Annotated in this window: 218 protein-coding genes, 3 tRNA genes and 3 pseudogenes (2 of these 224 running past the window's edge); 92 read left to right on the plus strand and 132 right to left on the minus strand. The window is 60.3% G+C overall.

The features are described from left to right. Together ACIQAL_RS07625 and deoC are read right to left on the minus strand one after the other, a co-directional pair. Window positions 1–120, minus strand: partial view of an alpha/beta hydrolase gene (locus ACIQAL_RS07625; RefSeq protein WP_401144152.1) — the start only. 834 nt of this gene lie to the left of the window's left edge; the window shows 120 of its 954 coding nt (coding positions 1–120); its start codon is at window positions 118–120; the stop codon falls past the left edge of the window. A gap of 244 nt (window positions 121–364) precedes the next feature. Continuing rightward, complete coding sequence (gene deoC, locus ACIQAL_RS07630; RefSeq protein WP_401144154.1) at window positions 365–1,045, minus strand: deoxyribose-phosphate aldolase; 681 nt, start codon at window positions 1,043–1,045, stop codon at window positions 365–367. A gap of 139 nt (window positions 1,046–1,184) precedes the next feature. On the opposite strand from deoC, the gene deoR reads away from it, so the two are divergent. Next, window positions 1,185–1,955, plus strand: a complete 771-nt coding sequence (deoR, locus tag ACIQAL_RS07635; RefSeq protein WP_341963834.1) for a DNA-binding transcriptional repressor DeoR — start codon at window positions 1,185–1,187, stop codon at window positions 1,953–1,955. Between the two features lie 141 nt (window positions 1,956–2,096). Here the strand turns inward: deoR and ACIQAL_RS07640 are convergent, their stop codons facing one another. From ACIQAL_RS07640 to ACIQAL_RS07665, 6 genes are all read right to left on the minus strand, one after another. Continuing rightward, window positions 2,097–3,167: an aldose 1-epimerase family protein gene (locus tag ACIQAL_RS07640; protein ID WP_401144156.1), complete on the minus strand. Its 1,071-nt coding sequence runs from the start codon at window positions 3,165–3,167 to the stop codon at window positions 2,097–2,099. Next, on the minus strand, window positions 3,164–4,495 hold the full coding sequence (gene fucP, locus ACIQAL_RS07645; RefSeq protein WP_166595074.1) for an L-fucose:H+ symporter permease: 1,332 nt from the start codon (window positions 4,493–4,495) through the stop codon (window positions 3,164–3,166). The genes ACIQAL_RS07640 and fucP overlap by 4 nt, the downstream gene beginning before the upstream one ends. A gap of 78 nt (window positions 4,496–4,573) precedes the next feature. Beyond that, the gene (gene rbsK / locus ACIQAL_RS07650) at window positions 4,574–5,512 is read right to left on the minus strand and encodes a ribokinase (RefSeq protein ID WP_341963830.1); all 939 of its coding nucleotides are present in this window, start codon (window positions 5,510–5,512) and stop codon (window positions 4,574–4,576) included. A gap of 511 nt (window positions 5,513–6,023) precedes the next feature. Further along, window positions 6,024–6,974, minus strand: a complete 951-nt coding sequence (locus ACIQAL_RS07655) for a DUF979 domain-containing protein (RefSeq protein WP_401144159.1) — start codon at window positions 6,972–6,974, stop codon at window positions 6,024–6,026. Next, window positions 6,971–7,699 carry a DUF969 domain-containing protein gene (locus ACIQAL_RS07660; protein ID WP_401144161.1) on the minus strand — a complete coding sequence of 243 codons (729 nt, stop codon included), beginning with the start codon at window positions 7,697–7,699 and terminating at the stop codon, window positions 6,971–6,973. Before ACIQAL_RS07660 ends, ACIQAL_RS07655 begins: the two co-directional genes overlap by 4 nt. A 105-nt stretch (window positions 7,700–7,804) precedes the next feature. After that, window positions 7,805–9,040: an OprD family porin gene (locus ACIQAL_RS07665; protein ID WP_401144163.1), complete on the minus strand. Its 1,236-nt coding sequence runs from the start codon at window positions 9,038–9,040 to the stop codon at window positions 7,805–7,807. A gap of 344 nt (window positions 9,041–9,384) precedes the next feature. Between ACIQAL_RS07665 and ACIQAL_RS07670 the strand changes: the two genes are divergently transcribed. Further along, entirely contained in the window at window positions 9,385–10,311 is a 927-nt protein-coding gene (locus tag ACIQAL_RS07670; protein WP_401144164.1) for a LysR family transcriptional regulator, read from the plus strand. A 347-nt stretch (window positions 10,312–10,658) separates the two neighbouring features. On the opposite strand, the gene ACIQAL_RS07675 is transcribed toward ACIQAL_RS07670, so the two are convergent. After that, window positions 10,659–11,534 (minus strand): alpha/beta fold hydrolase, encoded by an 876-nt coding sequence (locus tag ACIQAL_RS07675; RefSeq protein WP_401144166.1) that lies wholly within the window; start codon window positions 11,532–11,534, stop codon window positions 10,659–10,661. Between the two features lie 238 nt (window positions 11,535–11,772). On the opposite strand from ACIQAL_RS07675, the gene ACIQAL_RS07680 reads away from it, so the two are divergent. Further along, window positions 11,773–12,207, plus strand: a complete 435-nt coding sequence (locus ACIQAL_RS07680) for a carboxymuconolactone decarboxylase family protein (RefSeq protein WP_401144168.1) — start codon at window positions 11,773–11,775, stop codon at window positions 12,205–12,207. A 266-nt stretch (window positions 12,208–12,473) separates the two neighbouring features. Next, a complete protein-coding gene (locus tag ACIQAL_RS07685) occupies window positions 12,474–13,307 on the plus strand; it encodes a PhzF family phenazine biosynthesis protein (RefSeq protein WP_401144170.1) in 834 nt (277 codons plus the stop codon). 3 nt (window positions 13,308–13,310) lie between these two features. Here ACIQAL_RS07685 and ACIQAL_RS07690 read toward each other — a convergent pair whose 3' ends face one another. Together ACIQAL_RS07690 and ACIQAL_RS07695 are read right to left on the minus strand one after the other, a co-directional pair. Beyond that, the gene (locus ACIQAL_RS07690; protein ID WP_401144172.1) at window positions 13,311–14,462 is read right to left on the minus strand and encodes an MFS transporter; all 1,152 of its coding nucleotides are present in this window, start codon (window positions 14,460–14,462) and stop codon (window positions 13,311–13,313) included. 294 nt (window positions 14,463–14,756) lie between these two features. After that, a complete protein-coding gene (locus ACIQAL_RS07695) occupies window positions 14,757–15,398 on the minus strand; it encodes an HD domain-containing protein (RefSeq protein ID WP_401144174.1) in 642 nt (213 codons plus the stop codon). 267 nt (window positions 15,399–15,665) lie between these two features. On the opposite strand from ACIQAL_RS07695, the pseudogene rarD reads away from it, so the two are divergent. Then, a pseudogene (gene rarD, locus ACIQAL_RS07700) lies at window positions 15,666–16,551 on the plus strand (EamA family transporter RarD). 261 nt (window positions 16,552–16,812) lie between these two features. Here the strand turns inward: rarD and zapE are convergent. Together zapE and ACIQAL_RS07710 are read right to left on the minus strand one after the other, a co-directional pair. Beyond that, window positions 16,813–17,934 (minus strand): cell division protein ZapE, encoded by a 1,122-nt coding sequence (zapE, locus tag ACIQAL_RS07705; RefSeq protein ID WP_401144175.1) that lies wholly within the window; start codon window positions 17,932–17,934, stop codon window positions 16,813–16,815. A gap of 9 nt (window positions 17,935–17,943) precedes the next feature. Then, window positions 17,944–19,152, minus strand: a complete 1,209-nt coding sequence (locus ACIQAL_RS07710; protein ID WP_401144177.1) for an MFS transporter — start codon at window positions 19,150–19,152, stop codon at window positions 17,944–17,946. Window positions 19,153–19,537: 385 nt separating this feature from the next. Between ACIQAL_RS07710 and ACIQAL_RS07715 the strand changes: the two genes are divergently transcribed. After that, window positions 19,538–20,983 (plus strand): SulP family inorganic anion transporter, encoded by a 1,446-nt coding sequence (locus tag ACIQAL_RS07715; protein WP_401144179.1) that lies wholly within the window; start codon window positions 19,538–19,540, stop codon window positions 20,981–20,983. Between the two features lie 6 nt (window positions 20,984–20,989). Here ACIQAL_RS07715 and ACIQAL_RS07720 read toward each other — a convergent pair whose 3' ends face one another. Genes ACIQAL_RS07720 through ACIQAL_RS07735 form a run of 4 tightly spaced genes read right to left on the minus strand, consistent with a single transcriptional unit; the run spans window position 20,990 to window position 24,560 of the window. Then, on the minus strand, window positions 20,990–22,513 hold the full coding sequence (locus ACIQAL_RS07720; protein WP_401144181.1) for an ArnT family glycosyltransferase: 1,524 nt from the start codon (window positions 22,511–22,513) through the stop codon (window positions 20,990–20,992). A gap of 3 nt (window positions 22,514–22,516) precedes the next feature. Further along, on the minus strand, window positions 22,517–22,810 hold the full coding sequence (locus tag ACIQAL_RS07725) for a lipid-A-disaccharide synthase N-terminal domain-containing protein (protein WP_401144183.1): 294 nt from the start codon (window positions 22,808–22,810) through the stop codon (window positions 22,517–22,519). A 1-nt stretch (window position 22,811) separates the two neighbouring features. Further along, complete coding sequence (locus ACIQAL_RS07730; protein ID WP_401144185.1) at window positions 22,812–23,555, minus strand: glycosyltransferase family 2 protein; 744 nt, start codon at window positions 23,553–23,555, stop codon at window positions 22,812–22,814. A 33-nt stretch (window positions 23,556–23,588) separates the two neighbouring features. Further along, window positions 23,589–24,560 carry an NAD-dependent epimerase gene (locus tag ACIQAL_RS07735; protein WP_401144187.1) on the minus strand — a complete coding sequence of 324 codons (972 nt, stop codon included), beginning with the start codon at window positions 24,558–24,560 and terminating at the stop codon, window positions 23,589–23,591. A gap of 560 nt (window positions 24,561–25,120) precedes the next feature. On the opposite strand from ACIQAL_RS07735, the pseudogene ACIQAL_RS07740 reads away from it, so the two are divergent. Next, window positions 25,121–26,059: pseudogene (locus ACIQAL_RS07740) on the plus strand (cache domain-containing protein); the annotation flags it as partial. Window positions 26,060–26,188: 129 nt separating this feature from the next. After that, complete coding sequence (locus ACIQAL_RS07745; RefSeq protein WP_401144544.1) at window positions 26,189–26,917, plus strand: methyl-accepting chemotaxis protein; 729 nt, start codon at window positions 26,189–26,191, stop codon at window positions 26,915–26,917. A 209-nt stretch (window positions 26,918–27,126) separates the two neighbouring features. Here ACIQAL_RS07745 and ACIQAL_RS07750 read toward each other — a convergent pair whose 3' ends face one another. Continuing rightward, window positions 27,127–27,687, minus strand: coding sequence for a cysteine hydrolase family protein (locus tag ACIQAL_RS07750; protein WP_401144189.1), 561 nt, complete (start codon window positions 27,685–27,687; stop codon window positions 27,127–27,129). Window positions 27,688–27,700: 13 nt separating this feature from the next. Beyond that, a complete protein-coding gene (locus tag ACIQAL_RS07755; protein WP_401144546.1) occupies window positions 27,701–28,624 on the minus strand; it encodes a LysR substrate-binding domain-containing protein in 924 nt (307 codons plus the stop codon). Window positions 28,625–28,744: 120 nt separating this feature from the next. Here ACIQAL_RS07755 and ACIQAL_RS07760 point away from each other — a divergent pair, with 120 nt between their 5' ends. Together ACIQAL_RS07760 and ACIQAL_RS07765 are read left to right on the plus strand one after the other, a co-directional pair. Further along, complete coding sequence (locus ACIQAL_RS07760) at window positions 28,745–29,494, plus strand: 3-oxoacyl-ACP reductase family protein (RefSeq protein WP_341963740.1); 750 nt, start codon at window positions 28,745–28,747, stop codon at window positions 29,492–29,494. 164 nt (window positions 29,495–29,658) lie between these two features. Further along, window positions 29,659–29,748: transfer RNA gene (locus ACIQAL_RS07765), tRNA-Ser, on the plus strand. Window positions 29,749–29,824: 76 nt separating this feature from the next. Here the strand turns inward: ACIQAL_RS07765 and ACIQAL_RS07770 are convergent. Beyond that, window positions 29,825–30,109, minus strand: a complete 285-nt coding sequence (locus ACIQAL_RS07770) for a HigA family addiction module antitoxin (protein WP_401144191.1) — start codon at window positions 30,107–30,109, stop codon at window positions 29,825–29,827. A 13-nt stretch (window positions 30,110–30,122) separates the two neighbouring features. After that, window positions 30,123–30,401 (minus strand): type II toxin-antitoxin system RelE/ParE family toxin, encoded by a 279-nt coding sequence (locus ACIQAL_RS07775; protein WP_401144547.1) that lies wholly within the window; start codon window positions 30,399–30,401, stop codon window positions 30,123–30,125. Window positions 30,402–30,518: 117 nt separating this feature from the next. Here ACIQAL_RS07775 and pseH point away from each other — a divergent pair, with 117 nt between their 5' ends. The 9 genes from pseH to ACIQAL_RS07820 all read left to right on the plus strand — a co-directional run bounded on the left by pseH (window position 30,519) and on the right by ACIQAL_RS07820 (window position 38,095). After that, window positions 30,519–31,076, plus strand: coding sequence for a UDP-4-amino-4,6-dideoxy-N-acetyl-beta-L-altrosamine N-acetyltransferase (gene pseH / locus ACIQAL_RS07780; protein WP_401144193.1), 558 nt, complete (start codon window positions 30,519–30,521; stop codon window positions 31,074–31,076). Window positions 31,077–31,324: 248 nt separating this feature from the next. Next, window positions 31,325–31,804, plus strand: a complete 480-nt coding sequence (locus ACIQAL_RS07785; RefSeq protein WP_401144195.1) for a helix-turn-helix domain-containing protein — start codon at window positions 31,325–31,327, stop codon at window positions 31,802–31,804. Window positions 31,805–31,872: 68 nt separating this feature from the next. Beyond that, entirely contained in the window at window positions 31,873–32,304 is a 432-nt protein-coding gene (locus ACIQAL_RS07790) for a DUF4124 domain-containing protein (protein WP_401144196.1), read from the plus strand. 298 nt (window positions 32,305–32,602) lie between these two features. After that, window positions 32,603–33,010, plus strand: a complete 408-nt coding sequence (locus ACIQAL_RS07795) for a YybH family protein (protein ID WP_401144198.1) — start codon at window positions 32,603–32,605, stop codon at window positions 33,008–33,010. Window positions 33,011–33,168: 158 nt separating this feature from the next. Beyond that, entirely contained in the window at window positions 33,169–34,671 is a 1,503-nt protein-coding gene (locus tag ACIQAL_RS07800; protein ID WP_401144200.1) for a purine-cytosine permease family protein, read from the plus strand. 172 nt (window positions 34,672–34,843) lie between these two features. Next, a complete protein-coding gene (locus ACIQAL_RS07805) occupies window positions 34,844–35,137 on the plus strand; it encodes a DUF6388 family protein (RefSeq protein WP_401144201.1) in 294 nt (97 codons plus the stop codon). 142 nt (window positions 35,138–35,279) lie between these two features. Continuing rightward, window positions 35,280–35,969, plus strand: coding sequence for a crotonase/enoyl-CoA hydratase family protein (locus tag ACIQAL_RS07810; protein ID WP_401144202.1), 690 nt, complete (start codon window positions 35,280–35,282; stop codon window positions 35,967–35,969). Window positions 35,970–36,272: 303 nt separating this feature from the next. Then, the gene (locus ACIQAL_RS07815; protein ID WP_401144204.1) at window positions 36,273–37,031 is read left to right on the plus strand and encodes a 1-acylglycerol-3-phosphate O-acyltransferase; all 759 of its coding nucleotides are present in this window, start codon (window positions 36,273–36,275) and stop codon (window positions 37,029–37,031) included. A 92-nt stretch (window positions 37,032–37,123) separates the two neighbouring features. Next, window positions 37,124–38,095, plus strand: coding sequence for a magnesium and cobalt transport protein CorA (locus tag ACIQAL_RS07820; RefSeq protein WP_166594968.1), 972 nt, complete (start codon window positions 37,124–37,126; stop codon window positions 38,093–38,095). Window positions 38,096–38,151: 56 nt separating this feature from the next. On the opposite strand, the gene ACIQAL_RS07825 is transcribed toward ACIQAL_RS07820, so the two are convergent. From ACIQAL_RS07825 to ACIQAL_RS07835, 3 genes are all read right to left on the minus strand, one after another. Then, on the minus strand, window positions 38,152–38,892 hold the full coding sequence (locus ACIQAL_RS07825; protein WP_401144205.1) for an amidotransferase: 741 nt from the start codon (window positions 38,890–38,892) through the stop codon (window positions 38,152–38,154). A gap of 134 nt (window positions 38,893–39,026) precedes the next feature. Then, window positions 39,027–41,168, minus strand: coding sequence for a 3-hydroxyacyl-CoA dehydrogenase NAD-binding domain-containing protein (locus ACIQAL_RS07830; protein WP_401144207.1), 2,142 nt, complete (start codon window positions 41,166–41,168; stop codon window positions 39,027–39,029). Window positions 41,169–41,364: 196 nt separating this feature from the next. Beyond that, complete coding sequence (locus tag ACIQAL_RS07835) at window positions 41,365–42,570, minus strand: acetyl-CoA C-acetyltransferase (protein ID WP_401144209.1); 1,206 nt, start codon at window positions 42,568–42,570, stop codon at window positions 41,365–41,367. A gap of 633 nt (window positions 42,571–43,203) precedes the next feature. Here ACIQAL_RS07835 and ACIQAL_RS07840 point away from each other — a divergent pair. Both ACIQAL_RS07840 and ACIQAL_RS07845 read left to right on the plus strand, forming a co-directional pair. Further along, the gene (locus ACIQAL_RS07840) at window positions 43,204–43,575 is read left to right on the plus strand and encodes a rhodanese-like domain-containing protein (protein WP_166594964.1); all 372 of its coding nucleotides are present in this window, start codon (window positions 43,204–43,206) and stop codon (window positions 43,573–43,575) included. Between the two features lie 7 nt (window positions 43,576–43,582). Further along, window positions 43,583–44,389, plus strand: a complete 807-nt coding sequence (locus ACIQAL_RS07845; protein ID WP_401144211.1) for a c-type cytochrome — start codon at window positions 43,583–43,585, stop codon at window positions 44,387–44,389. A gap of 174 nt (window positions 44,390–44,563) precedes the next feature. Here ACIQAL_RS07845 and ACIQAL_RS07850 read toward each other — a convergent pair whose 3' ends face one another. The 18 genes from ACIQAL_RS07850 to ACIQAL_RS07935 all read right to left on the minus strand — a co-directional run bounded on the left by ACIQAL_RS07850 (window position 44,564) and on the right by ACIQAL_RS07935 (window position 62,193). After that, window positions 44,564–45,391 (minus strand): transglutaminase N-terminal domain-containing protein, encoded by an 828-nt coding sequence (locus ACIQAL_RS07850; protein WP_401144213.1) that lies wholly within the window; start codon window positions 45,389–45,391, stop codon window positions 44,564–44,566. Beyond that, entirely contained in the window at window positions 45,388–46,347 is a 960-nt protein-coding gene (locus ACIQAL_RS07855) for an alpha-E domain-containing protein (protein WP_401144215.1), read from the minus strand. Before ACIQAL_RS07855 ends, ACIQAL_RS07850 begins: the two co-directional genes overlap by 4 nt. Window positions 46,348–46,359: 12 nt before the next feature. Beyond that, a complete protein-coding gene (locus ACIQAL_RS07860; RefSeq protein ID WP_401144217.1) occupies window positions 46,360–47,769 on the minus strand; it encodes a circularly permuted type 2 ATP-grasp protein in 1,410 nt (469 codons plus the stop codon). Between the two features lie 516 nt (window positions 47,770–48,285). Further along, the gene (locus tag ACIQAL_RS07865; protein WP_401144218.1) at window positions 48,286–48,624 is read right to left on the minus strand and encodes a ribonuclease E inhibitor RraB; all 339 of its coding nucleotides are present in this window, start codon (window positions 48,622–48,624) and stop codon (window positions 48,286–48,288) included. A 248-nt stretch (window positions 48,625–48,872) separates the two neighbouring features. Further along, the gene (locus ACIQAL_RS07870; RefSeq protein ID WP_166594958.1) at window positions 48,873–49,109 is read right to left on the minus strand and encodes a hypothetical protein; all 237 of its coding nucleotides are present in this window, start codon (window positions 49,107–49,109) and stop codon (window positions 48,873–48,875) included. 150 nt (window positions 49,110–49,259) lie between these two features. Further along, a complete protein-coding gene (locus ACIQAL_RS07875) occupies window positions 49,260–51,332 on the minus strand; it encodes an LTA synthase family protein (RefSeq protein ID WP_401144220.1) in 2,073 nt (690 codons plus the stop codon). 272 nt (window positions 51,333–51,604) lie between these two features. Continuing rightward, window positions 51,605–52,819 (minus strand): type II toxin-antitoxin system HipA family toxin, encoded by a 1,215-nt coding sequence (locus ACIQAL_RS07880; protein ID WP_401144222.1) that lies wholly within the window; start codon window positions 52,817–52,819, stop codon window positions 51,605–51,607. Further along, complete coding sequence (locus tag ACIQAL_RS07885; protein ID WP_341963719.1) at window positions 52,816–53,067, minus strand: helix-turn-helix domain-containing protein; 252 nt, start codon at window positions 53,065–53,067, stop codon at window positions 52,816–52,818. Before ACIQAL_RS07885 ends, ACIQAL_RS07880 begins: the two co-directional genes overlap by 4 nt. Window positions 53,068–53,285: 218 nt before the next feature. Further along, window positions 53,286–54,113 (minus strand): carbon-nitrogen hydrolase family protein, encoded by an 828-nt coding sequence (locus ACIQAL_RS07890; RefSeq protein ID WP_401144224.1) that lies wholly within the window; start codon window positions 54,111–54,113, stop codon window positions 53,286–53,288. Window positions 54,114–54,191: 78 nt separating this feature from the next. Beyond that, a complete protein-coding gene (locus ACIQAL_RS07895; protein WP_401144549.1) occupies window positions 54,192–55,409 on the minus strand; it encodes a M24 family metallopeptidase in 1,218 nt (405 codons plus the stop codon). Between the two features lie 160 nt (window positions 55,410–55,569). Beyond that, entirely contained in the window at window positions 55,570–56,472 is a 903-nt protein-coding gene (locus ACIQAL_RS07900; protein ID WP_401144226.1) for a polyprenyl synthetase family protein, read from the minus strand. A 9-nt stretch (window positions 56,473–56,481) separates the two neighbouring features. Beyond that, on the minus strand, window positions 56,482–57,942 hold the full coding sequence (locus tag ACIQAL_RS07905; protein WP_401144227.1) for an APC family permease: 1,461 nt from the start codon (window positions 57,940–57,942) through the stop codon (window positions 56,482–56,484). Between the two features lie 169 nt (window positions 57,943–58,111). Then, window positions 58,112–59,140: a LuxR C-terminal-related transcriptional regulator gene (locus tag ACIQAL_RS07910; RefSeq protein ID WP_401144229.1), complete on the minus strand. Its 1,029-nt coding sequence runs from the start codon at window positions 59,138–59,140 to the stop codon at window positions 58,112–58,114. Window positions 59,141–59,375: 235 nt separating this feature from the next. After that, window positions 59,376–59,567 carry a PLDc N-terminal domain-containing protein gene (locus ACIQAL_RS07915; protein ID WP_166594949.1) on the minus strand — a complete coding sequence of 64 codons (192 nt, stop codon included), beginning with the start codon at window positions 59,565–59,567 and terminating at the stop codon, window positions 59,376–59,378. A 100-nt stretch (window positions 59,568–59,667) separates the two neighbouring features. Then, window positions 59,668–60,435, minus strand: a complete 768-nt coding sequence (locus ACIQAL_RS07920; protein ID WP_401144231.1) for a hypothetical protein — start codon at window positions 60,433–60,435, stop codon at window positions 59,668–59,670. Window positions 60,436–60,466: 31 nt separating this feature from the next. Next, complete coding sequence (locus ACIQAL_RS07925) at window positions 60,467–60,961, minus strand: GNAT family N-acetyltransferase (protein WP_401144233.1); 495 nt, start codon at window positions 60,959–60,961, stop codon at window positions 60,467–60,469. A gap of 53 nt (window positions 60,962–61,014) precedes the next feature. Further along, window positions 61,015–61,539 (minus strand): hypothetical protein, encoded by a 525-nt coding sequence (locus ACIQAL_RS07930; protein WP_401144235.1) that lies wholly within the window; start codon window positions 61,537–61,539, stop codon window positions 61,015–61,017. 117 nt (window positions 61,540–61,656) lie between these two features. After that, on the minus strand, window positions 61,657–62,193 hold the full coding sequence (locus tag ACIQAL_RS07935) for an ankyrin repeat domain-containing protein (protein WP_401144236.1): 537 nt from the start codon (window positions 62,191–62,193) through the stop codon (window positions 61,657–61,659). A 470-nt stretch (window positions 62,194–62,663) separates the two neighbouring features. Here ACIQAL_RS07935 and ACIQAL_RS07940 point away from each other — a divergent pair, with 470 nt between their 5' ends. After that, a complete protein-coding gene (locus tag ACIQAL_RS07940) occupies window positions 62,664–62,942 on the plus strand; it encodes a DUF3509 domain-containing protein (RefSeq protein ID WP_401144238.1) in 279 nt (92 codons plus the stop codon). Window positions 62,943–63,084: 142 nt separating this feature from the next. Here the strand turns inward: ACIQAL_RS07940 and ACIQAL_RS07945 are convergent, their stop codons facing one another. The 4 genes from ACIQAL_RS07945 to aroC form a co-directional block, all read right to left on the minus strand. After that, entirely contained in the window at window positions 63,085–63,801 is a 717-nt protein-coding gene (locus tag ACIQAL_RS07945; RefSeq protein ID WP_401144239.1) for a LuxR C-terminal-related transcriptional regulator, read from the minus strand. A 350-nt stretch (window positions 63,802–64,151) separates the two neighbouring features. Further along, a complete protein-coding gene (locus tag ACIQAL_RS07950) occupies window positions 64,152–64,697 on the minus strand; it encodes a 1,2-dihydroxy-3-keto-5-methylthiopentene dioxygenase (protein ID WP_401144241.1) in 546 nt (181 codons plus the stop codon). A 103-nt stretch (window positions 64,698–64,800) separates the two neighbouring features. Next, on the minus strand, window positions 64,801–65,949 hold the full coding sequence (locus tag ACIQAL_RS07955) for an MFS transporter (protein ID WP_401144242.1): 1,149 nt from the start codon (window positions 65,947–65,949) through the stop codon (window positions 64,801–64,803). Between the two features lie 37 nt (window positions 65,950–65,986). After that, the gene (gene aroC, locus ACIQAL_RS07960) at window positions 65,987–67,078 is read right to left on the minus strand and encodes a chorismate synthase (protein WP_341963711.1); all 1,092 of its coding nucleotides are present in this window, start codon (window positions 67,076–67,078) and stop codon (window positions 65,987–65,989) included. A gap of 143 nt (window positions 67,079–67,221) precedes the next feature. Here aroC and ACIQAL_RS07965 point away from each other — a divergent pair, with 143 nt between their 5' ends. Both ACIQAL_RS07965 and ACIQAL_RS07970 read left to right on the plus strand, forming a co-directional pair. Next, the gene (locus ACIQAL_RS07965; RefSeq protein ID WP_341963710.1) at window positions 67,222–68,217 is read left to right on the plus strand and encodes an alpha/beta fold hydrolase; all 996 of its coding nucleotides are present in this window, start codon (window positions 67,222–67,224) and stop codon (window positions 68,215–68,217) included. Between the two features lie 110 nt (window positions 68,218–68,327). Continuing rightward, window positions 68,328–69,110: a hypothetical protein gene (locus tag ACIQAL_RS07970; RefSeq protein WP_401144550.1), complete on the plus strand. Its 783-nt coding sequence runs from the start codon at window positions 68,328–68,330 to the stop codon at window positions 69,108–69,110. A gap of 120 nt (window positions 69,111–69,230) precedes the next feature. On the opposite strand, the gene prmB is transcribed toward ACIQAL_RS07970, so the two are convergent. Beyond that, window positions 69,231–70,139 carry a 50S ribosomal protein L3 N(5)-glutamine methyltransferase gene (prmB, locus tag ACIQAL_RS07975; protein WP_401144244.1) on the minus strand — a complete coding sequence of 303 codons (909 nt, stop codon included), beginning with the start codon at window positions 70,137–70,139 and terminating at the stop codon, window positions 69,231–69,233. Between the two features lie 252 nt (window positions 70,140–70,391). Between prmB and ACIQAL_RS07980 the strand changes: the two genes are divergently transcribed. From ACIQAL_RS07980 to ACIQAL_RS08000, 5 genes are all read left to right on the plus strand, one after another. Beyond that, on the plus strand, window positions 70,392–71,015 hold the full coding sequence (locus tag ACIQAL_RS07980; RefSeq protein ID WP_166594936.1) for a cysteine hydrolase family protein: 624 nt from the start codon (window positions 70,392–70,394) through the stop codon (window positions 71,013–71,015). A gap of 236 nt (window positions 71,016–71,251) precedes the next feature. Beyond that, entirely contained in the window at window positions 71,252–71,572 is a 321-nt protein-coding gene (locus ACIQAL_RS07985) for a hypothetical protein (RefSeq protein WP_166594935.1), read from the plus strand. A gap of 95 nt (window positions 71,573–71,667) precedes the next feature. Then, a complete protein-coding gene (locus tag ACIQAL_RS07990) occupies window positions 71,668–72,228 on the plus strand; it encodes a Smr/MutS family protein (RefSeq protein ID WP_401144246.1) in 561 nt (186 codons plus the stop codon). A gap of 678 nt (window positions 72,229–72,906) precedes the next feature. After that, window positions 72,907–73,452: a GTP cyclohydrolase I FolE gene (folE, locus tag ACIQAL_RS07995; RefSeq protein ID WP_166594933.1), complete on the plus strand. Its 546-nt coding sequence runs from the start codon at window positions 72,907–72,909 to the stop codon at window positions 73,450–73,452. Window positions 73,453–73,504: 52 nt separating this feature from the next. Next, window positions 73,505–73,876 carry a glutathione S-transferase N-terminal domain-containing protein gene (locus ACIQAL_RS08000; protein ID WP_401144248.1) on the plus strand — a complete coding sequence of 124 codons (372 nt, stop codon included), beginning with the start codon at window positions 73,505–73,507 and terminating at the stop codon, window positions 73,874–73,876. 85 nt (window positions 73,877–73,961) lie between these two features. Here ACIQAL_RS08000 and ACIQAL_RS08005 read toward each other — a convergent pair whose 3' ends face one another. The 3 genes from ACIQAL_RS08005 to ACIQAL_RS08015 all read right to left on the minus strand — a co-directional run bounded on the left by ACIQAL_RS08005 (window position 73,962) and on the right by ACIQAL_RS08015 (window position 76,318). Continuing rightward, window positions 73,962–74,348, minus strand: coding sequence for a lysozyme inhibitor LprI family protein (locus ACIQAL_RS08005; RefSeq protein WP_401144250.1), 387 nt, complete (start codon window positions 74,346–74,348; stop codon window positions 73,962–73,964). Window positions 74,349–74,502: 154 nt separating this feature from the next. Then, window positions 74,503–75,105: a glutathione S-transferase family protein gene (locus ACIQAL_RS08010; RefSeq protein ID WP_401144252.1), complete on the minus strand. Its 603-nt coding sequence runs from the start codon at window positions 75,103–75,105 to the stop codon at window positions 74,503–74,505. A gap of 46 nt (window positions 75,106–75,151) precedes the next feature. Then, a complete protein-coding gene (locus ACIQAL_RS08015; RefSeq protein ID WP_401144253.1) occupies window positions 75,152–76,318 on the minus strand; it encodes a PLP-dependent aminotransferase family protein in 1,167 nt (388 codons plus the stop codon). An 81-nt stretch (window positions 76,319–76,399) separates the two neighbouring features. Here ACIQAL_RS08015 and ACIQAL_RS08020 point away from each other — a divergent pair, with 81 nt between their 5' ends. Both ACIQAL_RS08020 and ACIQAL_RS08025 read left to right on the plus strand, forming a co-directional pair. Continuing rightward, on the plus strand, window positions 76,400–76,843 hold the full coding sequence (locus tag ACIQAL_RS08020) for a MarR family transcriptional regulator (protein WP_166594928.1): 444 nt from the start codon (window positions 76,400–76,402) through the stop codon (window positions 76,841–76,843). A gap of 268 nt (window positions 76,844–77,111) precedes the next feature. Next, window positions 77,112–78,299, plus strand: coding sequence for a benzoate/H(+) symporter BenE family transporter (locus ACIQAL_RS08025; protein ID WP_401144255.1), 1,188 nt, complete (start codon window positions 77,112–77,114; stop codon window positions 78,297–78,299). Between the two features lie 64 nt (window positions 78,300–78,363). On the opposite strand, the gene ACIQAL_RS08030 is transcribed toward ACIQAL_RS08025, so the two are convergent. The 6 genes and pseudogenes from ACIQAL_RS08030 to ACIQAL_RS08055 form a co-directional block, all read right to left on the minus strand. After that, window positions 78,364–79,245, minus strand: a complete 882-nt coding sequence (locus ACIQAL_RS08030; RefSeq protein ID WP_401144551.1) for a methyl-accepting chemotaxis protein — start codon at window positions 79,243–79,245, stop codon at window positions 78,364–78,366. A gap of 27 nt (window positions 79,246–79,272) precedes the next feature. After that, window positions 79,273–80,334: pseudogene (locus tag ACIQAL_RS08035) on the minus strand (methyl-accepting chemotaxis protein); the annotation flags it as partial. Window positions 80,335–80,636: 302 nt separating this feature from the next. Beyond that, on the minus strand, window positions 80,637–81,566 hold the full coding sequence (locus tag ACIQAL_RS08040) for an LD-carboxypeptidase (RefSeq protein WP_401144257.1): 930 nt from the start codon (window positions 81,564–81,566) through the stop codon (window positions 80,637–80,639). A 138-nt stretch (window positions 81,567–81,704) separates the two neighbouring features. Continuing rightward, window positions 81,705–82,112 carry a Crp/Fnr family transcriptional regulator gene (locus ACIQAL_RS08045; protein WP_401144259.1) on the minus strand — a complete coding sequence of 136 codons (408 nt, stop codon included), beginning with the start codon at window positions 82,110–82,112 and terminating at the stop codon, window positions 81,705–81,707. Then, window positions 82,076–83,188, minus strand: coding sequence for a mechanosensitive ion channel family protein (locus ACIQAL_RS08050; RefSeq protein WP_401144261.1), 1,113 nt, complete (start codon window positions 83,186–83,188; stop codon window positions 82,076–82,078). Before ACIQAL_RS08050 ends, ACIQAL_RS08045 begins: the two co-directional genes overlap by 37 nt. A gap of 78 nt (window positions 83,189–83,266) precedes the next feature. Continuing rightward, window positions 83,267–84,040 carry an SDR family oxidoreductase gene (locus tag ACIQAL_RS08055; RefSeq protein ID WP_401144263.1) on the minus strand — a complete coding sequence of 258 codons (774 nt, stop codon included), beginning with the start codon at window positions 84,038–84,040 and terminating at the stop codon, window positions 83,267–83,269. A 178-nt stretch (window positions 84,041–84,218) separates the two neighbouring features. On the opposite strand from ACIQAL_RS08055, the gene ACIQAL_RS08060 reads away from it, so the two are divergent. Beyond that, window positions 84,219–84,794, plus strand: coding sequence for a TetR/AcrR family transcriptional regulator (locus tag ACIQAL_RS08060; RefSeq protein ID WP_401144265.1), 576 nt, complete (start codon window positions 84,219–84,221; stop codon window positions 84,792–84,794). An 89-nt stretch (window positions 84,795–84,883) separates the two neighbouring features. On the opposite strand, the gene ACIQAL_RS08065 is transcribed toward ACIQAL_RS08060, so the two are convergent. Then, window positions 84,884–85,645 carry an SDR family oxidoreductase gene (locus ACIQAL_RS08065; RefSeq protein WP_341963689.1) on the minus strand — a complete coding sequence of 254 codons (762 nt, stop codon included), beginning with the start codon at window positions 85,643–85,645 and terminating at the stop codon, window positions 84,884–84,886. Window positions 85,646–85,883: 238 nt separating this feature from the next. Between ACIQAL_RS08065 and ACIQAL_RS08070 the strand changes: the two genes are divergently transcribed. The 4 genes from ACIQAL_RS08070 to ACIQAL_RS08085 all read left to right on the plus strand — a co-directional run bounded on the left by ACIQAL_RS08070 (window position 85,884) and on the right by ACIQAL_RS08085 (window position 92,036). Beyond that, on the plus strand, window positions 85,884–86,888 hold the full coding sequence (locus ACIQAL_RS08070; protein ID WP_401144267.1) for an NADP-dependent oxidoreductase: 1,005 nt from the start codon (window positions 85,884–85,886) through the stop codon (window positions 86,886–86,888). Window positions 86,889–87,029: 141 nt separating this feature from the next. Then, window positions 87,030–89,228, plus strand: coding sequence for a TonB-dependent receptor (locus ACIQAL_RS08075; protein ID WP_401144269.1), 2,199 nt, complete (start codon window positions 87,030–87,032; stop codon window positions 89,226–89,228). Window positions 89,229–90,045: 817 nt separating this feature from the next. Next, on the plus strand, window positions 90,046–91,389 hold the full coding sequence (gene pssA, locus ACIQAL_RS08080; RefSeq protein WP_401144271.1) for a CDP-diacylglycerol--serine O-phosphatidyltransferase: 1,344 nt from the start codon (window positions 90,046–90,048) through the stop codon (window positions 91,387–91,389). 5 nt (window positions 91,390–91,394) lie between these two features. Next, window positions 91,395–92,036: a TetR family transcriptional regulator gene (locus ACIQAL_RS08085; protein WP_401144273.1), complete on the plus strand. Its 642-nt coding sequence runs from the start codon at window positions 91,395–91,397 to the stop codon at window positions 92,034–92,036. A 70-nt stretch (window positions 92,037–92,106) separates the two neighbouring features. Here the strand turns inward: ACIQAL_RS08085 and ACIQAL_RS08090 are convergent, their stop codons facing one another. From ACIQAL_RS08090 to ACIQAL_RS08105, 4 genes are all read right to left on the minus strand, one after another. Continuing rightward, the gene (locus tag ACIQAL_RS08090) at window positions 92,107–95,682 is read right to left on the minus strand and encodes a molybdopterin cofactor-binding domain-containing protein (protein WP_401144274.1); all 3,576 of its coding nucleotides are present in this window, start codon (window positions 95,680–95,682) and stop codon (window positions 92,107–92,109) included. Between the two features lie 14 nt (window positions 95,683–95,696). After that, window positions 95,697–96,185 carry a (2Fe-2S)-binding protein gene (locus ACIQAL_RS08095; protein WP_401144276.1) on the minus strand — a complete coding sequence of 163 codons (489 nt, stop codon included), beginning with the start codon at window positions 96,183–96,185 and terminating at the stop codon, window positions 95,697–95,699. A 274-nt stretch (window positions 96,186–96,459) separates the two neighbouring features. Next, complete coding sequence (locus ACIQAL_RS08100) at window positions 96,460–96,918, minus strand: MarR family winged helix-turn-helix transcriptional regulator (RefSeq protein ID WP_166594915.1); 459 nt, start codon at window positions 96,916–96,918, stop codon at window positions 96,460–96,462. A gap of 227 nt (window positions 96,919–97,145) precedes the next feature. Beyond that, on the minus strand, window positions 97,146–98,195 hold the full coding sequence (locus ACIQAL_RS08105; RefSeq protein WP_401144278.1) for a 2,5-dihydroxypyridine 5,6-dioxygenase: 1,050 nt from the start codon (window positions 98,193–98,195) through the stop codon (window positions 97,146–97,148). Window positions 98,196–98,551: 356 nt separating this feature from the next. On the opposite strand from ACIQAL_RS08105, the gene ACIQAL_RS08110 reads away from it, so the two are divergent. From ACIQAL_RS08110 to ACIQAL_RS08130, 5 genes are all read left to right on the plus strand, one after another. Further along, window positions 98,552–99,700 carry an FAD-dependent monooxygenase gene (locus tag ACIQAL_RS08110; RefSeq protein ID WP_166594913.1) on the plus strand — a complete coding sequence of 383 codons (1,149 nt, stop codon included), beginning with the start codon at window positions 98,552–98,554 and terminating at the stop codon, window positions 99,698–99,700. Next, a complete protein-coding gene (locus ACIQAL_RS08115; protein WP_401144281.1) occupies window positions 99,697–100,515 on the plus strand; it encodes an alpha/beta fold hydrolase in 819 nt (272 codons plus the stop codon). Before ACIQAL_RS08110 ends, ACIQAL_RS08115 begins: the two co-directional genes overlap by 4 nt. A gap of 88 nt (window positions 100,516–100,603) precedes the next feature. After that, window positions 100,604–101,236: an N-carbamoylsarcosine amidohydrolase gene (locus ACIQAL_RS08120; RefSeq protein WP_401144282.1), complete on the plus strand. Its 633-nt coding sequence runs from the start codon at window positions 100,604–100,606 to the stop codon at window positions 101,234–101,236. A 417-nt stretch (window positions 101,237–101,653) separates the two neighbouring features. Then, complete coding sequence (locus ACIQAL_RS08125; RefSeq protein ID WP_401144283.1) at window positions 101,654–102,967, plus strand: MFS transporter; 1,314 nt, start codon at window positions 101,654–101,656, stop codon at window positions 102,965–102,967. 122 nt (window positions 102,968–103,089) lie between these two features. Continuing rightward, window positions 103,090–104,166 carry a nucleoside hydrolase gene (locus tag ACIQAL_RS08130; RefSeq protein ID WP_401144285.1) on the plus strand — a complete coding sequence of 359 codons (1,077 nt, stop codon included), beginning with the start codon at window positions 103,090–103,092 and terminating at the stop codon, window positions 104,164–104,166. 187 nt (window positions 104,167–104,353) lie between these two features. Here the strand turns inward: ACIQAL_RS08130 and ACIQAL_RS08135 are convergent, their stop codons facing one another. Then, window positions 104,354–105,316 carry an aldo/keto reductase gene (locus tag ACIQAL_RS08135; protein WP_401144286.1) on the minus strand — a complete coding sequence of 321 codons (963 nt, stop codon included), beginning with the start codon at window positions 105,314–105,316 and terminating at the stop codon, window positions 104,354–104,356. Window positions 105,317–105,461: 145 nt separating this feature from the next. Between ACIQAL_RS08135 and ACIQAL_RS08140 the strand changes: the two genes are divergently transcribed. The 6 genes from ACIQAL_RS08140 to ACIQAL_RS08165 all read left to right on the plus strand — a co-directional run bounded on the left by ACIQAL_RS08140 (window position 105,462) and on the right by ACIQAL_RS08165 (window position 109,781). Beyond that, window positions 105,462–105,797, plus strand: coding sequence for a hypothetical protein (locus ACIQAL_RS08140; protein WP_166594908.1), 336 nt, complete (start codon window positions 105,462–105,464; stop codon window positions 105,795–105,797). Window positions 105,798–106,120: 323 nt separating this feature from the next. After that, window positions 106,121–106,693, plus strand: coding sequence for a TetR/AcrR family transcriptional regulator (locus ACIQAL_RS08145; protein ID WP_401144289.1), 573 nt, complete (start codon window positions 106,121–106,123; stop codon window positions 106,691–106,693). A gap of 63 nt (window positions 106,694–106,756) precedes the next feature. After that, window positions 106,757–107,620: an SDR family NAD(P)-dependent oxidoreductase gene (locus ACIQAL_RS08150; protein ID WP_401144291.1), complete on the plus strand. Its 864-nt coding sequence runs from the start codon at window positions 106,757–106,759 to the stop codon at window positions 107,618–107,620. 10 nt (window positions 107,621–107,630) lie between these two features. Next, window positions 107,631–108,302, plus strand: coding sequence for an epimerase (locus tag ACIQAL_RS08155; protein ID WP_401144293.1), 672 nt, complete (start codon window positions 107,631–107,633; stop codon window positions 108,300–108,302). A 76-nt stretch (window positions 108,303–108,378) separates the two neighbouring features. Next, on the plus strand, window positions 108,379–109,416 hold the full coding sequence (locus ACIQAL_RS08160; protein WP_401144295.1) for a hypothetical protein: 1,038 nt from the start codon (window positions 108,379–108,381) through the stop codon (window positions 109,414–109,416). Then, window positions 109,413–109,781, plus strand: coding sequence for a hypothetical protein (locus tag ACIQAL_RS08165; RefSeq protein WP_401144297.1), 369 nt, complete (start codon window positions 109,413–109,415; stop codon window positions 109,779–109,781). The genes ACIQAL_RS08160 and ACIQAL_RS08165 overlap by 4 nt, the downstream gene beginning before the upstream one ends. A 123-nt stretch (window positions 109,782–109,904) precedes the next feature. Here the strand turns inward: ACIQAL_RS08165 and ACIQAL_RS08170 are convergent, their stop codons facing one another. Further along, window positions 109,905–110,246, minus strand: a complete 342-nt coding sequence (locus ACIQAL_RS08170) for a carboxymuconolactone decarboxylase family protein (RefSeq protein WP_166594903.1) — start codon at window positions 110,244–110,246, stop codon at window positions 109,905–109,907. 113 nt (window positions 110,247–110,359) lie between these two features. On the opposite strand from ACIQAL_RS08170, the gene ACIQAL_RS08175 reads away from it, so the two are divergent. Further along, window positions 110,360–111,277, plus strand: a complete 918-nt coding sequence (locus tag ACIQAL_RS08175; RefSeq protein ID WP_401144299.1) for an AraC family transcriptional regulator — start codon at window positions 110,360–110,362, stop codon at window positions 111,275–111,277. 57 nt (window positions 111,278–111,334) lie between these two features. On the opposite strand, the gene ligD is transcribed toward ACIQAL_RS08175, so the two are convergent. The 4 genes from ligD to ACIQAL_RS08195 form a co-directional block, all read right to left on the minus strand. Further along, entirely contained in the window at window positions 111,335–113,965 is a 2,631-nt protein-coding gene (ligD, locus tag ACIQAL_RS08180) for a DNA ligase D (protein WP_401144301.1), read from the minus strand. Between the two features lie 79 nt (window positions 113,966–114,044). After that, window positions 114,045–114,965, minus strand: coding sequence for a Ku protein (locus ACIQAL_RS08185; protein WP_401144303.1), 921 nt, complete (start codon window positions 114,963–114,965; stop codon window positions 114,045–114,047). A gap of 128 nt (window positions 114,966–115,093) precedes the next feature. Beyond that, window positions 115,094–115,585: a type II toxin-antitoxin system HigA family antitoxin gene (locus ACIQAL_RS08190; RefSeq protein WP_401144305.1), complete on the minus strand. Its 492-nt coding sequence runs from the start codon at window positions 115,583–115,585 to the stop codon at window positions 115,094–115,096. After that, complete coding sequence (locus tag ACIQAL_RS08195) at window positions 115,582–115,905, minus strand: type II toxin-antitoxin system HigB family toxin (protein WP_401144307.1); 324 nt, start codon at window positions 115,903–115,905, stop codon at window positions 115,582–115,584. Before ACIQAL_RS08195 ends, ACIQAL_RS08190 begins: the two co-directional genes overlap by 4 nt. Before the next feature lie 222 nt (window positions 115,906–116,127). Between ACIQAL_RS08195 and ACIQAL_RS08200 the strand changes: the two genes are divergently transcribed. Next, window positions 116,128–117,327 (plus strand): MFS transporter, encoded by a 1,200-nt coding sequence (locus ACIQAL_RS08200; protein ID WP_401144309.1) that lies wholly within the window; start codon window positions 116,128–116,130, stop codon window positions 117,325–117,327. 168 nt (window positions 117,328–117,495) lie between these two features. Further along, a complete protein-coding gene (locus ACIQAL_RS08205) occupies window positions 117,496–118,218 on the plus strand; it encodes an SDR family oxidoreductase (protein ID WP_166594898.1) in 723 nt (240 codons plus the stop codon). A gap of 58 nt (window positions 118,219–118,276) precedes the next feature. Here ACIQAL_RS08205 and ACIQAL_RS08210 read toward each other — a convergent pair whose 3' ends face one another. From ACIQAL_RS08210 to ACIQAL_RS08265, 12 genes are all read right to left on the minus strand, one after another. Then, window positions 118,277–118,447: a hypothetical protein gene (locus tag ACIQAL_RS08210; protein ID WP_401144311.1), complete on the minus strand. Its 171-nt coding sequence runs from the start codon at window positions 118,445–118,447 to the stop codon at window positions 118,277–118,279. A gap of 34 nt (window positions 118,448–118,481) precedes the next feature. Then, a complete protein-coding gene (locus ACIQAL_RS08215) occupies window positions 118,482–119,015 on the minus strand; it encodes an N-acetyltransferase (RefSeq protein ID WP_401144313.1) in 534 nt (177 codons plus the stop codon). A 220-nt stretch (window positions 119,016–119,235) separates the two neighbouring features. Further along, complete coding sequence (metC, locus tag ACIQAL_RS08220) at window positions 119,236–121,977, minus strand: cystathionine beta-lyase (protein ID WP_401144315.1); 2,742 nt, start codon at window positions 121,975–121,977, stop codon at window positions 119,236–119,238. A 144-nt stretch (window positions 121,978–122,121) separates the two neighbouring features. After that, on the minus strand, window positions 122,122–122,790 hold the full coding sequence (locus ACIQAL_RS08225) for a glutathione S-transferase family protein (protein WP_401144317.1): 669 nt from the start codon (window positions 122,788–122,790) through the stop codon (window positions 122,122–122,124). Continuing rightward, window positions 122,787–123,383: a cysteine dioxygenase gene (locus tag ACIQAL_RS08230; RefSeq protein ID WP_166594894.1), complete on the minus strand. Its 597-nt coding sequence runs from the start codon at window positions 123,381–123,383 to the stop codon at window positions 122,787–122,789. The genes ACIQAL_RS08225 and ACIQAL_RS08230 overlap by 4 nt, the downstream gene beginning before the upstream one ends. Window positions 123,384–123,426: 43 nt before the next feature. Then, a complete protein-coding gene (locus ACIQAL_RS08235; RefSeq protein WP_166594893.1) occupies window positions 123,427–124,266 on the minus strand; it encodes an amino acid ABC transporter ATP-binding protein in 840 nt (279 codons plus the stop codon). Beyond that, window positions 124,253–125,041, minus strand: a complete 789-nt coding sequence (locus tag ACIQAL_RS08240; RefSeq protein WP_401144319.1) for an amino acid ABC transporter permease — start codon at window positions 125,039–125,041, stop codon at window positions 124,253–124,255. Before ACIQAL_RS08240 ends, ACIQAL_RS08235 begins: the two co-directional genes overlap by 14 nt. Then, window positions 125,031–125,765 carry an amino acid ABC transporter permease gene (locus tag ACIQAL_RS08245; RefSeq protein WP_401144321.1) on the minus strand — a complete coding sequence of 245 codons (735 nt, stop codon included), beginning with the start codon at window positions 125,763–125,765 and terminating at the stop codon, window positions 125,031–125,033. Before ACIQAL_RS08245 ends, ACIQAL_RS08240 begins: the two co-directional genes overlap by 11 nt. Next, window positions 125,762–126,979, minus strand: a complete 1,218-nt coding sequence (locus tag ACIQAL_RS08250; RefSeq protein ID WP_401144323.1) for an aminotransferase class I/II-fold pyridoxal phosphate-dependent enzyme — start codon at window positions 126,977–126,979, stop codon at window positions 125,762–125,764. Before ACIQAL_RS08250 ends, ACIQAL_RS08245 begins: the two co-directional genes overlap by 4 nt. Next, window positions 126,976–128,415 carry an FAD-binding oxidoreductase gene (locus ACIQAL_RS08255; RefSeq protein WP_401144325.1) on the minus strand — a complete coding sequence of 480 codons (1,440 nt, stop codon included), beginning with the start codon at window positions 128,413–128,415 and terminating at the stop codon, window positions 126,976–126,978. Before ACIQAL_RS08255 ends, ACIQAL_RS08250 begins: the two co-directional genes overlap by 4 nt. A 12-nt stretch (window positions 128,416–128,427) precedes the next feature. Then, window positions 128,428–129,222, minus strand: coding sequence for a transporter substrate-binding domain-containing protein (locus ACIQAL_RS08260; protein WP_401144553.1), 795 nt, complete (start codon window positions 129,220–129,222; stop codon window positions 128,428–128,430). 80 nt (window positions 129,223–129,302) lie between these two features. Beyond that, a complete protein-coding gene (locus ACIQAL_RS08265) occupies window positions 129,303–130,145 on the minus strand; it encodes a transporter substrate-binding domain-containing protein (protein ID WP_401144327.1) in 843 nt (280 codons plus the stop codon). Between the two features lie 295 nt (window positions 130,146–130,440). Between ACIQAL_RS08265 and ACIQAL_RS08270 the strand changes: the two genes are divergently transcribed. Next, window positions 130,441–131,295, plus strand: coding sequence for a LysR substrate-binding domain-containing protein (locus tag ACIQAL_RS08270; RefSeq protein WP_401144329.1), 855 nt, complete (start codon window positions 130,441–130,443; stop codon window positions 131,293–131,295). Window positions 131,296–131,466: 171 nt separating this feature from the next. On the opposite strand, the gene ACIQAL_RS08275 is transcribed toward ACIQAL_RS08270, so the two are convergent. The 3 genes from ACIQAL_RS08275 to ACIQAL_RS08285 form a co-directional block, all read right to left on the minus strand. Continuing rightward, window positions 131,467–132,186, minus strand: a complete 720-nt coding sequence (locus ACIQAL_RS08275; protein ID WP_401144331.1) for an alpha/beta hydrolase — start codon at window positions 132,184–132,186, stop codon at window positions 131,467–131,469. A 142-nt stretch (window positions 132,187–132,328) separates the two neighbouring features. Beyond that, window positions 132,329–133,201, minus strand: coding sequence for an SDR family oxidoreductase (locus ACIQAL_RS08280; protein WP_401144333.1), 873 nt, complete (start codon window positions 133,199–133,201; stop codon window positions 132,329–132,331). Between the two features lie 34 nt (window positions 133,202–133,235). Further along, entirely contained in the window at window positions 133,236–133,988 is a 753-nt protein-coding gene (locus ACIQAL_RS08285) for an SDR family NAD(P)-dependent oxidoreductase (RefSeq protein WP_401144335.1), read from the minus strand. 104 nt (window positions 133,989–134,092) lie between these two features. Here ACIQAL_RS08285 and ACIQAL_RS08290 point away from each other — a divergent pair, with 104 nt between their 5' ends. Then, entirely contained in the window at window positions 134,093–134,686 is a 594-nt protein-coding gene (locus ACIQAL_RS08290) for a TetR/AcrR family transcriptional regulator (RefSeq protein WP_401144336.1), read from the plus strand. A 338-nt stretch (window positions 134,687–135,024) separates the two neighbouring features. Here ACIQAL_RS08290 and ACIQAL_RS08295 read toward each other — a convergent pair whose 3' ends face one another. Both ACIQAL_RS08295 and ACIQAL_RS08300 read right to left on the minus strand, forming a co-directional pair. Then, complete coding sequence (locus ACIQAL_RS08295) at window positions 135,025–136,350, minus strand: LLM class flavin-dependent oxidoreductase (protein WP_401144338.1); 1,326 nt, start codon at window positions 136,348–136,350, stop codon at window positions 135,025–135,027. A gap of 15 nt (window positions 136,351–136,365) precedes the next feature. Beyond that, the gene (locus tag ACIQAL_RS08300; protein ID WP_401144340.1) at window positions 136,366–137,313 is read right to left on the minus strand and encodes an aliphatic sulfonate ABC transporter substrate-binding protein; all 948 of its coding nucleotides are present in this window, start codon (window positions 137,311–137,313) and stop codon (window positions 136,366–136,368) included. 218 nt (window positions 137,314–137,531) lie between these two features. On the opposite strand from ACIQAL_RS08300, the gene ACIQAL_RS08305 reads away from it, so the two are divergent. Then, window positions 137,532–137,981, plus strand: a complete 450-nt coding sequence (locus ACIQAL_RS08305) for a hemerythrin domain-containing protein (protein ID WP_401144342.1) — start codon at window positions 137,532–137,534, stop codon at window positions 137,979–137,981. Between the two features lie 99 nt (window positions 137,982–138,080). Here ACIQAL_RS08305 and ACIQAL_RS08310 read toward each other — a convergent pair whose 3' ends face one another. From ACIQAL_RS08310 to ACIQAL_RS08325, 4 genes are all read right to left on the minus strand, one after another. After that, a complete protein-coding gene (locus ACIQAL_RS08310; protein ID WP_401144344.1) occupies window positions 138,081–140,741 on the minus strand; it encodes a DUF3616 domain-containing protein in 2,661 nt (886 codons plus the stop codon). A gap of 132 nt (window positions 140,742–140,873) precedes the next feature. Beyond that, window positions 140,874–141,872 carry a bile acid:sodium symporter family protein gene (locus ACIQAL_RS08315; protein ID WP_401144346.1) on the minus strand — a complete coding sequence of 333 codons (999 nt, stop codon included), beginning with the start codon at window positions 141,870–141,872 and terminating at the stop codon, window positions 140,874–140,876. Between the two features lie 109 nt (window positions 141,873–141,981). Next, window positions 141,982–142,224 carry a hypothetical protein gene (locus ACIQAL_RS08320; protein WP_401144348.1) on the minus strand — a complete coding sequence of 81 codons (243 nt, stop codon included), beginning with the start codon at window positions 142,222–142,224 and terminating at the stop codon, window positions 141,982–141,984. 175 nt (window positions 142,225–142,399) lie between these two features. Further along, complete coding sequence (locus tag ACIQAL_RS08325; protein WP_401144350.1) at window positions 142,400–143,578, minus strand: GGDEF domain-containing protein; 1,179 nt, start codon at window positions 143,576–143,578, stop codon at window positions 142,400–142,402. Between the two features lie 629 nt (window positions 143,579–144,207). Here ACIQAL_RS08325 and ACIQAL_RS08330 point away from each other — a divergent pair. Then, on the plus strand, window positions 144,208–144,609 hold the full coding sequence (locus ACIQAL_RS08330; protein ID WP_401144352.1) for a hypothetical protein: 402 nt from the start codon (window positions 144,208–144,210) through the stop codon (window positions 144,607–144,609). A 25-nt stretch (window positions 144,610–144,634) separates the two neighbouring features. Here ACIQAL_RS08330 and ACIQAL_RS08335 read toward each other — a convergent pair whose 3' ends face one another. Beyond that, a complete protein-coding gene (locus tag ACIQAL_RS08335; RefSeq protein WP_401144354.1) occupies window positions 144,635–145,531 on the minus strand; it encodes a LysR substrate-binding domain-containing protein in 897 nt (298 codons plus the stop codon). A gap of 127 nt (window positions 145,532–145,658) precedes the next feature. Here ACIQAL_RS08335 and ACIQAL_RS08340 point away from each other — a divergent pair, with 127 nt between their 5' ends. Further along, window positions 145,659–146,762: a tRNA-dihydrouridine synthase gene (locus ACIQAL_RS08340; RefSeq protein ID WP_401144356.1), complete on the plus strand. Its 1,104-nt coding sequence runs from the start codon at window positions 145,659–145,661 to the stop codon at window positions 146,760–146,762. 66 nt (window positions 146,763–146,828) lie between these two features. On the opposite strand, the gene ACIQAL_RS08345 is transcribed toward ACIQAL_RS08340, so the two are convergent. The 8 genes from ACIQAL_RS08345 to ACIQAL_RS08380 form a co-directional block, all read right to left on the minus strand. Beyond that, window positions 146,829–148,031 carry a PotD/PotF family extracellular solute-binding protein gene (locus ACIQAL_RS08345; protein WP_401144358.1) on the minus strand — a complete coding sequence of 401 codons (1,203 nt, stop codon included), beginning with the start codon at window positions 148,029–148,031 and terminating at the stop codon, window positions 146,829–146,831. Then, window positions 148,028–149,032, minus strand: a complete 1,005-nt coding sequence (locus ACIQAL_RS08350; RefSeq protein WP_401144360.1) for a CobW family GTP-binding protein — start codon at window positions 149,030–149,032, stop codon at window positions 148,028–148,030. Before ACIQAL_RS08350 ends, ACIQAL_RS08345 begins: the two co-directional genes overlap by 4 nt. Then, entirely contained in the window at window positions 149,029–149,328 is a 300-nt protein-coding gene (locus tag ACIQAL_RS08355; protein WP_401144362.1) for a hypothetical protein, read from the minus strand. The genes ACIQAL_RS08350 and ACIQAL_RS08355 overlap by 4 nt, the downstream gene beginning before the upstream one ends. Window positions 149,329–149,345: 17 nt before the next feature. After that, window positions 149,346–150,092: an SDR family NAD(P)-dependent oxidoreductase gene (locus ACIQAL_RS08360; RefSeq protein ID WP_401144363.1), complete on the minus strand. Its 747-nt coding sequence runs from the start codon at window positions 150,090–150,092 to the stop codon at window positions 149,346–149,348. 264 nt (window positions 150,093–150,356) lie between these two features. Next, window positions 150,357–151,118, minus strand: a complete 762-nt coding sequence (locus ACIQAL_RS08365; protein ID WP_401144365.1) for an SDR family NAD(P)-dependent oxidoreductase — start codon at window positions 151,116–151,118, stop codon at window positions 150,357–150,359. A gap of 10 nt (window positions 151,119–151,128) precedes the next feature. Next, the gene (locus ACIQAL_RS08370) at window positions 151,129–152,469 is read right to left on the minus strand and encodes an MFS transporter (RefSeq protein ID WP_401144367.1); all 1,341 of its coding nucleotides are present in this window, start codon (window positions 152,467–152,469) and stop codon (window positions 151,129–151,131) included. 27 nt (window positions 152,470–152,496) lie between these two features. After that, window positions 152,497–153,378, minus strand: coding sequence for a polysaccharide deacetylase (locus tag ACIQAL_RS08375; protein ID WP_401144369.1), 882 nt, complete (start codon window positions 153,376–153,378; stop codon window positions 152,497–152,499). Between the two features lie 43 nt (window positions 153,379–153,421). Continuing rightward, window positions 153,422–154,801, minus strand: a complete 1,380-nt coding sequence (locus ACIQAL_RS08380) for an amidase (RefSeq protein ID WP_401144371.1) — start codon at window positions 154,799–154,801, stop codon at window positions 153,422–153,424. A gap of 343 nt (window positions 154,802–155,144) precedes the next feature. Here ACIQAL_RS08380 and ACIQAL_RS08385 point away from each other — a divergent pair, with 343 nt between their 5' ends. Then, entirely contained in the window at window positions 155,145–156,137 is a 993-nt protein-coding gene (locus tag ACIQAL_RS08385; RefSeq protein ID WP_401144554.1) for a GntR family transcriptional regulator, read from the plus strand. Between the two features lie 89 nt (window positions 156,138–156,226). On the opposite strand, the gene ACIQAL_RS08390 is transcribed toward ACIQAL_RS08385, so the two are convergent. The 10 genes from ACIQAL_RS08390 to ACIQAL_RS08435 all read right to left on the minus strand — a co-directional run bounded on the left by ACIQAL_RS08390 (window position 156,227) and on the right by ACIQAL_RS08435 (window position 163,095). Then, a complete protein-coding gene (locus ACIQAL_RS08390; RefSeq protein WP_401144372.1) occupies window positions 156,227–157,018 on the minus strand; it encodes an ArsR/SmtB family transcription factor in 792 nt (263 codons plus the stop codon). A 57-nt stretch (window positions 157,019–157,075) separates the two neighbouring features. After that, on the minus strand, window positions 157,076–157,792 hold the full coding sequence (locus ACIQAL_RS08395) for an amino acid ABC transporter ATP-binding protein (protein ID WP_401144556.1): 717 nt from the start codon (window positions 157,790–157,792) through the stop codon (window positions 157,076–157,078). 123 nt (window positions 157,793–157,915) lie between these two features. Further along, entirely contained in the window at window positions 157,916–158,332 is a 417-nt protein-coding gene (locus ACIQAL_RS08400) for a 4-oxalocrotonate tautomerase family protein (RefSeq protein WP_401144374.1), read from the minus strand. 44 nt (window positions 158,333–158,376) lie between these two features. Further along, window positions 158,377–159,093 (minus strand): amino acid ABC transporter permease, encoded by a 717-nt coding sequence (locus ACIQAL_RS08405; protein ID WP_401144376.1) that lies wholly within the window; start codon window positions 159,091–159,093, stop codon window positions 158,377–158,379. A gap of 60 nt (window positions 159,094–159,153) precedes the next feature. Continuing rightward, a complete protein-coding gene (locus ACIQAL_RS08410) occupies window positions 159,154–160,050 on the minus strand; it encodes an ABC transporter substrate-binding protein (RefSeq protein ID WP_401144378.1) in 897 nt (298 codons plus the stop codon). Window positions 160,051–160,113: 63 nt separating this feature from the next. After that, entirely contained in the window at window positions 160,114–161,484 is a 1,371-nt protein-coding gene (locus ACIQAL_RS08415) for an aspartate aminotransferase family protein (protein WP_401144379.1), read from the minus strand. Between the two features lie 267 nt (window positions 161,485–161,751). Beyond that, a complete protein-coding gene (locus tag ACIQAL_RS08420; protein ID WP_401144381.1) occupies window positions 161,752–162,135 on the minus strand; it encodes a DoxX-like family protein in 384 nt (127 codons plus the stop codon). Next, complete coding sequence (locus tag ACIQAL_RS08425; RefSeq protein ID WP_401144383.1) at window positions 162,132–162,584, minus strand: thiol-disulfide oxidoreductase DCC family protein; 453 nt, start codon at window positions 162,582–162,584, stop codon at window positions 162,132–162,134. The genes ACIQAL_RS08420 and ACIQAL_RS08425 overlap by 4 nt, the downstream gene beginning before the upstream one ends. Before the next feature lie 105 nt (window positions 162,585–162,689). Beyond that, complete coding sequence (locus tag ACIQAL_RS08430; protein ID WP_401144385.1) at window positions 162,690–162,827, minus strand: hypothetical protein; 138 nt, start codon at window positions 162,825–162,827, stop codon at window positions 162,690–162,692. Window positions 162,828–162,846: 19 nt separating this feature from the next. Continuing rightward, a complete protein-coding gene (locus ACIQAL_RS08435; protein ID WP_166594868.1) occupies window positions 162,847–163,095 on the minus strand; it encodes a hypothetical protein in 249 nt (82 codons plus the stop codon). Between the two features lie 132 nt (window positions 163,096–163,227). Between ACIQAL_RS08435 and ACIQAL_RS08440 the strand changes: the two genes are divergently transcribed. After that, window positions 163,228–163,551: a hypothetical protein gene (locus ACIQAL_RS08440; protein ID WP_401144387.1), complete on the plus strand. Its 324-nt coding sequence runs from the start codon at window positions 163,228–163,230 to the stop codon at window positions 163,549–163,551. 81 nt (window positions 163,552–163,632) lie between these two features. After that, window positions 163,633–164,073 (plus strand): TspO/MBR family protein, encoded by a 441-nt coding sequence (locus tag ACIQAL_RS08445; RefSeq protein WP_401144389.1) that lies wholly within the window; start codon window positions 163,633–163,635, stop codon window positions 164,071–164,073. A 41-nt stretch (window positions 164,074–164,114) separates the two neighbouring features. Here ACIQAL_RS08445 and ACIQAL_RS08450 read toward each other — a convergent pair whose 3' ends face one another. The 3 genes from ACIQAL_RS08450 to ACIQAL_RS08460 form a co-directional block, all read right to left on the minus strand. Continuing rightward, window positions 164,115–165,614 (minus strand): efflux transporter outer membrane subunit, encoded by a 1,500-nt coding sequence (locus tag ACIQAL_RS08450; RefSeq protein WP_401144391.1) that lies wholly within the window; start codon window positions 165,612–165,614, stop codon window positions 164,115–164,117. Window positions 165,615–165,624: 10 nt separating this feature from the next. Continuing rightward, entirely contained in the window at window positions 165,625–168,801 is a 3,177-nt protein-coding gene (locus ACIQAL_RS08455) for an efflux RND transporter permease subunit (protein WP_401144393.1), read from the minus strand. Window positions 168,802–168,883: 82 nt separating this feature from the next. Continuing rightward, on the minus strand, window positions 168,884–170,023 hold the full coding sequence (locus ACIQAL_RS08460; RefSeq protein ID WP_401144395.1) for an efflux RND transporter periplasmic adaptor subunit: 1,140 nt from the start codon (window positions 170,021–170,023) through the stop codon (window positions 168,884–168,886). 448 nt (window positions 170,024–170,471) lie between these two features. Between ACIQAL_RS08460 and ACIQAL_RS08465 the strand changes: the two genes are divergently transcribed. Next, complete coding sequence (locus tag ACIQAL_RS08465) at window positions 170,472–171,449, plus strand: GlxA family transcriptional regulator (protein WP_401144396.1); 978 nt, start codon at window positions 170,472–170,474, stop codon at window positions 171,447–171,449. 63 nt (window positions 171,450–171,512) lie between these two features. On the opposite strand, the gene ACIQAL_RS08470 is transcribed toward ACIQAL_RS08465, so the two are convergent. Both ACIQAL_RS08470 and ACIQAL_RS08475 read right to left on the minus strand, forming a co-directional pair. Then, a complete protein-coding gene (locus ACIQAL_RS08470; RefSeq protein WP_401144398.1) occupies window positions 171,513–171,926 on the minus strand; it encodes a RidA family protein in 414 nt (137 codons plus the stop codon). 41 nt (window positions 171,927–171,967) lie between these two features. After that, a complete protein-coding gene (locus ACIQAL_RS08475) occupies window positions 171,968–172,708 on the minus strand; it encodes an SDR family NAD(P)-dependent oxidoreductase (RefSeq protein ID WP_401144400.1) in 741 nt (246 codons plus the stop codon). Between the two features lie 191 nt (window positions 172,709–172,899). Between ACIQAL_RS08475 and ACIQAL_RS08480 the strand changes: the two genes are divergently transcribed. From ACIQAL_RS08480 to ACIQAL_RS08540, 13 genes are all read left to right on the plus strand, one after another. After that, window positions 172,900–173,580 (plus strand): GntR family transcriptional regulator, encoded by a 681-nt coding sequence (locus ACIQAL_RS08480; protein WP_341963574.1) that lies wholly within the window; start codon window positions 172,900–172,902, stop codon window positions 173,578–173,580. Window positions 173,581–173,661: 81 nt separating this feature from the next. Next, window positions 173,662–174,396 carry an SDR family NAD(P)-dependent oxidoreductase gene (locus ACIQAL_RS08485; protein WP_401144402.1) on the plus strand — a complete coding sequence of 245 codons (735 nt, stop codon included), beginning with the start codon at window positions 173,662–173,664 and terminating at the stop codon, window positions 174,394–174,396. After that, window positions 174,389–175,453, plus strand: coding sequence for a phosphotransferase (locus ACIQAL_RS08490; RefSeq protein ID WP_401144404.1), 1,065 nt, complete (start codon window positions 174,389–174,391; stop codon window positions 175,451–175,453). The genes ACIQAL_RS08485 and ACIQAL_RS08490 overlap by 8 nt, the downstream gene beginning before the upstream one ends. Next, complete coding sequence (locus tag ACIQAL_RS08495; RefSeq protein WP_401144405.1) at window positions 175,450–176,700, plus strand: aspartate aminotransferase family protein; 1,251 nt, start codon at window positions 175,450–175,452, stop codon at window positions 176,698–176,700. Before ACIQAL_RS08490 ends, ACIQAL_RS08495 begins: the two co-directional genes overlap by 4 nt. A gap of 283 nt (window positions 176,701–176,983) precedes the next feature. Next, window positions 176,984–177,463 carry a formate dehydrogenase subunit gamma gene (locus ACIQAL_RS08500; RefSeq protein WP_401144407.1) on the plus strand — a complete coding sequence of 160 codons (480 nt, stop codon included), beginning with the start codon at window positions 176,984–176,986 and terminating at the stop codon, window positions 177,461–177,463. Beyond that, a complete protein-coding gene (locus ACIQAL_RS08505; protein ID WP_401144409.1) occupies window positions 177,460–179,019 on the plus strand; it encodes a formate dehydrogenase beta subunit in 1,560 nt (519 codons plus the stop codon). Before ACIQAL_RS08500 ends, ACIQAL_RS08505 begins: the two co-directional genes overlap by 4 nt. Further along, complete coding sequence (gene fdhF / locus ACIQAL_RS08510; protein ID WP_401144411.1) at window positions 179,016–181,901, plus strand: formate dehydrogenase subunit alpha; 2,886 nt, start codon at window positions 179,016–179,018, stop codon at window positions 181,899–181,901. Before ACIQAL_RS08505 ends, fdhF begins: the two co-directional genes overlap by 4 nt. After that, window positions 181,898–182,113: a formate dehydrogenase subunit delta gene (locus ACIQAL_RS08515; protein WP_166594853.1), complete on the plus strand. Its 216-nt coding sequence runs from the start codon at window positions 181,898–181,900 to the stop codon at window positions 182,111–182,113. The genes fdhF and ACIQAL_RS08515 overlap by 4 nt, the downstream gene beginning before the upstream one ends. Before the next feature lie 322 nt (window positions 182,114–182,435). Further along, window positions 182,436–183,437, plus strand: coding sequence for a hypothetical protein (locus ACIQAL_RS08520; RefSeq protein ID WP_401144413.1), 1,002 nt, complete (start codon window positions 182,436–182,438; stop codon window positions 183,435–183,437). A gap of 11 nt (window positions 183,438–183,448) precedes the next feature. Next, a complete protein-coding gene (locus ACIQAL_RS08525; RefSeq protein ID WP_401144415.1) occupies window positions 183,449–184,147 on the plus strand; it encodes a class I SAM-dependent methyltransferase in 699 nt (232 codons plus the stop codon). 31 nt (window positions 184,148–184,178) lie between these two features. Continuing rightward, on the plus strand, window positions 184,179–185,372 hold the full coding sequence (locus tag ACIQAL_RS08530; RefSeq protein ID WP_401144417.1) for a DegT/DnrJ/EryC1/StrS family aminotransferase: 1,194 nt from the start codon (window positions 184,179–184,181) through the stop codon (window positions 185,370–185,372). After that, entirely contained in the window at window positions 185,369–186,493 is a 1,125-nt protein-coding gene (locus ACIQAL_RS08535) for an aminotransferase class I/II-fold pyridoxal phosphate-dependent enzyme (RefSeq protein WP_401144419.1), read from the plus strand. Before ACIQAL_RS08530 ends, ACIQAL_RS08535 begins: the two co-directional genes overlap by 4 nt. A gap of 20 nt (window positions 186,494–186,513) precedes the next feature. After that, complete coding sequence (locus ACIQAL_RS08540; RefSeq protein ID WP_401144421.1) at window positions 186,514–187,233, plus strand: WbqC family protein; 720 nt, start codon at window positions 186,514–186,516, stop codon at window positions 187,231–187,233. A gap of 1 nt (window position 187,234) precedes the next feature. On the opposite strand, the gene ACIQAL_RS08545 is transcribed toward ACIQAL_RS08540, so the two are convergent. The 10 genes from ACIQAL_RS08545 to ACIQAL_RS08590 form a co-directional block, all read right to left on the minus strand. After that, on the minus strand, window positions 187,235–188,887 hold the full coding sequence (locus ACIQAL_RS08545) for a glycosyltransferase 61 family protein (protein ID WP_401144423.1): 1,653 nt from the start codon (window positions 188,885–188,887) through the stop codon (window positions 187,235–187,237). 95 nt (window positions 188,888–188,982) lie between these two features. After that, a complete protein-coding gene (cysC, locus tag ACIQAL_RS08550) occupies window positions 188,983–189,600 on the minus strand; it encodes an adenylyl-sulfate kinase (RefSeq protein ID WP_401144425.1) in 618 nt (205 codons plus the stop codon). Between the two features lie 276 nt (window positions 189,601–189,876). After that, window positions 189,877–191,625, minus strand: coding sequence for a phosphoethanolamine transferase CptA (gene cptA, locus ACIQAL_RS08555; protein ID WP_341964518.1), 1,749 nt, complete (start codon window positions 191,623–191,625; stop codon window positions 189,877–189,879). Window positions 191,626–191,732: 107 nt separating this feature from the next. After that, complete coding sequence (locus tag ACIQAL_RS08560; RefSeq protein WP_401144427.1) at window positions 191,733–192,434, minus strand: hypothetical protein; 702 nt, start codon at window positions 192,432–192,434, stop codon at window positions 191,733–191,735. Between the two features lie 74 nt (window positions 192,435–192,508). After that, complete coding sequence (locus ACIQAL_RS08565; protein WP_401144429.1) at window positions 192,509–193,267, minus strand: nucleoside triphosphate hydrolase; 759 nt, start codon at window positions 193,265–193,267, stop codon at window positions 192,509–192,511. 88 nt (window positions 193,268–193,355) lie between these two features. After that, a complete protein-coding gene (locus ACIQAL_RS08570; protein ID WP_401144431.1) occupies window positions 193,356–195,080 on the minus strand; it encodes an ABC transporter ATP-binding protein in 1,725 nt (574 codons plus the stop codon). Window positions 195,081–195,157: 77 nt separating this feature from the next. Next, entirely contained in the window at window positions 195,158–196,351 is a 1,194-nt protein-coding gene (gene spt / locus ACIQAL_RS08575) for a serine palmitoyltransferase (protein ID WP_166594846.1), read from the minus strand. Next, window positions 196,338–196,598 carry an acyl carrier protein gene (locus ACIQAL_RS08580; protein ID WP_401144432.1) on the minus strand — a complete coding sequence of 87 codons (261 nt, stop codon included), beginning with the start codon at window positions 196,596–196,598 and terminating at the stop codon, window positions 196,338–196,340. The genes spt and ACIQAL_RS08580 overlap by 14 nt, the downstream gene beginning before the upstream one ends. Before the next feature lie 34 nt (window positions 196,599–196,632). Continuing rightward, the gene (locus ACIQAL_RS08585; protein ID WP_401144434.1) at window positions 196,633–197,547 is read right to left on the minus strand and encodes an NAD-dependent epimerase/dehydratase family protein; all 915 of its coding nucleotides are present in this window, start codon (window positions 197,545–197,547) and stop codon (window positions 196,633–196,635) included. Then, on the minus strand, window positions 197,544–199,295 hold the full coding sequence (locus ACIQAL_RS08590; protein WP_401144435.1) for a fatty acyl-AMP ligase: 1,752 nt from the start codon (window positions 199,293–199,295) through the stop codon (window positions 197,544–197,546). The genes ACIQAL_RS08585 and ACIQAL_RS08590 overlap by 4 nt, the downstream gene beginning before the upstream one ends. Window positions 199,296–199,667: 372 nt before the next feature. On the opposite strand from ACIQAL_RS08590, the gene ACIQAL_RS08595 reads away from it, so the two are divergent. The 7 genes from ACIQAL_RS08595 to ACIQAL_RS08625 all read left to right on the plus strand — a co-directional run bounded on the left by ACIQAL_RS08595 (window position 199,668) and on the right by ACIQAL_RS08625 (window position 206,631). Then, window positions 199,668–200,810 carry an N-acetyltransferase gene (locus tag ACIQAL_RS08595; RefSeq protein ID WP_401144436.1) on the plus strand — a complete coding sequence of 381 codons (1,143 nt, stop codon included), beginning with the start codon at window positions 199,668–199,670 and terminating at the stop codon, window positions 200,808–200,810. A 25-nt stretch (window positions 200,811–200,835) separates the two neighbouring features. Further along, a complete protein-coding gene (locus ACIQAL_RS08600) occupies window positions 200,836–201,606 on the plus strand; it encodes an NTP transferase domain-containing protein (protein ID WP_401144558.1) in 771 nt (256 codons plus the stop codon). Between the two features lie 64 nt (window positions 201,607–201,670). Then, a complete protein-coding gene (gene lptF / locus ACIQAL_RS08605; protein WP_401144438.1) occupies window positions 201,671–202,747 on the plus strand; it encodes an LPS export ABC transporter permease LptF in 1,077 nt (358 codons plus the stop codon). Then, window positions 202,744–203,823 (plus strand): LPS export ABC transporter permease LptG, encoded by a 1,080-nt coding sequence (gene lptG / locus ACIQAL_RS08610; RefSeq protein ID WP_401144440.1) that lies wholly within the window; start codon window positions 202,744–202,746, stop codon window positions 203,821–203,823. The genes lptF and lptG overlap by 4 nt, the downstream gene beginning before the upstream one ends. A gap of 6 nt (window positions 203,824–203,829) precedes the next feature. After that, window positions 203,830–204,864 carry a diacylglycerol kinase family protein gene (locus ACIQAL_RS08615; protein ID WP_401144442.1) on the plus strand — a complete coding sequence of 345 codons (1,035 nt, stop codon included), beginning with the start codon at window positions 203,830–203,832 and terminating at the stop codon, window positions 204,862–204,864. Between the two features lie 12 nt (window positions 204,865–204,876). Further along, window positions 204,877–205,842, plus strand: coding sequence for a hypothetical protein (locus ACIQAL_RS08620; protein ID WP_401144444.1), 966 nt, complete (start codon window positions 204,877–204,879; stop codon window positions 205,840–205,842). 30 nt (window positions 205,843–205,872) lie between these two features. Further along, complete coding sequence (locus tag ACIQAL_RS08625) at window positions 205,873–206,631, plus strand: aspartyl/asparaginyl beta-hydroxylase domain-containing protein (protein WP_401144446.1); 759 nt, start codon at window positions 205,873–205,875, stop codon at window positions 206,629–206,631. A gap of 67 nt (window positions 206,632–206,698) precedes the next feature. Here the strand turns inward: ACIQAL_RS08625 and ACIQAL_RS08630 are convergent, their stop codons facing one another. From ACIQAL_RS08630 to ACIQAL_RS08645, 4 genes are all read right to left on the minus strand, one after another. Beyond that, the gene (locus tag ACIQAL_RS08630; RefSeq protein WP_401144448.1) at window positions 206,699–207,229 is read right to left on the minus strand and encodes a RimK/LysX family protein; all 531 of its coding nucleotides are present in this window, start codon (window positions 207,227–207,229) and stop codon (window positions 206,699–206,701) included. 159 nt (window positions 207,230–207,388) lie between these two features. Further along, window positions 207,389–207,898, minus strand: a complete 510-nt coding sequence (locus ACIQAL_RS08635) for a ProQ/FinO family protein (protein WP_401144450.1) — start codon at window positions 207,896–207,898, stop codon at window positions 207,389–207,391. Between the two features lie 328 nt (window positions 207,899–208,226). Then, window positions 208,227–208,317, minus strand: a tRNA-Ser gene (locus tag ACIQAL_RS08640). Between the two features lie 36 nt (window positions 208,318–208,353). Then, window positions 208,354–208,437 (minus strand) — tRNA-OTHER (locus ACIQAL_RS08645). 135 nt (window positions 208,438–208,572) lie between these two features. Between ACIQAL_RS08645 and ACIQAL_RS08650 the strand changes: the two genes are divergently transcribed. From ACIQAL_RS08650 to ACIQAL_RS08710, 13 genes are all read left to right on the plus strand, one after another. After that, window positions 208,573–209,247 (plus strand): Bax inhibitor-1/YccA family protein, encoded by a 675-nt coding sequence (locus ACIQAL_RS08650; RefSeq protein WP_166594835.1) that lies wholly within the window; start codon window positions 208,573–208,575, stop codon window positions 209,245–209,247. Between the two features lie 110 nt (window positions 209,248–209,357). After that, window positions 209,358–209,750 (plus strand): sulfurtransferase complex subunit TusD, encoded by a 393-nt coding sequence (gene tusD / locus ACIQAL_RS08655; RefSeq protein ID WP_401144452.1) that lies wholly within the window; start codon window positions 209,358–209,360, stop codon window positions 209,748–209,750. Window position 209,751: 1 nt separating this feature from the next. Next, entirely contained in the window at window positions 209,752–210,114 is a 363-nt protein-coding gene (tusC, locus tag ACIQAL_RS08660; RefSeq protein WP_401144454.1) for a sulfurtransferase complex subunit TusC, read from the plus strand. After that, on the plus strand, window positions 210,114–210,413 hold the full coding sequence (gene tusB / locus ACIQAL_RS08665; protein ID WP_401144456.1) for a sulfurtransferase complex subunit TusB: 300 nt from the start codon (window positions 210,114–210,116) through the stop codon (window positions 210,411–210,413). Before tusC ends, tusB begins: the two co-directional genes overlap by 1 nt. Then, window positions 210,410–210,745: a TusE/DsrC/DsvC family sulfur relay protein gene (locus tag ACIQAL_RS08670; RefSeq protein WP_401144458.1), complete on the plus strand. Its 336-nt coding sequence runs from the start codon at window positions 210,410–210,412 to the stop codon at window positions 210,743–210,745. Before tusB ends, ACIQAL_RS08670 begins: the two co-directional genes overlap by 4 nt. Further along, on the plus strand, window positions 210,742–211,743 hold the full coding sequence (locus ACIQAL_RS08675; protein ID WP_401144460.1) for a glycosyl transferase family protein: 1,002 nt from the start codon (window positions 210,742–210,744) through the stop codon (window positions 211,741–211,743). The genes ACIQAL_RS08670 and ACIQAL_RS08675 overlap by 4 nt, the downstream gene beginning before the upstream one ends. A gap of 96 nt (window positions 211,744–211,839) precedes the next feature. Beyond that, window positions 211,840–212,838 (plus strand): glutathione S-transferase family protein, encoded by a 999-nt coding sequence (locus tag ACIQAL_RS08680; RefSeq protein ID WP_401144462.1) that lies wholly within the window; start codon window positions 211,840–211,842, stop codon window positions 212,836–212,838. A gap of 621 nt (window positions 212,839–213,459) precedes the next feature. After that, on the plus strand, window positions 213,460–214,449 hold the full coding sequence (locus tag ACIQAL_RS08685; RefSeq protein WP_401144464.1) for a fatty acid desaturase: 990 nt from the start codon (window positions 213,460–213,462) through the stop codon (window positions 214,447–214,449). Then, window positions 214,446–215,528 (plus strand): ABC transporter ATP-binding protein, encoded by a 1,083-nt coding sequence (locus ACIQAL_RS08690; protein ID WP_401144466.1) that lies wholly within the window; start codon window positions 214,446–214,448, stop codon window positions 215,526–215,528. Before ACIQAL_RS08685 ends, ACIQAL_RS08690 begins: the two co-directional genes overlap by 4 nt. Further along, window positions 215,521–216,150, plus strand: coding sequence for an ABC transporter permease (locus ACIQAL_RS08695; RefSeq protein WP_401144468.1), 630 nt, complete (start codon window positions 215,521–215,523; stop codon window positions 216,148–216,150). The genes ACIQAL_RS08690 and ACIQAL_RS08695 overlap by 8 nt, the downstream gene beginning before the upstream one ends. After that, complete coding sequence (locus ACIQAL_RS08700) at window positions 216,150–216,833, plus strand: ABC transporter permease (RefSeq protein ID WP_401144470.1); 684 nt, start codon at window positions 216,150–216,152, stop codon at window positions 216,831–216,833. The genes ACIQAL_RS08695 and ACIQAL_RS08700 overlap by 1 nt, the downstream gene beginning before the upstream one ends. A 42-nt stretch (window positions 216,834–216,875) precedes the next feature. Continuing rightward, window positions 216,876–217,775, plus strand: a complete 900-nt coding sequence (locus ACIQAL_RS08705) for an ABC transporter substrate-binding protein (RefSeq protein ID WP_401144472.1) — start codon at window positions 216,876–216,878, stop codon at window positions 217,773–217,775. A gap of 48 nt (window positions 217,776–217,823) precedes the next feature. Then, window positions 217,824–219,149: an NtaA/DmoA family FMN-dependent monooxygenase gene (locus tag ACIQAL_RS08710; RefSeq protein WP_401144474.1), complete on the plus strand. Its 1,326-nt coding sequence runs from the start codon at window positions 217,824–217,826 to the stop codon at window positions 219,147–219,149. Between the two features lie 55 nt (window positions 219,150–219,204). Here the strand turns inward: ACIQAL_RS08710 and cysG are convergent, their stop codons facing one another. The 6 genes from cysG to ftsK form a co-directional block, all read right to left on the minus strand. Continuing rightward, complete coding sequence (gene cysG / locus ACIQAL_RS08715; protein ID WP_401144476.1) at window positions 219,205–220,599, minus strand: siroheme synthase CysG; 1,395 nt, start codon at window positions 220,597–220,599, stop codon at window positions 219,205–219,207. Continuing rightward, window positions 220,600–221,880, minus strand: a complete 1,281-nt coding sequence (gene serS, locus ACIQAL_RS08720; RefSeq protein ID WP_166594826.1) for a serine--tRNA ligase — start codon at window positions 221,878–221,880, stop codon at window positions 220,600–220,602. 44 nt (window positions 221,881–221,924) lie between these two features. Further along, window positions 221,925–222,299, minus strand: coding sequence for a fluoride efflux transporter CrcB (gene crcB, locus ACIQAL_RS08725; RefSeq protein WP_401144478.1), 375 nt, complete (start codon window positions 222,297–222,299; stop codon window positions 221,925–221,927). Further along, window positions 222,299–223,621: a replication-associated recombination protein A gene (locus ACIQAL_RS08730; protein WP_401144480.1), complete on the minus strand. Its 1,323-nt coding sequence runs from the start codon at window positions 223,619–223,621 to the stop codon at window positions 222,299–222,301. Before ACIQAL_RS08730 ends, crcB begins: the two co-directional genes overlap by 1 nt. 18 nt (window positions 223,622–223,639) lie before the next feature. After that, the gene (gene lolA / locus ACIQAL_RS08735) at window positions 223,640–224,263 is read right to left on the minus strand and encodes an outer membrane lipoprotein chaperone LolA (RefSeq protein ID WP_166594823.1); all 624 of its coding nucleotides are present in this window, start codon (window positions 224,261–224,263) and stop codon (window positions 223,640–223,642) included. A gap of 75 nt (window positions 224,264–224,338) precedes the next feature. Next, window positions 224,339–226,338: the 3' portion of a DNA translocase FtsK gene (gene ftsK, locus ACIQAL_RS08740; RefSeq protein WP_166594822.1), read on the minus strand. The gene runs 406 nt beyond the window's last position; 2,000 of the gene's 2,406 nt are visible here — the last part of the coding sequence; its start codon lies beyond the right edge, outside the window; it ends in the stop codon at window positions 224,339–224,341.

Consider the following 226,338-nt stretch of genomic DNA (forward strand, 5'->3'; position numbering starts at 1 on the left):
CAGCTCCCGCTCCTTGTGCTGCAACGCCGCGCAGCCGACCGGCAGGCCGACGACGATCAACAGCATGCACAGCCAGAAAAACCAGCGGGCCTTGAAATGCGCCAGGGAGAATTGCGGCATGAGCGATGGATTCCGGAAATCGAATGAGACCTCCGGCAGTTTGCCATTCATTGGCGAGGTCGGTCATGCCCTTCAGCCGAATGGAGCAGCGGTGCGCGTGTCCGGTCACCGATAGCCCATGACGATACGCACGCCCCTTGTAGGAGCCGGCTTGCTGGCTCCTACAGGTCGAAAAGTGCACGCAGGTCGGATGATGCACACCACCCGAACACCGCGCACGGTAGAGCGGGATGAACAGCCTGTATCAATACCCCGAACCCGACGCAGGCGCGCCGCTGACAATCGCAATGCCGGAACTGGTGCCCAGACGCGTCGCGCCCGCTTCGATCATCGCCACGGCCGTTGCGTAATCCCGCACGCCGCCCGAGGCTTTGACGCCCACGCCCGCACCGACCACCTTGCGCATCAGGGCCACGTCTTCCAGCGTCGCCCCGCTGCGGCTGAAGCCAGTGGAGGTTTTGACGAACGCGACGTCCAGCTCTCGGCAGATCTCGCACGCGGCGGTCTTCTGCGCGTCATCCAGCAGGCAGGTTTCCAGAATCACCTTCAGCGGCACGTTACCACAGGCCTGTTTGACCGCTGCGATGTCATCCCGCACGACATCCAGCAAGCCGTCCTTCAGCGCGCCGACGTTCAGCACCATGTCGATTTCGCCCGCACCGGCAGCAATCGCCTGCTTCGCTTCGAACGCCTTGGTGTCAGTAAGGCCGGCGCCCAACGGAAAGCCGACCACGGCGCAGACCTTGACCGGCTGCCCAGTCAGCAACGATGCCGCGTACGGCACCTGTCCAGAGTTGACGCACACCGAATAGAATCCATGTTCCTGCGCTTCACGGCACAAGGTGGCGATCTGCGCGCGCGAGGCATCGGCGGCCAGCAAGGTGTGGTCGATGTACTGCGCGAGCGCGGCGGGTTCGATCTTCATTGACTCTTCCTTCAGAAGCAGTGGTTAGCGATAAGCGGTAAGCTTCGAGCGACAAGCAAGGGGGTGTTCACTCGCTCGTCACAATGTTTGAAATATAACAGACTGTGTTACTTTTATATCACGATAATCGACAGCCGGGATGACCGTGGACAACAAGAAATCCGACCGCATCAAACTGATTCAGCAAGCCCTGCAGGACCAGAAAGCCATTCACCTGCGTGAAATGGCCGCGCTGCTGGATGTCTCGGAGATGACCCTGCGTCGCGACCTGGGACGTCATCCGGAGAAATTCCACCTGCTGGGCGGGCACATCACGCTGGCGTTCGATCCATCGGAAGCCAGCGATTACAAAGTCACCGAGCAAGGCACGCGCCACGTCGAGGAAAAACGCCGCATCGGCAAACTGGCCGCTGCCTTCATCAAACCCGGCGACACGGTGTTTTTCGATTGCGGGACGACGATTCCCTTCGTCATCGACTTCATCCCTGAGGAGCTGGAGTTCACCGCCGTGTGCAACTCCCTCAACGTGCTGCTGAAACTGCAACAGAAACCCAACTGCCACATCGTCCTGTGCGGCGGCAGTTTCCACCGCAAGAACCAGGTGTTCGAACACCACAGCGAAGCCAGCATCCTCGACGGCATTCGCCTGACGTGGGCGTTTGTCTCGGCCGCCGGGGTCAGCGACGAGTTCGGCGTGACCTGCTTCAACTTCAATGAGGTTGAAGTGAAGCAGAAGGTCTTGCGTCAGGCCCGGCACTGCATGCTGCTGGCCGACCACTCCAAATTCGACGCCGTGCGCACCGCGCATTTCGCCACGCTGGAGCATTTCCAGGTGGTGGTCAGCGACAAGAAACTGCCCAAGCCGTACCGCGACTTGATTCAGGGGTATGGGGCGCAACTGGTGGTGTGATCGGGTGCTGAATCCTCGTTGCCTGGGCCGCCGCTATCGCGAATGAATTCGCTCCTACAGGTCGATCGCGTTTTATCGTGTGAAATGCGGTCCCAACCTGAAGGCGCAAATTCATTCTGGGCGGCATACGACGAAAGGCCTTCAGCGTTTCAGATCACCTTCCAACTGCCGCACTTCCCCAGCCGCCAGATACCCCGTCGTCACACTGAACGACGCCCTCTCCCCCGCCCCCAATTCCCGCACATTGCCCTTGGCCTTTTCCGCCAGATACCCCTCCGGCTCGCAGGTCGCAGGCAGCACGAACGCGGCGACCTGCTGGTCGGCGTTGTGCAAAACCCAGCGCGCGGCACGGTCGAACTGCGCCGGTGGGTAGCGGGTGTAGAACGCCGGACCGTCCGGGTGCTTGAGCAGAAAATGCGCGTCGCCCTTCGCGTCCGTCTGTACGCCGTCGAAGAAACACACGATTTCCGGGTCGTATAGCTCGGGCGTGTTCAACGTCTGCAAGCGCGACGGATCGTCGGTCAGCTCGGCCATGTACGAAGTCCACGCCGGGGTCGGCTTCACATGGGCGGGCACACTGCTGCGCACCCGCGTGCGCTCGACACCCAGCGGCTCGACGAACTGCCCGCCAGCCACATACGCGTAGTTCATGTGCGCCATGTACATCAGCTCCATCGCCTTGCCTGCGAGGTTCTGCACGTCCATGCCGATGTCGAACAGCGCCGAGCCCGGACGCAAGGTCACGCTGGGCCGGGCGCGGTAGTGATCGCCGAAGCCCATCACGTATTCGTACTCGCCGCTGAGGCGCAAAAAGGCGCCCGCCGCATCCGTGCCCACTTCCAGCCAGGCGCGGTCCATCGGCGCGCAGGGCATTTCGCCGTGCAGCGGATGGTCGTCCTGTGGTGTCGGGCAGCCGTTGCGCAACATGCCGCTGTGAAACATGAAGCAGCCATAAGTGCCGATCACCGTCGGGCTCGGGCGTGGCTGGTCGAACATGTTGCGCATGGTCAGATCACAGCCGTCGAACACCGCCGACCAGATCATCTGCCCCTGATACGGCAGCACCACGACGCGGCCACGGTTGTTCTCCAGCGCGAGCGCCTTCACGCCGCTGGGGTAGGTCCAGGCCAGCACGCGGAAGTCGGCGGACTCCAGCAGGGTCTTCTCATCCCCTGCAAACAGCTCGGGAAACAGCGCGACAGTCGTGTTCATGAGGCGGTCACCGCACCGACCGGCGCCGTTTCGCTGCTCGGGTCACGCAGGCATTTGATGGCGTACGCGACGATGACCACGAAGCACAGCAGCGGTACGCTGTAGGCGATCTGCATGTTGCCGTGGGTCGCGTCGGACAGCAGGCCCTGGAAGATCGGCATCACACCGCCGCCGACGATGCTCATCACCAGCAGCGAACCGCCGACACCGGTGTCTTCGCCCAGGCCGTCAATGGTCAGGCCGTAAATGGTCGGCCAGCACGGGCCGAGGAAAATGCTCACGCCCACCGCCGCGTAAACGGCGCTGATGTTCGGCACCAGAATGGTGTAGGCCAGCAGGACGATGGTCAGCACGCCGTAAATCGCGAGGACTTTGGCCGGGTGCAGTTTGCGCATCAGCAGGTTGGCGATCATCTTGCCGACAAAGTACGCCGCAAAGGTGGTCAGCAGGAACCACGAGGCGCTGCGCTCGTTCATCCCGCCCATCTGCATGGCCAGGCGAATGGTGAAGCTCCACACGCCCACTTGCGCGCCGACGTAGAGAAACTGCGCGACCACACCGAAGGTGAAGCGCGGGTTGCGCCACAGGCGGGACAGGCTCTGGCCGATGCTGCTCTTCTTCACGTTCTCTTTGACGTTGCCCTTGCACGCCGGGAATTTGGTGAAAGCGATGAGCACGAACATCAGGATCAGCACCGCGATCATCCATTTGTACGGCAGCAACGTGGACTGGATCATTTGCAGCTGCTGAATCGCCGCGTCGGACGCGCTCATCTGGGTCAGTTGTTCGCGGGTGGCGTCGGTGTCCTTGAACATCACGAAACTGCCGACGTACACCCCGGCCATGGCGCCGAACGGGTGGAAGGTCTGCGAGATGTTCAGGCGACGGGTGCCGGTTTCGCGAGGGCCCATCAACGTGGAGTAGGTGTTACACGCGGTTTCGAGGAACGACAGGCCCGCCGCGATGACGAACAGCGCCAGCAGGAACATGCCGTACGTGGCCATCGAGGCAGCCGGGAAGAACAGCGAGCAGCCCACCATGTACAGCAGCAGGCCGATCAGGATGGTGGTCTTGTAGCTGAAATGCCGGACGACCATCGCCGCCGGAATCGCCACGAAGAAGTAGCCCAGGTAAAACGCCGACTGCACGAAGGCGGTCTGGAAATCGCTGAGCAGAAAAGCCTTCTTGAAGTGCGCGATCAGCACGTCGTTCATGCTCGCCGCTGCGGCCCAGAGCGCGAAGCAGCAGCACAGCAGGATAAAGGCGAACCAGGGCGTGCGGTTCAGGTAGAACCCGTCCGGTGATTGTTGGAGCGCGGGCTTTGTCATTGTTGTTCTCCGTGAAGTGCGGGATACCGCGCCGGGCCGTCAGCGTGACCGGCCAAAGCGCGGCGGCTCAAGGGTGACTTATTGCGTATTTTTTGAAGAGCAGGTGTCGAGAAAACGCCCGAACGTGGCAGCGTCCGGGTAGGAACTCTGGGTGCCGAGGCCCGTGACCGAGCAGGCGGAATAGGCCACGGCCTGAGTCATGGCGCGGCGCATGTCGCCGTCTTCGCTCCAGTGGCGGGCGAAGCAGCCGATGAAGGCATCGCCTGCGCCAGTGGTGTCGCGGGCGTCGACTTTCAGGCCCTCGACACGGAACTCGCCCTCCTCGCCCACGTACAGCGCGCCCTGTTCGCCGAGGGTCACGATCACGTGGCGAATGCCGTCCTGCACCAGCTTCAAGGCAGCGGAGCGGGCGGATTCGAGTGAGTCGACGACCTGCCCTGTGATCAGGGCCAGTTCGCTTTCGTTGGGGATGAAAAAGTCGAGTTTCAGCAGGTGTTCACGACTCAGACCCTTGACCGCAGGCGCCGGGTTGAGCAGTACAGGAATACCGTTGGCCTTGGCGAAATCGATGGCGTGGTAGACCGTTTCCAGTTCGATTTCCAGCTGCAGGACGATCAGCGTGCAGTCGCGCAAGGCAGCTTGAGCGGCGTCGATGTCAGCAGGTTTGAGGTGCGCGTTGGCGCCTTTGACGATGAGGATGCTGTTGTGGGAATCGCTCTGCACGAAGATCGGTGCGACGCCACTGGAGACGCCGGGCACCCGCTGCACGAACTGGGTGTCGATACCGTGGCGCTGGAAATTGGCGAGGGTGTTGTCGGCGAACATGTCGTCGCCGACCCTGGTCAGCATCAGCACGTCCGCGCCGAGCTTGGCGGCCGCCACGGCCTGATTCGCGCCCTTGCCGCCGCACCCCATGGCGAAGTTCGGCGCTTCGAGGGTTTCGCCCTGAGCCGGCATCCGGTCGATGTAGGTGATCAAATCCACCATGTTGCTGCCGATGACCGCGATCTTGTTCATGTGTGTCATTACCTTGTGTACGCGCAGGGACCGCAAAACCGAACCGCCGACGCGATATTATTTTTGTTATTTAAATAACATTTGTTGTGACTATTCAACCTCTATTTTGTGGGGCTTTCACCGACCACACGCAAAAACGGGCCAGGCATCGCTGCCTGACCCGTTGAAAGCCGGAATCTAGAGGGGTTGAGGCTGCTGATGGATTCAGACAGCCGGTGGTCGCAATCGTTTGCGATGAGGGGATATGGATGCTGCTGTAAATTCGAATACGCCGCCGATCCGCTGTTGATTCTGCCGAAGGCGTGAGAGCTGGCTTGCCTGCGATCTGCTGCGCAGCTGTAGCAAAACCCGGCCACTCCGTACACTAGCCACGCCGCATGCGCCGGCTTTACTGCCGCTTCGCGCCAGATCGTAGGCAAGCCAACTCCCACGCCTTCGGCAGAAGCGGATCAGTGCGCGCTCGAGATTTTTGACGTTGACCGAGCCTGCGGGCAGAATCAAAAGCCAAGCGCTACATCAGGCAATACAACAACACGATATTGACCACCAACATCGCCAGCGCCGTCGGTATCTGCGCCTTGATCACGGCGTATTTGTCGGGCAATTCCAGCAAGGCCGCCGGGATGAGGTTGTAGTTCGCAGCCATGGGCGTCATCAGCGTGCCGCAGTAGCCAGAGAACATGCCGATGGCCGCCATCACCGCAGGGTTGGCGCCGTACATGCCCACCAGCACCGGCACCCCGATGCCGCCGGTCATCACCGGAAACGCTGCGAAGCCGTTGCCCATGACAATCGTGAACAGCGCCATGCCCAACACGTAGACCATCACCGCCACCAGGCGGAAATCCAGGTTGATGTAGGCCGTCGCCAGGTGCGCCACTGCTTTGCCAACCCCCGCGTCATTGAACACCAGCCCCAGCATCGCCAGCATCTGCGGCAACACCAGCGCCCAGCCGAGCGCTTCGGTCAGACGCCGGGATTCGCGCATGGCCTGCACCGGCGTGTCGCGGGTCAGCCAGCACGCCAGGGCCAACGCCACCAGACTGCCGATCCCCAGCGAAACAAAGGTGCTGTTGGCCGGGTCGAGCAAGTACACATCGCCAAACTTGAGGTTTTTCAGTACGACAGCGCCAATCACCGTCACCAGCGGAATCGCCAGCGCCGGAATGAACAGCTTGTTCTTCAGGCGCCCTGCACTCTCCCGCCGCGCCTTGTCCGGCAGGTTATCGTGCTGGCCGAAGCCGACGCCGCCGAAACCCGCGATGAGCGCCATCACCACCACGCCTACGCCAACCCACACGGGCGGCAAACGATCACCGATCAAAAACGCAATCGCGAACAGCCCCCAGAACAGCCCGGTGGTCCAGCGCTTGGGGTTGCTGCGGTCAGTGACGGTCATGAACGCGGTGATCGCCAGAATCACACCGGCCAGCCAGTACAGGTATTGAATGGACAGGATCATGGCGTCACCTCCTGAGCGACCGGCGATGTCTGCGGCAATGCCTTGAGTTCGCGACTGAGGCGCTGATCGAAACGGTGCAGGCGAATGGCGTGAATCACAAAGGCACAAATCGCCGTCGGAATACCCCAGACCGCGATGTGCATCGGATCGACGTCGATCCCCGAGCCTTGGAGAAAGGTGTGCATCAGGGCGATGGCGCCGAACGCGACGAAAATGTCCTCGCCGAAAAACAGCCCGACGTTATCGGTGGCTGCGCACAGGGCCAGCAGCTTGATGCGCAAGGCCTCGGGCAACTTGCCGAAGCGCGATTCCGCAGCCCCTTCGGCCATCGGCGCGAGCAGCGGGCGAACCATTTGCGGATGCCCGCCGAGGCTGGTCAGGCCCAGTGCTGCCGTGGTTTCCCGCACGAACAGGTAAGCGATCAGCAGGCGTCCGGCGGTGGCGCGGGTGAAGCGTGCGATCCAGTTCTGGGCGTGCAATCGCAGGCCGTGGCGCTCCAGCAGACCGATGACGGCCAGGGGCAGCAGGATGATCAGCGGCAAAGTGCGGGTCTTGATGAAGCCCGTGCCGATAGTCGCCAGCACGGTTTCCAGCGGCATGCTCGCCGCCAGGCCCGTGGCCAGCGCCGCGAGGGCGACCACCAGCATCGGGTTGAAACGCAGGACGAAGCCCAGAACGATGACCAGCACGCCCAGCAGCGGCCAGAGGTTGATAGCGGTTTGCATGATGGGAATCTCGATGTTGTGACTCGGAAGAACAGCCGACGCGAACCTGTAGCAGCCCGGCTTGTCGTGCTGCTACAGCGGCGTGCCGGTACAAGGGCGTGCGACTCACCACAGAGGCAGCGTGTAACTCACGATCAGCCGGTTTTCGTCCAGGTCATTGCCGAAGTTCGAACGCACGGTCGCGTTGCGCCATTTCACGCCCAGGTTCTTCAACGCACCGCTCTGGATCACGTAGCCGATGTCCATGTTGCGCTCCCACTCTTTGCCCTCGCCGCCCGCCGCACGTTCGACGTTGTCGCCGGACACGTAGCGGGTCATGAACGTCAGGCCCGGCAGCCCCAGCCCTGCGAAGTCGTAGTCATACCGCGCCTGCCACGAGCGCTCCTTGGCGTTGGCGAAATCGCCGATCTGAATGAAGTTGACCAGGTAAGGATCGCTGCCCGTGATGTAGGGAAACGGATCGCTCCCGGTCATCCGCTGGTAGCCAAAACCGAAGGCCTGGGCGCCGACCTTGTAGGTGAACATCGAACCCAAGGCCTTGTTGTCGAGGTCGCGAAAGTTGCCGTCCTCGCGGCTGCTGGCGTAGCGAATGTCGGACTTCAAGCTCTGCCCCACGCCCAACGGCAGCACGTGCACCAACCCGCCGTAATACTGCTGATAAACGTTTTCCAGCTGGCCGTAATGGGCACTCAGCGCCAGTTGCGGAGTGACCTGATACTCGCCGCCGCCGAAGTTGAAATCGTTGCTGGTCCCGCCGATGCGGTTGGCGCTCATCTCGGTGAAGTCCGAGGAGCTGTTGGCCTTGATGCGGTCGATGTGGCCGCCGGTGAAGGTGAAGTTGTTCAGGTCCTTCGAGGTCAACAGCCCGCCGCGAAAGGTCTGGGGCAACAGGCGGGTGTCGTTGGAATTGATCACCGGGTCCTTGAAGAACAGCGAGCCGACTTTCAGCTCCGTCTTCGACACCTTCATTTTTGCGGTCAGGCCGAGCTTGGCGTAGTCCTCTTGCGAGCCGCCGGACGACAGGTCAGCGGGCAGCAACCCGGTGCCCGCCGTGCCGTCGCCCGAATCCAGCTTCAACCCCACCATGCCCAGCGCATCAAGGCCGAAGCCGACGGTGCCAGGGGTGTAGCCCGATTGAAGACGCAGCAGGAACCCCTGCGCCCATTCCTCGGCCTTGTCCCGAGCGCCTGTCTGTCGAAAATCGCGGTTGAAGTAAAAGTTGCGGGCTTCGAGCTCGCCTTTGCTGTCGCCGAAAAAATCGGCCTGTGCGGTCAATCCACAAGTCAGCGTCGCGCCGCCAACGAGCAACGCGCAGACGTATTTTTGGTTGTTATGTGTCATTGAAGCCTCTTCCCATGAGCGCGCAGCGGTAACGACCGACTGCTGGCAGAGCGCAGCTGATGAATGAGGTCGGGCATTGAAACACCCCGACCCTGAAGGCTGGACGCGTGGGTCGGGGCGAAGTGATTCGGCCCCGGCGTCGTACCTTTCTCGTGTCGGCGGTCATCTTTCGGCAGGCTGGCGCGTGGCGTCCAACGGGAAAAAACCGCTATGCCTCATAAAAATTTCTGTTGGGGCGGTGGCATGTAACCTGCTGACCGTAGGAGGCACCTGCTGGTGATGACGAGGCTAAAAGCCGCCTCCGAACGTCCCGCCGCCGCTCAATCGCTCAAGGAAATCGCTCGGTGAATCTCAAGTTTCTGGAAACCTTCGTCTGGGTCGCACGGCTGAAAAGCTTTCGCCTGACCGCCGAAAAACTCTTCAGCACCCAAGCCTCCATTTCCAGCCGGATCGCGGCCCTGGAGGACGAAATGGGTGTGCGATTGTTCGTGCGGGACTCGAAGGGTGTGTCGCTGACGTCCGAAGGATTGCGGGTGCTGGAATACGCCGAGCACATCATGGACACCCTGCAAAACATGAAGGCGGCGATCAAGGACCCCAGCCAGGTACGGGGTCGAATCCGCATCGGCGCGATGGATACGGTGATACACACCTGGCTCAGTCCGTTGGTAACACGCCTGATGAAGTGTTACCCGAATCTGGAAATCGAGCTGACCGCCGAAACCGCGAGCAACCTGTGTTCGCAGTTGGAAAAGGGTTATCAGGACATCATTTTCCAGACCGACATCCTGCGTTTCGACAGCGTGCGCAACGCGATGCTGGCGCGCTATCCGCTGCACTGGGTGGTGCCGACCGGCTCGCCGCTGGACCGGCCGGACGTGACGCTGGAAGAGATCGCGCAGGAGCGGATCGTCACGTTTTCGCGCAACTCGCGGCCCCATCAGGACATCCTGAACATGCTGCACACGGCGAACATCATCACCCCGCGCATCAACTGCGTGAACTCGGCCTCGGCCATCACCCGACTGGTGCGCGACGGGTTCGGTATTGGTGCATTGCCGGTCACCCTGGTGCGCGGGGAACTGGTGCAGGGCGTGTTGACCCAGATCGAAAACGTGCCCTTGCCGCCAGTGATGGACATCGTCGCGAGCTGGCGCACCGGCGCCGGGATGGAACTGGTGGAGGACATCGTCGGGCTGACGCGGGAGGTGGTGAATGAATACGCGCAGGAAATGCCGGAGGGGTTTGTGTTGGAGGCGGGTGAGGATTGAACGCTGATGCAGGGCGTGGCCCCGGCCATCGCCACCTTCCCAAATTGAACACGCAACCCGCTGTTGATTCTGCCCGGAGGGCGTAGGAGCTGGCTTGCCTGCGATCTGACGGGAACCGTCAGTGAAATCAGCTAACCCGGTGTATCAGCATGATTGAGTCGTCAAGTCTTGCTGTTGCTTCGCAACAGATCGTAGGCAAGCCAACTCCCACGGCCTGCGGCCAGAGTCAAAAGCATGGACCACGCCCATCTCGCTTCTGCCCGAAGGGCGTGGGAGCCCCGGGTTGGCGCTCCCACGGCCGCCAGAATCAAAAGCGACGGGACGGTGCTCCCACCCCGCCTAAAGCTTCACGTCAAAAACGGCATCACCTCAGCCATCAGCGCTTCCGGAATCTCCTCCGCCAGGTAATGCCCACCCGGCAATGGCTTGCCCCGGACGTCGGTCGCGACCTGTTGCCATTCCTTCAGCGGGTCGAAGCATTTGCCTACCGTGCCTTCCGCACCCCACAGCACCTGCAGCGGCAATTGCAGATGATGGCCTGCGTCGAGGTCGGCGCGGTCGTGTTCCAGGTCGATGGTGGCACTGGCGCGGTAATCCTCACAGACCCCACGTGCGGTGCCCGGCAATTTGGCGCAGCGCACGTATTCGGCGAACGCTTCGTCGGTGAACGGCGTCAACCCGGCGCTGCGGCTGCCCATGACACTGCGCAGGTACTGCTCGGGATCGGCTTCCAACAACGTTTCCGGCAGCGGCGCCGGGCGGATCAGGAAGAACCAGTGCCAGTACGCCCGGGCGAACGCCTCATTGGTCTGGCTGTACATCGCCAACGTTGGCGCGATGTCGAGCAAGGTCATGCGCGTCACGGCATCGGGATGGTCCAGCGCCAGTCGATGGGCCACGCGAGCACCCCGGTCATGGGCGAGAATCGAGAACGTCGGCAGCCCCAGTTCGCGCATCAACGCCACCATGTCGCGGCCCATCTCCCGTTTGGAATAGCTGGAATGGTCCTCCGTCGCGAGGGGTTTGCCGCTGTCGCCGTAACCGCGCAAATCGGCCGCGACCACGGTGAAATGCTGACTCAGCCGCTCGGCGATCTTGTGCCAGATGACGTGGGTCTGCGGGTGCCCGTGCAACAACAGCAACCCCGGCCCGTTGCCACCGATGCGGTAGGCGATCTGCACACCATTGACCTGGCGCTGGTCTTTCTGGAATCCGGCGAACATGGATGACTCCTTGTGATTGTTCCTGCTCATCCTAGATCGCTGAGCCAGCGGGGCAAGCCGCAAAACGTGGCAGCGGCGTTCATGAAGCGTGTTGCCAGCAAGGAGACCAATCGTCCGGGAATGGCGCGATTGGTCTCCTGATATCCCACCCCATTGGCTATTCGGCCCCGGCCTGTCTGGGCGTAACGTAGCACCACGTTCAGCGACATTTCTTACCTTTCCAACGGAGCACACGCACATGAACAAGCGCATCGCCTGGGGTCAAAAATCGCCGGAAGCCTACAAAGCCATGTCCGCGCTGGAAAACGCCGTGGTCAATTCGGGCCTTGAACACTCCCTGCTGGAACTGATCCGCCTGCGCGCTTCGCAGATCAACGGCTGCGCCTATTGCGTCAACCTGCACGCCAACGACGCCCGCAAGGCCGGTGAAACCGAAGCCCGCCTGCAAACCGTGACGGTCTGGGCCGAAACCAACTTCTTCACCGAAAAAGAAAATGCCGTACTGGCCTGGACCGAGAGCCTGACCCAACTGTCGATCCACCACGCGCCGCAGCATCAGTACGAAGCGCTGCTGGCGCATTACAGCGAAAAAGAAGTCGCCAACATCACTTTGGCCATTGCCACCATCAACGCATGGAACCGATTTGGGGTTGGCTTTGCCATGACGCCCTAGCAGCGACGAGTTGTGAGCTGCAAGCTGCAAGAGGGCGTCGCGACGGCGAGCGTCGCTATTAGCTTGAATCTCGAAGCAGCGACGAGCGGCAAGCTGCAAGCTGCAAGAAGTGGGCGCGACGGTTGCTTGTAGCTTGTAGCTTGTAGCTTGTAGCTCGCGGCTGCATCAACGGATGGAATCCCACGCATCAGCACTTTTCGTTGGTGCGCCCTGCCCGCTTCGTCAACAATCGAGCCTTCCTTCAACGGCTCAAGGCTGACGCGAACATGGCACTGGATATCCTCAGACTCTCGGCATTTTCCGACGCGGATCAAGGCGGCAATCCCGCTGGCGTGTGGATCGGTGAGACCTTTCCCGACGACGCCACGATGCAGGCTGTGGCCGGCGAGGTCGGTTATTCGGAAACCGCATTCGCCGTGCCGGAAAACGACGGTTGGCGGGTGCGCTATTTCTCGCCGCAAGCCGAGGTGCCATTTTGCGGTCACGCCACCATCGCGCTGGGGGCTGCCTTGGCGGGTCGCTATGGCGAGGGCGAATATTCGCTGCACCTCAACCATGCGCAGATCACCGTCGAGGGCTATCAGCAGGGCGCGTTGACGTCCGCTGCCCTGCAATCCCCTCCCACCCACAGCCAGCCGGTCAGCCGGGAAGTGCTCAGCCAGGCCATGGGGCTGGTCGATTTGCAGGCCGAAGACATTGACCTGCGCATCCCGCCCGCATTGATCAACGGCGGCGCGCAGCATCTGGTGCTGGCACTGAACCGTCGCGAAACGCTCAAGCACATGCGCTACGACTTCGAGGCCGGTCGGGAATTGATGGTGCGCGAGGGCCTTGTGACGATTCTGTTGGTGTTTGCCGAGTCCAATCGCGTGTTCCACACCCGCAATCCGTTCGCTTTTGGCGGCGTGTACGAAGACCCGGCCACCGGTGCGGCGAGCGCGGCGTTTGCCGGTTACCTGCGCGACATCGGCTGGGACCACGGCGGCGTGATCGACATCGTGCAGGGCGAAGACATGGGCAGCCGCTCGCGGATTCGCGCCGAATTCAGCGACGTGCCCGGCAGTTCGATTCGGGTGTCGGGCACGGCACGCAAGCTGTAACGATCAGACTTTCAGATAGCGACCGCTGATTGCCACCCCCAGCAGCATCACCGCGATGATGAGGAACGCCACGCCGAGGCTGCTGAGGTGGGCGACGAAACCGATGCCCGCCGGCCCCATCAGAATGCCGATGTAACCGAGGGTCGTGATGGCCGGGACCGCGACGTTTTCCGGCATGGTCTTCTGCCGCCCCACCGCGCTGTAGAACACCGGCACGATGTTGGAACAGCCAATGCCCACCAATGCGTAACCGCACAACGCGGCCTGCCAATAGGGGATCAACGTCGCCACGGCCATGCCGATCGCCGCGCACAGCCCGCCGAACAGGATGATCTTGTGCACGCCCAAGCGGCGCACGACGGGGTCGCCGCACAATCGGCCGATGGCCATGGCCAGGGCGAACACCGCGTAGCCGAACCCGGCGTAGGACGGCTCGACACCGCGCTGGGCGCTGAGGAACACCGCGCTCCAATCGAGCATCGCGCCTTCGGTGAGGAACACGGTGAAGCACATCAGGCCGATGAACAGCACCACGCCGTGGGGAATCGCGAACGCCGGACCGCCCGCTTCGCTGCCATAGCCGAGCATGTTCGGGCCTGCTTTGTACAACGCCAAACCGATGAACAGCGCGACGAAGGTCATGGTCAGCCACGGCCAAACGCCTACGCTCAACAGCGCAGAAACGCCTGCCGCGCCGAGAATCCCTCCACAACTGAACAGGCCGTGAAAGCCCGACATCATGGTCTTGCCGCTGGCCCGCTCGACGATGATCGCCTGAATGTTGGTCACGCACCCCAAGGCGCCCATGCTGGCGCCGTAGACGAACAGCGTCGCCACCATCAGCGGCACACTCGTGAGGGTCGCGAGCAAGGGAAGGCACAGGCAGGCGAGGCTGCCGACCATGACGATGATGCGCCGACAGCCGTAACGCACGGTCATGGCGCCAGCCAGTGGCATGGAGAGAATCGAGCCGATGCCCAGGCACAACAGCAGCAGGCCGAGGCTCGCGTCGTCCAGACCAAGGCGGCTCTTGGCGTACGGCACCAGCGGCGCCCAAGCGGAAATACTGAACCCGGTGATGAAAAACGCCACCCGGGTGGAAAACTGTTCCAGCCGCCCAGGCACGACCGGTGCCGCGGTGCCGATGGAGGTCATTCGCCGCTCCCTTTGCAAACATGTCGGCCCTTCATGAGCCAACCAAACGAAAGCCTAACAAAGCACGGGCGAATGCCGAAGAAGGAATGTCGAGGGGTGATGCCTCAGGAATGCCTCAGGCAGGCCAATCGAATACGGAATGCCGATCCTGCCCTCCCTGCAAACGTTCTGCCGGGCGCAAAAACTGTGGGAGCGAATTCATTCGCGAGAGGGGAGTCCATCCGACACCTCTCTCTCGGATGAAAAACCGCTTCGCGAATAAATTCGCTTCCACAGGTCATTACCGCGTACCCGTTACGCCTTCCAGGGCGACTGACGAATGATGTTGACGAAATTCATCGGCTTGAACTTCGGATTTTCGTCCACCAGCACATCGGCGTTCACAGTGCCGAAGGTCGTGTCTGGCTTATGGCGGAAGCCGTCGGCGAAGGCGCACAGGATGCACTCTTTGAACGCTTCACCACGCGGGTGGGCATGGGTCACGACTTCGCGCTGCTGGTCGCTGAACTGGTCGTAGTTGATGCCCAGCACGTCCATTTCAACACCGGCAGTCACCAGCGCAACGTTCGGGCGCAGGTGCTCGGGAACGCCCGGCGTGGTGTGCAGCGCAATGGACAACCAGACCTGCTCCAGATCGCCTTCCGACAACCCGAATGGCTTGGCGAACGCATGGGCTGCGTTGGCACTGTCCACTTCGAAACGCAGGTCCGGGCTGCTGTGTTTTTTCACCAGGCCCAGGTCATGGAACATCGCGCCGACGTACAGCTGCTCGGCGTCGTACTTGAGGCCTTTGCGCTCACCGGTCAACGCGCCCCACAAAAACACCCGACGGCTGTGGTTGAACAGCAAATCGTCTTCTTCATCACGGATGTATTCGGTGGTGGCGCGGGCCAGGGCGCTGTCAGGGATTTTGATACCGGCGATTTCTTGGGTCATGGGGTCGTCCTCAGTAGGCGGCGCCGGTGTGGCGCGTTGAGGACAATTCTCCGGGACCGCCATTTTTGCCTCAACGAGCGCACGGTCTCGTTCTCTGCCAAACGTGCATCGTTTACTGCCAGCGGACCTTGGGTTTATCAGAATGCGAGCGAACGGCGGGCGGGGGTTCGGCTAGACTGTGCGCCGCTTCCTGCAAGCGGGCCATCAGAGCCTGGCACGGGTTGCGCGTCCAAACCCTGTCCTTTTGAACCGAACCAAGGAGCCCCTGTGTACAAGGGTGTTGCGTTATCGGTCATGGCCTCCTGCCTCTTCGCGGTCATGTACTACTACACCTCATTGCTGAAACCTTTGAGTGGAGAAGAAATATTCGGTTGGCGCATGCTGCTGACCCTGCCTTGCGTGACGGTGTTCATGCTGTCCAGCGGCGACTGGAAACTGGTGCGCGCCATGACGAATCGCATACGCCAGACGCCAGCCTTGCTGGGCGCGATGATGCTGTCCGCCGCGCTGATGGGCGTGCAGCTGTGGCTGTTTCTGTGGGCGCCGCTGCAAGGGGCGCAGTCTGGAGGTGTCGCTGGGGTATTTCCTGCTGCCCCTGACGATGATTCTCACGGGCCGCGTGGTCTATGGCGAGCGCTTGTCCTACTTCCAGAAAATCGCCGCCGCATGCGCGATGGTCGGCGTTGGCAACGAGCTGATCCGCTTGGGGAGTTTTTCCTGGGAGACGCTGCTGGTGTGTGGCGGCTACCCGATCTACTTCGTGCTGCGGCGCAAGCTCAAGACCGACAACCTCGGCGGGCTGTGGTGGGACATGCTGCTGATCCTGCCGGTGGCGGTGCTGTTCATCTGCCAGGGCAATCCAGGGGTGGTCGAGGCATTTCCGCGTTTCTATATCCTGATCCCGATCCTTGGGGCGATCAGTGCGTCGGCGCTGGTCAGCTATTTGCTTGCCAGTCGCTTGCTGGCGTTCAGCGTGTTCGGGCTGTTGAGCTACGTGGAACCGGTGTTGCTGGTGGGCGTGGCGCTGCTGCTGGGTGAAAGCATCGGCCGGGATGAATGGATGACCTACCTGCCGATCTGGCTCGGGGTGATGGTGCTGATGGGCGAAGGCGCCAAGCACGTGCTGGTGCAGCGGCGCAGGAACAACGTCTGATTGCTGGATTTACGCTTGTGCTGAAGGCGTAGGCATTGGCGTGATCCAGAACGTTGATCGTGCCTGAGTTGCTTCAGCCGAAGGTGTGGGAGTTGGCTTGCCTACGATCCATTGCGAAGCGATGGCAAACCCTGACCACGCGGTGGATCAGGCAAACCACGTTGTCAGGTTTTGCTGCCGGTGCCCGGCAGATCGCAGGCAAGGTGGAGCGCCACCCCGGCACTCCCACAGCCTTCGGCCAGAATCAAAAGCGTCGGCGCATCATCGCCCAAACCGCGCCAGTTGCATCTCCTGCAACCGGCTCAACGTCCGGCGAAAGGCGAAGGCCAGGTAGCCCTCGGTGTACAGCGATTCCATTGGCAGCGCCGCCTCCACGTACAGCGGCACTTTGCGGTCGTAGCATTCGTCGACCAGCGCAATGAACCGGCGCACACCGTCATCGTAAGGCGACAGTTGCGGCAGTTCGCGGTCCCCCGCCACCACTTGCTCGACCCCATCCTCGGTGCCCCGAGCAATCCGCCCTTCCCGCTGCGGCGCGCTCAACGCAGGCACTTCGCTCACCAGCACGGCCGTGTAGCGGTCGCACAATTCGATGAAGTCCATTGCTGCCAACGGCTGTTCGCACAGGTCTTTGTAACGGCACCAGACCACGGTCTTGCTGCTGCGCACCACGGCCAGATGTCGGCGCCCCAATGGCACGGGCCGGATCGACACCAGCTCGCCGTTGCTCAGGGTTTCGAATACCTCGACCAACGCGCTCGGCCCCGATTCGGGCGTCACCCAATACCGCTGCTGCGCCTGACCGGGGTGCAGGCGATGGTCTTCGCCGCCGTCCACCGACACCACTGTCATGAAGTGATTGATCGCCGTGATCGCCGGGACGAACCGTTCGCGGTTGTGCCCGGTGGCGTACAGCTGCTCGGGCAACTGGTTGGAGGTGCAGACCAGCACCACGCCTTCGTCGAACATCGCCCGCAGCAACCCGCCGAGGATCACCGCATCGCCGATGTCATTGACGAAGAGTTCGTCGAAGCACAGCACCCGCACGTCCTGCCGCAGTTCGCGGGCCAGCACATTGAGGGGATGGGGCACGCCGGTCAGCTGGAACAGGCGCTGATGGACCCAACGCATGAAGTGATGAAAATGCTGGCGTCGGGCTGGCACGGTCAGGCTGTCGAAAAACCGGTCCATGAGCCAGGTCTTGCCGCGCCCCACCGGCCCCCACAGGTACACGCCCTTGAGCGCGTCGCGAGGGCCACTGTCACGCAGCGCCTGCCAGCACGCCTGCAATTGCTGCGCGGCCTGGCGCTGGGCCTCGTCCGGCTGAAAATCCTGTGTGTCGACTGCCTGCTGCCAGGCATCCAGAGGGGAAAGCGCGCTCATCGAAACCGGTCACCGCGGGCTGGAGGATGGGTCGTGGCGCTTGGAGTACGACGCCCCCAACAGGTAGAAACAGCCACCCGCCACAATAAAGCCCGCCAGCATATAGAACATGAACGCCGGTGGCTGCGCCGCCAAGGCAAAACCACACAATACCGGGCCCAGCGCGCCGCCGAGGTTGGACAGGTTCTGCGCGCCGTAATACATCCCGCGCAAATGCGTCGGGGCGATGCGGTCGATGAACATGTATTCGGCCGGGAAAACGATGATCTCGCCAAGGGTGAACACGGCCACGGCCAGCGACCAGTGCAGCACGGTGCTCGACATCGCGAAACCCACCACGCCCATCAGGAACAGGCTAAAACCCAGCGTGAGCCACTGATTCAGGTGTTGATGGCTGATGTGTTTGCCGACGAAATACTGCAGGCAGATCACCACCGCCGCATTCACCGCCACCACCGAGCTGATGACGCTGTAGGTGAATTCCGGGGTGCTCGTAGTCACCAGGTATTGCGAGATGTAGGCCGTGAACTGGCCGAACACCACGGCGCTGAGCACGCCGCCCACGGTGAAGCAGATCAGCCGATAATCCTTGAGCAGAATCCGCCCCACAGCAAGGAACGACACCGGCGCGTTGGCAGGGTCCGCCGAACTGAGCTTGCGGTCACCGTACATCGCGTACACCACAAAAAAGCCCAGCCCTAAAGCTGCCGACATCAGAAATGGCAGCTTCATGTTCCAGTGCGCCAGCCCCGCGCCAATGAACGGGCCGACCGCGTAGCCGATGTTGATCAGCGTGTAGCGCACCGAAAACACCTTGCTCTGCTCCGCCACCGGCAACAGCTTGCCGAACGCGGCCTTGACCACGATGTCGATCACCGAATAGGCGAAGTTGAACGACACCAGAAACAGAAAGAACAGCCACAGCCGACCCGTCAGGCACATGCCGATGAAACCGACAAAGAAGAATCCGGTGAAACACAGGATCAGCTTGTAGCTCGACAGCTTGTCGGTGAGGTAGCCGCCGTACAGGCTCAGCAAGGAGCCGACAATCAGCGCGCTGCCGACGATCATGCCGATGTCGCTGATGCCCAGCGTGAAGTTGGAGGACAGATAAATCACCAGATACGGCAAGGTGATCGCCCTGCCCAGCGTCAGAAACAGCGACGACGACAGCAGGAGATTGACGGAGGCAGGGTAATGTCTGAGCGCGGCGAGCATTGGGGTGCTGTCCTTGGCAATGAGCGGTGTTCATTCTGGCGAAACATCGTTACACAATCCGGGTTGACTGGACACTGAGATAAATTCATTTGCGTCATGCACATGTCTCGTTTCTGCCGAAGGCGTGGGAGTTGGCTTGCCTACGATCTGCCGCGAAGCGGCAGCAAGCCCCGGCGACTCAATTAACCTGACACAACCAAGGTGGCTGATTTTACTGCCGCTTTGCGACAGATCGCAGGCAAGCCAGCTCCTACGGCCTCCGGCCAGAATCAAAATCAGTCAGACTCGCTGCGATCCCGCCTCTGCCGAACGCGCTCTATCATCGACCTCGCGCCTCACATTCCGTAACATCCCCACCCTTTGCGCCTTCTCTTTCAGGTAACCCATGAAACCCGCTCGCCTGCGCGCCGACGTTCTTGCCGGCCTCACCACTTCGTTTGCCCTCGTTCCTGAGTGCATCGCCTTCGCCCTTGTCGCGCACCTCAACCCGCTGATGGGCCTGTACGGCGCGTTCATCATCTGCACTTTGACTGCTCTGTTCGGCGGCAGGCCGGGGATGGTGTCGGGCGCGGCGGGCTCGATGGCGGTGGTGATCGTCGCGCTGGTGGTGCAACACGGCGTGCAATACCTGCTGGCGACGGTGTTGCTGGGCGGGCTGGTGATGATCGCGTTCGGCGTGCTGCGGCTCGGCAAACTCGTGCGGATGGTGCCGTATCCAGTGATGCTCGGCTTCGTCAACGGCTTGGCCATCGTCATCGCCATGGCGCAGCTGGAGCACTTCAAGAGCGGCGAACACTGGCTCAGCGGCACGCCGTTGTACCTGATGCTCGGCCTCGTCGCGCTGACCATGGCGGTCGTCTACCTGCTGCCGCGCCTGACCCGTTCGGTGCCCCCCGCCCTCGTCGCGATCCTCGGCGTCGGCTTGCTGGTTTACTTCTTCCACCTGCCAACCCGCACCCTCGGCGACATGGCTCACATTGCGGGCGGCCTGCCGAGCGTGGCTTTGCCGGACGTGCCGTGGAACCTGGAAACACTGGGCATCATCGCCCCGTACGCGATTCTCATGGCCCTGGTCGGCCTGCTGGAAACCCTGCTGACCCTCAACCTCACCGACGAAATCACCGAAAGCCGCGGCTACCCGGACCGCGAGTGCGTGGCGTTGGGCGTGGCGAACATTGCCTCGGGCGTGTGCGGCGGCATGGGTGGTTGCGCGATGATCGGTCAGACCGTGATCAACCTCAGTTCCGGCGGTCGCGGGCGTTTGTCGGGCATCGTCGCCGGGGTGATGATTCTGATGTTCGTGCTGTTTCTGTCGCCGCTCATCGAGCGCATTCCGCTGGCGGCGCTGGTGGGCGTGATGTTCGTGGTGTCGCAGCAGACCTTCGCCTGGGCCTCGCTGCGGGTGCTGCGCAAGGTGCCGCTGAACGACGTGCTGGCGATCATCGCCGTGACCATCGTCACCGTGCTCACCGACCTGGCCACCGCCGTGCTGTTTGGCATCCTCATCGCGGCGCTGAATTTCGCCTGGCAACAGGCCCGCGAGCTGTACGCTGACAGCCACACCGACGCCGACGGCAGCAAGCTGTACCAGTTGCACGGCACGCTGTTCTTCGCCTCGACCACGACCTTTCTCAACCAGTTCGACCCGGCAGAAGACCCGGCCATCGCCACGCTGGATTGCCGCCATCTGCGCTTCGTCGACTACTCGGCGATTGCCGCGCTGATGACCCTGCGTGAACGCTACGAGAAAGCCGGCAAGCACCTGCGCGTGGTGCATCTGTCAGAGCGCTGCAAGAAGCTGCTCAAGCGTGCCGGTGTGCAGCACGCCTGATCGGCGTTAAAGGGGCTTTTGCCAGGTGAAGCTGTAAGCCTTGTCGGGGAGCGCCGTCTGGCACTGGCCGTTGTCGGCATCGGCCCCGACCAGAAACCATTCGGCGCGGGACGTATCGCCCACGCTGCGGGCCTTCTGCGGGTCGTAGCAGCGCGACATATCCTGCGCAGGCACCAGCGCGAAAGCCTTCGGATGACTGCGCAGCCACACCGCCGAATGCTCCAGCGGTTGCGTGTCTTTGAAGCCGAAGTGCACCAGCGGCTGCCGGGCGAAGACCCAATGCCCCTCGCGCCAATCCACCAGCACAAGATCAGCGTGCTGCGTTGCCGCCGCCACATCGCGCATCATGGTTTCGTGAGGATTGATGCCTTCGAGGCGAGGCTCGACAAAGCCGCGCACGCACCACGCGCAGAGCCACAGCACGGTCAGCGAGACGAACACTGTTCGGCCTTTGGGCCGCTTGCTGAACCAGCGGCGCAGCATCCACGGGATCAACGGCGCGCTGACCAGCACCAGCGCGGGCACCGCCGGAAAGATGTACAGCTTGCGCTTGCCGGTGCTGATGCTGAAAAACACCAGCACCAGCACGACCCAACCCAGCAACACCAGCACTCGACCGTCGTGTCGCAGCAGCTGCTTGCGCCACGCGGGCACCAGCCACGGCAGCATGAACAGGATCGGAATCCAGTATTTGGGAATGACCTGAACGAAGAAATACCAGAACGGCTCGCGATGATCCCAGGCGTTGGCGTAGCGACTCGCTGTCTGCTTGAAGAGAATTTCCTGCGCGTAGGCCACGCTGTCGGCGCTGCCTTGCGCGACGATCACCAACAGCGGCAGCAGCCACACGGCGATGGCCGCCAGAGCGACCAGCAACCCCAGCCACCATTTTTTCGTGCTGCCGGAGGGCATTGCGACCACCCCGCTCCACCCCTTGCGCGCCGCGTAGGCATACGGAATCAGCATCAACGCGGGCAGAAAGCCCACCCCCTTGCTGATGATTCCGAACCCCATTGCCGCACAGGCGAGGTAATACCAGCGCCAGTCCGGCCCGAGCAGCAGGTGGCGACATAGTCCGTAAATGCCGAGCACCGTCCACAAGGCGAGAAAGCCATCGATCTGCCCGGTCTGCAGAATGCTGTAACTCTGATAGGTGCAGAGAAACAGCAGCGCCGAAATCACCCCGACACGCCGCCCCCACAGGCGCCGCCCCAAGTCATACAGGCAACCGGTGGTCACCGCTCCCGCGATCAGCGCGGGCAGGTACAACGCCACTTTTGGCAATTGGGTGAGCTGCACAAACAACGCCACCGTCCACATGAACAGCGGCGGTTTGTCCGCGTAGATTTCCCCCGCGCGATGGGGAATGAACCAGGAGCCGTTCTGCAGCATCTCCAGCGCGACGCCGAGAAAACGCTCTTCATCGACGTTCAGCGGTTGGCGCCAGCCGAGTCCGGCGCCCAACAGCAATACCGACAACACGACAAAAAACCACAACTCCAGGCGAGGGTTCGCCAATCGAATCCGCACGGCTCAATCCTTCTGTTCGACGACGCCCTCGGGCTGCTCTTTGAATTTGGCGATCAACTGCAGGTTGCGCAGGTACACGATGAAACCGAAGGACTGGCCGACGATGAACACCGGGTCCTGCCGATAGATGGCGTACGCCAAAAGAAGTGCGCTGCCGATGATGCTCAGGTACCAGAAGCCCACTGGAATCACGCTGCGTTTCTTGTACTCGCTGTACAGCCACTGCAGGACGAAACGCCCGGTAAACGCCAGCTGGCCGATGAAACCCACCGCCAGCCACAACGATTCTCTGCCCATGTCAGACTTCGCTTTCCCGTGCGTTGACGTCCAGTCGGGTGCGGCGGATCAGCCACCACACACCGAACAGGTCGAGGATGCCCACCAAAGCGCGGTCCAGGTTGCCGTAGTTGGACACCCCTGCCCCACGCTCGCGGTGATTGACCGGGTGCACCAGCATCCGGCCGTTATGGCGGCGGATCAGCGCCGGAATGAAGCGATGCATGTGGTCGAAATACGGCAGACGCAGAAACGCCTCGCGCTCGATCAGTTTGATACCGCAGCCGGTGTCGGGGGTCTGGTCCTTGAGCAGGCTGCTGCGCAACTTGTTGGCAAAGCGCGAGGCCCAACGCTTGCTCGCGGTGTCCTGTCGATTGACCCGATGCCCGGCCACCAGCTTCACGCCGTCCGACTTACCTTCTGAGCCGCGCACCAACGCGAGCATGCCGGGCAAGTCCGCCGGGTCGTTCTGCCCGTCGCCATCCAGCGTCGCCAGCCACAGACCCCGCGCCGCTTCCGCCGCGTGATACACCGAGGTGCTCTGCCCCAGCGAGCGGGTGTGGCTGAGCACGCGCAACTGGCTGTAGCCACCTTCTTGCAGGCTGCGCAGCTGGGCCGCTGTGGCGTCGGTGCTGCCGTCGTCGACGACGATCACTTCGAATGCTTCGTCCGCAAACGCGGCGCGCACTTCTTCGAGCAGGGGAATGAGGTTGCCTGCTTCGTTCTTGGCAGGAATCAGAACCGACACATAGGGGCGTTCGTGCATGACATTCCTTGCAAAAGACAAAAGAGAGAACGGTTAAACCCGGTAATAGCTGCAGTACCAATCGACGAACGACGGCACACCGGTGGACACCGTGACCTGCGGCCGGAAACCGACCCGCTCTTCCAGCTCGCGGGTGTCAGCCCAAGTGTTGAGCACGTCTCCCGACTGCAACGGCAGAAAGTGCTTGATGGCTCGCGTGTTCAGCGCGTCTTCGATGCATTCGATGAAATCCAGCAGCTTCACCGGGGAGCCGAAGCCGATGTTGTAGACCTTGTTCGGCGCACCGTTTGCGGCCTCGGGCGGCAGTGGAATCAAGCGCACAAGGGCTTCGACGATGTCGTCGATGTGGGTGAAATCCCGGGACATGGCACCGTCGTTGTAGACCTCGATGGGACGGCGCTTGAGGATCGCGTCGGTGAACTTGAACAGCGCCATGTCTGGCCTTCCCCACGGGCCGTATACGGTGAAAAAGCGCAGCCCCGTAGTAGGAATGCCATAGAGGTGCGCGTAGGAATGCGCCATCAACTCGTTGGCGCGTTTGGTCGCGGCATAGAAGGAAATGGGCTGATCCACCGCGTCGCGAGTGGCATAAGGCAGCTTCTGGTTGAGCCCATAGACCGAGCTGCTGGAGGCATAAATCAGATGGGCCGGCGTGTGAGCCCGGCAGGCTTCCAACACGTTGAGAAACCCCACCAGATTGCTTTGCGCGTAGGTGTCGGGGCTGTCGATGGAGTAACGCACGCCCGCTTGAGCGGCGAGGTGAATGACCCGGTCGAAACGCTGCTCAGCGAATAGGTCCAGCAGACCTTGCTTGTCCGTCAAGTCCAGCTTCTGAAACTGGAAGTTGCCGTGAGGGGCCAACTGCGCCAGCCGCGCCTGTTTCAGCTCGACGCTGTAATAGCTGTTGAGGTTGTCGATCCCCACCACCTGATGACCGTCACGGCACAGACGCTTTGCCGTGTGATAGCCGATGAAACCTGCGGCCCCGGTGATCAGTATTTTCATGCGCTCACGTCCATGGCTCTGCGGGAATGACATGTTTTTTCAGTTGCAGAGGCTTATATCAATCGCGAATGACCGTTTTGTGTGTGGCAGATGACGGAACGACGACGGCGTGAGCAGGCCGGCGAACATCGGCGTCAGCCGAATGGCAGGGCGAGCGTTTACCGCACGCTTCTCGCGCACAAAGCGTGAGCTCGACTTATTTTTGTTCCAAAAATACTCATATTTTGTGCACAACTTATCTTTGAAATCCTTTTGAAACAAAACGTCAGACGGATCACGACCTTTGAATCAGAGGGTTACGGACGTGTATGGCCTTCATAATCTGACCACTTGATCAGTTTCATGGCCCATTTATTGCTCCGCCGCACCCACCAGCACTGTTCCATCGTGGTTGTGCGCGCGTATTTGTGGAGTTTTCCATGCCTGTCTGGCGAAAGAGTATTCAGTGGCAATTGACCCTGAGCATGGGGGCCGCGCTGGTGATCAGCAGCCTGATCGTGATTGGCATCTACGCCTTTGCCCTGAACAGGCTGACCGATCGTTATCTACTGCAACAGGCCATGCCCGCCAGCGTCGATGCCATCCGCAACGACCTCGAACGGCTGTTGGCGGCGCCTCTTACGGCGGCCAGCGACATCGGCGACAACACGCTGGTCTCGGACTGGCTCGGCAATGGCGAAGATCCTGCGCAACAGGCGGCCTTCATCCGCTACCTGGCGAAGATCAAGGAACAGCACAACGCGCTGACCACCTTCATCGTCGCCAAGGACAGCGGCCACTACATCACCAACAAAGGCGCTGACCGCACCCTGCAACGCGGCCCGGCGGACAACGACTGGTTCTACGGTTTCCTCGACAGCAACAAGCGTCGCTCGCTGGACATCGATATCGATGCCACGACCAAGGTGCCAACGCTGTTCATTAACCAGCGCATCGAGCACAGCGGCACCGTGGTCGGCGTGGCGGGCCTGGGTTTCAGCATGAGTGCGCTGTCGCAAATGGTCCGTGATTTCCACTTCGGCAAAGAGGGTCAGGTGTACCTGGTCAGCCCCGACGGCAAGATCAAGGTGCACCCGAATGCTGATTTCAACGACCGCGAATCGCTGACGCAACTGGTGGGCGATGCGGCTTCCCGCACCCTGCTCAGCCAAAGCGGCAAGGGCCAGGCGCTGGAGTTCGAACGCAACGGCGAGCCTTACGTGGCGGTGGCCAAACCCGTGGACTCTCTCGGCTGGACGCTGGTGAGCGAAGTACCGCTGGCCGAAGTCTATGGCCCGGCGAAAGACGCGTTGACGACGATTTCAGCGATCAGCCTCGCAGTGGTGCTGTGCTTCCTCGGTTTTGTCGCCTGGATTGCGCGGGGCATCGTCCGGCCGATTCAGCAAGTGACGAACGCGCTGGTGGACATCGGCGGCGGCCAGGGTGATCTGACTCGGCGTCTCGACGACAGCCGCGCCAACGAACTGGGCGATCTGGCCCGGGGCTTCAACCGTTTCATCGAAAGCCTGCGCCTGCTGATCGGCGACGTGCTGCAGACGACCGAGCAGGTGCGGCACAGCGTGGTGGACGTGGCGCGGGTGGTCGACAGCACCTCGACCCGCGCGCTCAAGCAGCAACAGATGACGGACATGGTCGCCACCGCCGTTCACGAAATGGGCCTGACCGTGCAGGAAATCGCCCGCAACGCCGGCGCCGCTGCTGATGTGTCGCGTAATACCCATCAGGAAGCGGTGTCGGCCAAACGCGTGGTCGGCGAGTCCATCAGCCACATTCAAAGCATGTCCAACGGCGTGGGCACGGCGGCGGGTGCGGTAGAGAATCTGGCCACCCAGATCTCGACCATCGATCAGGTGTTGAGCGTGATTCGCAGCATTTCCGAACAGACCAACCTGCTGGCCTTGAACGCGGCCATCGAAGCGGCTCGCGCGGGGGAAATGGGCCGTGGTTTTGCCGTGGTTGCTGATGAAGTCCGGACGCTGGCGGGTCGCACCCAGAGCGCCACCACGGAAATTCAGCAGATGATGGGCGAGCTGAAAACCGGCGCCGATCAGGCCGTGACGTCGATGCGTGCCGGTCAGGCCGCCACAGGCACCGGCGTTGAAGCCAGTCGTCGTACCGGTCATTCGCTGGACGCCATCGCCGGACACGTCGAAGAACTCACCGACCGCAACCATCAGGTCGCGGCGGCCACGGAAGAACAAAGCACCGTGACCGAAGAGATCAACCGCAACGTGCAGGGCATCGCCGACCTGGCGCAATCCACCGTCAGCGATGTGAAGACCTGCCGCGAGGACTGCCAGAAGTTGTCGCAGAAGGCCGAACATCTCGCCGCGCAGATGGCGCGATTCAAGCTATAGAGGAGTCACACACCTTTCATTGCCGGAACGCTAAACCTGTAGGAGCGAATTCATTCGCGAAAAATCTGCCCGGCGACATTGATGTGTCAGATGTACCGCCGCCTCGCGAATGATTTCGCTCCTACAGAGGTTCGCTGTATACATGTACCCCTGTGGCAGCACGGCTAGCTGACGGTGACGTCCGAAAAATCGCCAGCAAAGTCGTGCGGCTACAGGAGCCCCCGCAGAATGTCCTCGGTCCCCACCACCTGCGCATATTCCCCGTGCAGGTTCCCCAGCGACATGCCGTGAATATCTTCGGCACTACGCGCCTTGCCAAAAAAATCCGCGCCATCGAACGTGTAACAGGCGTCATGAGGGACGATCACCTCAAACCCCAGATTGCCTCCCGTGCGGGCCGTGGACTCCACCGAGTTGTTGGTCACCACCCCCACGATCACCACCTGATTGATCCCGTCCGCTCGCAACCAGCCCTCCAGCGCTGAATGGCAGAACGCGTCCGGCACCTGCTTATGCAGCTCCCCTTCCCCGTCCCAGGGCAGAAACTCGGGCTGGAATTCCACCCCGGACTGCTGGGGCCAGAACACCGAATCCGGTGAACGGGAAAAATGCCGGACATGAATCACCGTGCGCCCGCTGTCGCGCCACGCGGCGAGCAACGCCAGCATCTGTTGCTCGGCCTCGGGGTTGTTGCGTCGCCCCAGTTTCGGGTGATTGATGCCTTGTTGCATGTCGATGATGACCAACGCGGCCTTGCGGGAAATATCCATCGTGTTCTCTCAATCAAATGGCGCTGAAATGCCGCGCCCACTGCTGTCCGGCAAACTGCTCGATGATGAAATCGACAAAGGCCCGGGTCTTACCGGGCAGCAACTTGTGCTCACTGTAATAAATGCAGACGTGACCGTCCTCGACGTACCAATCGGGCAACACCCGCCGCAACGTGCCACTGTGCAGATACGGCACCGCGAAGGGCATGCTCACCAGCGCCACGCCGAGGCCCTGCCCGGCCGCCAGACAGGCTGCTTCCGAATCGCTCATGGTCATGCGCAGTTTGAGGCGCAACGAGGTCTGCTCCTGATTGCGATGAGTGAGCGGCCAGGAGCGGATGCGACCCGTTTGGGGTGAACGAATCAGAATGCCGTCGCACTCGCTCAACTCATCGGGATGACGCAGGTTCGGGTGAGCCTCAAGCCACTCCGGCGAGGCCACCAGCACACGGTGAGCGGGTGCAAGCTTGCGTGCGACGACGCCTTGGGGCAGGTCGAACCCACCGCCGATGGCCGCATCAAAACCCTGACCGATCAGATCCACTTGCCGGTTATCGAAATGCCAGTCGGGGGTGATCGCCGGATAGCGCCGCAAAAACTCGCCCAACAGCGGCACCACGTACAAGCACCCGAAAATCGTCCCGACGCTGACCTTCAACGTGCCCGCCGGACTGCCCTCGGCACTGGCCAGATTGGCCACGGCGTTCTGGATCGTGTTGAAGCTGGTGCGCACCTCGCCGAGAAATCGTTGCCCCGCTTCCGTCAAAGTCAGCCGACGCGTACTACGCTGGAACAGCCGCACGCCCAGCCGCGTCTCCAGCTTGGCGACGCTCTTGCCCACCGCGGCAGGCGTCAGGCTCAGACGGCGCGCGGCCTCGGCAAAGCTGCCGACCTCGGCACTGCGGACGAAGCATTCGATACTGCTGAAGTTTTCCATCGCACTCATTCACAACTTCTGGTTTACACAGACTATCGCGATTACCCGCTACCGAGAACCTAATCCACGCAGGATACTGACGCCCATCCACTCACTACTTACTGGTTACAGGAGATCGACATGACTCACCCAACCAACCTCACCGGCAAAACAGCACTGGTTCAAGGCGGCTCCCGCGGCATCGGCGCAGCCATCGTCAAACGTCTGGTCGAACAAGGTGCAGCGGTTGCCTTCACCTTCGTCAGTTCCGAAGACAAAGCCCGCGCCCTGCAAGACAGCATCACCGCCAGCGGCGGCAAAGCCCTGGCGATCAAGGCGGACAGCGCCAGCGAACAGGACATCCGCGACGCCGTCGCCAAAACCGTTGAAACCTTCGGCGGCCTGGACATCCTGGTCAACAACGCGGGCGTCCTCGCCATCGCCCCGCTGGAAGACTTCAAGCTGGAAGACTTCGACCGCACCCTCGCCATCAACGTGCGCAGCGTGTTCATCGCCACTCAGGCAGCCGCCGTGCATATGAAGGAAGGCGGTCGCATCATCAATATCGGCAGCACCAACGCCGACCGCATGCCCTTCGCCGGTGGCGGCGTCTACGCCATGAGCAAATCCGCCCTTGTCGGCCTGACCAAAGGTCTGGCCCGCGACCTCGGCCCACGCGGCATCACCGTCAACAACGTACAGCCCGGCCCGGTCGACACCGACATGAACCCGGCCAACAGCGACTTCGCCGAAACCCTGCTGGGCCTCATGGCCGTGCCGCGCTACGGCAAATCCGAAGAAATCGCCGCCATGGTTGCTTACCTGGCAGGCCCTGAAGCGGGCTACGTTACCGGCGCCAGCCTCACCATCGACGGCGGCTTTGGCGCCTGATCCCCCCGTCGCGCCCCGCAACAACAGGCCCCGGCTCTGAAAAGACGCCGGGGCTTCGCGCTTTTCTGCTTAACCGCATGAAAAATCTGAAAAAAAGCTTTGCCTTCGAAAGAGACTTCGAATACATTAGCGCGCCTCGACAGACTGAACGTCTGAAGAGATACGGTGAAGTGTCCGAGTGGCTTAAGGAGCACGCCTGGAAAGTGTGTATACAGGAAACTGTATCGAGAGTTCGAATCTCTCCTTCACCGCCACATTCGCAACAACACGAAGCCCCTGAATTCTTTCAAGAATTGCAGGGGCTTCGTGGTTTTTTTCGTTTGAAAGTCGTTAAGCGACCGCGAGACGAGTAATGTGCGGCATCTCGCGCTGCTGTGCTTGCCAAAGGTCGTACGCCGCCTGCTCGGCCAAGTAGGCTTTGGCACTGCCGAGCCCCGCCATTTCCAGACGCCAGGCCAGATCCGCTGACAAGGCCGCTCGGCAGTTAAGTACCGTCGACAACTGCCCACGCGAGTATCCAAGGTGCGCAGCCAACGCGGTGATGGTCAGACCGAGCGCAGGCAGCACGTCTTCACGAAGGCCTTCTCCCGGATGGGGAGGGTTGAACAGGGTCATTTCCATTCTCCTTTCAGTGGTAATCGAGGTAATCGACCAACTCGACGTCGTTGCCATCAAACCGGTAGATCACCCGCCAGTTACCCGAAACGCTTACTGACCAATAGCCCGATAGCTCGCCTTTGAGGGGATGAAGTCTATTGCCAGGACGGTCCATGTCACTTGGAACGGTGGCCACATCCAGCAAAGCGAGCAAACGCCTGAGTCGGGAAACATGATCTGCCATGACGCCACGAGCATTGCCAGTTTTGTAGAGGGCCTTCAGGCCTTTATGTCGGAAGCTTTTGATCATGGCGCGAGTGTAAGGCACAACCTTACACCCGGCGAAAACAAAGCGTAAGCCCTTCCCTTACAAAATGTATCTGGGCGATCATCCGCCTTGAATTCTCTGCCACACGGAAGTCTCCCCATGCACTTCACCCCCCTGATCGAATCCGCTCCCGCCATTCAATCCGCCGTGCGGCTGCTCCGGAATCAGGAAGACGTGCGCAGGTTCATGTACACCTCCCACGAAATCACTCAATCGGAACATGACGACTGGCTCGCATCGTTGGTGGGAAACGCTCGGCAGTCGGTGTTTGTGGCGATGCTCGACGGGGCGGTGGCGGGGGTGGTGTCGTTGAGTGCGATCAATGCCGCGCAGAAGACGGCGGATTGGGCGTTTTATCTGGATGCGCGTTTGCAGGGCAAGGGGCTGGGGAGTCAGGTGGAGTTCTGGATGCTCGATCATGCCTTTAATGCAGCGGGGCTTGAGAAGCTGAATTGCGAGGTGCTGGCGAGCAATCCGGCGGTGATCAAGATGCATCAGAAGTTCGGGTTTCAGATCGAGGGCGTGCGTCGACAAAACATCATCAAGGAGGGTCAGCGCCTTGATGTCGTGTTGCTGGGTATCACCAAAGCCGAATGGCAAGCGCGGCGCCCGGCCATCGAGCCATTGATCACGAGGCTGACGCATTCGAACGGATGAGTCGTACATCCGACCAGAAGGTTTCTGGCCGGGTTTTGGCTACGCCGTTCACTAACTTCTCGCAGAACATCGGAAAGCGTTTCATCCCGCCTTTCGAGGCGCTAATGTCTATGCGTCGTGACCTCTGTTCGGAGGGAAACGATCACGTACGAGGCTAGTTTTGCGTCAGATCACCCAGCCCGTATTCCAGCCCCCATTGCGCGGCCATCAGAACGAAAAAAGGACGCGGATTTCGCAGGAGTAGGTTGATGAACGGTATTGGCAAACGCCTGAAACAGGAACGAAAACGCTTGAAGCTCACCCAGAGCGCCTTGGGCGCCATCGGTGGCGTCGAAGCGAATGCTCAAGGTCATTATGAAAGTGGGCAGCGTTTGCCCCGGGCCGATTATCTGTTTCGTATCGCGGCGGCTGGCGTCGACATCAGCCGTGTCGTCACCGGCATCGATTCGAACAACCGGATGGAGGTGCCGATGCTGCCTTCCCTCGGTCGGCCTGATGACGATCACGACAGCGCCGAAAGTGTAGTGAGGATTATCGGACAGTTGCGACAAAGCTTGTGGGTGACGGCCAATGCGCTGTGTGAGGTCACGCGCCTGGTGGACACCAAGGAGCAGCCCAGCAATGCCGACCACGTCGAGGATCATCTGCGGGTGTTGCAGGGCGATGCCGATATGTTCGTTGCGCTGGCACTGGCCAAGGTGCAGAAAGCCAGTCACGAAACCCACTGACACCTGTCGCCGCCCGCTGACAGCCCCTCTTTCCGGTGGTAGCCTTGCGCCACACAGGGAGGGCTTCAATGAAAGGGTTGTTATTCGCGCTGACGGGCATTGCACTGGTTCTCACTGAAGCGGCCAGCGCCGATGTGTTCAAGTGCGTCGCGCGGGACGGCAAGATCAGCTTTGCTTCGACCCCCTGTCCGGATTACGTGGGTGAGGCGATGCCGCAGCGTCCCGGCCAGTCGCGCCTGTCCAGCGATTGGGAGGAGCGGGATTTCCCTGATCGGCTGAATAAAAACGCCACCGAAATTCTGCAGGTCAGTCGACGCAGCCGGATCATCATCACCAACGAAAAAGAAATTTCCGATCACATGCAGGCCATCCGCCCACCTCCTCCGGGTGTGCCCTCTCGCTGTGTCGCACCGATTTACAACAGCGCGTGTTTCGACCCGTCGGGGGGCAGGGTTCGCCAGCCGGTGAAAGGCAGCCTGTTTCAGTCCGGCGCGAAATAGCCTTCGCGGCCGTCGCACAGCTCCGGCTGCTCCCACAGGGTTGGTGGCGTTAGTAAATCATCGACCTGGCTCGATCCCGTGGGAGACGCCGGAGGTTACGACGGCAGCGAAAGGGGTGAGTGGTTGGTCGAGAAGCCAGAGGCCACTCCGCAGCCCACAGCGAACCGGCGCACATAAAGGTCAAACGAGCATTACTTCCGAATTTCCTGAACTAAGTATTTATCGGCAACGATGTTACCGAATGTAAGAGCTGCTTAAAGTCGTGCCCCATCGCCAGAATCACAAAAACGAGCCGGCCATGACCTCCACCCCGCACCTCGAAGAACACGTTCAGCACGCCGCAGCCGCCCTGGTTGCCGCCTTCGCCAGCAACGACACCGACGCCTATTTCGACGCCTTTAGCGAAGACGCGACCTTTTTCTTCTACACCCTCCCCGCCCCGCTGCTGTCCCGCGCCGCCTATCGCGAAGTGTGGGCGGGCTGGCAGGCGGATGGCTTTGCGGTGCTCGATTGCCACTCCAGCAACGCACACATCAGCCTTCAGGGTGACGTGGCGATTTTCATGCACGACGTGGCGACCCGCGTGCGTTTCGGCGCAGAAGAAAGCCAGTTCCAGGAGCGTGAAACCATCGTCTTCCGGCACGACGGTCGCCGTTGGTTGTGCTGTCACGAACACCTGTCGGCGCAGCCCGATCACACCGCGTAGCCGCGCCCGTTCATTTATAAGAATCAAAACGTTTACGCACTTTCGGTCGGGATACCGACCACTGCCAATGCCACGGCCGCGAGACATCCGGTCGAAAAAGTACGGGCCGCATGCACATGCCGGCCTCATAACAACACGACAGCGCGCAGGAATCCGTCATGTCACATTCCACAACCAGCATCGAAACCTTTGGTGTCGAACAAATTCCGGACGCTCAACGCGATGCATCACCGATCGATCTGTTTCGCCTGACCTTCGGCGGCGCGAACACCTTTGCCACGGCGGTGCTGGGCAGTTTCCCGGTGCTGTTCGGGTTGTCCTTCCAGGCCGGTGTCTGGTCGATCCTTCTCGGCATCGTGCTGGGCTCGATCATCCTAGCGCCGATGGGGCTGTTCGGCGCGCTGAACGGCACCAACAACGCGGTGTCTTCGGGCGCCCACTTCGGCGTTCACGGGCGGATTGTCGGCTCGTTCCTCTCGTTGCTGACGGCCGTGGCGTTCTTTTCGCTGTCGGTGTGGAGTTCGGGCGATGCGCTGATCGGCGGCGCCAAGCGCATGGTCGGCCTGCCGGAAAACGACCTGACCCTGGCCGTCGCCTACGGCGTGTTCGCGGTGCTGGTGTTGGTGGTGTGCATCTACGGCTTCCGCTTCATGCTGTGGGTCAACAAGATCGCGGTGTTCGCGTCGAGCCTGCTGTTCCTGCTGGGCATCTTCGCGTTTAGCGGCAGCTTCGACGCGGGTTTTGCGGGCACGGTGAATCAGGGCAGCGAAGGTTTCTGGGCGGCGTTTATCGGCGCGGCATTGCTGGCGATGAGCAACCCGGTGTCCTTCGGCGCGTTTCTGGGTGACTGGTCGCGCTACATCCCACGGCACACGTCGAAAAAACGCATCATGGCGTCGGTGTTTCTGGCACAGGTCTGCACCCTGATTCCGTTCCTGTTCGGCCTGTGCACCGCGACCATCGTCGCGACCCAAGCGCCGCAGTACATCACTGACAACAACTATGTGGGCGGGCTGCTGGCCGTGTCGCCGAGCTGGTTCTTCCTGCCCGTGTGCCTGATCGCGATCATCGGCGGCATGTCCACCGGCACCACCTCGCTGTATGGCACGGGTCTGGACATGTCGAGCATGTTTCCGCGTCTGCTGAACCGCGCTCAGGCGACGATTCTGATCGGTATCGCAGCCATTGCCTTCATCTTCATCGGCCGTTTCGCCTTCAACCTGGTGCAGAGCGTGTCGACCTTCGCGGTGCTGATCGTCACCTGCACCTCGCCGTGGATCGTGATCATGGTGTTGGGGCTGATCATCCGTCGTGGCTTCTACCACCCGGCGGACCTCCAAGTGTTCACCCGTGGCCAAAGTGGCGGTCATTATTGGTTCGAACACGGCTGGAACTGGCGCGGTCTGGGCGCCTGGATTCCGAGCGCGGTGGTGGGCCTGTGCTTCGTGAACCTGCCGGGGCAGTTCGTGGGACCTTTGGGTAATCTGGCAGGCGGTATCGACATCAGCCTGCCGATCACCCTGGGCCTGGCGGCGCTGCTGTACATCACGTTGGTGCGCACCTTCCCGGAACCGGTGGGCGTGTACGGCGACCACGGCCCGCACCCGCTGCTGGGCAGCAACGCCCACCGCAACGTGAAGAAGCCGATGGCCATCGGTTAAGCGACCCTCCGCTGTTAAAGAAAGGGCTCGCCAATCAGCGGGCCCTTTTCGTTTTCAGCACGACCGGTGGCGCATCTACGGGTGGCACCCGCGACCGACATCCCGCACAATCGGTTTTCACGTCAGTGACCTACAAAAAACGACAGCTCGCTCTATTGGAGAAATTCTTCGCATGAACGCAAATGACTGGACCGAAGCTGCCCTGGCAAAGTACATCGTGACCAACCCGACCCTTCAGGCCGAGATCGCAAACCTTTCCGCGAAAGACCAGCAAGATCAGATTCGCTGGGCCTTCGAAGATGAAGCAGAGGCCCAAGGCATCGAGACATGGGAACTGGCGTTGACTTTCATCGCTGAAACACCCGAGCAACTCAAGTCGATGCGACTTGAAGCCCATAAAGAAGCCGCTGAAACCCTCGGCATCGACTGGGAAGAATACCGCGCCGCAAACGCCATTCCTGAGTAAACCCCGTCCCACTCCCTCGGGCCGCACCTTTCTGCCCTCCACGCGGCCCGAAACCCTGACTTGCCAGTCACCCTTAGCGCTTTACCTTGCCCCATTGGGTGAGTAACGTCTGCGCCATCTCACAACAATAAGGACTCGTGCCATGAGTGATTTGGTCGCCTATCAACTGGACGACGGCGTCGCCACGCTCACCCTGAGCAACGGCAAGGTCAACGCCATCAGCGGCGATGTGGTCGCTGCTTTCAATGCCGCCCTGGATCAAGCCGAGAAAGACCGCGCCGTGGTGATCATCACCGGGCAGCCGGGCATTCTGTCTGGCGGCTATGACCTGAAAATCATGACCTCCAGCCCCGAAGCCGCGATGGACCTGGTCGCCGCTGGCTCGACGCTGGCCCGCCGCATGTTGTCGCACCCCTTCCCTATCGTGATTGCCTGCGGCGGGCATGCGGTGGCCAAAGGCGCGTTTCTGCTGCTGTCGGCGGACTATCGCATTGGCGTCGAAGGCCCGTTCAGCATCGGCCTGAACGAAGTGCAGATCGGCATGACCATGCACCACGCGGGCATCGAACTGGCCCGTGATCGCCTGAGCAACAGCGCGTTTGGCCGCTCGGTGATCAACGGTGAAATGTTCGCCCCCCACGACGCGCTTCAGGCCGGTTTTCTGGACAAGGTCGTGGCGCCCGAAGAGCTCGTCGACACCGCACGCACCGTGGCCTTGCAGCTGAAGAAGATCAACATGAAGGCGCACAAGCAGACCAAACTGAAGGTGCGCAAGGCGTTTCTGGACACGCTGGACAAGGCTATCGAGCTGGATCGACAGCATCAGTTTTAAGGGCGCCTGAGCGGCATCGAGAGTGTGACGAGCAGCCCGGTGCCCTCTCTGTAGGAGCGAATTCATTCGCGAAAAAGGGTTCAGACGATGAAGATGCGTCGTTTGTACCGACGCTTCGCGAATGAATTCGCTCCTACAGGGGCGACCATGTTTATTCAGCGGCATCGCGGAGACCTGGGCTGCCTCGTTTCTTTCTCTGAAACATCCGCTTAAATTCGCCGAATACCACCTGTCTGTCTGGCATTTGCCGATTCAAGTGCACATCCGTACACTGCGCCACCTTTTGTTACGAGAGTGGTTCGCATGCTGTTCGTCCTGCGTATGTTGCTGATGGGTGTGCATTTCGTCATCGCCGGTGCGTTGGGTCTGGCACTGGGCATCTGCCGTCCGTTCAACCCCGACAACAGCCGCCTGTGCGCCCGCCTCTACGCACTGCCGGCGATGTGGATTCTGCGCCTGCGCCTCAAGGCCCAGATGGGCGCGCATTTCGATCGCTCTCGCCCATGCGTGATCGTCGCCAATCATCAGTCGAACTACGACCTGTTTATCCTCGGCAACATCGTGCCGCCACGCACTGTCTGCATCGGCAAGAAAAGCCTGAAATGGGTGCCGTTTTTCGGCCAATTGTTCTGGCTGGCTGGCAATGTGCTGATCGACCGTGGCAACCCCCTGCGAGCGCGGCTTTCCATTCGCAAGACCACCGAGGCGTTGCAACACCAGGACACGTCGATCTGGGTCTTCCCCGAGGGCACCCGCAATCAGGGCAAAGGTTTGCTGCCGTTCAAACGCGGCGCGTTCCAGATGGCCATCGACGCCGGTGTGCCCATCGTGCCTGTGTGTGTCAGCACCTACGTCCGGGACATGCGCCTGAACCAGTGGGACAGCGGCCAAGTGATGATTCGCTCGCTGCCCGCATTGTCCACCACCGGCCTGACCAGCGATGACATCCCGGAGCTGATCGCCCTGTGCCACAGCCAGATGCAAGCCTGCATCGAGCAAATGGACAACCCGCAGCGCACCCACGAGGCACTTGCCCAAACCGACGCTGAACAACTCACCTAAAACCCTCGAACTCGTCGAAGTTGGCCGACTCTGACAGGAGAGAGCACGCTAAGCTGCGTGTGATGTCCTCCTAGAAGAAGAAGCCAACCATCATGGGTCGAGTCGTTGCTGCCGCGGTTTACAGCGCCGGGAAAAAAGTCACTAACATCACCCTCGACGAAGGGGCTGCCTGGGCCGCAAAGCCCGGGCATTTCGTCTGGATCGGCCTGGAGCAGCCCAACGCTCAAGAGCTGGCCACGCTACAAAAGCAATTCTGTCTGCATGAACTGGCCATCGAGGATGCGCTGGAAGTCCATAGCCGCCCCAAGCTGGAGACCTTCGGCGACGCGCTGTTCATCGTGACATACGCGCCAATCCGCGAGAACGGCAAGCTGATCTTCATCGAAACCCACATCTTCGCGGGTAAGGGCTACATCATCACCTCGCGCAATGGCGATTCGAAGTCCTACGGCCTGGTGCGCCAACGTTGCGAGGCGCGGCCGCTGTTGCTGGAGCACGGCGAAGATTTCGTGCTCTATGCCCTGCTCGATTTCGTGACTGAAAACTATCAGCCGGTCACGGAGGCTATTCATTGCGAGCTTGAGGAACTGGAACACAGCGTGCTCAGCACAGAGCTCAACGAAGCCGACATTCACCGCATCCACGCCTTGCGACGGGATCTGCTGCGCCTCCGGCGTTACGTAGCGCCAATGGTCGAGATCGGGGAAGAGTTGCAGAAGCTGAGCTTCCCCTTTATCGACAAGAACATGCGCCCGTATTTCCGTGACGTGGAAATTCATGTGAAACGGCAGATGGAGGATTTGGCCAACCTGCGGGACATCGCCAGCCAGACCATTGAAATCGGCCTGTTGCTGGAGTCATCGCGGCAAAGCCTGACCCAACGCAAATTCGCCGCGTGGGCTGCGATCCTGGCGTTCCCGACCGCGATTGCCGGGATTTACGGGATGAACTTCCAGAACATGCCGGAGCTGAGCTGGCATTACGGCTATTTCGCGGTGTTGGGGGTGATAGTGGGCGGGTGCGGGATTCTGTTTGCGAGCTTCAAGCGCTCGGGCTGGTTGTGAAGCAGCGGGCGAGCTACAAGCGGCAAGTTCTCAGCGCTTGTAGCTCGTCGCTGTTGTCAGCTTGCCGCGGGTTGCTTCCCGTTGACTGGCTTGTTGGCCACAAACCGCATCATCCACTCCGCCACGGTCGTGCCGTGGTGGTCTTCTTCCAGGCTGGCAACGCCTTTGCTGTACACCTGTTGGCCCAACGCATCCTGACGAATATCGAGCAGGGTGCGCGAATACGCGTGGATGAACTCGGGGTGCCCCTGGAAGCACAGCACCTGATCGTTGATGTGGTACGCCGCGAACTGGCAGAACGGGCTTGAAGCGATGACCGTCGCGCCTTCGGGCAATGCCGTGACCTGATCCTGGTGGCTGATCAGCAGGGTCAGTTTGTCCATCGCCGGAGTCATCCACGGCGTGGCGGGCGCCAGGTCGTAATGGTGAATGCCCACGCCCCAACCCTGGGTCGCACGCTCGGTCTTGCCGCCCAGCAGCAGGGCCAATAATTGATGGCCGAAGCACACGCCCAGCAGCTTGTCGCCGCGCTTGTAGCGCTCCAACAGGTAAGTTTTGAGGGTTTGAATCCAAGGGTCGGTGCCGAAGGAATCAGCCTTGGAGCCGGTGATCAGGTACGCGTCGAAATGCTCGTCATCTGACGGGTAATTGCCGTGCATCACGTTGTAGACGACGAATTCGGCGGGGATCGGCTGGCGCGAGAACAGGGATTCGAACATCCGCCCATAACCTGTGTATTGATCGACCAGTTCCGGGCGAAGAACGTCGGTTTCGAGAATGCAGATGCGTAACGACATGAAAAATACCTGAAGCGACAAGGCGAAAATGCACACGCCCAAGCCTGCCTTGAAGGCTGGGGCAAGGCAAGGGCCACTGTGCCGTCATTTGACCTGAGTCTGAACGGTTGCTGTACAGGGCATCGTCGCGGCGATCAGAACGTTTGGCCATTGAGCGCCTTGTCCAGCAACAGCGCGGGCGGCTCAAAACGCTCGCCGTAGTGCTCTGCCAGATATTGCGCGCGGGCGACGAAGTCCTTGAGCCCGTACTGATTGATGAACTGCAACGCGCCGCCCGTCCACGCCGGAAAACCGATGCCGAAGATCGAGCCGATGTTGGCGTCGGTGGTCGAGCGCAACACGCCCTCCTCCACACAGCGCACGGTCTCAATGGCCTGAATGAACAGCAGCCGGTCGCGAATTTCCTGTCCCGCGATCTGCGCGTCGGGCTTTTCGAAGCGGGCCTTGAGTTCAAGCCACAGGCGTTTAGGCGCGCCTTCGGGGTAATCGTAGAAACCGCCCCCCGCCGCTTTGCCCGCGCGCTTGTATTCGTTCAGCAACAAGTCGATGACCGCCGTGGCCGGGTGCTCTGCCGGTGTTTCGCCTTGCTCCGCCAGATCCTTCCGCGCCTGCTGACGGATGTGGCTCATGAGGCTGAGGGACACTTCGTCAGACACCGCCAATGGCCCGACCGGCATCCCGGCCTTGCGCGCTTCGGTTTCGATCATCACCGCCGAAATGCCTTCACCGAGCATGGCGATGCCTTCATTGGTAAAGGTCGCGAACACGCGGGAGGTGAAGAAGCCACGGGCGTCGTTGACCACGATGGGCGTCTTGTTGATCTGCTGCACGAAATCAAACGCACGGGCCAGGGTCATGTCGTTGGTGCGGGCACCCTTGATGATTTCCACCAGGCGCATCTTGTCCACGGGGCTGAAGAAGTGCATGCCGACGAACCGCTCCTGCCGACTGACCGCCGTGGCCAGCCCGGTGATCGGCAGCGTCGAAGTGTTGGAAGCGATCACCGCGTACGGCACCACCACTTGCTCGGCGGCAGCGCTGACCTGGGCCTTGAGTTCACGGTCTTCAAACACCGCTTCGATGATCAGGTCGCAGCCTTCAAGATCGCTGTCCCGACCCGTGGTCTTGATCCGGCCCAGCACGGCATCGCGCTGTTCGGGCTTGATCCGGCCGTTGGCGACCTGCTTGTCCAGCAACCTGACGGAGTAGTCCTTGCCCTTTTGCGCGGTGGCGAGGTTGACGTCTTTGAGCACCACGTCGACCCCGGCCAGCGCGGTCACATATGCGATGCCGCCGCCCATCATCCCGGCACCAAGAATCCCGACCTTGCGCATGTGGTACACGGGAGGTGCCTTGGGCCGCGACTCACCGGCATTGAGTTCATTGAGCTGAAACCAGGTGCCGATCATGTTCTTGGCGATCTGGCCGGTGGTCAGCTCCGTGAAATAGCGGGCCTCGATCTTCTCGGCGGTGGCGAAATCCACCTGCGCGCCTTCGACGGCGGCGGCGAGGATCTTCTCGGGCGCGGGGTAAAGACCCTGGGTTTTGCTGCGCAGCATGGACGGGGCAATCGCCAGCATCTGCGCCACTTTTGGATTCGAAGGCGTGCCGCCGGGAATCTGAAACCCTGGCTGATCCCACGCTTTGCTCGGCGACGGGTTGGCCAGAATCCACTCGCGCGCCTTGGCCAGCAGGTCCTCGGCATCGTGGGCCAACTGACCGATCAACCCCGCCTTGAGCGCTTGTTGTGGGTTGAGGATTCGACCTTCCATGAGCAGCGGCAACGCCTTTTCCAGCCCCAGCATCCGCACCAGCCGCACCGTGCCGCCGCCACCGGGCAGCAAGCCGAGGGTGACTTCCGGCAAGCCGAGGCGCACGTGTCTTTCGTCCAGCGCGATGCGATGGTGGCACGCGAGGCACAGTTCCCATCCCCCGCCCAGCGCCGCGCCATTGATCGCGGCGACCACGGGTTTGCCGAGGGTTTCCAGAGCGCGGAGCTGCGCCTTGAGGTCCAGCGTCATCTGGTAGAACCACGGAGCGCGAGCTTTATCCACCTGCACCAGTTCGTTGAGATCGCCCCCGGCAAAGAAGGTTTTTTTCGCCGAGCGGATGATCACGCCGACGAGGCTGCCTTTGTCGACCTGCAAACGAGCCAGTGTTTCACCCATCGCCTGGCGATAGGTCTCGTTCATGGTGTTGGCCTGCTGGCCGGGCATGTCGAGCGTCAGCGTCACGATCTGATCGGGGCCGAGGTCGTAGTGGATGGCGTCAGTCATGCGGTCTTCTTCCTGAAGCTGTTTTTATATAAAAGGTGTGCAGCGTCTGGGTCTTCATCTGTGGAATACAGCCTCTGTGGGAGCGAATTCATTCGCGAAAATCGCACGGGCGACAGAGGTGCATCGTTCGCACCGCCCCTTTCGCGAATAAATTCGCTCCCACAGGTTCAGCATTCACACGCCATGATGCCCTGTATCACACCCGCTCGATAATCGTCGCAATCCCCATGCCACCCCCCACGCACAGGGTCGCCAGCCCGTACCGCAGCTGGCGCGCTTCGAGTTCGTCGAGCAAGGTGCCGAGGAGGATGCAGCCAGTGGCGCCGAGGGGGTGACCCAGTGCAATCGAGCCGCCGTTGACGTTGACCTTGTCCGGGTCCACGTTCATGTCCTTGATGAATTTCAGCACCACCGAGGCGAAGGCTTCGTTCACTTCGAACAGGTCGATGTCCTCAATCTTGAACCCCGCTCGCGCCAATGCCTTGTGTGTCGCCGGCCCGGGCCCGGTGAGCATGATGGTCGGGTCAGTGCTGGTCACCGCCGTCGCGACGATCCGCGCCCGAGGCCGCAACCCCAGTTCCTGACCCTTTTGCTGCGACCCCACCAGCATCAACGCCGCACCATCGACGATCCCCGAGCTGTTGCCCGGCGTGTGCACGTGGTGGATGCGTTCGACATGGCTGTAGACCCGCAGCGCCGTTGCGTCGTACCCCATCTGGCCGATGGCTTCGAAACTGGGCTTGAGTTTGCCCAAGCCTTCCAGCGTCGAGTCGCCGCGAATGAACTCGTCATGGTCAAGCAGCAAGAGGCCGTTCTGATCGCGAACAGGCACCAGTGATCGGCGAAACGCTCCCCGTTCAAGGGCGGCTGCGGCTTTTTGTTGGGAGTGCAGCGCGAACCGGTCCACATCCTCACGACTGAAGCCTTCAATCGCCGCGATGAGGTCCGCGCCAATGCCTTGAGGGGTGAACTGGGTGTGCAGGTTGGTGAGCGGGTCCAGCACCCAGGCGCCGCCGTCGCTGCCCATCGGCACGCGGGACATGGACTCCACGCCGCCGACCACCACCAGGTCCTCAAATCCGGATCGAATTTTCATCGCCCCCAGATTCACCGCTTCGAGGCCCGAGGCACAGAACCGGTTGACCTGCACGCCCGCCACAGTGACGGCCCAGTCGGCGACCAGCGCCGCCGTCTTGGCAATGTCGGCGCCCTGATCGCCAATCGGCGTCACGCAACCCAGCACGATGTCGTCGACCTGAGCGGTGTCCAGATGCGTGCGCAGTTGCAGCTCCCTCATCAACCCCGCCAGCAAATCCACTGGCTTGACGCTGTACAGCGACCCGTCGGGCTTGCCTTTGCCACGGGGTGTGCGCAGCGCATCGAAAATAAACGCTTCGGTCATTGTGTCCCTCGCTGCCCTGCTGGAAATTTTTGTTCTGCTGACACCATAACCGTCACACAGATATGTTCAATGATGGAACTGCTCAGTTCACTTGACTGTGATCAAGACTAGCTCGTTGTGGGAAGTTTCGGACTCGGACGAACGGTAGTCAGCTATCGGAGTTCCCGTGATTTCGGCCGATGCGTCTAGCAAGGGAGTGTTTCATGCTAGCAAATCGCCTTATCACTATTATTCCTAACCAAATCGCATTATTCATATCGAACCATTCTAAGCGGCATGGCACGTGGGCTCTAAGGTTAAGTCTGTAGCAGAGGCGCAATTAAAAAAGTTACGTATAGCGCCCTCGTCGCCGATCACTTGTCGGGACACCTGCTCTTTGATTTCACCTTTGCCAGCTGCCGCTTCTTCCCTTGACGAAGCCGGTGAGCTTTTGTCGCTCAGGAATAACAACAAAAGGCATGCGCCATGTTCAAGCATTCGAAAGTACGTCAAGCCGGGCTAATTGTTTTCGCCACCACACTCCTGTTGATTTTGCCGAACATGACCCGTTTGTTCGGCTGATCCTGTGAATCCACGCTTGCGACACAGCGTATTTGTGCCACCCTCTTTCTATCGAAACAGGGAGGTGAGCGCATGCGTCAGTGGCTGGCAGTTTTCGCACTGGGTTTCAGCGTCGTCGCGCAGGCCGGGCCGGTCGAACAGGCCGAGGCTGTGGCCGCAATCAGGGATGGCAAACTGGCCATCGATGTGCGCAGCCAGACCGATTATGACGCGGGCACAGTGCTCAATGCCGTGCGCGTGGACGACCGCCGTCTGGTGCCGCAACTCAAACAGGTGATGACTGACCGCAATCTGGTGATGGTGGTGTTCAGCTCCAGCAACGCGCGCGCCAGCAGTGCCCAGGACAAGTTGATGAAAGCGGGCTACAACAGCATCATCAACGGCGGCACTTATGACGAACTGCACAACGCGCTGTACGACGTCACCGACGATCCTGCGGAGTAACCCCATCTTGCGCTTCCTTTTCCTGCTGGCCGGCACCTTGCTGGCCTTGCCCGCGTACGCGGCACAATTGACGGTCGATCTGGGCCATGGCGCCAAGACCTGGAACACCGATCAGCTCCTGCAGCACCCTCAAGCCCGAGACATCGATATCCCCGCCGACGTGTCCTACAAGCGCGAGATGCACTATCGCGCCGTGCCCGTGGCGGCTCTTCTTGAAGGCGTGACAGGCGATGCCCATCTGCAAGCCGTCGCCACCGATGGTTTTGCAGCGGAAATGCCCGCAGGGCCGCTGCTGCAAAAGTCCGGCTCACAGGCCTGGCTCGCGGTCGAAGACCCCGCGCATCCGTGGCCCGGACTCGGCCAGGACAAACCGAGCGCGGGACCGTTTTATCTGGTGTGGACCGACCCGGCGGCGAGCAAAATCAGCCCCGAGCAGTGGCCGTATGCGGTCGGCCAGATCAAGTTGCTGGCGTCGGTGGCTGAGCGTTTTCCGGCGCTGTTACCTGACGCAAAGCTCGCCGCAGACGATCCGGTCAACAAAGGTTTCGCGCTGTTTCAAAAGAACTGCTTCGCCTGCCACCGGTTGAATGGCGCAGGGGATTCGCAGTTGGGCCCGGACTTGAACATCCCGCACAACCCCACCGAATATTTCGCCGGGGACTATCTGAAGCTGTACATCCGCAATCCGCAGAACCTCCGCCAATGGCCACAGGCGAAGATGCCGGCGATCACGCAGGAAGTGTTGTCGGATCAGGAGCTGGATCAGGTCGTGGCGTATTTGAAGCACATGGCAGGACGTAAAGCTGGCCAGTAAAACGCTCCAGGTCTGGCGCAAAACTACTGTGGGAGCGAATTCATTCGCGATTGGCCGGTCCAGCCGACACGTCTCTATCGACAGAACCCTCTTTCGCGAATGAATTCGCTCCCACAGGTTTCGTGCCAGGCAGTGTTTTGGCGTGTCAGCAACGAATCGAGACTGAAACTATCCTCACGACTGCCGCTGCACCTGCATCTTCACCACTGGCGTCGCAATGGGCGCTGAATCCGAGACCACCACCTTCGCGTGCATCTGTTCACACCCGCCGCCGCGACGCATGCCGCGCACCGGGCAGGCGTCGAGGTAATCCAGACCCACCGCCAGCTTCAGATGACGCTCAGGAATGGCCAGTTGGTTGGTCACGTCAAAGCTGTACCACGCACCTTCGATCCACGCTTCGGCCCACGCATGACTCGACAGATGCTCGCTGCTGTCGCTGTACAAATATCCCGACACATAACGCGAAGGCACGCCCAGACTCCGGGCGCAGGCGAGAAACGCGTGAGTATGGTCCTGACAGACCCCTGCCCCGTTGGCAAACGCCTGAGCAGCGCTGGTGTCCACGGCAGTCGCGCCCGGCGTGTAAACGATGTGCTGGTTCAGCGCCTGCATGAGATCGATCAGACCAGTGCGGTCAGTGCGTGCCTTGGTTTCACGCGCCGCGAACTCACGCATGGCTTCGTCCGCTTCAGTCAGGCGGGTGAAACGCAGAAAAGGCAGCGATGACTGGCTTTCATGCTCAGCTTCACGCTTCTCGTCGATTTCGACCTGCCCACGCGCGCCGATGACGATGGCCTCATGGGGTTCGTCCAGCGTCAACACGTGCAGAATATTGCCGAACGGATCGACCTGCGCACGCACCGGGCGCGGCAGTGCCAGTTGCCAGCTGAGCACCTGCTGGCGCTCGCTGTCGTGGGGGGTCAGACGCAAATACTGGATGCTGGCGCGGACCTGATCGTCGTAGTGATAGGTGGTCTCGTGACTAATGGACAGTCTCATGCTGCCTCCAGATAGGAAGTGTGAATAACGTTACCCAGTTGGGCCAGCAGCGGAATGAATTCGTTCAACCATTCGTGCAGGCCTTCGCCGAGGATTTCGTCGATGCCGGTATAGCGCAGACGAGCGTCGAGTTCGGCGGCCAGGCGTTGCGCGGGACGGCCATTGGCCCCCGGCAGGCTGGCGAGAATCAGGTCCAGTTCTTCAAGACAGGCGCGCAGTGAACGCGGGATGTCGGCGCGCAACAGCAGCAATTCGGCGACCTGACGCGCACCCGGCGCGTCGCGGTAGACCTCGGTGTAGGCTTCGAACGACGACAGTGCCCGAAGCAAGGCACTCCACTGGTAGTAACCCGCAGCTGAGCTGTCCGCTGCCGCGTTGGCAGACGGCCCGCGCAGTTCAAGCATTTCATAGCGGGCATCGAGCATGCGCAGAGTGTTGTCGGCGCGTTCAATGAAGGTGCCCAGCCGAATGAAACGGAACGCGTCGTTACGCATGATGGTGCCGTAAGTCGCCCCACGGAACAGGTGCGAACGCTCTTTGACCCACTCGCAGAACCGGCTCATGCCGTAGCGGCTCAGGCCCTGCTCGGCGATGCCGCGAATTTCCAGGTATGTCGAGTTGATGTTTTCCCACATGTCCGCGGTAATACGCCCACGCACCGCATGGGCACTGGCCCGCGCCGCCGCCAGACAGCTGAAAATGCTGGCGGGATTCGCAGCGTCCAGCGCGAAGAAATGCAGCAGGCGCTCGGCATGAAGATCGCCGTGGCGCTCGCGGTAATCGTCCAGGGTTCCGGTGATCAGCAGCGGCATGGCGAGTTCATTGAGGCCATCCCCGCGTCCGTCCTGAGGCATCAGCGACAGCGAGTAACTGACGTCCAGCATCCGTGCGAGGTTTTCCGCCCGCTCCAGGTACCGCGACATCCAATATAAATCCGAGGCAGTTCTACTTAGCATTGGCAGGCATCCTTAATCCTCGACCACCCAGGTGTCCTTGGTTCCGCCACCCTGCGACGAGTTGACCACCAGCGACCCTTCGCGCAAGGCGACGCGGGTCAGTCCACCGGGGACCACGCGGGTTTCGCGACCAGACAACACAAAGGGGCGCAGGTCGATGTGTCGCGGGGCGATGCCGTTCTCGACGAAGGTCGGACAGGTCGACAGGGACAAGGTAGGTTGAGCGATGTACGCGTGGGGCTTGGCTTTCAGACGTGCACGAAACGACTCGATTTCCGCCGCCGTCGCCGCCGGCCCGACCAGCATCCCGTAGCCACCGGAGCCCTGGGTTTCCTTGACCACCAGATCGCCCAGGTTGGCCAGCACGTGGGAAAGTTCTTCCGGTTTGCGGCATTGCCAGGTCGGTACGTTTTTCAGAATCGGCTCTTCGTCGAGGTAGAAGCGGATCATATCGGTCACGAACGGGTACACCGATTTGTCGTCGGCGACCCCGGTGCCAATGGCGTTGGCCAGCACCACGTTGCCCGAGCGATAGGCCGACAGCAGGCCCGGCACGCCGAGCATCGAATCCGGGTTGAACGCCAGCGGATCGAGGAAGGCGTCGTCGAGGCGGCGGTAGATCACGTCCACCGCTTTCGGGCCGTCCGTGGTGCGCATGAACACGCGGTCGTCGCGCACGAACAGGTCAGCGCCTTCTACCAGTTCCACGCCCATTTCCCGCGCCAGGAACGCATGTTCGAAGAACGCGCTGTTGAAACGGCCCGGCGTCAGCACCACCACACTGGGGTTATCCAGCGGGCTCGAGCTTTTCAGCGTATCGAGCAACAGATTCGGGTAGTGATCGACCGGCGCGATGCGTTGCGCGGCGAACAATTCGGGGAACAGGCGCATCATCATCTTGCGGTCTTCGAGCATGTAGCTCACGCCGCTTGGGGTGCGCAAGTTGTCTTCGAGGACGTAATAGGTGCCGTCGCCATCGCGCACCAGGTCAACCCCGGAGATGTGCGAATAGAGGTCGCGGTGCAGGTTCAGGCGTTGCATTGCCAACTGGTACTGCTCGTTGGCCAGCACCTGTTCGGCAGGGATGATCCCGGCCTTGATAATGCGTTGGTCGTGATAAAGGTCGGCGAGGAACATGTTCAGCGCCTTGACGCGCTGGATGCAGCCGCGCTCGACCACGCGCCATTCACTGGCGGGGATGCTGCGAGGAATCGTATCGAAGGGGATAAGACGTTCGGTCCCCTGCTCGTCACCGTACAACGTGAAGGTAATCCCGGCGCGATGAAACAAAAGATCGGCCTCACGCCGACGCTGAGCGAGCAACTCAGGTGGCGCTTCACCCAGCCAGCGGGCGAATTCCCGATAATGCGGACGGACAGAACCGTCGGCATCGTACATCTCATCATAAAAGGTGCGGATCATGCCGTACTCCTTGTCACCATGGACACTAAGGCCTTCGCAAGGCCCGTGCCATCGGCATAAACGCTTTAAAATCAATGAGTTGAATAAAACAGCGAAAGCCTTCGCACCATTCCTGTGCAAGAAGCGCTCTAACCCATTCCCCTACGCTTCAAAGAGAAGCGTCCTGCTGCAGAAAAACCTATTGCAAGCATAGTCAGAGTTGATTTCCCGGCCTGACTTTGTTCGCGAATAATCGCGCCATCCACGCAGACAACCTCGCTGCAGACTGCATCGGCGAGTGTTGGCGTGACAGGATTGCTTGCCGATATTCCCTTTATGCCGCTCTTATCCGAGCGGCTTTTTTTTGCCTGTTTTTGATGGGCGTCGTTTGAGTAGCTGGATGGGAGCCGAACCTGTACGAGCGAACTCATTCGGTAAGGGGGTACATCCGACGTACCTTCTGCGGATGCCCCGACCCATCGCGAATGAATTCGCTCCTACAGAGAATCATGACAAGGCGTCAGACCCTGTACCCCACTAATGAAACCGCTTGATCTCCTGCTTCACACCCCACCCCTCGACCTCGCCATCCAGCCCTAAAATGGCGGTCTGGAAATCCTGCTCAAAGTCGCCGATGCCATCGTAGGTGGCGTACATCAATTTGCTCAACTGCAGGTGCCACGCCCCGTCCTCACGGGCGTTGACTTGGGTATTGAGGGATTCACCGCGAAATTTTTCCGCTGCCTGACGTGCCCGCTCCTCGTCCGGGAAGACTGCGTAGAACTCGATAGGATGGATACGTGCGAAGTCGAAACCGCCTTCTTTCATGCGGCGCAGTACGTGACTGCTGATGTCTTCTTGATAGGTCGTGCTCATGAAACGTCCTCCTATGCAACGATAGATAGAGTTTCAACCATCCCGAAATGCCCCTGAAGGGCATCAAGCAACGGATCATCCGTCACCCGGGATTCAAGCATGTCGCTGACAAGGCCGGTGCCGCTGTTACAAATCAGGCATCCGTACGCGAACTGGCGCGGGTAGATGCTTCACCGGCCTCAATCGCAGACTACGCCCATTTCTGGCGCGTTGCCAATTGGCAACTGTTGGAGATTGCACAGGTTTTTTCAGGACGCCTCTACGATGGAGATGATCTGCACCGCATTCTGCTCCTTCAGGATTTCAGCCGTGGGCGCCCTTGATCGACCGTCCAGATCGTTCAGATCAAGCTCATTGACGACCGGGAACAGAATCGGGCGCAGGTGCTGCGCAGCTTCCTCCTCACTGGGACGGTGCTCCAGTTCAAGATTGTGGCTCTGCTGCACCCCATCTTTATCCTGAAACGAAATAGTCCAGACTTTCATCAATGTCTCCTCAGTCAGGCCGCACGTCGGCCTACCGAAATCGGACTGCGCGTTTTTAGCATTCGTTCAACGTTTTTTGCCTTGGCGGAACGGGACTTACGCGCAAAAAAAAGAGGCCAGACAGGCCTCTTTTTTCATGCAGGACGCGGCTTACGGCTTGGCGTCTTTCACACCGGCCGTGTTGTCCAAAAGGCTCTTGGTCGCGGTCTGCAGGAAGCTGTCGAGCTTCTTGCGCAGTTCGGCGATGTCAGGCGCGTTCGGAACCAGTTCAGCGTGGGGTTTGGTGCCCAGTTCGTAGTTGTAGATCTTCGGTTCCATTTCCTTCGGCTCGATCAGGATGCGGTTGCCAGTGACAATCGCCACAGTCTGCTCGCTGCCCGACGGCTTGATCACGCCGAAGCCCAGATCGCCCGCGGGCAGGTTCAGCAGGTCACGGCCCCAGCACTGGTGCACGGTGTCGCCCCCGAGGCGGCCCATGATGGTCGGCACGATGTCGATCTGTGTGCCGACGATGCTGCTGCGCTTGCCGAACTTGTCTTGCAGGCCCGGTGCGATCATCAGCATCGGCACGTTGAAGCGACCCAGGTCCATTTCGGTGATCTGCTCGTTGTTGCCGAACCCGTGGTCACCCACGACCACGAACAGGGTGTCCTTGTAGTACGGCTCTTTTTTGGCCTTTTCGAAGAACTGCCCCAGCGCCCAGTCGGAATACCGCATGGCCGTCAAATGCTCGTCCAGCGTGCCATGACCCGTGACGCGCTCCACCGGCAGGTTGGCGGGCAGCGCGTACGGCGTGTGGTTCGACAGGGTTTGCAGCAAGGCATAGAACGGCTTGCCCTTGGCTTCGCGGTCTTTCAGTTCCTGAGCGCCACGGTCGAACATGTCCTGGTCGGAAACGCCCCACGTCGGGTCGGAGAACACCGGGTTGACGAAGTCGTTGCGGCCAATGAAGTTGGTCATGCCCTGGTTGCTGAAGAACCCGGACTGGTTGTCCCATGCGAAGTCGCCGTTGTAGACGTACACGTCGTCATACTTGCGTGCGCCGCTCAGCAGTTGCGGCAGGCCCGACAGCTTGTGGCTGCCTTCCGGGGTCTGCATCAGGTATTCGAAACCCGGCAGGTTCGGGAAGCACGCCATCGTCGCAAACATGCCCTGGTGGGTGTGCGTGCCATTGGAGAAGAAGTGATCGAACAGCAGGCCCTCTTCCGACAGCTTGTCGAAGTATGGCGTGATGTTGGACTCGTCGCCCAGTGCACCTACGGAGTGACCGGCGAAGCTTTCCATCAGGATCACGACGACGTTCTTGATCGGCAGCGTGTTGGCAGCCGGAGGATTGAAGTCGCGTCGAACGGCGGCCTTGTCCGAATCCACCAGCTTATCGTTGGCGGTCAGCAGCATATCGCGCACGGTTTGCTGGGCTTCTGCCACCGGGAGGGTCGCCTTCCAGATGTTGTCGCGGTCTTCGGACATCCGGCTCTTCGCGGCGGCGATCAGCGTCAGTGTGCCGTTCAGGCCCAGGGTGTTGGCGAAATTCGATTCGGTGGTGTAGGCATCACCCCAACGCAGTGGAGGACCTTGACGCAAGGTGCCGCGCGCTGCGATCACCGCGACCACCAGACACAGCACGAAGACGCCGACCCGGGTATACCACGGTGCGACGATGCGATTGCTGGAGCTGCCAATATTGAAGCCGCCGCGCGGACGGGTCGCACGGTCGATGCCTTTGAACACCAGACTGAGCAGCCAGGTCAGCAAGGCCCAGGCCAGCAAATAACGCACCACCGGGTAGCCGTACCAGATCATGCTCAGAACGGTTTTCGGGTCTTCTTTCACGTACTGGAAGACCAGGCCGTTCAGGCGCTGGTGGAATTCGCGGTAGAAATCCATCTCCATCAGGCCGAAGAACGTCGTCAGGCTCGCGACCAGCGTCAGCCAGAAACGGAAAAGACCCCGCGCGGCCATCAAGCGCGCACTGAACAAGGCCAGCAGCAGCGGGATCAGGATGTAGACCACCAACCGCAGGTCGAAACGCAGCCCGTTGCCGAACGCCTCAATGAATGTCGAGGCCGGCGTCGCGCCGATCCCTTCACGGTTGTAAACCAGCAGCGCGACGCGCAACAGGGTGTACAGCACCATCAGCGCCAGCCCGCTCAGCAGCGTATAGGCCAGGTGCGATTTGACGGTAGGTTGCGGCGCGCGCGCCGGGGCGTCCGGTTTGGCCATGTGTCGTAGAGTCCGTTGGATTCAGGTTTAAGTTCAAAGAGCCTGTGCGCCCGGTGACATCGAAAGAACGCCGGTGTGGGTCGCGGGGGGCAAATATTACGTGATCGCCCAGTGTTTACCACCAATGCGGCGCATTCTTCATGACCGGGTCAGCGTTGAAGGCTCTCGTCGATCTTGAAGAGGTCGCAAAGCGATGCGGAGTTTCGCGACGAAACAGTGAAAATTCCGTCGTTTGAACGAGGTTCTAACATTTTCTTACAAACGCTTTTCTCTCATTTGTCGCAGAAGGTTTGGGCATAAAGACCCACCGCATACTGAATGGCGTTGAATACTTCAGGGGCGTGTTCTGCCAAGGAGGCATTCCCTTCAAGCGATGCGTTCACGGCCGCGATCAGCTTCAACAGGCGCGGCTTCGGTTTGCGGATATTGCACGTCTGCGCGAGCTCCAGAATGCCCAGGCGCGAACTGAACAGGCTTTTTGACCCCGCCAGTCGAAGGGCCAGCGAGTCGTCTTGCAGATAGGCCGTGGTGTTGACGATGTCGTAGGCCGGCGCCAGTTGCGCATCGGCGCCCAATGGATCGCGATACAGCAGGCCGAAATTCTTCAAATGGGCATCGCCGTTACCCACCATGCAACTCAAGGCCACAATGTCGAAGCACTGCTCAAGGGATGTCTGAATATGTTCTGGCGCGCAGAACAGCCGAATGGCCCTGACGATCTTTTCATAGCTGGAATCGTACTTTTGCTCGGTGCCTAATCCCATCAGGACCGCCATGTCCTCAAAGCCGATCGGGCGCTGCTCGGCATCGCGGTCAAAGCGTCGCATCACGAACAGTTGGCGATTATCGGAAAGATGGAATTCCGGGACTGGCATTCCTGCCCTACGTGCGGCGTCCATGCAGACATATTCGTTGATGGCCAGCCCCGGAAAGTCGGCACGTCCCGACTTGACGATCAGCTCTGGCATCAACAGCGTGGCTTTGGGGTCGCCAGCGAAGGCTCCCTCCGGGACGATGACTTTGGGTTGTACTCCCGAGATGCCCGTGCGCAACAGATAGCGGTCAACCAGTTCGGCAAACAGGTCTTCAGTACCGTCCCACGTGAGGATCTGGCTCAGGCTTCGCCCTTCGGCAGCGTTCTGCGCACCCAACAGCTCATCAATCATCGCCGACTGAACCGCGACACGGCCGATGGGGGAACCGCTGCCGGTCAGCGCCATCAGCAACATCGGGTTGAGCGGCGTGGTTTTGGCGAGACGATTGCGCAGTTGCTCCAGCACGTATCCTTCCGGCAGGTTCATCTGGAAGACGGGATGCAGGTTGCGGGAAATAAATGCTGCATCACGTACGGGCATCGTCAGGCTGATTTGCGAGGCGGGAGTGGCGTCAAGACCGTAGCGGAACAGGTAGTCGCCCGACGCTGCCCCCGACAATTCACCGCTTTCGCCCTCCGGCGTGAGAATACGCACCCGGTCCAGCGGCTTCATCGAAAGACCTCCCTTAATTCTTCAAAGGAGGGACGCCGGGCAGGGACCACGCTGATTTCGGCACCGAGGGCTGCCAAAGCGCTCGCATAGAATTTCATGGAGACGGTAGGACTGCCTTTTTCGATCTCCGCCAGCTTTTGCCGTGTTAGCCCGGATTGCGCCGCCAGTTGAAGCTGCGTAAGGCCCCGTGCCTTGCGCATGCTTTCAATCTGATGCCCCAAACGTTCAATGAGGAGATTTGCGTCCATTTGTCATGCCTGCATAACATTGCCGATTAAATGCAATGTATACGTGACATCGGAATGCATCAAGGCCAATGTTATTTATACGTAACATTATCTACATTACGTTACGTATAAATAACAATTCATCCGACGATTTTGCTGTTGAGTGACGAAGTGCAAAAGTCTCCAACGTCGCGGGAGGCGGCTGTTCAGCGCCTCATCATTCTTCAAGCGTAAGCTGATCAGGCTGGAATGACGCTGATGGTATTGGGGATGCCGCCTTCGCTGATCACCTGTTCGGGACTCAGTGGCGCGGCACGGCGGTCACGCAGATAGCGGTAAGTGCTTCGGCTTTCCTCAATGCATTCGCGGCGCAGCATGACGCGAACGGGATGGCCATCGATAGCCTCGACCAGCACAGTCCCGAATGGGTCGACAGCGACACTCTCCCCAGGAAATGAAAGTCCCTTGCCTTCGCCAATCCGGTTCACAAGTACGGCGAAGCACTGGTTTTCCATTGCCCGCGCGATCACTGCACGGCGGTGGACAGGGCCGTAAGGGTTCATGTTGCCATCCAGCACCAGGATGAGATCAACGTTCAACAAAGCGAGCGATCGGGCGGTTTCGGGGAATTCGATGTCGTAGCAAATGAGCATGCCGACGCGCAGCGAGGCGATTTCGCACACCGCATACTGCGAGCCGGCCTCGAACACCCCCCAATCCGTGCCGGGCCAGAGATGCGTCTTGCGGTATTTGAGAGCGATGCGCCCAGCACGATCGATCAGCATTGCCGTGTTGTACGCGCGCTCGTCAGCCAACTCGCAAAATCCGAATGCCACCGCCGTGTCGCTCTTGCGTGCCGCCTCCTGAATGAGCCGTATGGGCTTGCTGTCGGCGGCCAGTCCGATGCCGTGGATCTCGTCTGCAGCCGGGAAGCCTGACAGCGTTGTCTCCGGAAACACGATCAGATCGATATCGAGCGGAGCATTACGGATCATCGACAGCATATTGCTCAGGTTGATCTCGACCTGTGCGTCTGCGATGGGCATTTGTGCCAGAAAAATGTTCATGTACGCCTCCATAAAAAAGAGCGCCGCACCTGGGTCGCAAGGCGCCGCGCCCTGAAACGTCGATGGATGGGTCGTCGATCAGAACCAGAACACCGGGGTGGTCGTCAGCAACTCGATTCCGGTGCGGGTGACGATGAAGTTTTGTTCCCAGCCCACGCTGCCCACCCCTTTTCGCGTCATGAAGGACTCCCCGGAGGCCACCATGCCTTCTTCGAAAATATCGTCCGCTGTGACCGAGTCTCGGTTGATGATCGGGTGTTCCCACATTGAGCCGTTGCCATGGCCGAAGTACGGCCATTGCTTGGCGGCCAGATCCTCTTCTTCGGCGACCTGCGCTTGCACACGTTCTGCCTCGCCCACCACGTCAAGTACCCGAGCACCGTGTTTGACGGAGTTCATCACGGCCTCCGTGATCGAGTAAGAGTCCACGAGCAGCGAGCGCTGTTCGGGTGTCGGTTTGCCGCCGCACACCAGCGAACGGCCTGGGTCTAGCCAGTACCCTTGATGGGTGGGGCCGTAGATCCAGGTGCGGACCATATCGCCCTTGCTCGGCGCGCCCATGGAGTACCCGTACATGGGGTCTCGCTCGAAGAACTGGCTGTCCTCGTCATTCCCGAAGTTCACGGGAATGCGTAGCCAGCCGCCTCCGCGCCGCGTCAGTTCGTATGCGCCCTCGGCCGCCGCTTCCGCTGCAGTCTTGCCGGCGTAGAGGCTGTCGCATACCCGGTACAAGGCGCTGGACACCATCTGCCCTGCTTCACGAAACATATCGAGCTCTCGCGGGCTCTTGATGCGACGGCAGCGACGGATCAGGTTGTCGTCATATTCGAATTGAATACCCGGGGTCTGCTCAGCGAGCTGATGAGCGTATTTCATCGGCAAGTTATCCGAACCGACGAATACCACGTTGCCACGTGGCTTTCGGGCGTTCAGGGCCTTGGCAACGCTGCTGATCGGATCGTCACTGAAGAAGTAATCGCCACAGCGCACCATTCGACGCCGTACCGTGGCGACATCGGCATGCAACTCCGGTTCTTTGCCGGGTTCCAGAATCACGCAGCAAAAACCTCGGGCGTTCCAGATCGGAGAATCCGGTTCCTGGCCAGAATGTTCCGACCAGAAATTGGTCAGCCAAAGCGTTTCCATCGCCCGCTCGTAATGGCCGGCAGTCTTGCCCCAGACAATGGCGAGCTCATAGCCTTTAAGGCGCATTTCGTCTTCTACTTTCTTCCAGCGACTTTGATATTCGTCGACCGGAAAATAGCCGTCGGGATAATTCATTCTTTCGATGGTCATCACAATTACCTCATTCTTTGTTTTTATGCAGAGGCGTCGAAACGGCGAAGTATTCGAGCGCCATGGTTTGCATGTTCAACGGGCGACCCAATAATTCAAATACTGCAACTCTGCACTATCGTTGAATTCGCTATTACGCTGGGCAAGACCGTGAGTGCGGTTAACGTTCGCGTTCCACGACAACATGGGCAAGTTGTCGAAGAGCGTCGGCTTGCGGGCCACATTCAGCCAGCGCCGTTAATGCGTCCGATAAAAGTTTCCAGGCGTAATGCCGCGCGCCTTCAAGTCCCAACAAAGAAACAGCAGTGGACTTATCGGCGTATTGGTCTGCGTGAATGGCTTTGCCCACAACGGCCTGATCGCCGATCACATCCAAAATGTCATCGCGCACTTGAAAGGCCCTGCCGATGTGCCCGGCGTATGCCTTGATAGCCCTGAAGCGTTTCGTGTCCAGCCCCGCGCTATTCGCCATGGCCCCCAGCACCACGCTGGCTTCGATCAACGCACCGGTTTTCAACCACTGCATTTCACTGATCTGCTCAGGCGTCGGTCGCGCTCCGGCCAGTGCCATGTCGAGAAACTGACCGCCTGCAAGTCCTGAGGGCCCTGCGGCCCTGGCCAACACGGTCACCATGCGCAGCCGGGTCTCGGCATCGACCGACGAAGACTGCGCCAGTGATTCGAACGCCAGCGCCTGTAATGCATCTCCTGCTATCAGCGCCGTGCTCTCGCCATAGGCCACGTGCAAGGCGGGTTTGCCTCGACGAACAAGTGCGTCATCCAAGGCCGGGAGGTCGTCATGAATCAGCGAATAGGCGTGCATCAGCTCCACCGCGCAAGCGACACTGTCCGCTGCTTCAAGCGATCCGCCCATCGCCTCGCACGCACTGTACGCCAGCAATGGCCGTAAACATTTGCCCGGTTCGAATACGCCATACGCCATGGCATTAAACAGCGTATTCAACGACGGGCTGCTGGGTGCCAGCAGTTTTCTCAATCCGGTTTCCAGTCGAACACGAAGCGCCAGATACCGTTCGCCGTTCACGATTGCAACTGTCTCCATGATTCAGCCTTATTCGTGATCGGCAACGACCGTGCGTAACGAGGAGTGCGCATGGGCAGGAGAAGCGCACTTTGAATAAATGGCGACACCCACGGCGGCGAGGAAAACGATCATGATCGGCACGGCCCAGTTTTCGTACCAGGAAAGTTCTGGATAACGCGGCCAGGAAATGTTGACGGCTTCGAATACCGTCCAGGCCGTCGCAACAAAGATCACGGGAATACTCAACTTACCCAACGAGAAAGGCCCCTCCCGCCACTCGCCTTTCAAGACACTCACACACGCCCCTACCAACGGGAAGGCAAAGGCGATATAGAATCCGGCAATGCTGAACGCCAGTAACAAGGGGTAGAGATTGGTGAACGACAACATGAACAACAGCGCCGATAACCCGCCCGTCAACAGAAAAGCCCGAGTGGGCAACTTGTCGTCACCGCTCAATTGCCGCAGAAAATCCGAGCACGGAATGGTCCTGTCCCGGGCGAAAGCCCAGATCACCCGCGAAACCGACGCCTGGATGCCCAGCATGCACGCGAGAAAACCAATGACGAACAGGACCAGCATGCCCTTGTAGGCGATTTGTCCAAGGTGAGTAATCAACGTCACGGTGACCGGATCGCTGCCTGCCGGAAACGCCAGCGTGGGCAAGGCAAGAATCAGCGAAAAAGCCGAAAATGCCACCACAGCCCCCACGGACAACAGGCAGAACAACATCGCCTTGGGCACCGCACGCTCAGGGTCCTTCACTTCTTCGGCGACGGCCCCCGCACTTTCAAACCCTACGAACGCCCATCCGCAGTAAGCGATGGCGAGCGCCACCTTCGACGAGAAAAAGCCGGAGACGCCCGGTTCTGGCCACGCAAACACCTGCGCATCGGGAATCAGAACCGACAGCGCGTTGACCTTGAACTCCACCAGCAACAGTACGCCAATGCCCACCGAACCGATCACTTCGGCGCCGATGCACAGCCAGACGATGGTCGAGAAAATCTTGCGGCCCTGGGTGTTGCCCCACGTGGCGAATGCGATGAGAAACAACGCGATCGGCACACTGATCATCTTGTCGGTCGCATCGGTACCAAACAGCTGCGCCACAAATCCTGCGCCGCCCAGCGCGACGGTGGCGATGGTGATCGGCAACGTGCAGATGTACGTCCAGCCTGCAAACCAGCCGAACCTGGAGCCAAGCAAGTATTTAGACCATTGATAAATGCTGCCTTCGTAGGGAAATCTCGATACCAGCATGGCGAAGACCAGCGCCACCAACAGTTGCCCTGCCATGGCCACCACCAGTCCCCACCAAAAGGCCGGGCCGACCGTCAAAATCCCGATGCCGAAGATGGAATAAAGCGCCACGATGGGCGATATGAAGGCGAACGCCAGAGAGAAAGTGGAAGAAAAGTTCAGTTCACGCTGCAGGTGATGTCCCTTTTCCTGACCATAATCTTTGTCAACCGGTGTGCTGTTCATGGGCAAACTCCCGCCGCTCGCGTCAACCGCGAATCTTTAAGTTCATATTGTTGTCGTTGTAGACCAGGCGCTGTGAACACCCTGTTATCGGCGTGCGCGCCCAGCCTTGAAGGCGATGTTATCGTCCATCAATGATTGCCCCAATAGTGCTAACCTGCACCACGCCCCGCTAGGCCTGCCCGAACATGTGCATCATGAACAGTGAAAAGATTTCCCGCTCGCTGGTGATATCGAGCTTTGCATAAAGGCGTTGCTTATAATTGCGCACGGTGCCCAAACTGAGGTCGAGCTTTTGCGCAATGACCGGCATTGAATACCCGCGTAAGGTTTTTTCCACCAACTGTCGCTCACGGGGGCTGAGGTGGTAAATGTCATAGAACTGTTCAAAGAACTCTTTAACATCGGTTTGTATGTACCCTTCGCTCTTTCGTTCAAGAAACACTGCCCGGACCCCGGACGCGGAAGCCGAGACATTCCGGGAATATTCCCAATGGGCAATCAGCCCCTGGACTTGGACGGCAATCAGCTCGGGCTGGCTCAGAATGAAATCCAGAGTGTCTTTATCCAGGGCATGGCCCGCCAAGGTGTTCCACGCCGGATTCTGGTAAATGACATGATCGTCATCGCCCAGGGTGAGCACACCGACCTTGCCATCACCGAAGAGCGCGCCCAGTCCCTGCAGGAATTCGGTGCGCATGTGCGCTGCGTGCGCCGCCACCACGATGGGATAGAGGCCAGTGAACAAAGCAATTTCATCGTCGCTGAACAGGGTGTATTCCCGATCGAAACAGAAACCCAGATAGCCCCCGCCCATGACAGGCAGCATCAAGGTCAATTCATCCAGAATTTGTCCGGACTTAAAGATTTCATCGTAATAAAGATTGGAGTCGTCCTCATGTTGCATGAGCGAAAAAGTCACCACGGCGGGAACGCGATCTTCCGTCACCAGACGAAGTAAGGGATCAATGCGATAAAGCTGGTGCATGTATTGTTCAACGGCCTCATCACTCAAGGAGGTATTGACAATGAACTCAGGCGCAGAGAACCGACTGTATTTGATGGCCAACCAGCGTTCGCAGTTAATGTAACGTCCAAGCGTCTCCAATACGGTGGCATAAAAGTCCCGGCGACCCACTGCATCGATAATCGCTGCAATGGCCATCCACTCGGGCTTTCGATTATGAAGAACTTCATTCATGCCCGGTTCTCTCGCGCGCAGGTGATCAAATCATGTTGCGAATGCGCAAAGCGGTCAATGGTGCAGTGTTGCACCCGTAACATCGCAACCCATGCAAGGCTCGCGAATGAGCCGGCAGTGTGCAATCCGGACCCACACGAAAAATGACGACCGAAGTCGCCATTTCGCGTAAGCCTGTTGCGGGACGCGTTGGAACCCGTCAGGCGTTAATGTTCTGAAGCCGTTAGACCGAGGTCTAGATCCGTACATTGCCCCGTGGACCGGCGATAGCCCAGATGATCAGGCCCAGCACAGGCAGCAGTGCGATCAGGAGCACCCAGAGGATTTTCATCCCGGTTTCGGCGCCGCTCTTCAATACGTTGATGATGGCCCAGATGTCGAGGGCCAGAATGATCAGTCCAATCAGACCATTAAAAGTGGAACCCATGGTGTCGCTCCTTAATGAGGCTTGCCCTGTTAGGAGTGGCGACGCCTGTCCGGGGTTCCGTGGGTTGTGCGGCTCATGACACAAATATGCGGTGAGTATTCTAACGACGTGGCTTGGTCAGCGCCGCGAGCGCGGCAGTGATCACCACCGCCAACGTCACGCCCATTGCCACCGCCGCGAAAATCCCCCATTGCTCGACCATGAATTTGAGGCAGAGGTAAAACGCGACCACCCCGATGGCGCCAATTGCGTTGCCGCGCACGATGGCCCCGAGTTCATGACGACCACCCTGGACGTGAGCGAAAACGGCCAGTGGCCAGGCGATGACGGGGATCGGTGCAAGAAAGCCGCTGACCACTGGCCCAAGCCATTGCGCGCCCGCCGTGATGGCCAGTAGCAGCAAGGTGGCGGTCAGCATGCGCATCGGAATGACCCAACGCGGCACCGGCACATAGCCCCCTGCCCCGGCTTCCGCCCCTTGGGTCGTCGCGTGAATGATCGCCGCGACCAGGCACAACGTCACCGCAATGGATGCCACGAGCGAGCCGATTCCGTTCATGACCAGCGCCACGCACACGTAAAACGCCAGCGCGCCCAGGCAACCGATCAAGGCCGATGCTCGGCGCGTCACCCGATAATAAAAGAGGTAGGTCGCCTGAATCGCCGCCACACCTGCCAGCGCGCCGGGAACCGCCTGCGCCGCAAAGCCAGGGCCTTGCTCCAGACTCAAAAACAGCATGACCGAGGCCGAAGTGACCGGCAGACCGGAAAGCAGCCCGCCGATATGGGTGCCCCAGCGCTTTGCCGCCAGGGAAATGGACAACATCAGCAACGGGGTAATCAGCAACTTGAGGTAAAACGCGGTCATCACACACACATCCCGGCGAACAGCATGGGCCTCACAACGACAACGCGTAGAAACGCGTGTCCACGACCATCACCGGAAAGGTGGCGGGCAGCTGGTGTTGCTCGATGAGTTCGAAACCGTGCTTCTCGTAGAAGCGATGGGCCGCCAGAAACTTCGCGGTGGTGCCGAGGTAAATGCGGCTCACGCCGCGAGCTTTCGCCTCATTGATCAGGCATTCGAGCAACTGGCGAGCCACGCCGTACTCCCGCCCCCGCCAAGGGCCTGCCACGAACATTTTCCGCAGCGCCGCTTCCTGATTGCCGATGTCCTTGAGGCCGATGGTGCCGACCACCTCTCCGTCCTTGCGCGCCACCCAGAAGTCGCCGGTGCCGGTCTGGTAAAACGACTGGATCTGCATCAAGTCAGGCTGATCTTTCGCGGTGATTTCAATCCCGAACTCTTCACGCTGAATGGGCACGATCAAGTCAACGATGCCCTGCTCGTCGCCCGGCGCGTATCGGGCGATGTGGATGTCGGAAGAGGTCACGCATGGCTCCTGAAAAAACTGAAATATCCTGAGAATTTATAGATGAAGCGAACTCACTGCTGAGCCTTCAGGGCCTCTAGCGCAGGTTCGATCAGGATGCCCAGCTCGACGCCCAACGCCATTACGCGGGCCTGATCGTTGCCAAACACGAGCACGGTCTGAAGCTCATCGTCCAGCGGCTCACTCAGGTTCATCAGCACGTAGCCACCCATTTCCTTGTTCATGCTGCCGAGCTGGATATGAATCCGGTTCAACGCAGTCAGGGGCTCGGTCTTGGCGAGCTGTTTAGGCTTGATATTGAAGGTGACGCCGGGGCCGAAAGAGGCCGTGATTTCGCTGAACAGGTCCATGTAGTTGTCGGCCTGGAACATCACGGTTTCCGGCAGGCTGCCGACCACCACCCATTCGCCCAGCGGGATGGGGAAGGTGTCGTCGTAGTTGATGTCCGGATTGGCGGCGAGAAAGGCCTCGGGGTCGGCGTACGCCCGGGAGGCTTCGTCGGCAATTGCGTGGATTTCCTCGTCGCTCATGCAGCCGGAGCTGATTTTGCTGATGAATTCGATGAGTGAAGCTTTCATGGCGAAGGAGTCCGGACGAAAAAACAGGCGCGAAGGATAGCCGGAAATCCTTCGCGCCTCTATCGGTTAACGCTGTAACGGAACCGGAGTACGCCGCAGCGCGGGCTCTTTTTTCGGTTAAACCATCAAACGCGTCAGCTGCTCTGCAGTGTCGGTTGCACCCATGGTTTGAGCGGCCATCAGCGGCGTGACCCCTTTGGCGTCTTTGGCGTTGGGGTTGGCCCCGTTGGCGATCAGGTAATCGACAATGACGGTGCGGTTGAACATCGCGGCCATCATCAGCGCGGTGCGACCGTCGCCCCCTGCGCCCTCGACATCCGCCCCGCCTTCCACCAGCAGTTTCACCACGTCCAGATCGCCCTTGAAGGCTGCCCCGGCAATCGGACTCTGGTTATTGTCGTTGCGAATTTCAGGGTCCGCTCCGTGTTTGAGCAACACGCTCACAGCGTCCTGATGGCCGTGATAACTGGCGAGCATCAACAGCGTGTCGCCCTTGTGATTGCGCAAATTGGGGGTCAGCCCGTTTTCCAGCAAGCGGTCCAGCATCACGGCATCACCTGCGCGAGCACGGTCGAACACTTGTTCGGCAAACTCCAGCGCTTCTTCATCGGTCATGCGGGTGGCGGTGCCGGGGTTGTTCGGGGTGTCAGACATTCCATTCTCCTGTAGCGCCGCACGGGGCACCCTTGATCAATCATCTTTCTCGCCAGCGGTGCAACAGAACGTTCAGAGGCCCGCAGTCTGGGCCAAGTTCCACTCTCATCTGCTGCGATGTCGCGAACGATGGCAGGCACGGGCCTGTTTCGCCAGCGAACCTTTTTGATCACCGCTATAGAGAAAGCCGTTTATCGTCCGCAGGAAAAATCCAGGTCACACGGTGAAATAAATACAGGGTATCGCTGTCTTAGACTTCAACAGCGCTCCACTTCCTCTCCTCCCCGCCCCCTCCACTCCGGCAAAATGCAGGATGCCCGATGGCCAATCTTGCAAAATGCACGAAACAAAAAGTCTGATCAAATCATAGGTCGTTGTTTTTAAAGACATTTTAATTGACTCAAATACTGGCACAGTCACTGCACTAGTCCTACCAAGCTTGTTATCACTGAGCAATGGAGCCGCTAGACATGACTTTCATTCAAGAAAAATTCGCATCCGTATTTTCCGACTTCGAAGTCAACACCCAGCCTCGTCCCGACGGTGGTATGCTGTTGTCGCTGCGCAACCACGAAGGCAAACAGATCCGTCGTTCGGTCTCCTATGCTCAGCTGCACACCCCAGTGCAACTGGAATGGGTGATCAGCGCGATTCGCCGCGACCTGGCGGCTCAGGCCAGCGAACTGCCAGCGATTTCCATGCTGCAAAGCCAACACCGTTTCGATCTGCCGACTTATCACACTCGTTAGGCGTCGGCGTGGACACTGCGGGCATTGACTGACGCACACTCCACACAAAACCGCGATCGCACTCAGTGCTATCGCGGTTTTTTTTTTGCGCAGTCGATTCAGGCGTCAACGGATGTTGCGTACGCCGGAACGTCAGTTGCGCTTAGCGGATGATGCCTCGGCACAGCGCTTCGCCCACGGCTTGAGCGCGGTTGGTCACGCCCAATTTGGCGTAGATGCTTTTGAAGTGATGCTTAACGGTGGCCTCCGACAGCTCTTTTATTAATGCAATTTCCCATGCGGTCTTGCCCTCTCGGGCCCACTTGAGGATTTCCAGCTCTTTACCGGTCAGTGCCCGGGTCTGAAACTGTCGCCCCTTGCCCGCGACATGCAACATGGGAACGAGGCTGGTCACCAGATAACGGTCGTTATGGCTGAGTGGCCGTTCCATGCCGTTGAGCGAACAGACGCTGACCACGCCCCGGTTAACCCGGTTCTCGCAGGTGTAGCCGTAGGACAATGCCGGGAGCAGGTCGCAGTCCTCGACCGCGGCCAGATAGGCCGACGACGGTGGATAGGTGTCGAACGCGTCCGCCCATTCGAGAAACCCCATGGTATGGCGAAAGCAACGAATGACCGGGTCTTCGATCATCAGTCGCCCCTGGTTGTAAAGCTCTTTCCAGTAGCTGTCGACGTTGGACGTGATGCAGTTGAGCAGCAATCCCTCGCGATACTGATAGAACATGGCCCGTTCGCAACTGCATTCCGCTCGGAGCCAGTCCAGCGCGTTGGCGATGGCGGCGTTTCCGTCCTGGTCGGTGATGCTGCTGACCATCTGCTCGATCAATGGGCTCAGCGTCCCTGTTGTTACGTTTTTCATCTTCCCCTCCGTTTAAAAACGTGCTGTGTCGTCCCTGAATGGCGCTTTAGAGTTTTAAGTGGACAGCGGCCTGTCGACGCGCCAAGGTCTGCACGGAGGTCCGTGAGCAGGGCGCGCTCAAAGGCCTTCAGGCTTCGACAGATAAAGGGTTACACAGTCTGAAGGGGTTAAACACAGGGGTTAAAACAAACAGGCATGCCTGACTGATAAACAGGCGACTTCTTACACAACAACCAAAACTTGCTTACATTTTTCCAGCTTTTGAAACAAAAACGGCTCACATCAAGGACGCGAGCCGTTCAAAAGACGAGCAGTGGATCAAGGCCGAACCCTACCGCTGAATGCCGGTTTCAGTCATCCAGACCTGGAAACTGACGGGCCAGCTCATCGCCCGTCAGCTTCATTCGCTCACCCTCTGGCGAACAGAACAAGCGAATAGCGACCACCCGAGGCTGCTCGCCCATATCGAACCACTGCCGCGTTCCCGCAGGGACGGTTATCAGGTCGTTCTTTTCGCACAGCACGGCGTAGACAAAATCCCCAAGGTGAAACGAACAGAGCCCACGCCCCGCAACGAAAAATCGCACTTCGTTCGCGCTGTGCTGATGTTCGTCGAGGAGTCCCGCACGCAGTTCGGCTTTTTGCGGGTGGCGGTCGTCGACACTGATCACAGCACTGGCCACACAACCGCGCTCTGCGCTCAATTGGCTGATCTGATCACGGTAGGCGACGTTGACGTCGTCCTGAGGCGCGCCTGCGGCAACGGGGGTCGCCGCGGGCAACCGTTCGATAACTACGCCGTGCTCGGCGAGGGTTGAGGCGATGTCTTCAAGGTGGGTCAACACCTTGTTAGGCAACTCCGGGGAGGACACGTGATAGACGGAGAGAATGCTCATTGCGGGGTTCCTCGGTTCAATCGCTCGCCGATACGATGTTCGGCAGACGCAGGTTCATTCAGTCAAACGGTGAAACCGGCCATCAAAGGGCAGTCGTTCGGGTTCACAGAGACACCTCTTTCATGCGCATCGCGGCCAGGATCGCAGCCATCAGTGCCGCCAGACTCGCGATGGCGAACGTCCACTCCGCGCCGAGCGCATTCCAGCTGTAGCCGGAGTACAGCGCCCCCATTGCCCCTCCGGTTCCGGACAACGCGGCATACAACGCTTGCCCCTGCCCTTGCTGACGAGGGCCAAAACTGCGTTGTAGAAAATGGATGGCCGCGGCGTGAAAACTGCCGAACGTCGCCGCGTGCAGCAGCTGAGCGAAGATCAACACCGTCAGATGATCCGCGAAATTCCCCAGCAACAGCCAGCGTAAAGACGCCAGCGCAAAACTGGTGATCAAGACCTGACGCACGCTGAATCGCTGCAGGATACGGCTCATCGCCAGGAACATCAGCACTTCCGCAACCACGCCAACCGCCCAGAGGATGCCGATGATGCCGCGACTGTAACCGAGGCGCTCAAGGTGCAGCGTGAGAAAGGTGTAATACGGCCCGTGGCTCAGTTGCATCAACGCCACACACAGATAGAAAGCCAGTACGCCGGGGCTGAACAGTTGTTTGAGAAACCCTTCCCCTGCAGGTCGTTGGGTCGATACAGGCGGCTGCGCATTGGGCACCCATCCACTGCTGGCGACGATCCCGGCCATGATCAACAGCAACGCCTGCGGATACACATCAAGGCTGAACCACTCGAACAGCCGCCCCAGCCCTACCACGGTCAGGATGAACCCCACCGAACCCCACAGGCGAATCTGGCTGTAGCGGGCAGTCTGGCCTTGCAAATGCGCGAGCGTGATGACCTCGAACTGCGGCAATACGGCGTGCCAGAAAAAGGCATGCAACGCCATGACCATGGCGAGCCAGGCGTAGGATTTGTCGATAAGAATCAGAGAAAAGCACACCAGTGTGCAGAATGCGCCGAAACGCACGATCGCCAGACGCCGACCGGTGTAGTCGCCCAGCCAGCCCCACAGGTTCGGCGCCACGCAACGCATCAACATCGGGATCGCGACCAACTCGCCGATGCGCGCGCTGGAAAAGCCCAGGTGGTCGAAGTACAGCGCTAGAAACGGCGCCGTCGAACCCAGCAGGGCGAAATAGAAGAGGTAAAAGCTGGACAGCCGCCAGTAAGGAAGCGCCGCCACGGTCAATTGCCCGTGGCGGCCGCGCCGGACTCCCGCATTACAGCTGGCCCAGGACCGGGGTATTGACCCGCACGTCGAGGTTTTGGCCGCGATGGCGCAGCAAGTGGTCGAGCAGCACGATGGCCATCATCGCCTCGGCAATTGGCGTGGCCCGAATGCCGACGCACGGGTCGTGGCGGCCCTTGGTGATCACGTCAACCGGATTGCCGTCGATGTCAATCGAACGGCCCGGGGTAGTGATGCTCGATGTGGCTTTCAGCGCCAGGTGGGCGATGATCGGCTGACCCGATGAGATGCCGCCGAGGATGCCGCCCGCGTTGTTCGAAAGAAAACCTTCCGGGGTCATCTCGTCGCGGTGCTCGGTGCCACGCTGGGAGACGCTGTCGAACCCGGCGCCGATCTCGATGCCCTTCACGGCATTGATACTCATCAGTGCATGGGCCAGCTCGGCGTCCAGGCGGTCAAAAATCGGCTCACCCAGCCCCGGCATCACGCCATCAGCGACGACAGTGATCTTCGCCCCGACCGAATCCTGATCGCGGCGGAGTTGGTCCATGTAGGCTTCCAGCTCCGGGACCTTGTCCGGATCAGGGCTGAAAAAGGCGTTTTGCTCGACCGACTCCCACGTCTTGAACGGGATTTCGATAGGGCCCAACTGGCTCATGTAGCCGCGCACGGTGATGCCCTGAGTCAGCAGGTATTTCTTGGCGATGGCACCGGCCGCCACGCGCATCGCGGTTTCCCGGGCCGAACTGCGACCGCCGCCGCGGTAATCGCGGATGCCGTATTTGTGGTGGTAGGTGTAATCGGCGTGGGCCGGACGGAACAGATCCTTGATCTGCGAGTAGTCTTTGGATTTCTGGTCGGTGTTGCGGATCAACAGGCCGATGGACGCGCCGGTCGTCTTGCCTTCGAACACGCCAGAGAGGATTTCGACTTCATCCGCTTCCTGACGCTGGGTGGTATGGCGGCTGGTGCCGGGCTTGCGGCGGTCCAGGTCGCGCTGCAGGTCTTCCAGCGACAGCTCGACACCTGGCGGGCAGCCGTCAACGATAGCAACCAGCGCCGGGCCATGGCTTTCGCCTGCGGTGGTGACAGTGAACAGCTTGCCGAAGGTATTGCCGGACATGCGGGAGGCTCCGAGAAATCGACCAAAAACCAAAAAGTCTAAAAAGAGCGCGCCAGTATACGCAGGGTCAACGTCTATATCACGCCCGAACCTTATTCGATTGGCTGCGTCCAATTTCACACTTTATTGATGATGGCCTTGCGATGCTACGTGGTATGTCCCTGATTTGCGGCTTACGGCCGCTGCGAGTAATCGCCTTGACCCTCACTTTGCTGTCTTCCCTCGCCAACGCGGGCACGCCGGTCGTGCTGCAACGTCCTGTCTCTCTGGAAACCGGGACGGGGGAGCTATTTGGCACCCTTCTGCTGCCCAAATCCAAGGAGCCGGTCCCGGTGGTGCTCATCATTGCCGGCTCCGGACCGACCGACCGCGACGGCAACAACACCGACGGCGGCCGCAACGACAGCATGAAGCGCCTGGCGGTGATTCTTGCCCGGCACAACATTGCCAGTGTGCGTTACGACAAGCGCGGCGTTGCGGCCAGTCGCCCCGCCACCCCTGATGAGCGGGATCTGACCATCGAAAAATACGTCGATGACGCGGTGGCCTGGAGCCAAAAACTCAAGACCGACTCGCGGCTCGGCCAATTGATCATCCTCGGTCACAGCGAGGGGGCGCTCGTTGCCTCGTTGGCGGCGGAACGGGCGGGCGCCACGGCGTTGATTTCCCTGGCGGGCACGGGACGACCGGTGGACCAGGTCATCCGCGAGCAGTTACAGGACCGGCTTCCGCCTCCCCTGCTGGCTCGCAGCGAGGCACTGATCGAAGAAATGAAGGCTGGCAAGACCGACCCGGACGTGCCCGATCCGCTGCAAGTGGTGTTCCGCCCGAGCGTTCAGCCGTACCTGATTTCGCTGTTCCGGCAGAACCCGGCCCAAGCGTTCGGCAAGCTGAAGATTCCAACGCTGATCCTGCAAGGGCGCAACGACATGCAGGTGGGTGTGGGCGATGCCGAATTGCTGCACAAGGCCAAGCCCGATTCACAATTGGCGATTATCGACGGCATGAACCACGTGCTGCGCATCGTGCCGATGGACATGAAGCGCCAATTGGCCTCCTATAAAGACCCGCAGCTGCCGCTGGCCAGCGAGTTATCGGATCGCATACTCACGTTTATCGGGTCGGTGCCCAAGGCTTAGCGCCAAACCTCACCCTTCAGATTCAGCAAAAACGGCCGATATCGGGTTGCTGGCATTGTGTTGCCGGGCAATGTCGAGAACACAGGATCGCCGTGATGACAGAAGCACTTATGGAAGCCGAGCCGGCCACTCAGACCGATCACCAGGATGGGGACGCCGCGCCAGTGTTGTGGGAAGACGTGCAGGCCGAGCATTTTTCGATGCTGCGCCTGGCACCGCTGCCGACGGACCGGGCCACCGGGGGCCGTCCGCTGCGCTTCGTCGAATTCGGCCGGGCAGAACGTCACAGCAAGGACTTCAGCCTGCTGCGCATGACGTATCACCTGCCGGGCCAGAAGACTCGCAAGGAACAGAACAACCTTGATATCTGGGTCGACCACGCCAACCGTGCCGTACGAGTGGGTCCCGAATCCGGCTTGCAGATCGAACCGTGGAACCGGGGGCTGGGCCGTTTCATGCTGGCGCAAGGCATTCATTGGGCGCAGAAACGCTGGTCCGAGTACCGCATCGAAGGCACGGCCTTGGCGAACAAGGACGCGCTGAACGAAGACACCCGCCTGCGCCGTGACCACTTCCTCAAGACTCAGGGCTTCGAAGTGGCTTATGCCGACCCTCAGCACCTGAAAGGTTCGGTCAAGGACGCCAAGATCGGCAACCTGAACAACACCTGGAACACCGAAAAGGTGCAACTGGTCGAGATCCTCGACGCCGCGCAGATGTTGCAGCAGGCCGAGCAGAAGATCCAGGAGCAGGAAGTCGCGATCAAGAAAGCCGAAGATCGCGTCAACAAATTCCGCCGCGACGATGCCGGGCTGCGTTTCACCATCGCCTGCCTGGTAACGTTTGCAGTGTTTCAGGCGGGGCTATTGATCTGGATCGCGACTCACCGCTGAACAGCGTTCACTGCCGTCACCTCCGGCGTCTCCCACAGGTTTTGTGTCGTGCCCAGGTAGTATGGTCGCGGCTGAACCTGAGAGAAACGCCGGAGGTGACGGCAGTGGCGAATCAGTTGCTCAGACCCGCGACGCAAAGACCGCCTGATGCTGCCGGCACTGCTCGGCCGTCAGCATGAACACCCCGTGCCCACCACGCTGGAATTCCAGCCAGGCGAAGTCCACCTCGGGGTACAACGCCTCGACGTGAACCTGGCTATTGCCCACTTCAACGATCAGCAAGCCCTTCTCCGTCAGGTGTTCCCCCGCCTGAGCCAGCATCCGCCGGACCAGGTTCAGGCCGTCATCACCACAGGCCAGCGCCAGCTCGGGTTCGTGCTGGTATTCATCCGGCATGTCCGCGAAATCCTCGGCATCGACATAAGGCGGGTTGGACACGATCAGGTCGAACCGCTGCCCCGGCAAACCGTCGAAGCCATCGCCCTGAACGGTGTAGACGCGCTCGTCCAGCCCGTGACGCTCGATGTTCTGGTTGGCGACTTCCAGCGCTTCGAACGACAGGTCCGCCAGCACCACTTCGGCCTCTGGAAACTCGTCTGCACAGGCAATGCCGATGCAGCCAGAACCGGTGCAAAGGTCGAGAATGCGCGCAGGGGCTTGAGCCAGCCAGGGCTCGAATCGGTGCTCGATCAATTCGCCGATGGGAGAGCGCGGAATCAACACACGCTCATCGACGATGAACGACATCCCGCAGAACCACGCCTCGCCCAGCAGGTAGGCGGTCGGCACACGTTCGTCGATGCGGCGCTTGATCAAACGCTGGACATTGACCAGTTCGTCGTCTTCGAGGTTGCAATCCAGGTAACTGTCGGAAATCTCCCAAGGCAGGTGCAACGCACCCAGTACCAACTGCCGGGCTTCGTCCCAGGCGTTGTCGGTGCCATGCCCGTAAAACAGGTCTTCCCCATGAAAACGGCTGACGGCCCAACGGATATGATCGCGCAGGGTGCGCAGGCGGGAAGTGATCACGGCAGACTCCTTGAAAAAACGACGGGCGATTCTAGCAGCCATCCTCGCAACAAACGATGCCTGCGCCGGATGGCACCTTGCCTTGAAAAACTTTCCGCCACCTTTCGTCAAATTTGCAGGCAATATGACAGCAACCGCGACCTGCTCGACGGCTTGACGCCCGGTAAAAAGCGACGGCTGTGAGCATTGAGATTCACAGAATCGCTCAGCCAGTGGACAATGTGGCAAAAGCCCCACTCGAAGGAGCCCCAGATGTCTGTTTCAACCAACGGTCCAAAGACCATGTTTCAACTCAGTGGCCGTGAATACGCAGCGGCCACTTTGAGTAATGCCACGTTGATCATCATCGACGCGCAAAAGGAATACCTCAGCGGCCCCCTGGCGCTGACCGGCGTTCAAGCGGCCATCGACAACATCGTCAAACTGGTCGACGCCGCGCGTGCCGCGAAGTCGCCGATCATTCACGTGCGCCACCTCGGCACCGTCGGTGGCATGTTCGATCCGCAAGGCGAACGCGGCCAGTTCGTTCCCGAGCTGCAACCCCAGGGCGACGAGATCGTCATCGAAAAACGCTTGCCCAATGCGCTGAACGGGACTGTCACCACCGACGACCGCAAGACCCTGCACAAGCTGCTGGAAGACCTCGGCCGCCTGGACCTGGTGGTGTGCGGCTTCATGAGCCATTCAAGCGTCAGCACGACGGTGCGCGCGACCAAGGATTACGGTTTCCGCTGCACGCTGGTCGAAGACGCCTGCGCCACCCGCGACCTGCCAACGCCCACCGGCGTGATCAAGGCTGAACTCGTGCAGCAAGCCGAGATGGCCATCATGAACGACAACTTCGCCAAGCTCGCCCTGACCAAAGACCTGATCTGACTGCGCTGCTTCATCAGGAGCTGACCCGTGATCCGCAGAGCCTTGACCGCGCCTCGGGCATCATTTTCAGGCAGTTCCTGAAGAAAAAGCGTACAAATGCAGTCGTCAGGTTGTGTGAACCGTCTCACATAACCGCCTATCCGTTAATCACTCGTGTTTGGCTTCGTGCACTGACCCGACGGGAACCACCCGGGCGTAAGCAGGTCAGAGCGCCGATACCCATAGAGGAAGTCGGAATGAAGATATCCGATGGTTTTGATGCCCGTCGCCTACGCCCCAAGGGCCAGGGTAACTGGCGGATGCGCATTGGCGCTGCCATTTCCGCCATTTTCGCCATGGCGGGCGTGTTGCTGGCCATGGCCGGCGTCGCCAGCCTGATTGGTCACCCGGCTGCACTGGGCGAACTCAATGCCAGCCCCGCAGGTGCCGTGGTCACGATCGTGGTTGGCCTGTTATTGCTGTATATCGGTGTCTGGCTGTGGCGCCGCAGCCGTCGCCGCCGCCGTCGTGCTGGCGAGTTGAACATGTCTCCGCACCTGATGAAGAAGCACGACTGACCTCCCCTTCCGCGTCTCCCAACGCCCTTTGAGCTTTTTAGTCGCGCCGACAACGGCGTGACTTGGTTAAACTGGCGGCCTTCGCGGAGACCGACATGCAAGACGACGACTTTTCCCTGTTCAGAAACGAGACCCGTGGCGTCAAGCCCATCAAGACTGAACACGCCGACGTAGGCAAACCCAAAACTGACCGTAAGAACCTGGCCAAACTGCGGCAGGCAGCGACCGTGCGCTCGGACGCCACGATTACCGTGGACGGCCTGTCCGATCAGTTCGTGATCGACGTCGGGCCGGAAGACACGCTGTACTGGGCCCGCGACGGCGTTCAGGAAGGCCAGATGCGCAAGCTCAAACTGGGGCAGATCAGCTTCGACGGCAGCCTCGACCTGCACGGCATGAGCGTGGAGCTGGCGCGGGAAACCATGTGGGAGTTTCTGGCAGAGGCCACCAAACTTGAAATCCGCTGCGTGCGCATCACTCACGGCAAAGCCGTGCGACTGGACGGCAAGCGACCGATGATCAAAAGCCACGTCAACACCTGGCTGCGTCAGCATCAGCAAGTGCTGGGCTTCACGTCCTGTATCCCCAAACACGGCGGAGCGGGCGCGGTGTACGTGATGCTCAAGCGCACGATGATGGATGGGCGGGACGAGTAGACGCTGCATACAACTGTAGGAGCGAATTCATTCGCGAAAAATAGATTAGGCGATAGAGATGCGCCGGCTGTACCACCGTTTCGCGAATGAATTCGCTCCCACAGGTAATGCACCCACGCGACATAAAAGGCCGCCCTCTGGCGCAATGCCTGTCTCAGCCAGCCCCCGCCCCACCAACGCTTCAAGTACAAAAAAGCCGCAACGAGGAATCCCTCCAGTCGCGGCCTTTGTCGTAGTGGCTGTCGAGATCCCGGCATCCGGCACGGGATCGATTCAGCCTCGATCAGCGATGGTAGTAGCCCGGTCCGGGGCCACCGTCGAAATACCGATGGTCGTGCCACCCACCGCCATGGCGTCCCCATCCGGGACCGAAGAAACAGCCCGAAACCGACGACGTCAGGGCGATAATCAGTGCGATTTTCGCGATTCGGCTCAACATACATTCACTCTCTTCATCCGGGCATCGTTCACCCATTAACTCAGACACCGATTCGACACATTTCGACATACGCACTCGGTAAAGGTTAGGTAAAGGTTCCTGACGCTCCGTTCGAGCGGCGACGTGCCGCAGGTTTGTCGGTCGCCCGCCGTACCCCTCCCCGCCGAGCTACGCTACTATGTGCGCCTTTGCAGGCCACCTGCCCTGCGTTTCTTTGAACCCACACGGAACACACCCCTGTGACACTGGAACAGAACTACACGGCGATCCTTGGTCAACTTGGTGAGGACGTCTCCCGCGAGGGCCTGCTCGACACCCCGAAACGTGCGGCCAAAGCCATGCAGTATCTCTGCCGTGGCTACCAGCAAACCCTGGAAGAAGTCACCAACGGCGCGCTGTTCAGCTCCGACAACAGTGAGATGGTTCTGGTCAAGGACATCGAGCTGTATTCGCTGTGCGAGCATCATTTGTTGCCATTCATCGGCAAGGCCCATGTGGCGTACATCCCGAGCGGCAAGGTCCTGGGCCTGTCGAAGGTCGCGCGTATCGTCGACATGTTCGCCCGCCGCCTGCAGATTCAGGAAAACCTCAGCCGTCAAATCGCCGAAGCCGTTCAGCAAGTGACCGGCGCGCTGGGCGTGGCCGTGGTCATCGAAGCCAAGCACATGTGCATGATGATGCGCGGCGTCGAGAAGCAGAATTCATCGATGATCACTTCGGTGATGCTGGGCGAGTTCCGCGAAAACGCCGCCACCCGTACCGAGTTCCTCAGCCTGATCAAGTGATCCGGGCGTCCTGAAGCGCCGCAACAACCGTTGCGGCCGCGAGGTTTCAAGCATGTTGATGAAAGCACTGAGGGTCGGCCTTGGCCAATTGGTCATTCTGGTCGACTTCCTGACCCGTCCCGGCAAGAAAAAACGTTCGCCTGAAGCACAGGCAGCAGTCGAAGCGTCGGCGAAAGACTTGACGCTGTATCAGTTCAACGCCTGCCCGTTCTGCGTGAAAACCCGCCGCACCCTGCGCCGTCTGAATGTGCCGGTGGCGTTGCGCGACGCGAAGAACAACGAGCTGGATCGCCAGACCCTGCTCAATGAAGGCGGCAAAATCAAAGTACCGTGCCTGCGGATCGAAGAAGCCGGCAAAACCGTGTGGATGTACGAATCCAGGGTCATCATCGAGTACTTGAATCAGCGGTTTTCAGCGGCCTGATCGCGCCGCTGTTGCTGTAGCAATCCGGCTTGCCGACGGTGGCGCCCCTCGGGTCGTTGCAGCGGGCAAGCCGGAAAGCGTCAGCTCACCTTGGGCAGCCTTCCTGCCGACATGCATTGAAGGCCTTCAATTGTTCGACCCGCACCTTGGTCTGGTCCGAGAGGCACATCAGCTGCGACATCGGCCACATGCTGCCGCCGTCTTCACGCTTGCCCACCTGGTACAGGCAATCGGCATCACGAAACGCGAGCCATTTCTTCTGCGTCTCTTGCAGCGCTTTCTTGTTGGCCGGCGTCTTCAGGTAGGCCATCTGCGCCTTGTATTGCGCGTTCAGTTCGTCGTCCAGCGCCTTGTATTGCTTGCTGGCGCATTGATTCATCGACGCCTGTGTCGAATCGCAATCCTCGGCCTGTGCCGAGCAGCCAATCCCCAGGGCCATGAACATGCCCACCGCTATCATCATGTAGCGCATCGAATGCTCCCTTTTCTTCAAATGATCGTCCGATCAAAACCAGACCGTGCGCAGCTTGAGCGCAAAAACCGTGGCGCGTGATGACCGGGCACACACTTCAGACCTAAAAAAACCGGCCATGGTTGCCCAGGCCGGTTTTTTCTTTCAGCAGCGGTCAGTCGAGCATGCCGATATAGCCTGGCTGTTGCTGAACCCGCGCCAGCCAGGCCTGAATCGCCGGGAACTGAGCGAGGTCGAAGCCGCCCTGATGCGCCACGTGGGTGTAGGCGTACAGCGCGATGTCGGCGATGGAAAACTGTTCACCCACCAGGAACGGCGTGCGCAACAACTGCTGCTCCATGACTTTCAACGCCTTGTAACCGCGCTTGTGCATCGACCGGTATTCCTCCAGCCGCGCCTCCGGCAGCCCCAGGTAAAACTGGATGAACCGCGCCACGGCAATGGTCGGCTCGTGGCTGTATTGCTCGAAGAATTGCCACTGCAACACCTGCGTACGCAGGCGGGGTTCGGTCAACAGATAGGGTGTGCCTTCGGCGAGGAAATTGAGGATCGCGTTGGACTCCCACAGGCACGTCCCGTCTTCCAGTTCCAGCACAGGAATCTTGCCATTGGGGTTCTTCGCCAGAAACGCTTCGGTCTCGGTCTCGCCATTGAGGATGTCCACCGGCACCCATTGGTATTCTGCGCCGAGCAGGTTGAGCATCAGCTTGATCTTGTAGCAGTTGCCTGAATTGTAATCGCCGTAAACCGTGTACATCTGCTGCTCTCCCCTCGTGGGTGCGGTGGTACGTGTGCGTAAGGTATCAGGCCGCGAGGGCCTGTTGCGCCTGTTTGATGACAGCGGCCAGTCGCTTCAGGCCTTCGTCCAGCCGCGCCGGGTCGATGTGGCTGAAATTCAGGCGCAGGTAACCGGGATTGGCATCCGGGTCAGTGAAAAACGGTTCTCCGGGCATGAACGCGACATTTTGCGCCAGCGCGGTATCAAGCAGTGTGCGGGTGTCGAGTTTATCCTTGAGTGACAGCCAGAAGAACAGCCCTCCTTGTGGACTGTTCCATTCCGCGAGATCGCTGAAGTGCCGCTGCAAGGCCGCTTCGAACTGGTCTCGACGGGTGCGGTAAAAATCACGCAATTCGACCAGATGCCGCTCATAAGGCTCGCTGCCGATCCACTGCGAAGCCTGCCACTGACCGACGCGGTTGGTGTGCAGATCAGCCGCCTGCTTGAGTTTCAGCAAGTGCGGGAACAGATCCTTCGACGCGATCAGATAGCCCACGCGCAAACCGGGCATCAGGGTTTTCGACACGGTGCCGGTGTAGATCCAGCTGGCCTGCTTCAACCGACTGACGATGGGGCGAGCGCTGCCGCCGTCAAACGTCAGGTCGCGATAAGGTTCGTCTTCGATCAACGTCACGCCAAACTCGTCCAGCAAGGCGGCCACGGCATCCCGCGCGGTTTCGCTGTAACGCACGGCGGACGGGTTTTGGAACGTAGGAATCAGGTAAGCGAATGACGGTGTGTGCTGCTCCAGTCGCTGGCGCAAAACGTCAAGGTCCGGGCCTTCGGCGAGCAACGGCACGGTCAGGCAATCGGCGCCGAACAGCTGAAAAATTTGCAAGGCCGCAAGATAGGTCGGGCCTTCCAGCAGGATTTCGGTGCCCTTGTCGATGTAGAGCTTGGCGGCCAGATCGAGCGTCTGTTGGGAGCCGCTGACAATCATCACCTGGCTCGCCTCGCAGGCAATACCCAACGCCCGGGCTTGTGCCGCAAGCACCTCGCGCAATTGCGGTTCACCTTCGCTCATGCCGTACTGACCGATGCTGCGGGGCATGTCGGACCAGTCGCTCTGGGGCAGCATGGTCTCGGCAGGCAGGCCACCGGCGAACGACATCATTTCAGGGCGCTGGGCAGCGGCCAGGATTTCGCGAATCAGCGAACTCTTCAAACGGGTGACGCGTTCAGAAAATGCCATGTGATCACCGCTGGCGGAAATAAATGGAAATACGTCAAACTGGTTGACCGAAACTACGATGCCAAGCCTGGATACGTCAATATGCTTGACCTTAAAAATTCATCGACGCAGCAAATTGCCATGGAGGCGTTTTTCTATGGCTACCAGGCTTTCACTGCGAAGGCCGATGAAATGCTCGACCGTCGGGGCCTGAGTCGCGTGCACCAGCGCATCGTCTTTTTCATCGCTCGTTACCCCGGTTTGAGCGTGAAAGAACTGCTGACCGTGCTCGGGGTCAGCAAACAGGCGCTGAACACACCGCTGCGACAGCTGGTAGAGATGGAGCTGGTGCTCAGCGTTGCCTCCGAAGACGACAAGCGCAAACGGCTGCTGGCGCTGACCGAGGAAGGCGCGAAGTTTGAAGAATCGCTGCGTCGCGAGCAGGTGAAGCTGTTGCAGAAGGTGTTCAAGGACGCGGGCCGGGAAGCGGTGGACGGTTGGCTGGCGGTGAATCAGGCGTTGGGGAAAACGCTGAATCGCGGCTGAGCAGCTTCAAATCTGCTTTGCACAGCCTTCTGTGGGAGCGAATTCATTCGCGAAAGATAGGCCAGACGATAGAGATGTATCGGCCGTACCACCGTCTCGCGAATGAATTCGCTCCTACAGGTTCATCGCTGATCTGGCGATTCGAGACCGGCAGCAAGCCGCCGCGAACTGTGCCGATTAATGCGCGGGCGGCTGTATCGCAACGAATTGTGACAACTGCGTATAGGCTTGCTGATCTGTTCACATTGCCGCTCCAAGGATCGACCGCATGACTGACGCGACCCATACGCCGCTGCGCCCGCTCACTGACACTTCGCCCTCCGCCATCGTGGCGGGCTTCATCGCGATGATGACCGGGGTCACCAGTTCGCTGGTGTTGATCTTTCAGGCGGGCCAAGCCGCCGGGTTGACCTCGGCGCAGATTTCTTCCTGGATCTGGGCGTTGTTTATGGGCATGGCGCTGTGCAGCATCGGCCTTTCGCTGCGCTACCGTTCGCCGATCACAGTGGCCTGGTCCACGCCGGGCGCGGCGTTACTGATCACCAGCTTGGGGCACGTGGCTTATCCCGAGGCCATCGGCGCCTACATGACCAGCGCGTTACTCGTATTCATCTGCGGCATTACCGGCAGTTTCGAAAAGCTGGTCAAGCGTCTGCCCACCTCACTGGCGGCAGCGCTGCTGGCAGGAATTCTGTTCAAGATCGGCAGCGAAATTTTCGTCGCCGCGCAGCACCGCACCGGACTGGTGCTGGGCATGTTTTTCACCTACCTGATCGTCAAACGCTTCTCGCCACGCTACGCGTTGCTGGTGACGCTGCTGGTGGGCGTGGCGTTATCGGCCATGCTCGGCATGTTGAATTTCACCGGTTTCAATCTGGAAGTCGCGGTGCCGGTCTGGACCACTCCCTCATTCTCGTGGGGCGCGACCATCAGCATTGGTATTCCGCTGTTCGTCGTGGCCATGACCTCGCAGAACATGCCGGGCATCGCCGTGTTGCGCGCCGATGATTATCAGGTTCCCTCCTCGCCGTTGATCAGCGCCACCGGGTTGATCTCGCTGATCACCGCCCCGTTCGGTGCCCACGGCATCACCATGGCCGCCATCAGCGCGGCCATCTGCACCGGGCCTCATGCCCACGAAGACCGCAACAAACGCTACACGGCGGCCATCTGGTGCGGGCTGTTCTACGCGATTGCCGGGATTTTCGGGGCGACGTTGGCAGCCCTGTTCGCGGCCTTTCCAAAGGAGTTGGTGCTGTCGATTGCGGCACTGGCCCTGTTCGGCTCGATCATCAACGGCCTGACCGTGGCGATGAACGAACCCAAGGAGCGCGAAGCGGCGCTGATCACCTTCATGGTCACCGCGTCTGGGCTGACGCTGTTCTCCATCGGATCGGCGTTCTGGGGGATCGTGGCGGGGGTGTTGACGTTGGTGATTTTGAATTATCGGAAGTAATGGCGGGCGCACCCTGCAGGAGCGTGGCATGCCTCCTACAGCGGCGACCATTCGCACGATACCGTCAAAGCCGGAAGTGCCCCACCATGCCTTTCAACTCTATCCCCAGCGACGCCAGTTCGATGCTCGACGCGGCGTTGCCCTGCATCGCCAGGGCTGACTGATCGGCGCTGGCTCGGATGCTGGTGACGCTGCGGTTGATCTCTTCGGCGACTGAGCTTTGCTGTTCTGCCGCTGCGGCGATCTGCTGGTTCATTTGCTGAATCAACGACACCGCCACTGCGATGCTCCCCAGCGCGCTTTCGGTCTGTAGCGCGTCGCTGACCGCCAACTTGACCAGCTCACCGCTGCTCTGGATCTGCGCCACCGACGCTTGCGCTCCGCTTTGCAGGCTGGTGACCAGCCGCTCGATTTCTTCGGTCGACTGCTGGGTACGTTTGGCGAGGGCCCGGACTTCATCCGCCACCACCGCAAAGCCCCTGCCCTGCTCGCCTGCGCGCGCCGCTTCAATGGCCGCATTGAGTGCCAACAGGTTGGTCTGCTCAGCGACGCTTTTGATCACGCTCAACACCTTGCCGATGTTCTGAATCTCGGCACTGAGGTTTTCGATGCTGTGGCTCGCCGAGTCGGCCGACGTCGCCAGTTGCTCGATGCGCTGCATGCTCTGGCGCACCACCGCCTGACCGCTGTCGACCTTGTCGTCCGCCGTTTGCGCCGCTTGGGCCGCTTCTTCGGCGTTGCGCGCCACGTCGTGCACGGTGGCCGTCATCTGGTTCATGGCCGTGGCGACCTGCTCGGTCTCTTCTTTCTGGGTGCTGACTTCCAGATTGGTTTGCTCGGTCACCGCCGAGAGCGAGTGCGCCGAGGTCGCCAACTGCTCGATCCCCGCCTGCAACCCACTGACGATGCCACTCAGGCCCGCACCCATTTGCTGCATGGCCTGCATCAACTGACCGATTTCATCTTTGCGTGTCACCTGGACATTGCCACTCAGGTCACCCGCCGCGATGCGCTGGGCAATCGCGATCACGCTGCGCAATGGTGCGACGATAATGCGGGTGATGACGAACGAGGCGATCAGCCCCACGAACAACGCCAGGATCGACGAACCGATGATCTTCAGCGAGTTGGCCTTCAACTCGCCCATCATCGACTGGTCTTCGGCGTCGTAGGCCTGATTGACCTGTTGCACCACGGTTTTCGAATTGGTCGCCAGTTGTTGCGAGACCCGGGCCTCGTCGGCCAGCAGACCGGTGTATTCGTTCAGTTTGTCGCTGAAGTTGGTGATGTGGCCGCTGACCTCGGTCAGCACCGTGAGGTAGCCGGAGTCCTTGATGACGCCTTTGAGCTGTTCCGCCAGCTCTTGGGCCTGCACCGCCTGTTCGATCTTGCCAGTCTTGGCTTCTTCACCCGAACCGGTCTTGCGGCTCTTGTCCAGGCGAACGCGCGCCTCATCCATGGCCTGCATCATCAGTTTGGAAATCTGGCTGACCTGCCCCGATTGCTCGATGACGTCCGCCCCTTGCTGGCCTTGCGAGTCCTTGAGGCTGTACGCGCCATCGTCCGCAAGACCCGCCTGCAGAACGTCGAGGTTGTTGGCCACGCTGGAGACCGACCAACTGGCCATTTCCAGCGCCAGGTCCTTGCTCTGACTGATGCTGACAAACTCGTCGAACGACTTGCGGTAGGCAGCCAGCGCTTGCTGGACCTGGCCCATCACCTGTTGATTGACCGCCGATAACGCCTTGAGCTGCTCGGCTTGAGCGTTCAGGGCATCGAGCCCCGCATGAAGTTCCTCGACCACCTTGGGGTCGCTGTGCAGGGCGTAATCCTGCTCCAGCAAGCGAACACGGCTGAGACCCGAGTTGAGCGCAGTCATTTCCTTGAGGCTGTCGAAGTGCACGCTGATGGAGCGCAGCGACCAGACGCCGATCGCGGCAACGAGGGCTGTCAGCAGCAAGACGAGGACAAACCCGATACCCAGTTTCTTCGCCATTCCGAGGTTGGCGAAACGCGATTGCACGGCCGAAATCATGATGTTCTATCCCCAGTTACAGCTCAAAAGAGGCACACAGCGAGGCCATGTTCAGCACGGCCATACAATTTTCGTGCAGATTCGCAACGGGTCAGCAGCAAAACGTGAATTTGACGTCGGAATAATGGCAAATAGCTACGCCAAGGTCGCTTCCAGAATAGTTATCGGCGCGAGTTGAATCTTCATCAGGTAGACACGTGAGGTTCACCCTTCAAATGAAGGGTGAATGCGACGAAAGGTAACGCGCTGGACGGACCGAAATCGGGCAATCGGTGACACCCGTGCGCCGGTAACGCTCTTATTCAGCGAACGGCAGCGGCCACCGTCAACGTGCCCGCATCGGCATCCAGCGTGGCGGCACAGCCCAACGCCACCGCCCGGTTCCGGTCGCCGTGACCAATGGACAACCCGCCCAGCACTGGGATGCCCAAGCCGCCTAGGCGCTCGCGCAAGACATCGGGAGGACGGATCGCGTTATTGCCGTGCCCCGGCTCGCTGAACTGGCCTATCACGATGCCGGCCAGGCGCTGGAGCACTCCAGCGTTACCCAGGTGGGTGAGAGAACGGTCGACGCGGTACGCCAACTCGCCCACGTCTTCGATCAGCAGAATCGCGCCGTCGACGTCTGGAAAAAAAGGCGTTCCGATGCAGGTGCTCAAGATGGTCAGGTTGCCACCCAGCAAGGTGCCGTGGGCGATGCCCGAAGTCCGCACGCTAAAGGTCGGCTCGTCTCGCTCAGCCTCGACCACCAACGGTTCATGACTCATGAGGGCCTGGCGCAAGGTGCTGGCAAACAACCCTCCCCGCTCAAGTTGTGCCGCGACCGGACCATGAATGGTCGCCAGCCCCGTGTGAGTCCACAACGCCGCGTGCAACGCCGTGATGTCGGAAAAACCGACCACCAGCTTCGGATCGCGGCGCACGGCGTCGTAGTCTATGTGGGCGAGAATTCGCTGAACGCCGTAGCCGCCCCGTGTGCACAACACCGCGCGAATCTCGGGGTCGGCCAGCGCGTCGTTCAGGTCCGCGACGCGATGGGCATCACTGCCCGCGAGAAAATGCTCGGCCTCCAGCGCATGGGGGTAAACCCGGGGGCGCAACCCCCACGACGACAATTCGCGGACCGCCGCTTCCACTCTCGCTTCGGCCACCGGGCCAGCGGGCGACACCAGCGCGACGGCATCACCGGCACGCAGGATTTGGGGGTTAAGGGTCGGGCGGACTGCAGGCATTTCAACGACTCGGCTGACTTTCGAATGAGCGAGCAATTTAGAGCACTCCCTGTGTTGAATCCAGAGGCGGGTTTCGTCGCGCCTCGTGTGATATCCCTGAAAGAGAGCGAGAACCTCGCCCCGTGCGTGTGCGAAACATCAGCTCATTTTGTCAGTCGGCCCCGGTCCAGCACCCGGCCCACGACCGACCTGGAAGCGCGTCACGTTCTTGCGCAGCCAGCCCATGAAGCCGCTCGGGTCAGTGATCACCGGCTTGACGTCAAGCATCGAAGCGCGAGCTTTGGTGCGGAATTTCGCCAGCCCCGCCAATGCGCCGATGAGTTCGCTGTGCTCTTGCAGCCACGGCTCCAGATCGGCCTTGTCGATGCGGTAAATCATGCAGTCGGTATAGGCACAGAAACGGCCTGCGGTCGGCGTGCCATCGACGAACCCGGTCTCGCCGAACAGTTCGCCTGGCCCCATGCGCCCGATTTCGAGCCAGCCATCGGGGCGCTGGATCGACACCGACATCACCCCGGACTCAATGATGTACAGCGCGTCCGGCACGATGCCTTCCGCGAGCACCACGTCCTTGGCCCCGTAGGCACCCAATGCATGTGCAGTTCAAGCTGGGCGCGGTCTTCGTCGCTGAGCATGCGCAGCGCCCCGACCGTGTTGAGCACGGCAGAAGGCCGGGTGGCAGGTCGGGACTGGTCGAGCCGGGTTTCCGTGGCCGCGAGTTGCCGGTGAATGAGGTCATACAGCTGATTACGCACCGCCGAGCGTCGGTCGCGTGATTTCACGTAGCCGGTGACTTCGTATTCAACGCTGCGCAACCCGGTCTTCACCACCACGGCGGAAGACTTGGGCGTGACCAATAATTCGCGGCACCCGAGGATGGCCTTGTCGAGCGAGTCCAGCACCAGACTCGGCCGCAGACGCGTCGGCAGCTCGATGCTCAAGGTGACGGAATGAAAATGGTCAGGGCGACTGAAGTTGACGATGCGGGTCTTGGCCGCCATGGAGTTGGGAATCACCGCCATGCTGCCTTCGGACGTCAGCAGATGCGTGGAGCGCCAGTCGATTTCGATGACTTTGCCTTCGATGTCGTCGACGCGAATCCAGTCATCGACTCTATAAGGCTTGGTGGCGTTGAGGACGATGCCGGAAAACACGTCGCCCAGCGTGCTTTGCACCGCAAGACCGAGGATGATCGCCACGGCGCCCGACGTCGCCAGCAGGCCTTTGACCGGCAGGTCCAGCACGTACGCGGCGGCGGCCACAACCGCGACCAGAAAGATGATCGCGCCCATCACGTCTTGCAGCAGGTGACCCTTGCCGCCGATGCGCGGCTCCATCACCACGACCGCGAGGACCGTGAGCGTACGTGCGCCGAACAGCCACCACGCGATGTTCAGAATCGTCCCCAGCACATGGCGCGACACCGGCCATTCGACAGGCACCGGATACAGCGGGCTCAACCCGCCGTCGAGCAGCGCCATGCTGAACAACACGAACAGGGCCAGTCGGCAGGCGAGTTTGCGGCGTAGAAAACGCGGGTGCAGCCACTGCCACAGCACCAGATCGATGATCAACAGCACGGACGCGCTGATTAACGGGTAGGCAAACCACAGGTGATCCATCGGCGCTCCCTGGAGGTGAACAGCCCATGCAGCTTAGCTGAATACCTCACAGGGAATGGATGAAAGCTACGGGGCGACTCACCCGCGAAACAGCGGAATGCCCCACGGCGCACCGGTGTTGCCGCCGTCGACCACGATTTCCGCCGCAGTCATCCCGGACGACGCGTCAGAGGCCAGGAACAGCACGGCCTGCGCCACTTCTTCGGGTTCGGAAAAACGTCCCATCGGAATGCGCGGGGCAATGGCTTTTTCAGTGCCGTCGACGGTCGCGCCTGCTCGGGCACCGCGGGTCCAGATTGGCGTGCGGGTGCCGCCGGGGATCACCGTGTTGACGCGAATGCCCTGGGGCGCGAGCTCTGAAGCGAAGACCTTGGCCATGGAAGTAATCGCCCCCTTGCTCGCCGAGTACGCGGCAGAACCGGGCGAGCCCAGTTCGCGCATGACCGACCCGTTCAAAACGATGGCGCTGCCCTGCTTCAAGAGCGGCAACACGCCCTGAATCGTGAAAAACACCGACGTCAGGTTGGTGCTGACGATGGCCTCAAAGGCTTCGCGCGTGGTCTTGCCCAGCGGCGTCGGCCCAGACACCCCGGCGTTGGCGAAGACCGCATCGAGCGTGCCGTAAGCATCGCCCACCGCTTTAACGACGGCATCAAGGTCAGCAGGCTCGTTCAAGTCGGCCCTGATTGCCAATACATCGCCGCCCAGTTCAGCGGCCGCGGCGTCGAGCTTCGCCTGATCACGTCCCGTAATGGCGACACGGGCGCCGTTTTCCAGGAGCAGGCGCGCGGTGGCCAGGCCAATGCCGCTGTTGCCGCCGGTGACCAGAATCGTTTTGCCTTGCACAGTCATGATTGTTCCTCACGTTGCATCGGACAGGTGGGTGTCTGGCCTTCGCCAGCACGAAACGGATGACAACCATACTCCAATTATGGAGTCCGTCCATACGCCAAATTAAACTTTCATCGCCTTTTATTTGGCGTATGATCGCTTCCTATATTTCGTTGAACAGCGTCCACCGGAGAATCCCATGTCGCGCTCCCAAGCGGAGAAAGCCGTCATTCATGAACACATCGTCAATTTGGCAGCCGAGCGATTCCGCGAGGTCGGGCTGAACGGGATCGGCGTGGCTGACCTGATGAAAGAAGTGGGCCGGACCGGTGGCGGCTTCTACAAGCATTTCGAATCGCGGGAAAAACTGGTGGAAGAGGCCTTGCAGTGTGCGTTCAACAAACGCGCTGAGAAGCTCGAAAAATACACCGCCCCCGATTCAACACTCACCCTTGCGGACCTGGTGGAAAGCTACTTGAGCGAGCGTCATTTGCACGACCCAGGTTCGGGCTGTGCCCTGGCCTCGGTGATGAATGATGTGGCCCGCAGCAGCGACCCCATACGTGATCTCTACACCCGGGAACTGGAGAACGAACTGGCGGTGGTGACCGCGCTGACCAGCAGCAAGCAGCCCGCCAAAAAACGCGCTCAGGCGCTGTTGGCGATGAGCGCGCTGGTAGGGGCGCTCGGGTTGTCGAGGGCGGTGACGGATGAGGCACTGAAAGCCGAGCTGCTGAACACCGGCAAGACACTGCTCAAGGCGCTTGAATCGTAGAAGCACGACCCAGGACGCTGCGTTTTTCTGACACACCACAATCCCAAAAGAAGTGTGGCGTGCTCAAACGTCGCGCACGGTCTGACGGGTTAAAACGCCGTCACCCCGCCATCCACCGCCAACGAATGCCCCGTGGTGAACGCGGCCCCATCGCTGCACAGGTACAGCACGGCACTGGCGATTTCCTCGACTTTGCCGATGCGTCCCACCGGGTGCATGGTGGCGGCGAATTCGGCCTTGCGCGGGTCGGCTTCATGGGCGCGGCGGAACATGTCGGTGTCGATCACGGCGGGGCACACCGCGTTGACCCGGATGTGTTTCTTGGCGTATTCGATGGCCGCCGATTTGGTCAGGCCGATGACGGCGTGCTTGGACGCCGCGTAAATGCTCATCTTCGGCGCAGCGCCCAACCCCGCGACCGATGCGGTGTTGACGATGGCGCCACCGCCTTGGGCCAGCATCACCGGCAATTGATACTTCATGCACAGCCAGACGCCTTTGACGTTGACGCCCATGATCGCGTCGAACTCGGCTTCGCTGCCTTCGGCCAGACGGCCCTTTTCGATCTCGATCCCCGCATTGTTGAACGCGTAATCGACCCGACCGAACACCTCGACGGCCTTGATCATCATCTGCTGCACGTCGGATTCTTTAGTGACATCACAACGCAGGAACAGCGCCTCGCCCCCGGCCTGACGAATCAGTTCGGCGGTCCCTTCCCCACCGTCGCTGTCCAAATCCACCGCCACCACCTTCAACCCCTGCTCGGCGAAGGCCAGTGCGGTCGCCCGACCGATGCCCGCTGCTGCACCGGTGACCAGCGCCACCTGCCCGGAAAACGTCATGCTCATGGAATGATCCTTTTGTTATGGGGTGACGCAGATCGTCTGTGCTGCCAGTTTAGCGAGGGCGATGGCGCGCGCATCAGCACTATCAAAACCCCGGTTACGGGATCATGGGTGCCAGTGATAAAGCCCAAACTCCGCATCATCGAAATGGATCGGCGCGCATTCGCTCCAAGCGCTTTGCTTGCGAGGACGCGTCGGCGGGTCTATCACTGGCGTTTCTCCTTCCATCCAGGACGCTGCCATGACTGCCCTCTCCAACCGCCAATTCTTGCTGGCCCGTCGCCCTAAAGGCGCTGCGAGCCGAGACGACTTCACCTTTCAGACTGTGCCCGTGGCAGAAGTAGCGCCAGGCCAGGTGTTGGTGAAAAGCGAATACCTGTCACTCGACCCTGCCATGCGCGGCTGGATGAACGAGGGGAAATCGTATATCGCGCCGGTCGGCCTGGGCGACGTTATGCGCGCGCTCGGGGTCGGCAAAGTCGTCGATTCGCAAAACCCCAAGTTCGCAGTGGGCGATTACGTTCAAGGCGTGCTGGGGGTTCAGGATTATTTTGTCGGTGAGCCCAAAGGGTTTCATAAGGTCGATCCGAAGCTGCTGCCACTGCCGGTGTACCTGGCTGCGTTGGGCATGACCGGCATGTCCGCCTATTTCGCGTTGCTGGAGGTCGGTCAGCCAAAAGAAGGCGACACCGTGGTGATCTCGGGGGCCGCGGGTGCGGTGGGCAGCGTCGCCGGGCAGATCGCCAAAATCAAAGGCTGCCGTGTGATCGGCATTGCCGGGGGCAAAGATAAGTGTCAGATGCTGATCGACGAGTTCGGCTTTGACGGCGTCATCGACTACAAAAACGAAGACATTCAAGCGGCCCTGAAACGGGAATGCCCGAAAGGCGTGGACGTGTATTTCGACAACGTCGGCGGCGACATTCTCGACGCGGTGCTCACCCGCCTGGCCTTGAAGGCACGCGTGGTGATCTGTGGCGCGATCAGCCAGTACAACAATAAGGAAGCGGTCAAAGGGCCGGCCAACTACCTGTCGCTGCTGGTCAACCGCGCGCGGATGGAGGGTTTCGTGGTCATGGATCATGCGGAGCATTTCGCCAAAGCAGGCATGGAAATGGCCGGTTGGCTGGCCCAAGGCAAATTGAAGAGCAAAGAGCACATCGTCCAAGGGCTGGAGACCTTTCCTGAAACCCTGCAAATGCTGTTCAACGGTGAAAACCATGGGAAGTTGGTGCTGAAGGTCTAAGCGCCAATGTGAAAAAAATGTAAAAAAACCTGTCAGCAGTGATAACAATTCGCAACTACTTCCTGCTAGCATCTGCGCCGAAGAAACATTCGCATTGCCAGGGAGGCTTTTCGCAGACTAGACCTCTACAGGAAGCTTCCCATGGCCATCCGCCTCCCCTCTCGTCCGACGTTGCTCGCTTTGTGCTGCTCGGTCAGTGTCAGCGCCTACGCTGCTGATCAAGCCATCGAATTGGGCGCCACTGCCGTCGATGCTCAAGCCATCAAACAGACGCCAGGCGCTTTGCCCGAAGCATTCGCAGGGGGCCAGGTCGCCCGGGGCGGGCAAATGGGCGTGCTGGGCAATCAGGACAACATGAGCGTGCCGTTCACCATGACCAGCTACACCTCGAAACTGATCGAGGATCAGCAGGCTGAAAACGTCGGCGATGTGCTGCTCAATGACCCATCGGTGCGTCAATCGGCCGGTTTCGGCAACCAGTCGCAAGCATTCGTCATTCGTGGCTTGCCCTTAAACGGCGACGATATTTCCTACAACGGCCTGTATGGCGTCCTGCCTCGGCAAATTCTTTCCGTTGATGCCGTCGAGCGTGTCGAGGTCTTCAAAGGCCCCAATGCCTTCATCAATGGCGCCAGCCCAACCGGCTCGGGCCTGGGCGGCACCGTCAACTTGCAACCCAAACGCGCCGAAGACACGCCGACCCGCCGTTATACCCAGGACATCACCACCGATGGACGCATCGGCGAGCACTTGGACCTGGGGCAGCGCTTCGGCGAAGACAACCGCTTCGGTGCCCGCTTCAACCTGAGCCAGCGCGAAGGTGAAACAGCCGTCCATGATCAGGATCAACGCAGCAAACTGTTCGTCGGCGGCCTGGATTACCGGGGCGACGCCTTCCGTTTGTCCACCGATTTCGGCTATCAGAAAGAACGCGTCAACCACATGCGCAACTCGGTGCAGCTGGGTGCCGGGCTGACCAGCATCCCCCATGCGCCGAGTGCCGACCACAACTACGGTCAAGACTGGAGCTACACCGAAACCGAAGACACCTTCGGCATGATGCGCGGCGAGTGGGACTTGAACGACAGCTGGACGGCGTATCTGGCCGGTGGCGGCAAGCACACTCGGGAAACCGGTCTCTACGGGACACCGACCCTGACCAACGCCGCGACGGGGGCGGGCACCATCGGCGGGTCGATCATTCCGCACAACGAAGACAACGCCACGGTCATGGCGGGTCTGAACGGCAAGCTGCAAACCGGGCCGATCAGCCATCAGATCAGCATCGGCGCGTCGAGCATCTGGACCGAGCAGGAGAATGCCTACGAGTTTTTCCGCGCCCGGGCGACCAACATCTATAACACCCCGAACCTCAGCAAACCGACTGCCGTCTCGCTGACCGGCGGTGATCTGGGCGATCCGGGCGTCACCGGCAAGACCCGCAATCGCAGCCTAGCCGTGTCCGACACCTTCGGCCTGTTCGACGACACGCTGCTGCTGACCTACGGCGTGCGTCGCCAGCAATTGCGCGTCGAAAATTACACCTATGAAGGCACGACGTCTGGCGGTGTGCCGTACGGCAACAACGACGGCAGCCGCAGCGCACTGTATGACGATTCGATCACCACCCCGGTGTACGGCATCGTTTATAAACCGATCGAGAGCGTGTCCCTGTACGCCAACCGCATCGAGGGCCTTGCTCAGGGTCCGACCGCCAGTGGCACCGTGCTCAATGCCGGACAGTCCTTCCCGCCAGGCCGCACCAAGCAGTTGGAAGCGGGGATCAAGTTGGACATGGGGTCTTACGGCGCAAATCTGGCAGCGTTCCGCATCGAGAAACCGACCGATGGCTTTACTGACGCGGCGAGCAACCTGTTCGTGCGTGACGGCAAGCAAGTCAACCGCGGCATCGAGCTCAGCGTTTATGGCGAACCGATTGAAGGCCTGCGTCTGGTGGGCGGCGCGACGCGTCTGGAGTCCAAGCTGGAGGACACCCAAGGCGGCACCAACGACGGCAACCACGCGATCGGCGTGCCGACCTTCCTGATGAACGCCAGCGTCGATTGGGACGTGCCGGGCCTGCAAGGTGTGGCCTTGAACGCGCGGTTCCTGCGCACCGGCGGGCAGTACGCCGATCAGGCCAACAACCTCAGCCTGCCGAGCTGGAACCGGTTCGACGCAGGCGCGCGGTATGGCTTCAAGGTTGCCGAGAAGGACGTGACCTTGCGCGTGAACGTCGAAAACATCGCCAACAAGGACTACTGGGCCTCGGCCAATGGCGGCTACCTGACCCAGGGCGATCCGAGGCTGGTGAAATTCTCCGGGACGATTGATTTCTGATCCGATCCCACCTCCTCCCTGGCGGTCATGGCGGCAGATCTGTGGGAGCGAATTCATTCGCGAAAGATTTATCCGGCGACAGAAATACGTCGAATGCACCGGCCCCTCGCGAATGAATTCGCTCCCACAGTTGAACCTGCGCCAGGACCGAGGCTTCGCGGCGCGCTGACTTCTGTAGGAGCGAATTCATTCGCGAAAGATTTATCCGGCGACAGAGATACGTCGAATGCACCGGCCCCTCGCGAATGAATTCGCTCCCACAGTTGAACCTGCGCCAGGACCGAGGCTTCGCGGCGCACTGACTTCTGTAGGAGCGAATTCATTCGCGAAAGATTTGCCCGACGACAGAGATACGTCGAATGCACCGGCCCCATCGCGAATGAATTCGCTCCCACAGTTGGACCTGCGCAAGGACCGAGGCTTCGCGGCGCACTGACTTCTGTAGGAGCGAATTCATTCGCGAAAGATTTACCCGACGACAGAGATACGTCGAATGTACCGGCCCCTCGCGAATGAATTCGCTCCCACAATTGAACCTGCGCCAGGACCGAGGCTTCGCGGCGCACTGACTTCTGTAGGAGCGAATTCATTCGCGAAAGATTTATCCGGCGACAGAGATACGTCGAATGCACCGGCCCCATCGCGAATGAATTCGCTCCTACAGGTTCTGCGGCCGCCTCGTAATCCGTGGGACGCTCTTGCTCGCTCATTCCCTGATATTTCGCTGAACAAGTCGCTGATCCCGCTGCCAAAGCCACCACAAGGCGCACTCTGGTGTAAGCTCGTGCGCTGTTGATTTCGATCCATCGAGAGGCTTATGCGGGCTCCCTTCCGACGTTCTACCCTTGCGGCGCTGCGCGGTTTCGAATCGTCCAGCGCGGCGATCACCATTCTGCCGAGCGCTGCCGACTATCGCCGCACGCTCTTGGAGAAGATCGCGTCAGCGACGCGGCGCATCTACCTCGTGGCGTTGTACCTGCAACAGGACGAAGCCGGTCAGGAAATCCTCGACGCACTGTATGCCGCCAAGGCCGCCCGGCCGGAGTTGGACATCGTTGTTCTGGTGGACTGGTTCCGCGCCCAACGCGGGCTGATCGGCGCGGGAAAACAGGCAGGCAACTCGGCGTGGTATCAGGCGCAGAACCTCGAACACAAACAGGAAGTGCCGATATACGGCGTGCCCGTTCAGACCCGCGAGCTGTTTGGCGTCCTGCACCTCAAGGGCAGCATTGTCGACGACTGCGTGATCTACACCGGCGCCAGCATCAACAACGTCTACCTGCACAAACTCGCCAAATACCGGCTTGATCGCTATCAACTGCTGGAAAACAAAGACCTCGCCGACTCGTTCCAGCGTCTGGTGCAAAAGGACATCCTGCCGTCAGACGCCGTGCATCGGCTCGACCTGCCCTCCCCGCCGACCTCCCGCAGCATTCGTGGCGAGATTCGCCAGTTCCGCCAGCACCTCAAGCGCGCCAGTTACGACGTGAATGAGGGCATCCGCGAAAACGGCGAGTTCCGCATCATTCCCTTGCTGGGTATTGGCAACAAAAACCCGCTGAGCAAAGTGTTGTGCGACCTGATCGCTGCAACCCGCGACCAACTGACCCTGTGCACGCCGTATTTCAACATGCCGCTGGTGGTCAAACGCGAGATCAACCGGGCGCTGAAACGCGGCGTAAGGATCGACATCATCATCGGTGACAAGACCGCCAACGACTTCTTCATCCCCCCTCAAGAGCCGTTCAAGGTCATCTCGGCGCTGCCGTATCTGTACGAAATCAGCCTGCGCCGGTTCATGCAGAAGCATCAGACCGCCGTGGCCAAGCACCACCTGAACATTCACCTGTGGAAAGACGGGGACAACACCTTCCACCTCAAGGGTCTGTGGTCGGACGAGCGTTACACCGTGCTCACTGGCAACAACCTCAACCCGCGCGCTTTCCAGCTCGACCTGGAAAACGCGGTGTTGATTGACGACCCCAAAGGCACCTGGCTGAAACCCCGCGCCGAAGAAATCGACCTGCTGATGCGCAACACCCATCGCGTGGGCAAGTTCGATGAACTGGACACCCTCAGCGAATACCCGATGGGCGTGCGGACCTTTCTGCGCCGCGTCAGCCGGGTACGGGTCGAACGCCTGTTGTACCGGATTCTCTAAACGCCATGAGCAAGAACACCGGCGTCCGCGCGCAACAAGCCGAAGAAACCCGCGCGCGCATCCTCAAGGCGGCTATCACGGTTTTCACCCGCGATGGCTATTCGGGCGGCCGCATCGAAAAGATTTCCGCCGAGGCCGAATCCAACGACCGGATGATCTATTACTACTTCGGCAGCAAGGAAAAGCTGTTCGTCAAAGTGCTCGAACACACCTACGAGCGCTTCAATCAGGCCGAAAGCACCCTCAAGCTCGACCCCACGACGCCGATTGAAACCCTGCGCCAGCTCGTGGCGTTCGTGTGGGAGTACTACGTGACCCACCCGGAATTCGTCGCCATCCTCAGCATCGAAAACCTGCACAAAGGCAAGCACGCCAAGCAGTCCAGCGAGCTGCGCAGATTGTCGGGAGAAGCAGTGGGCGTGCTGCGGCCGATCATCGAAGCCGGCCAGCAACAGGGGCTGTTTCGCCATGACGTGGATTTGAAACACGTCTACCTGATGATCGCCTCGCTTTGCTACTTCTATAACTCCAACCTACACACCCTGACTTCGTTTCTCGGCCAAGACCTGGCGGGTCAGGGGGAACGGCGGGACTGGCTGGCGTTTATTCAGGATTTGGTGGTGCGGGGAGTAAGGGTGTTGGATTGAAGCGGCGCCTCGCTGCTGAGATCCTTCGCCGGTCACGCGCCCTCTGTGGGAGCCGACACCTGCCCAATGGTCAATGGCTTCCGGGATTGGCCTTGAGATACGCCACTTTCTCCTGCAATCCCGTCCACTGCGGTTCGTTCGGCGCGAATCGGCTGCGCAGATAGGCTGCGAGATCACTGATCTGCGTATCGCTCAAACTATCCTTGAACCCCGGCATGTACCCCAGATCCGGCGTCGCAGGGTTGGAAATCCCCTGCTGAATCACCTTGATCAAATTGTCCGGCAGCGCACTGTGGACGTTGGTGTTGCTTGCCAGCGAAGGACTGACACCAAACAACTTCGGCCCCAGACCATCGGCGTGGCAGCCCTGACACGACCCCTCGAATACCCGCTGACCATTGCTCAGCGCCAGGGCCGAAACGCTCGGCTGCGAAACCGGTGCAGGCGCCGAAACCGTAGCCGTCGATGCCTCAGCCGACCCGTTCAGCGACGCCAGGTACACCGCCATTGCCCGCACGTCGGTCTTCGGCAGTTTTGCCAGTTCCGAGACGACCGGCCCCATCGGTCCCGCCGCCACACCGTGGGCATCGGAATACCCGGTGCTCAGGTAATTGAACAATTGGTCTTCGGTCCACGGCGTCGGCGATTTCGACAGGCTGTTGAGGGCCGGCGCTTCCCAGCCATCGACCATGCCTCCCGCCAGAAACGACGCCCCGCCTTTCTCCGCGCCCATCACGTTGCGCGGTGAATGGCAGGCGGCGCAGTGCCCCAACCCGTTGACCAGATACTGTCCGCGATTCCATTGAGCATTCTGTTCGGGCTTTGCCTGCACCTCGCCCTTGCGCAGAAACAGCGCGTTCCAGCCCGCCATCAACGGCCGCATGTTGAACGGGAACTGCATTTCATTGGCTGGCTGGACCTGTTTGACCGGGGTTTGCGACATGAGGTACGCGTACAACGCCTGCATATCCGCATCGTCGATGTTTCGGAACGCCGTATAGGGAAATGCCGGGTACAGGTGCTTGCCATCGCGACTGATGCCGTCACGCATCGCCCGTTCGAACGCCGGATACGACCAGTTGCCGATGCCCGTTTCCGGATCGGGCGTGATGTTGCTGCTGTATAAAGTGCCGAACGGGGTTTGCATCGCCAGGCCGCCCGCGTTTTTCACGCCACCGGGGGCCGTGTGACAGACCGCACAATCCCCCGCTGACGCCAGCAAACGACCTCGCTCCAGCGTCGCCGCGGACCAGGTGCCCGCACTGGGTGGAGCAATGGGCGCGATCTCGGCCCGCCAGGGTAACGCGGTTGCCGCGACACCCAACACAGCCCCGAACGCGGCAAACAACGAGCCGAACAGCCATTTCGAGCGTTTGGCTTTCGGCGACTCCGGCGGATGGCTGTTGGCGTCGTCGCCTGCGGTTTTCAACGCCGCCAGTACGCGCTCGGCGGTGATCGGCAGCTCACGGAAACGAATGCCGGTGGCGTCGTAGATGGCATTGGCGATGGCTGCCGCGCTCGGCACGGAGGCCGACTCCCCGGCGCCCATGGGTGGCTCGGCCTGGCGCGGCATCATCATCACGTCGACCTTGGGCACCTCCGGGAAGGTCAGGATTGGATAACCACCCCACTCCTTGCTGGCGATGGTCGATTCTTCGAAGGTCACCCGCTCCTTGAGCACGCGGCTGGTGGACTGAATCACGTTGCCGTGAATCTGATGCTGCACCCCCGCCGGGTTGACCATCATCCCGGCGTCATGGCCGATGACCACCCGGGTCACCGAGACATCGCCGGTGTGCTTGTCCACTGCCACGTCCGCGACCCACGCCGCCCACGCTGCGCCAAAGCCGGGAAACTTGCTGTGGATGTACCGGGCGTAGGCGAACCCGCGCCCGCGCAGCACGCCGTCTTCTTCGGGTGTTTGCATGGGTTGGGTGCGCGGCGACCAGTCGGCGCGAGCGGCCGTGGCCTTGACCAGCTCCGAGGCCCGGTCGTCGTGCAGATAGCGCAGGCGATACTCCACGGGATCGACGCCCGCCGCGAACGCCAGTTCGTCGATGTAGGATTCGTGAGCGAAGGTGTTGGGCAGCGCCGACACCCCGCGCATCCACGACGCCCGAACGATGGGCGCCATGTCGTTGATGGTCACGCGCATGTGCTCGATGTCGTAGGGCGGGATCGAGGTGCGGTCGCCCATTTCGAACATCACCGGCACCGGCTCCACACGCCCGGTCAGCAGCAGCGCGAGGGTCGGCGAATTGTTGGACGGGTAGCTGGTGGTGAAGTCGTACCCGGCAATCTCGCCCTCGGGCGTGAGGCCGCCGTCCACTTCCATCAACTGTGCCGTGCCTTTGGGCTCCCACGCGTGTTCCTGCTCGCGGGTGAGCTGCACGCGCACCGGCAGGCCGACCGCTTTCGACAGCAAGACCGCGTCGGCGCACACGTCATCGGCGCAGTTGCGGCCATAACAGCCTGCCGCCTCCATGCGAATGATCTCGATGTTTTCTTCCGGGTATTCCAGCAGCCAGGCGATGTCGGCGCGCAGCATGTGCGGGTTTTGCGTGCCCGACCAGATCCGGATGACCTCGTCGTGGTAGTCCGCTAGCCCACAAGAGGGTCCGATGGAGCCATGAATCTGGTAGGGCCACAGATAGGTGCGGGTCATCCGCTCGTTGGCATTGCTCAGCGCTTCATCGACGTTGCCCTTGTCCAGCACCACTCGCTGCACCTTGGGGTTGTCGCGAATCGCCTGTTCGATATCGCTCATGTCAGGCAATTGATGCTGCCAGGGCTTCCAACTGACCTTCAATTCCTTGGCGGCTTTTGCGGCCTGTTCTTCGCGCATCGCCACAATGCCGACGAAATCCCCGATCACCACGACTCGCACGATGCCGGGGATATGGGCGATGGACGACTCGTCCACGCCCAACAGACTGGTGCCGACGAACTCACCGATGTCGTAACCCGCATATGGCGGGCGAACGACGCGGCCGTGAAGCATGTCCGGCAGACGCATGTCGTGGACGTAGGTCAATTCCCCGGTGGCCTTGCCCGGAATGTCCACGCGTGGTGCGACCGTGCCCACCAGCTTGTAGTCTTCGAGGCGCTTCAGCGGCGCGTTGCCGGAAATGCGCAGCTCGATGTGCTGATCGATCAGCAATTCTCCGAAACGGATGCGGCGGCCGTCCGGGGCTTTGATGATGCCGTGCTCGATGACCAGCGTTTCGGCCTCGACACCCCAGCCTTTGGCGGCAGCATTCAAGAGATAACGGCGAGCCTCGGCGGCGGCGTTGCGCAGCGGGATCGCGGAGATTTGCAGGGTGGCGCTGGCGATGGTCGCGCCCTGGTTGGGCGCCCGCTCGGTGTCGCCGAGGATCATGGTCACCTGATCCATGCGCAGGTCGAGTTCTTCGGCGACGATTTGCGCCAGGGACGTACGGATGCCGGTGCCGAGGTCGACGTGGCCATTGAAGGCGTAAACCGTGTCGTTCTGATCGATGGCGATGAACAGCCCCAACTCCTTGGGCTTGAGCGCTGGTATGCCGCCTTTCGCGACCAGGCCGGGCGGCGGCTGGATGTCATCGACGACCAACAGGACGCCATTTTGGGCCAACAAGGAATCGCGAGTGGGCGTGGTCTGGGTCATGGGGTTCGATCCGTTCAAAGCGGGTGACGGGCGGCCCGCATGACCGCGCGAAGAATTTCAATGTGGGTGCCGCAGCGGCAGAGGTTGGCCGACAGTTCGTTGCGAACCTGCGCTTCGGTCGGGTGCGGATTGCGGTCGAGCAAGGCTTTGGCGGTCATGATCATGCCGTTCATGCAGTAGCCGCACTGCGCGGCCTGCTCGTCGATGAACGCCTGCTGCACCGGATGCGGGCACTCGCGGGAGCCAATGCCTTCCAGGGTGGTGATGTCCCGCCCCTCAGCCCCGGCGAGCGGGAACACGCAGGAACGCGCTGCAACGCCGTCGACGATTACCGTGCATGCGCCGCATTCCCCCAGACCGCAGCCGTATTTCGGGCCGTTGAGGTGCAGGTCATTGCGCAGGATCAATAACAGCGGGGTGTCCGCCATCGCCGTGACGGATGTCACCTGACCGTTGACCTGAAAGGTCACGGTCTTCTCTCCCGCCACTTGCGGCTCGCTCATCTCGCCTTCCCTATCTGTTACCGAGTGTCTCGGCCTTTTGGTGAAGTAGTTACTTCATGAACAGAGAGCAGGAAGCGTGCCAGTGAGGAAACGGACGTAAGACGGCGGAGTTTGTCGTGCAGGAATGGAGATCAGACTGTAGGAGCGAATTCAATCGGGGCGGCATCCCAACGAAGGGTCAGTACACCCGATAGAGATATACCGCTTGGCAAACTTTTCGCGAATAAATTCGCTCCCACAGGGGAGATAGGCGCAGGGAGGTTTGAACGCGGGTTTATTCGTCCGGCTCATCAATGAGCTTGCGCAGCAAGAACAAAACGGCCACGCGCTCGGCGGGGTTGAGTTTGCCGAGGGTGATTTCGCTGATCTGCGCCGCGCGGGGAACGGTTTCCTGCACCAACTGGAGGCCGCTGTCGGTGAGGCTGCAGATGACTTTGCGGCGGTCCTGCGGGTCTGGATCGAGGCTGATGAGGTCGCGGGCCTTGAGCCGGTCGACGATGCCGCGAATGGTCGCTTGATCCACCGCCGTGGCTTTAACCAGCTCGGTCTGCGAACTGGGGCCGTGGTCCCGGAGTGCACAGAGGGTGACGAACTGCACCGCCGTCAGCTGCGAGTCGCCGACGTTCTGCTGAAATATCGCCAGATGCCGCTGGTAGGCCTTGCGCAGCAAATGGCCGACCTGCTCGGAAAAGGTGTAGGACTGATCGTTGTTGGAGGGGTTGTCAGTGGACACGGATGACTCGTTCGGCGGGCTATTGAGAATGGTGGGTACATTAACGGTTGCGGCTGTTTAAGGGGAGTCTCATGAGCCACCCGGCTCGAAACTGTGGGAGCGAATGTATTCGCGATACGGTGGGTCAAGCGACGGAGATGCGCCTAATGTACTGGCCAATCGTCGGAATGCCGCCAGAATGAATTCGCTCCCACAGGGTTCGGTGACCGGATCTTAAACGGTATATGTCAGGCCTTCGAGGCCTCCGGCGCCACCACATCCCCACCCAGCACCACGGCCAGATCATCCAGATAAATGTCGCAATGGCGCAGCGGAATATCCAAGTGACACGGCGTCTTGCGCTTGCCGCCCACTTCAGTATTCGGGCCAGTGGAAAACAGGAAGTTGCCGTAGAACGCCCGCGCGTCCATGCACATGCCGTCGTTCTTGTCGTGCAGCCCCATGGCCGTCCACTGCGCGCGCGGCTGCAAACCCCAGCCGATGTGGGAAATGCCATACACCTCGGGGTCGTTGAAATACTTCATGTAATCACGCAGGTATTCGGCCTCGAATCCGCCGTGAATCCGGGTGATAAAGCCTTTCTCGATCTCCAGGGTGATCTGCTCGCGGGAGTAGGTCTTGAACGGCAGCACGATGTCGCCCACGTCGATGACCAATGTGCCTTCGGCGGTTTCTTCGTTCGGCCACGAGAACAGAAAGCCGCTCGGCCAGTGGTCCCAACGCCCCGGCTCATCGGCAAATCCGTACTCGGTGACTGAAGGGTATTGCCCCAGTTGCGCCCGGAAATCGCTGCCTGCGCGGGATTTCACATGGATCGACCGCGCGCCTTTCAGCACCTGCTCAGCCGCCAGCACCCGCTCCTTGTCAGCCAGCGTTGGCAGCATGCGCGCCAGCACTTCCGGTGGCTCTACCGCCAGCAGAATCCGTGTGCCGGTCTTGAGAATCTGCTCCTGCTCTGGCGAGTGCAGCAGCAGCATCGTGTCGACGATCAGGTCCGCCGCCTCCAGCGCCCGTTGCGCGGCGATATTGCCGGTCAGCGCCGTGTCGCCGCAGTACGCGGTCATGTCGTTGCCCATGGCCTTGGGGTGATTGAACGACGGCAGTTCCACCGCGTACACCTTGGCGCCCAGGCGCTGTGCGGCATCCATCGCAGCCCGCACCGTGCGCTGATCGGAGTAGTGACTCTTGAGCACCGCAACGCTCTGAGTGGCGTCGACTTTCGACAGTTTCAGCACGTGTTCAAACATCTGGGTCAATTCGCAATCGCTAACCGGCATCTCTCGTCTCCTCGGCATTCGGCTGGGTGTGCCCACGCGGCCCGCATGCACCATTGAAAGGCATCACGCTTCAGACTAGTGCATTTTTTAAAGCGTACACACTAATTAAAAGCGATAAGACATCAAATGAGTGCACTCTGCAATAGACACGCCACATCGTTACCCATGTACACAAACCCCGTAATTGTTGGGTTACAAACAGTGACATGCCTGTTTGCGACGTCGCATGAGATTTTTTGAAATAGCTATTCACATTTCAAAATTTGAGCGTATACACTTTAAAAACGCAACACGGCGACAACCATCAATCGCCTGTCACTCATCCAGGATTCACGAAACACGAAGGAAAGCGCGCCATGCCTATTACGCAAAAAATCGCCATCGTCGGAGCCGGTCTGGGTGGGGCAGCCGCCGCCACTCTGCTGCAACAAGCAGGCTTTCACGTCGATGTTTATGAGCAAGCGCCGGAGTTTTCCCGCATTGGTGCGGGGATTCATATGGGCCCGAATATCATGAAGATTTTCCGCCGCATGGGCATCGAGCAGCCGCTGAGCGACATGGGTTCGCACCCGGATTTCTGGTTCAGCCGGGATGGCGCCACCGGCGACTACCTGTCGCGCATCGCACTGGGTGAATTCTCACGCAAGGAATATGGCGCGGCCTACATCACCGTGCACCGTGGTGACTTGCACGCGTTGCAGATGTCGACCCTGGCGCCGGGCAGCGTGCATTTCAGCAAATGCCTGACCACCCTTGAAGAGCGCGACAACGGCGTGCGCCTGAACTTCGCCGACGGCACCCATGCCGATGCCGACATCGTGATTGGCGCCGACGGCATCAACTCGAAAATCCGCGAAGAATTGCTGGGCCATGAAAAACCGCTGTACAGCGGCTGGGTCGCTCACCGCGCGTTGATCCGCAGCGACGTGTTGACCAAATACAACCTGGACTTCGAGAACTGCGTGAAATGGTGGAGCGAGGACCGTCACATGATGGTCTATCACACCACCGGCAAACGCGATGAATACTACTACGTCACCGGCGTGCCGCACCCTGCGTGGGAATTTGACGGCAACTTCGTCGACAGCAGCCAGGCCGAAATGTACGAAGCCTTCGCTGGCTATCACCCCACCGTGCAGGCGCTGATCGAGTCCACCGAGAGCGTCACCAAGTGGCCGCTGCTCAATCGCAACCCGCTGCCGCTGTGGAGTCGTGGACGCCTGGTGTTGCTGGGCGATGCCTGCCATCCGATGAAGCCGCACATGGCCCAAGGCGCGGGCATGGCGATTGAAGACGCCGCGATGCTGACCCGTTGCCTGCAAGAAACCGGCGTCAGCGACTACCGCACCGCCTTCGAACTCTACGAAGCCAACCGCAAGGAACGCGCCTCTCGCGTACAGGCCGTGTCCAACGCCAACACCTGGCTGCGCACTCAAGAAGACCCGGCCTGGGTCTACGGTTACGACCTCTATGGTCAGGAACTGAAATCGGGGGTGATCGCGTGAGCACGTTCATTCACGGCGGCAACGTCCAGGCCAACGGCATTCGTCAGCATTACCTGCGCTACGGCGGCACCAAACACGCGGGCAAACCCGCGCTGATCCTGATTCCGGGCATCACCAGTCCGGCAATCACGTGGGGCTTCGTCGCGGAACGCTTCGGTCAGGCGTTCGACACCTACGTGCTGGACGCCCGCGGTCGCGGTTTGTCGTCCACCGGTCCCGACCTGGATTACAGCGTCGACACCTGCGCCGACGACATCAGCGCCTTTGCCGCCGCGATGGGCATCGACAGTTATCACCTGGTGGGGCATTCGATGGGCGCGCGTTTCATTGCGCGGACGTCGGTGCGCAACCCGAAAGGCCTGAAAAGCCTGGTGCTGATCGACCCGCCGGTGTCAGGTCCGGGGCGTCGCGAATACCCGTCGAAACTGCCGTGGTACGTCGATTCGATCCGCCAGTCGCAACTCGGCATGACCGCCGACGATATGCGCGCCTTCTGCGCGACCTGGACCGACGAGCAATTGCAGCTCCGTGCGGAATGGCTGCACACCTGCTACGAACCGGCCATCGTCCGCGCCTTCAACGATTTCCATGACGAGGACTTCCATCAGGATCTGCCGAACCTGCCGGTCCCTGCCCTGCTCATTGTCGCCACACGTGGCGGCGTGATTCAGGCAGAAGACGAAGCCGAAATCCGACAGCTGCAACCGACGATTCAGATCGCCCGGGTGGAAGATGCCGGGCATATGATTCCGTGGGATAACCTGCCGGGTTTCTTTGCGGCGTTTGGGGATTTTCTGGGTGCGCCACTGAGCTAACGCAGAACTCAAATGGTGGGAGCCAGCCGCAGTACGCAGGCTCTCACAAAAACGCCATCAGGCGTCAAATCGGGTCAAGGAGAGCGGGATGAGCAACCACCAAAGCGCCGACGCCAACTACCAAGGCGTCTGGGGCAATCGCATCGGCTTCGGGAAGAAACCGGCCTTGCTGATGATCGACTTCATGCAGGGCTACACCCAACCCGGCGCACCGCTGTTTGCGCCCGGCGTGGTCAGCGCCGTGGCCGAGAGCGTCGAACTGCTGGCCAGTGCCCGGCAGCATGGCATCCCGGTGGTGCACACCAACATCCGCTACCACCCGACGCATTTCGCCGACGGCGGCATGTGGGTGAAAAAAGCGCCGGTGATGAAAGACATGGTCGAGGGCAACCCCCTCGCGGCGTTCTGCGAAGAAGTATTGCCGTTGCCCGAGGAAGTGGTGATCAGCAAGCAATACGCCAGTTCGTTTTTCGGCACCTCGCTGGCATCGATGCTGCACGCCCAGGGCATCGACACCGTGGTGCTGGCCGGCTGCTCCACCAGCGGCTGCATCCGCGCGACCGCCGTGGACGCCGTGCAGCACGGGTTCAGGACCATCGTCGTGCGCGAATGCGTCGGTGACCGCCATCCCGATCCCCATGAAGCAAACCTGTTCGACATCGACAGCAAGTACGGCGATGTGGTCAGCAAGCAAGAGGCCATCAGCCACTTCAACAAATGACGTCAGGCTCGGCCCAAACCTGTGGGAGCGAATTCATTCGCGAAAAGGGTTCAGACCCAGGAGATGTGTCGGTCACACCACCGTCTCGCGAATGAATTCGCTCCCACAGGGGTCAGGCGATCGACAGATTGATCGCAGTACGCAACACCGGCCGAAACGGATGTCCGGTCGCAGAACCAGGCCACAGAGCGCTGGTCGCGTAACCCGAATACGCATTAACTGGCCAGGCTTCGTCGTCCACGACGCAGGCTTGACCAGTCTTCTGACACTGCCTTTGGAAGTCGCCATTCCGGTGCTTGCCAAAGCATTTGATGTGCGGCAAACAAAAACCACAACAAGCCGTATGAGAACGCAGCGAACGCAGGCAAGATCTGCCCCAGCCGCGCTCACCGGTCGAAGAACCGCCAGGAGACACCCATGCCCTCTGCGAATGTAGAAACCGCCGCGACAGACGCTGCGGACCCGATCAAAGCGCTGTACCACAAGATCACCTGGAAGCTCATTCCGTTCCTGTGTTTCTGCTACCTGGCTGCCTACCTGGACCGCATCAACATCGGCTTCGCCAAATTGCAGATGCTCGACCAACTGCACTTCAGCGAAACGGCGTTCGGCCTCGGCGCCGGGCTGTTTTTCGTCGGCTATATCCTCTTTGAAGTGCCAAGCAATCTGGTGCTGGAGAAAGTCGGGGCGAAGATCTGGATCGCCCGGATCATGATCACCTGGGGCGCGCTGTCGGTGTGCACCCTGTTCGTCAGCACACCGATGCAGTTCTACGTCCTGCGTTTCTTCCTCGGTGCCGCCGAAGCGGGCTTTTTGCCAGGGGTACTGTTCTACCTGACCACGTGGTTCCCGACCTACCGTCGCGGCCGCATCATCGCGCTGTTCATGATCGGCCTGCCGCTGTCCAGCGTCATCGGCGGGCCGCTGTCGGGCTGGATCATGGGGCATTTCGATCAGTCCGCCGGGCTGCGCGGCTGGCAGTGGCTGTTCCTGATCGAAGGCATCCCGAGCATGTTGCTCGGCGTGCTGACCTTCTGGGCCTTGCCGAACGCGCCGAAAGACGCCAAATGGCTGAACACCGCTGAGCAGGCATTGCTCGAAGGCGAACTGCGTCTGGACGATGCCGAGGGCAAGGAGAGCAAGCACAGCTTCCGTGACGGCTTCTTCAACCTGAAAGTGTGGATGCTGGGCGGCATCGACTTCTCGATCCTGCTCAGTGCCTACGCCATGGGTTTCTGGATGCCGACCTTCATCAAGAACGCCGGGGTCACGGACACCTTCCACATCGGCGTGTTGACGGCCCTGCCCAGCGTTGCGGCCCTGATCGGCATGCTGATGATCGGCGCCAGTTCCGACCGCCGTCGTGAGCGTCGCTGGCACATCATCGTGCCCTTCTGGATCGGCGCCGTGGCCATGGCGGCCAGCCCGTTCTTCACCCATAACGTGATCGCGACGGTGGTGCTGTTCGCCATTGCCTCGGCGGCGATCATCGGCGCGGTGCCGGTGTTCTTCAGCCTGCCCGCGACCTTCCTCAAAGGCCGCGCTGCCGCGACCGGCTTTGCGCTGGCCTGCTCGCTGGCGAACATCGCGGGACTGGTGAGCAACTCGATGATGGGCATCGCCATCGACGTCACCGGCAGCAGCGCGGGGGCGTTGTGGTTCTTTGCCGGGTGCCTGATTCTCAGCAGCCTGCTGGTGGTGGCATTGCCGGCGAAGTTGGTGAATCGCTAGACGCAATCTTGCTTCTGGCCGGAGGCCGTGGGAGCGCCACCCCGGCACTCCCACGCCCTTCGGGCAGAATCAAAAGCAGATTTCGGCGTTTATCCAATAACAACCACGGAACGAACCCACCCATGCAGGCATTCCTCAAACGCTGCGCCCTGGCCCTCACCCTGGGCCTGTCCGCTACCTCGCTGTCGGCAGCGGAAAAGATCATCTTCGACACCGATTTCAACGTCCTCAACGATGACGGTCAGGCGTTCATCATGCTGGCGCAGTTGCACGCGCAGAAGCGCATCGACCTGCTGGGCATGACGCTGGTCAGCGGCAACGCCTGGGTCGATCAGGAACAGGTCGATGCCCTCAAGGCCGTCGAGCGCATGGGGGTGGAAAAGGAGATCGGCGTGTACTCAGGCGCGGCCTACCCGCTGCTTCACGACTTCGCCACCTATGAACAGGAAAAAGCCCTGTTCGGCGCGGGCTGGCCGGGGGCGTTCAAACACCCTCGCCCGACCTCGGCCTCAGAATTGATCGCGCCGCCGGACGGTCTGGCGACCCACACAAAACTGCGCGACGAGTCCGCGGCCCAGTTCATCGTCGACAGCGTGAAGAAAAACCCTCACGAAGTGACGATTCTCGCCGTCGGCCCGCTGACGAACATTGCGTTGGCGATTCGCAGCGCACCCGAGATCGTGCCGCTGATCAAACGCATCGTGTACATGGGCGGCGCCTTCGAAATCCCTGGCAACACGACGCCAGCGGCGGAGTTCAATTGGTGGTTCGACCCGGAGGCCGCGAAGATCGTCCTGCGCTCGCCCATTGAACACGTGATCTTCCCGAATGACGTGTGCGAAAAGGTCACCTTCAATGCGTCGGTGTACCAGCGCATCGTCAGCAAAGGCGGCGTGATCCCGGACCTGTACAAAACCGTGCTCGGCCCTGAGTTCACCAAGGACCCGAACTACCACAGCTTCACGTGGGACAGCCTGCCCGCCCTGTATCTGGTGCACCCGGAACTGGTGACCGAATCGAAAGATGAGTGGATCGACATCGACACCCATTTCGGCCCCGACTACGGCCGCTCGTTGGGCTACAAAAAAGGAGCGCCTGCGGGGACGCGAAAGGCCAAGGTGGTGTACGCCGTGGACCAGCCAAAGTTCTGGGATGAATACGTGAACCTGGTGACATTGCCTGCGCCAGTGAAGCATTAAGGCACTCACTGTCGTCGTAACCCCCAAAAGCCCACACCAAGTGAGACGTCGATCACAGACCTGTGGGAGACGCCGGAGGTTACGACGGCAGCGAAGGCGTTTTTCAAGTGCAGCATCTGTTTGTGAACCGACGCTTTCGCCCAGTGCGCCCTACCCTGTCGTAACCGCCTGAAGCTCAGAGGATTTTTCACCCCACCAGCGCAATCAGCTGCTGCCGCTGCGCATCGGTCAACAACGGCCCCATCGCCGCGCCCGCGTTGTCCTTCATGTACTTGGGATTGCCCGTCCCCGGAATGGCGCAGGTGACCGCGGGGTGGGAGATCAGAAACTTCAGCGCCAGTTGCGCCCAACTGGTCGCCTGCACTTCCCCCGCCCAGCCGGGCAGTGGCTTGTCTTTCAGACGCCCGAGCAACCCACCCCCGCCAAACGGTCGATTGCAGATGACCGCCACCCCACGCTCGCGACACAAGGGCAACAGCCGCGCCTCCACCGCCCGGTCGTCCAGCGCGTAATTGATCTGCAGAAAATCCAGCTGCTCAGCCTTGAGCACTGCTTCCACCTCGTCATAGGCCGACGAGGTGTAGTGGGTGATGCCGATGTAGCGAATGCGGCCCTGCTCTTTCCACGCACGCAAGGTCGGCAGGTGGGTTTTCCAGTCCAGCAGGTTGTGGATTTGCATCAGGTCGATACGGTCGGTCTGCAACAGGCGAAAGGAATCTTCCATCTGCGCGATGCCCTCCCGCTTCCCGCGGGTCCACACCTTGGTGGCGAGAAACGCCGGGGAACGCGGCTGATGAATCGACAGCAGTTCGCCCGTGGTTTGCTCGGCCCGGCCGTACATGGGGGAACTGTCGATCACCGTGCCCCCGGCCATGAACAGCTCATCAAGGACGTGGGGCAGTGCCTTGTATTCATCGCTCCCTGGCGCAACGTCGAAGCCGCGATACGTGCCGACACCGATCATCGGCAGGGCTTCGCCGCTGGAAGGAATGTTTCGGGTGAGCATCTTGCGACCTCCTTGAGTGCCAGGCGTTGTCGCCTGTGAGGATGAAGCGGCGCCAGCGGCGGCCGAGTCGAACACCAGCGCCGCTGAAACCCCTGCCGCGAGGGCCAGCAAGCGCCTGCGGGTGAACAGCGTTGAATGATTCATGGCCAGCCCCTCGATCGGACATTGATTGATCGACCGGCAAGGTCGGCGTCGGTTCAATGGCCATTTCGTCTGGCGGGACAGGTTCGGGGGAACGCACCCCGTCCGTTGCGCGTCACACAATAAGCACTGACCCTGGAGCCCCGACATGAAGACAGTGATCACTCTGCAAGAACTCGTTGAAGCAGACCTGCGGCCCTACAAGGAAGTCTGGCTGACATCAGCGCAGGCGCTGGCGGAAAGCGGGCATAAAGAAGATGAACTATGCCTCTGGCGTTCCGAACTGGCCTTCACCCACGACATGATGAGCGAAGGCTGCCACGACCAGAACATGCACGGTGTCTGGCTGGTGGTCGATGACATCGACAATCCCGAAGAAGTGCTTGAGGTCGAAAACGACGTGCGCCAGCGGCTGCAGGATCTGGGGCTTCAAGGCGAGTTCTACCCGGCGGAAGTGGGCGATGGGCATGCGTTTGCGCGGTGAACGCTGCGCCGACAGAGCGATCGCGGCTGACACCTATACTCCTGCCGAAACACGGTTTTCCTGTAGGAGCGAATTTATTTTGGGCGGCATCCCGACGAAACGTCGATACACGCGACACATCTCTATCGTCTGAACCGATTCGCGAATGAATTCGCTCCTACAGAGGGTCTGCGCTTGCCTCCAGTCTGCCGAAGCGCGCCTCCACAGTGAGGTGTGCAGTCGGCACAACCGCCACCATCCGTCAGGGCAGTCAGATGCCGCTTGCAGAGAAACATATCTGCACGTATAAATGAGCACCTACTCACTCATTACATGATGTTTCCATGGCCCGCCCGAAAAGCCAAGACAAGCGCAACGCCCTGATCGATTCTGCCCTGCGGGTGTTCGCCGAGCAGGGACTGGGGGCGCCGACGTCAAAAATCGCCAAAAGCGCGGGGGTAGCCGAGGGGACGCTGTTCAATTATTTCGAGACCAAGGACGACCTGCTCAACCAGGTTTACCTCGAACTCAAGGCCCAGTTGCGTGACGCGATGATCCCCGGTTATCCCAAGGACAAAGACGTCAAATCCCGCCTGCACCACGCTTGGCATACCTACGTTGGCTGGGGCGCGGCAAACGCTGAAAAACGCAAGGCCATGGCGTTGCTGATGATGTCTGATCGCATCACCGACACCACCCGCGTCGCTGGCAGCGAGGCCTTCAACGACATCAGCGCCCTGCTCCACGAAGGCTCGTCGTGCAATGCCTTTCGCGACCAACCTCCGGCTTTCGCCGCCGCGATCATGCGCTCGCTGGCCGACACCACCATGGATTTCATGAGCAATGAGCCCGGGCACGCCGAGCGTTACTGCGAAGCAGGTTTTGTGGCGTTCTGGAATGCAATTGCAAGGGACTGATTTTTTTCGCTAATAAATGAGTGATTACTTACTCACACCCCTACTTGCTACAGGAGAAACACCATGTCCAATGTCTGGCTGATCACCGGCGCCGCCAGCGGCCTGGGTCGCAACATCGCCGAGGCCGTTCTGGCTTCGGGAGACCGGCTGCTCGCCGCCGCGCGCAATATTCAACGCCTCGACGATCTGGTGGAACGCTACGGCGCCCAGATCCTGCCCTTCGAACTGGACGTGACCGATGCCGTCGCGGCCAAGGCCGCCGTACAGAAGGCAGTGGAAACGTTCGGGCGACTGGACGTGCTGGTCAACAATGCCGGTTTCGGCCACATGCTGCCCTTCGAACAAACCGAAGAAGCCGCCTTCCGCACCGAATTCGAGACCAACTTCTTCGGCGTGGTGAACCTCTGCCGCGCTGCGGTCCCGGTGATGCGTGAACAAGGCGCGGGACGCATCATTCAAATCTCGTCGGTGGGCGGCCGTCTGGCGACACCGGGCATGACCGCCTACCAATCCGCAAAATGGGCCGTTGGCGGTTTCTCCGACGTTCTGGCCACCGAAGTCAAACCGCTGGGGATTCACGTCACCACGCTGGAGCCGGGCGGCATGCGCACCAACTGGGCGGTGCGTGCACGAGGTCACGACACGCCAGTGATGCCCGCCTACGAGGCCAGCGTCGGCATGATGTTCGGCGTGCTGCGCAAAATCGCGGGCAACGAAAACGCCGATCCGGACCGCGTCGCACAGGTCGTGCTCAAGGTCGCTGCTTATCCACAACCGCCGCTTCGACTGTTGCTGGGCAGCGACGCGCTCAAATACCTGACGCCCGTTGAAGCCGATCGTGCCGAAACCGCTGAGCGCTGGAAATTCATCAGCACCTCGGTGGACGTCGACGCCAGCGGTCCCGTGCCGCCGTTGCCACAACACTAAGGGCACTGCCATGAACGTCTTGATGTTCGGCGCGACCGGCATGGTCGGCCAGGGGGTGTTACGCGAATGCCTCGCCGCACCCGACGTGGATCAGGTGGTGAGCATCACCCGCAGCCCTATCGGCCTAAGTCACTACAAGCTCAGCGAACAGATCGTGGATGACTTTTTTGATTACCACGACTGCGAAGCGTACTTGCGAGGCTTCGACGCGTGCTTTTTCTGTCTGGGCGTGAGCGTGATGGGCTTGTCGGAAAGCGCGTACACCCGCGTGACCTACGACCTGACACTGGCAGCCGCGCACACGTTGTCGCGGCTCAACCCGCAGATGACCTTCGTTTACGTGTCAGGTGCAGGCACTGACAGCACTGAACAGGGCCGCAGCCTGTGGGCGCGGATCAAGGGCCGGACTGAAAACGCCTTGCTGCGCCTGCCGTTCAAGGCGGTGTACCTGTTCCGTCCGGGGGTGATCCAACCCCTGAACGGCGTGCGCTCGAAAACCGCGCTCTACCGCAGCCTCTACGCCGTCATGGCCCCGTTGCTCACCCTGATGCGTAGGGTGTGGCCGAACGTCGTGCTGACCACCGAAACCCTGGGTCAGGCCATGCTCAACAGCGTGCGTCGAGGGGCGGAGAAACCGGTGCTGGAAGCGCGGGACATCAATGCGTTGGCGGGGCAATCCTGAAGTAAGCCTCCAGGGCAGCCCCGTGTAGGGGCTTTCCGAAAATCCTGTAGTCAGGTCGTTTTGGGCGGGTGGGCTGATGACACTTGCCGAATCGCGTCTTTATTGTCGCCTCCTCATTTCGCTGAAGCAGGAGGCTACTCCCGTGTCGAAACCTTACGCGTTCGTGAACGAACGCCCCCAGCCCTACCACTACCTGCGCGATCACCTGCTCGCCATCCCCCTCGGCGCTCGCCCGAAATTTGATCAACTCAATCCGTACCTTAACAACATCGTCGTCATGCCCGGAGAAGTCGTGATCGTGGGCGACGGCCCTGCACACATGTGTACGCCTGAAGAGACGCAGCTGATGCAACTGGCGCAGGACGTGCGCATGTCCATGATCGGCACCTCGGGCACCGAGCGGGACGTCATGGTCCGGAACTTCGACATGCTCCAAAGCATCATGTCCTATGGCTCGATCGGGATCGGCGCCAGCACCGGGGCGTGGAATAAGCACCTCAGGGAAGTTGAGAGCACGCTCAAGGAAATCGAAGCCCTGCACCAGCGGTGGAGATCCGGGGCATTGACCAATGACCCGTTCTTTGCTCAACGCCGTACATTGTTCGCCCGGATGGAGACTCTCCTGAAAGGCATCGGGCGGTTCGGGACCGGGCTGAATAACCAAGGAAAGATGAAGCGCATTCTTGGGATTTCAAGCAAGAGCTATTTGCATACTGGCGAGATCGCAGAATATGCAAAGAATGTCAGAGGCGTTTCCAGGGTGGCCAGTGCGATGAGCAAAGGGACCTATGTCGGTATTGCACTGGATGTTGGCGCGGGGGCGTTGGAGATTCGGGAAGCCTGCTCTACCGGACGTGAAGAGGAATGTACCAAGGCTAAGTACGTGGAGGGCGGAAAAGCAGCAGTAGGTATTGGGCTAGCGACAGTGGGCGGTACGGCTGGGCTCTACTTGGCAGGGGCTTTTTGCATTGCGATAGGAATACCAACCGGAGGCATGGGTACATTGGCATGCGCCGTAATAGGGGGTTCTGTAGCGGCATACGCAGGTGGCCAGGCAGGGTCATACTTCGGTGAACAGGCTGGGGAAAAACTTTTTGAGCACATCGAACGATGACCCACGACAATTCTGCGTGGATCGCCGTCTCTATCAGCGCACTGACACTGCTCAATTTGGCGTTTCTGATGTACTCGGCCTATTGGAAGCTCCCGCTTGCCGAGCGGCATTTGGCGGATAGCCTTATCGTTTCGAGCACAAAGTCAGTCTGGAAAGGTAACGGCCCCGTTGCACGATTGAACAGGCTGAGCGCTATAGCGCTGGTCTTCACAATGCGAGGTTTGCTTGAAAGGCGAGGCTTGGTACAACGCGACATCGTTAATGATGTGCCGCTGAGCCTGCGTATCTGGACAGCGGGCCCCATATTGAGCAGTTGTCTGATGCTCGTGACCGCCGTTGGTTACTGGTTTTTGGAGCAGATCTGAAAATAGCAGTCCGGCTTGCTGGCGGTGGCGATTTGAATGACGCCACCGCCGGCAAGCCGGACTGCTACGAAACGATAACGCCTTCATCAACAAGCGGAACGGTTACACAACGACCGCTCCCCCTTACTTCTTCAACGCATCAAACGCCTCAAGCGCATGCATCGAGTAGATGTACGCCGCCCCGGCATTCAGCGAGATGGCGGTCGCGGCGGCGGCCGCCACTTCTTCACGGGTCGCACCGGCGGCAATGGCGGCTTCGGCGTGAGCCCCGAGACAACCGTCGCAGCGGGTGGTGATGGCCACGGCGAGTGAAATCAATTCGCGGGTCTTGGCGTCTAGCACGTTGTTTTCCGCCGAGGCATCGCCAAGGGCCATGTAGGCCTTGACCATTTTCGGGTTGGATTTGGACAACGAGCCAAAGGATTGCTTGATGGTGGAAACGAGGTCGGGCCAATTGCTGAACATGGTGGTATCTCCTGAGAGCGGCGACTAGACTGCGCCGGGAACACGCACAGTCTCCGCCAACCAGGTATTTGTAACTTGCTCGTTTGGCTCATTTCTTTGTCAGAAAGTCGCATATGCACGCCATCGACACACTCATCACCCTCGCCGACGTCCGCGGACGCCTCGATCTGCGCTGCCAGTTTCAAGGCGACTGGGCGCTGGACCACGAACAGGAATCGGATGGCGTCGCGCCCTATCACATCGTGCTGGCGGGTCAGTGCCAGGTCGAACTCTCCGATGGCCGCCGCTTGAAGCTGGTCGCGGGGGACATCCTCGTATTGCCCGATGGCATGAGCCATCTGTTGATCAGTCCCGGCCCACGTGTGCCCGCGTCCAGACCGCAGCTGGAGACCGGAGGCCTGTTGACGGTGCAGCGGTTTGGTCACGGTGCCGAGCCGGACCTGCTCTGCGGGCGATTTCTCTATCAGCGTCATTCGATGCTGTTTTCTGCCCTGCCGGATTATCTGCTGATTTCGACCCAAGCCCTGGACGCCTGCGATCCACTGCCCGCGCTCGTCGCATTACTGCGCAGCGAAGCGGACGCCAATCGACCGGGCGGCCAGTTCATGGTCAACGCGCTGACTTCGGCGCTGTTCACTTTGGTGCTGCGCGCACATCTGCAACAGTCGCCGCAAAGCGAAGGCAGCCTGGCGTTGCTGGGCGACAAACGTTTAGGACGCGCGTGGCAGGCCATGCTCGACGACCCCGCCCACGAATGGACTGTCGACACCCTCGCAGAACGGGCGAGCATGTCCCGCGCCACGTTCGTGCGCGCGTTCGGCAAACTCAGCGGCAGCTCGCCCTGGACCCTGCTCACCCAAGTGCGCATGCAAATGGCCTACGGGTTGTTGAGCCGGTCGCAAAGTGGCCTGAGCGACATCGCCGCGCAGGTGGGGTATCAGTCGCAAGCAGCGTTCAGCAAGGTGTTCAAGGACACCTATGGCATGGCGCCGGGGCAATTGCGGCGACGTCTCGATTCCCGGGAGTCCTGATCGGGTCAAACTGCGACGCAAAAATGGATGGCACGCCAAGCTCCCCGTGGGGCGGCATCAACTCGGCGCCTTCACCCCCAGACGCTTCCACATCGGTTTGGTAATGCGCTGGGTATTCTTGTACCCCGCCCACGGATCGGCCTTGAGCTTGCGCAGGCGTTTTTGCAGGTTGGCGATGTTCCATTGGGCCGAGGATTTGAGGCTGGTCAGCTCATCCCGGGCAATGGGCACCGAGACCGGTAATCCAGGTCGGGCGCGAACCGAGTACGCCGCGACGGTGCTGGCGCCTCGGGTGTTGCGCAGGTAATCGATGAAGATTTTGCCGATGCGATTCTTCGGGCCGGACGTCGCGGTGAACCGTTCCGGCAACTGCTGCGAGATGAACTGCGCCAGCGCTTTGGCGAAGGCTTTCACCGTGTCCCAATCGGCCTTGCGCGCCAGCGGCACGAGGATGTGCATGCCCTTGCCGCCGCTGGTCTTGATGTACGCATCCAGCCCCAGTTCGTCGAGCACCGACAGGGTCAATTGCGTCGCCTCGACCATGCTGCGCCATGGCAGATCCGTGTCCGGGTCGAGGTCGAGGACGAAGTGATCGGGCAGTTCAATCTGGTCGTAGGTCGAACCCCATGTGTGGAGTTCGATGGTGCCCATTTGCGCCGCCCCGACCAGCGCCTGCACGGTGTCGATTTCCATCAGCCGCGCATGACCGGGATCGAGCTCAGGGTCGAGCTGTTTGATGTTGGGAATCGCCAGCCGCTCAGAGTGCTTCTGAAAGAATTGCTCGCCCTCGACGCCCTCCGGACATCGCAACAGCGCCACGGGGCGATGGTCGAGATGCGGCAGAATCCAGTCGGAAATCGATTCGTAGAAATGCGCGAGGTCAATCTTGTGCAAGCCGCTTTCCTTGTCGATCACCCGTTCCGGGTGACTGATCATCACGCCCGCCACTTCTATCTTGTCCTTGGCCGTGCGTGTGCGGGCAGGCTTGGAGGCCGACTCTTCAGCCTTGGAAGCCCCTGATTTAGAGGCCTTGGGCTTGAACGGCGCTTTGATGTCTTTCGGGGTGCGCGGGTATTCGTGGACCACTTCACTCGCGGGCTTGTCGCTGCGCAGGGCGATAAAGGACGAGTGCCGAATGATGCCCTCGCGGGTCCACTCACCAAACTCCACCTCACCCACCAGCGTCGGCTCGATCCAGTGCACCCCTCGGGCCTGGGCGCTTGTGAGTTTTTTCGCCAAAGGCGAGGCGTCCTGTTCAAGCGTCTTCATCTGCCCGAACATGTCGTCGAGCATCTTTTGATTGAAACCGGTGCCGACTCGCCCGGCGTATACCAAACCGGCGCCCTCCTCGTTCACCGCCAACAGCAACGCGCCAAACCCGCTGCGCGTGCCCTGGGGCTTGGTGAAACCGACGATGACGAACTCCTGCCGCAACTTGCACTTGAGTTTGATCCAGTCCGGGCTGCGGCGGGACTGATATACGCTCCCCGCTCGTTTGCCGATCACGCCTTCAAGGGACAACGAACACGCGCTCTCGATGATGTCGCGATGGTTGGCCGAGAAGGCATCGGAAAAACGCAGCAGCCCCTTGGCTTGCCGACCGAGGAGCTTTTTCAGCGCGGCCCGACGCTCTTCCACGGGCTTTTCGCGGATGTCTTCGCCGTTGAGAAATGGCACGTCGAACAGGTAGTACACGATGTCCTTGCTGCGGCCGATCTCGAACGCGTTCTGCAATGCCTGAAAATCCGGCAGCCCGGCGTCGTTGAGCACCACCACTTCGCCGTCGAGCCAGCCGTCGCCCAGGTTCAGATCGGCGATGGCCTTGGCCTGCAACGGCAGACGGTCCGTCCAGTCATGGCCGTTGCGGGTGATCATGCGCACCTCGCCGTCGCGAATCCGGGCCATGATTCGGTAGCCGTCGAATTTGATCTCGTACAGCCAATCACCCGCCGGCGGGGTGTCCATCAGGGTGGCGAGTTGAGGGGAAAGCTTGTCCGGGATGCTGGATTTCTTCGTCGCCGCTTTCTTACTTGCAGGTTTTGAGGCCGCTGGCTTCTTCTCGGCTACTGGCGCCGAGGCCGCCTTGCGTTTCGGGGCTTTGGCCGTGCTTCGGCCCTCGCCCACCGTCGCGCCGCTGACCACACTTTCCGGCTTGTCGGCGACGATGTCGTATTCGTCCGCCGAGCGCACCGCCTCGTCCTTTTCCTTGATCAACAGCCACTGCTCCTTGTCGCCGCTGCCCTGCAAATGGGTGCGGACCAAGGCCCAGTCGCCGGTCAGTTTTTCGCCGATCAGGGTGAATTTCAGTTTCCCGGCTTTGTAGGTGGCGCGAGGGTCGCCGTGGGGCTGCCAGATCCCCCGGTCCCAGACGATCACGTCTCCGGCGCCATACTGCCCCTCGGGGATGCTGCCCTCGAAACTGCCGTAGCCCAGCGGGTGATCTTCGACGTGCACTGCCAGGCGTTTGTTTTTCGGGTCCAGACTCGGGCCTTTTGGCACGGCCCAACTCTTGAGCGTGCCGTCCAGTTCCAGTCGAAAGTCGTAATGCAGATTGCGCGCATCGTGCTTGTGAATGACGAACGTCAGCGCCTTGCCTTTGCTGCTGCGAGCCCGGCCCGAGGTTTCGGGGGGCTCGGAAGTGATGTCGAAATTGCGCTTGCGGGTGTACTCACTCACGGGTTTTGCCATGATCGATCAGTCCTCTGCACCCCGCGTTCGATACGCCGGGCAGTTCTCAACACAAGGCGCTGCGTCTCAGAAGAGGGGCTCAGGACGCCTTGGTCGTCTTTTTCCTTGCAGGGGCTCGCCGTTTGGCCGGGGCTACTTCATCAGCGGCTGCGGTTTTGCTCTTGCTGGCAGGTTTGGTTTTCACTGGCGCCTTGGCGGAACCGCCGCGACTGCCCAGACTGCGTTTGAGCAATTCAGTCAAATCGATGACATCAGCGGATTTGCGCTCGGTCTCCCCGGCGTCGGTTTCCACGTCCTCAATCTTGCCTTCCCGGGCCTTGGTCTCGACCAGCGTCATGATCTGGTCCTGGAACGTGTCACGGTATTCTTCAGCGTCCGGGGTCCAGTCGGTACTCATGTCTTTGACCAGCCGCTTGGCCATGTCCAGCTCGCTCTTGCTGAGCTTCACGTCGGTGGCTTCCTTAGGCAGGTCCAGACTGTCCAGCCCGCGCACTTCAGCGGGCCAGCGCAGCAACACCAGAATGATCGCCGACTCCAGCGGCATCACCGCCGCCAAGTGCTGACTGGTACGGATCACCACATGGGCCAGCGCGACCTTGCCGGTGTCCACCAGCGTCTGCCGTAACAGAGCGTAGACCTTCTCGCCGCGCTTGTCGGGTGCAAGGAAGTACGGCGTGTCGATGTTTTGCAGCGGAATCTGCGCGCTGTCGACAAAACCGAAGATGTCGATGGTCTGCGTCGACTTGGGGTGCGCGGCGCGAATCTCGTCCTCGCTGATCACCACGTAGCGGCCCTTCTCGTACTGCACGCCCTTGACGATATTTTCCTTGGTCATCTCCTTGCCGGTGACCTTGTTGATCCGCTTATAACCGACCGGGTCCATGCTGCGCTTGTCCAGCCAGTCGAAATCCACGCCCTGCTGCGACGTCGCCGACACCAGCGCCACAGGGATGTGCACCAGCCCGAAGCTGATCGCGCCCTTCCAGATTGCCCGAGCCATCGCGTTAATTCCCAAGGGGTGTGTAAGGGAATGACCGGGGCGCAAGGGGAAAAGTTTCGGGAGGATGACGGGTTACATTGCAACCAAGAAAAAACCCGCCGAAGCGGGTTTAAGGTGCGTGTTCTATTTCAGGTTCCACGGGCGGGGCGCGTGATGAACGCGCCCGGCTCAATATGGAAGCGTGTACTCAATCGGTTGATCATTGCGATGGTCAAATGACGCTGCCCACTGAGAACGCGCGAGACCACCGTCTTGTCCCCTACTTCCGGTAAGTCTGCCCCTGTCAGGCCGTTCTGGACCATCAGCGCCTTGATAAGATCAACACCTGTCAGCGCTGCGACACGCTCGCCAAAGGCCTCGAACCGTGACGCGCTGCCTTCATAACGTTCGACGGTGTCGCACAAGGTCTCCAATAACGTTTGCTCCACCTGATCCAGCACTTGCCCGTCGGTAAGTTCATCAATGGCCGCCAGCGCTTGTTGATAATCCTCATCACTGTCGATGTGATGGATGAAATGCGCGCCCTGTCGATCCATGTCCGACCGAAGATCATCCATCCGGCGCGCGAGTTCGCGAATGGCTGCGTTGTCGACAATTCGCTCCGCCAATCCTGCATTCATGGTCTGATCCCCGTTTTGTTCGTGTGATACCACTTGTTCGCCTTGCTGTATTCGGCATGGGTATAGATGTGTTTAACGAAGACCAGCTGCTTGAAAAAATCAATAGCGGCAATCAGCCTAAGCTTGTTCCCGCCCACATCAATCACATACCAGCCATCTCGATGTGTGAATCTGTCCAGCGTATTGAACAACTGCTTCAGTTCGAATGGATTCCGAGCATTTGATTTGTTGAGTAATCGATAGGTGGCGTCAATGTTCGTCGCATCATTCGGATAAAGCCTCGCAGCAGCATCGAAAGCTATCTTTTTGAAAATTCGCATCAGCATCCTTGTTGAAGTTTTAGCAACCCTAAAGGTGAGTTGCCAAAACGTCAACCTCCTCGACTTTCTCATGCGTCGTACCATTCCTGTGAGGCATAGGTCATATCAATCCAACAGGCCTTCTTAACGCAATGAAAAAGCGTTAGCCTGCTCACCATTCTTCATCCATGCCCGTGCCAGAGCGTTTCTGGCAGCGGTGCAACGTCTTTTTGAGAACCCGCCATGACTTCCACGTCCCAGACCGCTGCCCACGGTGCAACCATGACCAAGGGGCTGGCGATGCTGTTTGCGTTTTGCTGCGGCGCCATCGTTGCGAACATTTATTACGCTCAACCGATCATTGGCCTGATTGCCCCGGACATCGGGCTGTCGAACACGCTGGCCAGCCTGATTGTGTCGCTGACGCAGATCGGCTATGCCGTGGGGCTGTTTTTCCTGGTGCCGCTGGGCGATTTGCTGGAAAACCGCAAGTTGATGATGGCGACGACGGCGGTGGCGATTCTGAGCCTGTTGAGCGCTGCGTTCGCCGAGACGCCCAATCTGTTCCTGCTCGCCTCGTTGCTGGTGGGCTTCAGCTCGGTGGCGGTGCAGATTCTGATTCCGCTGGCCGCGCATCTCGCCCCCGAAGAAACGCGAGGACGGGTCGTCGGCAGCATCATGGGTGGCCTGCTGTTGGGCATTCTGCTGGCCCGTCCGGCGTCCAGCCTGATTGCCGACCATTTCGGCTGGCGCGCGGTGTTTGGCAGCGCCGCCGTGATGATGTTGCTGATCAGCGTGGTGCTGGCCACGACCATTCCCAAGCATCAGCCGACTCATAACGCCAGTTATGGACAGTTGCTGAAATCCCTGTGGACGCTGTTGGCCAGGCAGCCGGTACTGCGCCAGCGGGCGTTTTATCAGGCCTGTATGTTTGCGACGTTCAGCCTGTTCTGGACCGCCGTACCGCTGGAGCTGGCCAACAACCACGGCCTCTCGCAAAGCCAGATTGCGCTGTTTGCGCTGGTCGGGGCGATTGGCGCCATTGCCGCGCCCTTTGCCGGTCGGCTGGCGGACGCCGGGCATAGCCGTCAGGCGAGTCTGTTCGCGATGCTGTTCGCCGCCTTGAGTTTTCTGCCCAGCCTGGTGCAACCCGCGTACGCCGTCATCGGCATGGCCGTGACCGGCGTGGTGCTGGATTTCTGCGTGCAGATGAACATGGTCGTCGGCCAACGCGCCGTTTATGCCCTCGATGCGAAGAGCCGCAGCCGCCTGAATGCGCTGTACATGACCAGTATTTTCCTCGGCGGCGCCACAGGGTCGGTGATCGCCAGTGCGCTCTACGACCACGGCGGCTGGGGCTGGATCGTGATCGCGGGCAGTGCGTTTCCGCTGGTGGCACTGCTAATGTTTTTGAAAAACTCGACGGGATCACGCGCTGCCTGAACCGTTGAATGCACGACGAACGCAAGGCCTGTGGGAGCGAATTCATTCGTGAAAAAGGTACAGCCGACGCCGCTCTGTCGACTGGAAGATCATTCGCGAATGAATTCGCTCCCACAGAGACCCCCACCCCATTCATGACTTATTTTCCAACTCCCAAGGAGTGATTCCATGACCTCCCGCACCTTCCTCATCACCGGCGCCAGCAAAGGCATTGGCCGCGCCCTGTCCGAATCCCTGGCGGCCGCAGGGCATCAGGTGGTCGGCATCGCCCGCAACGCCGATGACCCGACTTTCCCCGGCGTGCTGATCGAACTGGACCTCAGCGACAAGGCGCAGACCCGCTGCGGCCTGACCGAACTCGCGCAGCATTACCGCTTCGACGGGCTGGTCAACAACGTAGGGCTGGTGCGCCCACAGCCTTTGGGTGAAATCGAACTGGAAGACTTCGACGCGGTGATGAGCGTCAACCTTCACTCCGCCCTCCTCGCCACCCAGGCCCTGCTGCCGAACATGCGCGAACAGGGTTGGGGCCGCATCGTCAACATCTCTAGCCTGACGGTGCTCGGCATCACCCAACGCACGGCCTACGCTGCCGCCAAGGCCGCGCTGATCAGCTTCACCCGCTCTTGGGCACTGGAACTGGCCCAAACGGGCATCACCGTCAACGCTATCGCCCCCGGCCCGACCGAAACCGAACTGTTCCGCCAGAACAACCCACCGGGCAGCGAAGGCGAAAAACGCTACCTCTCCGGCGTGCCCATGGGCCGCTTCGGCCAACCGGAAGAAATCGCTTCGGCGATCGCCTTCCTGCTGTCGGAGCAGAGCGGGTTCATCACTGGGCAGACGTTGTTCGTGGATGGCGGGGCGTCGGTTGGTAAGGCGGGGGTTTAAGCGAACAAAGATAGCTGCAAATAAAAACCGCCGAAATCGGCGGTTTTTATTTGAGTATTCAACCTCTGGGCCCAGCCAGTGGGCCTGCTGGCTCAAGGTCTTTACCAAGGGCAAGACCTACTCGTAAAAAACGCTTTTGATTCTCCGAAAAAACATCGGCAAGCATCCGTGCCTCTCCTTTCAGCTCAATCATTAGCTGCATTTTTGCTTTGCGTTTTTTGGCGTTCATAGACACCTCCTGCGTCTGCTCAATGACGGCCATGTTAGGAGCCACCTACCGAAATGACAAGGCGGCGGGCCTCATCAAACTGGAATCCCAGCGCCTGGTAATACGCAACGGCATCAGCCGCTGGCTGCTGTATCTCGATCTCGCGACAACCCAACATTTGTGCGTAAAGGTCGACTCCCATTAAAGCGAGAGGTGCAATAAGCCCTTTGAGCGGATGCTCGCTCCCCGGTTTTCCTTCGAGAAGAATGATTTTGATCGTAAGCCGGCTTTGACGTGGGGTTGCATAGCACAACCCGCACAACGTCTGGTTGTACCAAATGGCGAGGTCAAAACCCTTTGCATCCGATTTCTTCCAACCTGAAACATGTTCCCAAGGGTAGGTGCTGCCTTCCCAGTATTCGCAGGCTGTGATGGCGGCTCGATCAATAGGCTCGAATCTCACCCGTCGGCCGTCGATGCCGAGCGCACCCGCCTCGAAGACACTGCCCATTTTTTCGTTGATGAGTGCACGGGCTCGGGACCGGAAAATCTGATCCCTTAACGCCGTGGCCTTTCCATGTCGTCTCATTGCCAGTGTTCATTGAAAACTCAAGGACGAATGGTGACGGCATAAAGAAAAGCATGTGCGGTACATATTTATTGAGCACCCGCGCCCCTGATGTGACACGGTCCCCGTGGTAGCGAATTTATTCGCGAAGGGCCAGGTCTACCGACGCATCTCTATCGGCTGGTCCATTTTTCGCGAATGAATTCGCTCCCACAGGATGAGCTGCGCTGTATTGTGAAAATCACCGAATCGCCGCAAACCCTCGTTCCAGGTCTTCGATCAACGCGCTGACGTCCTCCAGCCCGATGTGCAATCTCAGCAGCGGGTTGAGGGTCTTGTCGATGGGGTTTTCCCGGTCGTGGACGTTGGCGGGGATGATCAGGCTTTCAAAACCGCCCCACGACGCGCCAAGGCCGAACAGGTTGAGGGCTTCGATGAACAGCGCCTGCAAGGTGGGATCGTTGTCAGCCAGTTCGAAGGTGAGCAGGCCGTTGCTGCCGGTGAAGTCGCGTTTCCACAGGGCGTGGTTCGGGTGATCGGGCAGCGCCGGGTGGAAGACGCGTTTGACCTGCGGGTGCTGCTGAAGCCAGCGCGCGACCTCCAGGGCCTGGCGCTGATGGGCGTCCAGGCGCGTGGCGAGCGTGCGGGCGCCGCGCAGCACGAGGTAAGCGTCGTCGGGGCTGACGACGCTGCCGAAGGTGTCGGTCATGACGGCCAGCGGTTGCCAGACGGCTTGGGTGGTGCAGACGCTGCCCATCACAACGTCGCTGTGCCCTGACAGGTATTTGGTCAGGGCCATGATGGAAATATCCGCGCCCAGTGTCAGCGGTCGGTACTGGTAGCCCGAGCCGTAAGTGTTATCCACCGCCAGCAAAATTCCCCGCGCCTTGCACAGCGTGGCGATGGCCGGCAGGTCGGCCAGTTCGTACAACAGTGAACCGGGCACCTCGGCATAAACCATTTTGGTGTTGGTTTGCAGTTTGTCTTCCAGCCCGCTGCCGTCGGCATTGAAGTAGCTGTATTGAATGCCGAACGGTTTGAGGAACTCCTCGGCCACTTGCCGCACCGGCGAGTACACCGCGTCGGTGATCAGCACGTGGTCGCCGGGGCGCAGGTACGCCAGAAAGGTCTGCGCGACGGCTGCCAGTCCGGTGCTGAACAGGCGCGTGCGATAGCCGCCTTCCAGTTCCGTGACCAGGTCTTCCAGCTCGAACGCCGTCGGATTGCCCCGCGCGCCGTAGCTCAGCACGCGTTCGGTGTCGCGGCGTTTTCGGGCGTCTCGCATGTCGTCAAGGCTGTCGAACAATACGGTGCTCATGCGCGACACGGACGGGTTGACCCAGCGCACGCCGCTGCCCTTTTCCCCTCGGGCGGCGTGGATCAGGCGCGTGCGTACCCGGTTCTCGTTCGCGCTGGATGCCAAGGGCTTGAGGCTGGCAATTTCCTGCGTTGTCATCTGCCCCAGCAAGCCGATTTCCCACGCCAGGTATTGGCGTGCGGCGTCTTTGTTGCCCGAGTGGCGATCATGGGTGAAGAACAGAAAATCGATGCACTGCTCGTCGGGTGGATAGCTGGCATCTTCGGCCAGCGCAAAACCCGCTGCCTGCCAGGTTTTGAAATCCAGCCAGCGGACGTGCTGACGTTGCGATTCCGGCAGCTCAAGGGCGGCGATGGCGGCGAGGTTTGCATCGTCTGCGACGAGCACGATCGGCTGGGTCTGAGCAGCAAGATCATCCGCCAGGCGCGTGCGAATCGACCACACCGACCCGGCAATGTGTGCCTTGCGATAGGCCATGCTGCTGCGCAGATCGATCAGCGCAACGGTGTCGTCGCGCAGCGCATCCTGCAAAGCCGCCGCGCTGATGTCAGGCAACGCCGGCGCACCCGACTCAGCCCTGACCGGCAACGCCAGGCCACTCTGCAAACCGCCTTCCAGCACATAGGCCTCATGCCCCAACTGACGCAGCCAACTGGCAACGATGGGCGCACGGACGCCGTCGTTGTCGAGCAGCACAAGACGCGCCCCGCGCACCCCGACGTAAAGATCGGTGGACTGAATCAACTGCCCGCCGGGCGTGTGTTGCGCACCCGGCAAACTGCCGAGGGCAAACTCTTCCGGCGTACGCACGTCGCCCAGAAACAGGCTGCGTGACGGGTCCTGCGACCACGCGATGACCTGCTCCGCCTTGACCGTCTGCACACCGGCACGTTTTGCCAGCTGTTGCGCGGCGTCGCGCTGCGGGGCCAACGACGCGGTGGGCGATACGTCCGGATAGCGCCGCGCGCTGCCGTGTTCGAGCGGCAGATCGGCGAGGTACCAACCCTGCGTGCCGTTTTCCAGCGCGTAGACCGGGTTCTTCACGCCGAGGTCGATGAGGGTCTGTGCGCCGATGATGCTGCGGGTGCGACCGGCGCAATTGACGACGATGGGGGTGGTGTCATCTGCCACCAGTTCCTTCAGGCGATAGCCCAGTTCGCCGTTCGGGCAGCAGATGGAACCGGGAATGGTCATCTTGCGGTATTCGTCGAACGGGCGGCCATCGAGGACCACCAGCGGCTCACCTTTGGCCTGCCACTCCGCCAGCTCGTTGGCACTGATGTGCGGCGTGTGACTGGCCTCTTCCACCAACTCACCAAACGCCTTGGACGGCACATGCACCCCGGCGAACAATTGCAAACCCGCCGCCTGCCAACCGTCGGCGCCGCCCTCAAGCACGTGCACGCGACTGTAGCCCAACGTCTCCAGACGCTGCGCGGCCTTGCGCGAAATGTCATTGCCGGTCTGGTCGTAGATCACCAGACGCACGTTGGGGTTGGGCGCCAGACGGCGGGCATCGAGTTCGAGGCGGCTGTAGGGCACGTTCACCCCGTGAAACAGATGCGCCTCGCCGTACTGGCCGTGCTCTCGCACATCGAACAGGGCGATTTCCTGACCGTCGAACAGCCAGGTTTGCAGGTGGTGCGGGGTGACTTTTTGGCTCATGGGGGTTCTCGTGAATCAACGAATACTATCGACCGTTTTTGTGTAGGAGCGCGCTTGCCCGCGAAGGAGGGTATCTGTGCCGAACGTGTTGCATGACACCACGCTATCGCGGGCAGCGCGCTCCTACAGAGACGGGGGTTGGTACTACTGCAACACCAACGACTTCTCGCCCGCCGCCACTTCCCGGCCCTTCTCGTACGCACGTTGTACGGCTGGTCGGGCCTTGATGCGTTCGCGCCAGGCGTGGATGTTCGGGTAATCCGCCAGGTCCTGGCCCTGACGCAGCGGCTGAATCCACGGGAAGATCGCGATGTCGGCAATCGAATAATCGCCCGCCACATACGGCACTTCACCCAGGCGTTTTTCCAGCACGCCATACAGCCGCGCGGCTTCAGCGCCAAGCAGGTCGAGGGCGAACGGAATCGGTTCTGGGGCCTTCTCCCTGAACACCTGCCACTGGCTCAGGTACGGCGTGACATGCCCCACCTGCCAGAACAGCCACTCCTGCACGCGCTGGCGTTCGGCGGTGCCTTCTGGCGGCAGAAAACGCCCGGCCTTGTTCGCCAGATAATTGAGAATAGCCCCGGATTCGAAGAGGCTCAGCGGCTCAGCATCACGTGGGCTGTTCGCTAACGCCGCATGATCGACAATCGCCGGAATCCGCCCGTTGGCGCTGATCTTCTGGAAGAAATCCTGCTTCTGCTCGCCGGTGCGAATGTTAATGGGCAACAGTCGATATTCTTGCCCGAGCTCTTCGAGGAGAATGCCGACTTTCAGGCCGTTGCCGGTGGGCCAGTAGTAGAGGTCGATCATGCGAAGGCCTTGATGGACGGCGCCATTTGCGAAGCGTTGTAGTTGAGAACCTTGCCTTCGGTGTTGACGCCGTAACGCCCGTTCAGCGACTCCAGCGGACGGCCGTACAGGTGGAAATGCAGGGTCGGGGTTTCGCCGTCGACTTTGATGCCGTGCAGGTCCTCGCCGAGGAAGCTGATCGACGTGCCCGGTTGCACCACGACTTCCTTTTCCAGCTCCAGCCTGGCGAACGTCGGGTCACTGCCATCGTCGGTGCGGGCCCAGACGTAGTTGATCTCCTGACCCTGCACCGCCACGATCACCGCCCAGGTTTCGTGGTTGTGCGGCAACGTGCTTTTGCCCGGCAGCAGCGAGTTCATATAGAGCGTCGGGGTCTCGCCGTCGTCGTTCAGGCGATAACGAAACGCAGTGTCGCCCTCCCCCGGAACCGGCGCCGGGAAGGTGTCGAAGTTGAACAGGTCGTGACGTTCGGCCAGGCCTTCCAGCAGGCTGACGATTTCTTTCAGCGCTGCGCGGTCCACACCGCGTTGGTGAATGACGCGGATTTTCTGAAGGAAATCTTCGATCACGGGGCTGCGGGTTTCGATGCTCATCAGGTGCTCCTTTTATTAGTCATTGATCGCCAGTCGCGGCCCGTCACACCGACAGGCTGTACCGGCTGATATTGCTCAATAGAAACGGGTCGCCGCTGGCCACCGGACGACGTCCGGCATCGCCCAGGGCGTGGCGCAAAAAGGTCTGAGTGCGCTCGCTGGTGGGGCGCTGGAAAATCTGTTCGGCGCTGCCGTGCTCGACGATCAGGCCATTTTCGGTGAAATACACCACGTCGCTGATGTCCTCGGCGAAGCGCATCTCGTGGGTCACCAGCACGCAGGTCATGCCCTCTTCGGTCAGCTCGCGAATCACCGTCAACACTTCGCCCACGGTTTCCGGGTCCAGCGCCGAGGTCACTTCATCAAAGAGGATCAGCTCGGGCCGCATCGCCAGTGCGCGGGCGATCGCCACCCGCTGCTGCTGGCCGCCGGACAACTGCCCCGGATACGCATCGGCCTTGTGTTCCATCCGCACCTTGGCGAGCAAGGCGCGGGCTTCTTTCTCGGCGTCCACCGAGTTGCGCCCCAGCACCTTGCGCGGCGCGATCACGAGGTTTTCCAGCACCGACAAGTGCGGGAACAGGTTGTACTGCTGAAACACGAACCCCACGCGCTTGCGCAATTGGATGCGCTGCGCCTCGTTGGCCAGCGTGTGCACCTCGGTGTCGCCCACGCGAATCGTGCCGCGCTGGGGCTGCAACAGGCCGGTGATACAACGCAGGATCGTCGACTTGCCCGAGCCCGACGGGCCGATGATCGACACCGCCTGGCCGCGCTGCACGTCGAGGTCGATGCCCTTGAGCACGCGGTTGCTGCCGAACGACAGATGAATGTCGCGCAAGCTGATCAGGGGTTGCTCGGCGCGCGTTTCAGGAGAAGGCATAACGTCGCTCCAGGAATTGAGTGAGTCGGGAAATCGGGTAGCAATAGGCGAAGAACAGCGCCAGCACACTGAAGTAGATCAGCACCGTGAAGCCCGTGCGGTTGACCGTATTGCTGGCGATCTGCGCGGTGTCGATCAGGTCATGCACCCCCACCAGCGAGGCCAGCGCGGTGCCCATGGTGATCACCGCGTAGAGGTTCATCCACGGCGGCAGCATGCGCTTGAAGCACTGCGGCAGGATGATCGAACGGAAGATTTGCCCGCGGGTGAACGCCAGCGAACGCGAGGCTTCCCACTGGGTGCTGGGGATCGAGCCGATGGCCCCGCGAAAGATTTCCGCAACGTTGGCGCTGGCGGGCAGCGCCAGGCCGATGGTGACTTTCACCCAGTCGGGAAAGGCGATCCACGATCTGCCAATGTGCAGCTCGAACGGAAAGACGTAGGTGGTGAAATAGATCAGCACCAGCCACGGCGCGTTGCGAAACACCTGCACCCAGATTCGCGCAGGGAGCCGCGTGATCCACAGCGGCGACACGCCCAGCGCGCCGATCAACAGGCCCAATACCGAGCCGATGGCAATGGCCAACAGGCTGATCAGAATGTTCTGCCCGAAGCCCACGGCCAGTGCGGGCGACCACTCGTAAAGCGCCGCGAACACCGGGCTTTTCGGCGCACCAAAGACCAGAAACGCCAACAGTGCAGCAACGATAACAAGCGTGCCCGGATGACGCCGGGGCCAGGACAGCGGCAGGGTCGCGGACGATTCAATGGCCATAACCGGGCATCCTCAATTTGGCTTCGAGGGCGCGGCCCACACAGTTGACGATGAAGCTGAGCAGGCCGAAAAACGTCAGCAGCAGGATCATCAGTTCCAGCACGTTGTCGCTCTGAGTCCAGATCATGATCGAGGCGTACGTGATGTCGCCCACGGCGATGGCCGAGGCCACGGCGGTCATCTTCACCAGGTCGATCAGGTTGTTGATCAGCGACGGCAAAGCGAAGCGTAGGGCCAGCGGCAGTTGTACATTCCACAGCAGTTGACGGCTGCTGAAGGCCAGGGAACTCGCCGCTTCCAGCGTCACGGCAGGCACCGCTTCGATCCCGGCGCGCAGGGCCTCAGCATGAAACGCGCCCTTGTGCAGCGAGATCACGATCACCACCCAGGCGAACGGCGTCAGCGGGTTCGCCGCACCCACGGCCTGGGTCAAGAGCATGTTCAACACCAGGAACGCGCAGTACAGCTGCACCAGTGTCGGCGTGTTGCGGGTGACTTCGATGAACACCCGCGCAGGCTTGGCGAGATAGGGCTTGCCGCTGGTCAGCATGGCCGCCAGCCCGACGCCGGCCAGCAGGCTGCCGACGATGGTGAACAGGCAAAGCAACACGGTCGTCAGCGCGCCGTTGACCATCGAACCGCGCTGATAAGCGTCCAGCAGAAAGCTGTAGTTCAGGCCGAACTTCGCGGTCCACTGCACAAAGAGCTCCAGCCAATGACTCATGCAAGGGCCTCGACACGCAACTGTGCGCAGGCATCGGCAATCCGCCGCCCGGCTTCGATCACGCTGCTGGTGGCGGTGGCGATAGACAGGCGGAACCACGGCGACAGCCCATACGCGCTACCTGCCACGCCTGCGACGCCCTGCTCCAGCAGGTAATCCACCACGTCGCCGTCATCCTTCAGGCGCTGGCCATCGGGACGAATGCGCCCCAGCAAACCGGCGCAGCGCACGAAGACGAAAAAGCCGCCTTCCGGCGTGAGCACCTCCAGCCCGTCCACCTCGCTCAGCGACGCCACCAAGAGATCACGACGCTGCTGATAGGCATGAACCTGCTCCGGCAGAAACGCCAGCCCGCCTTCGAACGCCGCCAGCGCAGCCGCTTGGCCGACCGATGAGGCGCCGGAAGTCGATTGCGATTGAATCACCGTCATGGCGCTGGCCAGTTCCTTGGGACCGGCGCCAAAGCCGATGCGCCAGCCGGTCATGGCGTAGGTCTTCGAAACCCCGCCCACCAGCAAGGCACGGGATTGCAGATCGGGCGCGACGTTGAGCAGACTCAGCGCCGGATTGCCGTCGAAGCGAATGTGTTCGTACAGCTCATCCAGCAGCACCAGCACCTGGGGATGACGGCGCAGCACCTCGGCCAGCGCCAGCAGTTCCGCCTCGCTGTACACCGCGCCACTGGGGTTGCCGGGGCCGTTGAGGATCAGCCAACGGGTGCGCTCATTGATGCTGTTTTCCAGCTGTTGCGGGGTCAGTTTGCAGCCCTGTTCAAGGCCGCATTCGATGAACACCGGCTCGCCACCGTTGACCCGCACGATGTCCGGAAACGATGGCCAGTAAGGCACCGGGACCAGCACTTCATCGCCGTCATCCAGGGTTGAAGCGAAAGCGTTGAAGATGATCTGTTTAGCGCCGTTGCCGACCACGATAGAGGGCAGTGCGTAATCCAGACGGTTCTCCCGCTGAAGTTTGCGCTGGATGGCCTCGCGCAGTTTCTTCACGCCGGGGGTCGGCGTGTACTTGGTGGCGCCGCCGTCGATGGCTTTGTAGGCGGCCTGTTTGATGTGCTCGGGCGTGTCGAAATCCGGCTCGCCGGTGGTCAGGTCGAGGATGTCGCGACCGGCATCACGCAGCTCGGTGGCGCGGGATTTGGCGGCGGCGTTGGCAGACAGGGAAACGCGCTGCACGCGTTGGGACAGACGAACGCTCATGAAGGATTACTCTCGCTGTCGATGGGGATCAGAACCTTGCCCGGGTTGAGCAAATTGAGGGGGTCGAGGGCCTGCTTGATGCGGCGCATCAGGTCCAGTTCGACGCGGCTTTTGTAGCGCGGCAGCATCGCCCGCTTGCGTTGGCCAATGCCGTGCTCGGCGCTGATCGAGCCGCCGAAGGCGTGGGCGCTGTCGTGCACCAGTTCGCTCAGTTCGGCGTAACGCGCCATGTGCGCCTCGACCGTGGAGTTCAAGGGATGGGCGACGTTGTAATGCAGGTTGCCGTCACCCAGATGGCCGAAGGTGAAGTTGCGCACGCCAGGAAAATGCTGTTGCAGCAAGGCGTCGGTGTGCTCGACGAATTCAACGATGCGCGAGATCGGGATCGAGATGTCGTGCTTCATGTTGCGACCGGCCCGACGTTGCGCATCGCTCATGTTCTCGCGCAGCAGCCACAACGCCTCGCTTTGGGCCAGGCTTTCAGCGATCAGCGCATCGGCCAGCAGCCCTTCTTCGAAGGCGCTGCCCAACACCTCTTCAAACGCTTGCCGCGCATGGGCTTCACTGTGGTTATCGGACAGCTCCAGCAAGGCGAACCAGGGCTGCGGCGCATCGACGAAGGCTTGCGGGCCGTCGGGGAACTGCTCGCGCAACAGCGTCAGGCAATCGGCGGTCAGTAATTCGAACGCCGTCAGGCTTGCGCCAAAACCGGCACGGGCGTGAGAGAGAAAACTCACCGCCTGAGCCAGTGAATCGAACGCCAGAAACGCCGTGGACTGGGCCTTGGGCAGCGGGAACAGTTTCAGGGTCGCAGCAGTAATGATGCCGAGTGTGCCTTCGCTGCCGATGTACAGATCGCGCAGGTCATAGCCGGTGTTGTCCTTGCGCAGGCCGCGCAGACCGTTCCAGATTTCGCCCTCGGCGGTCACCACCTCCAGCCCCAGGGTCAGCTCGCGGGTGTTGCCGTAGCGCAGCACCGCCGTGCCGCCCGCGTTGGTGCCCAGGTTGCCGCCAAGGGTGCAACTGCCTTCCGCGCCGAGGCTCAACGGGAACAAACGCCCGGCCTTGCGCGCCACGTCCTGGACGTTTTGCAGAATGCAGCCTGCCTCGACCGTCAGGGTGTCGTTGTCGGTGTCAATTTCACGTACGCGATTGAGCCGGTCCAGAAGCAGCAGCACCGAACGCCCCGTAGCGTCGGGCGTTGCAGCGCCCATCAGCCCGGTGTTGCCGCCCTGCACCACAATCGGCGCTGTATGGGCGACACAGGCCCGCACCACCGCCGCCACTTCTTCGGTATTGGCCGGGCGCACCACGGCCAGTGCCTTGCCGACGTACGTGCCCTGTTTGTCGGTCAGTTGCGTGGTCGAGTCGGTGCCCGGCTGCACGTAGTCGGCGCCGATCAGTCGTTGCAAGGTCTGGAACAGGTCGCTGCTCATGGCAAGCCTCGGTTATTGCGCAGCCAGTGGCGCGGCATTGCGGAATTGCTCATGCATGTCGCGCAGCGCTTGGGACGGAGCCATACCGGTGCGTTGACCGACGTCGATCAGCCATCCGCTGCGGTGCCAGTCGCGGATGATCGCGTCGATTTTCGCTTGGGTGTCGTGCTCGCCCTTGCGCACCCAGATCACCGATTTCGACGGGATCAAGTCGTTGGCGAGCGGGGCGGTGTAATCGGCCCATTCCGGGTCATCCAGCAGCGCGTGCATGGTCGGGCTGACGTGAACGGCAGCGACGCAACCGTTGCCGCGCAGGGACAGCAGCGATTCGGACTGGCTGCGGAACGCCTTGATCTCAGCACCATAGGTCTCCTGCAACGGCTTGATGAAGTTGCTGCCTTGGGACACGCAGACCGGCTTGCCCTTGAGGTCTTCCCACGTGGCGATGCCCGCGCCTTTGCGGATCAGCGCGGCGCCGCCGACTTCTTCGTACGGCGTCGGCGCGTAGTCGAGAATCCCGGCGCGCTCGTCGGTGTACTGCATGTTGGCGATCAGGATGTCGACCTTGCCCTGTTGCAAGAACTGCACGCGGTTGGGCGCCAGGACGGACACCGTTTCCAGGTCCACGCCCAGCTTCTGAGCGATGCCCTTGGCCAGCTCGACGTTATAGCCCAGGTGTTCGCCGGTTTTCGGGTCGATGGTGCCGAACGGCGGGCCGCTGAGGATCACGCCGATGCTGATTTTGTGGCGCTGCTGGATCTTGTCCAGCGTCGCATCGGCGTGGGCCAGGGTAGCGGCCATCGCCATGCCGATCGAGAGGCCGAGGGCGGTCAGGGTTTTGCCGAAAGTACGCGTGCTCATAACCAATGCCTTGAAAGGGAAACGACTCAGGCGCCTGTGGCCTGGAACTTGTCATGCAGCTCGACCAGTGCTGGCGAGGCCGGGGTGATGTGGTGGCGCTTCTCGCCTTCGATCAGCCAGCCCGTGCGGTGCCAGCCTTTGACGAGGGTGTCGAGTTTGGCCTGGGTGTCGGTCTCGCCCGGGCGGGTCCAGATCACTGACGGGGCCGGGTTCAACTCCGGGGCGATGGCGCGGTAGTCCTTCCATTCAGGGCTGTCGGCGATCAGCGGGTTGATCAGCGTGGCGTCGTGCACGGCGGCGACGCAATTGTTGCCGCGCAGTGCCAGCAGGGATTCGGAGGAGCTTTTGAACGCTTTGAGTTCAGCGCCGTATTCGGTCAACGGCTTGACGTAGCTGCTGCCTTGAGAGGTGCAGACCGGCTGGCCCTTGACGTCTTCCCAGCGAGTGATCTTGCTGTCTTTGAGCACCGCAGCCGTGCCGCCAACGCGGTAGAACGGCGTTGGCACGAAACCCAGTAGCTGGCCGCGCTCGGCGGTCCATTCCATGTTGGCGATCAGCAAATCGACCTTGCCCTGCTGCAGAAACTGCACGCGGTTGGCAGGCAGCACCGGCACCAGCTCGACCTCAACGCCCAGTTGACGGCCAATGTCTTCGGCCATGTCGACGTTCAAGCCCTTGGGTTTCTGGTTACTCGGGTCAATGGAGCCGAACGGGCCGCCCGACAGCAACACCCCGACTACCACCCGGTGGCGCTGCTCGATCTTGTCCAGCGTGGCGTCGGCCTGAGCCGCAAAACTGGCGCCGAGGGCGGCGACCGCACCGACGAACAAGGGAAGCAAACGGGTAATGGGCGAGCGCGTGTACGGCATGGATGTCCCCTCAAGATGGTCAGCGGCTGGGCACTTGTGTCAGCGCCTTGTCATGGGCTGCATCCTAGGGAGGGGAATGCCACAACGGAAATGCAAATATCAAATATGGTTATAACTTTCTGGTTTAGCCGGTTAAATCAAAACGGCATAAGTGCGGTTTTATTGGGCTTATCGGAAATCTTTCACAGGAAGGCTTTTTAAAACCATAAAAATCCGTAATGTATTACGCACTTCGATTGATGTAACACGACGCCCACACGGGTGACCGCACTTCGACCCGATCACGAGATGCCCGATGTCCGACACCCTCGATCTCGAACTGCTGCGCACTTTCGTCGCGGTGGTCGATCACCACAGCTTCGCCGGGGCGGGTGCGCAGTTGTCGCGCACCCAGTCGTCGGTGACCCAACACATGCAACGGCTGGAGCAGCAGATCGGCGTCAATCTGTTTCAGAAGCAGGGTCGGCAAAAGCAACTGACCGAACCCGGTCGCCAGTTGCTTCGTCATGCCCGACAGATGCTCTCGCTCAACGACGACGCGCTCAATTCACTGCGTGAAAGCAGCCTCAGCGGCGTGCTGCGCATCGGCTCGCCCCACGACATCGCCGACACTATTCTGCCGCCGATCCTCAGCCACATCGCCCGTTCGGCGCCGAAACTGCGCCTGGAAATCGACGTGGGCCGCAGCCCGTTTCTGATGGACGACTTGCATCGCGGCAAAGTGGACATGGTGATCTCGACCCGCGAAGACCCCGCCCTGGAAGGCTTTGCGCTCAGGACTTCGCCGGTGTGGTGGATCTGTTCGGCGCAGTACCAGCATGTGCCGAGCGAGCCGATTCCGCTGATTCTGGTGGATGAGCCGAGCATCTATAGGCGCTACGCCATCGAGGCGCTGGAACGGGCGAACATCGCGTGGCGACAGGCGTACCTGGCGTCGAACCTGATCGGCATCAAGGCTGCAACCCGAGCAGGACTGGGGGTGACGGCGCGCAGCATGGAAATGCTCGGCCCGGACATGCGCGTGCTGGGGGAGGCCGACGGCCTGCCGAGAATGCCCGACGTGACGTATCACCTGTGGATTCGGCCCAACACCGTGAACCCGCTGGCGCGGCGGGCGTATGAGTTGATTCGGGGGAGTCAGGGGTTGTGACTGATCGGGTGACTGACTGACGAAACACGATCCCGCTCTGTAGGAGTAAATTCATTCTGGGCGGCATTCCGCAGAGACGTCGGTGCAGTCGACAGAGATGCGTTGAATGTACCGGCCAATCGGGAATGAATTCGCTCCTACAGGGGATCCGTGTCGCATCTTAGATGCCTGCTACTTCAATACACCCTCAATCCACCGTTTCAAATCCGCCACCTCAGCCGAGGTGATGGTGTGCCCGGCCCCGGCGTAGGCATGAAACTCCGGATTGATCAGCAGGTTCTCCAGCACCGTCTGCGCTTCGGTGGCGCCCGAGAAAGGCACGCGGGTGTCGGCAGCGCCGTGGCCGATGAACACTTTCAGCGGCTTGAGGCGGTCGTCGGGTTTGAGCCGCGCATTGAGTGCGGAAAGTATCTTGCCGCTCAACGGCGCGATGCCCCGCACCAGTTCAGGGTGTTGCAAGCCGATTTGATAGCTCATCATCGCGCCTTGACTGAAGCCCACCAGAATCACTTTGTTCGGCTGGGTACCGTATTTTTCGGTCGCCTGCTCGATGAACGTCCGAAGCGAGTCAGTGCTCTTGTCCACGTCGCTGGTCACGCCTTCGTATTCGGCCTGATCGGTGTCCTGGGTGAACCACTTGTAGCCACCGCCATCCACTTCCCCCGGCGCGCGCACCGACAGGTAGGTGTAGTCCGCCGACAGGTCGTCCTTGATCCCGAACAGGTCGCGTTCGTCGCTGCCGTAGCCGTGCAGGAAGATGATCAGGGGTTTGTCTTTGGAATCGGCAGGGGCCGCTGCGAGGTACGGCAAGGCCAGGTCGGTGAGCAACGCGGGTTCGGCATGGGCGAAGCCTGTGAACACACAGAGCAGCGCGGCGAAAAACTTCATCATTGAAAACGGGCCCTTTCAGAAAAACGTCGGGCCCATCATACGCAGCATGATCGAGATGTCAGCCCGTCATCGACGGGGAGAAGCTGTCGGGTTGCTGTCTGAACGGCAAATCCCTGTGGAATTCGGGCTGACAAACAGGGCGTCAGTTCACGCCATACGCGGCGCGCAGGTATTCCCGGTAGCCCACAGGCGTGCGACCGATCAGACGCTCCAGATCGCCGCTCACCTCCGCGAACTCACCGTGAGCCACGGCCATTTCCCACTGCGCCTGAAACTCGGCGACCGCAGGCGGAAGCCCCGCGTCGATCAGATCGGCCACGAACTGATCGGCTGGCACTGGCGAATAAACCACCGACTCAGCGTGAAGCGCCGACAACTCCGTCGCTATCTCACGAAAAGACACGGCTTCGGAGGCGCCCAGGGTGTAGATCGCGTTCTCATGTCCCGCCTGAGTCAGCACAACCGCGTTGGCCTCAGCCAAATCGCCGCGGGTTACCAGCGGCGCTTTGCCCTCGCCTTCGACCACATGAACGCCCTTCTCCAGCACTTCCTCGCCCAACAAAAAGCCCAGCGCTTCGAAATACAGCCCGTTGCGCAAAATCGTGTAGTTCAGGCCGCTGTCCTTCAGCGCTTGCTCAGTCGCGATGTCAGATTCGGTGACGCCGTCGATGTTGAACGACGATCCGGGCTTGCGCTGGATGGAGGTGTAGACCACGTGCCTGACGCCCGCTGCTTTCGCGGCCTCGATCACATTCACATGCTGGGCAAGGCGGTCGGTGAACGCCACCGCAGAGACCAACAGTAGCGCATCGATGCCCTGGAATGCCGACAGCAGCGAGGCGCGGTCCTGATAATCGCCCTGGCGCACTTCGACGCCCTGATCCCGCAGATGGGCCGCCCTGGAACCGTCCCGTACCAGCGCAACCACCTGCTCAGCGCTGACCCTGTGCAACAAGGCCTGCACCGTCAAACCGCCCAAAGCCCCGGTAGCCCCGGTGACCAATATCTTGCTCATGAGTGAACGCCTGTGAGTGAACGAAGGAATGACGTCATATCTGGCCCCAACCACCGTCGACCGGGATGTCCGCACCGTTGATGTAGCTGGCACCGTCCGAGGCGAGGAACAGCGCGACCTTGGCGATTTCGTCCGGCTGCCCGACGCGGCCCGCCGGAATCAGTGAGCCGAAGTGTTCGAACATCGCCTTCGCGCCGGCAGCATCTGGCGCTGCACCGGCAAGGCCCGGGGTTTCGATGGCGCCGGGGCTGATGGCGTTGACGCGAATATGACGTTCCTTGAGGTCCATCATCCAGCTACGCGCCAGGTTGCGAATGGCGGCCTTGGTCGCCGCGTACAGGCTGTTACCGGCCATGCCTTTGCTCGCCACGACCGAGGAGGTCAGCAGGATCACGCCGCCATCGACCAACAGCGGCAAGGCTTTTTGCACGGTGAAGACCAGGCCTTTGACGTTGATGTCGAAGAGTCGGTCTGCCGAACCTTCGGTGATTTCGCCCAATGCGCCGCGTTCGAGAATCCCCGCGTTGGCGAACACCACGTCGAGCTTGCCCTTGCGCGATTTGATCTCGGCAAACACGCGATCCAGATCGCTGAGCTTCGAAGAGTCTGCCTGCACGCCCACCACGTCGCCGCCGATTTCGGCCACTGCCTTGTCCAGTTCTTCCTGACGCCGCCCGGTAATGAACACGCTGGCGCCCTCCCCCGCGAAACGCTTGGCAGTCGCCAGCCCCAGACCGGAACTGCCGCCAGTAATGATCGCCACCTTGCCTGCCATTGATTGACCCATGCTGCACCTCGTCGTCGTAATGTAGTGATCGATAAATTACGAGGGCTTTGCATTCAGGGTCAAGCTTTAAATAGAATGATCGCTAAATTACAGGAGGCTCTCTAATGGCCAGACCGCGAAAATTCGACGAACACGAGGTGCTGGATCGGGCCATGGAAGTGTTCTGGAACCTGGGCTACGACGGCGCCTCGATGGCTGAGTTGACCAAGGCCATGAACCTGAACGCGCCGAGCATTTATTTTGCGTTTGGCAGCAAACGCGGGTTGTTCGATGCGGTGCTCGAACACTACGACCTGCATCGCGAGCATTACCGGGACAGCATCCTCGACGCAGCGACGGCGCGGGAAGCGGCTGAACGGTTTCTGTTCGGCGGGATCGAGTGGCTGACCGCCAGCGACGAGCCGCCGGGGTGTTTGCTGGTACAGGCCGGACTGGCCACCAGCGCGAGCAGCGACATTCCGGCCACGCTGGCCTGTCGCCGGGGTCGCATCGTGCCGTTCATGAGTGAGCGCTTCGAACAGGGCCAGCTCAAGGGCAATCTGTCGAAGGAGGCGGATGTACAGGCGCTGGCGCGTTACATGTTGATGATCTTCAACGGGCTGTGCGTGCAGGCCGCGGCCGGCAGTTCTCGGGAAGAACTGGAAGCCGACGCCCGACGCGCCATGATGGGCTGGCCGGATCAGCCTGTCGTGCAGTGATCGGGTTTCGCTTTGAGTGATCTTTTTTGTGTCAAGTCGCCAGACGGCTCAACAGCATTCAAAAACTGTAGGAGCGAATTTATTCGCGAATCGTTGGGTCAGCCGATACATCTCTGTCGCCTGCCCCATTTTTCGCGAATGAATTCGCTCCCACAGTTTGAAGGCGTCACGCCTCCGAATCAGCGGCGCAAAGAGACCTCTGTGGGAGCGAATTTATTCGCGAATCGTTGGGTCAGCCGATACATCTCTGTCGCCTGACCCATCTTTCGCGAATGAATTCGCGCCCACAGGTGAGCGTTGCGTCAGCCCCTACTTCGCGGATTCTGGAAATCCAGACCTCAATCCTCCAGCGCGGAGAGCCCCAGATGCTCACGCAACGTCGAACCTTCGTAGGCCGTGCGGAACAGGCCCTTGCGCTGCAAATGCGGGATCACGCTTTCGACGAACTCACTGAATGACCCCGGCAGATAGGCCGGGGAAATCACGAAGCCGTCGCAACCGCCCTGGGTGAACATCTCGGCCAGTTGATCGGCAATCTGCGCCCCCGTGCCTACCAGTTGCGGTACCCGCACGCTGCTGGCAAAGATGCGCCCCAGTTCTTCGAGGGTGGTGTCTGCGCCCTGCATCAGTAGTTTTTCCGCCGCTGCCGGGTGAATCGAGGGCGCTTTGGCGATTTCCGCCAGGGTGGCCGACAGCGGAAACGGCGACAGGTCAACGTTCAACTGCGATGCGAGGGTCACCAGCCCCAGCTCCGGCCGCGCCAACGCATTGTGTTTGTCGCGCTTGGCCCGTGCTTCGGCCTCGGTGCCGCCAATGAACGGCATCACCGCCGTCAGCACCTTGCAGCTGTCGGCGCTGCGCCCCTGCTGCACGACTTGCCCGCGCACGTCTTCGCGGAACGCATGCATGGCCTTGAGGTGCGGATGGATGGTGAAAATCGCCTCGGCCCAACGGGCACCGAAACGACGGCCTCGCCCCGACGACCCCGACTGAATCAGCACGGGCCGACCTTGAGGCGTGCGCGGAATATTCAGTGGCCCCTCGACCTTGAACCATTCGCCGTGATGCTGCACTGATGTGATTTTGTCCGGATCGGCCAATACACCGTTTTCCCGGTCCAGCTTCAATGCACCCGGCGCCCAGCTCCGCCAGAGCTTCAGCGCGACCTCCACGAACTCGTCGGCACGGTCGTAGCGCAGGTCGTGTTCCAGATGCTTGTCCTTGCCAAACAGGCGCCCTTCGCTGTCGTTCATCGAGGTCACGATGTTCCACGCCGCCCGGCCTTTGGACAGGTGATCGAGGGTCGCGAACTCACGGGCGATGTGCGCCGGTTCGAAGTAAGTGGTCGAACGCGTGGCGCCCAAGCCCAGCTTGCTCGTTTGCCCGACCAGATAGGACAGAATCGGCAGCGGGTCGAGGCGCGTGGCGTCCTGTGCGCCGTAACGCAGCGCCAGGTCGCGCGACCCGCCCATCTGATCGCCCACTGCCAGCCGGTCGGCGAAGAACAGGAAGTCGAACAGGCCTTCCTCTACGACCCGAGCGGTGCGTGCGTAGTATTCAGGGTCGAGGTAATTGCCGAGGGTTTCCGGATGACGCCAGGCCGCGTGGCTGTGAATGACCGGCCCGGTCAGCAGGAACGCAGAGAGGTGAATTTGGCGACTCATGAACGCGCTCCTGTCTTATTCGGACTTGGCTTTCGGAACCCACACCGCGATGTCGGAAATCTTCAGCGGTTTCGGAATCAATTTGGCTTCGTAGTAGTAATCGGCGATGCGCTGCTGCTCGGCCAACTGGTCGATCTTGACGGGCACGATGTCGTAGCTACGGCGGCTGTTGGCCAGTTCCACGGTTTCCGTCGGGATGTTGCCCCACAGCGGCGCGAGGTTTTTCGCGGCTTCCTGCGGATGGCCTTTGACCCACTGCCCGGCGTCGTGAAGCGTGTCGAACACCACTTGCAACACCTCCGGATGGGCCTTGGCAAAACTCGTGTTGGCGACATAGAAACGGTTGTAGTTGGCGACATCCTGGGTGCCGTCGGCGAGCACGCGAACATGGTGTTCACGTTGTTGCGTCGCCAGGAACGGGTCCCAGATGGCCCACGCATCGACGTTGCCGCTGGAGAATGCCGCCACGCCGTCCGGCGCTTCCAGGTAGACCGGCTTGATATCGGCCAGGGTCAAACCGGCTTTCTTCAACGCCGAGATCAGCAGGAAATTGCTGCCCGACCCTTTCGAGACCGCCACGCTTTTGCCCTTCAGGTCAGCCACGCTGTGAATCGGCGAACTGTCCTGAACGATGATTGCCTGCGCAGTCGGCGAAGGATTCTCACGCGCGTAATAGGTCAACGGTGTGTTCGCCGCCTGCGTGAACAAGGCGAAGGCATCGGCGACGTCGGCGTGCAGATCGACACTCCCCGCGTTCATCGCGCTCAACAACCCGCTGCTGAACTCATGCCAGTTGACGGTAAAGCCCAGCGGCTTGAGGCGCTGTTCGAGCTGGCCGTCGTTCTTCAGTAACAGCCAGAGTGTCGAGGAACGCTGGTAGCCGATGCTGATGACTTGATCGGCATGGGCTGTGACAGTCGCCAGCAGCAAAGCGGCGGCAACGAAAAGTGTGCGAACGGACATGGCGATCCTTGGGAGGGCGGTGATCGGGACGCTCAGATCTGAAAAGCATGAGCGCAGCGGGATAAAGTCGTTTTGATTATAAAAACTGCTGAGAATTATGAAAGAAACGTATGGATCTAAGCTTATGCCCCGCGCACCGGATAACGTCAGTTGAACGCTCGTTCACGGGCGGAGGTCTAGCACTAAGTACTGACCCCGTATCCACTGAGGACGACACCGTGAACATCTTCGAAGCCCTGAGAGAAAGCCACGACCGCCAACGCGGTTATGCGGACGCCCTGATCAAGACCCACGGTGACAGCAAGGAACGTGTGGAAGCCTATGAGAAGCTCAAGGCGGAACTGCATGCCCACGAAACAGCCGAAGAGCGCTTCTTCTATATACCGCTCATGCAGGAGGAGAACGGCGTCGATCCAAGCCGCCACGCCATCTCCGAGCATCACGAGATGGATGAAATGATGGAGGAGCTGGACGAAACCGACATGGCCAGTCCGGCTTGGCTGGCCACCGCCAAAAAGCTCGCCGAGAAGGTGCACCATCACCTCAAGGAGGAAGAACACAAATTCTTCCAGATCGCGGGCAAGCTGCTGGACGACAAGCAGAAAGAGACGTTGGCGGGGAAATATCAGAAGGAATACGAGAGTCAGCTGGAAGAGGAACAGGGCTGACACCGGTATTCCATCCCATGCCGTTCCTGTGGGAAACGCCGGAGATCATGACCTCCGGAATTTCCCACAGGTTCGGTGCCAATCAGGCCCCTGTGTGAATCACAAAGCCGATGCGTCGGGCTGCATGCTCAGTGTTCCGGTCTGAACGATAGGCACATAGCCTGGTGAACCGACGGAAGAAGCGCTGTTGGCTTCCGAGACTGAACCGAGTTGACCTGCGACTGCACCGACGTAATGCGGGTTGGAGGTCGAGACGCCGTCCCACACGGCGGAAGCCGTGGCGGTGCTGCCGTACGCTGCACCCGCGTGCTGATTCGCGGTGTAGGTGTTGGTCGCGGTGGAGGTCGCGATGACCGTTCCATCGCTGGCCGTAATCGCATTCGGGCTGTAGTTGAACGCCGTCGCCACGTTACCGTTGGCGTCGAACAGAATCACCGCATCCTGCTTGCCCAGACCTGGGCCATCGATCCCGATCACATTGCTTGCAGTGGTCAGGCTCCACACCGTTTTGAAGTTATCGAACTGGGTTGCATCCACCGACACCACCAACGTTTTGCCTGCCTCCAGCGTCAGGTTGGCGGGCAGCGCCTTGGCACCACTGAACGTGTGCGCATCGTCGGTCATTTTCCAACCGCTCAGGTCGATGGTCGTCGTGCCGTAGTTATAGATCTCGAAGAAATCCCCGCCCACAGCACTGGAGTTAACTTCTGAGATGAGAACGTCGTAGTGCGGCACTGTGCCGGTGGTGAAGTCTATGGTCTTGGCGGGCAGCGCATTGCCGGAATGGTCGGTGACCGCGTTGTCGTTGAGCACCACTTTGTATCCGGTCGTGTAGCTCAGCTTGTTGGTCGGCTGCAGGGTGATGGTGTTGTAGTCGACCTTGACACCTGCATCGCCCGCCTTGAAGGTCTGCACCACAACATCGTTCGCATCCTTCAACTCGATGGTGCCCGTGCCAAACGCCACGCCTTCGTCAAAGGTCAGCGACAGCGTGCTGCTCACCGCCACGCCGGTGCTGTCGTCAGCCGGAGAGGCCATGACCAGCGTCGGCGGGGTGTGGTCCACCACAGGCGAACCGAGGGTGATGATGTTGCCCTTGAACTGCTGATCCGCCGGGTCCAGGTCCTTCGACACAGCAGTTTGCCCTGCCCAGATCGTGTCGCCGTTGTCTTGCAGCAGTTGAATCTGGGTGCCGGGCTTGATGCTGGCAGGCGAAACGATGGATTCGAAGCTGCCGCCCGTTGCCTTCAACAGCGCGTCGAGGTTGTTGTCCAGCTCGACCGGTGCATCCTCAGCCTTGCCGTCCCAGGTGTACAACCGGAAATCGTTGGTCACAGCGTCAGTCGCGCCGCCCGATGGGCCTGCGATGATCAGGTAGCCGCTGCCATCCTTCGCCTTGTCGATGGAACGAATGCCGCGACCGCCAAGGTTCAGCTCGATGGCTTCTCCAAACGTCGGCGCGGTGGTCATGGTTTTGTCGGCCAGCAACGCTTGATAGTTGGTCACCGGAACGATCAGTGCCTTGTCGCGGGTAGTGGTGTCGGTTTGCGGCGCGCGGAAACCCAGCCACAGCTCGGAATTGTCGACGGAGGTGGTCATGCCTTCGATGGAGAATCCGTTGGTGTTTTCCGGCGCAAGTCCCGGGCCCGACGACGCGGCGAAACCGAAGTAGCCCGCCGGTTTGCCACTTGCACCGCTGTTGTCCCACGCCACCAGAGCGGCTTCGAAGCCGGTGAACTTGCCCTGATAGTCAAACGTGGTGTTGGCACCGGTGCCGGTGACCTTCACGGCAAAAACGATTTCGCGGCTGTCGGCATCCAGCCCTTTTTTGGTGTTGCTGTGGGAACCGGTGACATAAAGGATATCGCCGACCATCGTCAACGCTTCCATGTCGACTTCATCGGTGCTGCCGGTGACCTGGCTGTAATCCCACTCCACCAGGGCGTCGCCGCCTGCACGGTCGTAAACCCGCAGCACGTTGGACTCGTCATCGCCCACGATCATGTATTTGCTGTCCAGCGCGACGGCCCCGGAGGCGTCAGATGAACCGAGCAAGCTGCCCGTTTTAGGGGTGAACGTTGCCTCAGTCGGCGTCGTTGGTGTAGTCGGTGTGGTCGGCGCCGTACCGCCGGTGCTGATCAGCGTGTTAGCCGTGTCTTTGATCAGCTCGATCGGCGACTTGCCGCTCTGATTCTGGATGATGCTCTGCACTTCGGTTTCGGTCGGCGAGCGGCCCAGCAGGCCGTTGTAGGTCAGCACGATCTGGGCTTTCACGCCTGTGGTGGTCTGGCTTTCCTGAGAACCGCTCACCGAAGCCAGCAGTTGGTCACGGCTCAAGCCGTTGGCGAGCTGCTCGGCCCAGTAGTTCAGACCGGCTGCATCCGGGGTGCGGCCAAGCGCGTGTTCGTAGAGTGAGGTGACAAATGCGGTGTTGTCCGCGCTGGCGGTCTGGGCGAATTCCTGAGACTGCGTGAACGCCTGAGCGATGTTGCTCAAGGTCAGTCCGCTTTGCTGCGCGCTCACCCAATATTGCAGGCCCGCGGCATCCGGCGCGCGACCAAACGCGGTGAAGTACAAATTGACGATCGGCGCGACGTTGGTGGCGGCTTCGTTGGACAGTGTGAAGGCTGATACCACGTCAGCCACGGTTTCTACTCCGCTTTCGATACGCCCGACCCAATACGCGATTTCCCCGCTGGAGCCGTCACGGCCGAGAATATTTTTATAGAAGGAAGTAACCGTTTCGAGTGTGGTAGCCATGAGAAGACGTCCGCAGTGATATCAAAATGAACCGGGACGTTAACAACTGAGGTTTACCAAATTGTTTCAGCGCAGATACAGGGGTGTGACAGGACGCAACAAAGCGTCCTGTTTTCAGTGTTCATGACAGATTCAAGGATCGACCCGCGCCATCATTTCCGGCACGGACTCGTGACGCTTGGCATAACGCTGGGCGAGCACCGCGCAGACCATCAACTGAATCTGGTGAAACAGCATCAACGGTAGAATCAGCACGCCGATGGTGCTGCCCGCAAACAGCACTTGGGCCATTGGCACGCCCGTGGCCAAACTCTTCTTCGAGCCACAGAACAGAATGGTGATGCGGTCTTCGATGCTGAAACCGAAGAGTTTGCCCAGCAGCGTCGAGATCATCAGCACCAGCGCCAGCACCACACCGCACACCACGACGAGCCCCGCCAGATCCCACAGCGGAATCTTGTGCCAGATCCCTTCATTCACCGCCTCGCTGAACGCGCCGTACACCACCAACAGAATCGAGCCCTGATCGACGTATTTAAGCCAGGCCTTGTTGCGCCCGACCCATCCGCCAATCCAGCGACGTGCGATCTGACCGGCCACGAACGGCAGCAGCAACTGAATGCTGATCTTCACAATCGCATCGACGGTGGAGCCGCCATCGCCGTGCACGTTCAGCAGCAACGTGACCAACAACGGTGTGATGAAAATCCCGAACAGGCTGGAGGCCGCAGCGCTGCAGATCGCCGCCGGCACATTGCCCCGCGCCAGGGAGGTGAAGGCAATCGCCGATTGCACGGTGGCCGGCAGCGCACACAGGTAGAGGATGCCCATGTACAGGTCTTTACCGATCAACGGCGACAGCAGCGGTTTAAGCGCCAGACCGAGCAGCGGAAACACCACGAAGGTCAGGCTGAACACCAGCAGGTGCAAGCGCCAATGCCCGGCGCCCGCGATGATCGACTCACGGGACAGCTTGGCGCCGTGCAGGAAGAACAACAGCGCGATGGCGATGTTGGTGAGCCAGCCAAACCCCACCGCAACCTGGCCGGTGGCGGGGAGAAAACTGGCAATGATCACCACTGCCACGAGGGTCAGGGTGAAGTTGTCGGGCAGGAAACGTGGGCGGCTCATGGGCGAAATCCGGTCATGGCAAGGACAGTGTTGCGACTTTACGCCCTTGCTTCAGTGCCAGCTAACGCCAATGAGCCCATGAATAGCGCTCAACGGACAGCATGGATAATCAGGACAAACCGCCTTCAATCACACGCAGTACCGTCACGCGACGCTTTCCCGGCGTGTGGCTGATCATTTCATTCAGCGCGGCTTGCCATTTGTGAACGTCTTTTTCCTTGGAAAGCGCCATCAATTGCTCCCAACCCATCGCGTCCTGCGCCACACCCTTCGCGCTGGAACCCTCAGTCATACGTTCACGCTTCAACAGATTTGCTGCAATTTCCGAGAGGGTACTCAAGGCTGGCTCCATGACACGCTCATCGGGGAGCACGTCGATACATTAAGTGCGGGATGGGCGCAGACGGTCACAACGTCAAAATTCGGATGTCGCGACGCCCTGCTCCCTCTCTACAGCAATGTTCAGACCACAAGCAGCGGCAGGACCCAAGATTCAGACAGGAGACATTTTTGCGCTCAAATGCGCGTCAGAGCGTCTGCAACGGGGCTTCGCCCGGCTGGGTCCGGTTCACCAGACGAAGGCTGTCGCGCCCACCGCGCTTGGATTCGTACAGCGCCGCATCGCCCTGCTCGATCAAGGCCGCGAGGCTCGCCGGGGGCTGGTCGAACAGGCTGGCGCCGATGCTCAAGGTCACGGCTTCCGGGGTCGCGAACGACTGCGCCGCTGCCTCGTGAAAGCGCCCGCGCAGAGTATTGCCGAGTTCGACGATCCGCTCGTGAGACGTGTCGCTCAACAGGATCACGAACTCGTCGCCGCCCAACCGGGCCGCCAACGCACCGTTAGGCAGGACTGAGCGAATCATCTCGCTGAGCACGATCAGCAAACGGTCACCCGCCATGTGCCCAAACAGGTCGTTGACTGACTTGAAGCGGTCGATGTCGATCAGCAACAGCGCGCCCGGTCTTGAGGGCGACACATCTTCCAGCAGACGCGGCGCCCGGACTTCCAGCGCGCGCCGGTTGTACAGGGCCGTCAGCGGGTCGCGGGCGGCCAGGCGCTCGATGCGTTTCTCCCGGCGATAGCGCTCGGAGCCGGTCATCGACAGCGCGATCAACATGATCGCCATCGCCCCTTCCACCAGGGATATTTGAATGATTTCGCCACGAAACGCCGCAAGGTCGATCAACGTGCCCGGCACCGCCCCGGTGATCGCCTTGGCCAGATAAAACAGTCCGTGCACCAGTAGCACGTAACGCAATTGCCCGGCGCCGACGCTCAGAGATGTGCCGTGGGGCCGAAGCAAGGCGCTGGCCTTGAACATCATCAACGCCACCAGCGACGAGTTCACCGAGAGCATGGTTTTTGACCACCACGGCCCTTCCGGCAGCAGCAACATCGCCACCCACACGGCGAATATCGCGTACCAGCCCCGCGACAGTCGGCCTTCCGTAAAACGCACGACGCCCAGCAAAAACAGCCAGTGCGCCGTCACCAGCAAGCCGTTGGCGAACCAGATACCGATCAGCAGAATGCCGCTGCTGCGCAGCAAGGCCAGGGTCGAGCCAATCGTGATCGTCGCGAATCCGGCACTCCAGAACAGCAACGACGGCTCCCGCACATGCCGCCACTCCACCGCCAGATACAGCGCAGCCGCCGCAGCGAGGGCGATCGAAAGGGTCAACATCGTGATGGGATCGAGCGCCATAAACTGCCTGGTCTGAAGGGGTGCTGTGTCGGGGCGCGATTGTAAGCGTTTGGGGCGGGTTTTCAGAGAGGGCAAAAGGTCGCCGTGACGAAATGCCCCTCAAAGAATCACCCGGAGAATCAATCCAAAAAAGTCTATCGGGATAACTTAAAGGCTATCCCCTATCCACGTCCCAATACGAATCCGAGCGCTTCTCTTGCATCGTCAGATCATGCCAGAACCGCCGCGGATTCCCGCACATGAAGCACGAACACATCTTTCCATGATTGGCGAAGATACCAGCGCTTCTCGCACTGACATCCTGTCGCCACTCATGGGGGCGAGTCTTTTGGATTTCATAAAACCTGGACTTGATGCGACGTGCTTCATGCCGCCGTTGAGCTCTTGTCATATCCGCCTCCAATAGTCAGATATGACACAGCCCCGGCAGATTCCTCTGGCGGGGCTAAAGGCGCATACAGAGATGCACGGCTGTAAACAACGGAGAAAGCATAGGGCCCGCTTAAAGCTTGGGTCAACCGTCCCTCAATCCAGCACGAACATCCTCTTTCCCAGACCCCCAAAATAAACCCGGCGAGCTCCCCCACGGCATGCCATGCTCATCGCACCCTGCACAGCGAGGAAGCGACATGACAAGGCCTACGGACACGCAAGAGCGTCTCGGCATGGCAGTGATCGTTTTCGAATCGACCATGCTGCCGCGCCTTACGACAGCGGTGCAGAACCTGGGGCTTGAAGTGCAAGCGTTTGACGATGCCAATGAAGCCCTGGCGTATATCACTCACCCGCAGACCTCGATCACTGTCGTCATCGCCAGCGGCACCCTTCCCGGCGTGCTCAACGGCGCGGACCTCACGACGACGCTCTCCCGCGCCTACCCCGCCCTGCCCTTCATCATTGCGGATCACTACGATGGCCTCGTCGAAAGCAACGTCATGTGCCTCGACACACCATGGACTGTCGATGAAATCGATGAACATGTGGCGGCCATGATCGACAAGTTGCCAACCGGCAAACGCCCGGCCGTCTAGGCCCGAAAAGAGTAACGCCCGCTCGTCAGAGGCGTTCCAGCCCCTCTGCCTGTTTCAACACGCCCTCCAGCCGCTCGAGAAAAATCCGCACCCGGCTCGGAACGTGCTGACGGGTCGGCAAGACGGCGGCGATGAACAGCGCTTCTGCCACGGCATCGGTCAGTTCGATGCGCACCAGGCTGCCGTCACTCAGATCGCTGCGGATGTCCCAGTAACTCAGCATGGCAAGACCCAGTCCCAGTTTGCTGGCGCCGCGCACGGTGTCGACGCTGTTGGCGGAGAACACCGGCTCGGGCCGGAAGCTGATCTCGCCCTCCCGGCCCATGAACGGCCAATACGGCATGCTGTGCAGCCCGATGCAGCGGTGCCGCTTGAGGTCGTCGAGCAACAGGGGTGTCCCGAGACGCGCCAGATACGCGGGGCTGGCGCAGATGACCCTGGGGTTTGGCGCCAATGAACGGGCGATCAAGCCAGAGTCTCGCAACGTAGCGATGCGGATGGCGACGTCGATGCCCAGCCCGACGATGTCGAGAATGCTGTCGGAGAGTGTCAGATCGACCTGCAAACCAGGGTGATCCGCGACCAGATCGGGAATCAACGGCAGGATCACGGTTTGCCCGAACACCGTCGGCGCCGTCACTTTGAGCACACCGCTGGCGGTACCCGCGTGGGTTTTCAGCGTGGCACGGGCGGCTTCGTCGGCGTCCAGCATGGTCTGAACGAAGGGCAACAGCACCTCGCCTTCAGCGGTCAGCGAAACCGAGCGGGTCGTGCGCTGAACCAGCCGCACGCCCAACGCTTGCTCAAGGGACGCCAGGCGCCGAGACACCGTCATCGCCGACAACCCCAATCGCCGTGCCGCCCCCGACAGGCTGCTGGCCGCCGCAATGGCCGCAAACACCTCAACTTCTGCCATTTCCATCGTTTATATCCTTTTTCGTTAAGCCGCCGTATCGCGGACGCCGTCTTCTGCCTACCCCGGATTGCGCCTATCGTCCCGGTCAACACAGCCTTTAATGGCTTACATCATGACTGAGAGGGTTCGATCCATGAGCACGTCCGAGCGCAAGATTCTAACCGCATTCGATATAGGCCACTTGACGTTGAAGAACCGCTTCGCGGTGGCGCCGATGACGCGCGTCAGCGCGACCCGTGAAGGCAACGCCAGCGAAACCATGGCGCAGTATTACGAGCGTTTCGCCAAAGGCGGGTTCGGCCTAGTGATCACCGAGGGGATCTACACCGATCGGACGTTCGCCCAGGGTTACCCCTTCCAGCCGGGCATCACCGATGACGAACAGGCTTTGGCCTGGCGGAGTATCACTCAACGTGTGCAAGGGCATCAGGCCCGGATCTTCGCCCAACTGATGCACGCCGGTGCGCTCAGCCAGGGCAATCGATTCGTCGAGACGTCCACCGCGCCCTCCGCGATCCGGCCCAAAGGGGAACAGATGGGGTTCTATTACGGCGAAGGTCAGTACCGCGTGCCGGTGGCCCTGACCGATGAAGACATCGCCGGGGTCATCGAAGGCTTTGCTCAATCGGCACGACGGGCCATCGACACGGCAGGCTTCGACGGCGTGGAAATCCATGGTGCCAACGGCTACCTGCTCGACCAGTTCCTCACCGATTACACCAATCAGCGAAATGATCGCTGGGGCGGCAGCCTGCAAAAGCGCATTGCGTTGACGCTGGCGGTGGTCAACGCCGTGAAAGCGGTGGCCGGTGATGCGCCGGTAGGTGTGCGAATTTCCCAGACCAAGGTCAACGATTACACGCACCAATGGGCCGAGGGCGAGCAGGCCGCTGAAGTGTTTTTTGGCGCGTTACAGGACGCGGGTGTCGATTACCTGCACGTCACGGCGCACACGGTGTTGAGCCCGGCGTTCACTGGGGTCGACAGCAACCTGATCCAGCTCGCCCGCCGCTACGCGCCGCATGTTCCGCTGATCGCCAATGGCGGGCTGGACGCGGTACAGGATGCCGAACGCGCGCTCGAAGACGGCGCCCAACTGATCGCGCTGGGCAAACCGGCACTGGCCAACCCGGACTACCCGAAGCGCATTGCGCAGAACGGCTCACTCAATGCGTTCGATCCTTCGATTCTCGGCCCTATCGCCAACATCAAGGATCAGGAACTGGCCTTCCAATAAACAGGAAGGTGCAAAAAAAGGGGCCGTCATGAACGGCCACTTTTTCGTTTCATCCACCGATCTTATCTACCCTCGCCCGGACGGCATGAGCTTGCCCGACCCGGCGCGCAAAATGTCGCCCCACCGGCGAACCAGGTAGTTGTGCTCATCCATCACTGCGTTCCACACCGCGATGTGGCCCATGCGCTGTTCGTAGGAACCGCCGTCGCGCACTTCGCCCACGTCGATGAGCGGCAGGCCGTCGCTGCCCAGCAACTCTTCGCGAGCGGGCAGACCGGCGTACCAGTAATCCCACTCGGCGGCGCTGAGGTGATCGCGACTGCGGGCCGGGTTGCCGATGTAATAGCCCTGTCGCGCCATCACCGCGCCCGGCCAGCCCGAGAGCCACCAGTTCAGATACGCGTAGGCGGCGTCGAGCACGGCCCCTTTGGCGTGCCGAGACAACGACAGCCCACCGAACCAGCCGCGATAGCCTTCACGGGGCACGGCGACGCGGTATTTCACCCCGGCACGATGCAAGCGGACCAACGTCGGTGACCACAAACTCTGGATGTCGATGGTGGGGTGCAGCATCAACTCGGCGGCTTCTTCATCGTCAGACCAGAATGCGCCGAAGATGCCATCCTGCTGTTTGCGTACCAGCACGTCGGCGAGGCGGTCGATCTCTTCGATGCTCATGTTGCCGATGTCCATGAACTGCGCGAGCCCTGCACCCTGCACCGCCAACGCGGCATCCAGCGCACCGATGGCGGCGTCGCTCTGCAGGGCGATGCGCCCACCCCACGCGGGGTCGAGCAGCCAGCCCCAGCTTTCATTGTCGGCAGACAACCCGTCGGGCACGCGCTCCGGGCGGTAGGCGAAACTGTCGGCATTATGGGTCAGGGGCAACATGCTGATGCGCTCGGTCACGGTGTTGCCGAGGCTGCCGTCGTGCTGCACGAACAGCCGCTCGCTGGGCACGCTGCCGCTGCCAAGCTTGTCAGTGGGGGACAATCGGCCACGTTTGGGCAGGTCGTTGATTTCATGCCAGAGGGCGATGCGGCGCGTGTCGATCGGCTGGATCGCCCGTGCCGGCCAGACAAAATCCACGTTGTGAAACCATTGGTCGTAGAGGTCGTAGCTGTCGGGTTGCATGACGGCGATGCGCTGGGCGGTTTGCACGTCATGGACCTGATAGACCAGCGTGATGCCCAGGTCCTGTTCGGCGCGCACCCGCAGGGATTCGAGCAAAGTGACCGAGGTGCCCAGAACGCGAAGCGTGATGCTCATGCCGCCGCCCCATTGCTGACCGGCGACAGGCGCCGGGTGAAGACCTCGAAGGAGCGTCGCAGTTGATCCGTCGAGAGACCGCGCACGATGAACACCAGCCGCGAGGTGTGATCGTCGCTCGGCCAGGCGGGCATGTGTACGGGGGCGTGCAGGCAGTGCTGCACACCGTGGATGACCACAGGGCCTTGATGGCTGTTCACGTTAAGCAGTCCTTTGACGCGCAGGATTCGTTCGCCGTGGCATCTTAACAGCATGGACAGCCAGACCCCGAACGCGACCCAGTCCAGCGGCCGCTCGAACGTCAGGCAACAGACCTGCGCATCGCCGTGCTGTGCCGGGCTTGAACGCACGCGGTGCAACTGCCAGCGCGCGACCTCCCGGTCCGGCTCGACATTGTGCACGCCTTCCCCCAGCAGCAGTTGATCGCCGCTTTCGATGTCTGAGGTGTCCAGCGTCGGCACCGGATTGATCCCGTGCAGATGCGCCATGAGCGCTTCTCGCTGCTCGGCGTTGACGGTGTCCGTTTTGCTGATCAACAACCTGTCCGCCGCCGCGACTTGCGCCAGCCATTCGGGATGCAAACGTGACTGCAAGTGCCAATGACTGGCGTCGACCAACGTGACCACCAGCCCCAGGTGCACACGCCCGCGCAGGTGCGGGTCGATGTTCAAGGTTGCCAGCACAGGTGCCGGATCGGCCAGTCCCGTGGTCTCCAGAATCATCCGGCGAAACGGCGGCACTTCGCCCCGCGCCCGACGTTCGAGCAGGCCGATCAAGGCATCCCGCAGTTCGCCGCGCACCGAGCAGCACACACAGCCGCTGGGCAGGAGGATGGTGTCGGGAGCGACCTCTTCAACCAGCAAATGATCGATACCGACGTCACCAAATTCGTTGATCAGCAGCGCGGTGTCGCCGAGGGTTTCATCCTTGAGCAGCCGCTTGAGCAACGTGGTTTTGCCGCTGCCGAGAAAGCCAGTGATTACGCTGAGGGCGATGCTCATGAGTGGCGCTCCAGGTGGTCGAGCAACTGAGAATCGAGGGGGTCCAGCGTGCGGCCGATCAACGACTCGGCCCGTTGCCAGAGTTGGTCGAGGCCGCTAGCGAGCTCCTGCTTCCCGGTGGCCCCGAGCAGCAGGTACGACACGCCTTGGAAGTCTTCGACCTTGAGCCGAAACGGCGCCAGCACAGTGTTGATCGCTGCGATGCGACGCAGCCGTTCACGACGCCGGGGCAATTCATCCCCCAGCGGGTCGCTCCAGTGCACGTCCTCGCCCAACAGGCCACACAATCCACACATCGCACGCGCTCCTTGGCTTACGGCATGACATCGCCGGAGTTGGGGCCGAGTGTCTGCCCCACGAACAGATTGCCGCCCGGTTCGCTTGCCAGCAGCACGGCGACCGGCGCGACTTCCTCCGCCAGCCCGAAACGGCCCAGCGGCAATTCGGCAGCCTTGGCGGTTTTCCAATCGCTGCTGATGCCCGCCACCAGTGGCGTTTCGATGGGGCCGGGGGCGATGGCGTTGACCAGCACGTTGTCCTTGGCCACTTCGAGGGCGAGGGATTTGGTGAAGCCGATCACCCCGGCCTTGGCGGCGGCATAATGCGTCAGCTCGGCGCCGCCCTTGATGCCCAGTTGCGAGGCGATGTTGATGATCCGCCCCCAGCGTTGCGCCAGCATGTGCGGCAACGCGCGCTGACTGGCGATGAACACGCTGGTGAGGTCGACCCGCAGCATGTCGTTCCACTGATCGAGGGTCAGGTCCACGCAGCGGCCCTGGGTCAGCATCCCGGCGTTGTTGACCAGAATGTCGATCCCGCCCCACTGCGCGACGCACGCATCGACACTGGCCTGTGCTCCCTCCGGCGTGCCGACGTCCGCGACGCATTCGTGTACGTCAGCGCCGAGTTCGCGGCACGCTTGAGCGGTCTTCGCCAACGTCGTGGCATCCCGATCGCCCAGCACCAGCCGTGCGCCCAGCTCCGCATACGCCCGGGCGATGGCAGCACCGATGCCGCTGCCTGCGCCGGTGATCACGGCGCGTTTGTTGTTCAGTTGCATGGGGTTTCCTCTTTTTATAGCTGTACCGCGTTGTCAGGTTTTGCTGCCGCTTCGGTCGGACGCGACCCCGGGCCAATCACGAGCAAGCTTGCTCCTACGCCCTTCGGGCAGAAGCGGGTTTGCGGGGCGCAGGCTATGTGCGTTTTTGATTCTGCCGAAGGCGTAGGAGCTCTGGCTTGCCTGCGAACTGGCGCGAAGCGGCAGCGGATCCGGTGCACGCGGTTCATCTGACGGCACCCGATGATTCGCGCACCCTGTACCCACTCACTCCGGCCAACGCACCGTCAGCCCGCCATCGATGATGATGCTCTGCCCGGTCAGGTAGCTGGACTCATCACTGCACAGAAACCGGATCAACGAGGCGACTTCATCGGCCCGCCCTACGCGCCCTAATGGAATCGCCTTGGCGGCCTTGGCCAGACCCTCCGGCCCCAGCGAGTTTTTGCTGTCGAGGGATTGCGGGGTTTCAATCAGGCCGGGAATCACGGCGTTGCAGCGAATGCCGCGCGGGGCCAGCTCCACCGCCAGCGAACGGCACAACCCCGGCACGCCCGCTTTCGCAGCGGCGTAATGGGCGTGGTCTTGCCAGCCGTACACGCCCCCGGCGATGGACGACACTGCCACCATCGAACCGCCGTCGCCCATGTGGCGCGCGGCGGCACGGAAGGTGCGCATCACGCCGGTCAAATCCACGTCGAGCATCTCGTTCCAGCGCTCGTCGGTCATCTCCAGCAAGGGCGCGCGGCGCAACAAACCGGCGTTGGCGATCGCGTAGTCGATGCGACCAAAACGGCTGACGGCCTGTTCCGCCAGCCCATCGACCAGCGCCGTATCCGTTACGTCCAGCGGCGCCATCAGGCATTCGCCGCCCGTCTCCTCGACGAGTCGCACGGTGTGCTGTGGGTCATGGGGATCGGCGGGCAAAAACCCGCCCACCACCGCCACGCCCTGCCGGGCAAACGCCACGGCCAATGCCTGACCGATGCCGCTGGCGGCTCCGGTAATCAACGCTACTTTGCGAGTCATGTTCTCTTCCTTACTTGACGGATTCAGGGCGCACATGGCGGGCGGCGAACATCAGCGCGCCGGACAGGAAGCACGGCACCGCACCGAAATACAGGGCTGAGGTCTGCCAGTCGCCGCCTGCGCTTAACACTGACGTGGCACCAAAACCGGCGACCACGGCACCGATAGGGCCCATGGCGTGAATGATCGCGCCGCCAGTGGCGCGGATGCTGGTGGGGAAGCTTTCACTGATGAAGAACAGCGCCGCCGAATACGGACCGATCAGGAAGAACAGACCCAAGCTGTACAAGCCCACGACCATCGGCATGTTGCTCGGACCGAACAGCATGCCCGCGAACGCCAGGCCGCCGAGCATCCAGCCGAGGCCGATGACATTGCGACGGCCAATCCGGTCGCCCATCCAGCCGTGGCTCAGGTAGCCGCAATAGCCCACCAGGTTCGACAGCACGAGGATGATCAGCGAGTTCTCGAACGAGATGTGGTGCACGCTGACGATCACCGACGTGCCCAACACGCTGAACACCTGAATGGCGGCCCAGTTAAGCAAAATGGCCGCGCCGATCACCAACGTCGCACGTCGGGACGTGCCACGGAACGCTGCACCGAGACCTGCCGTGCGATGTTCTTCGTAATCCACGCCGTAGGTTTCAGCCACCGCCTGCGCCTGACCGATGTCACCGGCCTTGCGCAGTTGGGTGATGCGTCGGTGAATCTGAAACTGCGGGCTTTCCTTGAGCTTGCGCGCCATGAACGCGATCACCAGCGCCGGAATCGCCGCGAATACGAAACAGCCCTGCCAGCCGATCAGCGGCAGCAACACCGCCGTCAGCCCGGCGGCGATCAACGCGCCCACCGGCCAACCGCCTTGCACGAGGCTGTAAATGAAGCCGCGACGCTTGGCCAGTTTCGGGTCTTCGGACGCGGCGTAGATTTCACTCAGGTACGTGGCGTTAACGGTCTCTTCGGCGTAGCCCAGGCCGCTCAACGAGCGGATCAGGATCAGCGGCGACTTGCCCCACGAACCGCCCAGCGCGGTCAGCGCCGAGCAGATCGCAGAACCAGTGACCGTGAAGATGATGCCCATGCGTCGACCGAGCCGGTCCACCAACGGCCCGATCGCCAGCGCGATGACCGCTGTGCCGACGGCCGCCCACGTGGCAATTTCCGCCTGCTCGGCTTCGCCCCAGTTGAAGTGGCGACCGATCTCCGGCAGCAGGGTGCCGAACAGAATGAAGTCGTACACCGCGAACACCCAAGCGAAAAACGCGATCCAGGTCGCGTAACGCACTTGCTGGGAGGTCAGGGGCTGGGGCTTCCAGCCGGTCAGGTCGAGCTTGTTGTAAATGGACATGGGTCACGCCTCGGAGTGAAGGAGCAATCAGCGGTTACGGGGGTTGCGGCGGACGAAGTCATCGGCGATTTCGTCGAAGGTGACGAACTTCACGCCGGCATGGCTCTGGATGTGCTCGATCAGTCGTTCCAGCATCAACAGCACCTGAGGGCGACCGGACACATCGGGGTGAATGGTCATGGTGAACACCGCGTGTTCGTGCTCGCGGTAGACCCAGTCGAACTGGTCACGCCACATTTCTTCGAGGTGACGCGGGTTGACGAAGCCGTGGCTGTTGGGCGCTTTTTTGATGAACATCATCGGCGGCAGGTCGTCGAGGTACCAGTTGGCAGGGATTTCCACCAGATCGGTTTCCTGGCCGCGCACCAACGGTTTCATCCAGGTGTCGGGGTGCTGGCTGTAATCGATCTTGGTCCAGCTGTCGCCCACACGGACGTAGTACGGATGAAAGTCGTTGTGCATCAGGCTGTGGTCGTACTTGATGCCCTTTTTCAGCAACAGCTCATTGGTGACCTTACTGAATTCCCACCACGGCGCGACGTAGCCAGTGGGGCGTTTGCCGGTCATTTGAGTGATCAGGTCGATGGACTTGTCGAGCACGATCTCTTCCTGCTCGGGGGTCATGGCGATGGGGTTTTCATGGCTGTAGCCATGGACGCCAATCTCGTGCCCGGCATCGAACACGGCCTTCATTTGTTCAGGGAAGGTTTCCATCGAGTGACCCGGCACGAACCAGGTCGTGCGCAGGCCGTAGCGCTCGAAGAGTTTGAGCAAACGCGGCGCGCCGACTTCCCCGGCAAACAGGCCACGGGAAATGTCGTCGGGCGAATCTTCGCCGCCGTAGGAGCCCAGCCAGCCAGCGACGGCGTCCACGTCCACGCCAAAGGCGCACAGAATTTCTTTAGCCATTGTTGTTCTCCTGCGAGTGATCGAAAGGGTCTGGTGTAGGGAATCAGGGCGCGCGCAATGCGGCTTCAACCGCCAGTGCGGCACGCAACAAGCGCGGGTCATCGTTGACCGGGGCGCTGAGCAGCAGGCCTGTTGGCAGGCCGGATTCGCCGACGCCACTGGGCAACGAGATGCCAGGCAAATCCAGCAGACTGCCGGGCATCGTCAGCCGCAACGTGGCGAGGTTGGTCTTGATGAACAGGTCGTCGTCGGCTTCCAGTGGCGCCAGCGGCGGCGCGACATGGGCGACGGTTGGGGTGATGAGGAACGCGCCCTCCAGCTCCTCGCTGAACTGGGCTTGAAGGCGCTTGCGGGCGTCATAGAGATGAATCAAGCGACTGGCGGGAAACGACCGCGCGGCCTCCAGACGACGGCGAACGCGGGGGTCGAGCTTCGCGGCATCGGGGCTGTCGAGCAGCGCTTCATGCAGCGCGAAGGCTTCGGCCGAGCCCAGCCAGCCGTGCTGTTCGATCAACACTAGCGCCGACTGAAAGGTGTGGCACGGCCGCAGATCAACCTGCGCGCCCGCCTCCTTGAGCCGAGCAACGCTACGCATCAGGTTGTCGCGCACAGCGGCTTCGGTGCGAGGATCGAACAACGACGTTTCATCGACCCAAAACCGCTGCCCCACCAGGCTTTCCGCTTTCGACAGCGGTGACGGAATACGGCCTTTCAGCAGATCATCCACCGCCAACAGGTCGCGCACGCTACGGGTCAGCGGCCCGGCGGTATCCAGCGTGTCGGAGAGCGGAAACACCCCTTCCCGGCTGTAGCGAGCGCCACTGGGACGAAAACCCACCACACCGTTTAGCGCGGCGGGAATGCGGATCGAACCTGCCGTATCGGTGCCCATCGCAATCGGCACGATCCCCGCCGCCACCGCCACCCCTGCGCCCGACGACGAACCTCCCGGGATACGCGGTTCGTCGGCGCTGTGAGGGTTGGCTGGCGTACCGAAATGCGGATTCAGCCCAAGGCCGGAATAGGCGAACTCACTGAGGTTGGTTTTCCCCACGCTGACGAGACCGGCCCGGGCCAGCGCGCCGACCGTGATCGCGTCGGAGGTGGCAGCCGCATCACGGCGATGCACCTCGGCCCCCGCCGTCGTCACGCTTCCCGCCACATCGAACAGGTCTTTCCAGGCGACCGGCACCCCGTCCAGACGGCTCAGAGGTTGCTCCGCCTTCCAGCGCGCCGCCGACGCTTCAGCCTCGCGGTGTGCGCGCTCGCTGCTCAGGGAAATGAACACATGATCGGTGGCGGCTGCTTTGGCCAGCGCGGCTTCCAGCTCGATGACCGGGTCGCTCAGCCCTTGGGCGAACGCCTCTGACATGGCAATGGCATCCGCGTAGGACGCTGCATTCGACGGATCAGGCTTGGACATTTCGACACCTTAAAACGTATCTATTAATAAAATGTACGTTTTATGTAACGCAGAAAGCGTGCCAAGGCGCGAACCATTCATGTCGTCCATGCACATGGGAGGGGGCCGAGACTGGCGCGATGGCTCTGTCACCGCTATGCCGAGCGAAAGATTATGTGTACGAATCGGTCGACATCCGCTAAAAATGAAACCTATTGCGCAAACGTACTTTTTCATAAAGATACGTTTTGGTGCAGAAAAGTAACACCGGCACCACAACGAGGCAGGTCCGACGTGGCGCCCGGTGACAAATCCAGTTATGCGAGAATCAGCGCCCGATTCCGTTGAGATGCCCATGAAAGTGATGCCCGCCGAGGAACCCCGCACCGCGTCGCGCTACGCCATGATTCGCCAGGTCCTGCGGGACGCGATTGTCAATGGCACGGCGAACCCTGGCCTGGTCCTGCTTGAAGCCCCGCTGGCCGAACTGTTCGGCACCAGCCGTGTGCCCGTCCGCAAGGCGTTGAACCTGCTGCACGACGAAGGGCTGATCGTGCGCTTTGACGGGCGAGGCTATCTGGTGAATCCCGACGCCGGAGATGTCGAACCCCTGAGGGTCGCCCTCACCCACGCCCACCTGGGGCTGGACACCCACGCTGAGCCGGTGGACACGCGCTCGTTGGGCGAAAGGCTTTACGACGAGATCGGTGCAGCGCTCTCGACCTGCATCGCGTTTGGGCACTACCGGCTGGATGAACAGAGCGCCGCCGACCATTACGGCGTCAGTCGCGCCGTGGTGCGTGAAGCGCTGATGCGCCTGCGGGACCGGGGGCTGGTGGAAAAGGAGCCTTATTCGCAGTGGCTCGCAGGACCGCTGACAGCGCGGGAAGTGACCGAAGATTACGAATTGCGCGCCTGCCTGGAACCGGAAGCCCTCAAGCAGACCGCCCCGCATCTCAGCCGCGACACCCTCGACGCCATGCTCGCCCGGGTCATCGCCGCGCAGCAGAATCCCCATTGCACCCTCGCGGACGTCGAACGCATCGAGGAAGACCTGCATCACCACTGCCTGGCCGGGCTGAACAACCGCAAGATCGCGTTGCTCATCCGCCAGGGCCAAAGCCCGATGATCATCAGCCGCATCTTCCACAGCCAACTGGGCCTCGGCCCGGACGAGGCGATGCTGGCGGAACACCGGTTGATTCTGGAACTGCTGCTGCACGGCGCCTACGACGCCGCCGCGCTGAATCTCAGGGAACACTTGAACCGAGCGCGAGTGCGGATGCTCCAGCGCCTGAAGGTGTTATCGGTGCTGCCGGAGCAGGAAGTGCCGGGGTATTTGACGCGATTGAGTTGAGCGGATCTGTCCTGCATCCAATGCGGGTTGGCGATACAACATGACACTCGGCGACGGCGCTGTTCGTTCGACGTCCATCCACAATGCCGTCAGTGAGCGCACTCGCCGGAAAATAGCGATTCATCACCCAGTTCACTGCGACTAATGGACAGCTCCCGTTGCAGCGCCTCACAGCCGACTGCACTCAATTGCAGAACGCGGGTCCCGGATTCCCGAGCCATCCAGCCTCGCTCGCAGGCGGTGTTCAGCAGGCAGCTTCCCAACGGGCCAGCCAAATGAGGCCGCAGCTCGCTCCAGTCCACGCAATGACGCGCAATCCCCTGGTGACCCGCGTGCAGCTCACCGACATGAATGTCGAATCCCAGAAACCAGTCCACCCCACGCTCGGTGACGTCGAATTGCTTGACGCCCAACTGCGTCAGAATACCCTTCTCAAGCATCTTGTCGGTCATCAGAACGCCGAGATGACCACCGACATGGCTGCCATAGCAGACGCGTGCGAAACGCAACGCCCGGCCCTCGTCGGTGAGCTGGATTTCCGGGTCCTTGTCTTTGCGGGCAAGGACCTCGAGCGCTTCGAGCGCATGGGACACGTCCACATTCGATAACCGGTACAGCCGCTGACGTCCGTCGCGGGTCATCGTGAGCAGGCCACCGGCAACGAGTTTGGCGAGGTGCGCGCTCGCGGTAGGCGCGCTGATACCTGCGAGTTCGGCAAGTTCTGCTGCCGGGCGGGGTACAAAATCAACCAGTGCCGTGAGCATCGCAGTCCTCGCAGGTTCAGCAAGCAGCGCGGCAACGGCGGAGATTTCGGGTTTGGGGCACATAAGGTGAGGGCTTCGGTGATGAATATGGCAAAGACAGCCGAACATTCTGAACATCAAAGGGCTGTGGTGGGCAACTATACATTTCACCCGCCACAGCCGGTAGTCGACAGACTATGCCGCGCCGGAAATACCGGCCACCTCGTGCTCTGATACCTGACTCAAAAACGCCCGTATCCGCGGGTTGGCAGGCCTGTCAAAAAAGGCGTCGGGCGCGCCGATCTCGATGATCTGCCCTTTGTCCATGAACACCACCCGATCAGCCAGCGAACGGGCAAAGCCCATCTCGTGAGTGACGCAAATCATGGTCATTCCCTCCTTCGCCAGCGTGAGGATGGCATCAAGCACCTCTCGCACCAGTTCAGGGTCCAGCGCCGAGGTGGGCTCATCGAACAGCATCACCTTTGGCCGCATACACAGCGCCCGCGCGATGGCGACACGCTGTTGTTGCCCCCCGGAAAGCTGGCTGGGGAATTTGTGTTGATGCTCAGCGATCTTGACCTTGCTCAGATAACCCTGAGCAATCGTAACGGCCTCGCTTTTCGACATTCCCAGCACCCGCATCGGCGACAGAATGCAGTTCTCCAGGACCGTGAGGTGCGGGTAAAGGTTGAAATGCTGAAACACCATGCCCGCTTCCCGGCGGACCAGCGCAATGGACTTTGCGTCCTTGCCCAACGGATGCCCATTGACCGAAATATCGCCTTCCTGATGCTCTTCAAGTCCGTTGATACAACGAATGAGCGTGGACTTCCCAGACCCGGAAGGCCCACAAATCACGATGCGCTCTCCACGCTCTACAGTGAGATTGACGCTGTCGAGCACCTTCATGGCGCCGAACCATTTACCCAATCCGCTGACATTGACAGCGACGGACGTGACATCCGTTTGAGGCGAATTCTGTGCAGTATGAGTGGCCACGATAGGCTCCCGGGATCGATATGACTAAGGCGGTTATTGAACGATGTGCCGCTGGTGATCCAACAGCCATCCCGGCAGTCGGGGAAAATTCAGCGGCACGCCTCCCACTGAAATTCGGCTGGCCTCCTGCTCCAGTAACACGCAATGCACGTCGTCGGTCCGTACCTGCAGCGCACTGGCTACTGATGCCGCGATCTGCGTCACCAACCGTTGCAATACGACCGGAGGGCGGCCTTTGGAGAGCATGACCGTCACGAGCGCCACATCGGCCACATCGGGGGTTTCCCCGGCGATGCCGATCGTGTCGAGTGCAGCTTCCACCACATAAATCTGGGTGTGGGCACTGCCGACCTCCAACACGTCGTCGAACGTTTGCGTGAGCGTTTTGATTAACGTTTTTTTCTTGTTGGACGGGTGCCCTGAAGCAACCGTGACCCAGGCGTATGGCATAAGTAAAACCTCAACGAAGGTAGATGAACGTGGTCGTCGCACAATCAACTTTTGGCCCGCAGATACAGGCTCGCGCGCACAAACAGATTCGGTTTGGGCAGAGGGACCGTTTTGGGTCCGCTCATACGGCGCTCCACCCACTCCACCAACTTGGCAGCGGGATAGCTGAGCATCAGGTAAATGATCGCCACCAAGGTAAATATCTCGACATGCCTGAACGTCGAGGACGCCAACAGTTGTCCCGAAAACATGAGGTCTTTCATCGTGATGACCGAGACCAGCGCCGAGTCTTTGAAGATCGCGACGAAGAAGTTGCCAATCGGCGGCACGACAATTCTTATGGCTTGTGGTATGACGACGAACCGCATCAACTGCACATGCGTCAATGCCAAAGACATGCCCGCCTCAGATTGCCCTTTGGGAACGGCTGCCACGCCGGAACGAAACACTTCGGCCATGTACGCACTGTAATTCAATGACAGCCCCAGGACGCCGGCCACAAACGGCGACAGTACGATGCCTGCATAGGGCAACACATAGTAAAGGAAGAACAATTGCAGCAATAACGGCGTGCCCCGGATAAATTGAATATAGAGATCGGCGATTAACCGTATGGGCCAATAGCGCGACATTCGCGCCAGACCGACGAGCAGCCCAAGTCCCAGGGCAAACAAATAAGACAACAATGACACCGTAACGGTAACAACAACGCCGTCGGCGAGCGGAGGCAATAAGGTGCCCAAATCACTAAAAAGCGACATGATGGTTTCTCGGTCAAATCGATAAATGATCGCAAAACAACAGCGACAGCAAATGCGGGTTTAGTTGGCTTCCTCGCCAAGCCCCCACCGTTGAAGAATCTCCCGCATTTGCCCGGAATACTGAATCCACTCGATGGCTCGGGAAAAGGCATTGATGAGTTGCTGATCGCGTTGGCGGAAAATATACCGAGAATAGTTACTCGGAATTTTCAGCGTGCGCGGCGTGTAGTCCTTCACCAACTCCAAAGGCCATTGAGGGTTGTTTTTCATGAGCCCGGCGACGACAGGCAGGTCATACACACCCGCATCCAGCCGTCCGCTGGCCACATCCTGCACCAGCGCCTCTGCGTCCTTATACCCTTTGAACTGCACGCCGGGGGCTTTCTGAATCCATTCAGAATAGTGAGTACCCAAGAGCGTCCCGCAACTTTTGTCCTTGAGCTGGTCAATCGTGGTCACACGGATACCGCTGTTCTTCTTCACAACCATTGTTTCGGCGTAGAAATACGTCGGGAAGCTGAAGTCAACGACTTTGGCCCGCTCCGGGCTGAAATGGATCGAATCTCCCACCATGTCAAACCGTCCGGCTAAAACACCTGGAACCATGCCGTCGAAGGGAACGGTCTGCACGGTGACCTTATCGATTTTCAACAACTTGGCCGCCAACAAAAGAATGTCGGCATCAATACCGCTGAACGCACCCGTTTTGGAATCCAGGTAGGAATAAGGCCAATCGTTAGAAGTGCAAACAACGATTTCTCCTTTTCGCTGAATACGTTCCAGTGAATCATCGTTTCCTATATCGGCCAATGCAAATCCGGTGTAACTCGCATCGAACGCCGGTGTCGCGCCCCATGCCTTGCTCATAAGGCCTAACGGCGCCGCCGCAAACATCGCCGTCCCTGCCATCAGGGCAGAACGTCGGCTTATTGTGAAGGGGCTGTCTTTTTCGTTCATGACGGTCATCCTTTTAATGGAATGGGTTTTATTGTTTAAAAGGCAGTACGGCACTACGTCCAACTATTGTGTGATGGTCTTCGCCACCTGTTTGACTGCTTGGGCAAAACGACGCGCAATGTCCGCTATTTCCTGCGCCGTTATTGTTAGAGGCGGGGCGAATGCAATGACATCTTTGTCTGGCAGTGCTCGCACGATCAGGTCGAGGTCCAGGCACGCCGCTGCAACCTTCGCTGCAAACGCTCCGGGCTCGATGAAGGGGCGCAGCGTGTCGAGATCCGCGACCAACTCAACGCCCACCAACAAACCCTGGCCTCTGATATCCCCCACAACAGCGCAGTCCTCCAGCGTCGCCAACAGCGTCTCAAGCAGGAGCGCGCCTTGTGCCGTGGCGCGCGTTAGAAGCTGCTGCTGCTCAAGCGTGTCGATGTTGGCCAGTGCCGCCGACGCAGCCAGCGGGTGGCCAGAGGTGGTGAACCCATGCCCGAAGGTGCCGATGTCTCCGGCCGATTGCTCCAGTGTCCGCCACAGGCGCTCGCCCAGTAGCGAAGCTGACATGGGCACGTAGCCACTGGTCAGCCCTTTGGCAAGGGTGACCAGATCAGGCCTGACATCGAGGGTTTGCCATCCGTACCAATGGCCGAGACGGCCAAAAGCACACACTACGTCATCGATGATCAGAAGAATCCCGTACTTATCCAGCACGGCTTTGATCTTTGAAAAGTAGGTCCGGGGTGGCAGCAAGATGCCGCCCACCGCCATGACAGGTTCCGCGACGAATGCTGCTATCTGATCAGGGCCCTCACGCAGGATGGTGGCTTCGAGCTCTTGGGCGAGGAAATCGGCGTATTGCTCTTCCGTGACAAACCGACCGGGGCGGACATGAGTAAAAATCTCGGGGGCGCTGACGTGAACATAGTGAGGATCAGGCAGGCCAACGGAACGGCGAATACCGTTAAGTCCGGAAAGACTGGACGTCGCCAACGTCGTGCCGTGATACCCCCCGTGACGCGCAATGAATTTGATCCGATCAGGTTCTCCACGGCAGCGATGATAAAGCCGGGCGAGCTTCAGATTGGTGTCGTTGGCGTCAGATCCGGAATTACCAAAGAACACTTTGCGCATGACACCGTCCGTGAGTTGCAGCAACCGATCAGCGAGCCGAACTGCATACTCGTTCCCGGCCCCCATCATGTTGTGCCCAAACGAAAGCTCCCGAGAGGTTTTGGCGATGGCATCGGTAATGCGAGCGTTCCCATACCCTGCGTTGACACACCAAAGCCCGGAAAGAGAATCCAGATAAGACCTCCCCTTCTCGTCCACCACCGTCATGCCTGAGGCACGGGTCAGAATACGGCCGCTCGGACGGCTCTCCGAGACAGAGGTAAATGGATGCAGATGCGAATGCCTGTCCATCCGTTCGAGATCGTTCATTGCGCAGCCGAACCTTTTATTTATGGTGAAAAGACGATGGGGCATCAAAGACCCGACGATCAGAATTTATTCGTTGCAGAACGAAGTGTCAAGGTTCGTTGCGCAACGAATCATAAAACACAGACGCTCTGCTCAATCAGGAGGAAATGGGCGCAAAAAAAATCCCTCGTGATGAGAGGGATCGGGTGAAGCACGGGGGATTTGGCGCGCTCAGCACGGAAAACGATCCGGCAACAACGAGAGGAGTAGCAGTAGAACCGAAGGGGTTTACTCAATACGTTCGCTGAACCGCGTCACCCACGCCACCGCACACAGCACCATCCCGGCCACGTTCAGGGTGACCGGGTTGAACGCATCGACCAGCATGGACGGTTGCATCACAGCGACGTCGACCAGCAACCCCAGCAGCACAAACGCCGCCAGCATCACAGGCCAGTTCAGACGTGGGACAAGCAGCAAAACTGCGGCGAGCATCAGCTCCGCAGCACCTGCGGCGTGTGACAACCAGGGCGCGCCTTCCAGACCGTGGGCGCGCAGCAACACCAGCTCGCCCGGGCTTAACGCCATGAATTTCGGCACCAGCCCGTGGTAGGCAAACATGAACGCCAGACCACCTCGCCCCAGCCAATGGGCCTGACGCAAAGGGCTCACGACTGCGCCTTGAGAAAGCGCTGCTGATGATCCGGGGTCGGCATCAGGCACACATCGTATTTGCCAAACAAGCGATAGCGGTTGAGCGCGATGCGGTCGTACGCCCAGTCGCGCAGCGCCCGCGGGAAGACTCGCAGCAGCCCCAGTGCGGGCCAAGGCGCGGGCAGCAACGACGCCACTTCGAAAAACGCCTCCGACCTGACCCAATAGTGCCGATCACGAATGACCGCCATGGTGTCGAACGCGTCCACCGCCAATCCCGCCCAGGCCAGTAAATCCTGGCCTTCGCGCGATTGCACGGTGGCGAGTCGGACACGCTTGTGGCGATCGTGACGAATGAGGAATTTCGCCCAGCCGTTACACAGTTTGCAGACGCCGTCGAACAGCACGACGGTTTCATCGGGGGCCAAATGAGGGGCAGCAGTCGGGCGTGTCAGAGCGGCAGGCATGGCCGGGCCTTTTGTGTGAAAACGATGGCCGCATTGTAGGACGTTGCTGAGCACGTCTTCCAGCGGCCAAAACCGACAATGCCTCGACAGACTAACGGCGGTGCTTCAGCTCACGCCGGGCGGAATGCCGTCTTTATTGAAATTTTTCAGACGCGCCTTCTCTTCCTCGGTCGAGTGCGCCGGTACGTCAGGTTGTCTGGGTGTCTTTGGCGTTTCGTTCACGGGTGTTTTTTCCTGGCTCATCGCGGAGGGCTCCTGTCGGTCAATCGTGGGGGATCACGCCAGTCATGGCGGTGAACTCGCTCTGCCGGTGCTGCAACTTGTCGAGGACCTCAGGCGGCGTCGATTCTCGAAAAACCACCATGTGCCCGACGTCCTTGCCCCCTTCGGTGACGCGCTCGATGTCATTGATCATCCAGGTTTTCAGCTCGTCGCTGGTCAAGCCCAGCTCTTGCGCCACGCGTTGGTGAAGACGCTCCGCATCGTACTGATTGAATTGATCGGTGTTCATCACGGTCTCTCCTGTGCTGGCTGTCAACATCAGGCCCTGATGCGGCGGCACAAGTTCAGTGAAATGCACGGCGTCGCCCGTTCAATCTCCTTGCCGGATCTGGCCACGTGTTCAACCCATGGAGCTTTGCACATGTACCCGACAACCCCCGATGGCCGTTATTTCGTCGTCAAGGAACGGCTGTGGCGCTGCTCAAACCCGGCCCTCGACGAAGAAGTGCGCCAGCAGCAAGTGAATGAACTGATGGCGGCGCGGCGGGCGGTCAAAGCCGCGAAAACGTCGCGGGACTCAGCGCAACTGAAAGCGGCGCGGGCGGAGGTCAACGCGGCCAAAATAGGTTTGGGAGAGCGCGGGCCGGTCTGGTGGAACGACGGCGCGCCTGATTTGAATCGGCGCATGGTCAGGAACACGCCCTACGCCGGGTGGTACGAGGCGCTGAATACACGCGAGTCGTGATCAATCAGGACCTTTTGCCGCTGGACGCGTCCAATCCCAAAGAACCGACCCCACCCGATCGCTCACGCCAAAGGACACTCGATGACTTTTTATATCTTTCTGATTGCCTGCGCCGCCGCTGCCAGCACCGGCGTGATCTTCAAACCCGGCAGTTGGTACGAAAGCCTGCAAAAGCCCCGCTTCACTCCGCCAAACTGGGCGTTCCCGGTGGTCTGGACGATCATTTATCTGTTGCTGGCCTGGGCCGGTTATCGACTGACGTTGCTCCCCGACAGCCAAACCGCGTTGGCCTTGTGGGCTGCTCAAATCGCCCTCAACACGTTATGGACGCCGGTGTTCTTCGGCGCCCATCGCATTGCCGCGGGCATGGTCATTCTTGCGGCGCTCTGGCTCACCGTCGCCACGCTGATCGTGGTCGCAATGCCGGTGGACCTGATCACCGGGCTGATCCTGTTCCCCTACCTCATCTGGCTGAGTGTGGCGGCTGCGCTGAATTTCTCGATCTTGCGGCATAACCGCTAAGTCCTTTCACCGCACGGGAGGAGCGTCGGTCGCAGACCGGTTCAGCGGGCTTCGCTCCTCATCACCACACTCTCACCACCTCGCTCCTCACCACCTCGCGCCCAACCACCACCGAGTGCGCGGACCAGATTCACCGTTGCCGCCGCTTGAACACCGGTCAGGCGGCTCAGTTGCAGCTCGGTCTGCAACACTTGACGTTGCGCATCGATGACATCCAGATAGCTGATCTGCCCTTCCTCGTACTGTTTTTTCGACAGCCGCTCGGTGCGCTGCGAGGCGCTGACGGCCGTGTTTTGGTCCCGGCTCTGCTCTTCCAGCAACCGAAGGTCGGACAAGCTGTCCTCCACTTCCCGAAACGCGATCAGCACCTGTTCGCGGTAGCGGGCAACGTCTTCTTCATACTGGGCGCGGGCCGCGTCGAGATCGGCCTGTCGACGGCCACCGTCGAAAAGGGGCAAGGTCAACGCCGTGCCGGTCAACGGCCCCAAGACAAAGGCACGCGTGGACCAGTCAAAAAGATTGCCCAATGAGCCCGCCTCGAAACCGCCTGCACCATTGATCACCAGCCGAGGAAAAAACGCGGATTTCGCCAGGCCGATGCGCGCGTTGGCGGCGGCCATGCCCCGCTCTGCTGCGGCAATGTCAGGCCGGCGCTCCAGCAGTTCGGACGGCATGACGTCTGGCACCTGCATGCGGACCGGCTCCAGCGGCGAGGGAGCCAATCCGAATTCAGCAGGGGCTTGTCCCAGCAATACCGCGAGGCTGTGTTCGGACGCGGCACGAAGCCGCGCCACACCCGATGAGTCGGCGCGGGCCGCGAACAGCTCGTGGCGGGCACGGGCATCGTCGAGTTCACTGATGTCCCCCTCTTTGAAGCGGGCCTCTACCAATTTCAACGTGTCTTCCCGAAGCGCCACGGTGCGTTGATACAGGCGAAGCTGATTGTCGTACTCGCGCAGTTCAAAGTAGTTGCGGGCAACGTCGGCCTGGAGCGCCAGTTGTACCGAATGAAACAGCGCCTCTTGCTGCGCTTGATCCGCTACCGCAGCGTTGACGCTTTCACTCACCCTGCCGAACAGATCGGCTTCGTAAGAGGCCGTGGCCTGTGCGCGCCATAGGGTCTGAGTGGGCACGTGAGCGCTGTCCGACTGAAACTGCGACGCTGGAGAAAGCCGCTCGCGAGTCGGCCCGAAGCCTGCGTCGAGGGTGGGAAACCGACTGGCACGGGCCGCTGACGACTCCGCCCTCGCCTGCAGCACCCGTGCTGCGGCGGCTTTCAGATTCTGGTTGGCCTCGGCGGCCTGGCGTTCCAGGTCGTTGAGCACCGGGTCGTTGAAGAGGGTCCACCATTCACCCCGCTGCCGGTCGTCCGCCGGTTCCGCTGTTTTCCAGCGATCGGTCACCGCAGCCTCTTTGAAGCGCTCGGGCGTGTGGACGTGTGGCCGTTCATAAGAGGGCGCGACGGAGCAAGCGCCCAGCAACAAGAGCAGCGCGCCGGCCGCCCACCGTGTGGCGTGGCCGTGTATCAGCCTATCGATCATGGTGAGTTCCTCAGACAGTCGTTGACAGGGACGGCGCGTCTTTCTGCGCCACATGGACCTTTCCGCCTGCCAACGTGCGCAGGACCACATAGAAAACCGGGGTCAACGCCAGGCCGAAACCGGTGACGCCCAGCATCCCGAAGAACACGGAAATGCCCATGGCCTGGCGCATTTCGGCGCCCGCCCCGGAGGAGAACACCAGTGGCACGACACCCATGACGAACGCGATGGAGGTCATCAGGATCGGGCGCAGACGCAGCCGACTGGCTTCGATGGCGGCACGCAATGGCGTGTAGCCGTCGTATTCCAGCTCTCGCGCGAACTCGACCATCAGAATCGCGTTTTTTGATGCCAGGGCAACCAGCACCATCAAGCCGATCTGGGTGAAGATGTTGTTGTCGCCGTGGGTCAGCCATACACCGGTCAAGGCGCACAGCACACTCATCGGCACGATCATGATCACCGCCAGCGGCAGGGTCAGGCTTTCGTACAACGCCGCCAGGACCAGGAACACCAGCAGCACGCTGATCGGGAACACCCACAGCCCCGCGTTACCGGCCAGCACTTCCTGATAGGTCAGGTCGGTCCATTCGAACTTCACGCCTTGGGGCAAGACCCGTAACGCAATACGCTCAGCCGCTGCCTGCGCCTGGCCCGAGGAATAACCGGGCGCCGGGCCGCCATTGATATCGGCAGCCGTGTAGCCGTTGTAGCGCACGACCATGTCCGGGCCGTACGTCGGTGTCACGTGCAACAGCGAGGACAGCGGCACCATTTCCCCCCGGTCGTTACGCGTCTTTAACTGAAGAATGTCGTCCGCCCGTTGGCGGAACGGCGCGTCGGCCTGGACCCGCACCTGATACACCCGGCCGAACGCGTTGAAGTCATTGGCGTACAGCGATCCGAGGTAGACCTGCAGTGTGCTGAACACATCGGACACGGAGACCCCGAGCTGCTTGGCCTTCACCCGGTCCAGCTCGATGTTCAACTGCGGGAAGTTGATCTGGTAGTTGCTCAGTGATCCGCCCAGTTCCGGGGTTTTGGCGGCTTCGGCCATGAACGCCTTGGCGGCCTTGTCCAACGCCTCATAACCCAGGTCAGCGCGGTCTTCGAGCTGCATCTTGAACCCGCCAAGAGTGCCGAGGCCGAGAATGGGGGGTGGCGGGAAGGCCGCGACGTAGGCCCCCTTGATGCTGGCGAACTTCTGGTTCAGCGATGCGACAATGGCCGCCGCCGTTTCGTCGGCCCCCTGACGTTCGGCAAAGGGCTTGAGCGGCACGAACACGATGCCGGCGCTCGAACTGTTCATGAAGCCGTTCACTGACAGCCCCGGATAGCCCACGGCATGGGCCGCGCCAGGCTGATGCATGACGATCTCGCTCATCTGGCGAATCACTTCTTCGGTGCGATCGAGGGACGCGCCGTTCGGCAACTGGGCAATGGTGACCAGGTATTCCTTGTCCTGTTGCGGCAAAAACCCGCCCGGCACGACCTTGGCGATCAGCACGGTCAACCCCAGCAACACTGCATAGATCATCAGCATGCTGCCCTTGTGCCGGATAACGCCGTTCACCCCCTTCGAATAGCGCTCCGAGCCGCGATGAAAGACGTGGTTAAACGCGCGAAAACCTCGTCCGCACACCCTGTTCATCCCACGTGTCAGCCAGTCTTCGGGCGCGTCATGACCGCGCAGCAGCAGCGCGGTCAAGGCCGGGGAGAGGGTCAGGGAGTTGAACGCGGAAATGACGGTGGAGATCGCAATGGTCATCGCGAACTGTTTGTAAAACTGCCCGGTGAGCCCGCTCATGAAGGCCAGCGGCACGAACACGGCAATCAGGGTCAGGGCGATGGCGATGATCGGCCCGCTGACTTCCTGCATCGCCTGATACGTCGCCTCTCGGGGCGCAAGGCCGCTGGCGATATTGCGCTCGACGTTTTCCACGACGACGATCGCGTCATCGACCACGATACCGATCGCCAGCACCATGCCGAACAGCGACAACGCGTTGATGGAGTAACCGAACACCAGCAACAACGCGAAGGTGCCGATGATCGAAACCGGCACGGCGATCAGGGGAATCAACGACGTGCGCCACGATTGCAGGAACACGATGACCACCACCACGACGAGGGCGATGGCTTCGAGCAGGGTATGAATGACCGCTTGGATGCTGGATTTGACGAAGCGCGTCGGGTCGTACACCAGCCGGTATTCTAGGTCCGTCGGGAATTCAGCGCTCAGGTCCACCAACTGCGCGCGGATCTCGTCGGAGATGTCCAGCGCGTTGGCCCCTGGCGTCTGGTAAATCGCCAGGGACACCGCCGGTTGGTTGTCCAGCAAAGCGCGCAGGCCGTATTCCGTTGCGGCCAGTTCCACCCGCGCCACATCCCGAAGATGGGTGACGGCCCCGTTGGCACCGGTCTTGAGCACGATGTCTTCGAACTCGGAAACGGTTTTCAGGCGGCCCTGTGCGTTGACGGTCAATTGCATGGCCGTGCCCGGTGCCGCAGGCGCTGCGCCCACGGCCCCCGCCGCCACCTGAATGTTTTGCTCCTTGATCGCGTTGACCACGTCCAGTGCGGTGAGGTTGCGTTGCGCGACCTTGGCGGGGTCCAGCCAGACCCGCATCGAATAGTCACCCGAGCCCCACAAGTCGACGCGACCGACGCCATGGATGCGCTCGAATCTGGTCTTCACGTTGCGCAACGCGTAATTACGCAGGTAGGTGTTGTCGTAGCGGCCGTTCGGCGACACCAAGTGCAGAAACAGCACCAGCGAGGACGTGCTCTTTTGCGTGGTCACACCCAGGCGTTGCACGTCTTCAGGCAACCGGGGCAAGGCCTGATTGACCCGGTTCTGCACCAACTGGGTCGCCAGGTCCGGGTCGGTGCCCAAGGCAAAGGTCACGGTGAGGGTCAGGTTGCCGTCGCTGTTCGCCTGGGACTGCATGTACAGCATGTTTTCGACGCCGTTGATCTTTTCTTCCAGGGGCGCGGCGACCGTTTCGGCGATGACCTTCGGATTGGCGCCGGGGTATTGGGTGCTGACCGTCACCGACGGCGGCACGACCTCGGGGTATTCGGCGATAGGCAGGCGGAAAATCGCAATCAGCCCGCCCAGCAGAATCAGCACCGACAGCACGCCTGCGAAGATAGGACGGTCGATAAAGAAGTTGGAAATTTTCATGAGTCAGTCTTCTGCGTGAGCCTGCGGAATCGAGCGTTGCCGGCGTGGCCGAGCGGCGGATGGACATATCGTTCACACATGGCTATTGCACCGATGTGCCGACAGATACTTTGTCTCCCGGACGTACCCGTTGCAGCCCGCTGACGACTACCCGTTCGCCCTCCTTCAATCCGGACTTGACGATGCGTTCGTTGCCCTGCAGATCGCCGAGAACGACCTGGCGGTACACGACGTGATCGTCCTCGCCGACGACGTAGGCGAACCGCTTGTCCTGATCGGTCCCCATGGCGGCGTCGTCCATCAGCAGCGCGGGATAAGGCTCGCTGCCCCCGACTTTGAGCCGCGCATACAGACCAGGCAGCAACGCGCCATCGGCGTTGTCGAAGCGCGCCCGCACACGGATGGTGCCGGATGAGGTGTCGAGGGCGTTGTCGACGGATTGAATGACACCACGGCGCGAATAGCCGGTCTCGTCGCCCAGCCCGAGGTCGACCGGCACCTTGCCGTTGCGGCCTACGCTGCGGATGTATTTCAAGTACGTCTGTTCGTCGGCATTGAACTCGGCGTAGATCGGGTCCATGGACATGACGGTGGTCAGCGACTCCGCACCGGCGCCCGCATGGACGAGGTTGCCCAACGTCACCTCAGCGCGGGAAACCCGTCCTGAAATCGGCGCGGTCACCTGGGTGTAAGCCAAGTCGATTTCGGCAGCCTTCAACGTGGCCTCGGCGGTTTTCAGATGGGCGACGGCCTCCAGCGCGGCGTTGTTTTTTTCGTCGTAGTCGCGACGGGCGATGGCGTTTTCAGCCAAGAGCCGTTGCGCCCTCGCCCAATCATTCTGCGTGTAGGCCATCCGCGCCCTGGCCGCTGCGACCTCGCCTTTTGCCCGGTCTACCTGCGCCTGATAGGGGCGCGGGTCGATCACGAACAGCACGTCACCCTGTTTCACCATCTGCCCGTCATGGATGTTAACGAACGTCAGCGTGCCGGAGACTTGCGGCCGAACATCCACCCGCTCCACGGCGCTCAAACGCCCCGAATAGAACTGCCAGTCGGTCACGTTCTGCTGCTTCACCACCGCCACATCGACCACCGGCAAATGTGGCGCTTCCTGTGCGACTGCCTGCTCTGTACGTTCCATCAGGCCATACGTCATGCCAGCGGCAAGTAAACAGCCGCCCGCCAGAACGAGGGCCAGGCGCGGCTTCAATAGGGTTGTCATAGGGGCTCCGAGTCGGTCAATGATCCGCAGATCGAACGGCCGCCCACCCCCTTCTGCCGTATCCAGACGGAGGCTGCACAGTCGCGGGACGTGTTCGATGCCATGGGTGTCGAGGCGCTCAAGGACGCCTGCTCATGAAACGGTGGGCATTTTCGTCACCGCAACGCACAGGGAAAAGGACGTAGTTCCCTCCTTTAACGCCATGAAGGAAACGTTTGCAGCCAACCCTCCCCAGCGCCTGGGCCTTCTACGCGAATGAATTCGCGCCTACAGAGGCGCCGCGTCTCTCAGTGCTACCGCGACCTCCTGTGACGATGACGGTTTTTGCGGGTTTTATGCCCTTTGCACCGTTCCGGATCTGGCCGATCATCGGCGGGTCACAGACGTGTGTCGCAAGGGAACACGGACGTCACAGAGTAGAATTCACGATGCTTGAATAGGTACTGAGATGCGTGATATCGCCTTCCTGATCTTCCCCGGCTTCCAGATTCTCGACCTCACGGGTCCGCTGGCGGCATTCGAGCTGGCCAAGGGGGTGGGCGTGCCTGATCCCTATCGCTGTTTTGTGGTGTCGCAATCGGGCGGGCCGGTCAGGAGTTCTTCCGGTCTGGAGGTGACAGCGAGCAAGATCAGGTCCAAGCCTTACGACACGTTGACGGTGGTGGGGGCCGATTTATTGTCCAGACCGTACGATCTTCCCGACATCTCGGATCACTTGGCCAGGGCCGCCGCCAAAGGCACCCGGCGCGTCGCCAGCGTGTGCACCGGCGCATTTTTTCTGGCTGAGGCCGGTTTGCTGGACGGACGCCGGGCCACGACGCACTGGAAGCAGACGGCGCAGTTGCAACGTCAATTCCCGAAAGTGAAGGTCGAGCCGAACCGGATTTTCGTCAAGGAAGGCGGCATCTGGACGTCAGCAGGCGTGACGGCGGGCATCGATCAAGCGTTGGCGATGATCGAAGAAGATCTGGGCAGCGCCGTTTCCCACGAAGTCGCAAGGCTGCTGGTGGTTTATCACCGCCGCCCTGGCGGGCAATCGCAGTTCTCTGCCATGGCCGACATGGAACCCGCTACCGACCGCATGCGCGAGGTGTTGACCTACATGCGCGAGCATCTGCACGAGCAGCTGTCGACCGAACACCTGGCCGCCATCGCCTGCCTGAGTCCGCGTCAATTTGGCCGAGCTTTTCTGATGGAAACGGGTGAAACGCCCGCGAAGGCCGTCGAACGCTTGCGCGTGGAGGTGGCCAGGCAGCGCGTCGAGCGAAGCGCCGAGCCCATCGAGCTGATCGCCCATTCGGTCGGGTTCAGAGACCCGGAACGCATGCGCCGAGCGTTCATCAGAGTGACCGGCCATCCACCACAAAGCGTTCGCCGGCTTTCTCATCAGAAGGGTGTGGACGACCCCCTCGCCATCGCGCAATAACCGGCGGCCTCACGCGAGGCCGCAAGCCGGGACGTTGACGCACGCGTCATCGGCCAAGGTCAGTCAACCCTTCAAGGCCGCGACGACCTTGATTTCGATCTTGAGCTCCGGCAACCCAAGCGCTTCGATACCGATCAACGTCCAGGCCGGGAACGGCTCGATGAAATGCCGCTTCTTGACCGGCAGGAATTCGTCGAGGTGCTGTTTCAGGTCCACGTGATAACTGACGACCTCCACCAGATCGCCCATGCCCAACCCTTCCAGACGCAACACCTCAGCGATGCGCTGAAAGGCCAGTTCGGTCTGCTCGGCAACGGAAACCGGCACGGTGCCGTCCGCTTTCACACCCACCAATCCTGCGACAAACAACAGCCCACCGGCCCTGACCGCCGGGGCATATTGCCAGTCGGTGAACGCTTGGGTGCTGACGCCGAACACGTCGTTGCCTTCGGGAATCTCTACGACTGATTTGCTCATGTTCAATCCTCATTAATATAAGAAGCGCTACGCGGGGTATGTCAGGCGTTGACGCCGCCATCGACGCTCAGCCCTGTCCCGGTGATATGACGGGCACCCGGCCCGGCGATGAAGGCCACGGCCGAAGCGACATCTTCCGGCGTGCCGTAATGGCCCAGCGCGATGTGAGCGCGCATGGCGGGTGCGCCGTCGCCGTGGGCGGGGTTCATGTCAGTGTCGGTCGGCCCGGGATGGACCACGTTGACCGTCACGCCTCGGGGACCGAGCTCGCGGGCCAGGCCACGGGTAAAGGCCAGCAACGCGGATTTGGACATCGAGTAGACCGTCACCGATTCGAACGCCACGCGCTCGGCGAGGCACGAGCCAATGTTGATGATCCGCCCGCCTTCGCCCAGATGGGGAATGGCCGCTTGAGAGGCCAGCACGACCGCCCGGATGTTGACCCCGATGATCTGATCGATCTGCTGCAGGGGCATGTCTTCCAAGGGGGTAATGAACGCGACCCCGGCGTTGTTGACCAGAATGTCCAGGCCGCCCAACAGCCGGGCGGCTTCGTCCACCGAACGCTTGACCTCTCCGGGGTCCATGCTGTCGGCCTGAATGGCGAACCCTCTCACCCCAAGGGCCGTCACGTTTTCCACCAGCGCTGCCGCTGCATCGGCCGAACTGACGTAACTGAACGCCACCTCCGCGCCGCGCCGGGCGAACTCCAACGCAATCGCCGCGCCGATGCCCCGTGCGCCTCCTGTAATGAAGGCTCGCTTGCCCACCAAGTCTTTCATCGCCGCGCTCCATCAGATCATGCGACAGCCGAACGTAGGGCTGTCTGTGGCTGTGAAGCCTAAGCGTTGATTGAGGGAAAACGAACGACACAAATCCCTCGCTTTCGGTCATTGAGGGCCATTCAACGCGGGAGAGCCACGGGCATCCTGTTGTATAGTCGCCCGTCATACGCCTCGGCACTTGGTGACTCATGTCCTACCCGCTCGACACCATCGCCCATACCTATCTGGGCTCCAACGTCTACTCGCAGTTGCGCAACGCGCTGATCACCGGCGGGCTCAAGCCGGATGACCGGCTGCGGATCCGGGAACTGGCCGCCCAACTGGGCACCAGTGTCACGCCGGTCCGCGACGCCATCCTGCAACTGGCAAAGGAGAAGGCGTTGGTGCTCAAGACCCCGAAGGACATTCGGGTTCCGGTGCTGGATCGCGAGGCGTATCTGGAAATCCGCACCCTGCGCTTCAACCTCGAAGGCCTCGGCGCCGAGGCCGCTGCCAACGTGGCCACAGAGGCCGACATCACGCGCATCGACACCAACATCCAGCTCAACCTTCAGGCCATTGAAAGGCATGACGTGCCCGAAGCGCTGCGACTCAACAGCGAGTTTCACTTTCTGATCGCCGAAGCGGCGCGCATGCCACTGCTGCGGGGTTATCTGGACAGCCTGTGGATGCGCGCAGGCCCTTTGATCGCCCAGGCGTACGCCCACTTTTCGCTGACCATGGCCATCGAACATCACGTGGAAGTGCTCGGCGCCCTTCGCCAAAGGGATGCGGCCGCCGCCAGGCATGCGATTCAGACCGACATCATGGACGGCAACCAGAAGATGCTGGAATTCATCGCCGTCAGTCAGGAGGCGCTCGACGAGTAACGTCATTTTCTAAGACCTATTGACACGTCACTCGGCGAAAAAACATGATGCATCAAACTTCATAGCCACGGAGAGACCATCATGACTGCCAAGAAGACGCTTCTGTTGACCGGCGCCAGCCGCGGTATTGGTCATGCCACCGTCAAGCATTTCCACGCTGCTGGCTGGGAAATCTTTACCGCATCCCGGCAGGATTGGGTCGCGGAATGCCCGTGGGCAGAAGGCCTGCTCAACCACATTCACCTCGATCTGGAAGACATCGACAGCGTCAGCGACAGCATGGCGGCGATCAAGGACAAGCTCGGTGGACGCCTGGACGCGCTGGTCAATAACGCCGGCATTTCACCCAAAGGCCCGGAAGGTGCGCGGATGGGCGTTCTGGAATCCGACTACGCAACCTGGGTCAAGGTGTTCAACGTCAACCTGTTCTCCACCGCACTGCTGGCGCGGGGCCTGTTTGATGAACTCAAGGCCGCGAAAGGCAGCATCATCAACGTCACCTCGATTGCTGGCTCGAAAGTGCACCCGTTCGCCGGGGTCTGCTACTCCACGTCGAAAGCCGCCCTCTCGGCCCTGACTCGGGAAATGGCCTACGACTTCGGTCGTCACGGCGTACGGGTCAACGCCATTGCGCCGGGAGAAATCGACACGTCGATCCTCTCCCCCGGCACCGCAGACATCGTCGAGCGGCTGGTGCCGATGCACCGCCTGGGCAAGCCCGAAGAAGTCGCGTCGCTGGTGTATTTCCTCTGCACCAGCGGCGCGTCGTACGTGAACGGCTCGGAAATCCACGTCAACGGTGGCCAGCATGTCTGAAGCAGTCATGACTGACGTCTCCTGCGCGAAGCTCATGACGACCCAAGCGCCCGAGGTGGACGAACGCAGAGCGCTGGAAATGGCCGGGCAGGTCTACGGCCTGAACGGGACGATTCAGCCGCTGGACGGGGAACGGGACGCGAATTTTCTTGTGCGCTCCGATCGGGGCGCGTATGTGCTGAAAGTCATCAATCCAGCGGAAAGCCCCAGCGTCACCCACTTCCAGACGCAGGCCCTGTTGCACATCGAGCGCCATGGCGCCCACCTTCCGGTGCCTCGCGTGCTGGCGGCATTGAACGGTGAGTTCGAGCCCTGCGTGCGGGTCGGTGAACAGCATTTCACCGTACGCGCGGTGACCTACCTGGAAGGCATTCCCCAGAATCAGGGCACGCCCGGCATGGCAATGATGCATCAGTTGGGCACGACGCTGGCGGACGTCAATCTGGCGTTGAAGAACTTCCAGCACCCCGGTGCGCAGCGCAATCTGCTGTGGGACGTGGGCCGTGCCGAACGCACCCGCCCTCACTTGCACTGCCTGGACGCCGCGCAACAACCGCTGGTGACCGCGCTGATGGACCGCCACGAAACCCACGTGAAGCCTCGACTGGCGAAGCTGCGCGCGCAAGTTATTCATAACGACCTGAACCCGCACAATGTCATGCTCGATGCCGCGACCGGCACCAGAGTGACGGCCATCATCGATTTTGGTGACGCCCTGTACGCCCCCCTTATCAATGATCTGGGCACCGCGCTGTCGTACCAGTTCGACGCCGACGCCGCCGACCCGCTCTGGCAAATCAAGGCCTTTGCTGCTGCCTACTCCAGACGCATTCCGTTGCTGCACGAAGAGCTTGAAGTCCTCGGCGACCTGATTGCCATGCGCATGGCCATGGCGATCACCATCGCCCAATGGCGAGCAAGCCTGTACCCGGACAACCGCGCCTACGTGCTGCGCAACCTCAGCACCACCTGGCGCAATCTGCAATCGCTGGTCGCCCTGCCCTCCGGCCAACTGACCCAAGCGCTGATCAATGCCTGCACACCGGAGGCCGCATGAGTCCCGACCTGCTTTCCCGCCGCGAGCATGCCCTCGGCGCCAGCTACCGCCTGTTTTACGAAGAACCCTTCGCACCGGTGCGGGGCGAAGGCGTCTGGCTGTTCGACCAGAACGGCACGCCCTTTCTGGACGCCTACAACAACGTGGCTTCCGTGGGCCACTGCCACCCGGCGGTGGTGCGGGCGATTGCCGAACAGAGCGCGCAGCTCAACACCCATACGCGTTACCTGCACCCGGCGATCGTCGACTATGCCGAAGATTTGCTCAGCGAGTTTCCAGAGTCTTTGAACAACCTGACCATGACCTGCACCGGCAGCGAGGCCAATGACCTCGCGCTGCGCATCGCCCGCTGTCACAGCGGCGGCACGGGGATTCTCGTGACACGCTGGGCCTATCACGGCGTCACCAGCGCGCTTGCAGAAATTTCGCCGTCATTGGCCACGGGACTGCCTACCGCCAACCATGTGCGCTTGCTCGATCCGCCGGATTCGTATCGCGGCAACCGTTTCGTGGCCAGCGTCAAAGCCGCCCTCGCGGACATGCGGGCTCACGGCATCCAGCCTGCGGCGCTGATGGTGGACAGCATTTTTTCCAGCGACGGTGTGTTTTCTCCCTCCAACGGCGAACTGGCCGCTGCCGCTCAGTGCGTGCGCGAAGCTGGCGGCCTGTACATTGCCGATGAAGTCCAGCCCGGATTCGGCCGCACCGGCGCGCAGCGCTGGGGATTTCAGCACGACGCCGTGATTCCGGACCTCGTGACCCTGGGCAAGCCCATGGGCAATGGCCACCCGGTCGCAGGCGTGGTAGGCCGCTCGGCGCTGTTCGACCAATTCGGCCGTCAGCAGCGTTATTTCAATACGTACGGCGGCAATCCCGTGTCTTGCAAAGCCGCGCACGCGGTGCTCGGCGTGCTGCGCGACGAGAATCTGCAGGCCAATGCCCGCGACGTGGGCGGCTACCTCAAACGCGGGTTGCAAGCCTTGGCCGAACGCTTCGAAGTGATCGGCGATGTGCGTGGCGAGGGCCTGTTTATCGGCGTCGAACTGGTGGAAGACCGCTCCACCCAATTCCCCGCCACCCGCATTGCGGCAGCGACGGTGAATGGCATGCGCCGCAAGCAGGTGTTGATCAGCGCCACCGGCCCCGCCGCCAACGTCCTCAAGATCCGTCCGCCACTGGTGTTCCAGCGCAACCATGCCGATCTGTTGCTGGAACGGTTGGAAGCTACGCTGAGCGCGGTCACATAAAGGCCCTCCGGATTGACCGGCAGCGTCTAAACTCCATCCAGTCGCAAAAAGAACGGGCCGCGTCGCTTTTGTAAGAAAAATTCAAAAACGGCATGCCAAGCTGCGTTCCATACCCGACCAAGGGCGTGACAAAGATCGCGCCGGGTACAACAAGATGCCCGACAAGGGTGCCCTGGCTTCGGCCTGAAAATCCACGTGCCCGTGACGTGGTACATGCGCCGCAGCCCACACTTTCGGACAACCGACAACCATCTGGTTCGTCCGTGACCGTGAGGAATGCTGTATGCCTGACCAGATGTCGATTCTGCCCATGGTCAACAGCCTGCTGGAGCGCCATAGAGGCTCTCCGGGTGCACTGTTGCCCATTCTCCACGAGATTCAGGAAGGCATCGGTTACATCCCCGACGCCGCCATCCCCGACATAGCCCACGCCCTCAACCAAAGCCAGGCTGAAGTGCGTGGCGTCATCAGTTTCTATCACGACTTCCGCACCGCGCCACCGGCCCGCCATATCTTGCGCCTGTGCCGGGCCGAGTCCTGCAAAAGCCGGGGGGCCGAGCAATTGGCGGCGCAGTTGCGCGAGCGGCTGCAACTGGACGACCACGGCAGCAGTGCCGACGGCAATATCAGCTTGCGTCCCGTGTATTGCCTGGGCGCCTGCGCGTGCTCACCCGCGCTGGAGTTGGACGGAAAATTGCACGCACGGCTCAGCGCTGAGCGTCTTGATGCCCTGCTCGACACGTGCCGGGAGGACGCACAATGACGCGTTTATACCTGCCCGCCGATTCCGTGGCCCGCGCCGTGGGAGCGGACGCCGTTGCCATGGCCCTCGCCAGCGAGGCGCGCAAACGCAACCTGCCGCTGGATTTGCACCACACCAGCTCCAGAGGCCTGTACTGGCTGGAGCCGTTGCTGGAAGTGGACAGCTCGCAAGGTCGGATTGGCTTTGGCCCGCTGACTGAAGATGACGTGCCCAGCGTGCTCGACGCGCTGCAAGGCGAGCCGTCCAGCCACCCGCTCGCACTGGGGCTGGTGGAAGAGTTGCCCTATCTGAAGACCCAACAACGCTTGCTGTTCGCCCGCGCCGGGATCACCCAGCCGCTGTCGCTAGAGGATTACAAGACCCACGGCGGTTTCGAGGGTCTGACCCGCGCCATTGCCGTGGGTGGCGACGAAACAGCAACGGCCGTGTTCGACTCCGGCCTGCGCGGTCGAGGCGGCGCGGCCTTCCCTGCCGGGATCAAATGGCGCACCGTCCGTGGCACGCAAGCCGCGCAGAAATACGTGGTGTGCAACGCCGACGAAGGCGATTCCGGGACCTTCGCCGACCGCATGCTGATGGAAGGCGACCCTTTCCTGTTAATAGAAGGCATGGCCATCGCCGGCATCACGGTGGGCGCAAACCTCGGGTATATCTACGTGCGCTCGGAATACCCCCAAGCCATCGCCACCCTGCGCGAAGCCATCACGATTGCCCGCTCCGCAGGCTTCCTCGGCGACGACGTCGCGGGCAGCGGCCTGGCATTCGATCTGGAAGTCCGGGTCGGTGCAGGCGCGTACATCTGCGGTGAAGAAACCGCGCTGCTCGACTCGCTGGAAGGCAAACGCGGACTGGTGCGTGCCAAGCCGCCGATCCCCGCACTGAAAGGGCTGTTCGGCCAGCCGACCCTCGTTCATAACGTGCTGACCCTGGCGTCGGTGCCGTTGATTCTGGCCAAGGGCGCGCAGTTCTACCGCGATTACGGCATGGGTCGTTCTACCGGCACCATGCCGTTTCAACTGGCAGGCAACATTCGCCATGGCGGCCTTGTAGAGCGGGCGTTTGGCCTGACCTTGCGGGAATTGGTGGAAGTCTATGGCGGCGGGACCGCCAGTGGTCGTCCGCTGAAAGCCGCACAAATCGGCGGCCCGCTGGGCGCCTGGGTGCCGCCGTCACAGTTCGATACCCCGCTGGACTACGAGGCGTTCGCAGCCATCGGCGCGATGCTCGGCCACGGCGGCGTGGTGGTGGCTGACGACACCCTGGACATGGCCCACATGGCGCGGTTCGCCCTGGAGTTCTGCGCCGAAGAATCCTGCGGCAAATGCACACCCTGCCGCATCGGTTCGACCCGGGGCGTCGAGGTCATCGACCGGATACTGGCTGCGCCTGACCAAAACGTCCGGGATCAACAGGCCATCATCCTCAAAGACCTGTGCGACACCCTTCAATTCGGTTCGCTCTGCGCGCTCGGCGGCATGACCGCCTACCCCGTCGCCAGCGCGCTCAAGCACTTCCCTGCCGACTTTGGTCTGCAACTCTCGGAGGCCGAGCAATGATCACGATATTCGACCCGAAAACCGACGCCGATTTAGGCACACCCGCCCGCCACAGCGGCGTGCAGGTCACCCTGAACATCGACGGCCAACGTATCAGCGTGCCAGAAGGCACCTCCGTCATGCGTGCTGCGGCGCTGATGGGCACCACCATTCCCAAACTGTGCGCCACCGACAGCCTCGAAGCGTTCGGCTCCTGCCGCATGTGCCTGGTGGAAATCGAAGGCATGCGCGGCTATCCGGCCTCGTGCACCACGCCGGTCACCGAAGGCATGACCGTGCACACTCAGACGCCGAAACTCGCGACGCTGCGCCGCAACGTCATGGAGCTGTACATCTCCGACCATCCGCTCGATTGCCTGACCTGCTCGGCCAACGGCAACTGCGAACTGCAAACCGTCGCCGGCCAGGTCGGCCTGCGGAAAGTGCGTTATGGCTATGAAGGCGAAAACCATCTCGCTGACAAGAAAGACGTGTCCAACCCGTATTTCGACTACGACCCGAGCAAATGCATCGTTTGCAGCCGTTGCGTGCGCGCCTGTGAAGAAACCCAGGGCACTTTCGCCCTGACCATCACCGGACGCGGCTTCGAATCCCGCGTGTCCGCCGCCGGTGGCGACAACTTCCTCGAATCGGAGTGCGTGTCCTGCGGCGCCTGTGTGCAAGCCTGCCCCACCGCCACGCTGATGGAAAAAAGCGTGGTGGAGAAAGGCCAGCCGGAGCACAGCGTCATCACCACCTGCGCCTATTGCGGCGTGGGCTGCTCGTTCCGCGCCGAGATGAAAGGCGATGAGCTGGTGCGCATGGTCCCGGACAAGAACGGCCATGCCAACCATGGCCACTCCTGCGTCAAGGGCCGTTTTGCCTGGGGCTATGCGACCCACCCGGATCGCATCACCAAACCGATGATCCGCAAGCACATCAGCGACCCGTGGCAGGAGGTCAGCTGGGACGAGGCCGTGACCTACGCCGCCAGCGAAATGCGTCGCCTGCAACAGAAATACGGCCGCGATTCCATTGGCGGCATCACCTCCAGCCGCTGCACCAACGAAGAAACCTACCTGGTACAGAAACTGGTGCGCGCCGCGTTCGGCAACAACAACGTCGACACCTGTGCGCGGGTTTGCCATTCGCCAACCGGCTATGGCCTGAAACAGACGCTGGGCGAATCGGCCGGCACCCAGAGCTTCGACTCGGTGATGAAAGCCGACGTGATTCTGGTCATGGGCGCCAACCCGAGCGACGCCCACCCGGTGTTCGGTTCCCAACTCAAGCGCCGCCTGCGCGAAGGCGCGCAACTGATCGTCATCGACCCACGGCGCATCGATCTGGTGGATTCGGTTCATGGCCGCGCCAAGATTCACCTGGCACTGCGCCCTGGCACCAACGTCGCCATGCTCAATGCCCTGGCTCACGTGATCGTCACCGAAGGCTTGCTCGATCAGCCGTTCATTGACGCCCGCTGCGAAGGCAATGACTTTGCCCGCTGGAGCGAATTCGTCAGCCGCGCAGAGAATTCGCCGGAAGTACTGGGCCTCATCTGCGGTGTGAACGCCGCCGACATTCGCGCCGCGGCTCGCCTCTACGCCAGCGCCAACAACGCCGCCATTTATTACGGGCTGGGCGTCACCGAACACAGTCAGGGCAGCACCGCCGTCATGGGCATCGCCAACCTGGCAATGGCCACCGGCAACATTGGCCGTGAGGGTGTCGGCGTGAACCCGCTGCGTGGGCAGAACAACGTGCAAGGCTCCTGCGACATGGGCTCATTCCCCCACGAATTGCCAGGCTATCGCCACATCTCCAACGAAGTTGTGCGCACTCAGTTCGAGAACGCCTGGAACGTCACGCTGCAACCCGACCCGGGCCTGCGCATTCCCAACATGTTCGAATCGGCGCTGGCCGGTCAATTCAAGGGCCTGTACTGCCAGGGCGAAGACATCGCCCAGAGCGACCCGAACACCCAGCACGTGACAGCAGCCCTGTCGGCCATGGAATGCGTGGTGGTGCAGGACATCTTCCTTAACGAAACCGCGAAATTCGCCCACGTGTTCTTGCCGGGCGCTTCGTTCCTGGAAAAAGACGGCACCTTTACCAACGCCGAGCGCCGCATCTCTCGGGTGCGCAAGGTCATGGACCCACTGGGCGGCAAGGCCGACTGGGAAGGCACCGTCGCGCTGGCCAACGCGTTGGGCTACCCGATGAGCTACACACACCCGTCGGAGATCATGGACGAAATCGCCAGCCTCACCCCGACGTTCACCAACGTCAGCTACGCCGCACTGGACGCTCACGGCAGCCTGCAATGGCCGTGCAACGAAGGCGCGCCCGACGGCACGCCGACCATGCACATCGACCAGTTCGTGCGCGGCAAAGGCCGCTTCATGCTCACCGGCTACGTGCCCACCGAGGAAAAGGTCAACACCCGCTACCCGCTGCTGCTCACCACCGGCCGCATCCTCAGCCAATACAACGTCGGCGCCCAGACCCGTCGCACCGAGAACGTTGCCTGGCACGAAGAAGACCGGCTGGAAATCCACCCGACCGACGCCGAAAGCCGCGGCGTCAACGAAGGCGACTGGGTGGGCATCGGCAGCCGCGCCGGCCAGACCGTGCTGCGCGCCCGGGTGACCGAACGCGTCGCACCAGGCGTGGTGTACACCACCTTCCACTTCCCGGAATCCGGCGCCAACGTCATCACCACGGACAACTCCGACTGGGCCACCAACTGCCCGGAATACAAAGTCACCGCCGTGGAAGTCAGCCGCGTCTACCACCCCTCCGAGTGGCAAAAACGCTACCAGGCCTTCAGCGACGAACAGCAACGCCTGCTCGACGAACGCCGCCAGGCCCGTCAAGCCGACAAAGCGGAGGTGCGCCGATGAGCGACGCCAACTTGATCAAAATGGTCAACCAGATCGCCAAATACTTCGCCACCGAACCGGATCAAGAGGCCGCCGTTCTCGGCGTGCGCAACCACATCCAGATGTTCTGGACGCCGGGAATGAAGAAGGAGTTGGTGGCGTTACAGGCGGCGAATCACGGCGCGGAATTGCACCCGCTGGCGCAAGATGCGGTAAAGGGGGCTGGATGGTAGAACCGGCCTGAGGTGAATGCTGAAACCCAAAAGCCCTGAGTGATCGGGGCTTTCTTATTCATGCGACAGGGTTTTGGCTGGCCGTCGGTCGTTTGATTCCAACCGGGCAATTGCCGTATTTTGTGGGCTGCTCGTGGTCATTCGGAGCGGACCCACTGCGTCATCGTCCATCACACGCGCGCTCCATCAAGTAAACCAGCGACCCGCCGACATAGAGGTACAGAGCGCTTTGCGGCGAAATACGCCGACTGTGGCGTTCCTCGATGAATCCCGCACGAGGCATGTGACAGGGAACTGACAGCCAACATCAGATGAGTACTCGATGCACTGGATATTGCATATTGGCGCACCCAAAACAGGGTCAACGGCCATTCAGCGGTTCATTTTCGACAATCGCGAACAATTGAAATCCCAGGGCATTCTTTATCCCGACGTCAGCCTGCGCGGATACGGCCATCATGACCTCGCCTTCTTGCTGGGCGGTGGTTATCCGGAGTGGGCCACAGGCCAGGAAAAGTCGCTCGCGCAGTTGCGCGACGAGCTCAAGGCGGCTGTAACAGGCAGTGACGCCCATACGGTGATCATCAGCAGCGAAAACTTCTTTATCTTCCCCAACCCCCAAGGCCTGCTGGACACGATGCGGGACGCCGGACTCGCGCCCGACGACCGAATTTCTGTCGTCTGTTACATCCGGCGGCAGGACGACGCCCATCTGTCCTGGTACAACCAGACCGTCAAGGCGCAGGGCAATGCGCTCAACTTTGCCGCCACCACTCGCCGCGACTTCGGGCTGTGGGACTATGCCGAGCGCCTGAAGCCGTGGCAGGAAACCTTCAAAGACGCCACCTTCGTCCTGCACGACTACGCCCGCTTCACCCGCGAAGACATCCGTATCGATTTCTTGCGGACACTCGGCCTGCCCGCTGAATCATTTGACTTGCCGAACGGGCGAGTCAACGAGCGCATCAACCGCGACATTCTCAATGTCCAGCGCCTGATCAACCGTCTGCCCATACGCACCGTCAACAAGCGGCGCTACCACAAACAACTCATCGAGCTGACGGCCGCAGCCGCTGGCAAAGCGGTGTTTGACGACAGCCCGTTTCTGACCGTTGCCCAGCGTCAAGCGCTGGTCGACAGCTACGCCGCCAGCAACACAGCCATCGCACGGTCGTTCTTCCATCGCGATGAACTGTTCGCGCCCATCGCGCCTGGCGAGCACACCCACACCAGTGCGGCACCACGCGGGGCAACACTGACCAAGGTAGGCTTCGTCCTGCATTGGCTTTTCAATCATCGCCTGCGTCTGTCACGCCGCACTTGAGGTATCTGTTCATGTCGCGCATCAGCACCGAATATCAGTTCAAGGATCACCCGCAAACCTGCGACCGGGACGACCTCTGGGGTCAGGTCAAACGCACTGTCGGCGGCAAGCCGGTGACAGACGAACAAATCGCCATGATCATTGATGCGATCAGCCAAGGGGTCGACCTCAACGCTCAAGACCGGCTGCTGGACCTGTGCTGCGGCAATGGCGCCTTGAGCACTCAACTGTTCGGACGTTGCGCGGGCGGACTGGGCGTGGACTACTCGGACTTTCTGATCGATGTCGCCAACGAGCGGTTCGCCCGCCCTCCTGTCGAGCGCTATGTCCTCGACGATGCGCTGGCTTATCTGCATCGGGAAGAAGAACCGCAGCTGTTCACCAAAGCCATGTGTTACGGCGCATTCCCCTATTTTCCGCAGCCACTGGCGCTGGAGTTCTTGCAACTGCTGCACGCGCGATTTACCGGCATCGAGCAGGTCTTCCTGGGCCAACTCCCTGACAGAAGTCGCATGGATGAATTCTTTACCTCACGTGTTCGCGTGCCCGGCGAAGAAGATGATCCTGGCAGCCTGATGGGCATCTGGCGAACCCAGGAACAGCTCACAGAACTCGCTCAACAGGCTGGATGGGAGGTGCGCTGCAGCCGTATGCCAACAACGTTCTTCTCCTCGCACTACCGCTTTGACGCGATCCTGACCCGGATCTGAATACCCCCGCATGCCTGGAGCACTTCTGCTCATGAGTACCGTCAGCCCTCTCGCCTTGTTCGGCGGCCAGCCCCTGTTCGAACGGCCGTTGACCACCGGGCAACTGGCCAATCGCGACCCCGAACGTTTTTTCGAGCTGGCCAGCGCTTCGCTGGAGCGCCGCCGGCTGACCAATCAGGGGCCGCTGGTCGATGAGCTGGAGCAACGCCTGTGCGAGCTCCATGGCACCCGGCATTGCGTCGCCTTTGCCAACGCCTGCTTTGCAATCATCCTCGCCTTGCGCAATCTGGCGCGGCCGAATGCGCGCAAAGTGATCCTGCCCTCGCTCACCTTTCGCGGTTTGCCTCACCTGATTCGCTGGGCCGGATACGAGCCGCAGTTCTGTGACGTCGACCCACTGACTCACACCCTGGCCCCGGGCGAGCTGGCCCGGCTGATCGACGCCGACACCGCGGCCGTGCTGGCGGTGGAGAACATCAATGGCCTGTGTGACATCGATGCGCTGGAGCGCCTGACACTGGATGCTGGCATTCCTCTGCTGGTCGATGCCGTCTATGGCATCGGTGGTCGCTACACTGACACTCTGCGGGACAACCGCGTGGGTGCGCGTGGAAACGCTTCGGTTTTCAGCCTGCACGCCACCAAACTGATCAACGGTTTCGAAGGCGGCTATCTGACCACCGACGACGATGAACTGGCCGCGCAACTGCAGCGCCAGCGCAGTTTCGGCTTCGGCGACGCCGCCATTCCGGTCGAACTGGGCATGAATGCGAAACTCAATGAGTTGCATGCTGCCATGGCGCTGTCTAACCTTGATCACATGCACGCCATTATCAACGACAACAAACGGCGTTTTGCCTGCTACCAGCGGCACTTTCAGGACCTGTCCTGGCTTTCATTCGCCGACTACAGCCAATCGCCTGGCACCTACGGTCTCGTCTTGCTGAAAGTGGGTACACACGCCCCTTACAGCCGCGACGAACTAATCCGCATCCTGCGCGCCGAAAACGCTCTGGTCCGTCCGTATTATTCCCCACCTTTGCATCAACTGGAGCCAGGCTCACCTGCTCTGCCCGTGACCGAAAGCATCAGTCGGCAGTACATCCAGATGCCCGTCGGCGACCTGCTCGTCGAAGCGGACATCGAGCGTCTGGCACAACTCTTCAAACGTCTGGAGCAGGACGCAGTGCTGCTCGGCACGCCCCTGGAGAGCGTCCCACAATGAACGAAAAGCCAGCGTTTGATGCCCCGTTGCATGTCGGGCAATTGAACCTCCCCGACCAGGCCGAATTTCGAGACATGTTCGAGGGCATCTTTGCCCGACAGTTCTACACCAACCATGGCCCGCTGGAGCACGCGGCAGATCAGGCTCTCGCTGAGCATTTCGGGGTACGGCACGCCATCACCGTGGTCAATGGGACCGTGGCGCTGATGCTGCTGTTGCGCGCGATGGAACTGAGCGGTGAGGTGATCGTGCCCGCCTTCACGTTCCCCGCCACGGTGCAATCGTTGGTATGGGCCGGGCTCAAGCCGGTGTTCTGTGACGTTGACGGCGATACACAGATGCTCAACGCAGCGCTGGTGGAGGCCGCTATCACGCCGGCGACCTCGGCCATTCTCGGCGTACACATCTGGGGGCGAGGCTGCGACCCCCACGGCCTGGCCGGGGTGGCAAAAAAACAGGGTCTGCAATTGCTGTTCGACGCCGCTCACGCCACCGCTTGCACCTTCGAGGGGCAGCGAATTGGCGGATTTGGCCGCGCCGAGATCTTCTCATTCCACGCCACGAAAATTCTCAGCGGTGCCGAAGGTGGCTGCATCACCACCAACGACGACGCTCTGGCGGCCCGCTTACGCACCCTGCGCAGCTTTCACGCCAGTGACGAACACGCCAGCGGCATCCTGCGCTTGAATGCGAAACTGTCCGAAGCCCAGGCGGCCATGATCCTTTTGGGGTTGCGGCATCTGGATCGTTTCATCCAGGAAAACCGCCAGCGCTATGAGCTTTATCGACAAGGGCTGGCAGGCATCGACGGTCTGGAATTCATCGATTATGCCGCCGGCGAACAGAGCAACTATCAATTTGCCGTGGTCCGCATCACCGCCACGAAACTGGGCATCAGCCGCGATGAATTACTGGATTGGCTAACCGCCCGGAATGTTTTGGCACGCCGTTACTTTCACCCCGGTGTGCACCGTACCGAGCCCTTTGCCAGCGCGCTTTCAACCGAGCTCAAGGTCACAGATGAGCTGTGCCAAGTGTTGCTGCAATTACCGACGGGCCAGGCCATAACCCAGGATCACGTACGCGACATTTGCGCGCTGATCCGCTCGGCAATCACATAACGACTGACGGCACAGACCCCATGATCAGCACATTGGGCATCATGCAACCTTACTTCTTCCCCTATCTGGGCTACTTCCAGTTGATTGCATCCGTGGAACGCGGCGTGATCTTCGATACCGCGCAGTACGGTCGCAAGAGCTGGATGAATCGTAATCGAATCCTCGATGGCAAAGGCGGTTGGCAGTACATTCAGGTGCCGGTCAGCACGACGCTGGGCAGCTCGATTCAAGCCACCACGGTGATCGATCACCGCGCCGCCCAGCAACGCATTCTCGGCCAACTCGGTATCTATCGAGGCAAGGCACCGTTTTACCGCCGGGTGACTGAGTTGATTCCAGCCGTCTTCGATTCGGTGACAGGCAACAGCATCAGCGACCTGAACACGCGTTCACTGCAGGTGGCGTGCGATTACATCGGCCTGCGCTTCGACTGGACACCGCATTCAGCTTTGAACCTGGAACTGCCGCCCATTGAGCATCCCGGTCAATGGGCGCTGGAAATCAGCAGCCAGATGGGCGCCCGACGCTATATCAATTCGCCGGGCGGAAGGGACATATTTGTCCCCGATGAATGGCAACAGCGCGAGATCGAATTGCGCTTTCTGGATCTGTCGACCTTCGTTTACCCCACCGGCACGCTGCCCTACGTCGGGAATCTGTCAATCCTCGACGTATTGATGTGGAACGAACCCGGCGACGTCGCCCGCTACATCCGCGAGCATACCCGAGTGGCCTGCTGACTCAGACCCCGAGCCGGTCCAGCATGCGTTCCAGAGCATCGAGGGGAACCGAATAGTTGATGTGTTTATTTTGCACATCACCCTCATCGCCACCCACGAACATCGGGTCATAGCCCAGGGTTCGCATCGGGCCAACGAACCCGCTGAAGCCGAAGAGGTCCTGCCCGGAAAAACCGGCCTGCCCCAACACCACGATCTTGACCGCAGTGTCGGCGAACATCAGGTTGAGCCACGACGAACCGTTAGGCCCGACAATGGCTTCTGCTTCCTGAAACAGACGGATCTGCTCCTCCAGGCTCAAATCTTCCGGGTAAATCGTCTCGAAGCCTCGCGCTTGCAGGCAGGCGGCCACTTCATTGTCATTCAATATCAAACGCCATTGCCGCTTGCGCCGGGAAAGGAATAAGCGCCTGGAGCCCCGCGCGACCCGTGGCAGCGTGCCGAGGACCCGATCGCGCAAAAAACTAAAACAAGCGGGCGAAAACGGCCCTTGCTCATAGCCCGGCACCGGATGGCCCGGCACCAGATGCATGGGGTAAAAGCTGGGTGTAGGGGCGATCAACAGCCGTTTGCAAGACAACGCGACACCCGGCTGCAATACCACCCACTCGTTACTGACCACCCGGCGCAGGTACTCGTAGTGACTGGCGGGCATGCCCGCATCGACGATGATGGGCATCGAATCGAACTCGGGATGACGGGACAACGCCCGCAAGCGACACAAAAACTCGGGCATCCAGTGACCGAACTCCACCGAGGCAGCCCCGGAAAGCATTATTCCCGCCTCTATCTCCTGAACGGTGTAAGGCGCCATATCAAGGAGAAGATGCTGCCCGTTCCGCCCTTTGATCGCGCTCTCCTGGTGCCATAGGACATATTGGCCGAAGCGAGGGTGGGTCAGGCAATCATTGAGCGCAGCGCCGTCAGGGGTCAGGATCAGATCGGAACGGGAAAGGATCGTCGCGTTTTCGACGATGCAGGCGTAAGGCCGCTGGCCTTCAACGACGACCTTCAACGGCTCAGCGGCGCCCGGCTCCAGGGATTCAGGCTCTTCGCAGCGGATGCGCTCGGCATCGTCCAGATAATCGAGATCGACACCCTGGCTCGCTGTCCATTCGGCAACCGACATCAGCACGGCTTCTCGGCCGTCGATCCCCAACGCCCGCAACTCGTCTTCGCGCCCCCACCTGAACAACAGATTTGTCCAGAGTGGGGTGACTGCCGCCTTTAACGCAGGATCGGTCACTGTCTGATAAACATCACGACCGCTGGCAAGACCATAAGCCGCCACGATCTCCTCCAGCAGCAGCCCCAGGCCCTCGACGTGGCCCGGCGAGCGCTCATAGGCCGACATGAACGCCAGCGCTGCCTTGCGATGATCCTGCAATGCGCGGTGTGACAAGCCCAAAACGAAAGGCGCGGCCCACTCCCGGCAACCTAATGCGATCGCGGTGTCGCAGGCACTCACGGCGGCAGGGAAATCCCCCAACTTCTGACAGACCTGCCCGAGCAGCGCAGCCAGAGAGGATGACTCGGGAAACAGGGAGACGGCTACCTCGGCAATAGGGCGGGCGTCGGCGTAACGGCTCGCCGCCATGCATTCCCGCAGTGTCGAGATCAGAGTGCCTTCATCGGCATCCGCAAGCGTGCGCATCAAATCTGTTATCGCTTCAGCGTTCAAAAGCATGATTTCCCGTAGGACGAACGTGTTTGGCCTGTAGGGTGCGAGCCCTGATTGCAGGAACCGCCTTATGAGCGGTAACGGTGCATCAGTTGCGCCACCAATTGCTCGATCATCTCAGCCCCATCATGACTGCTGGTGTCGATGATGAACTCCGGCGTCAGCGGCGCTTCGTACGGGCTGTCGATCCCTGTGAAATTACGGATTCGGCCCTCACGCACGGCGCGGTACAAACCTTTGGCATCGCGGCGGACACATTCGCCCAACGGCGTGCTGACGTGTATCTCGATGAATTGATCAGGCTCCAGTCCATGTCGGGCGGCATCCCGGTCGGCGCGAAAAGGCGAAATCGCCGAAACGATGACAATCAATCCCGCATCCACCATCAGCTTGGCGACTTCGGCCAAACGCCTGATGTTCTCGTGACGATCGCTGTCGCTCATGCCCAGATCACTGCAAAGTCCCTGACGCAGCCTGTCACCGTCCATCAAATAACTGTGCAACCCGTGCTGCTGCAAGGCCTGATCAATACGATTGCCCAGCGTGGATTTACCCGCCCCGGACAAGCCCGTCAGCCAGATGCAACAGGCCCGCTGACGCTTCATGTCTTCGCGTTGAACACGGCCCACGAGAAGCTCAGGCACTAACGGGGCCGGGTTTGACTCAGGTAAACGGGTATCGGTCATAAGCGAACAACTCGGTGATAACGTACACGCAAAAAACGATGGAAAGTCTACGTTATTTCGGCAGGTTTACCGAAAGCCTTAGCAGAGCCGCTCTGCTTCCCGAGGATGGGGGCCGAGGCAGCGGGGAAACAGGTCGGACTCAAACCCCAGAAACGACAAAGCCCTGAATAATCAGGGCTTTGTCGTATAAAAGATAGCGGAGGCGCACAGAACCGGACCCGCAAGATGGTTTTGTAATCATCACTGCCGGGTCAGTCCCAAGCGCCCCATCACCCGCTATCGCGTTGCTTGCACAGCCGAGCCCTGTTTAGGCGCAATCGGAAGCTGGCTGAAATCACGCAGACTGCCAGGATTGTGCGGGTTGCCAATCAGGAGACGTTCGGATTTATACCCCTGGCTCGCAATACTCCTGGCCGGCTCAAACTCATCAAAACGCAGCCCTGCCAAATCAGTCCACGTGTGGATGAAGTGAGACGTACTGTAGGGGCGTGCCAGGTAGTCAGCAGGCTCCAAAGTCGTGCCTTGTGCAGCTTTCCAACTGGGCGATTTCCAAACGATGAATGGCACTGTGTACATTGGGCGAGTGGGTGCAGCCTCGTTGCGGCCCAGTACCTCTGGCGCTACCGGGTCATATACGGATTCACCGTGATCAGACAGGTAGAGCAGGAAGCCATTAGGGTCTGTGTCGCTGAAGCGCTTGATCAGCGACGAGACCACGTAATCGTTGTACCGCACCGCATTGTCGTAGCTGTTGTAGACCTCTAGCTGGCCATCAGTGACATTTGCCGGCACCCCGATCCGATCCTTGAAGTAATCGTATGTTGGTGGGTAGCGATACTTGTAGCTCATGTGCGTGCCCAGCAGGTGCACCACAATCAGCTTACGTGGCGCGTCGTCTTCCAAAACCTTAGAGAACGGGTCCAGGACGTCCTCGTCGTATTGGCTGGTCTCGTTCTGATCGCGGTTGTTGTTCAGATAGGTCTGCTGGTCTGCCTGCTGAGAAAACAGTGTGAGCATTGTGTTGCGCTTGGTCATGGTCTGCTGGTTGGTAATCCAGAACGTCTTGTACCCGGCCTGCTTCATCACGCTGATCAGGGTTGGCGTACTCAGGTATCGATCCGGATGCTCCTCGTCAGCAAATGTCAGTACCTGCTGGAGGGTCTCGATCGTATAGGGGCGTGGCGCGACCACTTGGCTGAATATCTGCAGTTGGCCACGTAGCTGATCCAGATTAGGCGTCGTAGGTCGGCCATAACCATAAACGCTCATACGCTCCCGGTTCGTTGATTCGCCAATGACCAATACCAGCGTGGAGCGTTGACCTGCATGCGTGTCGGTCAGGTTCTTGAGAGGAGGAATCTGCGCCTGGGTCGCCATCATCGTCGACATCTCGGCGAGTTGCTGACGATACTGGTGATATCCGACGACCATCTGCCAAAGGGCCGCGGCTTCGATATTTTCCTCGAACTTCGCTGCCGCCAGCTGAATGGTCGGCCGCTTACGATACTGGTTGACGGCGTTGAAGCCCACGCCGACGGCAATGAACAAAACACAACAGGTCACTAGCGCCTTACGCGTCAGGTACGCTGGCCTGACCCGCGTCCACAGCACCAACCCTACTAAGGTGTAAGCGGCGATGGCCCCCACAATCGACCAGGAAAAATAGTGCCCCAAGTACTCGGTTGACTCCTGCATGTTCGAGTCGAACATGATGAAAATCACGCTCTGGGAAAACTCCTGCCCATAAATCAGAAAGTATCCGAGGCCGGTCAGTGAGGACGCCCAAAGAAGAAGTCCAATGACCCCAGCCAGAATCCTCGCGCGGGCGGGAAACAGGATCAGCGGAATCAGCCACAGCAATGTGACCATCGACGCTTGGATCATCCCCTTCCAGCCTGCAACGCCAGCGCGAATGATGAGGAGCTGTGCGACACCGGAGAAGTACCAGAAGAACAGATAGGCCCAACCTAGACGCGCCCAAACTGCCCGGTTCGGTGTTGCGGGTGCCGAAACTTTAGCTTTCATAACGTCCTCGATTAAACCGCTCTTTACCGAGCGAGGCAGGCTTTCAGGCACCAAACCCTGTGATTCAACGGCCGGTAAGTCATTGAGATAAAGCGCGTCCGAACGCTTCAAACATGAGTTTCTACCGCTGGGTGGGAATTGCTTTTCTGATTCATCAGCAACTGACCTACCAGTTGGGCGCAGATCGCCTGTACCCGTTCCAGCGGCTGGCTGGCATCCACGTCGATAATTTTCGCGTTATTAAAACGGAGCAACGAGGTTGCCTGTACCTTCTGCTTCAGCAGAGAAAGGTTGTGGTCGGGCTTGCGAGAGAATGCCGTATCAGCATCAATGTTCAATCTAATGACCAGCGTTGGCAGATGGCTGACCATCCTCTGGTAAAGCGCAAACTCACGCTTTGCAAGCCACGCCGTAAAGCGGCCAGTAGGCGTTGATGCGTTCAGACCCGGGCCGTCATAGAACCCCGGCACGTCAATTTGAGGGTATCTGTCGCAAATAACGATGGAGGCCCGATCGCGTAACACCTGCATCGCCCTGAAGCGACGGACTCGCAGCAGCGAAAACCCGTAGATGGTCAACGCTGTGAAGACCCCAGGGATTTTTTCGCCCTTGGTACGAGCTTGTGTCGCCTTGGCGGCCAATCGACGTCCGACGGCAGGCCCGATCAATGGCCAGGCCTGTATCTTGAGTCCTATGGCGCCTGTACCCAATCCCAAGTAGGCATAGGCAGCGCCCTCACCTGCCAAGGTGGAGCAAAGGTGGGCCGCCACGGTGGTTTTTCCCGCACCGTCCGAACCAATAATGGCCACGAGCGGCGCCAGAGGGCGGTCGCCTCTCCCGCGAGGAGTTTCGAATAGGGCGCGCATGTCTGCTACCTATCCCCCTACTGGATCGCCAGGCTGCGGGACACTGCTGCTTTGGCGTGCGCAATGACCTCTTCGAGCGGCAGGCGACTGTCGAGATCCAGAATCGGCGCTCCCTGATATTCAAGCTTGGGGACGTTGGCAATCTTGAGTGCAAGCGATTCGTAGCGGTGATCAGGTTTGCGCGCAAACGCGGTCTCGACATCCACATTCAAGCGAACAACCAGATCCGGACGGTAGCTGATCATGTAGTCGTACAGCTTTTTCTCACGCGCCGCCAGGAACCGAATCAGCCCGTTGCCATGCTTGACCGCGAGCAACCCGGGGCCATCGATTTTCATATTGGCAACCGCGATCTGCGGAAAACGATCAGCGACGATGGTGATGCCTTGGCGTCGCAGTTTCATCATCTTCTGGTAACGACGATACCGGCGGATCGACAACAGGAAGATGGCAAATGCCGCCAAGGTGCTGGGGCCGCTGGAGATTTGTGCGTGTTTCTGATTGCCACGTGGAGAGTTGGCAGCGATCAATCGACCGATTGCTTTGCCCACCAACGGCAACCTGACCAACCTTTCACCTATCTGCTTGGACTGAATGCCCAAATGGCAACTCTGCACAGGCTGCGACCGGCTCAGCCACGTGAGGATAGCCTCCGAGACAGTCGACTTTCCGGAGCCATCACAGCCGACAAATGCGATGAGCGGCCCAAGTACCCTTCCTTTCTTGTCCAGGTGCGACTGAAGTTTCGGAACCTGGACTTCGCCGTTCTGCTCCACATGATGATCTGGCGCAGGTGCATGTTGGTGTTTAGAAGAAAGCATGATTGGGCCGTCTCGTACGAGTAAAAAGAAGCTGGGTGCAGAGTCAAACTTCCAGATTGGAAGGCTCATTGACCAGATAGGTACGGTTTTTCATTCGCTTGATCTCGCCGTCCCTGAGCTCGATGATTTCGTCAGCGATGTCGATAAGCCCCGGACGGTGAGAAACGGCAATGATGGTGATCTCTGGCGCCAACGCTTTCAGCGACTCACAGATATCTTTCTCAGCATCCGGGTCGAGCGAGCTGGTCGCTTCATCCAGAATGAGCAACTGAGGTCTGTGGGCGAGCGCACGTGCAATCACTATTCGTTGCCGCTGACCACCTGAAAGCTTGCCCCCTCGTTCGCCAACGATCGACTGCATGCCTTGGGGAAGTTGGGATACAAACTCCCATGCACCAGCCTGGCGCAATGCCCGCTCCGCATCCGCTTCGGTGAGCGCTGGCTCGCCCAAAGTGACATTCGCAAGGACGGTGTCGTGTAAAAGCAAAGTTTCCTGCGTGACGTAGCCAATCATGCGACGCCACATACGGCGATCAAGGTCAGGAAGCGGAATACCGTCTATGAGCACTCGACCGTGTTGAGGGCTCAACAACGCACACACCAGGTCAAGAATTGTGGTTTTCCCTGCCCCGGATGGGCCCACAAGCGTCGTCATCGTCCCGACATCGAAAGTCAGTGATGCGCTGTTCAAAACTTTGCGCTCGCCATAAGTAAATGTGACGTTCTGAAACTCGATCCGGTCTTTGAGCGTGGGCTGCACGGTGCCGCCGACAGGCTCGGCTTCCGCCCTGGCCGTCACTACCGCTTCGCGCAGCGCCCAAAAGGCACTCTCTTGCCCCGCCATGCGGTGGTAACGCTGCTGCGCCTTGTGCATAAGGCCTAGCACTCTTACCACCATGAATATGAGCACCATGACGGATGACAACGGCAACTTCCAGATAACCAGGCCCGCATACAGACCGGCTGCGGCGAGAATGGCCAGCAAGGGCTCCTGGAGTGCACGCAATGTCTCGCGGCTGGTGACCTCCTTCTCCATTGCCCCATTCAGCTCAGCAGCCTGATGGCGCAACAACGAATCGGCGATATCCTCCCTGGCCATTGCCTTCAATGGTTTGACTGACCCCAAGGTGTCGCTGAGGTTGATCAGCAACTCCCGCATCAGGCTGGTCTGGCCCTTCCCTGCTTTACGGGATGTTTTGACCAAACCACGCAGGGCGAAAAGAATGACCACGCCGAGAACCAGGCACACCAGCGCAGCTTGCCAGGAGACGAACAGCGCGATGACGCCGTACGCGATCGCCTGGATGGAGAGCGCAACCATGTTCGCGGCATGCTCATAAGCGGTTGATGCTCGGTAGGCTTCGGTAGCCACGGCGTTGGCCAATGCTCCACCCGGCTGACGCAGATAGTATTCCCAGCGGCTACCCAGTGTTGCGTTGATCAGATCTACCCTCAGGTCGGTTGCAACATGGGCTACGGTGTAGCCAACCTGGCGGTTGGCCAGAAGAATCAACAGACTGCTGATGGCCATGCCCACGACGATGATGACGAGTAGCGTGATGATCGTTGGCTCCAATCCAAAGAACTGAAGCGCGTTGCCAACAAGGGCGCCAAACGTCGAGTGCGCATTGTCGCCGAGCATCACCGACATCAGGGGCAGCATCGTTGTCAGACTGACGCTCTCAACCAGGCCGGCAACGACCAGGCTAAGCAGCATCAATGCCGTTCGTATCGGATACGAACGCCCAAAAACAAAAATAATTCGCATAACACTCACATTCGGTTCAAGGTTCTCTGCACCGCACGGCAATTCCCTGCACTACAGTTCGACTGCATTCCTCGTTGTCAGGCCGTAGGCTCAAGCAATGGACGTAGAGCGGCGAACGCTTCGATGATCTGATCAATTTGCGCGGTTGTGTGGGCAGCGCTGACACTGCAGCGAACCAACGTGACGCCCGACGGCGTGGCAGGTGGAAGTACCAGATTGACATATACACCCTGATCAATGAGTGCTCGCCAGAACTGTACACCCTGCTCTTTGCTACCGACCATGACCGGGACAACGGGGCTCACGCTTGGGCCTAACGAATAGCCCAATTCCGCCAGCCCATCGTAAAGCCGACGGGCATTGTCCCAGAGGTTCGCCCGCAGATCCGGGCGCGCAGCAATTGTCTTCAAGGCCGATCGCACAGACGCCACGACCGAAGGAGAGGGTGAGGCCGTGAAGATGTAGGGGCGGCTAGCATAACGCAGCACTTCCATCCCACTGCTCAGGCCCGCGGCAAAACCACCGATTGCAGCCAGACTCTTGCTGAAGGTTCCCAGGATGATATCGACATCATCCTCCACGCCCTGCTCTTCCGCCAGGCCTCGACCGTTAGGGCCCATGACGCCAAACGAGTGAGCTTCGTCAACCAACAAGAAACCGCCTAGACGGCGTTTAACGTCAACGATTTCTTTGAGTGGAGCCACGTCGCCGAGCATGCTGTAGATGCCTTCTACGATGATCAGCGCATCCTTCGCGCGATCCCCAAGGCGCAGCATGCGGCGCTCGAGATCTTTTGCGTCGTTATGGTGAAAACGGATGATTTCAGCCCCACCCAAGGCGCATGCATCATAGATACTCGCGTGACAATCGGCGTCGAGCAGTACCACTTCGCGCGGGCCGGCAAGCGTCCCGATGATGCCCAGGTTAGCCACATAGCCAGTGGAGAAAACCATGACCGATGGCCGATCCAGAAATTCGGCCAACTCTGCTTCCAGCGCCGAATGACCGCCGTAGCTGCCGTTGGCCATTCTTGACCCGGTTGTGCCCGTACCTTCGGCGGTCAGTGCTTTACGCGCAGCTTCGATAGCGTCTTCATCGAATGTCAGGCCCAGGTAATTGTTAGTGCCAGCCAAAATGACATCGGTACCGCCGATACGCCCGCGCGTCGATGAATAGAGCGCTTCGATTCGAGTACCAAAAGGGCTAGGGTCAAGCGCCTGCAGACTGGAACGCTCAGCTGCCAGGCGGGAGAATTTGTCATACAGTCCCATGGCTTTTCTCCAGATAGCCAATCAGAGAGGCGGCAAGCTGCCTTGGCGTGCGAACGTCCATGAGGATATTGATCGGTATCGACAGGTCATAGTCGTCCTCAAGCTTCATCAACAAATCCATCATTTTTACCGACTCAAGGCCTAGGTCATCGACCATGTCACTGTCTGGCCCTACCTCACCTGCACCGGGAATCATGTCCCGAAGACACGTCAAAACATTCTCTATGATCACATCTTGCGTAAACATACTTAGCCTCGTTGGCGCGCGAATTTGCACACGTTCAAAACAAACCTTCCTGCAGGGCACGTCGTAGCTTTATCTGGGGACTCCAGCCGGTTGCGGCCGTTATCGCCGTGTTGCTGCATGTCCAGTCAGGGTGTGTCAGCTCATTGACTTTGCTGGTGGTCAGCATTGGGTTACCGCGCACCACGTAGGAAATGACCAGGTTTGCGCGGGCAACGGCTCTCAGGACGGCGGTTGAAATGGCCAGTGATCGAACTGGAGCCGCCCGTATATCGGTCGCAATCTGCGCCAGCCCCTTCCAGCTGTATCCACCCAGGGTGCCGTCACTGATTTCGTAAAGAGCCGAATTCGAGTTCGGCGCTCCGAGCCATTGCCCAACAGCCGCTACAAGGTCAAAGACGTGCACAAAGCTGAGATGCGTATCTCCTGCGCCGAGCCTGATCTGCAGCCCCTTGAGCAACCAGGTGAACAGTGGCCGTAGTTCGCGATCTCCCGGGCCATAGACTGCCGTCGGACGGAAGATCGTGACGGCCATGGCTCCTGCTACCCGGATGACTTCCTGCTCGGAGTCATGTTTGGATTTTGCGTACCACGAGAGCTCTGGATGGCGAGCGGCAAGAGATGACATCAACAAAAAACGTTTGCAGGTGCCGGCTTTAGCAGCGGCTTCAGCGACCCGACGGCTGCCGTCCACGTTGGAAATGCGGAAATTACGGGCATTACGCCCTCGAACCGCCCCCGCGCAGTGAATGACGATATGTGCCCCTGCAACCAGCTTTGCCAGTGAGTCACTGTCCTCAAGCGATCCCTTTACCCACAGAACACCGTTTTCAAGCCCAGCCTGTGTGCGACTGAGCGCGCGCACACGGACACCACGACCAACGAGCATGCGAGCTATCTGACCGCCGATAAAACCGCTGCCACCGGTAAGGGCAATCGTTGGCTCGGTCATGCGGTTTCGGCCGCAGCGAAGCTCTCGGGGAGTGCGGCGCGAAGACTCATGAAGCGCTTGCGGGCTTCGGCCCTGGCTGGTTTTCCTGAGGAGGTGCGAGGAATGCTATGGGGTGGTACCAGGTCGATGGTCGGAGAGATACCGAATTCACTGTGGACCTTGGCAAACAACGTATGAGAAAGACGCGCCCTCTTCTCCTCATCGAGAATGCGGTATTGAACCTGGATCACCACCGATTGATCAGCTTCCTTGTCGGTAATGAAAACGATCGCGTCCCCCGGCCTGATTTCCGGCTCGGACTCGACAATGAGTTCAATGTCTTGAGGCCAGATGTTACGACCTCGGATGATGATCAGATCCTTTTTACGCCCGGTGACGTAAAGATCTCCATCGAAAAGATATCCCAGGTCGCCAGTATCGAGCGTTTTGGTCACTGCGAGATTTTGAATGGAATCATGATCCTGGAAATATCCCGTCATCAGGCTCGGGCCAGAAATCATGACTCTGCCCACTTCGCGCTCGGCCAGGACATTGCCAGAGTCATCTACGATCAGCAGTTCGTGCCCCGGCAGCGCGCGGCCGCAGTTAACGAAAGCGCTGACCGCTGAAGATTTTTCAGTGGCGCTGACCGCCCTACCTTCCGTTTCCAAAATGTCTCGGTCGATCCTGTCAACCTGAGCACCTGTGTCCGGTCTGGCAAAGCTGACAGCCAACGTGTTTTCTGCGAGCCCGTAGCACGGCATAAATGCGCCAGCCTTGAACCCAGCGGCGGCAAAGTGCTCGGCAAATCGGTCGAGTGTGGCGACGGAAATCGGTTCAGCGCCAACACCCGCTACGCGCCAGTTCGAAAGATCGAGGCTTTCTACTTCAGCGGCACTGCAACGACGTACACACAGATCGAACCCGAATGGCGGCGCCACCGAGACCGTACCCCTGTTCCGACTCAGCAAGTTAAGCCACTGTTTGGGCCGCATCGCGAAGTCTTGCGTGCGCAGGTAATCGACCGATATCTGCGTGGCCATGGGCGCCAATACAAAACCTACCAACCCCATGTCGTGGTAGTACGGCAACCAGGAGACACAGCGGTCGCCGGGACGTAACCGGATTCCGTCAGTGCTGATACCGCGCAGATTGGCCATGACCGAACGTTGGGTGACCATGACGCCACGCGGAAAACGGGTACTCCCGGAAGTGTATTGCAGATAGGCAATGTCATCGGGTTGAGCTGGGACAAGAGTGGCGCCACCCGTAGGAAGCGCTTCCAGATCGTCATCCGTGCCGATGAATTTCAGCTCAGTGGTGCCCAGTGCTTCGCGCGCGTAGGGCAGCCATTCCTGCTCCCCGAGCACAACCGATGGCGAGCAGCTCGCGATGAGTCCACGGAGCTTTTCGACGTACGATTGGTGTTGCCCTACCCCAGCGGGAACCGGCAGCGGAACAGCGACCAAGCCTGCGTACTGGCACGCGAAGAAAAACTCGACGAATGAGGGTGTTGTGTCCGCGATCAGGGCGACGCGATCACCTTTGGACAAACCCAAGGTCAGCAACCTTCTGGCCGCGCCCTGGGCTCTGGCCTTGAGCTCTCTGTACTCGAGCACTGCCGTCAGTTGGCAGCGTCGGTCATAAAAATTCATCCCCGTACGACCCAGCGCTGCGTAGTCCAGGGCGTCCGCTAAAGAAGGGAAATCTGCAAGTCGCTGCACCAGTTCTTGAGTAGAGCTAGTTTCGGACAAATATAAAACCGTCATTAATTTGGACTCTAATCAGGGCACTACGAAAACCGGCACTTATGGGGCAGGCGCCGCTGCACGTCCAAAAAGCAAGGTTCGTAGAGATAGCTGAATATGGACGCCGTCACATTTTCAGGCATCGCCTTAAGCGATATAGCTGGCTCGTAGACCTGAGCCATTTCGAAAAGCCGGCTTCCATAGCTTTCCTAAAAGAGTACCGTCAGATAGATCGAGATCTACTATCAAACGAATTGATACTCTACATTGACAACGGTCTATAGACGTAACGAAATATTTCAGCGACAGTCCGGAGCCGCCGCCGGATACCTCGCTCGACATTGGAACATCAGGCCTCACCGTCCACTTTTTGCCTAGAAGGCCTGCAGGCTAATGAATAAGAACAACCCGCTGCTTACCATTGAAGCAGTAGAGAACCGACAGTCACTGAACGACTTCGTCACCTTTCCAGGCACTCTCTATAAAAACGATCCCTCTTGGATTGAGCCGCTCTACATCGAACGGTTAGAGCATCTCTCACCCAAAAATCCGGCCTCAGGACACGTCACGTGGAAAGCCTGGCTCGCCAAACGCAATGGTGCTGTTGTAGGCCGCATTCTTGCTCAAGTAGATACTCTGCACCGGGAGTTGCACGGTGCGGACACGGGTCACTTCGGCATGCTGGACGCGATCGATGATGGTGAAGTATTCGCGGCGTTGATCGCCACCGCCGAGCAGTGGCTCAAGGGGCAGGGTGCTCAGCGGATTACCGGGCCTTTTACCCTGAACATCAACCAGGAAAGCGGCCTTCTCGTCGACGGCTACGAGACGCCGCCATCCGCGTTCATGAACCACAACCATCCTTACTATGAAAACCATGTGCTGGGAGCGAAGTACAAACCTGCCATGGATTTGATTGCCTACTGGATGCGCCGGGACGAGCTCAATTTCCCGGCCCCGCTCAAGAAAATGATGGACCGGGAAAGGTCTACGATCCGTATCCGCCAGATTGATCGATCAAAATTTGGCGCCGAAATGCAAATTCTGCGGCAGATATTCAACGATGCCTGGGCCAACAACTGGGGTTACGTTCCCTTTACCGAGCACGAGTTTTCCGAGCTAGGCAAGCAGTTGAAATTCCTTGTTCCCAGCGACCTCATCTATATTGCTGAAATAAACGATGAGCCCTGCGCGTTCATCGTGGCCATGCCTAACATTCATGAGGCCATCGCGCCTCTCAAAGGGCGTATGCTGCCATTTGGATGGCTGCGTTTGATTTGGAAACTCAAAGTCTCCGGAACACGAACCGCCCGCGTGCCTTTGATGGGCGTCAAGCAACAATATCAGTTCAGCCGCCAAGGCCCTGTCCTGGCATTACTGCTTATCGAAGCTCTGAAAGCCCCCTTTCTCCGGCGCAATATTGAGGCCCTTGAAATGTCTTGGATCCTCGAAACGAATGCCGGGATGCGCGGAATTCTGGAGCGCATAGGTGCTAAAGCCTATAAGCGGTATCGGCTCTATGAAAAGCACATCTGAGTCGTCGCGGTATTCGGCCCTCATTCTGGCAGGTGACAGACGCCCAGGAGACCCCGTTGCCGCGCTTGGTGACGCAGGCTGTAAAGCGTTGACGCCTGTCCTTGGTCTGCCAATGCTTCATCGGGTCGTCGGCGCATTGCGGGACTCCAAGCGTGTGTCCGATATCACATTGGTCGGCCCAGGCAATCGGATGCTCGACAGTGATCCAACGCTGCGCGACATGATTGATCGTGGCGAGTTGGCAATGCTTGAGCCGGCGGCATCACCAAGCCTAAGCGCGTATCGTGGGTTGACCCACATTCGCTCCCGGCCAGTGCTGGTGACGACTGCCGATCACGCGTTACTGCAATCTGACATCGTCGATTATTTTCTCGAACGTTCTCAGATGAGCGAATGCGACGTGACCGTGGCTTTAACGCCCCTTGCCACGGTCATGGCCAAATTCCCCGAGAACAGGCGGACGGCTATCAAGCTCAAAGGCGGCCCGTACTGCGGCAGCAACCTGTTTGCGTTCATGACCGAGGAAAGCGCCAAGGTAGCCGACTTTTGGAAAGACATCGAGCAGCGCCGTAAAAACCCCAAAAAGGTCGTCATGGGTGCGCTCGGCATAGCGTCGACTGTGCGATATCTGCTTGGAACCCTAAGCCTTGATCAGGCCATGCAACGAATCTCCCACGCCGTCGGTGTTCGCGTGGGCGCCGTGATCATGCCGTTTGCCGACGCTGCCGTGGACATCGACACCGTAGAAGACTTTCTACTGGTCGAAAAAACGCTCCGGCTGCGGGCATCAATGTGAATACCACCCAGCCTCCTCATTGGGCCAGGCGAGCTATTCGCTGCAAATCCGCGGGAGCTTCACGATGTTTCTGATCGAGCGGTACATCATTGCCGAGATTCGTCGCCCGGTAACGGTGATGGTCGGTATCTTGACCTTCGTTTTCGCAAGCTACTCGGCAGAGCGCTACCTGACCCAGGCCACAAATGGCACGCTGGCTGTGCAGTCCGTCGCAGACATGGTGATGTACAAAGTCATCATCGCGCTGGAAATGCTGGTACCCGTTGCCCTGTACACCTCTGTAGCAATGGCGCTGGGCAGGCTTTATCACGACTCCGAAATCACCGCCATCCTGGCCTCAGGCAGCAGTCCTGTACGCCTCTACAAAGCAATCGCCCTGATCTCGCTACCTCTCGCCATCGCCGTGACAGTGTTGTCTGTCTATGGACGTCCCTGGGCGTATACACAGAGCTACCAGTTGGAGCAGCAGTCCAAAACCGACCTGGACGTCAGTCACCTGCTTCCTCAGCGTTTCAACCTCAACCCTGACAACGGCCGGATGATCCTCGCGGAATCCATAGACAAGGATTCGGGTGAGCTCACTGACACATTGATCTATGACCCGGGCGACGGTAAATCCCGCATCTTTCGGTCTCATACGGCAAAAGTCAGAGACGCCAACCCTGCTGCCCCCTTGGTTGAACTCACCAAAGGGAGCTCGTACACCCTGGATCACCAGGATTCCAAGGACGTGGTAAATACGTTCGACAACAAGCTGCAACTGCAGCTGAAACCTTTAGAACTTGAACCCGACAACAAGCGCAAATCGACCTCGACTGCGATGTTGAGCGTTTCGGCGCTGCCTCAAGACAAAGCCGAGCTTCAATGGCGTGAAACCCGCGGCATCAGTGCAATGCTCCTGGCCCTGCTTGCAGTGCCGCTGAGCCGGACGGCGCCCCGCAAAGGACGCTTTTCCACGCTCCTGCCCATCGCGATTGTTTTTGCCGTGATCTTCTACGCCGGCAACATCTGCAGAACACTGGTGGGTAACGCAGCTATCCCCCTCTTGCCTGGCGTGTGGCTCGTTCCGCTGGCCATGAGTATCGCGTTGCTAGGTTTCCTGACCAGAGACCTCGCACTTTTGCGTCGTCGTCGCAAATGATAAGACTCAGCTTCTATCTGATTCGCAACGTGCTGATCGGATTCGCGGCCGCTGCCCTGTTGTTGCTGCCATTGTTCACGACGTTCGATCTGATCGCTGAGCTCGATGACGTGACTTCCGGCGGCTATCGCTGGACGCAAGCGGTGGAAGTCGTCCTGATGACATTGCCCCGCCGGGCAGTCGATCTCGGGCCTTTCATCGCCTTGCTGGGAGGCATCACCGGGCTTGGTCAGCTTGCGTTGACTCAGGAACTGACGGCCATGCGTGCGGCCGGCGTATCGATCATGCGCATCGCTGTTACGACGATGGCGGCCGGTTTGATCGTGGTCATCGCACTCGGCGCCATGGACGAATGGCTGGCGTCTCCACTCCAGCAGCATAGCGTTCAGCTTCGCAATACTGCGCTGGCCATATCCGGCGAAGCGGCGAAGCCTACCGGCAGCATCTGGGCGCGCCGAGGCAACGAGGTTGCACGAATAGGTGCGATGTCACGCCACAACACGCCACTCAACGTTGAAATCTTGCGCCTCACCTCCGACATGCGCCTGGCCTCTTACATTTTCGCGGACAGCGCGGAAGTCCGCCCGGACGGTTCGTGGCTGCTCCACCATCCACGGATCAAGGAGTGGGAGCAAGACAATGAGGTGACGCGCGAAGAAGATCAGATGCTATGGAACTCTGTGTTTTCAGATCGCCGCTTGAAAGAACTGTCGCTGCCGACGGACAGCTTTTCGATTCAGCAACTGCGTCACTACATCGCCTTTCTCAATGGATCCGACCAACCCTCGGGCGAGTACCAGATGGCAATGTGGCAAAAACTTGGACGGCCGATCCTCACATTGGCCATGATTCTCTTTGCCGTTCCTTTCACCTTTGTTCAGCAACGCTCACCGGGATTGGGCGGTCGATTGGCCATCGGAGCCGTTGTGGGTCTGCTGATCTATGTGGCGAATCAAATTGTGGCCAACCTCGGTCTGCTCCTGAACGGGAACGTGATCATCACAACGTTGGCGCCCTCGATTGTGCTGCTGGCCCTCGCGTTGTGGCTGGTCTACCGATTTGACCGTGCAGCGTGACATGACATGACTATTGCTCCTATCACCCAACAAGACACCGCCTCGAATCCTCCACAGGCTTTCGTAACCCTAAATCATGGCAACGCCCCTTCAGCACAACGAATAGGCGTGGTGCTCAATCCCAAAGGGGGCTACGTACGTCGGCATCTTGTCAGGTTCAGAGACCACGTCGCTCAGCTCACCGACGCCAATGTTGTGGAGGCGTCAACGCCGACGCAAATCAGTGCGGCCATTCAATCCTTCGCACTCGAACCACAGGATCTCTTAGTCGTGATCGGTGGGGATGGGAGCCTGCAGGCGGCATTGACGGCCCTGATGCATCTGCAGCCCATGAGCCTGCCTGACGTACTCATTGTCCCGGCAGGCACCACCAACATGAGTGCAATCGATCTGGGCGTGCGGACGCGCCCACTGCAAGTGCTCCTGGCGCTCCATCGTTGGCGAAGCGGCGCACGCTCGGCTCCCGCATCGAGATTGCGCAATGTGCTCAAAGTATTCGACCCAGACTCACTACAGACTCAATGCGGTCTGTTCTTTGGAGCCGGGGCGGTGGTTGAAGGCGTCAGGTATTTTCACAGCCGTATCCGTACCAAAGGTATCCGCGGAGCCTTGGGCCCGTCACTGGCGTTCGGCAGAATGTTGGTGTCGCTGCTCTGGAAACGAAGCCTGCCGTTTGAGTCTGCCGCCACGGCCAGGCTCCACCTTCCACAACACACCTTGAACGCCAGGTGGATGGTCATTCTCGCCACCACACTCGACACCCTGCTGCTCAGAAGCACGCCCTACTGGGGCACTGAGAAGGCGCCGATCCATTTCACGGCAATTGGTCACCGTGCTCCTGAGCTCGTGCGCTCCCTGTTTCATGTGCTGCGGGGCAAAACGAGTCCGGTCATCACGCAGAATCAGGCTTATGTGAGCCACAACCTCAACGCTACCACCATCGACGGGTTAACCGAGTACCTGCTGGACGGCGAGATATTCTCCACGCAAGGCCAGCTTGAGTTGTCTGCGACCCTCCCTGTCCGTTTTGTGATGTTTTAAGAGAAGCTGAACGTGGAACAGGCCTCCCCTACTTCAACAACCAGCATCCTGATCGGCGTTATGTCCGAGGAATGCGCGCGCCCGGTCGCAGCCCCATTGAACGCACTGACTGATGAATTGGTATCGCGATTTGGCAACGCCGTCAGTGCCGTTCTTCTGTATGGATCCTGCCTTCGCAGCAGCAATTTTTCAGATGGCCTGGTCGACCTTTATGTCCTTGTAGACAGCTACGCCAACGTCAGGACAAGCAAGATCAAGGAGCTGGTGGACGCCTGGCTTCCCCCTACCGTTTTTTCGATCAATGTGCTGGCGCCGGACGGTTCGCTGCTAAGGGCAAAATGCGCGCTGATTACACTGGCGGACTTCGAGAAGGGAACGGCATCGTGGTTCCACGGTTATCTGTGGGGACGCTTTTCGCAGCCCTCTCGACTGGTTTTTTCTCGCAATCAAGCCGTTAGCACCCGTGTGCATACGGCCTTGGCCAACGCAGTGAAAAGAATGACGTCCGAAGCACTGCCTGATAAACCGCAAGTGCTGGATAGCGCCACATTGTGGGAACACGCCCTCACGTTGACCTATCGCACGGAATTGCGCCCGGAGCGCGCCAGTCGCCCGGCAGAAATCGTAGGGCATGATGTCGGCTACTACAGGCGTATCACCCTCGCGGCGGTGCAATCCGTACCAAGGCTTTCCCTTCTGCCTGGGCAGGATGACCGATACTCAGTGTCCCCCGCAGATGCAGGAGCGGTTCCCCACGCCGTCCGGTGGCAACGTAGACGAGTCGCCGGTCGCCTACTCAATGTGCTGCGCCTGATCAAATCGTTCTACACATTCGAGAATGGTCTGGATTACGTCATCTGGAAGCTTGAACGCCACCTTGGGGAGCCTGTGCCGATCAGCCCGCGCCTGCGTCGTTATCCACTCATCTTTTGTTGGCCGCTGCTGTGGCGGTTATTGAGAAACCGCCAGCTTCGCTAAGTCTTCTAAAAATCGTCGCCAGGATCAGATATGCAAACAGAGCCCACGCAGCTTCCACACAACAAAGCCAAACGCAAGCATCGGCCAAGCGTCGCAGTAGGGTTGTGGATCATCAAAAAGCTTGAGCGGTTCATTCGCCGGCACTCCTCGGTCGGAAACACACCGTTTTTCGATCCGTCACAGTTCGAGTGGGCAAAGACGCTGGAGTCCAACTGGCCTGTGATCGTCGACGAGTTGAATGCCGTACTCAAAAATCACGACGGCATCCCAAACTTCCAAGACATTTCCAAAGACCAGCGCAACCTGACACAAGATGACCGATGGAAGACCTTCTTCCTGCATGGCTACGGCTACAAAATGGATGGCAACTGCGTCAAGTGCCCTAAAACTGCAGAGATTGTTGAATCGATACCAGGCATGTTTACGGCTTTCTTTTCCATCCTCAGCCCTGGCAAGCACATACCTCCGCACCGAGGGCCCTACAACGGGCTGCTCCGCGCACATCTGGGATTGATCATCCCTGAGCCCAGGGAGAGTTGTCGTATCCAGGTGGGAGATGAAATCAGGCATTGGCAGCCCGGCAAGGTGATGGTGTTTGACGACACCTACCGCCATCAGGTCTGGAATGACACCGACGGCATCCGCGTCGTGCTTTTCCTGGATATCCACCGCCCGCTCGACCGCTTTGGCACTGTGCTCAACAAGTGCGTGCTGAAGCTGATCCAGTGGTCTCCCTTCATTCAGGATGCACGGAAAAACCATAAGGCGTGGGAGAAAGGCCTCCATTGAGACGGAAGTCGGTGCGTTCGACCCTCTGCTTGCTTTGAGCTGAAACAGAGGGACGGCAACAGAAAACTCAGGCTGATGGCTTAGCGGCAGAACCGCTGCAATCCGGTTTGACGGTGTTCGACCGCGAGGCATCCACAGCGCCTATGTGCTGCAAGGCACTTCTGCCCAAGCTCACGTTGTACCCTTTTTTACCCGGAGGTTTGAGACTGAACTCCTCCTGGTAGACCTGCGTACCCAGGCACAAACTCATCTTCACCACTTGGCGATGACTGCTGCCAATCACCCCCTTGGCTTTCGCATTGCGAACGATCTTTTGCTCGAAAGTGACGTCGGATAAAGACCCGGTGAGACCGGTCGGTATTTGTAAAACAAACCGCACCCATTTCTCGTCACCCTTGTCGAAAGGGACAATATTGACAGCTCCCAGAGACGAGTTTTCGGAGCCCGTATCAAGTTCTACTTTGACCGGGGTTCGATCAGGCAACAGTACGCCCTGCTCTTCCCAGCCCAAGGCTTGGTTGGAAGACGCTGAGTATGAAATGGAAGGCAGCAACAGCGAAAAAGCGACACCAACAATCACTTTTTTGAAGATTTTCATGTGGGGTATCCCGAAGCATGCACAGGCAAACTCACCTGCGTCATAAGGCCATGGTTTAGGGCGGATTTCAAATTAAAAAAGCCGTAATGACTCTCCATAAATCCCTGGAATTTCCACCCATTTCAGCCCCAAAAAACACCCTACAAAATTGCCGGGGATTCAGTTTGTATCCTGACCCACTGCAGCAACGACAGCGGGAGCCTGGCCACCTTCTTTCAGCTTCGCACGGTGTCGACGATCTTGACCGCGTTGCCGCGACGCCTGCTGCCTGGCATGCAGAGCCTGTGTGGCAGTTACTACGCCGGCTGGTTGACCACTCAAGTCCAGGCGCGGCGCATTCTCCACCATGCTTGCCCAGTACCGGTTTCCACGGCACCAGGTTGAAATACCTAGCTTTAATTGTTCTTGGGTCAACCCGAGTAGCTCCAAGTGCTGTTCTGCATCTTGAAGAATGCCCTCTTTGAGTGGAACTTTAGGAGCCGGATTGACGGGGAACGCCAGTGGAAAATGCTTCTGCAATGGCCAGATCGCTTCCACAGCGGGATCATGGTTACGAGGCTTCGCCCGCGTTGATGAATTAAGCTTGATGTGTTGAGTGCCATCCACCTGTTGCGACTTTTTTTCAGCAAGCAGTTGGTCACGTAGCCCAGCCAGTTGTTCAAAACCCATCGTTTTATTCACTACTCTTAAGCGACTGCGGAGTGCAAGGATATTCCATACAACGCTGGGGAGCAGCAGAAAGAATACTCGTCTCTTCTTCACCACCCTGCCAAGGCGAAGAAAGTGACGGAATCCAGGCTAGTCGTCCCAACCCCGTCAGATTTGCCTACGAAGTGGCTTTCTCGCGGCCGTGTCCGAGAAAACAATCAAACGAACCCGATGTGAGCGGCGCATGAGGCTGTGCTTGGCTACCAAAGCAATCGGCGTGCCTTTCAACATGAAATGCCAAACACAAAAAAGGGCCCAGATTTCTCTGAGCCCTTGATTTTACTGCGTTTGGCGGGAAACCAGGGATTCGAACCCTGGGAACGCTATTAACGTTCGCCGGTTTTCAAGACCGGTGCATTCAACCACTCTGCCAATTTCCCGAGGCATCCGATCAATGAAGGTGTAGTGTGCAGCTGAGGAGATCCTAAGATAGAAACTCAAGGACCCGTTACAGTCGGCAGTCTTCAGACTGCTGCCTTAAACCACTCGGCTACACCTCCCATTGCGTTGCGGGCGCCATAATACCGTAATGAAACAAGCTGTCAAACTCTCTGGCTCGCGTGTCACTGCGGCTCTGTTATGATCTTTGCAACTTGAGATTTCAGATCCCCCTTTCAACCACCAGGAGTAGCGCCATGCGCGAACAGGATTACGCAGTCAACAACCGCGTGCAGGTCGAGCAGCTAGAGGTTAGCCGCGTCCTGCGCAACACTTACGGCCTTCTGGCCCTTACCCTCGCCTTCAGCGGGATCATGGCATTCGTCGCTCAGCAGATGAACGTTCGTTATCCGAACGTGTTCGTCGTGCTGATCGGTTTCTACGGGCTGTTCTTCCTCACCAACAAACTGCGCGATTCTGCGTGGGGTCTGGTGTCGGCGTTCGCGCTGACCGGTTTCATGGGCTTCATTCTCGGCCCGATCCTCAACCGTTACCTCGGTATGCAAGGCGGCGCTGAAATTGTCTCTTCCGCCTTCGCGATGACGGCACTGGTGTTCGGCGGCCTCTCGGCGTACGTGCTGATCACCCGCAAGGACATGAGCTTCCTGGGCGGTTTCATTACTGCCGGTTTCTTCGTCCTGCTGGCAGCGGTGCTGGCGAGCATGTTCTTCCAGATCAGCGGTCTGCAACTGGCAATCAGCGCGGGCTTCGTGCTGTTCTCGTCGGTGTGCATCCTGTTCCAGACCAGCGCCATCATCCACGGTGGTGAGCGCAACTACATCATGGCGACCATCAGCCTGTATGTGTCGATCTATAACCTGTTCATCAGCCTGTTGCAGATCTTCGGCATCATGGGCAGCAGCAAAGACTGATCCACAGCCTCAATAAAAAGCCCGCTTCGGCGGGCTTTTTGCTGTCTCCGCCCTTTGAATTCTTTATCATTGGCCCCATTCACCCTGCCACCCCGCTGACCGAGCCGCCCATGAAGTTCGCCATCGCCCTCTATTCACCCGCTCACGCGCCCTCTTCGCGCCGGGCCTTGCGGTACGCGAAGGCCGTGCTGGAAGGCGGGCATGAAATCGTGCGGTTGTTCTTTTATCAGGATGGGGTGCACAGCGCGTCGGCCAATGTGGTCACGCCTCAGGATGAGCAGGACATTCCCGCGCAATGGCGCGACTTCGTGAACGCCCACCAATTGGACGGCGTGGTGTGCATCGCCGCCGCCCTTCGTCGGGGCGTCCTGAATGAAGAAGAAGCCGAGCGTTATTCGCGCCCCGCTGCCAATCTTTCTGCTCCGTGGGATCTGTCCGGTCTTGGACAGTTGCACGACGCCGTGCAGGCAGCCGACCGTTTGATCTGCTTCGGAGGGCCTTGAGATGCCGAAGTCGTTGCTGATCATTAGCCGCCAATCGCCATGGTCGGGCCCCAGCGCCCGCGAAGCCCTGGACATTGCATTGGCGGGCGGGGCGTTCGATTTGCCGTTGGGCATGTTGTTTCTGGACGATGGCGTGCTGCAACTGTTGCCAGCTCAACGCGCCAGCCAATTGCAACAGAAAGACCTGACGGCCAACCTTCAGGCCCTGGAAATGTTCGGCGTCGAAGACCTGTACGCCTGCAATACCAGCCTGGCAGAGCGCGGCATGTCGCCGAGCGCACTAAGCGTCGAGACACTACAGGTGCTGCGTGATCATGAAATCGCCGCACTCATTGACCGTTATGACCAAGTGATCACGATCTGATGTCGACCTTGCATGTGTTATCTCATTCCCCGTACGCCGACTCCGGCCTGAGCAGTTGTTTGCGCGTGCTCGGTCACGAAGACGCGATCCTGCTGTGCGGCGACGCGACGTATGCCCTGACGCCTTCAACCGCTGCGCGCCAGTCGCTGGACGACAAAGCAGACAGCCTGCGCGTGTTCGTGCTCGATGAAGACGCCCAGGCCCGAAACCTGACGCTGCCCGACTGGGTGAAAAGCGTTGATTACTCCGGCTTCGTCGAACTCTCGGTGCTGTTCGACAAGGTCAACACCTGGCTATGAAGCAGCTCATCGTCAACGGTCGCACCCTGCCGCTGGACAAGGACGGCTACCTCGAAGACCTGCACGACTGGTCCCGCGAAGTCGCCGAGGCCCTGGCGCTGGAGGAAGACATCGTCCTGACACCCGAACATTGGGAAATCCTTGAGCTGCTCCGCGCGTTTTACGCCGAATACCAGCTGTCCCCCGCCACTCGCCCGCTGGTGAAATACACCGCGCAAAAGCTCGGGGCTGAAAAAGGCAACAGCCTGCACCTGAATCGCCTGTTCAACGGCACTCCCGCCAAACTTGCCGCCAAGCTGGCGGGCCTGCCAAAGCCGACCAATTGCTTATGAACGATGTCGCCCCACTCCTGACTGAAACGCCCGCCGAACACCCCTTTGCGCCGTTCGTGCGCATCCTCGGAAAAGGTAAGCGCGGTGCCCGCAACATGACCCGCGAAGAAGCGCGCGAGGCCATGGGCATGATCCTTGATGAAAAGGTCGAGGACACACAACTGGGCGCGTTCCTGATGCTGCTGCGCCATAAAGAGGAAAGCCCGGAAGAGCTGGCGGGCTTTACCGAAGCGGTACGTGAACGTCTGACCGCCCCGCCGCTGACCGTCGATATCGACTGGCCAACCTACGCGGGCAAGAAACGGCATTTGCCGTGGTACCTGTTGGCAGCCAAATGCCTCGCGCAGAATGGCGTGCGCGTGTTGATGCACGGCGGCGGCGCGCACACGGCGGGTCGACTGTACAGCGAGCAATTGCTGGACCTGCTGGGCATTCCACTGTGTCGCGGCTGGGCTTCGGTGGAGCAGGCACTGGAGCGGCAAAACATCGCGTTTATGCCATTGGGAGACTGGGCGCCACAGTTGCAGCGCATGATCGACCTGCGCAACACCCTGGGCCTGCGCTCGCCGATCCACTCACTTGCGCGCATTCTGAACCCGTTGGGCGCCCGCTGCGGACTCCAGAGCATCTTCCATCCCGGCTATCAGTCAGTGCACCGCGACGCCAGCAGCCTGTTGGGTGATCACGCCATCGTCATCAAGGGCGACGGCGGAGAAGTGGAGATCAATCCGGACACGATCAGTCATTTGTACGGCACTACCGACGGCCAGCCGTGGGATGAGGAATGGCCTGCGATGTCCGAGCGTCGCCACGTCAAGCCGGCAACGCTCGACCCGCAGCAGCTCGTCGGCCTCTGGAAAGGTGAGGTCCAGGACAGCTACCCGCAACTGGCGCTGATCTCGACCATAGCCCTCGCCTTGCGCGGCCTTGGAACACCCCGCGCAGAGGCCTTCGAGCAGGCTGAGCGTTTTTGGGAAAACCGTAACAGATCGATTTAACCGATCATTACACCCGACTCTTTGCGCTATTTGTTCGAACGATTGTCTCTAGACTGACCTCCAACGTACGAACGTACACAGTGATTGGAGTCAGACATGGGCCTTCTCGTTGAAGGGCGCTGGCAAGACCAGTGGTATGAAAGCAAAGACGGCGCGTTTCAGCGCGAGCAGGCGCAGCGCCGCAATTGGGTCACCGAAGATGGCCGTCCAGGACCGTCTGGCGAAGGCGGCTTCAAGGCCGAAGCAGGCCGTTATCACCTCTACGTTTCGCTGGCCTGCCCATGGGCCCATCGAACGCTGATCGTGCGCAAACTCAAAGGCCTCGAAAGCCTGATCGACGTTTCGGTGGTCAGCTGGCTGATGCGCGAAAATGGCTGGACCTTCGACAAGCAGACAGGCTCCACGGGCGATGCGCTGGACGGTCACACCTTCTTCTATCAGCGTTACCTCGCTGACAACCCGAATTACACCGGTCGCGTGACGGTGCCCGTGCTGTGGGACAAGAAGCTGCAGCGCATCGTCAGCAATGAGTCCTCGGAAATTATCCGCATGTTCAATTCGGCGTTCGATGATCTGACCGGCAACCGTCTGGATCTGTACCCCGAGTCGCTTCGTCCGGAGATCAACCGGCTGAATGACGCGATTTATCCCGCCGTCAACAACGGCGTGTATCGCGCCGGATTCGCTACGACGCAGAAGGCTTACGAACAAGCCTTCGACGAGGTGTTCGCTGAGCTGGACGTGTTGGAAAACCTGCTGGGCGAGAAACGTTACCTGGCTGGCGAATACCTGACCGAAGCCGACGTGCGCCTCTTTACCACGCTGATTCGGTTCGACGCGGTTTATCACGGGCATTTCAAATGCAACCTGCGTCGTATTGCTGACTACCCGAACCTGAGCAACTGGTTGCGCGAGCTGCACCAATGGCCGGGCATCGCCGAGACGGTCGACTTCGTGCACATCAAGCATCACTACTATGCCAGCCATGCCACCATCAACCCGACGGGCGTAGTGCCCAAGGGACCGGCGCAAGATTTTTCCGGTGGCCATGATCGCGCACGCCTTCCGGGCCTTGGGATCGTTCAGCACATATGATCGTCCACCCGTAGACCTCACACGCAGACGATCCCCTTGGGATCGTCTCGCGAGTCGCCTTCCCCTTCTGGAAAGGACCGTCTTTTCCTGCCCTGACCCGCGCTTCAGCGAGACCGTGCAACCGCTGCGAAACACCTCGCGGGACGGACTGTGTAGCGACGACATATGTCATTTCCTCATAAGCATAAGCGAACTTATTATTTTGAGGAATCACACAACGTGATAGTTTGAACTTACTTAAAACTGCCACCTGCCTGTTGTGATGCGATCATGCCCAAGTACGCAAACCTGAACATTGGAAATAAAAGCACGGCTTTTTTAAATCCGATGTCCGCGATCGCCTGCGCATCTAAAATATCCCTCCTCTCGCCGTCTCCAGTGCCTTGCCAGGCGAACAGTGAAACCTCCAGTGCGGTAGGTGAGGGCCTAGCGTTTCTGCTTTACGCCATGTGAAGGTTTTTGACGGACCGCTCGTTTAAATAACGTTCGACTTTTGAAACGAAGAACCCGGGTGCCTGTTGCCGAGCGCCAGGGAGCAGTCACGACGTCATTTATTACTCCGCGATCAACTGCATTTGCATGTAACGGAATACAGCATTTTTATTTATTCAAGGGCGCGCGATGTCGAACTACCTGGACACACAGCATCAGGCGGAAGTTTCTGAAGTCCTCAATACTTTCACAGCACGCACTGAATGGCCAACTTGGTTATTGATCATCGGTTTTTACAGCGCGTGGTGCGCGATCATTTTTCACGGCCGAGCATTGGGACCGTTTATTTCGATCAGTCTGCTGTTGCCGTTGATCGTGCTGTGGATGTCGTTACAACACGAGTGCATTCACGGACACCCCTCGCGTTCGCCCGCTCTGAATAAAGCGTTGGCCTACCTGCCCTTCGCAGTCTGGTACCCGTACAACGTTTACCGCGACACGCACCTCGCGCACCATATTGATGAAACACTGACCGTGCCGGGTATCGATCCCGAAAGTCGCTACATCTCCGCCGCCGACTGGGAATACCTGCCCACGGTCCAGCGCTTCATTCTCTGGACAAATAAAACGGTGGCGGGCCGCCTGCTAACCGGCGTGCCCCTGGCCATCGCTTCACTGGTGTTTTCAGACATTCCAAAGGCCATACAACGCCGGGATGAAAGTGCGCACATGTGGGCGCTTCATATCGCGTGGGTCGCCGTGATGCTCTGGACAGTGGAACATTACAGTGCCGTAAGTGCCTGGGAATATGTGGTGTTCGTGTCCATACCGGCATTGGCCATTGGCATGATTCGCTCATTCTATGAACATCGCCCTTCCGAGCGGGCAGAACACCGCACGGTGATCAACGAGTCGAAAGGCCTATTGAGTTGGCTGTTTTTGAACTTGAACTTCCATCTCGTGCATCACGACTTACCCAAACTGCCGTGGTATTGCCTACCGACGGTCTACCACGCTCGGCGTCAGCAGTGGATTGAGCGCAACGGGGTGTATGTCGTGCGTAATTACCGACAACTCTTTTTCAACAACTTCCTGACGCCCATCGACAGCCCTGTCCATCCTTTGCCAACGCGGCAGGCCCATGAACGACCTTCAGTCAACGTCGGTGCTTTTGAATGATACGTTTCGAGAATGTCACGAAGTACCACAAAGGTAAGAAAGCCCCTGCAGTCACTGCGCTCAACCTCGACATACGAGAAGGCGAGTTGTGCGTACTGATCGGGCCAAGCGGCTGCGGCAAGACGTCCATCCTGAAGATGATCAACCGGCTGGACCTCCAGGACGAAGGCACGATCAGCGTTGATGGCAGTGACATTGGCGAAACGGATGTTGTCAGCCTGCGTCGACGGATCGGCTTCATGATGCAAAACGCCGCCCTGTTTCCGCACAGGACCGTGGAAGCGAACATCGCCGCGGTGCCGCATCTACTGAAATGGGACAAAGAGAAAACCCGGCGACGCGTGGTCGAGCTCATGGACTTGGTGGGGCTACCGCCTGAGCTGGCGGGGCGTTACCCAAGCCAGCTGTCCGGTGGGCAGCAAAGTCGGGTGGCCCTTGCTCGGGCGCTCGCCTCGGACCCGCCCGTGATCCTGATGGACGAACCTTTCAGCGCACTTGACCCGCTCATTCGCGAGCGACTTCAGGACGAACTCGTCTCCCTGCAGAAACGGTTGCACAAGACCATCGTCCTCGTCACCCACGACATGGAAGAGGCGATCAAGCTGGCGGATCGCATCGCGGTTTTCGAAGAAGAAGGCAAGCTGGTTCAGTTCGACACGCCGAAAAATATTCTGGCGTACCCGGCCAGCCCCTTCGTGCAGCAATTCGTAGGGAACGACCCGTCGCTCAAACGGCTGGCCTTGATGAAGGTCTCTGAACTGGAAGAACCCGACAGCGCCGCGCCAAGGCTAGACAGCGCGGCTGAAACCCGACTGGCCCATGTCAGCCCTGCCCTGAAACTGGTGCTCAATGACCAGCACCAGCCCATCAGTTGGCTCAGCGATAGCCACCACCCCGCTCCCCGTTTGACGCTGGTTTCCGGCACGGAGTCGTTGCACCACGCCCTGTTGAAAATCCTGAGTACGCCCTCAGGCGTCATCGTTCAGGTCGACGACGACGGTAAATACACCCGCTGCATTTCGACGTCCCACCTCTACGATGCCCTTCACGACCCACAGCGGGAGGTCGTGAATGATTGACACCGAATGGGTCAGCGACAACATTCCGATGATCCTCGGCCTGCTCGCTGATCATCTACAACTGGTCGCGCTTTCAATGTTATTGGGCACGCTGATCGCCAGCGTCATGATTCTGCTGACGCTGTGGCTGCCGACACTCTCCCGTCCGTTGACCTACATCAGCGGCATCCTTTTCACCATCCCGTCGCTGGCGCTGTTCATCTTATTGATGCCCATAACAGGACTGTCAAAAACCACCTCGGTAATAGGCCTGAGCGTCTATTCGTTACTGATCATTCTGCAAAACACGCTGGCAGGTTTAGCGAGCACATCCCCTGTCGTCTTACAGGAAGCGCGAGCCATCGGATATACCCGTTTGCAGGGTTTTCTGGCCGTTGAACTGCCCTTGGCCATTCCTTATCTGTTCGGCGGTTTGCGCACGACAGCGGTCACGCTGGTGGGACTTGTGACCGTGACGGCGATTATTGGCCAAGGCGGGCTCGGCCAACTGTTCGTGACAGGCCTGACATTGAGTTTTTCCACCCCCGTCATTATCAGCCTGGTATTAACAGTGCTCCTTGCCATCAGTGTCGACTTTGCTTTTTACAGTGCTGAAAAGCGCCTGTTCCCGTGGGTGAGGTGATGGACACCCTTAACGCAGTTTTCACCTGGTTCCTTCAATCGGAAAACTGGCTCGGCGACGAAGGCATCTTCGTACGGCTTTCAGAACATCTTTATTACGTCGGCATCAGTCTGGCGATTGCCACCGGTATTGCGTTGCCCTTGGGTATCGCGATCGCTCATTACAAACGCAGCGCACACATCGCCATCGGCCTGTTCAATCTGGGTCGCGCATTGCCCTCCTTAGGTGTCGTCATCCTCGCCATCATGGTGATTGGCTTCGATGTGAGCGCCGTGATCCTGGCGTTAACCTTGATGAGCATTCCACCCATTCTGACCAACACCATTGTCGGTATCGGGGAAGTGGAATCGTCCTTGAAAAATTCCGCCAAAGCGATGGGCATGCGCCGTCGCGACATTATTCTCGAACTCGAACTGCCGCTTGCCTTCCCCATCATTTTCGTCGGATTCCGCACTGCACTCCTTCAATTGATAGCCACTGCCACCATCGCCGCTTATGCCGGTTTTGGAGGATTGGGGCGTTTCTTAATCGATGGACTTGGCCGCTACGACATTCCACAAACCATTGCCGGAGCAATCACGGTTTCGGTACTCGCCATGCTCAGTGAAGGGTTGTGTTCGGGCGCCGAAAAGTTGATCCGCAAACAGGCGTGGCTCGGAAAGTCCCCCTTAAACGCCACGTAACAAAAACAGAACCTAGAACGACACTGCCATTGGAGCGAACAGATGACTGCCCTCACCCTTTCAACACCTAAAACGGTATTAGCGGTATTTGTGGGAATCGGTTTATTTGCCGCCAGCCATCTCGCGAGTGCTGCCGCCATCACCGTGGGGGGCGCCAATTTTTCCGAGCAATCTGTATTGGCGAATATTTACGCGTCGGCACTTCGCAAAGCGGGCATCGAGACTCAAACGCGACTTAATCTAGGCAACCGGCAGGTCATCGCCGCGGCGCTCAAAAGCGGTGACGTCGATGTCGTGCCCGAATACATCGGCTCGTTGCTTGCCTTCTACGACAACAAGGCCGCCCTGACGGATCAGCAGGCAATCACCCAAGCGCTGAAAGCCAAACTGCCTGACAGCCTGGAATTGCTCGATTCCTCATCCGCAGGCTCTGCGACCGCGTGGGCCGTGACCCATAAGACCGCCGAAAAATACCACCTCAAAACCCTGTCGGACCTGGCGCCTGTATCGAGCCAACTGGTGCTGGGTGGCCCGCCGGAAGTGAAAACATCGGCGCTGGGCGTGCCTGGGCTCAAAGCGGTTTACGGCATCGATTTCAAATCCATCAAGTCCCTCGACATGGGCGGCCCCCTGTCCAGGCTGGCGCTGAACTCAGGCACTATCGATGTCGTCACGGTGGTCTCCACCCAAGGCATCCTGGCCACCGAACCCTGGGTTGTCCTGGATGATGATAAAAACCAGCAGCCCGTTCAGAACATTACGCCGGTCATCCGCAAATCCGTGCTGACACCACAGATCACCCAGACCCTCGACAAAGTCTCCGCTGCCCTCACCACCAAAGAGCTGACCGAATTGAATCGTCTGGTCGACATCGACCACAAAGACCCGGCCAAGGTCGCGGACGAATGGGTCAGCAAGCACGTCGCCGTGACCGCAGGCTAACGGCGCCCCGTCCGGATGACGCATCTATTCAGCGAGTGAGCGCGAGCCATGTCCAACCGCAGCATGATTCTGAACCTGTTCTTTTTTAATCCTCAGGGTGATTACCGTTTTTCGTGGCGTCACCCTCAGGCTCCGACGACGGAGGTTTTCAGGCTTCCGTTTTTCGTGAAACTGGTGCAGCAGGCGGAGGCATCGAAATTCGATGCCGTTTTCGTCGCGGACCATGTCGGGGTCTGGGATTCCGTGCCCAGCGGCCTCAAGCATTACGCCAACCCCCGACTGGAGCCGATCACCCTGTTATCCGCATTGGCAGCGGTCACGGAATCCATCGGCCTGATGGCCACCGCTTCCACGTCCTACAACGATCCGTACAACCTCGCGCGTTATTTCGCGTCACTGGACCACATCAGCGAAGGACGAGTGAGCTGGAACATCGTGACGTCGTGGCTCGAAGAGGAAGCGGCCAACTTCGGCGTCACCGGGGTTCCGAAGCATGGAAACCGCTACCAGCGCGCCCATGAATTCGTCGGTGTGGTGAAGCGCCTGTGGGACTCGTGGGAAGACGACGCGCTGACGTTCAACAAGGAAAGTGGCGATTTTGCCGACCCGGCGAAAATTCACGCGCTCCACCATGATGGCGAGTATTTCAAAGTGCGTGGCCCGTTGAACGTACCTCGTACGCCCCAGGCCTATCCGATTCTCGCCCAAGCGGGGTCTTCGGATGCAGGTCTCGACCTGGCCGCCGCCCATGCCGATGTGCATTTCTGCTTCGTAAACTCGGTTGAAGAGGCCTTGACCTATCGCGCAGAGCTGAACCGACGACTAGCCTTGAAGGATCGGCAGCCGAGCGACCTGAAGGTGATCGCCGGTGTCTTGCCGGTCGTGCTGGGTGATGAGAGTGAAGCGGAGCGTCGTGAGCAACTGGTCGACAGCCTGATCATCGACGCCATCGCGATTGACTTGGTGTCGAGTTACATCCGGCTTGACCTCAGCGGATTGTCGCCCGACGGACCGTTGCCTCCCCTTCCAGACGAGGCAGAATTCGACGGCATTCGCACCAAGCTGGCTTTGATCAAAACCTATGACGCGAGCATCACTATCCGCGAACTGGGCCGGGCACTGATCAAGAGTTCGAGCACATCGCTGGTGATCGGGACGGCCGAGCAGGTGGCTGACAGGTTGGCGGAGTACTACGAGGCGGGAGCGGTGGATGGGTACAACCTGATGTTCCCGTTCCTGCCGACGGACTTCGACAGCTTCACGGCCAGTGTTGTGCCGCTGCTGCAAGCGAGAGGTGTGTTTCGCACCGAGTACGAGCCGGGCACGTTGCGTGACCGACTCGGATTGAAGCGCCCACGCAACAGCTTTCGGTAAGACACGTTCGACAGTTCCCTTGAAGCGGGCTCACACCCGCTTCAAGGGCTGACAATCAGACGCCGCTTTGAGCGCCTTCGAACCACGCCAGTTTGTCCCGCAACGTCACCACTTCCCCGACGATCACCAGCGTCGGCGCATGCACTTCATGCTCCGCCACCAGCTGCGGCAGGTTGGCCAGCGTACCGGTGAAGACGCGCTGGTTGGTTGTAGTGCCCTGCTGGATCAACGCGGCAGGGGTGTCAGCCGAACGACCGTGCTTGACCAGCTCGCTGCAGATGATCGGCAAGCCAATCAGCCCCATGTAGAACACCAGCGTCTGCGCAGGAGAGACCAGGTCTTTCCACGGCAGGTCGGTGGTGTTGTTCTTCAAGTGCCCCGTCACGAAACGCACGGATTGCGCATAATCGCGGTGGGTCAGCGGAATCCCGGCATACGCCGCGCAACCACTGGCCGCGGTGATGCCCGGCACCACTTGAAACGGAATGCCGTTGGCCGCCAGCTCTTCAATTTCTTCGCCGCCACGGCCAAAGATGAACGGATCGCCCCCTTTGAGCCGCACGACGCGCTTGCCCTGTTTGGCCAGCGCCACCAATTGCTGGTTGATCTGGTCCTGCGGCAGGGCATGATCGGCGCGCTGCTTGCCGACATAAATGCGGTCCGCGTCGCGACGGCACAGTTCAAGAATCGCCGGGGCGACCAGACGGTCGTAGAGCACGACATCGGCTTGCTGCATCAGGCGTAAGGCCTTGAAGGTCAGCAGGTCCGGATCGCCCGGGCCCGCACCGACCAGATACACCTCGCCTGACGCGCTGGGCGCTTCACCGTCGATTTTCGCCTGCAACAGACGTTCGGCTTCGGCGCCCTGCCCGGCCAGTTGGCGATCCGCGATAGGCCCTTGAAACACGTCTTCCCAGAATGCCCGGCGTTGCTGGACATTCGGAAACAGGTTCTTCACCTGGTGACGGAAACGCGCCGCGAGACCGGCCAGATGGCCATAGGTCGGCGGAATCCAGCTTTCCAGCTTGGCCCGGATCAAGCGCGCCAGCACCGGCGCATCGCCGCCACTGGACACGGCAATCACCAGCGGCGAGCGGTCGACGATGGCCGGAAAAATCACGCTGCACAGGGCAGGCGCATCCACCACGTTGACCGGTACGCCGCGCTGATGAGCATCGGCAGAGACTTGGGCATTGAGGGGTTCGTCGTCGGTGGCGGCGATGATCAGCACGCAGCCGTTCACATCCGCCTCGTCGTAACCACGGAGAATCTGCTCGCCACCGCTGCTGTCGATCAGCTCGCGCAGCTCTGTTCCGATCTGGGGTGCAACCACCCGCAGGACCGCACCGGCGTCAGCCAGCAAGCGAGACTTGCGCAAGGCAATCTCGCCGCCGCCCACCACTAGCACGCGGGCACCCCGAAGGTTGTGGAACAGCGGCAGGAACTCCATTTAGCCGATGACCTCGATGCCACCCATCCACGGCTTGAGCACTTCAGGCACGCGAATCGAACCGTCCGCCTGCTGATAGTTCTCCAGCACCGCCACCAGGGTACGACCCACTGCCAGGCCGGAGCCGTTGAGGGTGTGCACCAGCTCCGGTTTCCCGGTTTCCGGGTTGCGCCAGCGGGCCTGCATGCGGCGCGCCTGGAAGTCGCCGCAGTTGGAGCACGACGAGATTTCGCGATATTTGTCCTGGCTCGGAATCCACACTTCCAAGTCGTAGGTTTTCACAGCGCTGAAACCCATGTCGCCGGTGCACAGGGCCAGCACGCGATACGGCAGCTCCAGCAATTGCAGCACGCGTTCGGCGTTGCCGGTCAGACCTTCGAGCGCTTCCATGGATTTGTCAGGCTCGACGATCTGCACCATCTCGACCTTGTCGAACTGGTGCTGACGGATCATGCCGCGGGTGTCGCGGCCCGACGCACCGGCTTCGGAACGGAAGCACGGGGTGTGGGCGACGAACTTCAGCGGCAGCTGTTTGGCATCGAGGATTTCACCGGCGACGAGGTTGGTCAGCGACACTTCCGCCGTCGGGATCAGGTACAGATCGGCTTCACCTTCGCGTGCGATCTTGAACAGGTCTTCTTCGAACTTCGGCAATTGACCGGTGCCTTGCAGTGCCGGGGCTTGAACCAGATAAGGCGTGTAGGCCTCTTCATAGCCGTGTTCGTTGATGTGCAACGTGATCATGAACTGCGCGAGGGCACGGTGCAGGCGCGCAATCGGGCCACGCAGCACGGCGAAACGGGCGCCGGACAGCTTGGCGGCGGTTTCGAAATCCAGCCAACCGAACTTCTCACCCAGCGCGACGTGATCCTGAACCGCGAAGTCGAACGACGCTGGCGTGCCCCACTTGCGCACTTCGACGTTTTCTTCTTCGTCAGCACCCACCGGCACGGATTCGTGAGGCAGGTTCGGCATGTTCAGCAGAATGACATCGAGCTCGGACTGAATGGCGTCCAGCTCTTTCTTGCCAGTGCTCAGCTCTTCAGCCATGCGGTCGATGTCGGCCATCAACGGCGCGATGTCTTCGCCGCGCTGCTTGGCCTGGCCAATGGATTTGGAACGGGCATTACGCTCGGCCTGAAGCTGCTCAGTGCGGGTCTGCACTGTCTTGCGCTGGTTTTCCAGCGCTTCGATGCGGGCCACGTCCAGTGTGAAGCCACGGGAAGCCAGGCGATCCGCTACGTCCTGAAGTTGGGTACGTAACAGTTTGGAATCGAGCATATCGTTGCCTCGTGATTGAATCGGGTTCGTTGAATTCGGGTCTATTACATTCGGGTCAGCGACAGACCTGCCCAGGTCGCCAGCAGCCCGCCAAACACACTGATCACCGCATAGCCGATGGCCAGTGGCGCCTGCCCGCTTTCGAGCAAACGCAGGGTATCCAGAGAAAAAGACGAAAAGGTCGTCAGGCCGCCGACAAAACCGACGATCAGACCGGCACGGATTTCAATCGGCACTTCCGGACGCAACAGGAACCAGCCGTACAGCAAGCCGATGATCAGGCAACCCACCAGATTGACCGCCAGCGTCGCCGTGTAGAAATACTTCGGCCAGTTCGCCGACACCCAAGTGCCTGCCGCAAAACGCAATAATGTACCAGCGATGCCTGCAATCGACACCGCAAGAATCGTCTGAATCACTATTTTCTCCGCTGACGGGGGCTGGCGCGGTCGAGTGCGGCCAAGTGTTTGAGTTTTTCGCCGATTTTCAGCTCCAGCCCGCGAGGGACCGGCTGGTAATACTGACGCGGTTCCAGCTCGTCAGGGAAGTAGTCTTCACCTGCGGCGTAGGCATCCGGTTCGTCATGGGCGTAGCGATATTCTTCGCCGTAACCCAGTTGCTTCATCAATTTGGTCGGGGCATTGCGCAAATGCAACGGCACTTCCAGCGAACCGTGTTCGGTCGCCTCGCGCATCGCCATCTTGAACCCCATGTACACGGCATTGCTTTTCGGCGCGCAGGCCAGGTAAACGATGGCCTGCGCCACCGCCAACTCGCCTTCGGGGCTGCCAAGCCGTTCCTGCACATCCCAGGCGGACATGCACAGCGGCAGCGCGCGCGGGTCGGCGTTACCGATGTCCTCGCTGGCCATGCGCACCACGCGACGGGCGAGATACAGCGGATCACAGCCACCGTCGATCATCCGGGCGAACCAGTACAGCGCCGCGTCAGGATTGGAGCCGCGAATCGACTTATGCAGCGCGGAAATCTGGTCGTAGAACGCCTCACCGCCCTTGTCGAACCGGCGGCGGCTGTCGCCCAGCAGGCTTTGCAGCAACTCGGGCTCGATCGCGCTGTTGTCTTCCGCCAGGTCCGAGGCGTTTTCCAGCAAGTTGAGCATGCGACGGCCATCGCCATCGGCAGCAGCCAACAGGGTCTTGAACGCTTCGTCACCCAAGGTCAGATGCCGATTGCCCAGGCCGCGCTCTTCGGTGAGGGCACGGTCCACCAGTTGGCGCAGGGCCGCTTCGTCCAGGCTTTTCAGCACATAGACGCGGGCGCGTGAGAGCAAGGCGTTGTTCAGTTCAAAGGACGGGTTTTCGGTGGTCGCGCCGATGAAAATCAGCGTGCCGTCTTCGACATAAGGCAGAAACGCGTCCTGTTGCGACTTGTTGAAGCGGTGCACTTCGTCGACAAACAGAATGGTGCGGCGGCCGTATTGGCCGGCCTGTTGCTTGGCGACTTCGACGGCCTGACGAATCTCTTTGACCCCGGCCAACACCGCCGAAACGGTTTCGAAGTGCGCGTCGGAGACCTTCGCCAGAAGCCGCGCCAGCGTGGTTTTCCCCACGCCCGGCGGGCCCCAGAAAATCATCGAATGCAGCGCGCCCTGCTCCAGCGCTTCACGCAAGGGCTTGCCGTGGGCGAGCAAGTGCTGTTGGCCGACGTATTCGTCCAGGTTGGTCGCCCGCAAACGGGCAGCCAGGGGCTGGGCAATCGGCTCACTGCTGAACAGGTCCATGCTGGACTTTCGAACCTCTTATTCCTGAATGACGTCCGCGCCCTTCGGGATCTGGAACTGGAATTTGCTCGCCGCGACAGGCTCGTTGGCCTTGACGCCGGTGAACAGGATATTGGTGCGCTGGCCGACGCTGTCGATCAACTGCATGTCGTTGATCATGCCGTTGCGGAACGACAGACGCAGGTTATCGAACAGGGTGTCCTTGGATTTCGGCTTGAGCACGAAGTCGATCACCCCGCCCGCTTCCTTGGCGCTGATGTCGAAACTTTCGCTGATCTTCGACACGTCACCGGACAGCAGCAAGGCTGGGGTCTGGGTCAGGCGCTGGTCGAGGGTCTTGATGGTGACCTGCTCCAGGTCCGGGTCCCACAGCGAGACTTTCTTGCCGTCAGAGACCATCAGTTGTTCCTGAGGCGCGTCGGTGTGCCAGTAAAACAAGCCTGGACGCTGCAACACCATGTCGCCTGCGGTTTCCTGCAACTGCGTGCCACCGCCGTCCAGCGTCAGCTGAGAAAAGCGGCCGCTCAGGGTTTTCGAGCTTTCCAGCAGCTGGGTCAGACGCGCCACGTCCTTGCTGTCGGCGTGGGCCGGGAGAGCGGAAAAAGCCAGTGCAGATACCAACAACATGCGGATAAGACGCATGGGAGTCCTCTTTGGGGTCAATTAACACGGACGGCGCCATGAGGCGCCATCCGATCACATGTCATGGGCGAAGTGTCAATCACGCGCGGGGCTGGGTGCAATCACTTCCCGCGAGCCATTGGTGTTCATTGCGGTCACGACACCGGCCATTTCCATGGCTTCGATCATCCGCGCGGCGCGGTTGTAACCAATCTTGAGCTTGCGTTGCACAGCGGAGATCGACGCACGACGGCTTTCCAGCACGAAGTTGACCGCCTCGTCGTACAGCGCATCGGTTTCGGCGTCGTCACCGTCGCCTCCGCCGCTGCTGCCCTCGAAGCCGCTGCCCGCCTCTTCGACGCCATTGAGGATGTCGTCGTTGTACTGGGGCGTGCCGCGCAGCTTCCAGGCTTCGACGACGCGGTGAACCTCGTCATCGGACACGAAGGCGCCGTGCACCCGGATCGGCAGGCTGGTGCCCGGCGGCATGTACAGCATGTCACCGTGGCCGAGCAGCTGTTCGGCGCCGCCCTGATCAATGATGGTCCGGGAATCGATCTTGCTCGACACCTGGAACGCCATACGGGTCGGAATGTTCGCTTTGATCAGACCGGTGATCACGTCAACCGACGGACGCTGGGTCGCGAGGATCAGGTGGATGCCTGCGGCACGGGCCTTCTGCGCGATACGGGCGATCAGCTCTTCGACCTTCTTGCCGACGATCATCATCATGTCGGCGAATTCGTCGACCACCACGACAATCGTCGGCAGCTTGGTCAGCAGCGGCGCTTCGTCGTGAATGCTTTCGCGGTGATACAACGGGTCCGAAATCGGCGTCCCGGCGTCTTCCGCTTCCTTGATCTTATGGTTGAAGCCCGACAGGTTACGTACGCCCATCTTGGCCATCAGCTTGTAGCGACGCTCCATCTCGGCCACCGACCAGCGCAGGGCATTGGCGGCGTCCTTCATGTCGGTCACCACCGGGCACAGCAGGTGCGGGATGCCTTCATAGATGGACAGCTCAAGCATTTTCGGGTCGATCATGATCAGCTTGGCGTCTTCCGGGCCGGACTTGAACAGGATCGACAGAATCATCGCGTTCACACCCACCGACTTACCGGAACCAGTCGTACCGGCTACCAGCAAGTGCGGCATCTTGGCGAGGTCAGTGATGATCGGCTTGCCGCCGATGTCATGCCCCAGCGCCAGCGTGACCGGCGATTTGAAATTGTCGTATTCGGGGGTCGACAACACTTCGGAGAAGCGCACGATCTGCCGGTCCTCGTTGGGAATCTCGATACCGACCGTGGTCTTGCCCGGAATCACCTCGACCACGCGGACGCTGGTCACGGCCAGAGAACGCGCCAGGTCTTTCGCAAGGTTGGAGATGCGGCTGACCTTGACCCCCGCTGCCGGTTGAATCTCGTAGCGGGTAATGACCGGACCGGGATGGATCGAATCCACGGTGACTTCGACGCCGAATTCCTTGAGCTTGATTTCCAGCAGGTGCCCAACGGCGGCCAGTGACTCAGGCGAATAGTTGAGCTGCTTCTTTTCTGCCGGGTCGAGAATCGAGATAGGCGGCAGGGTGCCTTCCACGGCGCTGTCGACGAACAACGGCGCCTGTTTCTCCTTCAATACGCGCTTGCTCGGCTCTGGCGGTTTGGCCGGAGCCGGGGCGATGACCGCAGGGATGTGCTTCTCGCGAGCCACCATGTGCTCGCTCAGGGCCTGTTCGCGCTCGATCAGGCGTTCCTTGGCCTTGGCCTGTTCACGACGATCCGGCACCACGGGCGCCACCACTTCGTCGACACGCATGTCGACTTCCCGCAGTTGAGCGACCATTTGCTTGCGCTCGGTGCGCTCGGACCACCAACGGTTGATCGCGCCCTGAAACAGCTCGAACAGGTCCAGCGTGATCTTGCCAGTGGTGTCCATCACCTTGAACCACGACAAGTCGGTGAACACGGTCAGACCGAACAGGAACAGCGCGATGAACAGCAAGGTGCTGCCCTGTACGTTGAGCGCACGCTTGGCCAGATCGCCCAGCACCTCGCCCAGCACACCACCCGCGGAACCCGGCAGGCCCGATGCGG

Origin of the sequence: Pseudomonas sp. NPDC088368 (genome assembly GCF_044753445.1) — a bacterium.
In the GTDB taxonomy this organism is placed as follows: domain Bacteria; phylum Pseudomonadota; class Gammaproteobacteria; order Pseudomonadales; family Pseudomonadaceae; genus Aquipseudomonas; species Aquipseudomonas bambusae.

Bases quoted from the DNA above. Each gene is read 5' to 3' on its own strand.
- ACIQAL_RS08615 (WP_401144442.1), top strand. From the start codon at position 203,830: ATGACTATTGCTCCTATCACCCAACAAGACACCGCCTCGAATCCTCCA.
- ACIQAL_RS08500 (WP_401144407.1), top strand. From the start codon at position 176,984: ATGCCTGACCAGATGTCGATTCTGCCCATGGTCAACAGCCTGCTGGAG.
- deoC (WP_401144154.1), bottom strand. From the start codon at position 1,045: ATGAAGATCGAACCCGCCGCGCTCGCGCAGTACATCGACCACACCTTG.
- ACIQAL_RS08540 (WP_401144421.1), top strand. From the start codon at position 186,514: ATGATCAGCACATTGGGCATCATGCAACCTTACTTCTTCCCCTATCTG.
- cysC (WP_401144425.1), bottom strand. From the start codon at position 189,600: ATGACCGATACCCGTTTACCTGAGTCAAACCCGGCCCCGTTAGTGCCT.
- ACIQAL_RS07865 (WP_401144218.1), bottom strand. From the start codon at position 48,624: ATGAGCACGACCTATCAAGAAGACATCAGCAGTCACGTACTGCGCCGC.
- ACIQAL_RS08240 (WP_401144319.1), bottom strand. From the start codon at position 125,041: ATGGCCATTGAATCGTCCGCGACCCTGCCGCTGTCCTGGCCCCGGCGT.
- ACIQAL_RS08410 (WP_401144378.1), bottom strand. From the start codon at position 160,050: ATGAACGAAAAAGACAGCCCCTTCACAATAAGCCGACGTTCTGCCCTG.
- ACIQAL_RS08430 (WP_401144385.1), bottom strand. From the start codon at position 162,827: ATGAGCCAGGAAAAAACACCCGTGAACGAAACGCCAAAGACACCCAGA.
- ACIQAL_RS07985 (WP_166594935.1), top strand. From the start codon at position 71,252: ATGAAGATATCCGATGGTTTTGATGCCCGTCGCCTACGCCCCAAGGGC.
- ACIQAL_RS08280 (WP_401144333.1), bottom strand. From the start codon at position 133,201: ATGAGCAAGATATTGGTCACCGGGGCTACCGGGGCTTTGGGCGGTTTG.
- ACIQAL_RS07830 (WP_401144207.1), bottom strand. From the start codon at position 41,168: ATGACTGACGCCATCCACTACGACCTCGGCCCCGATCAGATCGTGACG.
- ACIQAL_RS08320 (WP_401144348.1), bottom strand. From the start codon at position 142,224: ATGGAGCCAGCCTTGAGTACCCTCTCGGAAATTGCAGCAAATCTGTTG.
- tusB (WP_401144456.1), top strand. From the start codon at position 210,114: ATGTCGACCTTGCATGTGTTATCTCATTCCCCGTACGCCGACTCCGGC.
- ACIQAL_RS07790 (WP_401144196.1), top strand. From the start codon at position 31,873: ATGAAAGGGTTGTTATTCGCGCTGACGGGCATTGCACTGGTTCTCACT.
- ACIQAL_RS07855 (WP_401144215.1), bottom strand. From the start codon at position 46,347: ATGCTAAGTAGAACTGCCTCGGATTTATATTGGATGTCGCGGTACCTG.
- ACIQAL_RS08300 (WP_401144340.1), bottom strand. From the start codon at position 137,313: ATGTCCGTTCGCACACTTTTCGTTGCCGCCGCTTTGCTGCTGGCGACT.
- ACIQAL_RS08485 (WP_401144402.1), top strand. From the start codon at position 173,662: ATGACTGCCAAGAAGACGCTTCTGTTGACCGGCGCCAGCCGCGGTATT.
- ACIQAL_RS08210 (WP_401144311.1), bottom strand. From the start codon at position 118,447: ATGAACGCCAAAAAACGCAAAGCAAAAATGCAGCTAATGATTGAGCTG.
- ACIQAL_RS08435 (WP_166594868.1), bottom strand. From the start codon at position 163,095: ATGAACACCGATCAATTCAATCAGTACGATGCGGAGCGTCTTCACCAA.
- ACIQAL_RS07715 (WP_401144179.1), top strand. From the start codon at position 19,538: ATGAAACCCGCTCGCCTGCGCGCCGACGTTCTTGCCGGCCTCACCACT.
- ACIQAL_RS08505 (WP_401144409.1), top strand. From the start codon at position 177,460: ATGACGCGTTTATACCTGCCCGCCGATTCCGTGGCCCGCGCCGTGGGA.
- ACIQAL_RS08670 (WP_401144458.1), top strand. From the start codon at position 210,410: ATGAAGCAGCTCATCGTCAACGGTCGCACCCTGCCGCTGGACAAGGAC.
- ACIQAL_RS08335 (WP_401144354.1), bottom strand. From the start codon at position 145,531: ATGGAAATGGCAGAAGTTGAGGTGTTTGCGGCCATTGCGGCGGCCAGC.
- ACIQAL_RS07850 (WP_401144213.1), bottom strand. From the start codon at position 45,391: ATGAGACTGTCCATTAGTCACGAGACCACCTATCACTACGACGATCAG.
- metC (WP_401144315.1), bottom strand. From the start codon at position 121,977: ATGAGCCAAAAAGTCACCCCGCACCACCTGCAAACCTGGCTGTTCGAC.
- ACIQAL_RS08250 (WP_401144323.1), bottom strand. From the start codon at position 126,979: ATGAGCGTTCGTCTGTCCCAACGCGTGCAGCGCGTTTCCCTGTCTGCC.
- ACIQAL_RS07895 (WP_401144549.1), bottom strand. From the start codon at position 55,409: ATGACCATCGAAAGAATGAATTATCCCGACGGCTATTTTCCGGTCGAC.
- ACIQAL_RS07945 (WP_401144239.1), bottom strand. From the start codon at position 63,801: ATGAAAAACGTAACAACAGGGACGCTGAGCCCATTGATCGAGCAGATG.
- zapE (WP_401144175.1), bottom strand. From the start codon at position 17,934: ATGAGCGCGCTTTCCCCTCTGGATGCCTGGCAGCAGGCAGTCGACACA.
- ACIQAL_RS08585 (WP_401144434.1), bottom strand. From the start codon at position 197,547: ATGACCGAGCCAACGATTGCCCTTACCGGTGGCAGCGGTTTTATCGGC.
- ACIQAL_RS08695 (WP_401144468.1), top strand. From the start codon at position 215,521: ATGATTGACACCGAATGGGTCAGCGACAACATTCCGATGATCCTCGGC.
- ACIQAL_RS08680 (WP_401144462.1), top strand. From the start codon at position 211,840: ATGGGCCTTCTCGTTGAAGGGCGCTGGCAAGACCAGTGGTATGAAAGC.
- ACIQAL_RS08030 (WP_401144551.1), bottom strand. From the start codon at position 79,245: ATGCAGGCCATGCAGCAAATGGGTGCGGGCCTGAGTGGCATCGTCAGT.
- ACIQAL_RS07785 (WP_401144195.1), top strand. From the start codon at position 31,325: ATGAACGGTATTGGCAAACGCCTGAAACAGGAACGAAAACGCTTGAAG.
- ACIQAL_RS08490 (WP_401144404.1), top strand. From the start codon at position 174,389: ATGTCTGAAGCAGTCATGACTGACGTCTCCTGCGCGAAGCTCATGACG.
- ACIQAL_RS08330 (WP_401144352.1), top strand. From the start codon at position 144,208: ATGACAAGGCCTACGGACACGCAAGAGCGTCTCGGCATGGCAGTGATC.
- ACIQAL_RS07815 (WP_401144204.1), top strand. From the start codon at position 36,273: ATGCTGTTCGTCCTGCGTATGTTGCTGATGGGTGTGCATTTCGTCATC.
- ligD (WP_401144301.1), bottom strand. From the start codon at position 113,965: ATGGCAAAACCCGTGAGTGAGTACACCCGCAAGCGCAATTTCGACATC.
- rbsK (WP_341963830.1), bottom strand. From the start codon at position 5,512: ATGAACAAGATCGCGGTCATCGGCAGCAACATGGTGGATTTGATCACC.
- ACIQAL_RS08085 (WP_401144273.1), top strand. From the start codon at position 91,395: ATGAGCAAGAACACCGGCGTCCGCGCGCAACAAGCCGAAGAAACCCGC.
- ACIQAL_RS07665 (WP_401144163.1), bottom strand. From the start codon at position 9,040: ATGACACATAACAACCAAAAATACGTCTGCGCGTTGCTCGTTGGCGGC.
- ACIQAL_RS08625 (WP_401144446.1), top strand. From the start codon at position 205,873: ATGCAAACAGAGCCCACGCAGCTTCCACACAACAAAGCCAAACGCAAG.
- ACIQAL_RS08225 (WP_401144317.1), bottom strand. From the start codon at position 122,790: ATGATCGACCTCTACTACTGGCCCACCGGCAACGGCCTGAAAGTCGGC.
- ACIQAL_RS08260 (WP_401144553.1), bottom strand. From the start codon at position 129,222: ATGGCGATGGCCGCTACCCTGGCCCACGCCGATGCGACGCTGGACAAG.
- ACIQAL_RS07750 (WP_401144189.1), bottom strand. From the start codon at position 27,687: ATGGATATTTCCCGCAAGGCCGCGTTGGTCATCATCGACATGCAACAA.
- ACIQAL_RS08175 (WP_401144299.1), top strand. From the start codon at position 110,360: ATGCACGCCATCGACACACTCATCACCCTCGCCGACGTCCGCGGACGC.
- ACIQAL_RS07685 (WP_401144170.1), top strand. From the start codon at position 12,474: ATGGCACTGGATATCCTCAGACTCTCGGCATTTTCCGACGCGGATCAA.
- ACIQAL_RS07680 (WP_401144168.1), top strand. From the start codon at position 11,773: ATGAACAAGCGCATCGCCTGGGGTCAAAAATCGCCGGAAGCCTACAAA.
- fucP (WP_166595074.1), bottom strand. From the start codon at position 4,495: ATGACAAAGCCCGCGCTCCAACAATCACCGGACGGGTTCTACCTGAAC.
- ACIQAL_RS08350 (WP_401144360.1), bottom strand. From the start codon at position 149,032: ATGAGCATCGCCCTCAGCGTAATCACTGGCTTTCTCGGCAGCGGCAAA.
- ACIQAL_RS08135 (WP_401144286.1), bottom strand. From the start codon at position 105,316: ATGAATCATTCAACGCTGTTCACCCGCAGGCGCTTGCTGGCCCTCGCG.
- ACIQAL_RS08060 (WP_401144265.1), top strand. From the start codon at position 84,219: ATGTCGCGCTCCCAAGCGGAGAAAGCCGTCATTCATGAACACATCGTC.
- ACIQAL_RS08165 (WP_401144297.1), top strand. From the start codon at position 109,413: ATGACCCACGACAATTCTGCGTGGATCGCCGTCTCTATCAGCGCACTG.
- ACIQAL_RS07760 (WP_341963740.1), top strand. From the start codon at position 28,745: ATGACTCACCCAACCAACCTCACCGGCAAAACAGCACTGGTTCAAGGC.
- ACIQAL_RS07690 (WP_401144172.1), bottom strand. From the start codon at position 14,462: ATGACCTCCATCGGCACCGCGGCACCGGTCGTGCCTGGGCGGCTGGAA.
- ACIQAL_RS08020 (WP_166594928.1), top strand. From the start codon at position 76,400: ATGCTTGACCTTAAAAATTCATCGACGCAGCAAATTGCCATGGAGGCG.
- ACIQAL_RS08075 (WP_401144269.1), top strand. From the start codon at position 87,030: ATGGCCATCCGCCTCCCCTCTCGTCCGACGTTGCTCGCTTTGTGCTGC.
- ACIQAL_RS07930 (WP_401144235.1), bottom strand. From the start codon at position 61,539: ATGAAAGCTTCACTCATCGAATTCATCAGCAAAATCAGCTCCGGCTGC.
- ACIQAL_RS07655 (WP_401144159.1), bottom strand. From the start codon at position 6,974: ATGATCCTGTCCATTCAATACCTGTACTGGCTGGCCGGTGTGATTCTG.
- ACIQAL_RS08095 (WP_401144276.1), bottom strand. From the start codon at position 96,185: ATGAGCGAGCCGCAAGTGGCGGGAGAGAAGACCGTGACCTTTCAGGTC.
- ACIQAL_RS08675 (WP_401144460.1), top strand. From the start codon at position 210,742: ATGAACGATGTCGCCCCACTCCTGACTGAAACGCCCGCCGAACACCCC.
- ACIQAL_RS08315 (WP_401144346.1), bottom strand. From the start codon at position 141,872: ATGAGCCGCCCACGTTTCCTGCCCGACAACTTCACCCTGACCCTCGTG.
- tusD (WP_401144452.1), top strand. From the start codon at position 209,358: ATGAAGTTCGCCATCGCCCTCTATTCACCCGCTCACGCGCCCTCTTCG.
- ACIQAL_RS08455 (WP_401144393.1), bottom strand. From the start codon at position 168,801: ATGAAAATTTCCAACTTCTTTATCGACCGTCCTATCTTCGCAGGCGTG.
- cptA (WP_341964518.1), bottom strand. From the start codon at position 191,625: ATGAAAGCTAAAGTTTCGGCACCCGCAACACCGAACCGGGCAGTTTGG.
- ACIQAL_RS08130 (WP_401144285.1), top strand. From the start codon at position 103,090: ATGCAGGCATTCCTCAAACGCTGCGCCCTGGCCCTCACCCTGGGCCTG.
- ACIQAL_RS08385 (WP_401144554.1), top strand. From the start codon at position 155,145: ATGCCCGCCGAGGAACCCCGCACCGCGTCGCGCTACGCCATGATTCGC.
- ACIQAL_RS07735 (WP_401144187.1), bottom strand. From the start codon at position 24,560: ATGAAAATACTGATCACCGGGGCCGCAGGTTTCATCGGCTATCACACG.
- ACIQAL_RS08400 (WP_401144374.1), bottom strand. From the start codon at position 158,332: ATGCCATACGCCTGGGTCACGGTTGCTTCAGGGCACCCGTCCAACAAG.
- ACIQAL_RS08395 (WP_401144556.1), bottom strand. From the start codon at position 157,792: ATGAAGGTGCTCGACAGCGTCAATCTCACTGTAGAGCGTGGAGAGCGC.
- ACIQAL_RS08055 (WP_401144263.1), bottom strand. From the start codon at position 84,040: ATGACTGTGCAAGGCAAAACGATTCTGGTCACCGGCGGCAACAGCGGC.
- ACIQAL_RS08370 (WP_401144367.1), bottom strand. From the start codon at position 152,469: ATGTCCATTTACAACAAGCTCGACCTGACCGGCTGGAAGCCCCAGCCC.
- ACIQAL_RS08295 (WP_401144338.1), bottom strand. From the start codon at position 136,350: ATGAGTCGCCAAATTCACCTCTCTGCGTTCCTGCTGACCGGGCCGGTC.
- ACIQAL_RS08040 (WP_401144257.1), bottom strand. From the start codon at position 81,566: ATGCCTGCAGTCCGCCCGACCCTTAACCCCCAAATCCTGCGTGCCGGT.
- ACIQAL_RS08120 (WP_401144282.1), top strand. From the start codon at position 100,604: ATGAGCAACCACCAAAGCGCCGACGCCAACTACCAAGGCGTCTGGGGC.
- ACIQAL_RS08365 (WP_401144365.1), bottom strand. From the start codon at position 151,118: ATGACTCGCAAAGTAGCGTTGATTACCGGAGCCGCCAGCGGCATCGGT.
- ACIQAL_RS08480 (WP_341963574.1), top strand. From the start codon at position 172,900: ATGTCCTACCCGCTCGACACCATCGCCCATACCTATCTGGGCTCCAAC.
- ACIQAL_RS08310 (WP_401144344.1), bottom strand. From the start codon at position 140,741: ATGGCTACCACACTCGAAACGGTTACTTCCTTCTATAAAAATATTCTC.
- ACIQAL_RS07900 (WP_401144226.1), bottom strand. From the start codon at position 56,472: ATGGAGACAGTTGCAATCGTGAACGGCGAACGGTATCTGGCGCTTCGT.
- ACIQAL_RS07935 (WP_401144236.1), bottom strand. From the start codon at position 62,193: ATGTCTGACACCCCGAACAACCCCGGCACCGCCACCCGCATGACCGAT.
- ACIQAL_RS08255 (WP_401144325.1), bottom strand. From the start codon at position 128,415: ATGAGCAGCGACCTGTTCCAGACCTTGCAACGACTGATCGGCGCCGAC.
- ACIQAL_RS08140 (WP_166594908.1), top strand. From the start codon at position 105,462: ATGAAGACAGTGATCACTCTGCAAGAACTCGTTGAAGCAGACCTGCGG.
- aroC (WP_341963711.1), bottom strand. From the start codon at position 67,078: ATGTCCGGCAATACCTTCGGCAAGCTGTTCACTGTCACCACCGCAGGC.
- ACIQAL_RS08685 (WP_401144464.1), top strand. From the start codon at position 213,460: ATGTCGAACTACCTGGACACACAGCATCAGGCGGAAGTTTCTGAAGTC.
- ACIQAL_RS07770 (WP_401144191.1), bottom strand. From the start codon at position 30,109: ATGACCCTGTTCAACCCTCCCCATCCGGGAGAAGGCCTTCGTGAAGAC.
- ACIQAL_RS08065 (WP_341963689.1), bottom strand. From the start codon at position 85,645: ATGAGCATGACGTTTTCCGGGCAGGTGGCGCTGGTCACCGGTGCAGCA.
- ACIQAL_RS08105 (WP_401144278.1), bottom strand. From the start codon at position 98,195: ATGCCGGTTAGCGATTGCGAATTGACCCAGATGTTTGAACACGTGCTG.
- ACIQAL_RS08495 (WP_401144405.1), top strand. From the start codon at position 175,450: ATGAGTCCCGACCTGCTTTCCCGCCGCGAGCATGCCCTCGGCGCCAGC.
- ACIQAL_RS07755 (WP_401144546.1), bottom strand. From the start codon at position 28,624: ATGGAAAACTTCAGCAGTATCGAATGCTTCGTCCGCAGTGCCGAGGTC.
- ACIQAL_RS08710 (WP_401144474.1), top strand. From the start codon at position 217,824: ATGTCCAACCGCAGCATGATTCTGAACCTGTTCTTTTTTAATCCTCAG.
- ACIQAL_RS07695 (WP_401144174.1), bottom strand. From the start codon at position 15,398: ATGACCCAAGAAATCGCCGGTATCAAAATCCCTGACAGCGCCCTGGCC.
- spt (WP_166594846.1), bottom strand. From the start codon at position 196,351: ATGGGACTGTATGACAAATTCTCCCGCCTGGCAGCTGAGCGTTCCAGT.
- ACIQAL_RS08230 (WP_166594894.1), bottom strand. From the start codon at position 123,383: ATGAGCATCGAAACCCGCAGCCCCGTGATCGAAGATTTCCTTCAGAAA.
- ACIQAL_RS07795 (WP_401144198.1), top strand. From the start codon at position 32,603: ATGACCTCCACCCCGCACCTCGAAGAACACGTTCAGCACGCCGCAGCC.
- ACIQAL_RS07725 (WP_401144183.1), bottom strand. From the start codon at position 22,810: ATGGGCAGAGAATCGTTGTGGCTGGCGGTGGGTTTCATCGGCCAGCTG.
- ACIQAL_RS07775 (WP_401144547.1), bottom strand. From the start codon at position 30,401: ATGATCAAAAGCTTCCGACATAAAGGCCTGAAGGCCCTCTACAAAACT.
- ACIQAL_RS08445 (WP_401144389.1), top strand. From the start codon at position 163,633: ATGACTTTTTATATCTTTCTGATTGCCTGCGCCGCCGCTGCCAGCACC.
- ACIQAL_RS07980 (WP_166594936.1), top strand. From the start codon at position 70,392: ATGTCTGTTTCAACCAACGGTCCAAAGACCATGTTTCAACTCAGTGGC.
- ACIQAL_RS07675 (WP_401144166.1), bottom strand. From the start codon at position 11,534: ATGTTCGCCGGATTCCAGAAAGACCAGCGCCAGGTCAATGGTGTGCAG.
- ACIQAL_RS08635 (WP_401144450.1), bottom strand. From the start codon at position 207,898: ATGGGTTTTGAACAACTGGCTGGGCTACGTGACCAACTGCTTGCTGAA.
- ACIQAL_RS08005 (WP_401144250.1), bottom strand. From the start codon at position 74,348: ATGCGCTACATGATGATAGCGGTGGGCATGTTCATGGCCCTGGGGATT.
- ACIQAL_RS07965 (WP_341963710.1), top strand. From the start codon at position 67,222: ATGCTACGTGGTATGTCCCTGATTTGCGGCTTACGGCCGCTGCGAGTA.
- ACIQAL_RS08475 (WP_401144400.1), bottom strand. From the start codon at position 172,708: ATGAAAGACTTGGTGGGCAAGCGAGCCTTCATTACAGGAGGCGCACGG.
- ACIQAL_RS08160 (WP_401144295.1), top strand. From the start codon at position 108,379: ATGACACTTGCCGAATCGCGTCTTTATTGTCGCCTCCTCATTTCGCTG.
- ACIQAL_RS07835 (WP_401144209.1), bottom strand. From the start codon at position 42,570: ATGACCGAAGCGTTTATTTTCGATGCGCTGCGCACACCCCGTGGCAAA.
- lptF (WP_401144438.1), top strand. From the start codon at position 201,671: ATGTTTCTGATCGAGCGGTACATCATTGCCGAGATTCGTCGCCCGGTA.
- ACIQAL_RS08025 (WP_401144255.1), top strand. From the start codon at position 77,112: ATGACTGACGCGACCCATACGCCGCTGCGCCCGCTCACTGACACTTCG.
- ACIQAL_RS08570 (WP_401144431.1), bottom strand. From the start codon at position 195,080: ATGCGAATTATTTTTGTTTTTGGGCGTTCGTATCCGATACGAACGGCA.
- ACIQAL_RS08520 (WP_401144413.1), top strand. From the start codon at position 182,436: ATGCACTGGATATTGCATATTGGCGCACCCAAAACAGGGTCAACGGCC.
- ACIQAL_RS07825 (WP_401144205.1), bottom strand. From the start codon at position 38,892: ATGTCGTTACGCATCTGCATTCTCGAAACCGACGTTCTTCGCCCGGAA.
- lolA (WP_166594823.1), bottom strand. From the start codon at position 224,263: ATGCGTCTTATCCGCATGTTGTTGGTATCTGCACTGGCTTTTTCCGCT.
- ACIQAL_RS07840 (WP_166594964.1), top strand. From the start codon at position 43,204: ATGCGTCAGTGGCTGGCAGTTTTCGCACTGGGTTTCAGCGTCGTCGCG.
- ACIQAL_RS08155 (WP_401144293.1), top strand. From the start codon at position 107,631: ATGAACGTCTTGATGTTCGGCGCGACCGGCATGGTCGGCCAGGGGGTG.
- ACIQAL_RS08170 (WP_166594903.1), bottom strand. From the start codon at position 110,246: ATGTTCAGCAATTGGCCCGACCTCGTTTCCACCATCAAGCAATCCTTT.
- ACIQAL_RS08200 (WP_401144309.1), top strand. From the start codon at position 116,128: ATGACTTCCACGTCCCAGACCGCTGCCCACGGTGCAACCATGACCAAG.
- ACIQAL_RS08090 (WP_401144274.1), bottom strand. From the start codon at position 95,682: ATGACCCAGACCACGCCCACTCGCGATTCCTTGTTGGCCCAAAATGGC.
- ACIQAL_RS07890 (WP_401144224.1), bottom strand. From the start codon at position 54,113: ATGAACATTTTTCTGGCACAAATGCCCATCGCAGACGCACAGGTCGAG.
- ACIQAL_RS07910 (WP_401144229.1), bottom strand. From the start codon at position 59,140: ATGAATGAAGTTCTTCATAATCGAAAGCCCGAGTGGATGGCCATTGCA.
- ACIQAL_RS08630 (WP_401144448.1), bottom strand. From the start codon at position 207,229: ATGAAAATCTTCAAAAAAGTGATTGTTGGTGTCGCTTTTTCGCTGTTG.
- ACIQAL_RS08700 (WP_401144470.1), top strand. From the start codon at position 216,150: ATGGACACCCTTAACGCAGTTTTCACCTGGTTCCTTCAATCGGAAAAC.
- ACIQAL_RS07860 (WP_401144217.1), bottom strand. From the start codon at position 47,769: ATGATCCGCACCTTTTATGATGAGATGTACGATGCCGACGGTTCTGTC.
- ACIQAL_RS07990 (WP_401144246.1), top strand. From the start codon at position 71,668: ATGCAAGACGACGACTTTTCCCTGTTCAGAAACGAGACCCGTGGCGTC.
- ACIQAL_RS07920 (WP_401144231.1), bottom strand. From the start codon at position 60,435: ATGACCGCGTTTTACCTCAAGTTGCTGATTACCCCGTTGCTGATGTTG.
- cysG (WP_401144476.1), bottom strand. From the start codon at position 220,599: ATGGAGTTCCTGCCGCTGTTCCACAACCTTCGGGGTGCCCGCGTGCTA.
- ACIQAL_RS07950 (WP_401144241.1), bottom strand. From the start codon at position 64,697: ATGAGCATTCTCTCCGTCTATCACGTGTCCTCCCCGGAGTTGCCTAAC.
- fdhF (WP_401144411.1), top strand. From the start codon at position 179,016: ATGATCACGATATTCGACCCGAAAACCGACGCCGATTTAGGCACACCC.
- ACIQAL_RS08275 (WP_401144331.1), bottom strand. From the start codon at position 132,186: ATGATGAAGTTTTTCGCCGCGCTGCTCTGTGTGTTCACAGGCTTCGCC.
- ACIQAL_RS07805 (WP_401144201.1), top strand. From the start codon at position 34,844: ATGAACGCAAATGACTGGACCGAAGCTGCCCTGGCAAAGTACATCGTG.
- tusC (WP_401144454.1), top strand. From the start codon at position 209,752: ATGCCGAAGTCGTTGCTGATCATTAGCCGCCAATCGCCATGGTCGGGC.
- ACIQAL_RS08415 (WP_401144379.1), bottom strand. From the start codon at position 161,484: ATGAACGATCTCGAACGGATGGACAGGCATTCGCATCTGCATCCATTT.
- ACIQAL_RS07710 (WP_401144177.1), bottom strand. From the start codon at position 19,152: ATGCTCGCCGCGCTCAGACATTACCCTGCCTCCGTCAATCTCCTGCTG.
- ACIQAL_RS07660 (WP_401144161.1), bottom strand. From the start codon at position 7,699: ATGCAAACCGCTATCAACCTCTGGCCGCTGCTGGGCGTGCTGGTCATC.
- ACIQAL_RS08465 (WP_401144396.1), top strand. From the start codon at position 170,472: ATGCGTGATATCGCCTTCCTGATCTTCCCCGGCTTCCAGATTCTCGAC.
- ACIQAL_RS08590 (WP_401144435.1), bottom strand. From the start codon at position 199,295: ATGACGGTTTTATATTTGTCCGAAACTAGCTCTACTCAAGAACTGGTG.
- ACIQAL_RS07875 (WP_401144220.1), bottom strand. From the start codon at position 51,332: ATGGCCAAACCGGACGCCCCGGCGCGCGCGCCGCAACCTACCGTCAAA.
- ACIQAL_RS07640 (WP_401144156.1), bottom strand. From the start codon at position 3,167: ATGAACACGACTGTCGCGCTGTTTCCCGAGCTGTTTGCAGGGGATGAG.
- ACIQAL_RS07730 (WP_401144185.1), bottom strand. From the start codon at position 23,555: ATGCACGAACGCCCCTATGTGTCGGTTCTGATTCCTGCCAAGAACGAA.
- ACIQAL_RS08235 (WP_166594893.1), bottom strand. From the start codon at position 124,266: ATGCCTTCTCCTGAAACGCGCGCCGAGCAACCCCTGATCAGCTTGCGC.
- ACIQAL_RS08595 (WP_401144436.1), top strand. From the start codon at position 199,668: ATGAATAAGAACAACCCGCTGCTTACCATTGAAGCAGTAGAGAACCGA.
- ACIQAL_RS08265 (WP_401144327.1), bottom strand. From the start codon at position 130,145: ATGCCGTACACGCGCTCGCCCATTACCCGTTTGCTTCCCTTGTTCGTC.
- ACIQAL_RS08460 (WP_401144395.1), bottom strand. From the start codon at position 170,023: ATGACAACCCTATTGAAGCCGCGCCTGGCCCTCGTTCTGGCGGGCGGC.
- ACIQAL_RS08215 (WP_401144313.1), bottom strand. From the start codon at position 119,015: ATGAGACGACATGGAAAGGCCACGGCGTTAAGGGATCAGATTTTCCGG.
- ACIQAL_RS08340 (WP_401144356.1), top strand. From the start codon at position 145,659: ATGAGCACGTCCGAGCGCAAGATTCTAACCGCATTCGATATAGGCCAC.
- ACIQAL_RS08270 (WP_401144329.1), top strand. From the start codon at position 130,441: ATGTCCGACACCCTCGATCTCGAACTGCTGCGCACTTTCGTCGCGGTG.
- ACIQAL_RS08530 (WP_401144417.1), top strand. From the start codon at position 184,179: ATGAGTACCGTCAGCCCTCTCGCCTTGTTCGGCGGCCAGCCCCTGTTC.
- ACIQAL_RS07970 (WP_401144550.1), top strand. From the start codon at position 68,328: ATGGAAGCCGAGCCGGCCACTCAGACCGATCACCAGGATGGGGACGCC.
- ACIQAL_RS08145 (WP_401144289.1), top strand. From the start codon at position 106,121: ATGGCCCGCCCGAAAAGCCAAGACAAGCGCAACGCCCTGATCGATTCT.
- ACIQAL_RS08010 (WP_401144252.1), bottom strand. From the start codon at position 75,105: ATGTACACGGTTTACGGCGATTACAATTCAGGCAACTGCTACAAGATC.
- ACIQAL_RS08440 (WP_401144387.1), top strand. From the start codon at position 163,228: ATGTACCCGACAACCCCCGATGGCCGTTATTTCGTCGTCAAGGAACGG.
- ACIQAL_RS08525 (WP_401144415.1), top strand. From the start codon at position 183,449: ATGTCGCGCATCAGCACCGAATATCAGTTCAAGGATCACCCGCAAACC.
- ACIQAL_RS08580 (WP_401144432.1), bottom strand. From the start codon at position 196,598: ATGTTTACGCAAGATGTGATCATAGAGAATGTTTTGACGTGTCTTCGG.
- ACIQAL_RS07820 (WP_166594968.1), top strand. From the start codon at position 37,124: ATGGGTCGAGTCGTTGCTGCCGCGGTTTACAGCGCCGGGAAAAAAGTC.
- ACIQAL_RS08070 (WP_401144267.1), top strand. From the start codon at position 85,884: ATGACTGCCCTCTCCAACCGCCAATTCTTGCTGGCCCGTCGCCCTAAA.
- ACIQAL_RS08470 (WP_401144398.1), bottom strand. From the start codon at position 171,926: ATGAGCAAATCAGTCGTAGAGATTCCCGAAGGCAACGACGTGTTCGGC.
- ACIQAL_RS07905 (WP_401144227.1), bottom strand. From the start codon at position 57,942: ATGAACAGCACACCGGTTGACAAAGATTATGGTCAGGAAAAGGGACAT.
- ACIQAL_RS08285 (WP_401144335.1), bottom strand. From the start codon at position 133,988: ATGGGTCAATCAATGGCAGGCAAGGTGGCGATCATTACTGGCGGCAGT.
- ACIQAL_RS08690 (WP_401144466.1), top strand. From the start codon at position 214,446: ATGATACGTTTCGAGAATGTCACGAAGTACCACAAAGGTAAGAAAGCC.
- ACIQAL_RS07810 (WP_401144202.1), top strand. From the start codon at position 35,280: ATGAGTGATTTGGTCGCCTATCAACTGGACGACGGCGTCGCCACGCTC.
- ACIQAL_RS08545 (WP_401144423.1), bottom strand. From the start codon at position 188,887: ATGCGCACGCTTGCGGATGCCGATGAAGGCACTCTGATCTCGACACTG.
- lptG (WP_401144440.1), top strand. From the start codon at position 202,744: ATGATAAGACTCAGCTTCTATCTGATTCGCAACGTGCTGATCGGATTC.
- ACIQAL_RS07940 (WP_401144238.1), top strand. From the start codon at position 62,664: ATGACTTTCATTCAAGAAAAATTCGCATCCGTATTTTCCGACTTCGAA.
- ACIQAL_RS08000 (WP_401144248.1), top strand. From the start codon at position 73,505: ATGTTGATGAAAGCACTGAGGGTCGGCCTTGGCCAATTGGTCATTCTG.
- ACIQAL_RS08190 (WP_401144305.1), bottom strand. From the start codon at position 115,585: ATGAATGCAGGATTGGCGGAGCGAATTGTCGACAACGCAGCCATTCGC.
- ACIQAL_RS08650 (WP_166594835.1), top strand. From the start codon at position 208,573: ATGCGCGAACAGGATTACGCAGTCAACAACCGCGTGCAGGTCGAGCAG.
- ACIQAL_RS08345 (WP_401144358.1), bottom strand. From the start codon at position 148,031: ATGAGCATCACGCTTCGCGTTCTGGGCACCTCGGTCACTTTGCTCGAA.
- ACIQAL_RS07915 (WP_166594949.1), bottom strand. From the start codon at position 59,567: ATGGGTTCCACTTTTAATGGTCTGATTGGACTGATCATTCTGGCCCTC.
- serS (WP_166594826.1), bottom strand. From the start codon at position 221,880: ATGCTCGATTCCAAACTGTTACGTACCCAACTTCAGGACGTAGCGGAT.
- ACIQAL_RS08110 (WP_166594913.1), top strand. From the start codon at position 98,552: ATGCCTATTACGCAAAAAATCGCCATCGTCGGAGCCGGTCTGGGTGGG.
- ACIQAL_RS08290 (WP_401144336.1), top strand. From the start codon at position 134,093: ATGGCCAGACCGCGAAAATTCGACGAACACGAGGTGCTGGATCGGGCC.
- deoR (WP_341963834.1), top strand. From the start codon at position 1,185: ATGACCGTGGACAACAAGAAATCCGACCGCATCAAACTGATTCAGCAA.
- ACIQAL_RS08245 (WP_401144321.1), bottom strand. From the start codon at position 125,765: ATGAGTCATTGGCTGGAGCTCTTTGTGCAGTGGACCGCGAAGTTCGGC.
- ACIQAL_RS07885 (WP_341963719.1), bottom strand. From the start codon at position 53,067: ATGGACGCAAATCTCCTCATTGAACGTTTGGGGCATCAGATTGAAAGC.
- ACIQAL_RS08730 (WP_401144480.1), bottom strand. From the start codon at position 223,621: ATGGACCTGTTCAGCAGTGAGCCGATTGCCCAGCCCCTGGCTGCCCGT.
- ACIQAL_RS08150 (WP_401144291.1), top strand. From the start codon at position 106,757: ATGTCCAATGTCTGGCTGATCACCGGCGCCGCCAGCGGCCTGGGTCGC.
- ACIQAL_RS08195 (WP_401144307.1), bottom strand. From the start codon at position 115,905: ATGCGAATTTTCAAAAAGATAGCTTTCGATGCTGCTGCGAGGCTTTAT.
- ACIQAL_RS07870 (WP_166594958.1), bottom strand. From the start codon at position 49,109: ATGAAAGTCTGGACTATTTCGTTTCAGGATAAAGATGGGGTGCAGCAG.
- ACIQAL_RS07880 (WP_401144222.1), bottom strand. From the start codon at position 52,819: ATGAAGCCGCTGGACCGGGTGCGTATTCTCACGCCGGAGGGCGAAAGC.
- ACIQAL_RS07800 (WP_401144200.1), top strand. From the start codon at position 33,169: ATGTCACATTCCACAACCAGCATCGAAACCTTTGGTGTCGAACAAATT.
- ACIQAL_RS08380 (WP_401144371.1), bottom strand. From the start codon at position 154,801: ATGTCCAAGCCTGATCCGTCGAATGCAGCGTCCTACGCGGATGCCATT.
- ACIQAL_RS08360 (WP_401144363.1), bottom strand. From the start codon at position 150,092: ATGCAACTGAACAACAAACGCGCCGTGATCACCGGCGCAGGCAGCGGC.
- ACIQAL_RS08125 (WP_401144283.1), top strand. From the start codon at position 101,654: ATGCCCTCTGCGAATGTAGAAACCGCCGCGACAGACGCTGCGGACCCG.
- ACIQAL_RS08325 (WP_401144350.1), bottom strand. From the start codon at position 143,578: ATGGCGCTCGATCCCATCACGATGTTGACCCTTTCGATCGCCCTCGCT.
- ACIQAL_RS08515 (WP_166594853.1), top strand. From the start codon at position 181,898: ATGAGCGACGCCAACTTGATCAAAATGGTCAACCAGATCGCCAAATAC.
- pseH (WP_401144193.1), top strand. From the start codon at position 30,519: ATGCACTTCACCCCCCTGATCGAATCCGCTCCCGCCATTCAATCCGCC.
- ACIQAL_RS08705 (WP_401144472.1), top strand. From the start codon at position 216,876: ATGACTGCCCTCACCCTTTCAACACCTAAAACGGTATTAGCGGTATTT.
- ACIQAL_RS08015 (WP_401144253.1), bottom strand. From the start codon at position 76,318: ATGGCATTTTCTGAACGCGTCACCCGTTTGAAGAGTTCGCTGATTCGC.
- ACIQAL_RS08355 (WP_401144362.1), bottom strand. From the start codon at position 149,328: ATGTGTGGATTGTGTGGCCTGTTGGGCGAGGACGTGCACTGGAGCGAC.
- ACIQAL_RS08050 (WP_401144261.1), bottom strand. From the start codon at position 83,188: ATGGATCACCTGTGGTTTGCCTACCCGTTAATCAGCGCGTCCGTGCTG.
- ACIQAL_RS08205 (WP_166594898.1), top strand. From the start codon at position 117,496: ATGACCTCCCGCACCTTCCTCATCACCGGCGCCAGCAAAGGCATTGGC.
- ACIQAL_RS08535 (WP_401144419.1), top strand. From the start codon at position 185,369: ATGAACGAAAAGCCAGCGTTTGATGCCCCGTTGCATGTCGGGCAATTG.
- ACIQAL_RS08185 (WP_401144303.1), bottom strand. From the start codon at position 114,965: ATGGCTCGGGCAATCTGGAAGGGCGCGATCAGCTTCGGGCTGGTGCAC.
- pssA (WP_401144271.1), top strand. From the start codon at position 90,046: ATGCGGGCTCCCTTCCGACGTTCTACCCTTGCGGCGCTGCGCGGTTTC.
- ACIQAL_RS08450 (WP_401144391.1), bottom strand. From the start codon at position 165,614: ATGATCGATAGGCTGATACACGGCCACGCCACACGGTGGGCGGCCGGC.
- ACIQAL_RS08405 (WP_401144376.1), bottom strand. From the start codon at position 159,093: ATGTCGCTTTTTAGTGATTTGGGCACCTTATTGCCTCCGCTCGCCGAC.
- ACIQAL_RS07745 (WP_401144544.1), top strand. From the start codon at position 26,189: ATGGTCGCCACCGCCGTTCACGAAATGGGCCTGACCGTGCAGGAAATC.
- ACIQAL_RS08375 (WP_401144369.1), bottom strand. From the start codon at position 153,378: ATGGCTAAAGAAATTCTGTGCGCCTTTGGCGTGGACGTGGACGCCGTC.
- ACIQAL_RS08390 (WP_401144372.1), bottom strand. From the start codon at position 157,018: ATGTTCAGAATGTTCGGCTGTCTTTGCCATATTCATCACCGAAGCCCT.
- ACIQAL_RS08425 (WP_401144383.1), bottom strand. From the start codon at position 162,584: ATGCCTGCCGCTCTGACACGCCCGACTGCTGCCCCTCATTTGGCCCCC.